Source organism: Streptomyces sp. NPDC001889, assembly GCF_053594535.1.
In genome coordinates this window covers 112,928-321,111 of record NZ_JBSFER010000004.1, presented here as the reverse complement: position 1 = coordinate 321,111, position 208,184 = coordinate 112,928, and the positions used below count along the sequence as shown (strand labels likewise).

Sequence of the window (208,184 nt, the reverse complement as noted above, 5' to 3'; positions counted from 1 at the left end):
CGTGACGACCGCCGTGACGAGCGTCCGTCGTTCCGCCGTGACGACCGCCCCAGCGGTGGCGGCCGTGACGACCGTCCGCCCTTCCGCCGGGACGACCGGGGCGGCCGGCCGAGTACCGGCGGGGGTGGCGGTGGCTACGGCCGCCGTGACGACCGTCCGAGCACCGGTGGGTTCCGTCGTGACGACCGTGATCGTGACCGTGCGCCTCGTCGTGATGACCGTCCCGCCGGTGGTGGGTTCCGTGGCAATGACCGTCGTGACGACAGGCCGTCCTTCCGTCGGGATGACCGTCCGAGCGGCGGGTTCGGCCGTGATGACCGTGGCGGTGACCGTCGTGACGACCGCCGTGACGAGCGTCCGTCGTTCCGCCGTGACGACCGCCCCAGCGGTGGCGGCCGTGACGACCGTCCGCCCTTCCGCCGGGACGACGACCGCGGTGGATACCGCGGCTCGCGCGACGACCGGGGCGGCCGGCCGGGTGGGTACGACCGTGACCGGGGTGGCCGTCCCGCAGGGGGCGGTGGCTACGGGCGGCGTGACGACCGAGCCGGCGGGTTCCGCCGTGACGACCGGGACCGGGACCGGGACCGTCCGGACCGGGAGCCGATCAAGCGGCTGCCGATCCCCGAGGACGTCACCGGCGACGAGATCGACAAGGATGTGCGGCAGGAGCTCCAGAGCCTGCCCAAGGGCCTGGCCGAGGAGGTCTCCAAGAACCTCGTCATGGTCGCCAAGCTGATCGACGAGGAGCCGGAGCAGGCCTACGGGTACTCCCGGATCGCGCTGCGGCTCGCCTCCAGGGTGGCCGCGGTCCGCGAGGCGGCGGGTTTCGCCGCGTATGCCACCCAGCGGTACACCGAGGCGCTCGCCGAGTTCCGGGCGGCGCGGCGGATGACCGGCAGCGTGGAGCTGTGGCCCGTCATGGCGGACTGCGAGCGCGGGCTCGGGCGGCCGGAGCGGGCGCTGGCCATGGCCGGCGAGGCCGAGGTGCAGAAGCTCGACAAGGCCGGCCAGGTGGAGATGCGGCTGGTGGCCGCCGGGGCCCGGCGGGACATGGGGCAGATCGACGCGGCCATCGTGACGTTGCAGAGCCCCGAGCTGGCCTCCCACTCGGTCCAGCCCTGGACCGCGCGGCTGCGGTACGCGTACGCCGACGCCCTGCTCGCGGCCGGTCGTGAGGACGACGCCCGTGAGTGGTTCGCCAAGGCGCTGGAGTCGGACAAGGACGGTGCCACGGACGCGTCCGACCGGCTCGCCGAGATGGACGGGGTCGAGTTCGTCGACGCCATCGGCCACGAGGGCGATGACGCGAGCGACGACGCTGCCCATGACGCTGACATCGACGACGCTGACATCGACGGCGACGACAGCGATGAAGCCGATGACGAGGCGGACGCCGACGCCGGCATCGACGGTGACAGCGGTGCCCGGGACGACAAGGGCGAGTAGCCGGTGGAACGGAAAAGGGGCGGCACCTTCGCGGTGCCGCCCCTTTTCCGTTCTCTCATGTCACCGTCAGGCTTCTGAGCACCAGGCCCGTCGCCGGCTTCGGCCCGAACGAGGTCGACTTGCGCGGCATCGTCACCCCTTCGCGCGCCAGGCCCCGGACGACCTCCTCCCGGACGGGATGCATCAGCACCGCCGTACCGCCGTGGCGTTCCGCCTGGGTCACGGCCGCCTCCGTGTCGTGGATGTACGCGATGTGGTCCGGGGTGTCCGGGATCTGCCACAGGTGGTCCAGGAGCGTGGCGTGCAGCACGGTGGCGTCCAGGGCCCGCCAGGCGTCGGGGCGGTCGGTCCGTACCGTGCCGGCGAGCAGGGCGGGGTCCGGCCGGTCCAGGAGGTGGAGGGCGCCATCGCCCGCCAGGAGGAAGGCGTTGCTCTCGGCGCACGCCTCCGCCAGGGTCTCCAGGGCTTCGGGGAGCGCGGTGTCGAGGCGCTGGACGCGGAAGGAGCCGTGCAGCGCGTCGAGTGCCTTGGCCACCGGGAGGCGGTGCAGCAGCCGGTGGATCGCGCGGACCCGCAGCGGGTAGCGGGCCGAGTCGGTGAGCAGGACCAGCCCATGGTTCCAGGGGCCGGCCCCGGGGTGTTCGGCGCGGAGGGCGAGATAGGCCGCCCAGCGGTGGTGGCCGTCGGCGATCAGGGCCTGCCGTCCGGCCAGGTCGCGGTCGATCGCGGCCAGGTCGGCGGGGTCGGTGAGGGCCCAGAGCCGGTGGCGGAAGCCGTCCTCCGTGGTGGTGGCGAGGAGCGGGGGGTTCCGTACGGTCCGTTCCACGATCGCGGTGGTGGTGCCGGCGCCGCCCGTGCCCTGGTAGGTGAGGAGCAGGGGCTCCAGGTTGGCGGCTGTGGTCCGCAGCAGGTCGGTGCGGTCGGCGACGATGTCTGCCATCACGTCCTCGTGCGGGAGGACGGTTCCGGCGCCGGGGCCGGAGAGGGCCAGCGCGCCGATGACGCCGCGCTGGAGGATGTCGTCCCGGTGCTGCTCGTACACATAGAGCGCGGGTTCGGGGTCGGGCGCGAGGATGCCCTCGGCGAGCCAGCGGGCGAGGGTGTCGGCTGCTTGGCGGTGGCGGGCCTCGGGGGTGGGGGCCTGCGGAAGGATCAGGCGGACGATGTTGTGGGGGTCCGCGGATTCGAGGTGGTGCAGTCCGTCGGGTCGGACGACGACGTCGTACGGCGGTGAGGTCACGGCGGCGAGGGAGCCGACCCGCTCGGGGACGTAGCGCAGTCCGCGGAAGGGGATCAGGCGCAGGCCGTCGTTGGCTGCGGGACCGTCGCTGTTCATCCGAGCATCGTAGGGGGTGGCGCATGAGCGATGATCGAGGGACGGACGCCGATGGAGGGCACGATCGTATGAGTGAGCGGAGCAGGACCCGGCCGGGTGCGAGTGCGGCGGCGCTGAGCGCGGCGTACGACACCGCGCTGCTGGACCTGGACGGCGTGGTGTACGCGGGCGGTGAGGCGATCGCGCACGCCGTGGACGCGCTGCTGGCCGCCCGGGACGGTGGGATGCGGCTGGCGTATGTGACGAACAACGCGCTGCGCCCGCCGGACGCGGTGGCGGCGCATCTGACGGAGCTGGGGGTGCCTTCGGCCGCCGATGACGTGATCAACTCGGCGCAGGCGGTGGCCCGGCTGATCTCGGAGCAGGTGCCGGCGGGGTCGCGGGTGCTGGTGATCGGTGGTGAGGGGCTGCGGGTCGCGCTGCGGGAGCGGGGGCTCGTGCCGGTGGAGTCGGCGGATGACGCTCCGGCGGCCGTGGTGCAGGGCTACGGCGGCCCCGGGCTGCCCTGGGGGCGGTTCGCGGAGGCGTGTTACGCGATCGCGCGCGGCGTGCCGTGGTTCGCGTCCAACACCGATCTGACGATTCCCAGTGCGCGGGGGATCGCGCCGGGCAATGGCGCGGCGGTGGAGGTGGTGCGGATCGCGACGGGCGCGGAGCCGCAGGTGGCGGGGAAGCCGCTGCCGCCGATGCACCGGGAGACGATCCTGCGGACGGGTGCGGTGCGCCCGTTGGTGGTGGGGGACCGGCTGGACACCGATATCGAGGGCGCGTTCAACGGGGGTGTGGATTCCCTGCTGGTGCTGACCGGGGTGACGGACGGGGCGCTGCTGCTGACCGCGCCGCCGGAGCACCGGCCGACGTATGTGGACGCCGATCTGCGGGGCATGCTGACCGGCCAGCCCGAAGTGTCGGCCGGGGACGGCGGGTTCCGCTGCGGCGGGTGGAGTGCGGCGGTGCGGGGCGGGGAGCTGGTCCTGGAGGGGGAGGGCGGTTCCCTGGACGGGCTGCGGGCGCTGTGCGCGGCTGCCTGGTCGGACGCCGGGGACGGGGTCTGCGCGGCGGACGCGGGGAAGGCGCTCTCCCGGCTGGGGATGTAGGACCGCGGGGGTGCGGGACCCGGGTGCCGGGGGTGCCGGGGGTGCGGGACCCGGGTGCCGGGGGTGCCGGGGGTGCGGGACCCGGGTGCCGGGGGTGCCGGAGTGCGGGACCCGGGTGCCGGGGGTGCCGGAGTGCGGTGAGGGGGCGGCCGGTGGTCCGTCCGCCCCCTCACCGGCCGGGTCCGTCAAGCCAGCTTCTTCGAGCGGGTGACGGCGGCGGCGAGGCGCTCCAGGACCGGGGCGAAGCCCGCGTAGCTGTAGCGCTCCTCCATGGCCCAGGGGATGGTCTGGCCGGCCTTCACGGCGGGGAGCCGCTCCCAGGTGGGCTTCTTCGCCAGCTCCTTGGCGGGCAGGGCCTGGGCACGGTTGTCGATCATGATCAGATCGGCGTGGTGCCGGTCGGCGTTCTCCCAGCTCAGGAACTCCCAGAAGCCCCACTCGTCGCTCTTCTCCGCCTCGACGAACTCGACTCCGAGGTCCTTGAAGTAGTGGAGATCGCAGTAGGCCTCGGGGACGGCGGCGTACATCTGCTCGGCGTCGCCGCTCATGGCGAGCACCTTGAGGCCGCGGTTGGCCTCGGCGGCCTTGCGCAGGGCCGCCTCGGCGCGCTCGAAGCGGGCCTTGGCCTCGGTGACCTTGGCGGCCTGGAGGTCGGCGCCGAGGGCCTCGGCGAGTTCGGCGTACCGCCCCAGTGGTTCGAGGAGGGACGTGTGGGCACCGGCGATGCCCAGCGTCGGGGCGAGGGCCTCGATCTTCTCGCTGCTCTCCTCGGGGACGAACCAGAGGGCGGGCGGCGGGAACATGTTGCTGATGAGGAGGTCCGGGCCGAGGGCCGCGTACTTCTCGACGCTGAACTCGCCCCACGCCTTGCCGAGGCTGGTGAGCCCGCTGACATCGAGGTCGCCCACCTGGGGGTTGGGCTTGCCGTTGACCGGGTCGGTGGGGCCGAAGACCCCGGCGCACTCGACGCCGTAGTCGTGGAGGGCGGCGGCGCTGGAGACGTAGGCGACCAGCTTTCCGGGAGTCCGCTCGCGCTTGATGGTCTTCCCCCGGTCGTCCTTGAAGGTCCAGGCGCCGCCGCCGCTCCGCGCGCCGGACTTCGGCTTGTCGTCCTTGGTGCCGTCGCTTCCGCAGGCGGCGAGCAGGGCGCCGATGCCGAGTGCGCCGGTGGCGGTGAGGAGCCTGCGCCGGGAGAGGGCGGGGTTGTTCATCAGGGGAACTTCCGTCATTCGGGGGAAAAGAGGAGGGTAGGCTAACCTAACCTCGTGTTGGTCGACAGTGCGCAGGACCGTGCGGGGCCCCGATCCGGGTCCGCGCGGGCTCCAGCCCCCACCCCAGTCCCCGCCTCCGCCGGGCGCCATGCCCTGCGCGCCGCCGGGCTGTTGCTCTCCGTCGCCGTGCTGGTCCTGGTCTGTCTGGCGAGTATTTCGTTCGGTGCCAAATCGATACCGCTCGCCGATGTGTGGCAGGGGCTCTTCGCCCACTCGGGCAGCGGCAACGATGTGATCGTCCGTGAGGTGCGGGTGCCGAGGACCGTGCTCGGGGTGCTCGCCGGCGCCGCGCTCGGGCTCGCCGGAGCGGTGATGCAGGCGCTGACCCGCAATCCGCTCGCGGAGCCGGGACTGCTCGGTGTGAACGCGGGCGCGTCCGCCGCCGTGGTCACCGCCATCAGCTTCTTCGGGGTGACCTCGCTCACCGGCTATGTCTGGTTCGCCTTCCTCGGCGCCGGCGCCGTCTCCGTCCTGGTCTATGTCCTCGGCGGCAGCCGGGCCGCGAACCCGGTGCGCCTGGCGCTCGCCGGGACCGCCGCCAGCGCCGCGCTCTACGGCTATGTCAACGCCGTGCAGCTGCTGGACTCGGCCGCGCTGGACAAGCTGCGGTTCTGGACGGTCGGCTCGCTCGCGGCGGCCGACCCGGCGACCATCGCCAAGGTCGCCCCGTTCATCGGCGCGGGGGTGGTGCTCGCGCTGCTGCTCGCCCGGCCGCTGAACGCGATGGAGATGGGCGACGACACCGCCCGCGCCCTGGGCGCGCGTCCGGGGCGGACCCGGGCGCTCTCCATGCTCTGTGTGACGCTGCTCTGCGGGGCGGCCACCGCGGCCTGCGGGCCGATCGTCTTCGTCGGGCTGATGATCCCGCACCTGGTGCGCGCCATCACCGGGCCCGACATGCGGTGGATACTGCCGTACGCCATGGTGCTGGCGCCGGTGCTGCTGCTCGGCGCCGATGTCATCGGGCGGTTGGTGACCCGCCCGGCCGAGCTCCAGGTCGGTATCGTCACCGCGCTGCTGGGCGGGCCCGTCTTCATCCAGCTCGTACGCCGCCGAAGGATGGCCCAGCTGTGAGGACCGCCGTGAGGACCGCTGTGAGCGAGAAGACCGCCACCGGGGCAGCGGAGCCCGATGCGCTCGCCGGCTCCACCCGGAAGGTCCGCGCGGTGCGGACGGCGGGCGGGCTGTCCGTGCGGGTGGACCCGCGGGCCGCCGTCGTCGTGGTGCTGCTGACCGCCCTGGCCCTCGCGGCCTCCGTGGTCCTGCTCGGCACCGGGGACTTCAGGATCGCGCCCGGCGATGTGGTCGCCACCCTGTTCGGGCACGGCACCACCGCCCATGAGTTCGTCATCCACGAACTGAGGCTGCCGCGCGTCCTGGTCGGGCTGCTCGCCGGCGCCTGCCTCGCGCTCAGCGGCGCCGTCTTCCAGTCGCTGTCGCGCAATCCGCTGGGCAGCCCCGATGTGATCGGCTTCGGGCAGGGCGCGGCGGTGGGCGCGCTCACCGTCATCGTGCTCTTCCAGGGGAGCGCGGTCGCGGTCGCGGGCGGGGCGCTCGCCGGCGGGCTGCTGACCGGTGTCGCCGTCTATCTGCTGGCGTGGAAGCGCGGGGTCCACGGCTACCGGCTGGTCCTGGTCGGCATCGGCACCGCCGCCGTCCTCACCGCCGTCAACCACTATCTGATCACCAAGGCCAATCTGGCGGACGCCACCCGGGCCGTGCTGTGGATGACCGGCTCCCTGGAGGGCCGCGACTGGACACAGGTCTGGCCGCTGCTCGCGGTCTTCCTCGCCGCCGTACCGGTCCTCGCGGTGTACGGGCGTCCGCTGCGGGTCCTGGAGATGGGCGACGACGCCGCGCACGCGCTCGGGGTGCCCGTGGAGCGGGCCCGGCTCGTGCTGATGGCGTCGGGGGTGCTGCTGATGGCCGCCGCGACCGCCGCCTCCGGGCCGATCGCCTTCGTCGCCCTCAGCGCGCCCCAGCTGGCCCGCCGGCTGACCCGGGCCCCCGGCCCCGGTCTGGCCGCGGCGGCGGCGATGGGCGCGGCGCTGCTGCTCATCGCGGACTGGGCGGCCGGTACTGTCTTCGGCGACCGGAGTCTGCCGGTCGGTGTGGTGACGGCGGTGCTCGGCGGCTGCTATCTGCTCTGGCTGCTGGTCGCCGAACGCCGGGCGGGGCGGATATGAGGAGACCGGCCGGCGCGGCCCCCGCGGAATTCCCGAACCAACCATCCAGGAGCACCACCACCATGCAGCGTCTCACCGCGGAATCGGTCACCCTCGGCTACGACCAGCGGGTCATCGCCGAGAATCTCTCGGTGGAGATACCCGACAACTCCTTCACGGTGATCGTCGGTCCCAACGCCTGCGGCAAGTCCACCCTGCTGCGCGCCCTCTCGCGGATGCTGAAGCCCAGTGAGGGCCGGGTGCTGCTGGACGGGCAGGCCATTCACTCGATGCCCGCGAAGAAGGTGGCCCGGACCCTGGGTCTGCTGCCGCAGTCCTCGATCGCCCCCGACGGGATCACCGTCGCGGACCTCGTGGCCCGGGGCCGCTATCCGCACCAGGGGCTGCTGCGGCAGTGGTCGCCCGAGGACGAGCGGATCGTCCAGGAGTCGATGGCCGCCACCGGCGTCGGCACCCTGGCCGAGCGCTATGTCGACGAGCTCTCCGGCGGACAGCGCCAGCGCGTCTGGATCGCGATGGCGCTGGCCCAGCAGACTCCGCTGCTGCTGCTGGACGAGCCCACGACCTTCCTCGACATCCAGCACCAGCTGGAGGTCCTCGACCTCTGCGCCGAGCTGCACGAGACACAGGGCCGGACCCTGGTGGCGGTGCTCCACGACCTCAACCAGGCCGCGCGGTACGCCACCCATCTCGTCGCCCTCCACGAGGGCCGGATCGTCGCCGAGGGCGCGCCGTCCGACGTGGTCACGGCGGAGCTGGTGGAGCGGGTCTTCGGGGTGCGGAGCCAGGTCATCGACGACCCGGAGTCCGGTACGCCGCTGGTGGTTCCGGTGGCGCGGAAGCGGGCCGCGACGGCCGGCAAGGCCCGCTGAGCCCGCAGGTCCGGGCGCCCGGCCCCCGCGGCACCCGGAGCGGCGGCCCCGGCGGTCCCGCCCTCGGCCGTGGCCCCGCCCCGGGCGGCCGGTCCGGCGCGGTGACCCCAGCCGCTAGAGCAGCGACCTCAGCCGCAGCAGATCGCGGAAACCGGCCTCCAGACGCACCCGGCCCGAGGCCCACGCCCGCGCGAAGTCCAGCTCGCCGTCGACCATCGCCACCAGGTCGTCCCCGGTCATCGCGAGCCGGATCTGCGCCTTGTCGCGCGGCGGGCCCTCCAGGGTGTCCATCACCGTGATACCGCCGCCCTGGAGCCGGCCGGTGAAGGTGATGTCCAGATCTCTGATGTGGCAGCTGAGGGAGCGGTCGAGCGCAACGGCGCTGCGTACATCGCCGTTCGCCCGCAGGAGATTGTCACTGAGTCTGCTGAGTGCGCTGCGGCACTCTTCCGTCGTCGCCATCGTGATCGACGGTACCGCAGGGCTTCGCGGTAGCGTCTGGGCATGAGCGACTCGATGCCGGGCCCCCGGGTCCCCGCACCTCAGAGCGGGCCCGGGGACCCCACCGCCGACGTCCGGGAGGACCTCCCCGGCCACCCCGGGCCCGCCGCCGACCCCGCGGCGCCCGCGCCCCTCGGCGTCCCCCTCGTCCCCACCGGCGACGCCGGGGTGGACACCCTGCTGACCCGCCTCGCCGACGCCGACCACCTCCCCGCGGACGGACACCCCGAGGTGTACGAGGATGTACACCGGGGGCTGCGTTCCGCGCTGACCTCCCTCGACGCACCTCCCGCGCCGCCGCCCGCCCCCCGGGCGCCGGCGCCCTCACCCTCGTACAACCACAGGAGCTGAACCGAACGTGGCAGGAGCCGCCCGCCGCCGTCTCGACGCCGAACTGGTGCGCCGCAGCCTGGCGCGCTCGCGCGAGCACGCCAGCCAGCTGATCGCCGCTGGGCGGGTCACCGTGGGCGGCGCCGCCGCCACCAAGGCCGCCACCCAGGTCGAGACCGCTGCCGCCATCGTCGTCACCGCCGACGACGGCGACCCCGACTACGTCTCGCGCGGCGGCCACAAGCTCGCCGGGGCGCTCGCCGCCTTCGGGCCCCTCGGGCTGACGGTCACCGGCCGGCGGGCCCTGGACGCCGGGGCGTCCACCGGCGGCTTCACCGATGTGCTGCTGCGCGCGGGCGCGGCCCATGTCGTCGCCGTGGACGTCGGCTACGGACAGCTCGCCTGGTCGCTCCAGAGCGACGACCGGGTGACCGTGAAGGACCGCACGAACGTCCGCGAGCTGACCGTGGAGACGATCGGCGGCGAGCCGGTCGACCTGGTCGTGGGGGACCTCTCCTTCATTCCGCTCGGGCTCGTGCTGCCGGCGCTGGCCGGCTGCGCGGGGCCCGGCGCCGATCTGGTGCTGATGGTCAAACCGCAGTTCGAGGTGGGCCGGGAGCGCCTCGGCAGCGGAGGTGTGGTGCGCAGCGCCGAGTTGCGCGCGGAGACGGTGCGGACCGTGGCCGGGCAGGCCGCGGAGCTGGGCCTCGGGGTGCTGGGAGTCACCGCCAGCCCGCTCCCCGGGCCGTCCGGGAACGTCGAGTACTTTCTGTGGCTCCGGGCCGGCGCGCCCGAGCTTGATCCGGCGGACGTCGACCGAGCAGTGGCGGAGGGACCTCGTTGACCAGACCAGACACGACATCGGCCCGCAGGGTGTTCCTGCTCGCGCACACCGGCCGCCCGGCCGCCATCCGCAGCGCCGAACTCGTCGTCCAGGGGCTGCTCCGCTGCGGCCTCGGGGTGCGGGTGCTGGAGGCGGAGGCCGCCGATCTGCCGCTGCCGCCGTCCGTGGAGACCGTTCCCGAGGCCACCCCGGAGGCGCTGGACGGCTGTGAACTGCTCATCGTGCTCGGCGGCGACGGGACGCTGCTGCGGGGCGCTGCCTTCGCCCGCGCGTCCGGGGTGCCGATGCTCGGCGTCAATCTGGGGCGCGTCGGCTTTCTCGCGGAGGCGGAGCGCGACGACCTCGACAAGGTCGTCGACCGGGTCGTCACCCGGGAGTACGAGGTCGAGGAGCGGATGACCATCGATGTCGTCGTGCTCAGCAACGGCGAGATCGTCCACCGCGACTGGGCGCTCAACGAGGCCGCCGTGCAGAAGGTGTCGCCCGAGCGGATGCTGGAGGCGGTCCTGGAGATCGACGGCCGCCCGGTCACCGCCTTCGGCTGCGACGGCATCGTCTGCGCCACGCCCACCGGCTCGACCGCGTACGCCTTCTCGGCCGGCGGTCCGGTGGTCTGGCCCGAGGTGGAGGCGCTGCTGATGGTTCCGATCAGCGCCCACGCCCTGTTCGCCAAGCCGCTGGTGACCGCTCCGACCTCGGTCCTCGCGGTGGAGGTCCAGCCGCACACCCCGCACGGCGTCCTCTGGTGCGACGGCCGCCGGTCGGTGGAACTGCCGCCCGGGGCGCGGGTGGAGGTCCGCCGGGGCGCTGTGCCGGTACGGCTGGCGCGGCTGCACCACGCCTCCTTCACGGACCGGCTGGTGGCGAAGTTCGCGCTGCCGGTCTCCGGGTGGCGGGGCGCGCCGCGCTGATCGGTCCCGGGGCGCCGGGCCCGCTCCGGCTCGTCCGCGGCGGGCCCGGCCCTGGCGCGGACGATCATCAGTTCGGGTGATCCGGCGCCGGGCCCGCGGTGGCCCGGGAGGGGAGCGGACGGGGTCGGCGTCGCACCGCACGGCCGAAACCTCGTATGGTCGTGTCCGTGTTGGAGGAGATGAGGATACGGTCGCTCGGGGTCATCGACGACGCTGTCGTCGAGCTGTCGCCCGGTTTCACCGCGGTGACCGGCGAGACGGGCGCCGGCAAGACCATGGTCGTCACCAGCCTGGGGCTGCTGCTCGGCGGGCGGGCCGATCCGGCGCTGGTGCGGATCGGTGCCAAGTCGGCGGTGGTGGAGGGCCGGATCGGGGTCGCCGCCGGCGGACCCGCCGCGCTGCGGGCCGAGGAGGCGGGCGCCGAACTCGACGACGGCACCCTCCTCGTCAGCAGGACCGTGTCGGCGGAGGGCCGCTCCCGGGCGCACCTCGGCGGGCGGTCCGTGCCGGTGGGGGTGCTCGCGGAACTCGCCGACGAACTCGTCGCCGTCCACGGCCAGACCGACCAGCAGGGGCTGCTGCGCCCGGCCCGGCAGCGCGAGGCGCTCGACCGGTACGCCGGCGGGGCGCTCACCGGCCCCCTCAAGGAGTACGCCGCCGCCTACCGAGGGCTGCGCGCCGTCTCCGCCGAACTCGCCGAGCTGACCACCCGGGCCAGGGAGCGCGCCCAGGAGGCGGATCTGCTGCGGTTCGGACTGGACGAGATCGCCGCGGTCGAACCCCGCGCCGGGGAGGATGTGGAGCTGGCCGCCGAGGCCGAGCGGCTCGGCCACGCCGAGGCCCTCGCCTCGGCGGCGGCCCTCGCCCACACGGCGCTGGTGGGCAATCCCGAGGACCCCGAGGGCATCGACGCGACGACCCTCGTCTCGGGCGCCGGGCGGGCCCTGGACTCCGTGCGCTCCCACGACGCCGCGCTCGCCGCGCTCGCCGACCGGGTGGGTGAGGTCTCCATCCTCCTCGCCGACGCCGCGGGGGACCTCGCCGGATACGCGGCGAACCTGGACGCCGACCCCCGCAGGCTCGCCGCCGTCGAGGAGCGCAGAGCGGCGCTGACCACGCTCACCCGCAAGTACGGGGAGAGCATTGACGCCGTCCTCGCCTGGTCGCAGGAGGGCGCCGCCCGCCTCACCGAGCTGGACGGCGACGACGACCGGATCGGGGAGCTGACGGCCGAGCGGGACGCCCTGCGCGGCGAACTCGCCACCCTGGCCGGGGCGCTGACCGGGGTACGGACGGAGGCCGCGGCCCGGTTCGCCGAGGCCGTCACCGGGGAGCTGGCGTCGCTCGCGATGCCGCACGCCCGGGTGTCGTTCGCGCTCCGGCGGAACGAGTGCGCGGACGAGGCCGCCGGAGTCGAGATCGACGGACGCACGGTCGCGTACGGTCCGCACGGCGTCGACGAGGTCGAGCTGCTCCTCGCCCCGCACCCGGGAGCGCCGCCCCGGCCGATCGCGAAGGGCGCGTCCGGCGGCGAGCTGTCGCGGGTGATGCTCGCGGTGGAGGTGGTGTTCGCCGGGACCGACCCCGTGCCGACCTATCTCTTCGACGAGGTCGACGCCGGGGTCGGCGGCAAGGCGGCGGTCGAGATCGGCCGGCGCCTCGCCAAGCTCGCCAGGACCGCGCAGGTGGTCGTGGTGACGCATCTGCCGCAGGTGGCGGCCTTCGCCGACCGCCAGCTGCTGGTGGAGAAGACCCACGACGGCTCGGTGACCCGCAGCGGTGTCACCGTGCTGGAGGGCGAGGCCCGGGTGCGCGAGCTGTCGCGGATGCTGGCCGGCCAGGAGGACTCCCGGGCCGCGCGCGCCCACGCGGAGGAGCTGCTCGCGGCGGCACGCGGCGAGGGGTGAGGCGCCGGGGCCGTCCCCGGAGTGTGGTGGCCCGAGGCCCCGAGGCCCCCGCCGGCCCGGTGTCGTACGGGACGCCGCTCCGCTGCGCCCGCCGGGGCCCCCGCGACACGGGCAGGGCCGGCGCGGTGATCGGGGCGGCGGTGTGCGGGACGGCGGTGTACGGGACGGGACCAGCCGGTCCGCCGGTTCACCCGGGTGAGTGATCCAGGGGCCGGTACGGCTCGCTCTGGGCACCCGGTCGGTGCCGGAACGTGCGTACGGACTGGCATTCTTGCCGGGTGACACAGCTGCGTACGGTCCAGGTGCTGGGCGGCGGGAGTGCGGGAAGCAGCGCCCATGTCCGGTCGCTGGCCGCGGGGCTGGTGGCGCGGGGCGTGCGGGTGACCGTGTGCGCCCCGCCCGAACAGGAACGCCTCTACGACTTCCCGGGCGCCGGGGCGCACTTCGCACCCGCCGGCGCGCTCCGCGCGGAGTGCGCCGGGGCCGATCTGGTGCACGCGCACGGGCTCCGGGCCGCGGTACGGGCCGCGCTCGCCCTCAGCGGGCTGCGGATACCGCTCGTGGTCACCTGGCACACCCGGGCGCCGGACGACGGGGCCCGGGGGCGGGTGGTGCGGTTGCTGGAGCGGCGGGCGGCGCGCGCGTCGGCGGTGCTGCTCGGGACCTGCTCCGAACTGGTCGACCGGGCCCGTGGGCTCGGCGCCCGTGACGCCCGGCTCGCCCCGCTGGCCCTGCCCGCCTCCCAGGGGCCCGTGGCGGCCGGGGCGGCGGAGGTCCGGGCCCGACTGGACGCGGGGGAGCGGCCGTTGGTGCTGGCGGTGGGGAGCCTGGAGCCGGGCCGGGGGTACGGGACGCTGCTCGACGCCGCCGAGTGGTGGCGGCTGCTCGACCCCGTGCCGCTGGTGGTGATCGCCGGGGAGGGGCGGGAGCGGGCGGCGCTGGAGCGGCGCATCGGCGCGGAGCGGCTGCCGGTGCGGCTGCTGGGCCGCCGGGACGACATCGCCGAACTGCTCGCGGCGGCCGAGGTCGCGGTCCTCCCCAGCCGCTGGGAGGCGCGTTCCCCGCTCGCCCAGGAGGCCCTGCGGATGGGCGTCCCCCTGGTCGCCACGGCGGTGGGCGGGGTGCCCGAGCTGGTGGGGGAGGCGGCGGAGCTGGTGCCGTACGGGGACGCCGGGGCGCTGGCGGGGGCGGTGGCGGGGTTGTTGGGGGACGGGGAGCGGCGGGAGGAGCTGAGGAGGGCGGGGAGGGTGCAGGCGGCGGGGTGGCAGACGGAGGACGAGACGGTGGTGCAGGTCTTGAGCGTCTACGACGAGTTGGTGTCGCGCTGACCCGTGCGCCCGGGCCCGGAGCCGCCTCCGGGCCCCGGGGAGGGGCGCCCCGCACGGCGTCGGGCCCGGGTCGGGGGCCGGCCCCCGAACCCCCGCTCCTCAATCGCCGGAGGGGCTGAATGCGGGGCTTCCCGTTCGTCGGAGGGCCGAGTGTGTGCGGCTCAGTGGCCGGGGGGGGCTTCCGGGTTTCGGTTTCTCGACTGCCGGAGGGGCTTGATGTGCGGCTTCCCGTTCGCCGGAGGGGCTTGATGTGCGGCCTTCCGTTCCTCGGTGGGGCTGATCCCGGTGTGGCTCAGTGGCCGGGGAGGTGGCGGCGGGCCTGGAGGGCGAGGGTGAGGGTGAGGACCGTCTGGGGGTCGTCGAGGTCGGCGGAGAGGAGGTCGGCGATGCGCGCCAGGCGGTTGTAGAGCGTCTGGCGGTTCAGATGCAGCTCGCGGGCGGTCTCCGCCTTGCGGCCCGCATGGGCGAGATACGCCTCCAGCGTCGGCAGCAGCACCGGCCGCGACACCGCGTCGTGCTCCCGCAGACCCCCCAGCGCCCGCCCCACGAACCCCGCCAGATCCGGCTCCCCCCGCAGCCGCCACAGCAGCAGCTCCGTGTCCAGCCGCCGCGCGTCGTACCAGGGCCGGTCGGGCAGCCCCTCCGCGGCGGTCGCGGTCTCGGCCGTGTGGCGCAGCCCCGCCGGCATCTGCTCCCAGCCGCCCGCCGTCCCCACCACCACGACCTGCGGCCGGCCCCCCACCCGTTCCACCCCGGCCCGCAGCGCTCCCGCCACCCGCTCGGCGACCGCGTCCCGAGTGTCGTCCGCGTCCGCGCGCGACCCCAGCCCCACCAGCAGCGGAACCCGCCCTTCCACCGGGCGTACCCCCAGCAGCACCGGCACCCCCACCGCCGACAGCTCCTCCTGCACGGCATGGGCCAGCGGTGCCCAGGCCCCGGGCGGCGGCGACAGCCGCATCACCACCGGCAGCAGTGGCCCGTCCCCCGGCCGGAACCCCAGCACCCGGGCCTGCGCGGGCGCGTCCTCCGCGGTGATCCGGCCCTCCGCGAGGTCGGTGAGGAAGTCGCCCCGGCCCCGCGCCGCCAGCTCCTCCTCCTGGCGTGCCTGCATCAGCACCACCGCCAGCAGCCCCGCCGCCCGCTCGGCCGCCATCCGGTGGACCTCCAGCAGCGGGGAGCCGACGGCCGGCAGCACCAGCCGGGCACGGACCGCCGCCGCTCCCTGTCCGCCGCCGGGCACATCCACCAGGAGCGTTCCGGCCGGCGGCGACTCCCGGGCGGCGGGCTGACCGCGCAGCCCCTCCCAGATCTGGAGCGGATCGACCCCGGCCGGCTCGGCAGCCGGCCCCGCCGCGTACAGCAGCCGCCCGTCGGGGGTCTCCAGCAGCACCGGGTTGGCGGTGAAGTCGGCGAGAATCCGCAGGACCCGCGGCACCCCGCCGCCGTCGAGCAGCGCCCGGGTGCAGTGCAGATGGACGTCCTCGGCGCGCCGCAGCAGCGCGTAGTGCCCATGGACGATCTCGGTGTGGATCTCCTCGGTGACCGCGACGAACGGCACCTCCCGGTGCAGCTGGACCAGCGGCAGCCCGGCGGCGCGGGCGGTCTCCACGAGCGCGGCGGGCAGCCGGCTGAACCGGGTGCCCAGCTCCACCACGAGCGCCGCGATCCCCCGGTCGGCGAGGCGGCGGACGAACGCCCGCTGCTCGGCGGGCCGGGTCCCGAGCCCGAGCCCGGTGGTCAGGAGCAGCTCCCCGCCCTTGAGGAGGGAGGCGATATGGGGCACCTCGCCCGCGTGCACCCAGCGCACGGTGCGCTGGAGCCGCTCCGCGCCCGCGACGACCTCGGGCAGCCCCGAGCGCAGGCCGGGCAGCTCCAGTGCCCTGCGTACGGTGATACCGCCCTGGGGTTCGCCTCGGGTCTCCACGGAACTGGTGCCTCGCACTTCACTCGGTCGACGGGCTGACCTGGGACGCTACCCGGCCGGCCCGCCCACCGGGGCCCTGGCCCTACCCTCCGTACGCCCCCGATGCGGTCAGCCGCAGCGCCGTGTCGATCAGCGGCACATGGCTGAAGGCCTGCGGGAAGTTCCCCACCTGCCGCTGGAGCCGCGGGTCCCACTCCTCCGCCAGCAGCCCCAGATCATTGCGGAGCGCCAGCAGCCGTTCGAAGAGCTTGCGGGCCTCGTCCACCCGCCCGATCATCGCGAGGTCGTCCGCCATCCAGAAGGAGCAGGCGAGGAAGGCACCCTCGTCGCCCTCCAGGCCGTCCACTCCGGCGTCGCCGCCGGAGGTGGGGTAGCGCAGGATGAAGCCGTCCTCGGTGGACAGCTCCCGCTGGATCGCCTCGATGGTGCCGATGACCCGCTTGTCGTCCGGTGGCAGGAAGCCCATCTGCGGGATGAGGAGCAGCGAGGCGTCCAGCTCCTTGGAGCCGTACGACTGGGTGAAGGTGTTCCGCTCGGGGTCGTACCCCTTCTCGCAGACATCGCGGTGGATCTCGTCGCGCAGATCGCGCCACCGGTCCAGCGGTCCGTCCGCGTCCCCGGACTCGATCAGTTTGATCGTCCGGTCGACGGCCACCCAGGCCATCACCTTGGAGTGGACGAAGTGGCGGCGCGGCCCGCGCACCTCCCAGATGCCCTCGTCGGGTTCGTTCCAGTGCTTCTCCAGGTACTGGATCAGCCGGAGCTGGAGCAGCGAGGCGTAGTCGTTGCGCGCGAGGCCCGTCATATGGGCCAGGTGCAGCGCCTCGGTGACCTCTCCGTAGACATCCAGCTGGAGCTGGTGGGCCGCGCCGTTGCCGACGCGCACCGGGCCGGAGTTCTCATAGCCCGGCAGCCAGTCCAGCTCCGCCTCGCCCAGCTCGCGCTCGCCCGCGATGCCGTACATGATCTGGAGGTTCTCCGGATCGCCGGCGACGGCGCGCAGCAGCCATTCGCGCCAGGCGAGGGCCTCCTCGCGGTAGCCGGTGCGCAGCAGGGAGGAGAGGGTGATCGCCGCGTCCCGGAGCCAGGTGTAGCGGTAGTCCCAGTTCCGTACGCCCCCGATCTCCTCCGGGAGGGAGGTGGTGGGGGCGGCGACGATTCCGCCGGTGGGTGCGTAGGTCAGGGCCTTGAGGGTGATCAGCGAGCGGATCACGGCCTCGCGGTAGGGCCCGTGGTACGTACAGTGCTCCACCCACTCGCGCCAGAACTCGTCCGTCGCGTCCAGCGACGCCTCGGGCTCGGGGAGCGCGGGCGGCTGGTGGTGGGAGGGCTGCCAGCTGATGGTGAAGGCGACCCGTTCACCGGGTGAGACGGTGAAGTCGGAGTAGGTGGTGAGGTCCTTGCCGTAGGTCTCGGCCTCGGTGTCCAGCCAGACCGAGTCGGGTCCGGCGACGGCCACCGTGCGGCTGTCGACCTTGTGGACCCAGGGGGTGATCCGTCCATAGCTGAAGCGCATCCGCAGCGCGGAGCGCATCGGCACCCGTCCGGATACCCCCTCCACGATTCTGATCAGCTGCGGAGCCCCGTCCCGCGGCGGCATGAAGTCGGTCACACGGACCGTGCCGCGCGGTGTGTCCCACTCCGACTCCAGGATCAGGGAGTCACCGCGATACCGCCGCCGGTCCGCCGCGGGCGGCTCGGCGTGTGCGGGATGGGCGGGACCCATTCTCCAGAATCCGTGCTCCTCGGTACCGAGCAGCCCGGCAAAGACGGCATGCGAGTCGAAGCGCGGCAGGCACAGCCAGTCGGCGGTGCCGTCGCGGCAGACCAGTGCGGCGGTCTGCATGTCTCCGATGAGTGCGTAATCCTCGATGCGCCCGGCCACGTGCATCTCCAGTCGAACGGCCATGTCCGCCCCTCGGGGCGCTTACTGGCGTCAAGGGTCGCGGACGAGCCTGGGGTCACGGGTTGAATCCGGGGATGTCGCTTTTGGCCTGTGTCACCCGTCGCCCACCACCACCCTGCTCAATTGAGCGCGCCCCTGCGCGTTTCTCTTCAAAGCGAGTGTCCGAGCAGGATACGACGCACCGGAGAGATCCGCGTGGCGGTCTCGACAACCCGAGTACTCCGAACGGGTGAGCCAAGGGTGAATGCCTGGTGAGAGAGGTACAGGAGTGGCTGCGCGTGGCCGGGAGCGGCCACCGTTTGTCGCTGATACCCTGGTACCCCGTGGACCGGTGGCAGGCCTGTGCTCAGCAGGAGCCCCGCAACCGCAGCGACGGCGCCCCCCTGAACAGCCGGGAGGCCGCCGGTACGCACCTCACCCTCGCGACCACGGGAGCCCCCTCTTGGCGATGCCGCCCAAATCCATGACGACCAAGCACATCTTCGTCACCGGGGGTGTCGCCTCCTCCCTCGGCAAGGGCCTGACGGCCTCCAGCCTGGGTGCGCTGCTGAAGGCACGGGGCCTCAAGGTCACGATGCAGAAGCTCGACCCCTATCTGAACGTCGACCCCGGCACGATGAACCCGTTCCAGCACGGTGAGGTGTTCGTCACCAACGACGGCGCCGAGACCGACCTGGACATCGGTCACTACGAGCGCTTCCTCGACGTCGACCTCGACGGTTCCGCCAATGTCACCACCGGGCAGATCTATTCCCAGGTGATTGCGAAGGAGCGGCGGGGCGAGTACCTGGGCGACACCGTCCAGGTCATCCCGCACATCACCAACGAGATCAAGCACCGCATCCGCCGGATGGCGACCGACGACGTGGATGTCGTGATCACCGAGGTCGGCGGCACGGTCGGCGACATCGAGTCGCTGCCGTTCCTGGAGACCGTCCGCCAGGTCCGCCACGAGGTCGGCCGGGACAATGTCTTCGTCGTCCACATCTCGCTGCTGCCCTACATCGGCCCCTCCGGCGAGCTGAAGACCAAGCCCACCCAGCACTCGGTGGCCGCCCTGCGGAACATCGGCATCCAGCCGGACGCCATCGTGCTGCGCGCCGACCGCGATGTGCCGATCGCCATCAAGCGCAAGATCTCCCTGATGTGCGACGTGGACGAGGCGGCGGTCATCGCCTGCCCCGACGCGCCCTCCATCTACGACATCCCCAAGGTCGTCCACACCGAGGGCCTGGACGCCTATGTCGTCCGCAAGCTGGATCTGCCCTTCCGCGATGTGGACTGGACGACCTGGGACGACCTGCTGGACCGGGTGCACAACCCCGACCACGAGGTCACGATCGCCCTGGTCGGCAAGTACATCGACCTGCCCGACGCCTATCTCTCGGTGACCGAGGCGCTGCGCGCCGGCGGTTTCGCGAACCGGGCCCGGGTCAAGGTCAAGTGGGTCACCTCCGACGACTGCAAGACCCCGGCGGGCGCCGCCCGGCAGCTGGCCGACGTCGACGCGGTCTGCATCCCCGGCGGCTTCGGCGACCGGGGTGTCAGCGGCAAGGTCGGCGCGATCCAGTACGCCCGGGAGAACCGCGTCCCGCTGCTCGGGCTCTGCCTGGGCCTCCAGTGCATCGTGATCGAGGCGGCCCGGAACCTGGCCGGCATCCCCGACGCGAACTCCACCGAGTTCGACGCCGCCACCGGCCACCCGGTGATCTCCACGATGGAGGAGCAGCTGGCGTACGTCGAGGGCGCGGGCGACCTCGGCGGCACCATGCGCCTCGGGCTCTACCCGGCGAAGCTCGCCGAGGGCTCGATCGTCCGCGAGGTCTACGCGGACCAGCCGTATGTGGAGGAGCGCCACCGCCACCGCTACGAGGTGAACAACGCGTACCGCGCCGAGCTGGAGAAGAAGGCGGGCATCGTCTTCTCCGGCACCAGCCCGGACAACAAGCTCGTCGAGTACGTCGAGTACCCGCGCGAGACGCACCCCTACCTGGTCGCCACCCAGGCGCACCCGGAGCTGACCTCCCGCCCGACCCGCCCGCACCCGCTCTTCGCGGGTCTGGTGAAGGCCGCGGTGGTGCGCAAGACAGGGGAGTGACTCCCAGGCGCTACCGTTGACCGGGGTACGTATCGATGTGTCGATACGTACCCCGGTCTATTTGCGGGAGGACGACAGACATGGCCATCAAGGACACCCCCGAGGAGTGGCGGGTCACCGCCACCTCGACCCCGTTCCGGGGCAACAAGACCAGTGTCCGCACGGACGATGTGGTCATGCCCGACGGCTCGGTCCACCGGCGCGACTACCAGGTCCACCCCGGCTCGGTGGCCGTGCTCGCCCTCGACGACGACGGGCGGGTGGTGGTGCTGCGCCAGTACCGGCACCCCGTGCGGCAGAAGCTCTGGGAGATTCCGGCGGGGCTGCTCGACATCCCGGGGGAGAACCCGTTGCACGCGGCGCAGCGCGAGCTGTACGAGGAGGCCCATGTGAAGGCCGAGACGTGGCGGGTGCTGACGGATGTGTACACCACGCCCGGGGGGTGCGACGAGGCGGTACGGATCTTTCTCGCGCGGGATCTCTCGGCGGCGGAGGGGGAGCGGTACGAGGTGTCGGAGGAGGAGGCCGACATGGAGCTGGGGAGGGTGGAGCTGGGGGAGCTGGTGACGGGGGTGCTGGCCGGGGAGCTGCACAACACGTGTCTGGTGACGGGGGTGCTGGCGGCTGCGGCGGCGCTGGCGGGGGAGGGGTTCGAGGCTCTCCGCCCGGCTGATTCCCCGTGGCCGGCGCGCCCCTTCGTCTCCTGACCCCCGGGGAGCCGCTTCCGGCGGGCCCGCCACTCGCGGACACCCTCCGGCGCCCCGGGTGCCCGCGCCTCAATCGCCGGCGGGGCTGGGTTTGCCCGGGTTTCCGGCGGGGCTGGGTGCTGCCAGGTGCCCGGGAATGTCCGATCAATAGGATCATCGGGCAATCCGATTGATCCGATCAGGCGATATGACGGACACGCTCCCCCCATTTCGTCGCAGAGAGTGAACTACTCTCGGAACGCCCGTGCGGACCCCCTGCGGGCTCAGCAGGTGCACGGACTGGACGGGAGCATGGCCCGTGGCGGATCAGGCGGTGGAGTCGGGCGGCCGGGCCGGAGCGCCCGGGGAGCAGTTCTTCGGCCGGCAGCGTGAGCTGAAATCCCTTCAGGGCGACATCGAACGCGCCGGCCTCGACACCATCGCCGGCCGCAAGGCCCCCCGCGCCCGGGTCCTCCTCATCGCCGGCCGCCCCGGCTCCGGGCGCAGCGCCCTCGCCCGGCAGCTGATCGACCGGGTCGCCGACGGCTACCCGGACGGCGTGCTGAGCGCCCGCCTCACCGAGCCCGACGGCCGGCGCGTCCCCACCGAGGAGACCGCCCGCGGCCTCCTCGGCGACCTCGGCATCCAGGGCCCCCCGGGCGCCGACGAGGACGAGCTGTCCCAGCTCGTCCGCGAGGCGCTCGCCGGCCGCCGCGCCGTCCTCCTCCTGGACGACGCGGCCGACGCCGAACAGGTCGACCCCCTGCTCCCCGACGACTGCGGCTGTCTGGTCGTCGCCGTCTCCTCCGGCCCGCTGACCGGAATCCCCGATGTCCGCCCCTGCACCCTCGGCGGCATGGACGCCAAGGCCGCCATCGAGCTGCTCGCCACCTTCACCGGATCGGTCCGGATCACCGTCGACCCCCAGGCCGCCGAATCCGTCGCCGAGGAGTGCGGCGGGCTGCCCGCCGCCCTGGTCCTGGTCGGCGGCTGGCTCGCCGCCCGGCCGAAACTCTCCGTCGCCGACGCCACCCGCCAACTGCGCGCCCTCCCCGACGACGGCGACCAGCCCCAGGCCGTCCGCCCCCTGGCCCGCGCCTTCCGGCTGGTGTACGAGTCCCTGCCGGCGTCCCCCGCCCGGCTGCTGCGGCTGCTCACCCTCGCCCCCGCCCAGCTCGCCGACGCGCACACGGCGTCCGCGCTGGCCGGCTGCGCGGTGCCGGACGCCCAGGACGCGCTGGACGGCTTCACGGCCATGGGGCTGCTGCACCGGGAGGGCGACCAGTACCGGGTCCCCGGTGCCCTGCTGCCGCTGGTGGGCGCGGTCCGCGAGAGCACCGACAAACCCGCCGACGTGCAGGTGGCGCGGGCCAGGATGCTGGAGCGCGCGGTCCGCAGGCTCCAGTCCTGCCGGGCCGTGACCGAGCCGGAGAGCGCCCCCGCCCGCAAGGCCCTCGCCGCCATGCCGCGCCCCCTGCGGTTCGAGAGCCCGGAGGCGGCCGGGCGGTGGCTGCGCGCCCGGCAGTCCTCGCTGCTGGCCGCCGCGCGGGTCGCGGTCGCCGACGGCGAGCTGGACACCCTGGCCCGGCGGCTGGTCGCCGCGCTGGTGCGGGCGCTGGCCGCGCACCGGGGCACCGACGCCGCCGCCCCCGAGCTGTACGGACTGCACCGGCTGGTCCTCGGGGTGGCCGAGCGCCGGGGGCTGCACCGCGAGGCCGCCGCCGCCCTGCTCAACCTCGCCGACCTGGACGCCAGAACCGGCCGTACCGCCGACGCGCTGACCCGCTACCGCGCCGCGCTGGACGCCGGACGCGCGGCGAACGACCCCTACGCGACCGGCCGTGCGATGGAATCCGTCGGCGGCGCCTACCAGGAGCTGGGCGACTGGCACCGGGCGTCCGACTGGTACGGCAGGGCGCTCGCGCAGCGCCAGGCCCGGGGCGAGCGCGCGGACGAGGCCCGGCTGTACGGGCGTCTGGGCACCGCCCACACCTACGCGGGCCGCTACGGCGAGGCGCTGCGCAACTGGCGGGCCGCGGTCGCGGGCTACCGCAGGGTGGGCGATCTCCCCTCCCAGGCGCGGGCGCTGAGCGAGGTCGCCCGGGTGCAGGAGTACGCCGGCCGGCCCCAGGAGTCGCTGCACACCTGCCACGAGGCGGTGGAGTGGGCCCGGCGCGCCGGGGACCGCCGCCTCCAGGCGGCGCTCCAGCTCCGGCTGGCCGACACCCTGGAGCGGCTCGGCGACCCGGCGGCGGCCGGGCTGCACCGCACCACCGCCGAACGGCTCCTGGAAGCGGAGGACGAAGAGTCGGAGATCGGCGGGCTCAGCCTACGAAATCCGTAGCGTCACGCTCGAAGATTAATGGTTTGTAAGGCTAGACAGCGGGAATTCCTTCATTAGACTGGCTCCACCGCGTCATTCCCCGTGGTGTCTTCCGGTGCGCCCGGAAAGTCCCCCATCTGCTGGATTCCCCCTGTATCCCCTGAGCCAAGGACCGTGATCGACGTGAAGGTCGGCATCCCCCGCGAGGTCAAGAACAACGAGTTCCGGGTGGCGATCACCCCCGCCGGAGTGCACGAGCTGGTGCGCCACGGCCACGAGGTCGTCATCGAGCAGAACGCCGGCCTGGGCTCCTCGATCACGGACGAGGAGTACCTCGCCGCCGGTGCGCGCATCCTCCCCACCGCCGACGAGGTCTGGGCCACCGCCGACCTGCTGCTGAAGGTCAAGGAGCCGATCGCCGAGGAGTACCACCGCCTCCGCAAGGACCAGACCCTCTTCACCTACCTCCACCTCGCCGCCTCCCGCGCCTGCACCGACGCGCTGCTGGAGTCCGGCACCACGGCCATCGCGTACGAGACGGTGGAGACGGCCGGCCGCGCCCTGCCGCTGCTGGCCCCCATGTCCGAGGTCGCGGGCCGGCTGGCCCCCCAGGTCGGCGCCTACCACCTGATGCGCTCGGCCGGCGGCCGGGGCGTCCTGCCCGGCGGAGTCCCCGGTACGCACCCGAGCCGCGCCGTCGTCATCGGCGGCGGTGTCTCCGGCTGGAACGCCGCGCAGATCGCCATCGGCATGGGCTTCCAGGTCACCCTGCTGGACCGGGACATCAACAAGCTCCGCGAGGCGGACAAGATCTTCGGCACCCGGGTGCGGACGATCGTCTCCAACGCCTACGAGCTGGAGAAGGCCGTTGTCGAGGCCGACCTCGTCATCGGCGCCGTGCTCATCCCCGGGGCCAAGGCCCCGAAGCTGGTCACCAACGAGCTGGTCGCCAGGATGAAGCCCGGAAGTGTCCTTGTCGACATCGCGATCGACCAGGGCGGCTGCTTCGAGGACTCCCACCCGACCACCCACGCCGAGCCGACCTTCATGGTCCACAACTCGGTCTTCTACTGCGTCGCCAACATGCCGGGCGCGGTCCCGCACACCTCGACCCACGCGCTCACCAACGCCACGCTGCCGTACATAGTCGAACTGGCCAACCGGGGCTGGGTGGAGGCGCTCCGCCGGGACCCGGCGCTGGCCCTGGGCCTCAACACCCACGACGGAGAGGTCGTCTACGGCCCGGTCGCCGAGGCCCACGGACTGCCCCGCACCGACCTGGCCGCGCTCCTCGGCTGACGGACCCGCCGAGGTCAACGCACCCGTCAACATCGTGCCCCCGGCCGGACCTTGCTGCGCGAGGTCCGGCCGCGGGTGTGTCCGGGTGGGGGCCGCGCGGTTCAACTCGCCTTGAACGCAACCCTTCAACCGATTCGCGCACCCCGGAAAGCGCTCGGCCCACCCCTCCACGAATGGCCGCACACCCTTGACAGAAGGGTGTTCCGTTGCCGACACATCGGGTCCGGTCCGGTGGATTGTGTTGCTGCGGAGCGGTGACACGCCATAGAGTCGCCAACCGTCGGCATGGTGCCACGCTGACCTATCGATAAAGTCCTGGTCACATCCAAGGAGGTAAGACGACTTGTGAATGAGTCGACATTTACTCCCGGAGGTGGTCACGCGGTAACGCCTGTACGGGGACAGAGCCCGTCGTCCGGGCTGGGTGCTGTCGGCTCCGTAGCTGTCCGGACCTTCGCGACACGCCAGGACACCACGCACATGACGACAGCCCACACGATGAAGATGACGGACGGCCAACACGTGAACGCCACGGCCGGCAACGAGAGTGGCCGAGAGTCCACCCACTTCGCCGCCTACGAGGAAGTCCCCGAGGGGCACTTCTACGACCCCGACGCCGAGTACGAGCCCGATCCGGAGTACGCGGCCACCCTGGCCCCCGACGCCGCGCGCCAGCGCCGCGAGCGGATCGGCCCCACCGGGCGGCCCCTGCCGTACTTCCCGATCCCGGGCCCGCTGACCGACCACGGCCCCGCGAAGATCATCGCGATGTGCAACCAGAAGGGCGGCGTGGGCAAGACCACGTCCACCATCAATCTGGGCGCCGCGCTCGCGGAGTACGGACGGCGCGTCCTGCTCGTCGACTTCGACCCGCAGGGTGCCCTGTCGGTCGGCCTCGGCGTCAATCCGATGGAGCTGGACCTCACGGTCTACAACCTGCTCATGGAGCGGGGCATGTCGGCGGACGAGGTGCTGCTGAAGACCGCGGTGCCCAACATGGACCTGCTGCCGAGCAATATCGACTTGTCGGCGGCCGAGGTCCAGTTGGTGAGCGAGGTCGCGCGCGAGTCGACACTCCAGCGCGCGCTCAAGCCGCTGCTGCCGGACTACGACTACATCGTGATCGACTGCCAGCCCTCGCTGGGTCTGCTCACGGTCAACGCGCTGACCGCGGCCCACAAGGTGATCGTGCCGCTGGAGTGCGAGTTCTTCGCGCTGCGCGGAGTCGCGCTGCTGACCGAGACCATCGAGAAGGTCCAGGAGCGGCTCAACCCCGACCTGGAGCTGGACGGCATCCTCGCCACGATGTACGACTCGCGCACCGTGCACAGCCGCGAGGTGCTCGCGCGCGTGGTGGAGGCCTTCGACGACCACGTCTACCACACGGTCATCGGCCGCACCGTGCGCTTCCCCGAGACCACGGTGGCCGGCGAGCCGATCACCACCTACGCCTCCAACTCGGTCGGCGCGGCAGCCTACCGCCAGCTCGCCAGGGAGGTGCTCGCCCGGTGTCACGCCGAGTGAGTCTCCCGGGGGCCGATGAGCTGTTCCGCACCACCGGGGGGATGGCGCTCCAGCCGTCGTCGCCGCGCCGGCAGGCGAACGGCGAGCCCGCCAGGGTGCCCGCACCCGCGGGCGAGGGCGACCGGCAGACCGGTCCCGAGCCCCAGGAGCACGCGGCGGCCGAAGCGGAGACCGGCGTGGAGGGCCGCAGCCGGGCCCAGGAGCCCGCGGCACAGCCCCCGCCCTCCGTTGCCAAGCCCCGGCGCTCCCAGGCCCCTCAGGAGCCCGCTGCGGCTCCCGGGCGGCGCGGCAGGGGCCGCGGCGCCAACCGCCGCCCCAGCGGCCGTGAGCGGCACGACGAGAAGATCACGGTCTATGTCTCCGCCGAGGAGCTGATGGACCTCGAACACGCGCGGCTGGTGCTGCGCGGCGAGCACGGGCTCGCGGTCGACCGCGGCCGGATCGTGCGCGAGGCGGTGGCCGTGGTGCTGGCGGATCTGGAACAGCGCGGCGACGCGAGCATTCTCGTACGGCGTCTGCGGGGCCGCTGAGGGTAGCCTGCGCGCTGCCCCTGCCCGACCTCTCCGGACCGTCCGCGCCGCCGGCCGTACCGTCCGCCCCTGTTTGGACCGCGATGCCCCCGACCGACCCGTCCCGCCCGCCGCGCCGCGCCCTGGGCCGGGGCCCGGGAGCCGCGCCGCCGCCCGCGCCGGGTGATCCGGGTGAGCCCGTCGAGCCGACGCGACCGGACGAGCCCGAAGAGCCGACGCGACCGGTGGAGCCGCCCGCGCCCGCCCTGCCGGCCGTGCCGGCCGTTCCCGCCCTGCCGCCCGCGCCGAGCGCGGTCGCGGAGCCGGACGAGCCGGGTGCGCCGGAGGAGCCGGAGCGGTACGTCACAGGGGACACGCCGGAGGCCCCCGCCGCGCACCCGCTCCCGGAGGACGCGCCCGCGTCCGAGGCGCCCGGCACCGGTGGAGCACCCCCCGACCGCGACCGCCGGTTCACCGTGCGGCTCGCGAACTTCGAGGGCCCCTTCGACCTGCTCCTCCAGCTCATCTCCAGGCACAAGCTCGATGTGACCGAGGTCGCCCTCTCCCGGGTCACCGACGAGTTCATGACCCACATCCGCGCCATGGGCGGCGACGGCGACCTCGACCAGACCACCGAGTTCCTGGTCGTCGCCGCCACCCTCCTGGACCTCAAGGCCGCCCGGCTGCTCCCCGTCGCCCGGATCGAGGACGAGGCCGATCTCGCGCTCCTGGAGGCCCGGGACCTGCTCTTCGCCCGGCTGCTCCAGTACCGCGCGTACAAGCGGATCGCCGAGATCCTCGGGGAGCGGCTGGTGACGGAGGGCCGCCGCCACCCCCGTACCGTCGGCCTGGAACCCCGCCACGCCGAGCTGCTCCCCGAGGTCGTGATCAGCATCGGGCCCGAGGGGTTCGCCCGGCTCGCGGCGAAGGCCCTGATGCCGAAGCCGCCGCCGGAGATCCGTGTCGACCACATCCACGCGCCGCTGGTCAGCGTCCGGGAGCAGGCGGGGATCGTGGTCGCCCTGCTGCGCGAGCGGGGGAGCGCCGTCTTCGCGGAGCTGGTGGCGGGCGCCGGGGACACCCTCACCGTCGTCGCCAGGTTCCTCGCCCTGCTGGAGCTGTACCGGGACCGGGCCGTCGCCCTCGACCAGCCCGACCCCCTCGGCGAGCTGCTGGTCACCTGGACCGGCGGCGGCCCCGGCGCCACCGTCACCGTCACCGATGAGTTCGACCGAGCACCCGACACCGCGAAGGACCCGGCGTGAGCGATCTGAAGCCCGCCCTCGAAGCCGTACTGATGGTCGTCGACGAACCGGCCGGCGAGGAGCACCTCGCCAAGATCCTGGAGCATCCGCGCCGGGCCGTCGCCGACGCCCTGCGCGAGCTGGCCGACGAGTACACCCTCCAGGGCCGGGGCTTCGAGCTGCGGTCCGTCGCGGGCGGCTGGCGCTTCTACTCCCGGTCCGAGCACTCCTGGGCCGTCGAGCGCTTCGTCCTCGACGGCCAGCAGGCCCGGCTCACCCAGGCCGCCCTGGAGACCCTCGCGGTGGTCGCGTACCGCCAGCCCGTCAGCCGCTCCCGTGTCTCCGCGGTGCGCGGAGTGAACTGCGACGGTGTGCTCCGCACCCTCCTCCAGCGCGGTCTGGTGGAGGAGGCGGGCGCGGAACCCGAAACAGGTGCGATCCTGTACAGGACGACGAACTACTTTCTGGAGCGGATGGGCCTGCGAGGCCTGGACGAGCTGCCGGAGCCGGCGCCCTTCCTCCCCGAGGCGGACGCGATCGAGGCCGAGACGCAGGAAGGCGTAACGTTGTTCGATCCGGACGCTCCGGAGGCTGATGCAGACCGACAGCCAGACCGACATCCAGACAATCCAACGACGGAACTTTGATGCGAAGCAGCGGCAGGAACAGCAGCGGGAACAGCGGCGGCGGCAAGAGCGGCGGGCGCGGAGACCACCGGGGTGCCGGTGGGGGCGCCTCCCGGCCGAGGGCTGGGGGTGGCCGCGACGACAGCAAGCAGAAGCGCGCCGACAAGCCCCGTCCCGAGGAGCGCCGCTACGACGTGGGCGGTTCCTCCGAGGGACCGCGCAAGGGGCGCGGCGCGGCGGCCCGCGGCGGCGCCAAGGGCGGTCCGAAGCAGTCCCCCCAGCGCGGTGGCGGCCGCAGCGGGTACGCGCCCGCGCGCTCCCGTGAGTACGACGCCCGCACCGAGGAGCGCAACCGCGAGCGCTACGCGGACAAGCCGCAGGTCAAGACCCCCAAGACCTTCGGTGACCAGGAGGGTGAGCGGCTCCAGAAGGTGCTCGCCAGGGCCGGTATGGGCTCCCGGCGCGCCTGCGAGGAGCTGATCGAGGCGGGCAGGGTCGAGCTGAACGGCTCCATCGTCGTCGAGCAGGGGGTGCGGGTCGACCCCGACAAGGACGAGATCAAGGTCGACGGCCTGACCGTCGCCACCCAGTCCCACCTCTTCTTCGCGCTGAACAAGCCGGCCGGTGTCGTCTCCACCATGGAGGACCCCGACGGCCGCCAGTGCCTCGGCGACTACGTCACCAACCGCGAGACCCGCCTCTTCCACGTGGGCCGGCTCGACACGGAGACCGAGGGCATCATCCTGCTCACCAACCACGGCGAGCTGGCCCACCGTCTCACCCACCCCAAGTACGGCGTGAAGAAGACCTATCTCGCCGCCATCCAGGGCCCCCTGCCGCGCGAGATCGGCAAGCGCCTCAAGGACGGCATCCAGCTGGAGGACGGCTACGCCCGCGCGGACCACTTCCGCGTCGTGGAGAACACCGGCAAGAACTACCTGGTCGAGGTCACCCTTCACGAGGGCCGCAAGCACATCGTCCGCCGGATGCTGGCCGAGGCCGGCTTCCCGGTCGACAAGCTGGTGCGCACCGCCTTCGGGCCGATCGCGCTCGGCGACCAGAAGTCCGGCTGGCTGCGCCGGCTGACCAACACCGAGGTCGGCATGCTGATGAAGGAAGTCGGGCTGTAGCAGCCCCCGGCGGACCCGAGCGGTCCGCCCCGCACCGCACGGCGGAAGCCCGCGACCGGACCCGGTCGCGGGCTTCCGCCGTCTTGTGCGAAGGCCCTCCAGCATTTATAGTCAAGTTGACCATTAAGGGGGGCGGGGATGAGTCTCGCGAACATGCTGGACCCACTGCGACAGCCGCTGTTCACCGTGCTCGGCACACCGGTGAGCTGGACCGAGGTGCTCGGATTCGGCAGCGGCGCGCTCTGTGTCTGGCTCGTCGCCCGTCAGCACACCGCCAACTGGCCCATCGGCATCGCCAACAACCTCTTCTTCATCCTTCTCTTCACCCAGGCCGGCCTGTACGCGGACGCGGGCCTTCAGGCCGTCTTCATCACCCTCGCCGCCTTCGGCTGGTGGACCTGGACCCACGGGGGTGGCCCAGGCTCCACGGTTCTCCCGGTGCGCCGCACCTCGCGCACCGAGTGGATCTGGCTGATCGCGGCGGGGGTGGCGGGGACGGCGCTCCTCACCCTCCTCCTCGACCGCGCGACCGACTCCACCGTCCCCTTCTGGGACGCGCTCACCACCGCCCTGTCGCTGATGGCGACCTACGGGCAGTGCCGCAAACGGCTGGAGTCCTGGTGGCTGTGGATCGCCGCCGACGTGGTCCACATCCCGCTCTACGCGCACAAGGACCTCTATCTGACCTCGCTGCTGTACGCCGGGTTCCTCGTGCTCTGCGTGGCCGGACTGCGCAACTGGTCCCGCGACCCCGGCGCCGGCGCGGCCGGCTCCGCCCGCCCGGCACCCGCGGAGGCGGCCGCGTGAGACGCCACCGGCACGGACTGGTCCTCGGGAAGTTCTATCCCCCGCACGCCGGCCACCACCATCTGGTCGCCACCGCGGCCGACCGCTGCGAGCGGCTCACCGTCCTGGTCTGCGCCGCCTCCGTGGAGTCCATCCCGCTCGCCGACCGGGTCGCGTGGATGCGCGAAGTGCACCCGGACGTCCGGGTGGTGGGCACCGTGGACGACATCCCCATGGACACCGGCGACCCGGCCGTCTGGGACGCGCACATGGCCGTCTTCCGGGCCGCTGTCCCCGAACCCGTCGACGCCGTCTTCACCTCCGAGCGGTACGGCGCTGAACTGGGCCGCCGCTTCGGCGCGGAATCCGTCTGCGTCGACCCCGGCCGCACCCTCTTCCCCGTCTCCGGCACCGCCGTCCGCGCGGACCCGCCCGGCTCCTGGGACTTTCTGCGCGCCCCCGTGCGCGCCGCGCTGGCCCGGCGGGTCGTCGTCCTCGGCGCCGAGTCCACCGGCACCACCACCATGGCGCTCGCGCTGGCCGGCCACTACCGCCGGCGCGGCGGGGTGTGGGCCAGGACCCGCTGCGCGGCGGAGTACGGACGGGAGTTCAGCGAACGGAAACTGGCCCGGCTGCGCGCCGAGCGCCCCGGCGCCCCGTGGAGCGAGGTCGCCTTCTCCTCGGACGAGTTCCCGCTGATCGCCCGCCGGCAGGCCGAGCGGGAGGAGGAGGCCGCGCGGACCGGCTCCCCGGTGCTCTTCTGCGACACCGACGCCTTCGCCACCACCATCTGGCACGAGCGCTATCTCGGCGGCCCCCACGAGGAGGTCGCCCGGATCGCCGCCCTCGGCCGGCAGCACCTGTGGCTGCTCACCGACGACGAGGGCGTCCCCTTCGAGGACGACGGACTGCGCGACGGGGAGCATCTGCGGCCCTGGATGACCCGCCGGTTCGCCGCCGAACTGGCCCGCACCGGGCGGCGCGCCGTCCGGCTGCGCGGCCCGCACGAACAGCGGCTCGCCACCGCCGTCGCCGCCGTGGACGCCCTGCTGGCCGAGGGCTGGCACCTCGCCGACCCCCTCCCCGACCGCACCGCCACCGAGCGCCACCGCTGACACCGGCCGGCGCACCGTTCCCCCGCTCACTCCGCCCGACCACCGGAGAGCCCTTGATGCACCACCCCGTCCAGGACAGCGGCAACGACCCGGACGCCGGCGAGCGTCCCGGCGGGCGCGCCGAGGAGCACGACGAGGCGTACGACCCCAGGGCCTTCCCGGCCTTCGCCGTCACCGTCGACCTCGCCGTCCTCACCGTCCGCGCCTCGCGGCTGCACGTCCTGCTCGTACGGCGCGGCGAAGCCCCCTACCGGGGCGCCTGGGCGCTCCCGGGCGGCTTCGTCCGGCCCGAGGAGTCCGCCGGGGCCGCCGCCCGCCGTGAACTGGCCGAGGAGACCGGGCTCTCCCGGGACACCGTCCGCGACCTCCACCTCGAACAGCTGCGGACCTACAGCGAACCCGGCCGCGACCCGAGGATGCGTGTCGTCTCCGTCGCCTACACCGCCCTCCTGCCCGACCTCCCCGAACCGCGCGGCGGCGGGGACGCCGCCCACGCCCAGTGGGTGGAGCGCGCCGCCGCGGGACCGCTCGCCTTCGACCACGACCGCATCCTCGCCGACGCCCACGACCGGGTCCGCTCCAAGCTGGAGTACACCGGTCTGGCCACCGGCTTCTGCCCGGCCGAGTTCACCCTCGGAGAGCTCCAGACGGTGTACGAGACCGTCTGGGGCGTCGAACTGGACCGGCCCAACTTCCGGCGGAAAGTCCTCGCCACACCCGGCTTCGTGGAAGCCGTCGAGGCCCCGCCGCGCCGCACCGGCGGCCGGGGGAAACCCGCCGCGCTCTACCGGGCGGGTGCCGCGGCCCTGCTGCACCCCCCTCTTCTGCGACCGGAAGGACGGCAGCCATGACCACGCTCAGGACCCCGAGGACCGTCACCAAGCAGGCCGCCACCGGCTCGCTGATCGGGCTGGCCCTCGGTGACGCCCTCGGATTCCCCACCGAGTTCAACGACGTGCCCCAGATCCTCGCCAAGTGCGGTCCGTGGCGGCGGATGGAGCTGCCCGCCCCCGCGTACGTCACCGACGACACCCAGATGACCATCGCGGTGGCGCGCGGCATCCGCACCGCCATGGACCGGGGCCTGCTGGTCGCGTCCCGGCTCACCCGGCCGCTGCGGGAGGAGTTCACCGTCTGGTACCACTCCCCGGAGAACAACCGCGCCCCCGGCCGCACCTGCATGACCGCCTGCCGGCTGCTGGACGACGAACGGCTGCCGTGGACCGAGGCCAGCCGGATCGGCTCCAAGGGCTGCGGCGCCAATATGCGGGTCGCCCCCGTCGGGCTCGTCCCCGGGCTCAGCGACGAGCAGCGGGCCGGAGCCGCCCAGCTCCAGGCGGCGCTGACCCACGGCCACCCCACCGCGCTGGCCGCCAGCGACCTCACCGCCCGCGCCGTCCATCTGCTGGCCCAGGGCACCGAGCCGCTGGGGCTGGTGGGACGGCTGCGCTCCTACGCGTACGAGAACCGCTCCCGCTACCACGAGCGCTGGCTCGGCGACCTGTGGACCCGCGCGCACGACCCCAGCCCCCAGGCGTTCATCTCCCGGGGCTGGGACGAGTGCCTGGCCGCCCTGGACCGGCTGACGACGGCCCTGCGCACCGCCGGCGCGGAGACCGATCCCTGCCTGACCACCGGCGACGGCTGGATCGCCGAGGAGGCCCTGGCCACCGCGCTCCAGTGCTTCCTGCTCTTCCCCGAGGAGCCGGTGACGGCGCTGCGCCGGGCCGCCTGCACCCGGGGCGACTCGGACTCCATCGCCGCGCTCGCCGGGGCCTTCGCCGGGGCCCACCTCGGCGCGGCGGCCTGGCCCAAGGAGTGGGCGGAGCGCATCGAGTACCGCAGCGATCTGATGTCCCTGGGCGCGCTCTGGGACTCCTGACCCGGCCCGCGACGCCCCCGGCCGCCGCCTCTCCCGGAGGCGGCCGGGGGACGCACCCCGCCGTCCGGCTGACTACCCTGAACGGAGCACCCGAGACACACCGGACAAGGAGCACACCGTGGCGGTACGAGCGGTCCGAGGAGCCGTCCAGCTCGACCGGGACGACGCCGGGCACATGGAGGAGCGGGTCGGCGCGCTGCTCACCGCCGTCCTGGAGCGGAACGCGCTGATCGCCGACGATCTGATCAGCGTCTGGTTCACCGCCACACCCGATCTGCACAGCGCCTTCCCGGCCGCCGCCGCCCGCGGCCTCGGCATCGTCGACGTGCCCCTGATCTGCGCCCAGGAGATGGAGGTCCGGGGCGCGATGCCCCGGGTCGTCCGGGTCCTCGCCCATGTCGAGTCCCCGCTCGACCGCGCCGAGATCACCCATGTGTACCTCGGCGCCGCCGCCGCTCTCCGCAAGGACATCGCCCAGTGAGAACCGCCCTCGTCATCGGAACCGGCCTGATCGGCACCTCGGCCGCCCTCGCCCTCGCGGGCCGGGGGGTCGCCGTCCACCTCCGCGACCACGACCCCGAGCGGGCCGCGACCGCCGCCGCGCTCGGGGCCGGCACCGACGAGGCGCCCGAGGGGCCGGTGGACCTGGCGATCATCGCCGTACCCCCCGCGTACACCGCCTCCGCGCTCGCCGGCGCCATGCGGGACGGCGCAGCCCGGGGCTACCTCGACGTCGCCAGCGTCAAGGGCGGGCCCCGGCGCGAGCTGGAGGCGCTCTCCCTGGACCTCTCCTCCTACATCGGTACGCACCCCATGTCCGGCAAGGAGCGCTCGGGACCGCTCGCGGCCACCGCCGACCTCTTCGAGGGACGGCCCTGGGTGCTCACCCCCACGTCCGCCACGGACACCGAGGTCCTCAATCTCGCCCTGGAACTGGTGGCGCTCTGCCGCGCCGTTCCCGTGGTGATGGACGCCGACGCCCACGACCGCGCTGTGGCGCTGGTCTCACACACCCCCCAGCTCGTCTCCTCCATGGTCGCGGCCCGGCTGGAGGAGGCCGACGAGACGGCGGTGCGCCTCTGCGGCCAGGGCATCCGCGATGTCACCCGGATCGCGGCGTCCGACCCGGCCATGTGGATCGACATCCTGGCCGCCAACCCCGGGCCCGTGGCCGACACGCTCGCCGGGATCGCCGCCGATCTGGAGGAGACCGTCCAGGCGCTGCGCGCGCTCCAGTCGTCGGACGAGGCCAAGCGGGAGAGCGGGGCGGAGAGCATCGCCGACGTCCTGCTGCGGGGCAACGCCGGACGGGCCAGGGTCCCCGGCAAGCACGGCACCGCGCCGGCCGCGTACGAGGTCGTCGGGGTGCTCATCAGCGACCGGCCCGGCGAGCTGGCGCGGATCTTCGCGGACGCGGACCGCGCGGGCGTCAACATCGAGGACGTCCGCATCGACCACGCCACCGGCCAGCAGGCCGGTCTGGTCCAGCTCATGGTCGAGCCCGCCGCCGCCGGGGCGCTGGCGGCGGCGCTGCGGGAGCGGGGCTGGTCGATCCGGCAGTAGCGCGGCGGGCGCGGCTGGTCACACACCGTGACGGCGGGCGGCGGCCCCGCGCCCCCGGACGGCGGGCCGCCGCACAGGTGTCCGTGACGGGTCCCGGCAATCGGTAACCTTGGTCGGGGCCCACCGCACTTCCGCCTGGCCCTCTCCTCACCTCAGGAAAGGTGTCCGCCACCGTGGATTCCGTGATCGTCGCCATCGACGGCCCCGCCGGCACGGGCAAGTCGAGCACGTCCAGGGCCGTGGCCGCCGCTCTGGGGCTGCGCTATCTGGACACGGGCGCGCAGTACCGGGCGATCACCTGGTGGATGGTGACCAACGGTGTCGACGTCGCCGACCCGGCCGAGATCGCGCTGGCCGCCGGCAAGCCGGCCATCGTCTCGGGCACCGACCCCGCCGACCCGACGATCACCGTCGACGGTGTGGACGCCGCGGGCCCGATCCGCACCCCGGAGGTCAGCTCCAAGGTCAGCGCCGTCAGCGCGGTCCCCGAGGTGCGCACCCGGATCACCGATCTCCAGCGCGCCATCGCGGCCTCCGCCGAGGGCGGCATCGTGGTGGAGGGCCGGGACATCGGCACCACCGTCCTCCCCGACGCCGACCTCAAGATCTTCCTGACCGCCTCCGCCGAGGCCCGCGCCGCCCGCCGCAGCGGGGAGCTGAAGGGCGCCGATGTCGCGGCGACCCGCGAGGCCCTGATCAAGCGGGACGCGGCCGACTCCAGCCGTAAGACCTCCCCCCTCGCCAAGGCCGCGGACGCCGTCGAGGTGGACACCACGGACCTCACCCTCCAGCAGGTCATCGAGTGCGTGGTGACCCTGGTGCGCGAGAAGCGGGACGCCGCCCGGACCCGGGCGGTCAAGTGACCGCTCCCTCCGCGCGGGGCGCGGCGGCCGGGCGCCGTATCGGCATCGGACTGATGTACGGGCTCTGGCGGCCCCGGGTCCTCGGCGCCTGGCGGGTCCCCTCCGCCGGGCCCGTGATCCTCGCCGTCAACCACTCCCACATGGTGGACGGGCCCATGCTGATGGGCACCGCCCCCAGGCCGGTGCACTTTCTGATCAAGAAAGAGGCGTTCATCGGCCCGCTCGACCCGTTTCTGCTGGGCATCGGCCAGCTGAAGGTCGACCGCTCCGGCACCGACCGCGCGGCCGTCACCGGCGCGCTCGGCGTGCTGGAGAACGGCGGAGTCCTCGGGATCTTCCCCGAGGGCACCCGGGGCGAGGGGGACTTCGCCTCGCTCCGTGCCGGTCTCGCGTACTTCGCGGTACGCTCCGGCGCCCCGATCGTCCCGGTGGCGGTGCTGGGAAGCGGTGAGCGCCCCGGACGGTTGTTCAAGGCGCTGCCCCCGCTGCGCGGCCGGGTGGACGTGGTCTTCGGCGAGGCCTTCGACGCGGGGGACGGCAGTGGCCGCCGTACACGTACGGCGCTGGACGACGCGACCGTGCGCATCCAGCAGCGGCTGACCGCCCATCTGGAAAACGCCAGGCGCCTGACCGGGCGCCCCGGGTAAGACTTGAGCAGTGGGTCACTCACACGTGACCCGGTTGACGATCGAGGAACGGACTTCATGAACGACCAGCACGACCACGGAGCGCTTGGCGATGCCGAGTACACGGAGTTCATGGAGCTCGCCGCGGAAGAGGGCTTCGACGCCGAGGAGGTCGAGGACGCGATCGGCGAGGCCGGTCACGGCCCGCTGCCCGTCCTCGCCGTCGTCGGCCGCCCCAATGTCGGCAAATCGACCCTGGTGAACCGCATCATCGGCCGCCGTGAGGCCGTGGTGGAGGACAAGCCGGGCGTCACCCGCGACCGGGTCACCTACGAGGCCGAGTGGGCGGGCCGCCGCTTCAAGGTCGTCGACACCGGCGGCTGGGAGCAGGACGTCCTCGGGATCGACGCCTCCGTCGCCGCCCAGGCGGAGTACGCGATCGAGGCCGCCGACGCGGTCGTCTTCGTCGTCGACTCCACCGTCGGCGCCACCGACACCGACGAGGCCGTCGTCCGGCTGCTGCGCCGGGCCGGGAAGCCCGTGGTGCTCTGCGCCAACAAGGTCGACGGCCCCAGCGGCGAGGCGGACGCCACCGCGCTGTGGTCCCTCGGCCTCGGCGAGCCGCACCCGGTCTCCTCCCTCCACGGCCGGGGCACGGGCGACATGCTTGACGCCGTCCTGGAGGCCCTGCCCGAGGCCCCCGCCCAGACCTTCGGCACCGCGGTCGGCGGACCGCGCCGCATCGCCCTGATCGGCCGCCCGAACGTCGGCAAGTCCTCGCTGCTGAACAAGGTGGCCAACGAGGAGCGCGTCGTCGTCAACGAGATGGCGGGCACCACGCGCGACCCGGTCGACGAGCTGATCGAGCTGGGCGGCGTCACCTGGAAGTTCGTCGACACCGCCGGCATCCGCCGCCGGGTCCACCTCCAGGAGGGCGCGGACTACTACGCCTCGCTGCGGACCGCCGCCGCCGTGGAGAAGGCCGAGGTCGCGGTCATCCTGATCGACGCCAGCGAGTCCATCAGCGTCCAGGACCAGCGGATCATCACCATGGCGGTGGAGGCGGGCCGGGCCATCGTCGTCGCCTTCAACAAGTGGGACACGCTCGATGAGGAGCGGCGCTACTACCTGGAGCGCGAGATCGAGACCGAGCTGGCCCAGATCGCCTGGGCCCCCCGGGTCAATGTCTCGGCGCTCACCGGCCGGCACATGGAGAAGCTGGTTCCGGCGATCACGACCGCGCTGGAGGGCTGGGAGACCCGGGTGCCCACCGGCCGGCTCAACTCCTTCCTCGGCGAGATCGTCGCCTCGAACCCGCACCCGGTCAGGGGCGGCAAGCAGCCCCGTATCCTCTTCGGCACCCAGGCGGGCACCAAGCCGCCGCGGTTCGTGCTCTTCTCCTCCGGCTTCCTGGAGCACGGCTACCGCCGCTTCGTGGAGCGCAGGCTGCGCGAGGAGTTCGGCTTCGAGGGCACCCCGATCCACATCTCGGTGCGTGTACGGGAGAAGCGCGGGCGCAACAAGTAGTCCGCGCGGAGCCACCGCACAGCAGGGCGCTGCCCCGGACCGGAACGCATCCGGTGCGGGGCAGCGCCCTGCTGTGTGCCGGGCCCGGGGGGCTCAGATGCCGCGGCGGGCCGGGGGCAGCGCTGCCGGGTGGTGGCCCACATAGGCCCGGGGGGCGGGGTAGGGCTGCCAGCCCATGCCCGGATAGGAGGTGTGGGCGGCGGTTCCGTACCCCCGGCTGCCGCCGAGCCCCAGACCGAAGTCCCGGAAGCCGAGGTCCTCCTCGCCGCTCCGGTCTCCGGGCAGGGCGCGGAACGCCCGGCGGTACTCGGCGCACAGCGTGTCGTAGATGGGGGTGGGGGAGACGGGGGAGATCTCGTGCGCGGGGCGCATCGAGGGGATCTGGGTCGGGTACTGCTGGCGGGTCGGGTCGTATGAGTGCACGTACCTGCAACGACCCATGCCCCCCGCCCGTCACTGTCCCGGTCCGCGCGGAAGTGTCCCGGGGTCACCCGCTCCCGGGACAGATGTTCCGGGAGCGGGGCGCCGTGCGCGGGGAGCGCGGGGCTGTCAGGAGGTGCCCGCGAGCGGCATCGCCGCCGCCACCAGCCTGCCTCCCGCCGCCGCCTTCTCCAGCGCGTCCCGCAGCAGGTCCTCGCGGGGCTGCTGGCCGATCGAGCCGACCGGGGCCGCGTACACCAGCACCGTGTGGGACTTGTTGGCCGCGGTCCGCCAGCCGTCGGTGACCTGGAGCGGGTGGTGGGCCTGCCACCAGGCGACCGGGCTGCCGCCGCCGGTGCCGGGCTGGAGCACCGCGTGCAGCCGGCCCATGGCGAGCAGCACGGACCAGCCGGGGAGCGGGGCGGGCGGCCGGTTCACATCGTGGACCGGGCCGAAGCCCTGCTCGATGAGGAGGGTGAGGAAGTCGTCCCCGCCCTCGCCGGTGGTGCCGGGGCGGGCGATGGGCGCGGTCGGCTCCACCACCAGTGCCGGGTGGAGGTCGCCGCCCAGCAGGATCAGCCCGCTGGTGACGCCCAGCACCGCCTGGCCGGGCGCCGGGTCGGGGCCGGAGCCGCCGCCACCGGGCACGCCGGGGGAGGTGAGGGCGGGGGCGGGGGCGGCGGGGCGGTCGCCGGTGATCGACCGCACGGCGCCCTGGAGCTCCGATTCGGCGACCTGGACCACCTGGGAGGGGATGCAGGTGGCGTGGGCGAAGGCGAGAACGGCGGTCTCCTCGCCGACGAACAGCACGGTGCTGGTGCGCTCCTGCTCGGTGTCGCCCGGGGTGCGGCAGGAGGTGCAGTCATAGCTCCCCGGGGCGTTCTCGCCGGCGAGCAGCCGGTCGGCTTCCTGGTCACCGATCTCGGCGCGTACGTCCTCGCTGACGTCGAGCATGCGCGGCACGGGTGGCTCCTCGGGCTTGGTCTTGTGGGTCGGGGGAATCCCGGCTCATAAAGGGTTCAACGGGTGGGTGTGTGCCGGGGTCACGCCCGGAGCGGAACGGAATCCCTCGCCCCGGGCCTCCCGAGCGAGCCCCCGCGCCTCAATCGCCGGCGGGGCTGAAAGATCCAGCCTGCCCGGGGGCGCCTCCCGGAGGCAGCTCTGGGGGAGATTGAGGACGGACCCTGTGCCACGGGCGACCCGAGCAAACCAAGCCTGTCCGGCGATTGAGGACGGACCCTGTGCGACAGGACCCCGCATCGTGCGGGCCACGGTCGGGGGCCAGCCCCCGAGCCCCCGCTCCTCAATCGCCGGAGGGGCTGGAGTGGTGCGCCTCGATCGTCGGCGGGGCTCCATGGGTGTTGCCCAAGGGCCGGAGGGGCAGGATTTCGTGCCCCGGCTCACCGGCGGGGCTGAGATGCTCGCCGGAGGGGCTGAGGGGTGCGGCTCAGTCGTCGGCGGGGCTGAACAACCCAGCCTGTCCGGGGGCGCCTCCCGGAGGCAGCTCCGGGGCGGGAGCGGGTTCGCAGGTGGGTCGGGGGACGCGGGTTCCCGGCCGAGAGGTATCCCACGGGGGGCTCCGGTGATTTCCGGCCACTCCCGCCCCATCAGTAAAGTCCCTCCCTGACCACACACACTCGCCCCGGGGGAACGGACACCACCGCGCATGCGCATCTCCTTTCTGCTCCACAACGCCTACGGAATCGGGGGCACCATCCGCACCACCTTCAACCTGGCCCAGGAACTCTCCCGCCGGCACGAGGTGGAGATCGTCTCCGTCTTCCGCCACCGCGAGACCCCGATCATGGGGGCCCCGGCGGGCGTCACCCTGAGGCATCTGGTGGATCTGCGGAAGAAGAGCCCCGGGTACGACGGGGACCACCCCGACTACACCCGGCCCGCGAAGGTCTTCCCGCGCGGTGACGGCCGCCACCGGCAGTACAGCCGGCTCACCGACGCCCGGATCGGCGCCCACCTCGGCTCCGTCGACGCCGATGTCGTCATCGGCACCCGCCCCGGGCTCAACGTCCATATCGCCCGCCAGACCCGGCCCGGCCCGCTGCGGGTCGGGCAGGAGCACCTCACGCTGGACAGCCACGGCTACCGGCTGCGCCGGGAGATCGGCTACCGCTACCCGCTGCTCGACGCCCTCACCACGGTCACCGAGGCGGACGCCGACGCCTACCGGAGGCTCGGCCTGCCCGGGCTGCGGATCGACGCCGTGCCCAACAGCGTCCCCGCCCCCTCCGTACCCCCCGCCGACGGCACCGCCCGTTTCGTGGTCGCCGCGGGCCGGCTCACCCGGGTGAAGCGGTACGACGTCCTGGTGGAGGCGTTCGCCGAGGTGGCCGCCCGCCGCCCCGACTGGCAGCTGCGCATCTACGGCAGCGCCGACCGGACCGGCGACGAGCGCTCCGCCCTGACGGCGCTGATCGAGCGGCACGGTCTGGAGAAGCACGTCGAGCTGATGGGCAACGCCGACCCGCTGGAGAAGGAGTGGGTGAAGGGTTCCATCGCCGCCGTCACCTCGGCCCGGGAGTCCTTCGGGATGACCATCGTCGAGGCGATGCGGTGCGGACTGCCCGTCGTCTCCACGGACTGCCCGCACGGACCGCGCGAGATCATCGAGGACGGGGTGGACGGCCGGCTGGTGCCGGTCGGCGACAGCGGCGCGGTCGCCCGCGCGCTCCTGGAGCTGATCGAGGACGACGAGCTGCGCCGGCGGACCGGCACGGCGGCCCGCGCCGCCGCCGAGCGCTTCGACCCGGCGACGGTCGCCGCCCGTCACGAGGCCCTCTTCGACGGGCTGGCCGCCGCCCGCGCCGGGAGCGCCGGTGCGCGCAGCACCCTGCGGGACACCCTCTTCCAGGTCCGCGGCACCCTCTTCGACGGGCTGTACGCGCTGCGCTATCTCGCCGCCCGGGTGATCCGCGGCCGGCGCTGAGCCCCTGGTTCCCCGGTCCCCGGCCCGGGGATCGAGGAACATCGCCGTCCGCGGGCGCTGGCAGACTTGCGCCCATGCTGGACACCTCCGCGCGGCTGCTGCGCCTGCTCTCGCTGCTCCAGGCCCACCGCGAGTGGTCGGGCCCCGACCTCGCCCGGCGGCTCGGGGTCACGGCCCGGACCGTGCGCCGTGATGTCGACCGGCTCCGTGAACTCGGCTACCCCGTGAACGCCACTCCCGGCACCGGCGGCGGCTACCGGCTCGGCGCGGGCGCCGAACTGCCCCCGCTGCTGCTGGACGACGAGGAGGCCGTCGCCGTCGCCGTGGGGCTGCGGACCGCGGCCGGTCACGGCATCGAGGGCATCGGCGAGACCTCCGTACGCGCTCTGGCCAAGCTGGAGCAGGTGCTGCCGGACCGGCTGCGGCGGCGGGTGAGCGCGCTCAACGCCTTCACCGTGCCGATGCTGAGGACACCGGGCGCCCGGGCCGACGCCTCCGTCCTCACCGAGCTGGCAGGCGCCTGCCGCGACAACGAGCGGCTCCGCTTCTCCTACCGCGACCACGAGGGCGGTGAATCCCGCCGCTCGGCGGAGCCGCTCCGGCTGGTCTGCACCGAGAACCGCTGGTACCTCGTCGCCTGGGACCTCGACCGGGCCGGCTGGCGCACCTTCCGGGTGGACCGGATCACCCCGGTGCCCCCGCACGGCCCGCGCTTCACCCCGCGCACCCCGCCCGCCGGCGATCTCGCCGAGTATGTCTCCCGGGGGGTCTCCACCCACGCCTACACGGCCCGCGCGGTGCTGCGGCTGGCGCTCCCGGCGCCGGAGGCGGCCCGGTTCGTCGGCCCGGCGGACGGGGTGCTCGAACCGGTCGACGAGCACAGCTGTCTGCTGCGCACGGGCGCGACCAGCATGGACGTCCTGGTCATCCATGTGCTGCTCATGGGCGTCGACTTCGAGGTCGTCGAGCCCCCCGAGCTGACCGAGCACCTCAGGGCCGCCCGGGACCGTCTCTCCCGGGCCCTGGACTGACGGGCCCCGGCGCCGGTGCTCCGGCCCCGCCCGCCCCCGCCCGCGCCAGGGCCGGGAACTCCGGATGGTGCAGATCGAACGCCGGGGACTCCGAGCGGATTCTCGGCAGGGTGCGGAAGTTGTGCCGGGGCGGCGGGCACGAGGTCGCCCATTCGAGCGAGCGTCCGAATCCCCAGGGATCGTCGAGCTCCACTTTCCTGCCGTACTTCGCGGTCTTCCAGACGTTGTAGAGGAACGGCAGGGTCGAGATCCCCAGCAGAAAGGAGCCGATGGTCGAGACGGTGTTGAGCGCGGTGAACCCGTCGGCCGCCAGATAGTCGGCGTACCGCCTCGGCATGCCCTCCGCCCCCAGCCAGTGCTGGACCAGGAATGTGGTGTGGAAGCCGATGAAGAGGGTCCAGAAGTGGATCTTGCCGAGCCGTTCGTCGAGCATTTTCCCGGTGAACTTGGGCCACCAGAAGGAGAAGCCCGCGAAGGTCGCGAAGACCACCGTGCCGAAGACCACGTAGTGGAAGTGGGCCACCACGAAGTACGAGTCGGTGACATGGAAGTCCAGCGGCGGCGAGGCCAGGATCACCCCGGTCAGCCCGCCGAGGAGGAACGACACCAGAAATCCCACGGACCAGAGCATCGGCGTCTCGAAGGAGAGCGATCCCCGGAGCATCGTGCCCGACCAGTTGAAGAACTTCACCCCCGTCGGCACCGCGATCAGAAACGACACGAAGGAGAAGAAGGGCAGCAGCACCGCCCCGGTGGCGAACATGTGGTGGGCCCACACCACCACGGAGAGTCCGGTGATGGCCATGGTCGCGCCCACGAGCGTCAGATAGCCGAAGACCGGCTTGCGGGAGAAGACCGGCAGGATCTCGGTCACGATCCCGAAGAACGGCAGCGCGATGACATAGACCTCCGGGTGACCGAAGAACCAGAACAGATGCTGCCAGAGCAGGGCCCCGCCGCTGGAGGCCTGGAAGACCACCGCCCCGAACCTCCGGTCCGCCTCCAGGACCAGCAGCGCCGCCGCCAGCACCGGGAAGGCGAAGAGCACCAGGATCGAGGTGAAGAGGACGTTCCAGGTGAAGATCGGCAGCCGGAACATCGTCATCCCCGGCGCGCGCATCCCCACGATGGTGGTGATGAAGTTGACCGCGCCGAGGATCGTGCCGAAGCCCGCCAGCGCCAGACCCATGATCCACAGATCCGCGCCGACCCCGGGGGAGCGCTCCGCCGAGTTGAGCGGCGCGTAGGCGAACCAGCCGAAGGACGCCGGGCCGCCCGGGGTGAGCAGCGAGCCGAGGACGATCAGTCCGCCGAGGAGATAGAGCCAGTACGAGAGCGCGTTCAGCCGGGGGAAGGCCACATCCGGAGAGCCGATCTGGAGCGGCATGACCGCATTGGCGAACCCGGCGAAGGCCGGGGTGGCGAAGAGCAGCAGCATGATCGTGCCATGCAGGGTGAACGCCTGGTTGAACTGTTCATTGCTGATGAGCTGAAGTCCGGGGCGGGCCAGTTCGGCGCGCATCAGCAGCGCCATGAGACCGGCGATCAGAAAGAATCCGAACGAGGTGATCAGATAGAGATGTCCGATCTTCTTGTGATCGGTGGTACTGAGCCACTCCACCAGTACGCGCGCCGCCCGCCGTTCCCGTACCGGCTCCCGCCGGACCGTCGCGGACTCGGTCTCCGTACCCATCCCTGCCCCCTCGCCGTGGACCGCCGCCTCGGTTGACCCCGCCCGTTCCCGAGGGGGCCGAGGGGATTCTGTAAGGAAGCCGTGAATTCTTCAGGGTTCGTCGAACGACTCACCGAACGGTGCGCCGAACAGCTCGCCGAACGGGGCGTCAATTCGCCCCCCGGCACTCGGGCCGGTCAAATCCCGGGGGAATTCTGCAACACCGCCGGCGGATGGGGAATTACCGTGCGGAGGGTGTCGGAAGGCTCGTTCGAGTGACGGACTGTGCGCCGGACGCGCGTGGACGACCTGTGACAGAAGCGTGACCGGTGGGAGACGGGAGAACCGTGGGAGGGCATCCGGCCCTCCGCTTCCGTCACCGTCCGCTGCCGCCTACGGTGGGGTGCATGGCATCCACACCCAGCTCAGGAGCCCATCCCGACGACGCCACCGCGGCCTATGTCGGTCTCTCCGCCGAGAGCGCCGAGCGGCGGGCCCGGGAGCACGGCTGGACCACCGTCCGGTCGCTGCCGCCGGGCGCGATCATCACCCTGGAGTATCTGGCGGGCCGGCTGAACTTCGAGGTGAAGGGCGACCGGGTGATCCGCTGCTGGTCCGGCTGAGCGCCCGGGCCGCTGCCCGCTTGCCGCTGCCCGCTTGCCCCCGGCCGCCCGGGCCCGGGCGCAGGGGTCCGGGCGCAGGGGTCCGGGTCCGCTGTCGGGACCACCACGCTGTCGGGACCACACCGCTGTCCGGTCCCGCTGTCCGGTCCCGGGTCCGGACAGCGGTGTGGCCCCGGCCCGGAGGCCGGGGCCACACCGGGGCCTCTGCGCGGAGCGGCGCCGGTCAGCCGCCGCCCGACGGCGCCCGGCCGCCCGACGGGGTGACCGGTGAGCGCTCGGACCGCGCGGAGCGCGGCGCCGGGGGGTTGAGCTGTGAGGGGTTGAGCTGCGCCGATGTCCGGCCGGACGGAACCCCCCGGCCGCCCATGGCGCTCACCGACTCCCGGGCGGGACCGTCGTGGGCCGCCCGCTGGGGCCCGACGGCCGGTGCGAGCCTCGGCCCGCCCGTCGCCACCGGCAGCGAGGCAGCCGGCCGCCGCCGTGCCCGCCACCGCTCGCGCCGCTCCAGAATCCAGGCCTCCGCTCGGCCGATCAGCGGCTCGCACCACGGCAGCCCCAGCAGGATCAGCAGCCCGGCCGCCCAGCCGAGCAGCACATCGCTCAGCCAGTGCGTGCCGATGTAGACGGTGGTCAGCCCCACCCCGAGCGAGACCGTCGCGGAGAGCGCCGACAGATAGCGCCGGGTCTTCGGCGTGGTCGCCAGATAGGCCAGGATTCCCCAGGTCACCACCGCGTTGGCGGTGTGCCCGGACGGAAATATATCGCCGCCGGAGAACAGCTCGGTCGAGCCGATCTCGGTGGCGTAGTGGGGGCCGAGCCGGCCGAGGCCGATCTTGACCGCACCCACGGTGGTGTTGAGCAGCAACAGCGACACGCCGAGTACGAGCAGGGGCCGCAGGGTGTGCTGACGCCAGGAGCGCCAGCCCAGCCAGGCGGCGACCATCACGGCCGTGGGACCGCGCTGGCCGAGCACCACGAAGTAGTCGAGAAAGGCGTGCAGCTCGGGCCACTGCTGATACGGCCGGAACAGCACGATCTTCCAGTCGATGAGCACCAGCCAGGTCGACGCCAGCACGGCGACGACGATGGCGAGATAGAACAGCGACGTCCCGCCGAAGAGGGCGAGGCGAGTCGGGCTCATCCGCGGGATCTCTATCTTCGGCGGTTCCGGCTCTCGGTCCAAGCGGGCGAAGATGTCGGTACGCACCCTATCGACGTTACAGCGAGTGAGTGTGGGCCCAGGTCGATCCAGCGTCTTTGTGATGACGATGTGATGTGGAGTATGTCTCAACCGGGAGGTTTATTCCGGCCCGGCTCGGAAATCCGGGAGGTCATCCGCCCTATTGCTCCGCCACTCGCGCCGAAGGCCCCTTTCCGTGACGAAAATTGACGTTCACCACTCTGCCGTATGAATTCTTTCTCATCTTTGACGGTTCGGCGGGAAGGACCACGGGGCGGTTCGGCGTGTACCCGGCGTGGCGTACGCCACACGCGTCCGGGCGCCGGAGTTCGCGTACGCTGACGGCTCACTCGCCCGTCGATGCCGGACCGCCCTGAGGGACCGTCCCCGTCCCCGGCTGGCCCGCCGAGCGCGAGGGGATCACTGGAGGTATGTGCATGTCAGGGACGACCACCGCCGCGGCACGCCTGCGTGCGGCGGCCGGCGGGGGAAACCGCTGGGTCGTCCTGCTCGTCCTCTGTATCAGTCTGCTGCTCGTGGCGGTGGACGCGACCGTGCTGCACATCGCGGTCCCCGCCGTCACGGAGGATCTGCGCCCCAGCGGTGTCGAGCTGCTCTGGATCGTGGACGCCTATCCGCTGATCTGCGCCGCGCTGCTGATTCTCTTCGGCACCCTCGGCGACCGCGTCGGCCGCCGCCGGGTGCTGCTGCTCGGGTACGGGATCTTCGGCGCGGCCTCCGCGCTGGCCGCCTTCGCCCCCACCCCCGAACTGCTGATCGCCGCCCGCGCCCTGCTCGGCATCGGCGGCGCGATGATCATGCCCGCCACGCTCTCCATACTCCGCACGGTCTTCCCCGACCGGCGGGAGCGGGCGATGGCGATCGGCATCTGGACGGCGGTCGCCGCCGTCGGCGCGGCCACCGGACCGGTGCTGGGCGGACTGCTCATCGAGTACTTCTGGTGGGGCTCGGTCTTTCTGATCAACATCCCGCTGATGGTGGTGATCCTACCGCTCGGCCGCTGGCTGCTGCCGGAGTCCCGGGGCGGTTTCGACGGGCCGTGGGACGTGCTCGGCGCGCTGATGGCCGCGGGCGGCATCCTCGGAGTCGTCCTCGGGGTGAAGCGGCTCGGGGTCGGCCACGGTCCGCTGGACCTCATGACCAGCGGCCCGCTGCTGCTCGGCGCCGTGCTGCTGACCCTCTTCGTCCGGCGGCAGCGGCGCAGGCCCCAGCCGCTGATCGACATCCGGATGTTCTCCGCGCCGGCCTTCTCCACCTCCGTCGGCTGCATCGTCCTCGCCATGCTCGCGCTGGTCGGCCTGGAGCTGATCGCCGTCCAGTACCTCCAGCTGATCCTCGGGCTGAGCCCGCTGGAGACCGGGCTCCGGCTGCTGCCGCTGACCTTCGCCGCGATGGCCGCGGGCGCCACCGGCTCGTACACCCTGCGCCGTGTCGGGCCGCGCCGGATGGTTGCCTGGGGCTTCGTGCTGACCGCGGGCGCCGTGCTGCTGCTGACGCCGATGGGGCAGCAGGACCGGCCGCTGCTCCTCGCCGCCGGATTCGTCCTGCTCGGCTTCGGACTCCAGACGACGCTCTTCGCGGCGTACGAGTCGATGCTCAGCGAGGCTCCGCCGGAGCACGCGGGCGGGGCGGCGGCGATCGGCGAGACCTCCTACCAACTGGGTGCGGGCATGGGGATCGCGCTGCTCGGCAGTGTCATGAACGCGGCCTACGCACCCGCCGTCCAGCGGCTCGGCGGGGTGCCCGACTCCGCCTCGTCCGCCGCCTCCCACTCCCTCGGCGAGGCGTATCAGGTGTCGGACCGCCTCGGCGGTCTGGCGGGCGAGGTGCTGCGGTCCACCGCGCGCGAGTCCTTTGTCACCGGGCTCCACGTCACCCTCATGGTCAGCGCGGGGCTGCTGCTGACCGGCGCGCTCGCCGCGCTGCGGCTGCCGGGTGTCATGGACTGCTCGCCCGACCGCGAGCCCGGCAAGGGCTCCGGGATGTGCCCGCCGCCCCGGCGGGGGGACGCGCCCCGGGCATCCGGGCCCGCCGGCGCCGCCGTCCCGGCGCGCCGGGAGAGCGCGGTCCCGGCGAGCCGGGCGAAGACCGTCCCGGCCGACACCCGCTGACCCCGGGGTCCGTGAGCGGCCCGCACCCGTCGGCCCCCGTGCCCTGGAGCGGCGCACACCCGCCGGCCCCCCGGGCGCGGCGCACCGGCACCGCCCTGGACGGGCGGGCTACCGGACAGTAACGTCTGGGCCCGGCGCTGCTCGTTTTCCGTACGCCCCGCGGAGGTCACGACATGTCAGAACACCCGGAGCCCGCTCGCTTCGACCCGGCCGACCCCCTCGGCATCGACGAACTGCTGACCCCCGAGGACCTCGCCGTCCGGGACACCGTGCGCGGCTGGGCGGCCGGCCGGGTCCTGCCGCACATCGCCGACTGGTACGAGCGGGGCGAACTCCCCGGGCTCCGGGAGCTCGCCCGTGAGCTGGGCGCCATGGGCGCCCTCGGCATGCAGCTGCGGGGGTACGGCTGCGCCGGCGCGAGCGCCGTCCAGTACGGGCTGGCCTGTCTGGAGCTGGAGGCCGCCGACTCCGGCATCCGCTCCCTCGTCTCCGTGCAGGGCTCGCTGGCCATGTACGCGATCCACCGCTTCGGCTCCGAGGAGCACAAGCGCCGGTGGCTGCCGCCCATGGCGGCGGGCGAGACCATCGGCTGCTTCGCCCTCACCGAGCCCGACCACGGCTCCGACCCCGCCGGAATGCGCACCTCCGCCCGGCGCGACGGCTCCGACTGGGTGCTGACGGGCCGCAAGACATGGATCACCAATGGCTCGGTGGCCGGTGTCGCCGTCGTCTGGGCCCGCACCGACGAGGGCATCCGCGGCTTTCTGGTGCCCACCGCGCTGCCCGGCTTCTCCGCCTCCGAGATCACACACAAGTGGTCCCTGCGCGCCAGCGTCACCAGTGAACTGGTCCTGGACGGGGTCCGGCTGCCCGCCGACGCCCTGCTCCCCGGGGCCATCGGGCTGCGCGGCCCGCTGAGCTGTCTCACCCACGCGCGGTACGGGATCGTCTGGGGCGCGATGGGGGCGGCGCGGGCCGCCTTCGAGGCCGCGCTGGAGTACGCCGGCACCCGGGAGCAGTTCGGCAGGCCCATCGCCGGCTTCCAGCTCACCCAGGCCAAACTGGCCGACATGGCCGTGGAGCTGCACAAGGGCCTGCTGCTCGCCCACCATCTGGGGGTGCGGATGGACGCGGGCCGGCTCCGCCCCGAGCAGGTGAGCTTCGGGAAGCTGAACAATGTGAGGGAGGCGCTGGCCATCTGCCGTACCGCGCGCACCGTTCTGGGCGCCAACGGGATCTCGCTGGAGTACCCCGTGATGCGCCACGCGACCAATCTGGAGTCGGTGCTGACCTATGAGGGCACCGTCGAGATGCACCAACTCGTGCTGGGCAAGGCGCTCACCGGTCTGGACGCGTTCCGGTGACGGTGCGGCTCCGGGGGCGGTGACCGGCGAGCACCCTGCTCAGCTCTGGTTGTAGAACCCGTCCTGGGGACCCTGGGGCTCACCGTTGACGACATGGGTGTGTGCGGGGCTGAGCAGGAAGACCCGGGTCGCCACCCGCTCGATGGAGCCGCGCAGACCGAAGGTGAGACCGGCGGCGAAGTCGACCACGCGCTTGGCGTCGCCGGACTCCAGCGCGGTGAGGTTGACGATGACCGGGACACCGTCCCGGAACAGCTCGCCGATGTGCCGGGCGTCCCGGAAGCAGGTGGGCGAGACCGTGGCGATCCGGCGGCTCTCGGCCCGCGCGGATTCGGAGGCGGCGACACGCACCCGGGGGTCGGTGACCCACGCGTCACCCGTCTCGGCAGCACCCTCGGCGTACTCGGCGTACTCGTCGGCGTAGTAGCGCTCGTCGTTGTCCTCGACGAGTCCCAGCCAGGCGCTCGCCTTGCGCACAGATCCCATGGACGCCTCCTTCCACTGTGGTCCGCTCACGAGCGGTCTTTCGTCTTTCCTGTCCCTATCGTCGTCCATCATGCGGATCGCGCGCCAAGTGGATAGCCGCTGAGGCGGGGTTTCGTGACGGGACTGGTGCAGATGATGTGGTGATTCGTCAGCTTTCTTCCCGGGTACCGGGGGTGATCAGCACAAAATATGAAAGTCGGGCCAGACGGGTGATGTCCGGGACGTACGGGTGAACGAACCGGTCGATACGATGCGTCCCGCACAGCTGAACGACTCACGGGGGAAGTGAACGTGTTCGGGATGGTCCGGCCCTGCGGCCACCGGCTCACCGATGGCCTGAAGACCGAGTGGATGGCGCATCTCTGCGGCCTCTGTCTCGCACTCCGCGGCGACCACGGGCAGTTCGCCCGGGTGGTCACCAACTACGACGGCCTGATCATCTCCGTACTGACGGAGGCTCAGACCGGACGCGTCCCCGCCGCCCGGCGCACCGCGGGTCCCTGCCCGCTGCGCGCCCTGCGCACCACGCCCGTCGCCCGCGGCGAGGGGACGCGGCTCGCCGCCGCCGTGTCGCTGGTGCTGGCGTCGGCGAAGGTGCGCGACCATGTCGCCGACCGGGACGGGCTGCTGGCCCGCCGGCCGGTGGCCGCCGCCGCGCGCAGGGTCGCCGCCGGGTGGGACCGGGCCGGGAGCCGGGCGGGCGCGAGGGTCGGCTTCGACACCGCCGTACTGCTCGACGCCGTCGACCGGCAGACCGGCGTCGAGGCGCTCGCCGGGCCCGGCACCTCCCTGCTGACGGTCACCGAGCCCACCGAGACGGCCACCGCCGCCGCCTTCGCCCACACCGCCGTGCTCGCCGGGCGGCCGGAGAACGCCGCGCCGCTCGCCGAGGCCGGCCGGCTCTTCGGCCGGCTCGCCCATCTGCTGGACGCCGTCGAGGACCGGGCCGCCGACGCCGCCGCGGGCGCCTGGAACCCGCTCACGGCCACCGGCACCCCGGTCGCCGAGGCGCGCGGGCTCGCCGACGACGCCGTGCGCGGGGTCCGCCTCGCCCTGCGGGACGCCCGGTTCGCCGACGGCCGGCTGGTGCATGTGCTGCTCGCCCATGAGCCGGCCGAGGCGGTGAACCGCGCCTTCGGGACGGTGGGCTGCGGCCACCGGGGCGAGGCGCGCGAGGATTCCGGCGGTCCGCACCGGCCGGGAGGACCGGGCGCGGGGAGCCCCCACGGCCCGGGCGCCGGCGGCACTCCGTACGGTGGCGCCGGCGGGCCGTACGGCGCGGGCGCGCCCGGTGGGCCCGGTGGTTCCGGCGGCTCCGGGGGCGGCCCGGGGGTGCCGCCCCCGCCGCACCAGCGCCCCGAGCCCCGGGGCTTCCTGGCCGGCTGCGCCGCCTTCACCGGGCTCTTCTGCACCTGCCGGATCTGCTGCGCCAAGGAGTACGAGGGCCCCTGGTCCCGCAAGAGGCGCGAGGGCTGCTGCCGCGCCTGCGACTGCGGGGACTGCTCCGGCTGCGACTGCTGCTGCCCCTGCGACTGAGCGCCCCTCCGGGCCTCCTCGGCGAGGGCCGGCTCAAGCGGTGCCGGGCACCGGTCCGTTCAGTTCCTTCTCGAACGACAGCAGCCCGACCGACTCCGGATCGGCGTCCGGGTCGAAGAGCGGGCGGTAGCCGGAGGCCAGATACAGACCCCTGGCCTCCGGCTGGCGCGGCCCGGTGGTCAGCACGATCCGGCCGTAGCCGCGCCGGGCGGCCTCCGCCTCCAGCACCCGCAGCACCTGACGGCCCAGACCCCGGCGCCGGTGCGCGGAGTCCGTCCAGATCCGCTTCAGCTCCGCCGTCCTGCGGTCGTACCGCCGGTACGCGCCCCCGGCCACCGCCCGCCCCCGCTCCAGCAGCAGCACGAACGCGCCATCGGGCGGGGCGAACTGGGCCGCGGGGCGGCGGGTGAGGTCGGAGCTCTCGCCGTAGCGCCGGCGGTACTCGTCGGAGAGGTCGGTGAGGAGCGGCCGGGCCAGCGGATCGGTGGCCTCCGTGTGCAGCACGGAGAGCCCGGGCGGCACCGGCGGGACATCCGGGGCCGGGGCCGGGACCTCACGGTTCGGGGGGAACACCATACGGACCCTTCGGACGGCGTTATCCGGGCGTGCGGGCGTGCGGGCGGAGCGAGGGGAGTGGTGCGAGTGGTGCGCATCGCGGAGTGCGGTGAGGGCAGGGCCCGTGGTGAGCACGGCGCCCGGAGCGCCAGGGTGCGCACCGGGCCGCGCGGACCTCACCGGAGCGGGGCCGCGCACGGGAATCCGGGGAGCACCGGCGCGACGGGGCCGGACTCGGGGGGATGTGCCGGAAATGCCGGAGAGACAGCGGGTCGGGTCAACAGGAGGCGGACCACACGCGACCGAGGTCGATGTGGGAGCGCCTGACCAGCGACTGCTGTGAAGACATGGCCCAAGTGGAGCAGGCATCCGTTTCCGCGTCAACCGCGCTGAGACATCACGCCCACAGTGTGGACAGCCTTGACAGCGGGCCGTGTTCACCGCCTAGCCTCAGAGGCCGGACCAAGCTGAGGGGCGCGGTCCGCATCGCACCGGCGGCGCCGGTCTGTTCCCGGTGAAGGCAATCCCGTGTTCGATTCCCGAATCCACGGAGCCTTCTCATGGCCGTCCCCACCGACGCCTTTTCCGACTGCCCCACCGCCGCCCCGGACGGCCCCGGCCCGCACGCGCCCCCGGGCCGCTCCGGCCGGCCGGCCCTCGCCGTCATAGGAGCCGGTCCGCGGGGGACCGGCTTCCTGGAGCGGCTCGCGGCCAACGCCCACGAGGTCTACGGCGACCGCCCCCTCGACATCCATCTGATAGACCCCCACCGGCCGGGACCCGGGCGGATCTGGCGCGCCGACCAGTCCCCGCTGCTGTGGATGAACTCCATGGCCGAGGACGTCACCATGTTCACCGACGACACCGTCGCCCTCGACGGGCCGGTGCGCCCCGGCCCCACGCTCGCCGAGTGGGCCACCCTGGACGGCCGCACCTTCGCCGACCGCACCCGCCAGGGCGCCTATCTGCGCTGGGTGTACGAACGGGCCAGGGCCGCCCTCCCGCCCTCGGTCACCGTGCGGGAGCACCGCACCACCGCCCTGCGGATCACCGGCCCGCGCGACGGCACCCAGCGGATCGAGCTGGCCGGGCACGCCGAACCCCTCACCGCCGACGCGGTGCTGCTGACCCTCGGCCATCTCGACGCCGCGCCCGACGACGAACAGCGCGCCCTCACCGCCTTCGCCCGCCGCCACGGCCTGGTCCATCTGCCCCCCGGCTTCACCGCCGACACCGACCTCGGCGCCGTCCCCGCCGGGGAGAACGTCATCGTCCGGGGGATGGGGCTGGCCTTCATCGATCTGATGGTGCTCCTCACCGAGGGCCGCGGCGGCCGGTACGAGAACGGCGCCTACCTCCCGTCCGGCCGGGAGCCGGTCCTGTACGTGGGGTCGCGGCGCGGGGTCCCGTACCACGCGAAGCTCGGCTACCCGCTGCGCGGCGGCGGGCCGCCGCTGCCCCGGTTCCTCGGCCCCGACCGGACCGATGAGCTGCTGCGGCGCGGCCCGCTCGACTTCCGCCGGGACATCTGGCCGCTCGTCGACAAGGAGCTGGGCTTCGCCCACTACCACCGGCTCTTCACCGCGCACCCCGAGCGCACCTCGGGCGGCTGGGCCGCCTTCGAGGAGAAGTACGCCGCCGCCGAGCCGCTCAGCCCCGAACTGCGCGCCCTGGCGGACGCCGCCGTGCCCGACCCCGCCGACCGGTTCGACGCGACGGCCCTGGACCGTCCGCTGCGCGGCCGGCGCTTCCCCTCGCCCGAAGCGCTCCAGCACGGCCTGCGGGCCCATGTGGAGGCCGACCTCGCGCGCAGCCACGACCCCGCGTACAGCCAGGATCTCGCGGTCTTCCTCGGGCTGCTCTCCGTCTACGGACAGCTGATCCGGCTCGGGGACATCGGCGGCTGGTGGCACGGCTGGTTCAGCTTCCTCGCCTCCGGGCCGCCCGCCCCCCGGCTGCGCCAGCTGCTCGCGCTCTCCCGGGCCGGGGTGGTCCGCTTCCTCGGCGCGGAGCTGACCGTCGAGGGGGACGAGGAACGGGGGGTCTTCCGCGCGGGCGGGGCGAGCGTGCCCGGCGCGTGGACCGAGGCGCGGGCGCTGGTCGAGGCCCGGCTGCCCGAGCCGACGGTGACACGGAGCGGGAGCGCCCTGCTGCGCGCGCTCCACCGGGACGGGGCCGCCGCGACCCCGGCCGGGCTGCTCGCCGTGGACCCCCGGGACGGCCGGGTACTGGACCGGTCGGGCGCGCCGCACCCCCGCAGATTCGCGCTCGGCCCGCACACCGACGCCCGCGCCCCCGGAGCCTTCACCCGGCCGCGCACCGGGGGAGCGGCCTTCCGGCAGAACGACGCCACCGCGCGCACTGCCCTCACGCTGCTGCGCGAGCTGTCCCGCCACCCCTCCTGACCGCCCCGCCCCACCCTCCTGCCCCGACGACCGCCCCGCCCCCCTGTCCCGCCACGCTCACGGAACCGCGTGTTCCGGACCCGACCATCCGGAGAGGCCCACCATGTCCGCCACTCGTCCGCTGCATCTGGCCGTCGCTCTCGACGGCCCGGCGCGGTACGGCACCGAGCACTTCGCCGAACTCGCCGGGCTCGCCGAACACGGCGCCCTCGACTTCCTCACCCTCGGCGACTCGTTCGCCCGCCCCGGGCTCGACGCTCTCGCGGTCCTGGCCGCGATCGCGCCCCGCACCCGCCGGATCGGCCTGGTGCCGACCGTCACCACCACCCACACCGAGCCGTTCCACGTCTCCACCTCCCTCGCCACCCTCGACTGGGTCAGCCGGGGCCGGGCCGGCTGGTCCATCGGGGTCTCGGCCACCGAGGCGGAGGCGAGACTCTTCGGCCGCCGGCCCGCCGCGCCCCCGGACGCCCTGTGGCGGGAGGCGGGCGAGGTCGCCGAGGCCGTCGCCCGGCTCTGGGACAGCTGGGAGGACGACGCGGAGATCCGCGACGAGGCCACCGGCCGCTTCATCGACCGGGAGAAGCTGCACCACATCGACTTCTCGGGCTCCTCCTTCTCGGTGCGCGGGCCCTCGATCGTGCCCCGGCCCCCGCAGGGCCGGCCCGTCACCGTCGTGGACCTCACCGGCACCGGCGAGCCGGGCCGCAGGGTCGCCGCGCGGTACGCCGATGTCGTCCTCGTCCGGGCCGGATCGCCCGAGGAGGCGGCGGCCCTGCGGGCCGGGCTCCACCGGGACGCCGCGGCCCTGGGCCGGGACCCGGACCACCTCAGGGTGCTGGTCTCGCTCGCCGTCGACCTCGGGGAGTGCGAGTCGGCCCCGCAGCCGGGGCTGGCCGGGCCGTCCCGCCCGGCCGCCACCGCCTCGTACTTCCGGGGCGGCCCGGTCGACCTCGCCGAGCTGATCACCCGGTGGCAGCGCGGCGGTGCCGCCGACGGCTTCCACCTCGCGCCCATCGCACCCCACCGCGACCTGGAGCGGATCGTCAACGGCACCGTCGCCCTGCTCCAGCACCGCGGAATCGCCCGCACCTTCCACCCCGGCGGCACCCTCCGCGAGCACCTGGGGCTCGCCAGGCCCGCCAACCGGTACGCCGCCACCTCCCGGGGAGCCTCATGAACACCGTCCGGCAACTCCATCTCGCCGCCCACTTCCCGGGCGTCAACTCCACCACCGTCTGGACCGATCCGCGCTCCGGCAGCCAGATCGACTTCTCCTCCTTCGAGCATCTGGCCCGCACCGCCGAGCGCGGTCTCTTCGACTTCTTCTTCCTCGCCGAGGGGCTGCGGCTGCGCGAGCACAAGGGACGCATCCACGACCTCGATGTCGTCGGCCGCCCCGAGTCGATCACCGTGCTCAGCGCCCTCGCGTCCGTCACCGGCCGGCTCGGGCTCGCCGCCACTGTCAACGCCACCTTCAACGAGCCCTACGAACTCGCCCGCAGACTCGCCACCCTGGACCACCTCAGCGCCGGCCGGGCCGGCTGGAACGTGGTCACCTCGTCCGACGCCTTCACCGGCGAGAACTTCCGGCGCGGCGGCTATCTGGACCGGGCCGACCGCTACACCCGTGCCGAGGAGTTCGTCCGCACCGCGCGGGAGCTGTGGGACTCCTGGACCCCGGACGGCGTCCCGCGCCCCTTCGCCCACCGGGGCCGGCACTTCGCCATCGAGGGGGAGTTCACCGTTCCGCGCCCCCCGCAGGGACACCCGGTGATCATCCAGGCCGGGGACTCGCCCGAGGGCCGGGACTTCGCCGCCGCCGCGGCCGATGTGGTCTTCGCCCGGCACCGCACCCTGGAGGAGGGCCGGGTCTTCTACGCCGATGTGAAGTCCCGGCTCGCCGCCCACGGCCGGAGCCCCGACGACCTCAAGATCATGCCCGGGGCGACCTTCGTCCTCGGCGACAGCGACGCCGAGGCCCGTGAACGGGCCGCCGAGATCCGGCGCTTACAGGTCTCCCCGCAGACCGCGATCCTCGCGCTGGAGCAGATCTGGGGCCGGGACCTCTCCGCGTACGATCCCGACGGGCCGCTCCCCGAGATCGATCCCGACCCCGGCACCACCCTGAGCCAGGGGAGGGTGAGCGCCGGTGATCCCCTGGCGGTCGCCGCCCGCTGGCGGGCCCTGTCGGAGGCGAAGGGGCTCTCCATCCGGCAGACCGTCATCGAGACCTCCATCGGGCAGTCGTTCATCGGCACCCCCGCGTCCGTCGCCGCCGAGATGGCCGGGTTCGTCGCCGACCGGGGGGCCGACGGATTCATCCTCGTACCGCATCTGACCCCCGGCGGCCTCGACGAGTTCGTCGACCGGGTGGTGCCGCTGCTCCAGGAGCGCGGTGTCTTCCGCACCCACTACACGGGGACGACGCTCCGGTCCCACCTGGGGCTCGCCGAACCCGTGTGGAATGGTTGACGGCATGACGACGGACGCACAGCGACCAGCAGCCGGAGACGACGAGCGCGGCGGACACGGGCCGAGGAGCTGGCGGAAGTGGCACGAGCGGCGGGTGGAGACCATCTCGGCGCCGTACGGCCCGCTCTCCCTGACCGGCACCCACTGGCTCGACGATTATCCGGACGGGCACATTCCGTCGGTGCCGGGCCGCTGGACCGCGGACGGCGACGAGGTCCGGCTCACCGCGGGCCCCGAGGACGGCCTCACCGTGGACGGCGCCCCCTTCAGCGGCACCGCGAGGCTCCCCGCCGACCACGGCCCCATCCCCGACGCGCCGGTGGCCCACGGGGAGCGCCGGCTGGTGGTGCTGCGCAGGGAGGGGCTCTGGGCGGTGCGCGACTTCGACCCGCACTCCCCGGCGCGGGCCGCCTTCCGGGGCATCGAGGCCACCCCCTACGACCCCCGCTGGGTGCTGCCGGGGCGCTTCACCGCGTATCCGGAACACCGCGGCGTCCGGGTGGAGAACGCGGACGGGCGCGAGCGCGGTCTGAGCCTCGCGGGTGAGGTCGCCTTCGAGCTGGAGGGCGCCGAGCGCACCCTGCGGGTGGCCGTCGAGGACGACGGCTCGCTCTGGGCGGTCTTCACCGACACCACCGGCGGCGACAGCAGCTACCGCTTCCGCTTCCTGCGCCCCGGGGCTCCGGCCGCCGACGGTTCGGTGACCGTGGACCTCAACCGGGCGCAGTTGCCGCCGTGCGCCTTCGTGGACCACTTCATCTGCCCGTTCCCGCCCCCCGGCAACACCCTCCCGGTCCCCGTCCCGGCGGGCGAACGCACGGTACGGACCACTTAGGCCGTCTCTTTCGGATCGTGCCGGGCTCGCGAGCCCCGGTGCCGCGCCCCGCCGCGTTGTCGCCGGTCGCCGGTGCTCCGCGTGGGCTCCCTCCTCCGCCTCGCGATCCACGGCACCGGACCCCGCTCACCGATCCGGCCCGATCCGAAAGAAACTCCCCAGCCGCCCCCGGACACGCCGCCGGCCCCGGGGTGCTCCCCCGGATGGGTCGCTCCGGTGTCTCCGGCGTTCTCCGGGGCCCGGGCAAACCCAGCCCCCCGGTGTCGGGGGGCTGGGGTCCCATCCGGGCCCTTTCGCCCGTGGACCCGCTCCGGTGGCTCCGGTGTTCTCCGGGGCTCGGGTGCCCCTGGCTCTTCCGGTGTTGGGGGGGGCGGGGGTCCGATTCCAGGCTCTTTCGCCCGCGGACCCGCTCCGGTCGCCTCGGTGTCTCCGGGGCCCGGGCAAACGCTTGCCCCGGTCGCCCCGGTCGCCCCGGTCGCCCCGGTCGCCCCGGTCGCCCCGGTGTCTCCGGGGCCCGGGCAAACCCAGCCCCTCCGGCGTTTGAGGAGCGGGGGTTCGGGGGCTGGCCCCCGACATGAGGCCGCACGCTGCGGCAGGGGTGCGCAAGGTGGCCCCTGCCCGCACCCGCACCCGGCCCCGGCCAGGCCCGCCCCGCACCCGCACCCGGCCCCGGCCCGCCCGCCCGCCCCGGGCGCCCCCCGGTGGTGCCGGCCCGCGTACGGAGCACCACCACCACACCGACCGCCTCCCCGCACCGCCCCCCCCCGTGGAGCAGCAGCCCCCCGGCGCGTGCCCCGCGCCCGCACGCGCTCTTGCGTGAGGCGCGGGAGCGGCCGAATACTCCCATAGGTGCTTGCCAGGGGGCCCGGCCCGACTCGGCGGCGACGTGGCGTCCGGCCCTGGTCACCCCCGTGGGTGAGGGCCCGCCGCACGGCCGAGATCCGGGACGGCGGCTCGGCGGGACGCGGGGACGGGGGCGCGGGGACATGAGACGCATCGGGATCACCGGCCACCGGTTCATCCCTCCGGAGGCCCACGGCCACATCCGTTCCGGGCTCCGCTCGGCGCTCGACCGCCAGGGCGCGGCGCTGGAGGCCATCTCCAGTCTCGCGGTCGGCGCGGACCAGATCTTCGCGGACATCGCGCTCTCCTGCGGCGCCGAACTGACCGTGGTCATCCCCAGCGGCGACTACGCGGACGGCTTCACCGAACCGGATGAACTCGCCCGCTTCCAGGAGCTGAGGGGCCGGGCGGCCCGGGAGATCCGGCTCGGCTTCGCGCACTCCACCGACGAGGCGTACTACGCGGCGGGCGCGTACATCGCCGACAACTGCGACCGGCTGCTGGCCGTCTGGGACGGCGCCCCGGCGCGCGGCCTGGGCGGAACGGCCGATATCGTCCGCTACGCCCAGGACCGGGGCACCCCGGTCACCGTCATCTGGCGCGAGGGCCTGGAGCGCCCCTGAGTGCGGCGCCCGGGCCCCGGGCCACCGGCGCCCGCGCGGCCGGAGGCATCCCGGGCCCCGGCGCCCGTACGGCCGGCGGCACCCGCTGCCACCCGGTGGCACCCGTCAACTGCGGTGCCGCGCCAGCCAGTCGGTGTGCTGCGGCGAGACGATGCGCTCGGTCTCGTACACCGCCGAAGGCCACTGCGCCTCCGTGACCGAGGTCTCCATCGCCGTGTGCATCGCCGCCAGATCCTCCTTCACCAGGGAGTGCGCGGCGATCAGCGGCTGATGCCGGCGGATCTCGCTCCACGCCACACAGCCGGCCGCCGCCGCCGCGAGCGGGGCCGCCGCGGTGGCCGAGCCGGTGAGCGCGAGGGCGTGCAGCAGCGAGAGGAAGAGCGCCGCCAGGGTGAGCAGCCCGATCGAGAGCGACCACAGCCGGGTCGCCCTGCGGGAGTTCGCCGCGCTGCGGTGGTACCAGTTGCGCTGTTCGATCAGCCGGTCCCGGATGAAGGTCTCCTTGCGGACGCCGAACGGCCCGGCGCGCAGCCGCCGCATCGCCGGCGTGATGAGTTCCCCGGCGGCGAGTTCGGGCTCCGAGTCCCGCGGATCGTCCCAGCCGACTTTTGTCAGCTCCCGTAAGCCTTCCTTTAGCCGGGAGATGAAGACTTCGTCCGATTCCGTGGACCTGTCGTCGAAGGGTGTTCCATGCACGGAATAGCGCCAGCACATCGACTTGATGAACTCGGCCGCGGAGCGATTCAGTTGCCATTGCGACTTTGCACTGCGCCTGGAGGTGCGGTAGCCCAGCAGGAGCACTCCGGCGTACGCCAACGCGGCGAGCGCGCCGCCCAGTTGGACATCCGCCCCCAGCGGCGGAAGCGGCAGCACCACGGCCGTGGCACCGGCCGTCAGCAGCAGGAGTTGGTAGCGCGTGGCGGCAATGGCCTCGCGCTGCCGGGCGATGGCTATCGCGTCGGTACGGTGGAAGAGAGCGGGGAGATCGCTGTTGCGGAACACGATGCTGCCCGTTGCGCCAGGAAACTTGGTCATGTGCCCCCCTGACTGCGTTATGCCTTCACTCTTTAGGCGGAATGGTCTGGTCCGCACCCGCCTGGGAGAATGTGACGAAACTCTTTTGTTCCATGTTCCCGTGCTGAGTTGCTGGCAGTGGGCATGAGAGTAAAGTCGTGCCGCCACCACCGCAATGGTGCGTGGTGCACCGTGCTAGGACACAAGATCAAGGACGGCCGTCATGACGTTTCAGACCACCGCAGTCTTCGCCGTCGCGAAGAAGAACCGAGTCCCGCTGGGGCAGATCGACGTCCGTGGTGGGGACGCGGCCAGAAAGCTCGCGCGCGTCCTGCCCGCCGGGGACGGGCGGACCGGACGTCCGGCGACCTTCAACTCCGCTCTCTAGCAAGGCCCGGAACCCCGGAACGGGCGCCGGACCGCCCCTAGACTGGCGGAATGAAAGGACCACTGGTCCCGTTCCGCGAGATCGTCCTCAAGGTTCACAGCAGATGTGATCTCAGCTGCGACCACTGCTATGTGTACGAACACGCCGATCACAGCTGGCGCGACCGCCCCCGGGCAATCTCCGACGAAGCGATTTCCCAGGCAGCTCTGCGACTGGCCGAGCACGCCAAGTCCCATGCCCTGCCCTCCGTGACAGTGATCCTGCACGGAGGGGAGCCCCTGCTGGCGGGGCCCGCGCGACTGCGCCGGGTCTGCGAGGAACTGACCGCCGCACTCGACGGCGTGGCCGGACTCGATCTGCGCGTCCACACCAACGGGCTCCAGCTCAGCCCCCGCTACCTCGATCTCTTCGACGCCTTCGGCGTCCGGGTCGGCATCTCCCTCGACGGGGACCGCGACGCCAACGACCGGCACCGCCGGTTCGCCGACGGCCGCAGCAGCCACCCCCTGGTCCTGCGCGCGGTCCGGCTGCTCCGCGAGGAGCGCTACCGCCATCTCTACCTCGGTCTGCTCTGCACGGTCGACGTGGCCAACGACCCGGTCGCGGTGTACGACGCGCTCGCCGAACTGGAGCCCCCGCGCGTCGACTTCCTGCTGCCGCACGCCACCTGGGACACCCCGCCGCCCCGCCCCGGAGGCTCGCCCACCGCCTACGCCGACTGGCTGCTGCGGGTCTTCGACCGCTGGGACGAGCGGGGCCGGACCATCCCGGTACGGCTCTTCGAGTCCGTGCTCTCCACCCTCGCGGGCGGCCCGAGCCTCACCGAGTCCCTGGGGCTCGCCCCCACCGACCTGGTCGTCGTGGAGACCGACGGAGCCCTGGAGCAGACCGACTCCCTCAAGACCGCCTACGACGGCGCCGCCGCCACCGGCTTCGACATCTTCACCCACTCCCTGGACCTGGTGGCCGCGCACCCGGGGGTCCGGGCCCGCCAGCTCGAACTGGCCGGGGTCGGCGAGACCTGCCGCACCTGTCCCGTGGTGCGCTCCTGCGGCGGCGGCCTCTACACCCACCGCTACAGCTCCCACCGGGGCTTCGACAACACCTCCGTCTACTGCGCCGATCTCGAGGCCCTGATCCGGGGCGTCGAGCGGCGCTCGGTCCGTCCGCTGACGCCCGCCGCGCTCACCGGGCCCGGGGCCCTCGCCGCCGAGCACCTCGATCTGACCGCGACCCTGCTGGCCTCGCTCCACCGGGAACTCGACGGCCGGGGCGGCGAGAGCTGGGAGCGGGCCTGGGAGACGGCGCTCGCGCTCGACACCGCCGGGCTGCTCGACCCCGTGCTGCGCCACCCCTACACCCACACCTGGCTGCGCCGCACCCTCACCGCGCTCGCCGCCGGCCGTCCGTCGGCCCGCGCCGACGCCCTGCGGCTCCCCGCCCATCTGGCCACCGCCCTCGTCGCCGCCCAGGACCCGGCCCCGGTCCGCGTTCCGTACGCCGGCGGGCTGCTGCATCTGCCCGCGCTCGGGACCCTGCGCGTGGGCCCGCCCGGCGCGCGGGGCGAGGCCGTCGTACGGGCCCGGGGGGCGGACGGCTTCTCGGTGGCGGTGGCCGGCCTGCCGGAGCGCCGGGTGCGCCCCGGGGAGGAGGCGGCCGGCTGGCTGCCCGTGCGGACCGTCGGCGGCCGGGACGGGGCGCCGCTGCTCCGGCTGGACGACCTGGACCCCTGGCGGGACTGCTTCGACGCCACCCCGCGCCCCCGGCTCTCCGCCGGCGAGGCCGCCGACTGGGACCGGCTGCTGGTCCGGGCGTGGACGGAGCTGCGGGCCAGGGCTCCGCGCCAGGCGGCGGAGGCGGCCCGGTCCCTGACCACCCTGACCCCGCTGGCCCCGGCGCCTCCCGCACCCCCGCCGGTGTCCCCCGCGGCCCCGGCGCCCCCGCGGCCCCCCTGGCCGGCGCCGGACTTTGGCCGGTCCTCCACGCGTGAGCCGGGCGTGCGCGGGCACGGATACGGAGCGCTGGGGATCGCCCTGACCGCCGCCTCCCCCGACCCGGCCGCCGCGCTGCTGCGCGGTTTCCGGCGGGCGAAGCTGAACGCCCTGCTGGAAGTCGCGGATCTCTATGCGCAGGATGGCTGGTGGCGTCATCCGGCGCCCTGGCAGGAGGGTGAGGTTCCGGTGTCCGAACTGCTGGCGGGAGTCTGCGAGCGGGTGGGCCTCGCGCCCCTCGACCCCGAGGGGGCGCATCAGGCCAGAGCGGGGCTGAAGACGCTGGAGGGCGCGCCGGAGCTGACCACCGGCGGGCGGCTGCTCGTGGCGGAGCTGCGGGACGAGCTCGACGGCCCCGGCGCGGAGCGCGCGCATGGCTGAGGCCGGCCGCCCGGCCCCGCGCCCCACCCGCCCCGGGAGCCCCGGGGACCACCAGCGGCTGGTGCGGTCACTGCGGACGCTGGGTGTGCGGGAGGGCGAGATCCTGCTGGTGCACGCCGCCCTGCGCACCACCGGACTCCGCTCGGACGACCTCAGGGACGCGCTGCTCGACGCCCTGGGACCCCGGGGCACCCTGGTGACCCCCGCGTTCACCGAGGCGAACTCCGACACCTCCGACGCCTACCGCGCGCTCACCGCGCGGATGACCGAAGGCGAAGCGGAAACCTTCCGGCGGAACATGCCGGCCTTCGACCCGGCCACCACCCCCAGCCAGGGCATGGGACGGCTCGCGGAGTCCATCCGTACCGCCGAGGGAGCCGTGCGCAGCGCCCACCCCCAGACCTCCTTCGCCGCCCTGGGAGCCCGCGCCGCGGAACTGCTCGCCGGTCACACCCTCTCCTCGCACCTCGGCGAGGAATCACCGCTCGGCGCGCTCTACCGGGAAGGTGCCCGGGTATTGATGATCAATGTGGATTTCGATGTCTGCACCGCCTTTCATCTCGCCGAGTACCGGACCAATGCACCCCTTCGGTCGTACCGTTGTGTAGTTCGGCTCCCCGACGGGGGTAAGAAATGGACGGAGTACGAGGACGTCCGGCTCGACGAGAGCGACTTCGGCGCGATCGGCGCCGCATTCACCTGGGGCATGGAACAGAAGGGGCAGTTGAGGGGAAGGCCCGCACGGCTGTTCTCGGTCGGGGCCGCGGTTGATCACGCCGTGGCCTGGATGAACGAAAAGCGGCGCGGCCGGACCGGACAGCAGCGGAACGGAGCGAATCCGGCTCCGGAATGATGAATTCGCCCGTGGACCGCGTCAACGGCGGATGGGGGAGCGGGTGCTCACACAGGACGGGGGTCGTGTGTCGGAAACAGCGCAACGCGCGCCGGACCACCGGCCGTACTTCTTCTTGAGTTACGCGCACACACCGAGGTTCGGGGTCGGAGGGCCCGACCCCGACATGTGGGTCGAAAGGCTGTTCAGAGATCTCTGCGGCCATGTGCTGGCCCTGACCGATCTGCCGGCCGGCTCCCCGGCCGGCTTCATGGACCGGGAGATCCGCACCGGCGAGGGCTGGTCGGAGCGGCTCGGAGAGACCCTCTCCACCTGCCGGGTCTTCGTCCCCCTCTTCTCCCCCCGGTACTTCGCCAGCGAGATGTGCGGCAAGGAGTGGTACGCCTTCGCCCAGCGCGCCATCTACCACCACGCCAAGAGCAACCGCTCGGTGGAGGCCATCGTCCCCGCGCTCTGGGTGCCCGTCCCGCCGAAGCAGCTCCCCGGACCCGCCGAGCGGCTCCAGTTCAACCACCGGGCCTTCGGCGACCTCTATGTCACCGAGGGGCTCTACGGCCTGATCAAACTGCGCCGGTTCGCCGAGGAGTACGAGGCCGCCGTCTACGAACTGGCCAAGCGCATCGTCAGCGTCGCCGACACCACCCGGGTCGCCTCCGGCAGCCCCGTCGACTACCGGCACGCGCCCAGCGCCTTCGGCAAGCCCAGCGGCGGACCCCGCCCCATGCATCTCACCGTCGCCGCACCCACCCGGCACGACCTCCCCGACGGCCGCGCCCCCGAGTACTACGGCAAGGACCCCCAGGACTGGAACCCCTACCACCCGGACTCGGCCCGCCCGCTCGCCCTGGTCGCCCAGGACCTGGTCCGCTCCCTCAACTACCAGGCCACCATCTCCTCCTTCGACCACGAGTCACCGCCCGACCCCCGGCAGCCGCCCACCCGGCCCGAGATACTCCTGATGGACCGCTGGGCGCTGGAGGACGACGAGCGCTGCGCCCGGCTCGCCGCCTTCGACGCCGAACCGCGCCCCTGGGTCAGCCTGGTCGTCGCCTGGAACCGCGACGACCCCCAGAGCCGGGCCTCCGAGTCCGATCTGGTGCGGAAACTGGAGCGGATCATGCCGCGCCAGATGAGCCAGGGCCGCCCCGCCTGCCGGCTCGCGGCCCGGGGCGTGTTCAGCATGGAGGCCTTCGGGCACATCCTGCCCGAGGTCGTGGAATCGGCCGCCCAGGAGTTCCTGCGGCACGCCGAGGTCTTCCCGCCCGCCCCGCCCGCCGCACCGCCGGCGCGCACCCGGTTCCGGCTGACCGGCCCCGCGGGCTACCCCGACACCATCCCCGGCGACACCCACTCACGTGGCACAGACCCCGATGCGGAGGACACGGATGACGGCCAGTCGTGACGGACGCATCGTCACCTTCTACTCATACAAGGGCGGCACCGGCCGCACCATGGCCCTGGCCAACACGGCCTGGATTCTCGCCTCCAACGGCAAGCGGGTCCTGGCCGTCGACTGGGACCTGGAGGCGCCCGGCCTGCACCGCTTCTTCCACCCCTTCCTCGACCCCTCCACCCTCGGTGCCACCACCGGCGTCATCGACCTCATCACCGAGTACGCCTGGGCCGCCATCACCCCCGACACCGGCCGCCGCGACGACTGGCACACCGACTACGCCCGCATCCAGCCGCACGCCGTCTCCCTCTCGCCGGAGAACCTCGGCTGGGAGTTCCCCGCGGGCGGCACCCTGGACTTCGTCTCCGCGGGGCGCCAGAACCGGGAGTACTCGGCCACCGTCTCCACCTTCGACTGGGACAACTTCTACGACCGCCTCGGCGGCGGCCTCTTCTTCGACGCCCTGCGCGAGGACATGAAGGCCACCTACGACTACGTCCTCATCGACAGCCGCACCGGCCTCAGCGACATCGCCGACATCTGCACCGTCCACCTCCCCGACGTCCTCGTCGACTGCTTCACCCTCAGCGACCAGTCCATCGACGGCGCCGCCTCCGTCGCCCGCCAGATCGACGAGCGCTACGGCGGCCGGGGCATCAGGATCTACCCGGTGCCGATGCGCATCGACGAGGGCGAGAAGGAGAAGGCCGACGCGGGCCGGGCGCTGGCCCGGGTGAAGTTCGACCGCTTCCCCACCGGCCTCACCGGCGAGGAGCTGACCTCCTACTGGGGCGCGGTGGAGATCCCGTACCGCCCCTACTACGCCTACGAGGAGACCCTCGCCACCTTCGGCGACGAGACCGGGCTGACCAACTCCCTGCTCTCCGCCTTCGAACGGCTCACCTCCGTCATCACCGAGCACCGCGTCACCTCCATGCCCGCGGTCGGCGACGAGATCCGGCTCCGCATCAAGGACGCGTTCACCCGGCGCAGGCCCGCGCTCCCCGCCGATCTGCTGCTCAGCTATGTCGCCGAGAACCGCATGTGGGCCGACTGGGTCGAAGCCGTGCTCACCCGGGCCGGATTCCGGGTCGTCCCCCGCGATGTCTCCGTCGAGCGCGACCCCGCCGAGGCCCCGCCCTCCGCCGGCACCACCTCCCGTACCGTCTTCCTGCTCTCCAGCGCCTACCTCAAGTCACCCCGCGCGATGAGCCTCTGGCAGCGCGCCTTCGCCGAGGACTCCGGGGGCACCCGCCGGCACGTGCTGCCGCTGCGCATCGGCGACGTCCGGCTCAACACCCCCTTCGCCGACCGCAACAGCGTCGACCTCTTCCGGCTGGACGAGGTCCAGGCCACCAGCGCCCTGCTGCGCGCCCTGGAACGCCCCGTGCAGCCGCCCGACGCCCAGTCGCCGGGACCGCGCTTCCCCGGCACCGTCCCCAAGATCTGGAACGCCCCGCCCCGCAACCCCGGCTTCACCGGGCGCTCCGTCGCCCTGGAGCAGATGCGCGACCGGCTCGGCGGCGGCATGGCGGTGGCCGCCGTACTGCCCCAGCCGCAGACCCTGTACGGACTCGGCGGCGTCGGCAAGACCCAGGTCGCCATCGAGTACGTGCACCGATTCATGGCCGACTACGACCTGGTGTGGTGGATCTCGGCGGAGCAGCCCGACGATGTCATCGAAGGACTCGCCGACCTCGCCACCCGGCTCGGCGCCCAGGGCGGCGAGGACATGGCCGCCGCCTCCCGGGAGGCCATCGACCTGCTGCGGCGCGGTGTGCCGCACGCCCGCTGGCTGCTGGTCTTCGACAACGCCGACGACCCCGAACAGCTGAAGCGGTTCTTCCCGCCCCAGGGCCCCGGGCACATCCTCGTCACCTCCAGGAACCAGACCTGGTCGCAGTACGGCGACGCGCTCGCCATCGATGTCTTCACCCGCGAGGAGTCCATCGAGCACCTCCAGCGCCGGGCCCGCGGACTGACCATCGACGACGCCGACCGGGTCGCCACCGCCGTCGGCGATCTCCCGCTCGCCGTCGAGCAGGCCGCGGCCTGGATCGCCGAGACCGCGACCCCGGTCTCCGACTATCTGGAGCTGCTCGGGGAACAGGCCACCAGCGTCCTCGCGCTCAACCAGCCCGCCGGCTACCCGGAGCCCGTCGCCGCGACCTGGAACGTCTCCATCGAGAAGCTCAAGGAGCGCTCACCCGCGGCGGTGCGGCTCCTCCAGCTCTGCGCCTTCTTCGCCCCCGAGCCGATCTCCGCCAACCTCCTCTACAGCAAGGAGATGATCGACGCCCTCAAGCCGTACGACGCCTCGCTCCAGGAGAAGCTGGTCCTCGGCCGGGTCATCCGGGAGATCGGCCGGTTCGCCCTGGCCAAGGTCGACCAGGTGAACAACAGCATCCAGGTGCACCGGCTGGTGCAGGCCGTCATCCGCGCCCAGCTCACCGAGCAGGAGCAGCGCGACGCGCGGCACGCCGTCCACCGGGTCCTCGCCGGAGCGCGGCCCGACGACGACGAACCCATCGACAACCCCAGCACCTGGGAGCGGTTCGGCACCATCTGGCCGCATCTGGCCACCTCGGAGGCGCGCACCTGCCGGGAACCGGAGACCCGGCGGCTCCTCATCGACCGGGTGCGCTATCTCTGGAAGCGCGGCGACTGGGTCACCGCCAAGGCCGTCGCCGACGAGGTCCGCGAGACCTGGCGGACCATGCTGGGCACCGACGACCTCCAGTACCTCTACCTCTGCTTCCACATCTCCAACCTCTACCGCTCGCAGGGCCGCTACCAGGAGGCCATGACCCTCGACCAGCAGACCCTGGAGCGCCAGCGGGTGGTGCTCGGCGCCACCCATCCGCACACCTACATGACCACCAGCGGACTCGCGATGGACCTGGGCACCCTCGGCCAGTACGGCAGGGCGATGGAGCTGGCGCGCGAGGCCCACGAGGGGTTCAGCCAGATCTTCCACGAGTCGCACCCCCGGACCCTGGCCGCCGCCAACAACCTGGCGCTCAATCTCCGGATGGTCGGCCAGTACTCCCGGGCCCGCGAGATCGACCAGGAGGTCTTCGACCGGCGCACCGAGGTGCACGGCCCCATCCATCCGTACACCCTCTCCTCCGCCACCTCCCTCGCCCGCGATCTGCGCGAGGTCGGCCGGTACGAGGACTCGGTCACCCTGCTGGTGCGCACCTACGAGCTGTACAAGGACCACATGGGACGGACCTTCCCGGGCACCCTGGCGGCGGCCAAGTCCCTGGCCGTCTCGCTGCGCAGGGCCGGCCGGCTGGAGGACGCCCGGCGGCTGACCACGGCCACCCGCAACCGCTACCGCGCCGGGTACAACAGCGCCACCCCCGACTCCCTCGCCTGCGATCTCAACCTCGCCGCGGACCTCTTCGCCGCCGGTGAGCCGGTCGCGGCCCGCGATCTGGCGCAGGAGGTGGTGGACCAGTACATGAAGGTGCCGGGGGAGCGGCATCCGTACACCCTCGCCGCCATCAACAACCTCGGGATCTACCAGTGGGGCTGCGGCGACCCGGAGTCCTCGGAGCACCTGCTGCTGAAGGTGAGCACCCGGATGCGGGAGGTCCTCGGCGACAGCCATCCCCACTACCTCTACAGCACCATCAACCTCGCCAACGCCCTCGCCGACCTGGGCGGCGCGGAGGAGGCGCTGGAGATCGAGGAGCGTTCGGTGGCCCGGCTGCGCGAGGTGCTCGGACCGCACCACCCCGAGGTGCTCGGTGTCGCCTCCAACCTCGCGGTGACGCTGGGGTCGCTGGGACGCAAGGCCGAGGCCGCGCAGCTGAGGGCGGAGACCGTGGAGGAGCTGGGCCGGCAGTTGAGCGAGGACCACGCCCTGACCAGGATCGCCCGCGACGAACGCCGGGTGCACCGGGATCTGGAGCCGCTCGCCGTCTGACCCGGGGCCCGGGCCCGGCCCTCCGCCGGACGGGACCGGGCCTCACTCCTCCAGCAGCCAGGTCAGCACCCGCGGCAGCGCGTGGAGGGCGTCGAAGTGCGCCGCCGCGGGTTCCAGCACGGCGGTCACCCCCGGGATGCGCTCCGCGAGCCAGCGCGAGTGACCCACCGGTGAGAAGACGTCCTTCTCACCGTGCCAGAGCAGCACCGGACCCTTGATGTCCGCCGGGTCGAACCCCCAGGGGGAGCAGAAGGCCAGCGCGTCGTCGATCCAGCCGTACGCCGATGTCCGCAGTGCCTCCTGGTAGTTGCGCAGCAGCATCCGCCGCACCCCCGCGTCCGCCACCACCATCCGGTCGGAGTCCGTCAGCTCCCTGCGCAGATCGTCGAGGAGTCTGATGGGGTCCTTCCGGATCTGGGCCGAGCGGAGGATGAACCGCTCCGTGAGCACCGCCGGATTGTCCGACGCGAAGGTGAACTCCAGCACATTGGAGGCCGCCATTCCCTCGAACCAGTCCAGACCATCCGCGTCCCGGGGGGCCAGTGTCACCAGGGCCGCGGTCCGGGTGACCCGCTCCGGCATCAGGGCCGCGCAGGCCAGCGCGTGCGGCGCGCCGCCCGAGCGGCCCACCACGGCGAACCGGTCCAGCCCCAGTTCGTCGGCGATGGCCCGGACATCCTCGGCGACATCGACCACACTCCGCCCCGCGAGCCGGTCCGAACCCCCGTACCCGGGGCGGTCGTAGGCGATCAACTGGGTGCGCCGCTGGTAGAGCACCATGCCGCGCGGGGCCGGCCCCAGTCTGCTGCCGGGTGTCCCGTGCAGCAGGAAGACCGGTCTTCCGCGCGGATCACCCAGCCGCTCCACCATCAGATGCCGCCCGTCCGCCGCGTGCACCCGATGCCGCACACCCGCCCCTTCCGCCGTATGCGTCCCACGCGAGCAGTCATGAGATTCCGCCATTTCCCACCCCCCATCACGTCTACCCAGCGGGGTCGTTGATCGGGCCTGGTTCCACCGTCTTTCGGGAAATCCCGCCGAAGCGCCCGTACGCACGCGGTGAAGGCGCCGTGAACGCCCGCGCGTTGTCGTGTGCCCGTTCTGGAACCGTCCTTGTGTGCCCGCTCGGCGCCTCTGCATAGTGGGCGGCCCAACCCTCCGTGTCCACCGGGCACCCCACCGCCCGGACACGCCCCCCACAGGAGGCGACGTTGAAGCACCGTCGTATATCCGGCAGAAAAGCCGCGCTGGCCGGAGCCTGCGCACTCGCCCTGGCCGCCACCGGCCTCACCCTCCAGAGCGCCGGCGCGGGTGAGCGGTCCCGCCCCGCCGCCGGGCCGCTCTCCGCCGCCGACGCCGGGGAACTGGCCGCCGAACTCACCGGGAAGCTGGGCGACGGCGCGGCCGGCGCCCACTACGACGCCGGGACCCGGACCCTCGTGGTCAATGTCGTGGACCGGGCCGCCGCGACGGCCGTGCGGGACGCCGGCGCCCGGGCCAGGACCGTCGCCAACAGCACGGCCGAGCTGGACGGCGCCCGCCGGACCCTCGCCGAGAAGGCCGCCATCCCCGGCACGGCCTGGGCGCAGGACCCGGTCAGCAACAAGATCGCTGTCACCGCCGACCGCACGGTCACCGGCGCGAAGTGGGACCGGCTCGCCGCCGTCGTCGAGAAGCTGGGCGGCACGGCGGAACTCCGGAAGTCGCCGGGCGAGTTCACTCCCCTCGCCTCCGGCGGCGACGCCATCCACTCCGGCGGCGGACGCTGCTCCCTGGGCTTCAACGTCGTCAAGAACGGCGCCCCGCACTTCATCACCGCCGGGCACTGCGGGCAGCCGGGCAGCCAGTGGTCCGCCACCGCGGGCGGCGCGCCGATCGGACGGATGACGGACTCCAGCTTCCCCGGCGACGACTACGCGCTGGTGAAGTACGGCGCCACCGGTCCGCAGCCCAGCGAGGTCAACCTCCACAACGGCTCCGCCCAGCCGATCGCCCGGGCCGGCGAGGCCACCGTGGGCATGCCGGTGAAGCGCAGCGGCTCCACGACCGGGCTGCACGAGGGCGCGGTCACCGGCCTCGGCGCCACCGTGAACTACGGCAACGGCGATGTGGTCAACGGGCTCATCCAGACCGATGTCTGCGCCGAGCCCGGAGACAGCGGCGGCTCCCTCTTCTCCGGCGACACCGCGATCGGTCTCACCTCCGGCGGCAGCGGCGACTGCGCGGCCGGCGGGACGACCTTCTTCCAGCCGGTTCCGGAGGTGCTCCGGGCCGTCGGGGCGAACATCGGCTGATCCGTCCCCGCTCCGCACCCCGCTCCGGCCCGCCGCACCAGCGGCGGGCCGGACCCGTCTACCGGGACTCCGGCGCCCGCGTGCCGGTGGCGGAGCGCCGCAGCAGCGCGCACCCCACCGTGATCAGCGATCCGGCGACCGCCCAGGCGGCCAGGATGAGCATCGGGCCGCCCGCGCCATGGCCCCGGAAGTACGCGATCGAGCGCGCCGCGAAGGTACCCGCCCCCGGGGGCAGCGCGGGCCCGATCGCCCGCCAGAACGGCGGCAGCAGCGGATACGGGTAGGCGCCCCCCGCACTCGGATTGCCGAGGACCACCACCAGCAGGATCGCCAGGCCGATCCCCACGATCCCGGCGAGCCCCTGAAGGGCGAGGGTGATCGCCCCGACCGTGAAGACCAGCAGCGCGCCGAGCCCCCACAGGGCCGGCACACTGCCGGGCAGGGCGTCCAGCACCGGGCCCGCGATCACCGCGCCGAGCAGCCCCGCCGCGATCGAGTACAGCAGCAGCGCGCCCAGCCGGATCACCGCCCGGTGGGCGTTGGCGGGCCGCGCGCCCGCGCTGATCGCGAGGATCGCGGCGCAGAGATAGCCGCCCACGCACCAGCCGACGACCAGATAGAAGGAGGAGAGCCCCCGGGTGTCGCCGGGGGAGTCCGGGACCGTGTCCACCACGTCCAGGCTCCGCCCCTCGGCCCGCTCCGCCTCTCCCACCGTCTCGATCAGGGCGTCGGCCAGCGACGCCCCCGCGGCGCTCGCCACCAGCAGCCGGTCGGTGCCGCCGCCGGTGATCACCAGCGCCCCGTCGACGTCCCGGTTCCGGATCTGCGCCCGCGCGCCCGCCTCGTCCCGTACCGCCCGGGGGTCGAGCGGATCACCGGGCAGCGCCCCCAGCCGCTCGACGGCCCGCTCGGCGAGCTGTGCGGTGGGCGCGGTGACGGCCAGCGGGACGCGGTGCGGCTCGGGCTTGTGGAAGGCGCCGATGTACGAGGTGATGAAGGCGATCTGAAGCGCCAGCACCCCGATCACCAGCACCGCGGCCCGCACGCTCACCGCGTCCTTGACCTCCGCGACAAAGCCCTGGGGGGCCGCGCGGCCGGGGGGCCGGGGGTCCGTTTCACTGCCGTCCGGTGTCCGGGTCATGACCCCACGCTCCGTGGCGCGGGGCCGTCACGCAGGTGCTGGGCGGCCGAATGGCCGAGCGGGACACCGCCCGGCGCCCGCCCGGACAACGGCCCGCGCGCCCGCCGGACAACGGCGGACGCGCGGGACGATCACCGGTTCGGTCCGGTCGTGCGGGGTGTCAGCGGCGGCTCCGGCCACCGGCGGTGGCGCGCCGGCGGGCGGTGCCGAACATGGCCGCCGCACCGAGGGCCAGCGCCGCGGCGCCGCCGATCGCGATGTACGGGGTGGTGCTGTCGCCGCCGGTCGCGGCGAGGTTGTCCTCCGCCGCCTCCTTCGCCACCGGGGCGGAGCCGCCCTGGGCCTCGGGGGCGTTGCCGTCGGACGCCGCCGACGTGGTGTCGGCGACGTGCTCGGCGTTGGCCTTCTGCTCGGCGGGGGTGTCGCCGCCGTGACCGCCGTGGTCCACGGTGGACTTCTCGGTGCCCTGCTTGATCTCGCCGTCGGAGGGCGCCTGGGCCACCGGGGCGCTGCCCGTGCCGCCGCCGCTCTCCTGGCCGATCACCACGTCGGAGCAGGTGTAGAAGGCCTCGGGGGAGTCCGAGCGCTGGAGGATCGAGTAGACCAGGTGGCGGCCGGTGCGCTCCGGGAGCTTGGCGTCGAAGACATAGGTGCCGTTGACCAGGTGGGGCTCGGTCTCGATCGAGGCGAAGGGCTGGGCCTCCAGGTCGGACCACTTCAGCGGCTGGGCGGGGTTGTAGCCGGCCTTGGTGATGTACAGCTCCAGCTTGCCCTTGTGGGGGGCGGTGGCCTTCCAGCGGAAGGTGTGGTTGCCGGCGGCCAGCTTGGTGGACGGCCAGTCGGTGCGGGGAGCGTCGAGGCCCTTGTACTTGGCGCGGCCCACGCTGCACAGCTTCCCGTCCGGGATGATCTGGCGGTGGCGGCCGGCGGCGTCACCGATGTTGACCTCGTTCCAGTCGTACAGCGGCTGGGTGCCGCCGGCCGCGACCAGGGCCTTGCACGCCGCAGAGTCGGGGCTCTCCGGGCCCTCGGCGAAACACGCCGAGACACGGCTGACCGGGTCCTGCATCGACCCGTGGGCGGCGGCGGGAGTGACGCTCAGCGTGGTCAGGGCGATCGGTGCGATACCGAGGGCGGCGATCGTGGCGACCTTGCGGCGAGCGGTCATGGTGGAGTTCTCCTCATGGAGGGTAGGGGGGTTCCGGGGCCGGCCCAACACAGACGGTGCGGCTCGTGACCGTCTGCGGTGCTGTCGTTCGAACCGGCCCCGGCGATCGACAAGCTAGCCGTCCCGACCCCGGAAATCGCCGCTGAGGAGGGGTCGGCGATGATCCTTATCCTTGTTTTAAGGACGCGCTAAGAGCGGGCTGAGGAAGAGCCGCGTTCCGGCCGCTATGCCCGGTCCGTGCGGAGAAGCACCGGCGGAGATCTCCGTGAAGACGTTCGCGAAAGCGAATGATGCATCGCTGCGGCCGTTGGCCGCCGCTCCCTCCGGCCCGCAGGAACGATCCGGCGCGGGTCAGTGCCGCGGTGGGCCCCTGCTCACCCGTTCGGGTGAACTCGCCGGTGGGTGCCCTTGACCTCGCGCCGGGCCCGGGGCGGACTGGTCCGGTGCCGTACCCGGTCCCGGCGCCCGGCCCCGGTGGGCGGGGTGGGGGCGGCGCCGGCCGGCGCCGGTTCCCGCCACGGTCGGCGCTCTTGTTCTGGACGGGACAAAAGTGGTCAACCGGAGGCCCGGGAACTGGTCAAGTGGGGCTTGACGGGGGCCCTGGAGCTGTAGCTTTGCTCTGTCGCCCGGTCGCTTTCCGGCCGACCGCCACACCCGGCCCCGGACCGGTACGACCGGTGGACCGAGCGAAGGAGGCATCCATGACCCTGACCCCCGAAGAGCGTCAGCAGTTCCTGGCCGAACCCCATATCGCGGCCCTGGCGGTGTGCGCGGGGGACGAGGGGCGGGCGCCCCTGACCGTGCCGGTCTGGTACCAGTACGCACCCGGCCGGGACATCTGGATCATGACCGGTCTCGGTTCCCGCAAGGAGCGGCTCATCGCCCGGGCCGGACGGTTCTCCCTGCTGGTGGACCGGGTGACGCCGAGCGTGCGGTACGTATCGGTCGAGGGGCCCGTCGTCGAGACGTCCCCGGCGACCCGGCAGCGGCTGGTGGAGATCACCGCGCGCTACCTTCCGGCGAAGCAGGTCGCGTCCTATGTCGAGTTCGCGGAGAAGGAGCTGGGCGAGCAGGTGGTCATCCATATGCGCCCCCAGCGGTGGAACAGCGCCGACCTGGGCCGGGTCTGACCGGGGCCGTCCGCCGCCCTCCCGCTCCCGTGTGCGGAAGCGAATCCCGGCACCCGGCACTCGGCGCCCCGGCCTCCCCCGCGCCGCGCCCGGCACCTCAGTACCGCGCCCGGCCTTCCCGGCGCGCCGCGCTCATCTGCCGACCAGCCGGTACCTCCGCTCCGGCCGGCCCGTGCCCCCGTACCGCAGGGTGACCTCCACCCGCCCCGTCTCCACGAAGTACTCCAGATACCGCCGCGCGCTCACCCGCGACAGCGACCCCGCCTCGGCGCACTGAGTGGCGGAAAGATCCCCCCGGTGCTCCCGCAGTATCCGCTCCACCAGCTCCGCCGTGTGCGGCGCCAGCCCCTTCGGCAGCCCGCGCGCCCCCGGCGGCCGGCCGCCGAATATCTGGTCCACGTCCTCCTGGCGCGCCTCACCCCCGAGCCGTTCGAAGCGTGACCGCAGCGCCGCCACATGCCTCAACTGCTCTTGCAGGGAAGCCTGGTTGAACGGCTTGATCAAGTAATGCAGCGCACCCGCCCGCAGCGCGGCCCGCACCAGGCCCGCGTCCCGGGCCGCCGTGATGAACAGTGCGTCCACCCTCGCCCGTGTCGCGTTCTGCTCCTCCGCCGCCCGCAGCTCACGCAGCACCGTCAGCCCATCCATATCGGGCAGATAGATGTCGAGCAAGACCAAATCGGGCCGTAGCCGCTCGGCCGCCCGCAGCGCCTCGGCGCCACTGTGCGCCACACCGACGACCCGGAACCCCTCCGTCGCGGACACATAGCGGCTGTGCAGCTTCGCGACCATGAAGTCGTCGTCCACCACCAGCACATTCATCACGCGCACACGCTAAGCGGTGACCACAATGACCACAACGTCCGTTGATTCCGGAAGAGAGACACTTTCTTAACGCACCGGCAACATGTGGGCCACTTCACACATTCCCCTACCGAAAGGCGGCTCACGTGCGATTGCGCACTCCCCTCGCCCTGCTCGGGGCGGCGCTGCTGGTGTTCGTGGGGCCGCCACTGCTCAGCGAGGGCAAAGGCTCCGACACCGGCACGCAGATTCCCGGGCTCCGGTTCATGGTTCCCAACACGCCGGGCGGCGGCTACGACATCACGGCGCGCACGGCGGCCAAGAACGCCGAGGACGCCAAGCTGACCCACGACATCGAGGTCTTCAACCTCCCCGGGGCCGGCGGCACCGTCGGTCTCACCCGGCTGATCAGCGAGCACGGCAACGGCAAGCTGGCGATGTCCATGGGCCTCGGCGTCGTCGGAGCGGTCCACACCAACAAGACGCCCAAGACCCTCGCCGACACCACCCCGATCGCCCGGCTCACCGAAGAGCAGGACATCGTCGTCGTCGGCAAGGACTCGCCGTTCAAGACCATCGAGGACCTTCTCACCGCCTGGAAGAAGGACCCCGGCAAGATCTCCGTCGGCGGCGGCTCGTCCCCGGGCGGCCCCGACCACCTGGCGCCCATGCTGATGGCCGAGGCGGCCGGTATCGCGCCCAAGACCGTCAACTACATCCCCTACGACGGCGGTGGCGAGCTGCTCGCCTCCATCCTCGGCAACAAGGTCGGCTTCGGCGTCTCCGGCGTCAGCGAGTACCTGGACCAGATCAAGTCGGGCGAGCTGCGGCTGCTGGCCGTCACCGGCCCCGAGCGGGTGCCCGGGCTCGACGCCCCCACCCTGCGCGAATCGGGTCTGGACACCGAGTTCACCAACTGGCGCGGGATCGTCGCCCCGCCCGGCATCTCGGGCGCCGAGCGCGACAAGCTCACCAACCTGATCGAGGAGCTGCACGCCTCCGACGAGTGGAAGGAGTCGCTGGAGAAGAACGGCTGGACCGACGCCTTCCTCACCGGCGACAAGTTCGGTGACTTCCTGGAGGAACAGGACAAGCGCGTGGACTCGGTGCTGAAGGAGCTCGGACTGTGAACTCACAGGAATCCCCCCAGGTCCCCTCGGCCCAGGCCTCCTCCCGGCCCGGCGGCTCCTGGCTGCGAGAGCACTCCGAGCTCGGCGTCAGCGTGCTGCTCTTCCTCATCGGCGTCCTCGTCCTCACCGACGCGTTCACCATGGACGTCGACATCGCCCAGCGCGGCCCCGTCGGCCCCAAGACCGTCCCGATCGTCGTCGGCGCCGGGCTGATCGTGATCGCCGTCCTGCTCGCCGTCGACGTCCTGCGCGGCGGTCGCGGCGAGGCCGAGGGCGGCGAGGACATCGACCTCAGCGAGCCCAGCGACTGGCGTACGGTCCTGCTGCTCGCGGGCGTCTTCCTCGGCTTCGCCGTGCTCATCACCCCGATCGGCTTCCCCGTCTCCGGCATGCTGCTCTTCTGGGGAGCCGCGTTCTCCCTCGGCAGCAGGCACTACCACCGGGACCCGCTGATCGCCGCCTTCCTCTCCCTCACGACGTACTACGTCTTCAACAATCTGCTCGGCGTTCCGCTCCCCGGTGGCCCGCTGATGGGGGTGCTCTAGCCGATGGACTCTCTCAATTCACTGATAGACGGGTTCGGTACCGCGCTGACCCCGATCAACCTCCTCTGGGCGGTGATCGGTGTCCTGCTGGGCACCGCGATCGGAGTGCTGCCCGGTATCGGACCCGCGATGGCGGTGGCCCTGCTGCTGCCCGTCACCTACGGCCTGGAGCCGACCGGCGCGTTCATCATGTTCGCCGGCATCTATTACGGAGCCATGTTCGGCGGCTCCACCACCTCGATCCTCCTCAACACCCCGGGGGAGAGCGCGGCCGTCGTCGCCGCCATCGAGGGCAATCCGATGGCCAAGGCGGGGCGCGGCGCCCAAGCGCTCGCCGCGGCCGCCGTCGGCCACTTCGCGGGCGGTCTGATCGGTACGATCCTGCTGGTCGCCCTCGCCCCGACGGTCGCCGAACTCGCCGTGGACATCGGCGCCCCGGACTACTTCGCGATCATGGTGCTCGCCTTCATCGCGGTCACCTCCGTGCTCGGCTCCTCCCGCATCCGCGGTCTCGCGTCCCTGCTGATCGGTCTCACCATCGGGCTCGTCGGGCTCGACCAGATGACCGGACAGCAGCGGCTCACCTTCGGCTCGCTCCAGCTCGCCGACGGTGTGGACGTCGTCATCGTCGCGGTCGGCCTCTTCGCCATCGGCGAGGCCCTCTGGGTCGCGGCCCATCTGCGCCGCGGCGGCGCCGAGCCCATCCCGGTCGGCCGCCCCTGGCTCGGCAAGGACGATGTGAAGCGCACCTGGAAGCCCTGGCTGCGCGGTCCCTTCATCGGCTTCCCGTTCGGCGCGATCCCCGCGGGCGGCGCCGAGATCCCGACCTTCCTCTCGTACGTCACCGAGAAGCGGCTCTCCAAGAACAAGAAGGAGTTCGGCAAGGGCGCGATCGAGGGCGTGGCGGGACCCGAGTCGGCGGCCTCCGCCTCCGCGGCGGGCACCCTGGTCTCGATGCTGACGCTGGGACTGCCCACCACGGCGGTCGCGGCCGTGATGCTCGCCGCCTTCCAGCAGTACGGCATCCAGCCCGGACCGCTGCTCTTCGAGCGCGAGCCGGACCTGGTGTGGGGCCTGATCGCCTCGCTCTTCGTCGGCATGGTGCTGCTGCTCGCCCTGAACCTGCCGCTCGCCCCGGTGTGGGCGAAGCTGCTGCGCATCCCGCGCCCCTACCTCTACGCGGGAATCCTGTTCTTCGCCGGGGTCGGCGCCTACGCGGTCGGCGGCGAGGCCCTCGACCTGGTGATCCTGCTGATCATCGGTCTGCTCGGATTCGGTATGCGGCGGTACGGACTGCCCGTGCTGCCGGCCGTCATCGGAGTGATCCTCGGCCCGGCCGCCGAGCAGCAGCTGCGCCGTGCGCTCCAGATCAGCGACGGCAGCATCACCGGACTGGTCAACACCCCGTTCTCGGTGACGATCTATGTGATCATCGCGATCCTGCTGGCCTGGCCCCTGATCAAGAAGGTCGTGCTGCGGCGCCGCGACGCCGCCGCGTGAGCGAGGACGCCCTCCCCGCCGCACCGGACACGGTGCGGCGGGGAGGGCGTCCGCCGTCGGGGCCCGGCGCGCCGGCCGTCACCCGTGGTCCGCGAGAACGCCTCCGCTACCGCGAGGCGTTCCCCCGTCCGGTCCCCAGCAGCTCCGGGAGGCCCCGCCCCAGGGCGAGGGCCTCCAGCCCGTCCAGGGCCCGCAGGGCCTCACCGGCGGCCTCGGGGTCCCGCTCGGGAAGACCGCTCGCGGTGAACTCGTCCTCGTCGAGGCGGAGCACCGACGCGCCGTCCGCCGACACCCACAGATCCAGCTCCAGGTCCTCCACGCTCAGCTCCCCGCCGGCGAGCCGGGCCGGCCGGGTGATGTCGCAGTACCAGCCCTTGAGCACCCCGTCGCCGGTGCGCACCTCCTTCACCGAGTACCACCGGTCGCGCCAGTAGTGCTCGGTGAACACATCGCCCGGCTCGAAGCGGACGAATCCGAAGTCCCGCACCCCGGCGCCCGCCCAGGGCGCGCGCACCACGGCGTGGGTGCCGTCGTCCAGGACCAGCTCCGCCGGATAGCGGATCTTCGTCCTGCCCGCCTTGATCAACCGCACTTCCACCGAAACCGTCATGGCCGGCACGGTACGCGGGCACCGGACCGGGCCGCCTCCGGGTTTCCCGGCGCCCGGCCCCCTCTGTGCTCCCCCCCGGTGCCCGCCCCGCGGGGGCGGCCTCCGTGTTCTCCCCGGCGCCCGGCGGCCCATGGGGGAGAATCGGCGGGTGACTCTCTCGATCGTCATCGACGCCGACGCCCCCTCCGCCCCCTTCGAGCAGCTCCGGGCCCAGATCTCCGGACAGGCCCGCTCGGGCGCGCTTCCGGTGGGCTACCGGCTGCCGACCGTGCGCGGACTCGCGGAGGAACTCGGCCTGGCCGCCAACACGGTCGCCAAGGCCTACCGGGCCCTGGAGGGGGACGGGGTGATCGAGACCCGGGGCCGCAACGGCACCTTCGTCGCGCCGGCGGCCGACGCCGCCTCCCGGGAACTCGCGGCGGCGGCACGGACCTTCGCCGAGCGCGCCCACCGTCTCGGCGCCACCCGGGAGGACGCGCTCACCGCCGCCCGGGACGCGGCCCGGGCGGCGTACGGCGACTGAGCCACCCGGGCGCCGGAGCGCGCCGGGCGCCTCAGAGGTACAGGCCCGCGTCCGAGCCCTGGTGCTGGTCGGGGATGGCGGCCGGACCGCTGCCCCGGCGCAGCGCGAACAGCTCCGCCAGCGTCGCACCGGCGCGGCCCACGCCCTCCTCCGTGCCCAGCCAGCCCACCGACTCCTCCCGGGTCAGCGGGCCGACCTCGATCCTGGCCAGACAGCGGCCCGGCCGGACCACCGCCGGGTGCAGCCGCTCCAGGTCCTCATTGGTCGTCACGCCGACCAGGACGTTGCGCCCCTGCCCCAGCAGCCCGTCCGTGAGGTTCAGCAGCCGCGACAGCGCCTGCCCGGCCGTGTGCTTGGCCTCGCCCCTGATCAGCTCGTCGCAGTCCTCCAGGAGCAGCAGCCGCCAGCGGCTCTTCCCCGTCCCCTCGTCCTCGCCGATCGCGATGTCCATCAGATAGCCGACGTCGTTGAAGAGCCGCTCCGGGTCGAGCACGCAGTCCACCTGGCACCAGTCCCGCCAGGAGCGCGCCAGGGTGCGCAGCGCGGAGGTCTTCCCGGTGCCCGGCGGGCCGTGGAGCAGCAGCAGCCGCCCCGAGATGTCGTCCGGACCGACCTTCATCAGCCGGTCCATCGCGTCGGCCACCGGGGCCGTGTAGTTGGGTCTGACCTCGTCCCAGGTCCCGGCGGCGATCTGGCGCGTGGTGCGGTGGGGGCCGCGGCGCGGGGAGACGTACCAGAACCCCATCGTCACATTCTCCGGCTGCGGCTCCGGCTCGTCGGCCGCCTCCGCGGTGGACTCCTTGACGATCCGCTCGGCCAGCTCGGCGCTGACCGCCGTCACCGTGACATCGGCGCCGCGGTTCCAGTGGGAGATGAGCACGGTCCAGCCCTCGCCCTCGGCGAGCACGGCGCTGCGGTCGTCGTCCCGCGCGGAGCGCAGCACCGAGGCGCCCGGGGGCAGCAGCTCGAACCCCGGCTTCACCCGCTCGATCTGATGGGCGTGCGCGTAGGGCTGTTCACCGGTCGCGAAGCGGCCGAGGAAGAGCGCGTCGATGACATCGGACGGTGAGTCGCTGTCGTCGACATTGAGCCGGATCGGCAGTGAGTCCTGTGGCTGGGCGGCTGCGGCAGTCATGCGCTCCATCTGAGGCTGTACGGCTGACATGGGCCCCATGATCCGGCACCGGCCCCCTCGGCGCGAGGAGTTTTGCCCGGTGGCGCGCCCCGGATCGGAGCGCGCCGCCGGGGGAGCCGGTCAGCGGACGCCGCCCCGGATGACCGTGACGGCCCGCCGGGACCGGCGCACCATCGCGTACCCCTTGGTGAGCACCCGGTCGCCGGCGAAGTTCCGGCCGATGGCGCGGCCCTCGACGAGCCGTGCGAACTCGGCCGGTCCCGTGGTGCGCCGCACGGTCACCCGCTGGATGGCGTACGGCCCCTGGCCCGGCCGGGCCAGGGCGTTGCCCACCGCGAACGACTGGGCGAAGCCGGCCTCCCGCACCGCCTCCCGGACCCGCCGGCTGGAGTAGCCGAAGGGGTAGGCGAAGGAGCGCGGGACGCTCCCCAGCTCGGCGTCGACGATGTCGCGGCAGCGGACCGTCTCGTACCGCAGCCGCTCGTCGTCGAGCTGATCCATCTGGGGGTGGCTGTGGGTGTGGCCGCCGATCTCCATGCCCCCGGCGGCCAGCTCCCGCACCTGGTCCCAGTCGAGCATGGTGTCGATCGCGCCCCCCTCGTCGTACGCACCGCGCAGCCAGCCGGTGGAGACGAACAGGGTGGCGGCGAAGCCGTGCCGGGCCAGCACCGGCAGGGCGTGCCGGTGCACCCCCTCGTAACCGTCGTCGAAGGTGATCAGCACCGGGCGGGCGGGCAGCGGGCGGCTGCCGCCGGAGCGCCAGATCCCGCCCAGCGCGGCGGTGGTGAGCGGGGTGAAGCCGCGCTCCGCCAGGAGTGCCATCTGTTCGGCGAAGGACTCGGGCGAGACGGAGAGACCGTGGGTCGCCCGGGCCGGCTGATGGGCGACGGCGTGGTACATCAGCACGGGTACGGGCCGGTTCACCCGCTCTCACCGCCCGCCGCCGCGACCTTGCCGCCCGGCGCCGGGGCCCCGCTGTCCTGGGCTGGAACCTCCTGGGCCGGAACCTCCGGGGCCGGGACTTCGCCGTCCGGGGCCGGAACCCCGCCGTCCGCCGCCCGGGAGGGCTCCGGCAGCGATGGGATCGGGCCCGATGAGAAGCTCACGCCGCCCCGGCGGGCGCGGGCGGTGCCGATCAGATACCCGCCGGCCGCCGTGGCGACCCCGGTGAGGATCGCCCCGGCCCGCCCCGCGCCGCCGCTCCGGCCGAGCGCCGCGTCCCGCAGTCCGCGCACCACGCCCGCGGGCAGCACCCGGGTGGTGTAGCGGCGCTCGGACTCCAGGCCCTTGCCCGCTCCCACGCTCCTGGCCACCAGCGCCTTGGAGAGCCCCTCGGCGTAGGTGCGGGTGCGGAAGTAGGCGAACCGTTCCCGCGCGGCGGGGACCTTGTGGTGGATCACCGCGCGGTCGTCGATCAGGAGGACCGCGCCGGGGAGCGCCCGGGCGAGCCGGATGCACAGCTCGGTCTCCTCGCAGCCCAGGGGCCGCTTGTCGCCGTCCCGCCCGATGCCGGTGGCGAATCCGCCGGAGGCGTCGAAGGCGGTCCGGCGGAAGGAGGCGTTGCCGCCCAGGACATTGCGGACCCGCACCCGGCCCCGGGGCAGTCCCCGGTAGGTGCAGCCGACGACCCAGTCGAACTCGTCGGGGAACCAGCCGGGCCTGCGCCCGGAGGCCCAGGCGGCCTCGGTGCGCCCGCCGACCGCCATCACCTCCGGGGTGTCGTACCCGGCCGCGAACCAGTGCAGCCAGTCGGGCTCGGCCACGGCGTCGTCGTCCAGGAAGGCCACGAACTCGCCCCTGGACGCCGCGATTCCGGTGTTGCGGCCCGAGGAGAGCCCCCGGGGGCCGGCGTTGGCCAGCACCCGTACGCTCCCGGCCTCCCGGTACTCCCGGGCGAGCCGGTCCAGCAGCGCCGGGTTGTGGTCGACCACCAGCAGGGTCTCCAGGGCCGGCAGCGACTGGCTCCGCACCGAGGCGACGGCTTCCAGGATGTCGCCCCAGCGGTCTTCGGTGTAGACGCAGATCACCACCGAGAAACGGCGGTCGTTCAAGATGTCTCTCCCCGGGGTACGCGGACGCCCGCCGAGGCCCCGCCGCGCTCCGCGCGCCGGACACCCTTCTCCTTGAGGATCACCTTGAGCACCCGGATGCCGTCCCGGACCGCGCTGAGGTTGCTCACACCGTGGATGCGGTTGTACTCGTGGCTGGGGACCTCCTGGACGCGCAGCCCGGCCTTGACGACCCGGATGTTCATCAGGGTCTCTATCTCGAAGCCCGTGCAGTCCAGGGTGATCTTGTCCAGGCAGTGCTTCCAGAAGGCGTTGTAGCCGTAGCAGAGGTCGGTGTAGCGGGCGCCGAACTTGGTGTTGACGATGGAGCAGAGCACCGAGTTGCCGAGCTTGCGGATGAAGGTCATATCGTCGGTGCCGCCGCCGTTGGCGAAGCGGGAGCCCTTGGCGAAGTCTGCGCCGGAGACGAGCGCGGAGACATAGGAGACGATCTCGTTGCCGTCGGCGGAGCCATCGGCGTCGACCATGACGATGATGTCACCGGTGCAGGCCGCGAAACCGCTGATGAGGGCGTCACCCTTGCCCCGGCCCACCTGTCTCACGACCTTGACGTCGGGCCACAGCTCCCGCGCCACCTCGACGGTGTTGTCCGTCGAGTTCCCGTCGACCAGGACCACTTCGTGAATCCAGTCGGGCAGGGTCTTGAAGACATGGGGAAGGTTGGCCGCCTCGTTCATGGCGGGGATCACCACGCTCACCGGCGGGGTGATCGCCAGATGAGAGGAGATGGGCCGGTAGGCCCCGGCCGTGCTGCCGGTGCCGTCGCGCGGGGTCGCCGACGGCATCGACGGATCTTGCCCCGGAGCGGCCGGGTGCAGGACTGAGCTCATGGGTTGTATTTCCCTCTCCACCGGTGGACCGCCCGCCCCCGGGCGATCCGGATGAGTGTCCGGTTTGAAAGGGGGGCCGACCTCTCACCTGCCCAGGGCGGAACAACCTCCGATCCCGATGGGTGAGTTGCGGAACTGGCCGCGCGGTGCCCCGGCTCGTGTTGAGCGCGGAGACCGAGCGCGGCACCCCCCTACCGCGCCCCGCTCCGGAGCCATCTCGACGCCCCAGCCCTCCCCTTGAGCCGTCTGGCTGGATGATCCGTTGCGGGTGGATGCACGACGGTATTGATGTCGGGGACTCTAGAGCAAGTCGTAGGGGCCATTCTTACTTTTTACATATTTGACACCTCATCGGTCGTCTGCTGTTCGAACGTTCGATTGTTCGAGCGCCATGCGCGGGCTCCCGCCCGGGCGAACAGCAGGGCCGTGAGGGCGGCGACGGAGACGATGCCCGCTCCCGTGGGGAAGGCGTCCCAGGAGGCGCGGAGCCACCCGGTCAGCAGGACGGTGACGAGCGCGCCCGACGCCGATACGGCGGCGCGGGCCGCCGGTTCGAGCCCCGGCAGCACGGCGTACAGACCGGCGGCGGGCCCGGTGAACAGGAAGAAGAGGACGGTCGGCGCGCGCAGCGCCGAGTCCGCGTCCAGGAGGGCCAGCACCGCGCCGGTGAGGGCGAAGGTGAACGCCGCGCCGGCGAGCACCGTCAGCAGATCGGACGCGGCCGTGCGTTCGACTCCGTTGTTCCGCATGGCCGATTCCGCTCCCCGGGGACATCTGATGCCGGGTCCTCATGCTGCGCAGCGTCCGGAGTTCCGTCAAGCGCCGCCCTACGTTCTTGGCATGAACACTTCCAGTGAAGTCTACTCACTGGTAAGAAAGTTGAGGCAGAGACTCTGCTAAAGGGAGGTTCCATGAAACTGTCCCGATTCGCGGCTTTCTCCTCCTCGCTGCTGCTCGCCGGAGCCCTCGCTCTCGTCGGAGCGGGCCAGGCGAAGGCCGGCGACCGTGCCCTTGCCCTGGACTATGTGGCCCTCGGCGACTCCTACTCCTCCGGGGTCGGCGCCGGCGGCTACGACAGCGCAAGCGGAGACTGCAAGCGCAGCAATCGCGCGTACCCCAGGCTCTGGGCCGCCGCGCACTCACCCTCCTCCTTCGCGTTCACCGCTTGCTCGGGTGCTCTTACGAGTGATGTCACCGCGAGCCAGCTCGCCCCCCTCACCGCCGCCACCGACCTCGTCTCCCTCTCCGTGGGCGGCAACGACGCCGGCTTCGCCGACGTCATGACCACCTGCGTCCTCCAGTCCGAGACGAACTGCGTCAACCGGGTGAACCGGGCCCGGTCGTACGTCGACACCACCCTCCCCGGCCGGCTCGACAGCGTGTACCGCGCGATCAGCGCCCGCGCCCCCTCCGCCGAGGTCGTCGTCCTCGGCTACCCCCGCTTCTACAAGCTCGCCGGCACCTGTGTCGCCGGTCTGACCGAGCGCGAGCGGTCCGCGATCAACTCGGCCGCCGACCACATCAACACCGCCATCGGCAAGCGCGCGGCCGACCACGGCTTCGCCTTCGCCGATGTGGTGCCCGCCTTCACCGGGCACGAGATCTGCTCCGGCGACGCCTGGCTGCACAGCGTGAACTGGCTCAACATCGGCGACTCCTACCACCCGACCGCCGCCGGTCAGTCGGGCGGCTATCTCCCCGCCTTCAACGCGCAGGTCTGAGCCCCGCCGCCCGGCCCCGGTGGCGCAGATCACATCCGGCCCCCGGGCCGGGCCGTGAGCCGCCGGGGCCGACGGAGGGTGAGCGGGGAGTGCGGACCCGTGAGCAAAGAGTTCGGTGCGGCGGGCGTGGCTCGCGGGGCAGTGGGAAGAATGGACGAGTGGAGACTTGGATCTGTCCAACTCGCCCTGGAAAGCACCGGATTCGTCGAGACGTCGTCAACTCGCGTACGGGTGCGGTGAATCCTGTGGGCGGGATACCTGGCTGTCCTGGTGGGGCGATAGGGTTAACCTGCCCGGGCCGGGTGCGTCGTACGGGTGGGGAGTGACATGGAACAGATAACAGTGCGCAGCAGGGCGCGGGTACCCGCGATCACCTGCGGGAACAGCGCCACAAGCAGGCGTCTCGACCGACATCTGTCGGTGCTCGGCGGTCCCGCCGTGCCCCAGCGCGAGACCGTCGAGGCGACCTCGCTGATGCGCGAGCTGACCTCGCGCGATGTGACACACGACCGGGACCGGGGCAAGGGCGGGGTCTCGCTCTTCGCGCCGCTGCGGAGGCTGCGCCGCACCCTCTTCGGCAGCCGCCACTGACCCACCGTCCCGGCCCCGCCCGACCGGCGCGCGCCCACCCGAGCGCGCGCCTCGGCTCCCGTGTCACCGTCTGTGCGGCCCCGCGCCCAGGCGACCACACCGTCCCGGCGCAGTGCGGCTGACTCCTCGTCCGTCCTCCCCAGGGAGCGCGGCACCGCGCCGGTGTGCTCGCCCGGCGCGGGCACCGTGTCCATGAGCGCCTCCGGCTCCACCCGCCAGGGTGATCGGGGGCAGCAGCGCCCGCGGCGGCCCCGCCGGAGTCTCCACCTCCCGCCACCGCCCCCGGCCGCCACACCGCGGATGTCCGGCCACATCCGCCACCCGGCCAGCGGCACCCGGGCACGGGCCCGGCTCGCGGGCCCGGCCCAGGGCACCCGCTCGGGGTCCCGATCGCTGGGGCGCGCACCCACCTCGTTCACGGGTTCGGGTCGCGGTGGTTCGCGCGCGACGCGGCTCGTCGTGTCCGCGCAGGGGTCCGGCCGGTGATGGCCGGTCCACGGGCCCGGCCCAGGGCCCCGCTCCGGGGTCCGGCCGCGCCTGCCCCCACCCACCCCCCGTTGCCGAGCCCGGCCCCCAGTCCACGGGCACAGCTCACAGCAGGGCGAACTGCCCGTCCGGGCCCTCCTCGTGGTGGTCCAGGACCGAGGCGGGTCGCCGGGCGGCGGCGGGTGGTGGCAGGACGCCCGGGAGCGAGGTGATCCGGTCGGCGATCTCCAGCGCGGCCCGCTCGGCCTCCAGCCCGGCCAGCAGGGCCAGTACGGTGATCAGCTCCAGCAGCTCCGATGTCCACTCCGGGAGCCACCCCGCCGGCCGGATCGCCTCCAGGCTCCCCTGCTCCCCGGCGGCCGTCCGCCCCGCGAACCACCGCTCCAGCACCCGGGCGTCCCCGGTGCGGAACTCCCAGGCGGACGCCGGTACGGGGGAGATCCGGCCGTCGCCCAGGCTCAGCACCTCCGTCGCCGGGTCGTATCCGATGGTCCCGGGCCGCTCCGGCAGCGCGGCCCGCACATAGGGCCGCCGCCCGCCCGGCAGCCTCGGCCGCTCCCGGCCCCCGGCACCGCGCAGCTGCGCCGAGAGCAGCCGGCCGCCCAGCTCCACCCCCGCGCGCCAGACCCCGGGGTCGGCGGGCAGCGGGACCGTGGCACCCGCCGGGGAGTGCCCGGCCGCCGCCGCGATCCACCGGAGGATCTCCTCCGGCTCCACCGTCCGCCCGTACCGCCCGCCCAGCGCCTCCCGCAGCCCCGGCGCGAGATTGGGCTCGCTCCCCCCGGGCCTGCGGAACAGCGGCCGGACCCTCCCGGGGCCCGTGTGGCCGTCCGGCAGGACCGCAGACACCAGCACGGCCGGTCCCGGGCGCTCCCCGTCCGGCGAGCACTCGGCCTCGAAGGCGAAGAGCTGCTCCTCGTCCGCCACCCGCCACAGCTCCGGCCGGGCCGCGTCGATCAGCCGGTGGTCCGGGACGATCCACCGCTGGTCGAAGGGGCCGTGCAGCAGCCGCACCGGAGCGGGGCAGCGGCCCGGCTCCCGGGCCAGGGGCCCCGTACCCGCGCGCTGTCCGGGCAGCTGCGCGACGGCGGTGCGCGGGGTGCGGGCCCGGGTGCAGCCGAAGAGCGCGTCCTGCGCCGCCCCCGAGGCGCCCGCCACCGCGTCCCAGCGCGCCACCAGCGACCGCGCGTCCGGACCCATCACCCAGGAACGTCCCAGCCGCAGGGGCCGCACACCCCACGGCATCAGCTCATCGAGCATCGGCATGGGGACATCCTCCCCGAACCCGCCCCCGCACGCCTCCGTCACCCCTGCGTCACCCTTGCGTCACCCCTGCGTCACCCCTGCCAGGGGCGGGGCCCGGCCCCGGCCGTGCCCCGCGCGTGCCCCCTCCGGCGGTCACCGCCGGCGGCTCACTCCGCGTCGACGGTCACCGAGAACGAGAAGCGGTCACCCCGGTAGCGGATGCGCGCCACGTCGACCACCCGCCCGTCGGTGTCGCAGGTCACCCCCGTGTAGTGCAGGATCGGGCTGAGCAGCGGCACCTCCAGCAGCTCCGCCGTGCGCGGGTCCGCGAGCCGGGCCTCCACGGTGTCCGTGATCCGGCCGATCCGCACCCCCACCGAGTCGCGCAGCACCTTGGTCATCGGCCACCGCTCCAGGTCCTTCACCTCCAGCCGGGCCGCGATGTCCGGACGGACGGTGTTCTCCGCCCAGTTGACCGGCTCGCCGCTCTCGCCGTCACAGCGCAGCCGGCGGTAGACCACCGTCTCCGCCAGATCCGGGAAGTACTCGGCCAGCTCGCCGGGGACCGGTTCGGGGCCGTGGTCGAGGATGGTCGTCAGCTCCCCCGACTGCTGCGCCACGATGGCGTCGATCGAGCCCAGCAGCCGGCGCGGCGCACCCCTGCGCACCCCCGGTTCGATAAAGGTCCCCCGCCGCCGGTGGCGGCTGATCAGGCCCTCGGCCTCCAGCTCCTTGAGGGCCTGGCGCATGGTCAGCACACTCACCCCGTAGTGCGCGGCGAGCTGCTCCTCGGTGGGCAGCCGCAGGGAGGACTCGGGGGTGCGGCCGAGTATCGAGGCGCGCAGCGACTGCGAGACCTGGTACCACAGCGGCAGCTTGCGGTTCAGGATCAGCGAGTCGGGGGCGAAGGAGGAGGTCACGGGGGCTCCGTCTCTCCGGGTCAGGGCTTATCAGGACGGGAAATGACGTTCAAGACCCTGCCACACCCCGTCGTACCCCTGTTGCAGATGGCCCGCGTTCGCCGCCTGCCCGGTCGCCGTCAGCGGCCACCGGGTCTCGAACATGAAGGCGAGCCCGTCGTCGATCCTCTGCGGCCTCAGCTCGGCGGCGCTCGCCCGGTCGAAGGTCTCCCGGTCGGGCCCGTGCGCCGACATCATGTTGTGGAGCGAGCCGCCGCCGGGGACGAAGCCCTCGGCCTTGGCGTCGTACGCGCCCTCGATCAGGCCCATGTACTCGCTCATCACATTGCGGTGGAAGTACGGCGGCCGGAAGGTGTCCTCGCCGACCAGCCAGCGGGGCGCGAAGACCACGAAGTCGACACCGGCGAGCCCCGGGGTGTCGGAGGGCGAGGTCAGCACCGTGAAGATCGAGGGGTCCGGGTGGTCGTAGGAGATGGACCCGATGACATTGAAGCGGCGCAGATCGTAGACATAGGGGACATGGCTGCCGTGCCAGGCGACCACATCGAGCGGCGAGTGGTCGTACTCGGCGGCCCAGAGGTTGCCGCAGAACCGGGTCACGACCTCCACCGGCCGTTCCACGTCCTCGTACGCCGCGACCGGCGCGAGGAAGTCGCGCGCGTTGGCGAGGCCGTTGGCGCCGATGGGTCCGAGGTCCGGCAGGTGGAAGGGCTGGCCGTAGTTCTCGCAGACGTATCCGCGCGCCCGCTCGTCGAGCAGCTCCACCCGGAAGCGGACCCCGCGCGGGATCAGCGCCACCTCGCCGGGGCGGGCGGCGAGCACCCCCAGTTCGGTGACGAGGAGGAGCCCGCCCAGCTCGGGGACGATCAGCAGCTCGCCGTCCGCGTCGCCGAAGACCCGGTCCACCATGGGCGCGTTGGCGTGGTAGAGGTGCACGGCCATCCCGGTGCGCTGGGCGGCGTCGCCGTTGCCGCCGAGCGTCCACAGACCGGCCAGCCAGTCGGTGCCGGGCGGCGGCTCCGGCAGCGGGTTCCACCGCAGCCGGTTGGGGTCGGGGGCGGTCTCGGTGAAGGGCGCGCCGCGCAGGGCGCCATTGCCGGTGCGGCGCAGCGGGGGGTGGGCGGCGGACGGCCGGATGCGGTAGAGCCAGGAGCGCCGGTTGCGGGCGCGCGGCTCGGTGAAGGCGGAGCCGCTCAACTGCTCCGCGTACAGACCGAGCGGCGCGCGCTGGGGCGCGTTCCGTCCCAGTGGGAGGGCTCCGGGGAGCGCCTCCGAGCTGTGCTCGTTGCCGAAGCCGGGGGAGTACCCCAGTGTCCCGGCGGTCTTCCGCGCCCGCTCCATGGCCTGCTCGATGCCGCTCATCGCCGCTCCCGGTACTGAAAGCCGAAAGGAATCCTATGGGTCACCGTAGGATTGACGGCGGGCCCCGTCAACGGCCGCCGCCCCGGCGCGGCGCGCGCGGGCGGGGGTGCGCCGGGCGGCGCCGGGGGTGCCCCAGGGGCCGGCCGGAGGGGCCGCCGGGGGGTGCGCGCCGGGTCCGCCGGAGTGGCCGCCCGGGGTGCGTCAAGGGCGGCTCCGGGGCCCCGCTCCTCGGCATCTCCGTGCTGACCTGGGGTTTTGCTCGTATTGCTCACAGGTCAACATCTTGTTAACAGCTTTTGACGGGCCCTAACGTCATCCGGACCGCCGCCTCCGGTGGGAGTTCAAGGATGAACGTTAGGTAACCCCATGCTGACAATCCTCGGCTTCGCCATGATCGCGACCTTCCTGGTCCTGATCATGATGAAGAAGATGACGCCCATCGCGGCGCTGGTCCTGATCCCCGCACTCTTCTGCGTACTCGTCGGCAAGGGCGCGCATCTCGGGGACTACGTCATCGAAGGCGTCGGCAACCTTGCCCCCACCGCCGCGATGCTGATGTTCGCCATCATCTATTTCGGTGTGATGATCGACGTCGGGCTCTTCGACCCGATCGTCCGGGGCATCCTGCGGTTCTGCAAGGCCGACCCGATGCGGGTCGTGGTCGGTACGGCGCTGCTCGCCGCGATCGTCTCGCTGGACGGCGACGGCTCCACCACCTTCATGATCACCGTCTCGGCGATGTATCCGCTCTACAAGCGCCTGGGGATGAGCCTGGTCGTGATGACCGGTATCGCCGCCACCGCGAACGGTGTGATGAACACCGTGCCGTGGGGCGGGCCCACCGCCCGCGCGGCGACCGCGCTGAAGCTGGACGCGGCCGACATCTTCGTGCCGATGATCCCGGCGCTCGCCGTGGGGCTCCTCTTCGTCTTCATCCTCGCCTATGTGCTGGGCATGCGGGAGCGCAAGCGCCTCGGCTACCTCTCCCTGGACGAGGCGCTGGTGCCGGAGTCCGAGACGGTGCTGGTGAAGACCGGCGGCGGCAAGGGCGGCAGGACCGGCAAGGCGTCCGAGGCCGCGAAGGGCTCGGGCTCCGGCGCCGGCTCCGCCCCGGGCGAGGACTCCGCCGCTCCGGCCCCCGGTGCCGCCGACGACGGCCTCCAGGGTCTCGACCCCAACCGCGAGACCCTGCGCCCCAAGCTCTACTGGTTCAACGCCGGCCTCACCATCACGCTGCTCACCGCGATGATCATGGAGCTGCTGCCCATCCCGGTGCTCTTCCTCCTCGGCGCGGCCCTCGCCCTCACCGTGAACTACCCGAAGATGGCCGACCAGAAGGCCCGTATCGGCGCCCACTCCGAGAATGTCGTCAACGTCGCCGGCATGGTCTTCGCCGCCGCCGTCTTCACCGGAGTCCTCACCGGCACCGGCATGGTCAAGAGCATGGCCGACTGGCTCGTCGGCGCCATCCCCGAGGGCATGGGCCCGCACATGGCCATCGTCACCGGGCTGCTCAGCCTCCCGCTCACCTACTTCATGTCCAACGACGGCTTCTACTTCGGTGTGCTGCCCGTCCTCGCCGAGGCCGGCGCCGCCCACGGGATCTCCCCGCTGGAGATCGCCCGCGCCTCCCTGGTCGGCCAGGCCCTGCACATGTCCAGCCCGCTGGTCCCCGCCGTCTACGTCCTCGTCGGCATGGCCAAGGTGGAGTTCGGCGACCACACCAGGTTCACCGTGAAGTGGGCCGCGCTCACCTCGCTCGTGGTGCTCGCCGCCGGAGTCCTCTTCGGCATCATCTGACCCCGCCCGCCCCGCTCGGGGCGGGAAAACGGCCCCCGGAAATGAGAAGCCCCTCATAATTCCGGGGGCCGTTGCCGTACATGGGCCGGTGGAACGGTAAAAGCCCTGGTTAAACATCCGTCGCGACGATTCCCCGGCCGGGGATAGTCGGCTATTTTCAAGCGTCTCAGCCGATCCCCATCTGCCCCGGCGGGACCCCCACATGACGCGCGCCATTTCACTGCACAATGTCAGCAAGCGATACGGGAGGGCGGCACCGCGAGCCGTCGGCCGATTCACGCTCTCCGTCGAACCGGGAGAATTCCTGGTCCTCCTCGGCCCGTCCGGCTGCGGAAAGTCCACCGTCCTGCGCATGATCGCGGGCCTGGAGGCGATCACCGACGGCGAGCTGCGGATCGACGGCGAGCGGGCCAACGAGATGCTCCCCCGCGACCGCGATATCGCCATGGTGTTCCAGAACTTCGCCCTCTATCCGAACATGACCAACCGAGACAACATCGGCTTTCCCCTGAGGGTGGAGAACCCCCGGGAGGACCGCGGTCCCCGGGTCGACGCCACCGCCCGGAAGCTCGGTATCGAGGATGTCCTCGACCGCTACCCGAGCCAGCTCTCCGGCGGCGAACGCCAGCGGGTCGCGATGGGCCGGGCCATCTCGCGCCGGCCCTCCGTCTTTCTGATGGACGAGCCGCTCTCCAACATCGACGCCAAGTTACGCAATCAGCTCCGCGCCGAAATCGCCCAGCTCACCCAGGAAATGGGTGTCACCACCATATATGTCACCCATGACCAGGCCGAGGCCATGTCGCTCGGCGACCGGGTCGCGGTGATGCGCGGCGGGGTGCTCCAGCAGACGGGCGCCCCGCGCGACATCTACGCCCTGCCGGAGAACATCTTCGTCGCCGCCTTCATCGGCACCCCCCGGATCAACCTCCTCCAGGCCGTGGTCCACGCGCCGGTCAACGGCCGGATGACCCTGGACCTCGGCCGCCAGTCGCTGACCCTGCCCGAGCCCCTCAGCGTCGACCACCAGCTGCTCCGCATCCAGCAGGGCCGGCCGATCGTCGTCGGGCTGCGCTCGGAGGCCACCAGGATCGGTCTGCCGAGCCAGGCCAGACCCGGTGAGGTGCCGCTCACCGGGATGGTCGAGCACACCGACTACCAGGGCCACGAGGCGCTGGTCCACCTCGGCATCGGCTCCCGGCCCGCCGTCGTCGCCGATCTGGAGTCGCCCCGCCCGGTGGGCTCCCCGCGCCGCCGCAGACCCCGCGGCGGCCCGGGGGTGCTGGGCCGGCTCAAGGAACTGGCCGCCGCCCAGATCCCCGGCCCCACCACGGTCACCGTCGGCGGACCGGAGCGGCGGCCCTACGACCCGTACGCCTCCTACGATCCCTCCCGGGCCCCCGGCGCGGGCTCGCTGGTCGTCCGCACCGGCCCGCACCTCTGGCTCCAGCGCGGTGCCCAGGTGCCGCTGCTGGTCGATCTGGCGCAGCTGTACGTCTTCGACCACCACGGCCGCAGAATCTGTCCGGCCCCCGCCGATCTGCTCGGTTCCGAAGTGTGAAGGAGGGGTGAATCCGGGCACCCGCGTTCCCGGGGGCCGACACTGTTGCGCGGGTGCGCACGACCGACGCAGTCCGAGGAGTCCCATGAAAGCCCACGACGCGCTGTACATCGGCGGACGGTGGCGGCCCGCCGCCACCGCGGACACCATCGCGGTGGTGAACCCCGCCGACGAGCGGGTCATCGCCCATGTCCCGGCCGGTACCGCCGAGGACATCGACACCGCCGTCCGCGCCGCCCGCCGGGCCCTGCCCGGCTGGGCCGCCACCCCGCCCGGCGCCCGCGCGGCCCGGATCGCCGCGCTCCGGGACGCCCTCGCGGCCCGGACCGAGGAGATCGCCGCCACCGTCACCGCCGAACTCGGCGCCCCGCCCGCCCTCGCCCGCCCGGTGCACGTCGGACTCCCGGTCGCGGTCGCCGGCTCCTACGCCGAACTGGCCGCGACCCACCTCTTCGAGGAGACCATCGGCAACTCCACCGTCCTGCTGGAACCGGTCGGAGTGGTCGGCGCGATCACCCCGTGGAACTATCCGCTGCACCAGATCGTCGCCAAGGCCGCCCCCGCGCTCGCCGCGGGCTGCACCGTCGTCGTGAAACCGGCCGAGGACACCCCGCTCACCGCCCAGCGGTTCGCCGAGGCCGTCCACGACGCGGGGATTCCCCCGGGCGTGGTCAATGTGGTGACCGGGCTCGGCGAGGTCGCCGGGGCCGCCCTCGCCGCGCACGAGGACGTCGATCTGATCTCCTTCACCGGCTCCACGGAGGTCGGGCGGCGGATCGGCGCGATCGCCGGCGGCGCCGTCAAGAGGGTCGCGCTGGAGCTGGGCGGCAAGTCCGCCAATGTCATCCTGCCGGGCGCGGATCTCACCCGGGCGGTCACCGCCGGTATCGCCCAGGTGATGCTGAACTCCGGCCAGACGTGCAGCGCCTGGAGCCGGATGCTGGTCCACCGCGACCAGTACGAGGAGGCGGTGGCCCTCGCGGCCGGCGCGGTCTCCGCGTACGTCCCCGGGGAGCGGATCGGGCCCCTGGTCAGCGACCGCCAGCGGCAGCGGGTGCGCGGCCACATCGAGAAGGGCGTCGCCGAGGGCGCCCGGCTGGTCGCGGGCGGCCCCACCCCGCCGCTCGCCGCCGGCTACTACGTCAGCCCCACCGTCTTCGCCGATGTGACCCCGGGGATGACGATCGCCCAGGAGGAGATCTTCGGCCCGGTGGTGGCGCTGCTGCGGTACGAGGACGAGGAGGACGCCCTCCGGATCGCCAACGGCACCGTCTACGGCCTGGGCGGCGCGGTCTGGGCCGCCGACGACGCGCGGGCCGTCGCCTTCGCCCGCCGGATGGACACCGGTCAGGTCGACATCAACGGCGGACGGTTCAACCCGCTCGCGCCGTTCGGCGGCTACAAGCAGTCGGGGGTCGGCCGGGAGCTGGGGGCGCACGGGCTGGCGGAGTACCTCCAGACCAAGTCGCTCCAGCTCTGACGCCGAAAGGCGCGGGGGCCGGTCCCGTCAGGGGCCGGTTCCCGGCGCGGGGTGGGCGGCGGCCGGCTCGGCCGCGGCCGCCGGGGTCCGGGCCCGCGAGCGCGAGACCGCCACCCCCGCGAGACAGAGCGCGCCGCCCGCCAGGGTCAGCGGCCCCGGCACCTCGTCCAGCACCAGCCACGACATCAGCACCACCAGCGCCGGGACCGCGTAGGTGGTCGCGCCCATCCGCCCGGCCGTCGTACGGGCCAGGGCGTACGCCCAGGTGGTCACCGCCAGCGCGGTCGGGAACACCCCCAGATAGACCATGTTCAGGGTGGCGGACAGCGGCGCCCGCCCGGCCTCGCCGATCAGCTGTCCGGTGAACGGCAGACAGACCGCCGTTCCGGCGAGCGCGCCGAAGGCGGTCACCTGGAGCGCGCTCGCGTGGGCCAGCGCGGGCTTCTGCGCCACCACCCCGCCCGCGTACCCCACCGCCGCCAGCAGACAGAGCACCACGCCGAGCGGGGACGCCCCGCCCGCCCCGGACATCGAGAGCCCCACGGTCACCGCGCCCGCGAACGACACCGCCATCCCGGCGAGCAGCCGCGGTGGCAGCGCCTCGCCGAGCAGCCGGGCCCCGAGCAGCGCGATCAGCACCGGGCCGATGTTCACGATCATCGCGGCGGTCCCCGCGTCCACCTCCTGCTCGCCCCAGTTGAGCACCACCATGTAGACGCCGAACCAGAGCACCCCCGAGACCGCGATCCCCGGCCACGCGGCGCGCGGCGGCAGCCCCTCCCGCCGGATCAGCAGCACACAGCCGAGCACCAGCGAAGCGGCGAGCAGCCGTCCGAGCGCGAGGGCGCCGGGCGAGTACGACTCGCCGGCGCTGCGGATCGAGACGAACGCGGAGGCCCAGAGGACCACGGTGACAGCGGCGGCGGCCACGGTGGGCCAGGGCGCCCGGGCGGGGGAGGGGATGGGTTCTGGCATGCCCCTGACGTTAGGCCGTCTCCCGTGGATCTTGCCGGGTGCCCCGGGCCCGTGCCGGGGCCGTGCGCGCCACGCCCCGCGCGCAGTCCTAAGCGCTTGCTCACCCCGAGGTATGGTGGTCCCTTCACTGACAAGAGAGGCACGCCATGACTGCGGCCGATGGAACCACCGGCGAGAGCGCGCCGTGGGGTGAGGTCGCCCCCGAGGCGGCGCGGAAGCTGCTGGTCGCCGCCGTCGAGGCCTTCGCCGAGCGGGGCTACCACGCGACCACGACCCGGGACATCGCCGGCCGCGCGGGCATGAGCCCCGCCGCGCTGTACATCCACTACAAGACCAAGGAGGAGCTGCTCCACCGCATCAGCGGAATCGGGCACGCCCGGGCCCTGGAGGTCCTCACGGCCGCCTCCGAGCGCGGCACCACCCCCGGTGAGCGGCTCGCCGAGGCCGTCAGCTCCTTCGTCCGCTGGCACGCCGGGCGCCACAACACCGCCCGTGTGGTGCAGTACGAACTCGACGCCCTCTCCGCCGAGCACCGCGCCGAGATCGTGGAGCTGCGCCGCCGCAGCAGCGCGGTGGTCCGCGAGATCCTGCTCGACGGTGTGGCGAGCGGTGAGTTCGACGTCCCCGATGTCCCCGGGACCACCCTCGCCGTGCTCTCGCTCTGCATCGACGTGGCGCGCTGGTTCAACGTCAACGGCCACCGCACGCCCGAGGAGGTCGGCGCGCTCTACGCGGACCTGGTGCTGCGCATGGTCAGCGGCCCTCCGCCGCGACCGGGCGCCCAGCGGTAGCCGCCGCTCAGAAGTAGTAGCGGGACACCGAGTCGGCGACGCACACCGGCTTCTCGCCGCCCTCGCGCTCGACCGTCACCAGCGCCGTCACCTGGACGCCGCCCCCCGCGTCCACCGCGCTCCGCAGCTCCGCCGTCGCCCGCAGCCGCGATCCCACCGGGACGGGCGCGGGGAACCGGACCTTGTCGGTCCCGTAGTTGAGCCCCATGCGCATCCCCTCGACCCGCAGCACCTGCGGCACCAGCGCGGGCAGCAGCGAGAGGGTGAGATAGCCGTGGGCGATGGTCGTCCCGAAGGGGCCGGCCGCCGCGCGCTCCGGGTCCACATGAATCCACTGGTGGTCGCCGGTCGCCTCGGCGAAGAGGTCGATCCGCCGCTGGTCGATCTCCAGCCAGTCGCTGTACCCCAGCCGCTCGCCGACCCCGGCGCGCAGCTCGTCGGCGGAGGTGAAGATCCTCGGCTCGGCCATCTCGGGACTCCCGCCTCTCGGTGATCCGGCTACCTGAGCGCTTGCTCAGCATGGTGGGACGCGAGTGTTCTGTCAACGGAGACCCACTAGGGTGGGAGGGGTGTCTCAGTTTCCCGAGAAGACTCAAGAGCTCACGGTCGGTCAGTTGTCGGCGCGCAGCGGCGCGGCCGTCTCCGCGCTTCACTTCTACGAGGCCAAAGGGCTGATCTCCAGCCGCAGGACCAGCGGCAACCAGCGCCGCTACACCAGGGACACGCTCCGCCGGGTGGCCTTCGTCCGCGCGGCCCAGCGGGTCGGCATCCCGCTCGCCACCATCCGGGAGGCGCTCGCGGAACTGCCCGAGGAGCGCACTCCCGACCGCGACGACTGGGCCCGGCTCTCCCACACCTGGCGCAAGGAACTGGACGAGCGGATCAAACAGCTCGGCCGGCTGCGGGACCATCTCACCGACTGCATCGGCTGCGGCTGTCTCTCGCTGGAGACCTGTGTGCTGTCCAACCCGGAGGACGAGTTCGGGCGGCGGATGGCCGGTTCACGGCTGATGCCGGTCCGGTACGAGGAGACCCGCTGAGGAGGCCGCCGGGGTGGGATCGTCCGGGGGCGCGGGCCCGCACCCCCGTGACGGGCCCACCCTCCGGCCCGTCGGGGCCGCCGGCACACCGGCGCCGGCGCATCGGCTCCGCACCCGGCTGCCGCCCCTCACTCTCCGGGCCGCGAATCCGGTGGAACCACGTATTTTCCATCTGGTAGGAGAACGGCGCCCGCCCTCGGGCGCACGGCGGCGGTCCGTGTCCGGCGGAGCCCGCCACCGCCCGCCCTCAGGCGACCGACGCGAGCTGCCGGCGTCCCGCCTCCTTGGCCGCCACCACGGCCCCGGACGTCAGAACGGGCCGCGGCACCACAATGCCGCAGCCCGTGCAGACCGTCCCGCTTCCCGGCTCGTTCGCCAGATCCTGCCGCCACACCATCCGGGTGGCGGCGCAGACCGGACAGGACTCTCCGGGTTCGTTCTCCAGCGCGGCGATCAGCCGCCGCAGCACCTCGTCCAGCGGGGCCGACGGATGACAGCGCGGGCTGTCGCAGCGCGCCACCCCGTACCCGCCCCAGGTCCGCCGGTGCCAGTCGTCGATGGACGCCGGGCGGCGCAGTCCGTCGTGCTTCTCGCGCTTGCGGCGGTCCGCGAAGCTCTCCTCGTACGCGAGCCACACGGCCCGCGCCTCTTCCAGTTCCTCCAGCGCGGCCACCAGCCGCGCCGGATCGGGCGCCCGGTCCTCGGGCTCGATGCCGTGCCGCACACACAGATGATCCCAGGTCGCCCGGTGCCCATAAGGGGCGAATCGTTCAAGGCACTTGCGCAGCGAGTAACGGCGCAGTGCCAGATCGCACCGCCCGTCGCGCACCTGTCTCGCAAGACTCCGGAAACCGGCCATTCGCAACTCCACCTCCGTCGCTCGTACATCGGCGTTGGTGTTGTGACGTACGAGTTCCCCATCCGGCTCCATCGAAAATCCGATGGACCCCATCAAGGAAATGTCGGCCTCCGCTTCCAGGGGAGGCGGCACTCCGCACCTCTCGGTGACGGCCACCCGACGCCGTCTCCCGCTCCTGCCCCGAAGAACGGCGGACATGACCCCCCGTACCGGAAATCGACCAAATCCGGTCGGCGGGGTTCCGGTCAGCCGCCCCTTCGGCCCGGCGCGGACCGGCCGCCCGCGCGCCCCGGCGCGGTCAGCCGCCCATCCGGCCCGCCAGCACGATCAGCCGTGCCAGCTCCCGGTGGCAGATGTCGCTGTGCGCACCGGCCGGCGCCCCGCCGCGCCGTACCACCGACGCCGTGTCCACGCTCACACACCCCGAGCGCGGAACCCCCCGGGCCAGCGCCTCCTCCAGCGTCAGACGCACCGAGGGCGGGCGGACCGCCTGGAGGCCGCTGTGCCCGACCGCCCACCAGCGCCGGTCGGGCCAGACGGGGTGGCGGTCGTCCCCGGCGAGCCGGGACGCCAGGGGGTAGTCCTCGCCGAGCGCGCTGTCGTACCGCGAGTGACAGGCCACCACCGGCCCGTCCACCCGCTGCTCCATGGCCCGCAGCGCACCGGAGTGCTGTGCCGCGTGCGGCAGGCTCGGCGCGAACGCGTAGTGCGAGAAGGCCCCCTGGAGCAGGGTCACCGACTTCACCGTCCGTACCCCGTCGGGCAGTCCGCGCAGGGCGAAGGCGACCAGCCGCGCGCCCTGGCTGTGGCCCACGAGGTGCACCCGTATCCCGGGGCGGCCGCGGGCGAGCTGCCCCAGCAGCGGCCCCAGCCCCAGCTCACCGACGGCGCCGGCCCGGCGCTTCATGGCGTAGTACGTGGTCTGCCGGAGCAGCTCCTTGGCGCCGCGCCACACCCGCTCGGCCCCGCCCGTCCCGGCCGCCGGCGCCCGTCCGGTCCGCTCCAGCGCGAGGGCGAACATCCGGCAGAGATCCAGGGTGTCCTCGTACAGCAGAGCCGGCGGGCCCTGCTCCTCCTGCGGGAGGTCGTCCGTGAAACAGCTCTCCAGACCGCCCGCCGGGGCCTCGGAGAGCAGCCGGGCCAGCCGGCCGAACTCCGTGAACGCGGCCCGGGACTCCGGCCGCTCCCGCAGCAGCGCGGCGAGGCGCGCGACCGTGGCCTCGTGCCCCGGGAAGAGCGCGGTGAGCGCGGACCGGGTGGCGCCGTCCAGCCCCCCGTCCGGGCCGGTGTCCCATCCCCGGTCCGCGCCCGCGCCCGGGTCCGCCGCCGGGTCCGTCGCCGTCCCCGGCACCGGCTCGTCGGCGAACCGCATCGACGGCCACACGATCCCCGCGTACCCCAGCCGCACCCCCGCCGCCAGCAGCCCGGGGAAGGGGGCGAAGAAGGCGGAGTGGAGCACGGCGGCCGTGGCGGGGGAGTTGTTCCGGCCATGCGCGAAGAGCACCAGATCGGTGGCTTCCAGCCGCATCAGCCGATCGCGGCCCGCTTCCCCGATGTCGCCGTCCCGGCTGAAGACAATGTCCTGATACGGCTGCACGCTCATGTCCGGCATGACGGCCCCTCCCCGTTACATCCGCTTCTGTCAGAAGCATGCGGCGGAGGGGGAGGGACCGCCATACCCGGGTCGCGTGCGGTTCACCACGCGCGTGCCCGAGGGCCTCCCGCCGGATTCCGGTACGGTCCCCGCGCGTCACAGCAGTTCGGCGGCGGTGACCCGGTGGAGATGGATGAGGACGTCATAGGCGGTGCGGAGCCGGATGCGGGAGGTGGGAGCGGGCCAGGCGTTGCCGATGTCGAACGTCGGCCGGGCCGCATTCAGCCACGCCCCGGCGGCGCCCGGCGCGGTGCGCAGATCCAGGAACCAGTCCCCGGGCGCCACCCGCCGCAGGGTGTCCTCGTTGCTGCCGGGCTCCGGCGGCCCCACCGAGAACTCCCGGAACGGCTCGCCCGGCGCCTCCAGGTCACGGGCGTTGAACGAGCCCTGGCCGAAGGTGAAGCCGGCGCTCACATAGGAGTCCCCGACCATCTCCCGGAGAAAGGCGCCCTGGAGCTTCGGATACCGCTCGGGCTCGGTCGTCTCGTACCCCACATGGCCGTTGTGGGCGGAGACCATCACCTTCTCCCCGGTCCACCGCTGCCACCACACCGTGTTCTCGGCCATGATCCGGTCGCGGTAGAGCATCATCCGCCCGACCCCGGCCGGGTCGAAGTAGTCGAAGGTGTACTGGGTCCCCACCTGGGCGATGGCGCGGGCGTGCTGGAGCATCCACCGGTGCCGCTCCCGGTCCGGCCCCGGCCGCTGCCGCTCCAGCAGCGCGAGGACCTGCTGGACCTCCGCCGCCATGGCCCGGCGCTCCGCGAGCGGCCGGGTGATGTTCCGCGTCATGGTCTCGTCCGCCGGAGCGGTCGGCCGCGAGGCCCGGTAGAGGCTCAGCACCTGCGGGAGCAGCTTCGGGTACCGCTCGGCGACATAGCCGGTGACCAGGTCGAACAGCTCGGGCCCGGCCCAGGCGGCATCGTTGCCCATGAACCGCGCCGGGCGCCGGGGACGGCGCAGGTTGTACCGGCGCATCCACTGGATCAGCTCCAGGTACTCACGGGTGTTCCAGAGCCGGTACGAGCCCTGGAACTCCTCCCGCATGATCTGCCGGACATCGCCCGTGCCGTGCAGGACGTACGCGTTCAGCCGCACCCCCGAACTCCACGGAGCCTCCAGGGGGAAGGTGGTGAAGCCCCGGTGCTCCACCAGATGGCGGAAGATCCTGGCCTTGGCGCGGAAGAACTCGCGCGAGCTGTGGGTGGCCTCGCCCACGCCGACGATCGTGGCGTCCCCGATCATCCGCTCCAGCGGGCGCAGTCCGGAGAGCGGCCGGGCCGCGCGGGCCAGGGCGGGAACCGGGTCACCGGCGGGGCGGACGGGCGGCCGGCCCGCCGGAGCGGCGGCGGCCGGGCCCGCCACCCCCGCTGTCAGGGAGCCGAGCGCGGTCGCCAGCAGCAGGGAGCGCCGGCGGGGGCGGGGGCGGGGGGACACCGGAGGATTCGTGGAGTGCATGGACCCAGGCTGTCGTTCCGGGGGAGAGCGGACCATCCGGCTGCCCGCCCTCCCCGTGGTGGAGCGGACCCCACCCCGTGCCCTCGGGCTGTCAGTACCGCAGATACCGCTTCCGCACGGCCCGGAAGGCGGCCAGCTCCGTCCGCCACGCGCCCGCCACCTCGTCCGTACCGGCCCCCGCGTCGATCATGGTGCGGACCTTCGCGGAGCCGGTGAGCTTGTCGATCCAGTGGTCCGGGCGCCAGGCGAAGCCGCTCCAGGACCGCCGGGCGGTCACCAGCAGCCCGATGCCGGTGCGCACCGGATCGAAGGAGTCCCGGTCGTGGACGTGGAGTTGCACCCCGCCGGCCGTCCTCCCCTGGAACTTGGAGAACGTGGGTGTGAAGTACGCCTCGCGGAACCGCACCCCGGGCAGCTCCAGCGCGTTCGCCGCCTCGGCCCAGCGCCGGTCCACCCCCTCCGCGCCCAGCAGTTCGAAGGGCCGGGTGGTGCCCCGCCCCTCGGAGAGGTTGGTGCCCTCGAAGAGACAGGTGCCCGCGTAGACGAGAGCGGTCTCGGGGGTGGGCATGTTGGGGCTCGGAGGCACCCACGGCAGCCCGGTGTCGTCGAAGAAGTCCGACCGCCGCCACCCCGACATCCGTACGGTCGTCAGCTCCACCGGCCGCTCCCCGAGGAACTCACCGTTGAAGAGCCGCGCCAGCTCCGCCACGGTCATGCCGTGGGCCTGGGCGATCGGCTCCCGGCCCACGAAGGTGGCGAAGGCCGGTTCGAGGACCGGTCCGAGGGCGGCCCGCCCGGTCACCGGATTCGGCCGGTCGAGCACGACGAATCGTTTCCCCGCGAGAACGGCGGCCTTCATGCAGTCGTACAGCGTCCAGATGTAGGTGTAGAACCGGGCCCCGGCGTCCTGGATGTCGAAGACGACCGTGTCCACCCCCGACGCGGTGAAGACATCGGCGAGCGGCCGGCCGCTCTTCAGATAGGTGTCGTACACCGGCAGCCCGGTCGCCGGGTCGTCGTACCGCCCCTCCGAGCCGCCCGCCTGGGCCGTCCCCCGGAAGCCGTGCTCGGGGCCGAAGACCGCGATCAGATCCACCCGTTCGTCGGCGTGCATCACATCGACCACATGGCGGGCGTCGGCGGTGATCCCGGTCGGATTGGTGACCACTCCGACCCGCTGCCCGGACAGCGCGGCGTAACCGCTGTCGGCGAGCCGTTCGAAGCCGGTGCGCACCCGCCGGCCGTGCCGCTCCCCGGCCGCCGCGCCCGGTGCCGCGCTCGCGGCCAGTGCCCCGGCCGCACCGGTGGCGGCCAGCAGTCCCCGTCTGGACAGGCTCATCGGGCTCCCTCCGTACCGCAACTGTCTGTCATGGCCACGCACGCTAGCGCGCCCGGAGCCCCCGGGGAACGATCCCGACGGCACGTCCGCCCTCTTCCGTACGACATACCGACTGGTTAGTGTGCCCCGGGGGGTCGGTCGCGGAGAGGCGGAGGACAATGGATTCGGTACGGGGCGCGGGTGTGGTGGTCACCGGGGCGGGCGGCGGCATCGGTGCCGCGCTGGCCCGCCGGTTCGCGGCGGCGGGGGCCAGAGTGGTGGTCAACGACCTGGACCCGGAGCGGGCGGCGGCGGTCGCCGCCGGGATCGGGGCGAGCGCCGTCCCCGGCGACGCCTCCGGGATCGTCCCGGCCGCCCGCGAGGCCCTCGGCGGCAGGGTGGACATCTACTGCGCCAACGCCGGACTCGCCTCGCCCGGCGACGCCTTCGCCGGTGAGGAGATCTGGTCGGCGGCCTGGGACGTGAACGTCATGGCCCATGTCCGCGCGGTCCGCGCCCTGCTGCCCGACTGGCTGGAGCGCGGCGGCGGCCGGTTCGTCTCCACCGTCTCCGCCGCCGGACTCCTCACCATGGTGGGCGCCGCCCCCTACAGCGTCACCAAGCACGGCGCGTACGCCTTCGCCGAGTGGCTCTCCCTCACCTACCGCCACCGCGGGCTGAAGGTGCACGCCATCTGTCCGCAGGGTGTGCGCACGGAGATGCTCACCGCGGCCGGATCGGCGGGCGAGCTGGTGCTCGCCCCCACCGCGATCGAGCCGGAGGCTGTCGCGGACGCCCTCTTCGACGGCATCGCCGCGGACCGCTTCCTCGTCCTGCCGCACCCCGAGGTCGCCGGGTTCTACCGCAACCGTGCCGCCGAGCCCGAGGAGTGGCTCACCAGGATGAACGGGCTTCAGCGGAAATGGGAGGACATCTGCGGCTGAGGGCCTCCGGCACCCCGGACGGAACCCGGTCCTGGCCGGATCGCCCGGCCCGCCGAATGGGAAGATCCTCGGGCGGGAGCGGTGTTCCCCGAAGAGATCGTGTATCGGTATCCCAGTGAGAGGTTGGTGGCGGCCCATGGCCAGGACGACGGACGGAGAGGACGGCCCCGTCCCGCAGCGGCTGCTGGCCGCCGCCACCCGGCTCTTCGCCGAGCACGGCTACGACCGCACCTCCGTCCAGGAGATCGTCGAGGCCGCCGGTGTCACCAAGGGCGCCCTCTACCACTACTTCGGCTCCAAGGAGGATCTCCTCCAGGAGGTCTACGCGCGGATGCTGAGGCTCCAGCAGGAGCGGCTCGACGCCTTCGCCGACGCCGACGAGCCGGTGGAGCGCCGGCTGCGGTCCGCCGCCGCGGACGTGGTGGTCACGACCATCGACAACCTCGACGACGCGGCGATCTTCTTCCGCTCGATGCACCACCTCAGCCCCGAGAAGCACAAGCGGGTACGGGCGGAGCGGCGGCGCTACCACGAGCGGTTCCGGGCGCTGGTGGAGGAGGGCCAGGAGGGCGGGGTGTTCTCCTCGGCGACCCCCGCCGACCTGGTGGTGGACTACCACTTCGGCTCGGTCCACCACCTCTCCACGTGGTACCGCCCGAACGGCCCGCTGAGCAAGCAGCAGGTGGCCGACCATCTGGCGGATCTGCTGCTGCGGGCCCTGCGCCCCTGACCGCGCCCGGTCCGGGGCCGCCCGCTCCGTCCGGCTACCGGTGGCGGGCCAGTTCCCGGCGGGCCAGTGAGCGCTGGTGCACCTCGTCCGGGCCGTCCGCCAGCCGCAGTGTCCTGGCCGCCGCCCACAGCTCCGCCAGCGGCGTGTCCTGGCTCACCCCGGCGGCCCCGTGCACCTGCACCGCCCGGTCCAGGATCTCCACCACCGCCCTCGGTGTCGCGATCTTGATCGCCTGGATCTCGGTGTGCGCGCCCCGGTTGCCGGCGGTGTCCATCAGCCAGGCCGTCTTGAGGACCAGCAGCCGCAACTGCTCCACCGTCACCCGCGCGTCGGCGATCCAGTTCCGCACCACCCCCTGATCGGCGAGGGGCTTCCCGAAGGCGGTACGGGACGACGCCCGGCGGCACATCAGCTCGATCGCCCGCTCGGCCATCCCGATCAGCCGCATGCAGTGGTGGATACGGCCGGGGCCCAGCCGCGCCTGCGCGATGGCGAACCCGCCGCCCTCCTCGCCGATCAGCTGGGAGACCGGCACCCGCACCCGGTCGAAGACGATCTCCGCATGGCCGCCGTGCGCGTGGTCCTCGTATCCGTACACCCGCATCGCCCGGCGCACCTCCACGCCGGGAGCGTCGCGCGGCACCAGCACCATCGACTGCCGGCGGCGCGGGTCGGCTCCGTCCGGGGCGGTCTCGCCCATCACGATCAGGACCCGGCAGCCGGGGTTCATCGCGCCGGAGACATACCACTTGCGGCCGGTGATGACATAGTCGTCGCCGTCCCGCTCGATCCGGGTCCGGATGTTGGTCGCGTCCGACGAGGCCACCTCCGGCTCCGTCATCGCGAACGCCGACCGGATCTCGCCCGCCAGCAGCGGCTGGAGCCACCGCTTCCGCTGCCGCTCGTCGCCGAACTGCGCCAGCACCTCCATGTTCCCGGTGTCGGGGGCCGCGCAGTTGGTGGCGGTGGGGGCGAGGTGTGGGCTGCGGCCGGTGATCTCGGCGAGCGGGGCGTACTGGAGATTGGTGAGCCCGGCCCCGTGCTCCCCGTCCGGGAGGAAGAGATTCCACAGCCCCCGCCGGCGCGCCTCCGCCTTCAGCTCGCCGACGACCGCCGGGGTCTCCCAGGGGGAGGCCAGCCGCTCCCGCTGCTCCGCGGCGGTCTCCTCGGCCGGGTGCACCCGCTCCGCCATGAAGGCGAGCAGCCGCTCCCGCAGTTCCTCGGTGCGCGCGTCGAATGCGAAGTCCATGGAGGTGATCAGCCTTCCTTGAGGGTGGTGAGGCCGTGCTCGATGAAGTGGGGGACCACCGCGCCGATGCGGTCGAAGCCGTCGCCGACGGTCTGCCCGAGGGTCCAGCGGTAGTGGATGCCCTCCAGGATCACGGCGAGCTTGAACCAGGCGAACGCCGTGTACCAGGGGACGGCCGAGACGTCGCGCCCGGAGAGCCGGGCGTACCGCTCGATCAGCTCGGCCGCCGGGGGGTGGCCGGGGGCGCCGGCGGTGGTGCCGACCGGGGAGCCGGGGAGGTCGAGCGGTGTGCTGTACATCGTCAGCAGCCCCAGATCGGTGAGCGGGTCGCCGAGGGTGGACATCTCCCAGTCCAGTACGGCGGTGATCCGGTCGTCGGTGCCGATCAGCGCGTTGTCGAGGCGGTAGTCGCCGTGCACGACGGCGGGCGCGGGGGAGGAGGGGAGCGCCCGGGCGAGCCCGGTGCGCAGCTCCTCGATCCCGGGGAGTCCGCGGTTGCGGGAGGCCTCCAGCTGCTTGCCCCAGCGGCGCAGTTGCCGGTCGAGGAAGCCCTCGGGGCGGCCGAAGCCGCCGAGCCCGACGGCCCCTGGGTCCACGGCGTGCAGCTCGACCAGGGTGTCGAGCAGCCCGAGCACGGCCGCCCGGGTGCGCTCGGGGCCGAGCGGGGCGAGCTGTTCCGCGGTGCGGTAGGGGGTGCCCTCCACGTACTCCATGACGTAGAAGGGCGCGCCGAGCACCGACGCGTCCTCGCAGAGCAGTACGGTCCCCGGCACCGGCACCGGGGTGGCGCGCAGGGCGCTGATGACGCGGTGCTCGCGCTTCATGTCGTGGGCGGTGGCGAGGACATGGCCGAGGGGCGGGCGGCGCACCACCCAGCGGGTGGTGCCGTCGGTGACGGAGTACGTGAGGTTGGACCGCCCGCCCTGGACGAGCCGGGCGCGCAGGGGCCCGCGCGCGAGGCCGGGGTGGTGGAGGTCGAGGTGGTGGCGCAGCCGCGTGGGGTTGAGGCCTGGGGTGGGGCTCTGGCTCATCGGGTACCTCCGGGAGGGGGGACGCAGCGGCCCGCTCATGATGACCGACTGGTCGGTATGCCGTCCACCCCACCGCTCCCCCTGCCCGAGGCGCCCTCCTCCGCGCCCGGCCCCCCGAGCCCTCCCGGCCCGCCTCCGCACTCGGGACAGCCCGACCCCTCCCAGCCCGCCCCCGCACATGACGGATGCCCGCACAACTCCAGCCCGTCTGGGGGCACCTCCCAGAGGCAGCTCTGGGGGAGTTCGAGGACGGACCCCCGGGCCACCGGGACCCGTACCGCGCGGGCCCGCTTCAGAGAACCACCACCACCGCGAACATCGCCAACCCCACCGTGCACCCCACAGCCCCCCAAGCCCCCCCGTACGACAGCGCCCCCGGCGCCACCCCCACCCCCACTCCCAACCCTCTGATCCTCCGGTGCGCCAGCCCCAGAAACCCCAGCCACACCAGCACACTCATCCCCACCGCCACCGTCCCCATCCCACCGGTCCCCCCGCTCACCGCCTGGCGCCCCGCCAGCACCGCCACCACCGTGAAGGCCAGCGTCGTGCGGCGCCAGGCCAGGCGGGTGCGTTCCGGCTGGAGCCCGGGGTCGCGGGCCGGCGGCCCGTCCCCGCTCACGGGCCGCCCTCCCACCCGAAGAGCACGACCACCACCATCGCCACCGCCACCGCGGCGATCACCAGGCTCAGCAGGGCCGGGAAGCGCGACGCCGGCAGGTCCTCGCCCCGCCGCATCGCCCGCTCGCACCGCACCCAGTGGTTGACCGCCCGCAGGGCGCAGAGCACCCCCGCGCCCAGCAGCCCCAGCGCCAGCCCCGCCCGTACCCCCCACCGCAGATCCGGCAGGAACTGGTCCACCGCGAACCCCCCGGCGATGAGCGCCAGCGCGGTGCGCAGCCAGGCCAGGAAGGTCCGTTCGTTGGCGAGCGAGAAGCGGTAGTCCGGGGTCTCGCCCTCCGCCCGCACCCGCCCGGGCGCGAACCACAGTCGCAGGCTGCGCAGGAAGTCGCTCACCCTTCGCACCCTACCCGTGCAGGTCATCGCATGATCAGCCCAGGTCTCGCCGCTCCCGCCGCTCCCCCCGCTCGCGGCGCTCCACCAGCAGCCGGTACGCCGCCATCCCGTCCGGCACCCACTCCCAGGCGCCGAGCCGCTCCGCCAGCTCCTCCTCCGTGAGGAAGGTGTGCCAGGCGACCTCCTCCGGCTGGGGATTCACCGGAAGCGCGCAGCGGACCTCGTACACCGCCGACCACCAGCTCCCGAAGCCCCCGCCCCCCTGCTCCCCGCCGTCCTCGTACAGAAAGGTGAACAGCGGCACGGGCCCCGGCAGCCCCCGCACCCCCAGCTCCTCCTCCGCCTCCCGCAGCGCCGCCGCGTCATAGCTCTCGCCCGCGCCCACCACCCCGCCCACGAACATGTCGTACCGCGAGGGGAAGGTGAGCTTCCCCGCCGTCCGGCGGTGCACGAAGATCCGGTCGTCCGCGTCCCTGGCCAGGATGAACACACAGCGGTGCCGCAGCCCGCGCGCGTAGACCTCGCCCCGGCGGGCCTGTCCCACCACCCGGTCGGACTCGTCGACGACATCGAGTATTTCGTCCGCGGCGCTCATGGAGTCATCCAACACCGTTGACGGGTTACCGGCCCGTACGGAAGATCGGACCGACCGGGGAGACCGCGGAGACGACCCCCGCCGGACAAGGATGGCAACCATGGCGTACGACGCTGATGTGATCGTGATCGGGGCGGGTCTCGCGGGGCTGGTCGCCACGGCGGAGCTGGTGGCCGCGGGGCGCCGGGTCGTTCTGCTCGACCAGGAGCCCGAGCAGTCCATCGGCGGTCAGGCCCACTGGTCCTTCGGCGGCCTCTTCCTGGTGGACTCGCCCGAGCAGCGCCGGCTGCGCGTCCGGGACAGCCGGGAACTGGCCCTCCAGGACTGGCTGGGCACCGCCGGCTTCGACCGCGAGGAGGACCACTGGCCGCGCCGCTGGGCCCAGGCGTACGTCGACTTCGCGGCCGGCGAGAAACGCTCCTGGCTGCACTCCCGGGGCGTGCGGTTCTTCCCCGTCGTCGGCTGGGCCGAACGCGGCGGCTACGGGGCGACCGGCCACGGCAACTCCGTACCCCGCTTCCACATCACCTGGGGCACGGGCCCCGGCCTCGTCGCCCCCTTCGAGCGCCGGGTCCGCGAGGGCGTCGCCCGGGGCCTGGTCCAGCTCCGGTTCCGCCACCGGGTCACCGCGCTCGGCACCCACGGGGGCGCCGTCGACACCGTCAGCGGCGAGGTGCTCGAACCGTCCGCCGCCGGGCGCGGCACCCCCAGCGGCCGGGAGGTGGCCGGCGCCTTCGAGCTGCGCGCCCAGGCCGTGATCATCACCTCCGGGGGCATCGGCGGCAACCACGACCTCGTGCGCGCCCAGTGGCCGCCGCGCCTGGGCACCCCGCCCGAGCGGATGCTCTCCGGAGTGCCCGCCCATGTGGACGGGCTGATGCTCGGCATCGCGGAGCGCGCGGGCGCCAGCCACATCAACCGCGACCGGATGTGGCACTACACCGAGGGCGTCGGGAACTGGAACCCCGTCTGGGACCGGCACGGCATCCGCATCCTCCCCGGCCCCTCCTCGCTCTGGCTCGACGCCCACGGCAAGCGGCTCCCCGTACCCCTCTTCCCCGGCTTCGACACCCTGGGCACCCTCGAACACATCCTGGGCACCGGGTACGACCACACCTGGTTCGTGCTGAACCAGCGGATCATCGGCAAGGAGTTCGCGCTCTCGGGCTCCGAGCAGAACCCCGATCTCACCGGCCGATCGGTCCGCGGGGTGCTCGGGCGGGCCCGCGCCGACGTGCCGGGCCCGGTGCGGGCGTTCATGGACCACGGCGCGGACTTCGTCGTCGAGCGCGACCTCACCGCCCTGGTGCGCGGGATGAACGCGCTCACCGACGAGCCGCTGATCGAGGAGGCCGAACTGCGCCGCGAGATCACCGCCCGGGACCGGGAGATCCGCAACCCCTTCACCAAGGACCTCCAGATCACCGCCATCCGGGGCGCGCGCGGCTATCTGGGCGACCGGCTCATCCGCACCGCCGCCCCGCACCGGCTCCTGGACCCGGCGGCCGGTCCGCTGATCGCCGTACGGCTGAGCATCCTCACCCGCAAATCGCTCGGCGGGCTGGAGACCGACCTCTCCTCGCGGGTGCTCGACATCGACGGCGAGCCGCTCCAGGGGCTGTACGCGGCGGGGGAGGCGGCCGGGTTCGGCGGCGGCGGGGTGCACGGCTACCGCTCCCTGGAGGGCACCTTCCTCGGCGGCTGTCTCTTCTCGGGCCGGGCGGCCGGCCGCGCGGCGGCGAAGGCCCTCTGAGCCGTACGCCCGCCCGAGCCGCCCACGCGCCGAGCCGCCCACGCGCTGAGCCGCCCACGCGCTGAGCCGCCCACGCGCTGAGCCGCCCACGCGCTGAGCCGCCCACGCGCTGAGCCGCCCGGCCGCCCGCGCCGTCCGCCGGTTCGCGCCGGAGCCGTCCGCGCCCGTCCGCCGCCCCGCGTCCGGACGCGCGAAGGGCCGGCCGGGGCTCATCCGAGCCCCGGCCGGCCCTTCGGCGGTCCTCCGCAGGACGCCGGGTTACAACACCAGCGAGAGCAGCAGCACGAAGACGATGCCGACCACCGAGATGATGGTCTCCATCACCGACCAGGTCTTGATCGTCTGGCCGACGGTCATCCCGAAGTACTCCTTCACCAGCCAGAAGCCCGCGTCGTTCACATGGCTGAAGAAGAGCGAACCGGCGCCGATCGCCAGCACCAGCAGCGCCGACTCCGTGGTGGACATGCCCTCGGCCAGCGGCGCGACCAGACCGGCCGCCGAGATCGTCGCCACCGTCGCCGAACCGGTCGCCAGCCGGATCGCCACCGCGATCAGCCAGGCCAGCAGCAGCGTCGGGATCGCCCAGTTCTCGGAGATGTCCAGGATCATCTGGCCCACGCCGACGTCGATCAGCGTCTGCTTGAAGCCACCGCCCGCGCCGACGATCATCAGCACACCGGCGATCGGGGCGAGCGACTTCTCCACCGTGGACGCCAGCCGGTCCTTGGTGAACCCGGCCGCGGCACCGAGCGTGAACATGCCCACGAGCACGGCGGCGAGCAGCGCGATCATCGGCGAACCGATGATGTCGGTGACCTTCTGCACCGGGTTCTCGGGGTCGTTGACGACGATCTCGACCAGCGCGTTCGAGAGCATCAGCACGACGGGCAGCAGCACCGTGAAGACGGTGGCGCCGAAGCCGGGGCGCTTCTCCAGGTCCTCCGAGGGACGGGCCGGGATCATCTTCTCCGGCGCCTGGATGTCCACCCACCGGGCCGCGTACTTGGCGAAGACCGGACCCGCGATGATCACGGTCGGGATGGAGACCAGCACACCGAGCGCCAGCGTCACCCCGAGGTTGGCGTTGAGCGCGTCGATCGCGACCAGCGGGCCGGGGTGCGGCGGAATCAGTCCGTGCATCACCGAGAGACCGGCGAGCGCGGGGATACCGATCCGCATCAGGGAGTAGTTGCCGCGCTTGGCGACCATCAGCACCACCGGGATCAGCAGCACGATGCCGACCTCGAAGAAGAGCGGCAGACCGATCACCGAGGCGATCAGCACCATCGCCCAGGGCATGGTGCGGCCGTTCGCCTTCGCGAGGATCGTGTCCACGATCTGGTCACCGCCGCCGGAGTCGGCGAGCAGCTTGCCCAGGATCGCGCCGAGCGCGATCAGCACGCCCACCCCGGCGACGGTGGAGCCGAGGCCCTTGGAGAAGGACTCGATGGCCTTGCCGAGCGGCGCCCCGGCGAACGCGCCGAGCGCCAGCGATCCGATGGTCAGGGCGAGAAAGGCGTGCAGCTTGAACTTGGTGATGAGCAGGACGATGACGGCGATGCCCGCGAGGACGGCTATGCCGAGCTGGGCGTTGCCGGCCGAGGTGATCGGCGCTACGGCGTCCGCTGCCAGCATCTCGACGCTGAGACTGGTCACGGTGGTTCCTTAGAGAACAGGGTGAAAGGGACAGTGAGCGGTACGGAGGGAGTGGCTCCGCCGGTGCGGCGCCGGCTAGCTCGCCACACCGCGCAGTGCGGCGAGGGCCCGTGCGGTGATCTCCTCCGGCAGGCCGGAGACATCGACCGAGACTCCGGCCTCGTCCTCCTGGAGCGGCTGGAGCGTGGCGATCTGCGAGTCGAGCAGCGCGGTCGGCATGAAGTGACCCGTGCGCCCCGACATCCGCCGCTCTATCAGCGCGCGGTCGCCGGTGAGGTGGAGGAAGACGGCGTCCGGGGCGGCGGCCCGCAGCCGGTCCCGGTAGGAGCGCTTGAGCGCGGAGCTGGACACCACCCCGCCGAGACCCTGCCGGCTGTGCGCCCACTGCCCGATCGCGTCGAGCCAGGGCCACCGGTCGGAGTCGTCCAGCGGGGTCCCCGCCGACATCTTGGCGATGTTCGCCGGGGGGTGGAAGTCGTCTCCCTCGGCGTAGGGAACGTCCAGGGCTTTGGCGAGCAGGGGGCCGATGGTGGTCTTGCCGGTCCCTGCCACGCCCATCACCACGATGACGTGAGGGGTGCTCATAGATGCCTCGCTGATTCCGTCACACCGGTGCCGACCACGGTGTCGGCATCGGTCCGTGACGCTTACTGAAGCTCATAGGTATGACTTATTCAAGAGTCTGAGACCTAAACGTCACACTTTTTGTTGATGAACTCCGCCCCGTACGCTGTGATCCATGACGACAGCGGGCCAGGGCCTCCACACACAGGTGCTCGACTCCCTCGGCCTCGCCATCACCGCCGGGGCGTATCCGCAGGGCAGTGTCGTGCGCACCGACGAGATCGCCCAGCGCTTCGATGTCTCGCGCACGGTCGTCCGTGAGGTGATCCGGGTCCTGGAGTCGATGCATCTGGTCGAGTCCCGGCGCAGGGTCGGGGTGACGGTCCGCGCCATCGAGGAGTGGAACGTCTACGACCCGCAGGTCATCCGCTGGCGGCTGGCCGGCACCGACCGGCCCCGGCAGCTGCGCTCGCTGACCGTGCTGCGGTCGGCCGTGGAGCCCGTCGCGGCCGGGCTCGCCGCCCTGCACGCCACCCCCGAGCAGTGCGCCGAGCTCACCGAGTGCGCCCTCGGGATGGTCGCCACCTCGCGCGGGAACCGGCTGGAGGAGTACCTCCGGCACGACATCGCCTTCCACCGGGTGGTGCTCAACGCCTCCGGCAATGAGATGTTCGCCCGGCTCGGCGATGTGGTCGCCGAGATCCTCACCGGCCGCACCCACCACCAGGTGATGTTCGACGACCCGGACCCGGCCGCCGTGACCCTGCACGTCCAGGTGGCCGAGGCGGTCCGCGAGGGCGACGCGGCGAGAGCCGAGACCATCACCAGAGAGATCGCGGTGGGGGCGCTCGCCGAGCTGGACGTGCTCGCTCCGGACCCGTCCACCGGCTGACCCGCCGCCTTTCCCCGGCGGCCGGCCCCGCCCCTCCCCGCGCCCCGGCCCCGCCCCTCCCCTCCCCTCCCCTCCCCGCGAGGCTCTCCCCGCGAGGCCCGGCGGGCCCCCTCCCCGCGCCCCGGCCCCGCCCCTCCCCGTCTCCCGGGCCGCCCTCGGCCGTCCCGCGCGGGGCCGCCCCCGCCCCCGTACCGACCGGTCCGTTCACCCAGCCGTGATTTACTGCCACGGTTTGCTGAGGTCCTTGCTTTACCCGCTTGAAACCTCAAAAGCACCTCAGATCTATGTCTGTGTGACCTTGAGCACTGCCAGAATCGCAGGGCTGCTGACGACCTACGCTCCCCTCACGAAGGCGAAAACTCCCCCCATGAGCGACCGCACCACCGTGGCCGGGACGGCCCCCACCGGGCCCCTCTCGCCGGACTCCCTCCATGTGGACGCCGGCGACGCCGGGTACAGCAAGGACCTCAAGTCCCGCCACATCAACATGATCGCGATAGGCGGGGCGATCGGCACCGGGCTCTTCCTCGGTGCGGGAGGCCGGCTCGCGGGCGCGGGACCCTCCCTGGCCATCGCCTACGCGGTCTGCGGCCTCTTCGCCTTCTTCGTCGTCCGTGCCCTCGGTGAGCTGGTCCTCTACCGCCCCTCCTCCGGCGCCTTCGTCTCCTACGCCCGTGAGTTCATGGGCGAGAAGGGCGCCTACACGGCGGGCTGGCTCTACTTCCTGAACTGGTCCACCACCTGTGTCGCCGACATCACCGCCGCCGCGACCTACGCCCACTTCTGGGCCATGTTCAGCGATATCCCGCAGTGGATTCTGGCCCTGATCGCCCTCGCCGTCGTGCTCACCGCGAACCTCATCTCGGTGAAGTACTTCGGCGAGATGGAGTTCTGGTTCGCGATCATCAAGGTCGCCGCCCTGGTCGGCTTCATGCTCATCGGCATCTTCCTGCTGGTCACCCAGAAGGAGATCGGCGGCCACACCCCCGGCTTCTCCACCATCTCCGCCAACGACGGCGTCTTCCCGCTGGGCATGCTCCCGATGCTGCTGGTGATCCAGGGCGTCGTCTTCGCGTACGCCTCGGTCGAGCTCTGCGGCGTCGCGGCGGGCGAGACCAAGAACCCCGAGAAGGTCATGCCCGGGGCGATCAACTCGATCATGTGGCGGGTGGGCATCTTCTACGTCGGCTCGGTGGCGCTGCTCGCGCTGCTGCTGCCGTACACCGCCTACTCCGGCGACGAGAGCCCCTTCGTCACCGTCATGGACAAGCTCGGCATCCCGGGCGCGGCCGGTGTGATGAACCTGGTGGTGCTCACGGCCGCGCTCTCCAGCCTGAACGCCGGCCTCTACTCCACCGCCCGCATCCTGCGCTCCATGGCGCTCGCCGGCTCCGCGCCCCGCTTCACCGGCCGGATGAACAAGGGCCAGGTGCCGTACGGCGGTGTGCTGCTGACCGCCGCCTTCGGCATGGCGGGCGTCGGACTGAACTACGTCATGCCCGGCGAGGCCTTCGAGATCGTGCTCAACCTCGCCTCCCTCGGCATCCTCGGCACCTGGGGCATGATCATGATCTGCTCCCTGCTCTTCTGGCGGCGCGCCCGCGAGGGCCGTCTCACCCGGCCCTCGTACCGGCTGCCCTGGGCCCCGTACACCCAGATCGTCACCCTGGTCTTCCTCGTCAGCGTCCTCTTCCTGATGTGGTGGGGCGGCGGCATCGGGCGTACGACGGTGACGCTGCTGCCGCTGATCGCGGCGGCCCTGGTCGGCGGCTGGTTCGTCGTACGGGGACGGGTGGAGGCGCTCGCCGCCGGGCGGCAGGGCCACGACGCCTGAGCCGGGCCTCTCCTCCCCGCCCGGGGCCCGGCTGCCCCGATCCGCCCGGAAGTGCCCCCGTACGGCCCCGTGTGTAACGTGCCTACCGGCCATCGCGGCGCGCCGCCCAGGCCCGTCACACTGGTGGCCGACCGATGTGCGAGGAAGGGCAGGTATTCGATGTCACAGCAGGTGCAAGGTGTGATCGCGCCCGGCAGGGACGAGCCGGTACGGGTGGAGACCATCGTCATCCCCGACCCCGGGCCCGGGGAGGCCGTGGTCAAGGTGCAGGCCTGCGGGGTCTGCCACACCGATCTGCACTACAAGCAGGGCGGGATCAACGACGACTTCCCGTTCCTGCTCGGCCATGAGGCGGCCGGTGTCGTCGAGTCGGTCGGCCCGGACGTCACCGATGTGGCCCCCGGCGACTTCGTCGTCCTCAACTGGCGCGCCGTCTGCGGGCGGTGCCGGGCCTGCGAGCGCGGACGCCCCTGGTACTGCTTCGACACCCACAACGCGAAGCAGCGGATGACCCTCACCGACGGCACCGAGCTGTCCCCCGCGCTCGGCATCGGCGCTTTCGCCGAGAAGACCCTCGTCGCGGCCGGCCAGTGCACCAAGGTCGACCCCGAGGTCTCTCCCGCCGTCGCGGGCCTGCTGGGCTGCGGAGTGATGGCGGGCATCGGCGCCGCGATCAACACCGGTGAGGTCGGCCGGGGCGACACCGTCGCCGTCATCGGCTGCGGCGGCGTCGGCGACGCGGCGATCGTCGGGGCCCGGCTGGCGGGCGCCGCCCGGATCATCGCGGTCGATATCGACGACCGCAAGCTGGAGACGGCGAAGAGGATGGGCGCCACCCACACCGTCAACTCCCGCTCCGCCGACCCCGTGGAAGCCGTCCGCGAACTCACCGGCAGGTTCGGCGCCGATGTCGTCATCGAGGCGGTCGGCCGCCCCGAGACCTACCGGCAGGCGTTCTACGCCCGTGACCTCGCGGGCACTGTCGTCCTGGTCGGCGTCCCCACCCCCGAGATGAAGCTCGAACTGCCCCTCCTGGACGTCTTCGGCCGCGGCGGCTCGCTGAAGTCCTCCTGGTACGGCGACTGTCTGCCCTCCCGCGACTTCCCCATGCTGATCGATCTGCACCAGCAGGGCCGGATCGACCTGGGCGCCTTCGTCACCGAGACCATCGGCCTCGGCGACGTCGAGAAGGCGTTCGCCCGGATGCACGAGGGCGACGTACTCCGCTCGGTGGTGCAGCTCTGATGGCCGCACGCATCGACCGCCTCGTCACGGCGGGCACCTTCTCCCTCGACGGCGGCACCTGGGACGTCGAGAACAACGTCTGGATCGTCGGCGACGACACCGAGGCGATCGTCATCGACGCCGCACACGACGCGCCCGCCATCGAGGCGGCGCTCGACGGCCGCAGGCTGCTGGCGATCGTCTGCACCCACGCGCACAACGACCACATCGACGCGGCCCCCGCGCTCGCCGACGCCACCGGCGCGCCGATCCTGCTGCACCCCGACGATCTGCCGCTGTGGAAGCAGACCCACCCCGACCGCGCCCCCGACGGCGAACTGGCCGACGGCCAGACGCTCACCGCCGGCGGCGTCGAACTGACCGTGCTGCACACCCCCGGCCACGCGCCCGGAGCGGTCTGCCTGCACGCCCCCGCGCTCACCACGGTCTTCACCGGGGACACCCTCTTCCAGGGCGGCCCCGGCGCCACCGGACGCTCCTTCTCCCACTTCCCGACGATCATCGACTCGATCCGTGAGCGGCTGCTGACCCTGCCGCCGGAGACGGTGGTGCGCACCGGGCACGGCGACGGCAGCACCATCGGCGACGAGGCCCCCCACCTGGGGGAGTGGATCAAGCGCGGCCACTGAGCCGGCGGCTCACTCCCAGCGGGCGAGCCGCAGCCGGCTCTCGAACCGGCGCGGCTCGCCCGTCACCGGATCGGTGAACTCCAGCGTCCGCGCCAGCAACTGGAGCGGACGGGACCAGTCCACAGGCCCGGTCACCGGCTCCCGGACGACCGGGTACAGCGGATCGTCCAGCAGCGGCAGCCCCAGACCGTTCATATGGACCCGCAGCTGATGGGTGCGCCCGGTGGCGGGCAGCAGCCGGTACCGCCCGAGCCCGCCCCGGTGCTCCAGCAGCTCGACGCGGGTCTCGCTGTTCGGCTCCCCGGCGACCTCCCGCGCCGCCTGCACCCCGCGCTCCTTCACGATCCTGCTGCGCACGGTCACCGGGAGGGCCACCCCGGGGTCGTACGCCGCGACCGCCTCGTACTCCTTGCGCACCCGCCGCTCGCCGAACATCGTCTGGTACGCCCCCCGGTCCTGTGGCCGCACCACACAGAGCAGCAACCCCGCCGTCAGCCGGTCCAGCCGGTGCGCGGGCTGCAACCGGGGCATCCCCAGCTCCCGGCGCAACCGCGCCACCGCCGTCTCGGTGATGTGACTGCCGCGCGGGGTGGTGGCGAGGAAGTGCGGCTTGTCCACCACCACCAGCCGCTCGTCCCGGTGGACGACCCCGATCGCGAACGGCACCCGCTCCTCGTCGGCGAAGTCCCGGTGGAACCAGAGATACCGCCCCGGCGTGTACGGATCGTCCACCCCGACGACCCCCTCCGCCCCCACCACCCGCCCCTCCCGCACCAGCCCCCCGCCGCGCTCCTCCCCGTACCGCCCCACGAAGTACTCGTACACCGTCCCCCACACCCCCGCCGCCCCGTCCGGCAGCCGAAGCCGCACGGGGTCGATGCCGTGCCGCTGGGGGAGGGGTGAATCGGGGGCCTCGCGTCTGCGTCTCACCGGCACGACTGTAGGCCCGCACCCCGGCCCGGCCGCGCCACGGGGCCGGGGCGGCGCTGGTCACACCGGTGCCCGGAAATGCAGAAAACCCCAGATCAACTGGGGTTCTCGCTGGTGTCCGAGGGGGGACTTGAACCCCCACGCCCGATAAAGGGCACTAGCACCTCAAGCTAGCGCGTCTGCCATTCCGCCACCCGGACAAGGTGTCTGCCGCTCGGCTTGCGCCCTTGCGACGTGGAAAACCATAGCAAACATTCAGGGGTGCCCGATCACGCCCGGAGGGCACGGGGGCGTGATCGGGCCGCTGCCCTTGGGGGACGGGGGCGGGCGCGGGAGGATGGGTGGGAACCACCAGGAGCGACAGCGGGAGGAATCAGCGTGAGCGAGTCGAATACGGCCCGTACCGTCTCGGGCGAGGACGAGGTCGTCGACCTCTGCCGTGAGCTGATCCGGATCGACACCAGCAATTACGGGGACCACTCGGGGCCGGGGGAGCGCGTCGCCGCGGAGTACGTGGCGGAGAAGCTCGCCGAGGTCGGGCTCGAACCGAGGATCATCGAGTCGCACCAGGGGCGCGCCTCCACCGTCGCGCGGATCGAGGGGGAGGACCCCAGCCGGCCGGCGCTGCTGATCCACGGCCACACCGATGTCGTACCGGCCAACGCCGAGGACTGGACCCACCACCCCTTCTCCGGCGAGATCGCCGACGGCTGCGTCTGGGGCCGGGGCGCGGTCGACATGAAGGACATGGACGCGATGACGCTCGCCGTCGTACGGGAGCGGCTGCGCACCGGCCGCAAGCCCCCGCGCGACGTGGTGCTGGCGTTCCTCGCCGACGAGGAGGCCGGCGGGACCTACGGCGCGCGGTATCTGGTCGACAAGCACCCGGATCTCTTCGAGGGCGTCAGCGAGGCCATCGGCGAGGTCGGCGGATTCTCCTTCACCGTCAACGAGAATCTGCGGCTCTATCTGGTGGAGACCGCGCAGAAGGGCATGCACTGGATGCGGCTGACCGTGGACGGCACCGCCGGGCACGGGTCGATGACCAACAACGACAACGCGATCACCGAGCTGTGCGAGGCCGTCGGCCGGCTCGGCCGCCATCAGTGGCCGGTGCGGATGACCAAGACCGTACGGTCCTTCCTGGACGAGCTGTCCGACGCGCTCGGCACCCCGCTCGACCCGGAGGACATGGACGCCACCCTCGCCAAGCTCGGCGGGATCGCCAAGATGATCGGCGCGACCCTGCGCAACTCCGCCGCGCCCACCATGCTCGGCGCCGGATACAAGGTCAATGTCATCCCCGGACAGGCCACCGCCCATGTCGACGGCCGTTTCCTGCCGGGGTACGAGGAGGAGTTCCTCGGCGATCTCGACCGGCTGCTCGGCCCCCGGGTCAGGCGCGAGGACGTGCACGGCGACAAGGCGCTGGAGACCAGCTTCGACGGCGACCTCGTGGACGCGATGCAGGCCGCGCTGCGGGCCGAGGACCCCATCGCCCGCGCGGTCCCCTACATGCTCTCCGGGGGCACCGACGCCAAGTCCTTCGACGACCTGGGCATCCGCTGCTTCGGCTTCGCGCCGCTGAAGCTGCCGCCGGAGCTGGACTTCGCAGGGATGTTCCACGGGGTGGACGAGCGGGTTCCGGTGGACGGTCTGAAGTTCGGAGTGCGTGTGCTTGACCGGTTCCTCGACCAGTGCTGAACCGGATCGGGTGAGGACCCGGGGGTCCCGCCGAAAGGACACTCCAATAATCGTGAGTACGTACGCCACTGACTGAAAAGAGTGAAAGGTACATCGGGCTCGTAGCCCTGCTCCCCGCTCCTCGTTACAGGTGGTGCGGTCCGCGGCTGGGACCGCTTTGTCAACGAGGAGGAACAATGATCAAGAAGGTCGTCGCCGCTGCGGCAGCCACGGGTGGCCTGGTACTCGCGGGTGCGGGTGTCGCCATGGCCGACGCCGGTGCCCAGGGCGCCGCAGTCGGCTCCCCCGGTGTGATCTCCGGCAACGCCGTTCAGGTGCCCGTTCACGTCCCGGTGAACGTGTGCGGCAACACGATCGACATCGTCGGTCTGCTGAACCCTGCCTTCGGCAACACCTGCGTCAACTCTTGACGGGGTGACTCGGCCCATCGGGGTTGAGGTGTGAACCCGGCGGTCCCGGAGCGCGTCTCACGCGCTCCGGGACCGCCCCGCATTTCCGCTCCCGGGCACGGGCCCGGAAGCTTCTGAAGAAGGCAGGAAAGCTACCTATGCGACTGGTCACTCGCAAGACCATGATCACCATGGCGGCGGCGGGCGGCGCGCTCGCGCTGGGCGGCGGCTACGCCCACGCCGGCGCCGACGCCAACGGAGGAGCCTCGAACTCGCCGGGCGTCGCGTCCGGGAACTCGGTTCAGGTTCCCGTCCACGTGCCCGTCAACGCGTGCGGCAACACCGTGAACATCGTCGGTCTGCTCAACCCCGCGTTCGGCAACGAATGCGCCAACGTCTCCGGCAGCACCGCGCCCGCCGCACCGACCGCCCCGGGCGGCTCCCACGCGGGCGGCCAGCCGGGCGGGGCCCCCTCCGGGGCGCAGTCCGGCGGCGGCGCCCAGGCGAACGGGGGCGCCGCCAACTCACCCGGTGTCGGCTCCGGCAACAACGTCCAGGCCCCGGTCGACGTCCCCGTGAACGCCTGCGGCAACACGATCGACGTGGTGGGTCTGCTCAACCCGGCGTTCGGCAACGACTGCGCCAACGACTCGGCTCCCGTCCCGGTCAAGCCGCCCGTGAAGCCCACGGAGCCGCCGCAGCCGCCCACCCCGGGCAAGCCGGCTCCCCCCGAGCCGAGCGAGCCCCCCACCGTCCGGCCGCCCGGCGGCACCGACAACCACGTCCGCACCCCGGAGACCCCCGCCCACAAGGCGAACAGCTCCATCAGCAAGGCCGCGGAGCAGCCCGAGGCCCTGGACGAGCTGGCGCGGACCGGCGTCGACTCGCTCGGTCTCACCATCCCGATCGGAGCGGGCATGATGCTGGCGGGAGTGGTGCTGTACCGGCGCGCCCGCGCCCGCGCCTGAACCAGGGGCCACCCTCACCCCGGAGTGGGTCCCGCGCCGGGCGGGACCCACTCCTCGGCGGTTCACCAGGTGGCACGCACCTGGCGGATGATCCGGCGGCGCAGCCGTACCCTTCGGCTGCCGTTCCGGTGCAGCGTCAGTCGGTCCAACTCCCAGTGTCCGTACTCGGCGTGGTCGGTCAGCAGACGCGTCGCCTCCGCGCGGGAGACCCCGCGAGGCACATACACATCGACAAATTCGTATTCCGGCATCGCATCTATTGTGCGGGCACCGGCCCGGTACGGATAGCGTCTGCACTATGTCTGATGCTGCGCCGCCCACCGCTGACGAGGTACGTGCCGCCGCCGAGGCGGTCAAAGCCGCACTGGACCGCCACCTCGCGGCGGTCGAGAACCGCACGGGAGAGGACGACCCGGCCGTCTACGACGCGTTCAACGCCCTGGCCGTCGCGGCGGAGGCCTACGACGAACGCCTCTACGACCGCTATGACGAAGTCACCCCCTTCGAGATCCCCGGAGCCGATGAATCGCTCCCGGCGTACGGGGGCCCGGAGGAACCCAACGCCCTCAGCGTGCTGATCCGCCGCGACTACGCGGTGGTGGAGCCGGGGCGGCTGCTCTCCCAGGCCCGGCGCATCGCCGACCTCGATCCCGACGAGGACGCGCCGGAGCGCTCCCGGACCGCCGCCACCCGGGTGCACGCGGCGCTCGGTCTGGTCTTCGGCGAGTACGAACCGGACGAGATCGCCTCCCGGCACAAGGAATTCGGACTGGAGGAGGGCGACTCCACCCTCTGGGTCTCGGCCCTGGACGATCTCGCCGACCCGGGGGAGTGGCTCAGCGCGCCCTTCGAGACGGCCGACCCGCAGCGGGTGGTCATCCGCTTCGACGTCAGCTCCGTCTTCGACGAGGACGAGCTGGACGAGCTGGTGGAGGACGTGGAGGAGCTGGACGACGTCGACGAGCCGGAGCGCTGAGCACGGCACACCGACGGCCCGCCGCCCGGACCGGAAAGGTCCGGGCGGCGGGCCGTCCGCCGTCCCGTCCCTCACCCGGCGGGGGTGAGCAGCCCTTCGAGGAGGGGGCGCAGCCGGGTCGTCCGCTCCTGGGCGGGAATCTCCGCGACCGCGCGCGGCAGCGCCTGGTCCACCCCGTGCACCACGGACAGATGACGCTCGCCCCGGCCGAACGCCGTGTACACCCAGGGGCGGCTCAGGCCCCGCGCGGCATCCCCCGGAAGCACCACGACCGCCGCCGGCCAGCGCATCCCCGCCGCCTGGTGCGCGGTCAGCGCCCAGCCGTGCCGCAGCGCGGGCTCGACCCGCTCCCTGGGCACGGTCACCTCGGTCCCCTCGCAGTCCAGCCGCAGCCCCGCGGCGTCCGCCGAGACCACGGTGCCCGGCACGGTCCGGCCGGGCGCCGGGGTGTACGCCACCCGGTCGCCCGGGTCGAAGCCGCCGAACCGGCCGGGGCCGGGGTTCAGCCGCTGCTTCAGCGCCGCGTTGAGCGCGCGGGTGCCCGCGGAACCGCCATGGCCCACGGTGATCACCTGGGTCTGTTCGGTGGGCACCCCGATCGCCCGGGGCACCGAGTCGGCGACGAGCTGCACCGTGCGGTGCACGGCCTCGCCCGCGTCCCGTACCGGCACGATGACGACTTCCTTGCCGGGGGCCGCCACCCGGTTCAGCTCACCGATGCCGATGCCCGACACCAGCTCGCCGATCGGGCCGGGGTCCGGGGTCCGGGAGACCACCCCCGGGCAGACCCGGGCCGCCAGCAGATCCGCGAAGACCCGCCCGGCACCCGCCGAGCCCAGCTGGCCCGGGTCGCCGCTGAGCACCAGCCGCGAACCGTCCGGCAGCGACTCCACCAGCATCGCCGCGCTCTCCACATCGAGCAGCGGCCCGTCCAGCACCACCAGCAGATCGAGCGCGAGCGCGCCGTCCCCGTCCCGGCCGGGGCCCTCGGCGCCCGAGAGCAGCCCGGCCACCGTGACCGCCGACGGCCCGGCCGCCCGGCGGCTCCGGGAGCTGTGGACCGCGACGACGGTACGGAGCCCGAGCGCCGCGCCCGCCTCGGCGAGCGCGACCGGCTCGGCCCGGGCCGCCTCGCCGCCGGTGTGGGTCACCAGTCCGCTCGCGGCGACCGCCCGGACCAGTTCGGTGGGGTCCGCGGATGCCCACCGGTCGTCCGCGCCCGAACGGGCGAGCCGGGCCAGACCGTCCGCGAGGCTCTCCTCGGCCATCGCGTAGCGGTCGAGCCCCAGCAGCACCGGACCGCCCCCGGCGGCCGGCGCCTCGTCGGCCGGCTCCCCGGTGCCGGTCTCCCCGCCGGCTGCCTCCCCGGTCTCCTCCGTCTGTTCGGTCTCGTCCGTCTGTCCGGTCTCGCCGGTCTCGACGGGGCCGTCCTGGAACAGCAGGACGGCCCCGTCGGCCACCGCCTGCTCCAGCGCTCCGTCCGGGTCGGGCACCGAGCGCTCGGCCAGTGCGCCGCGCACCGACGACGACTCCAGCGCGGTGTGACCCCGCAGCGCCGCCTGCTCCAGGTGCCAGGCGACCAGCGCCGACGTCCGACGCTCGTCACCCGGGCCGCACTCGCCGCCGAGCAGCGCGCGGGCGAAGCCGTCGGCCTGTTCGGGCCGCACCCCGGGGACGGAGAGCAGCAGCCAGGGGTCCGCCCGCAGGGCCTGGGCGGCCTGCTCGCCGAGCGTCTCGGCCGCCGGGGCCGCCAGCGCCTCGGGCGCGCCGCCCTCGGCGAGCACCGCCCGTACCCCCGTGACGGTCTCCGGCGCGGTCGCCGGGCCGGAGACCGACTCCGGCGCGGCGGCGGGCGGGCGCACCGGCCGCGCCCTCTGCTCCGGGGGCGCGGCGGGCGCGGGGGTGCCCTGGAAGACGGTGGGCGGCTTCTCGCCGCTCTCGACCGCGCGCACCGCCGCGAGCAGCTCGGCCGCCGTGCCGCTGAGCTTGGCCCCGCTCGCCACCGGCCCGGACTTCTCGGCCTTCCGGCGCTCGATCCGTGCCCGTGTCTCGCGCTGCGCGGCGATCTCCGCCTCGGTCTCGCTCAGCGCGGCGGCGGCCACGCTCTCCTCCGCCGCGCTGTCCGAACCGCCGGAGCCGTCCCCGTCGGCTGCGTCGGCCCCGTGGGCCTCGCCGGTCGGGTTCTCCGCGCCGCTTCCGTGGGCCTCGCCGGTCCGGTCCTCTGTGCCCTCCGCGCCGGCCGGCGCGGACGCGCCGCTCCCGTCGGCCCCGTGCGCGCCCGCCTCCGGCGCGGTGCCAGCGGCCGGGCCGGCCTCGCCCTCCCCGGGGGCCGGGGCGGCATCCGCGCCGCTCCCCGCCGCTCCGGGCGCGGCCGTCCCCGCGCCCGGGTCCGGTGCCGGCGGGGCCGCCGCCCCCTTTGTCCCCTCGGGCTCGCGGTCATCGGCGGCGGTGGCGGCCGGGGGTTCGGGGTTCGGCCCCCGGGAAGACGCGGTCACAGCGTGCTCCAGTCCTGATCGGGATAGCGGTGCACGGGCGCCGACACATCGTCCAGCGCCCGGCAGATCTCGTCCGGAAGCGTAAGCGCCTCCACTGACAGTGCCGCCATCAGCTGCTGCGCGTTGCGCGCGCCGATGACGGGGGCGACCACCCCGGGGCGGTCCCGCACCCAGGCCAGGGCCACCTGGAGCGGCGTCGTCGCCAGCCCGTCGGCCGCCGTCAGCACCGCGTCCACGATGCCGTCGGCCGTCTCGTCGAGATACGGCTCCACGAAGGGGCCCAGCAGCTCGGACGCGCCCCGGGAGCCCGACGGTGTGCCGTGCCGGTACTTGCCGGTGAGCACGCCCCGGCCCAGCGGCGACGACGGCAGCAGGCCGATCCCCAGATCGAGGGCGGCGGGCAGCACCTCCCGCTCCACCCCGCGCTGGAGGAGCGAGTACTCCATCTGTGTGCTGGCCAGACGGGTGCGCACCCCGGGCGCCGCCAGCTGCCAGGTCGCCGCCTTGGCCAGCTGCCAGCCGCAGAAGTTGGACACCCCCGCGTAGCGGGCCCGGCCGCTGCTCACCGCGATGTCGAGCGCCTGGAGGGTCTCGTCCAGCGGGGTCCGCGGATCGTAGGCGTGGACCTGCCAGAGGTCCACGTAGTCCGTGCCCAGCCGGGCCAGCGAGCCGTCCAGCGAGGCCAGCAGATGCCCGCGCGAGCCGTCGAACCGGCGGTCAGGGTCGGGCACACTGCCCGCCTTCGTCGCTATCACCAGATCCCGCCGCGGCACCAGCCGCTCCACCAACTGCCCCAGCAGATACTCCGCGTCCCCGCCCCCGTAGACATCGGCGGTGTCGACCAGGGTCCCTCCGGCCTCCCAGAACGCCTTGAGCTGATCCGCCGCGTCGTGCTCATCGGTGTCCCGGCCCCAGGTCAGGGTGCCGAGACCGATCCGGGACACGCGCAGGCCGGTGCGGCCGAGATGCCTCTGCTCCATGACCGCTGAGGTTACTGGCCAGGGGCCCGCGCCGAGAGGGCCTGTGGACAACCTCCGGCGGGGGCGGGGGCCCTGACGGATCGCGGTCACCCGCGCTAGAGTCCCCGGAACACGGACGTTACTGATCAGTAAGAGGGAGCGGTTATGCGGCTCGGCATCAACCTCGGCTACTGGGGCGCGGGGATGGACAGCGACAATCTCGCGGTCGCCCAGGAGGCCGACAGGCTCGGCTACGACGTCTGCTGGGCGGCGGAGGCGTACGGCTCCGACGCCCCCACCGTCCTGGCCTGGGTCGCCGCCCGGACGGAGCGGATCGACGTCGGCTCCGCGATCATGCAGATCCCGGCCCGCCAGCCCGCCATGACCGCGATGACCGCCGCCACCCTCGACTCCCTCTCCGGCGGACGCTTCCGGCTCGGCCTCGGCGTCTCGGGACCCCAGGTCTCCGAGGGCTGGTACGGGGTGAAGTTCGACAAGCCGCTCGCCCGCACCCGTGAGTACGTCGAGATCATCCGCCGTGCCATGACCCGGGAGCGCCTCTCCCACCAGGGCGAGCACTGGACCCTCCCGCTGCCGGACGGCCCCGGGAAGCCCCTGAAGCTCACCGTCCACCCCCAGCGCGAGCACATCCCCCTCTACATCGCCGCGATCGGCCCCAAGAACCTGGAGCAGACCGGTGAGATCGCCGACGGCGCGCTGCTGATCTTCCCCTCCGCCGAGCATCTGGAGTCCACCGCGATCCAGTATCTGCGCGCGGGCCGGGAGAAGGCCGGGAAGACCATGGAGGGCTTCGACGTCTGTCCCACCCTGCCGCTGGCCGTGGGCGAGGACACCGACGCGCTCGCGGATCTGTTCCGCCCGTACACCGCCCTCTACGTCGGCGGCATGGGCAGCCGCAAGCAGAACTTCTACAACCAGCTCGCGCGGCGCATGGGGTACGAGAAGGAGGCCGCCGAGATCCAGGACAAGTACCTCGCCGGTGACAAGAAGGGCGCGGCGGCGGCCGTCCCCGGGCGGCTGATCGACTCCACCACCCTCCTCGGCTCCGTCGAGCGGATCGCCGACCGGATGCGGGAGTACGCGGCGGCCGGGGTCACCACCCTCACCCTCGCCCCGGCCGGCTTCACCCTGGAGGAGCGCCTCACCGCACTGCGCGCGGGCACCGAGGCCCTGGAGCGCGCCGGGCTCGCCTGACCGCCCCCCGCCCCGGTCCGGCCCGTGCCCACCCGCCGGCCCGGACCGGGGCCGTACCACCGCGAATGTCGCCCGTTCGGGGCGTTTGCGGGCCCCAGCTGTTGCCCCCACCCGTCCACCGCGTGTGACGCTGTCACCGGGGTGCCCTCAGGAGGTGGCAGTGATGCTCTCGGCCCGGAGCCTGTTCCAGGAAATCATCGACCACGACGACGCCTACCGGCTCTTCTGCTCCATCGCGGCCAGCGGCGAGTCCCAGGGCGGCTGGGAGAACGGCCGGATCGCCGCCCTGGTGCCCGAGGGCATGCGCGCTCTCGCGCCGAGGATCAGCCGGCACGGGGCCGACGAGGACAAGCACGGCCGGATCTTCAACGCGCTGCTGCGCAAGCGCGGTCTCGAACCGGTCCCGGTCCCGCCCGAGGCGGACTACACCATGCTCCTGGAGCGCCAGGGCATCGGCCTCACCCACGAGAAGCTGCGCCGCGACGAACCCCTCACCGAGGAGGACATCGTCGTCTACCTCGCGCACAGCCGGGTCACCGAACAGCGCGCCGCCGACCAGATGGACATGCTGGTCCGGCACTTCGGCGACCACCCCGAGGTCGGCAAGGCCATCCGGATGATCGCCCATGACGAGGAGAACCACCTCGCCTACTGCCACGAGGAGCTGCTGAGCCTCGCCGCCGCCGGGCACGGCCGCACCATCCACCGCGTCCTGCGCCGGAGCGCCCTCGCCGAGATCCGGGTCTACCGCGAGGTGAGCCTCGCCGTCATGGACCACATGGGCCGGCTGCTGCACTGGCCCGCCGCCAAGTCCGCGCTCCTCGCCACCGGCATCCGGGGGCTCTACGGATACGAGCGGCTGGGCGGCTGGCACCGGATGATCTCGCTCGCCATGCCCGAGCGGCGCGGCGCCCTCGACGGCCCGCCGATCCCCGCGCACGCCTTCTGAGATCCCCGGCCGGCCGGGGATCTCAGAGCCAGCCCCGCCGCTTGAACAGCCGGAACAGGCCATAGACCGCGCCCACCATCACCACCAGAACGGCGGGATACCCCCCGACCCACCGCAGCTCCGGCATGTGCTCGAAGTTCATGCCGTAGATCCCCGCCACCATCGTCGGGACCGCCGCCATCGCCGCCCACGCCGAGATCTTGCGCATGTCGTCGTTCTGCCGCACCCCCTGCTGGGCCAGATGTGCCGCCAGGATGTCCGACAGCAGCCGGTCCAACGCGTCCACCTGCTCGTTCGCCCGGGTCAGATGGTCGCTGACATCGCGGAAGAACGGCTGTGACCGCTCACTGACGAACGGCACCCCGGCGCTCGCCAGCCGGGTCATCGGCCCCGCCAGCGGACCGGTCGCCCGCCGGAACTCCAGCAGCTGCCGCTTGAAGACATAGATCCGTGCCGCCGTCGGGGTGCGCGCCGGGCCAGGACTCGCCGACCCGCCGGGGGCGAAGACATCCGCCTCCATCTCCTCCAGGTCCACCTGGAGCTCCTCCGCCACCTCGATGTAGTGGTCGACCACCGCGTCACTGATCGCGTACAGCACCGCCGTCGGCCCGTGCGCCAGCACCTCGGGCTCGGCCTCCAGCCGGGTGCGCACGGCGGCCAGCGGCGCGCCCTCGCCGTGCCGGACGGTCACCACGAACGAGTCGCCGATGAAGAGCATCAGCTCTCCCGTGGAGACCGTGTCGCTCCGGGGCTCGTACACCACCGGTTTGAGGACCACGAACAGCGAGTCGTCGTACACCTCCAGCTTGGGGCGCTGATGGGCCCGCAGCGCGTCCTCCACCGCCAGCGGATGGAGCCCGAACTCCGACTTGACCAGCTCGAACTCCTCCTCTGTCGGCTCGTGCATCCCGATCCAGAGGAAGGCGTCACCGCGCTCCCTGGCCAGGGCGAGCGCGTCGGACAGGTCGCCTGGACCCTCGGTGCGGTGTCCGTCCCGGTAGATGGCGCAGTCCACGATCACAGCGCGCATTCTCCCGCCCGCGCCACCCCGGCGCACCCCAGGGCGTGCGGCGCCCTAGGCTTGCGGACATGGCCACGCTGATCCTGGTACGTCACGGACGCTCGACCGCCAACACCGCCGGACTGCTCGCCGGCTGGACCCCGGGTGTGCACCTCGACGAGCGGGGCGCCCAGCAGGCCGCCTCGCTCCCCGGGCGCCTCGCGGGGGTGCCCCTCGCCGCCGTGGTCAGCAGCCCGCTGGAGCGGTGCGTACAGACGGTTCAGCCGCTGCTGGACGCCCGGCCGGGCCTCTCGCTCCGCACCGACGAGCGGATCGGCGAGTGCGACTACGGCGACTGGTCGGGCCGCAAGCTGGCGGAGCTGGCCGGCGAGCCGCTGATGGAGGTCGTCCAGCAGCACCCCTCGGCGGCGGCGTTCCCCGGCGGCGAGTCGATGCGGGCCATGCAGGCCCGCGCCGTGGACGCCGTGCGCGACTGGAACGCCCGGATCGACGCCGAGCACGGCGAGGACGCCGTCTACGCCATGTGTTCCCACGGGGACATCATCAAGTCGCTCATCGCCGACGCGCTCGGTATGCATCTCGATCTCTTCCAGCGAATCCATGTGGAACCGTGTTCCGTGACAGCGGTGCGTTACACCCGTACCCGGCCATTTCTTCTGCGTCTGGGCGACACCGGGGACCTCGCGTCGCTGGCCCCGCGCGGCGGTGGCGACCAGGGCGGCGAGGGGAACGCGGTCGTGGGCGGCGGCGCGGGCGCACCGTGATCGCCCGGCGCAGTAGGGTGGACGCGCCGAAACCCCGCAGGCCCGCCCAGGCCGTTTCCGGGTCTGTCGTTCCCGAGTCTGTCGTTCCCGAGTCTTGAGGGAGAGAGCGTGTCCCGTCAGGTGTTCCTCTACGACCCACCGGACCGGTTCGTGGCCGGTACGGTCGGGCTGCCTGGACGCCGTACGTTCTTCCTCCAGGCGTCGGCCGCAGGGCGTGTCACCAGCGTGGCGCTGGAGAAGACGCAGGTGGCAGCGCTCGCCGAGCGGATCGACGAGCTGCTCGACGAGGTCGTGCGCCGCACCGGCGGCAACGCCCCGGTGCCCGCCATGGCGCCCGCCGATGTCGCGGACACCGCCCCGCTCGACGCGCCGGTCGAGGAGGAGTTCCGGGTCGGCACCATGGCGCTGGCCTGGGACGGCGAGGAACAGCGCATGATCGTCGAGGCACAGGCGCTGGTCGAGCTGGAGGCGGACTCCGAGGAGGACCTCGCCGACGCCGAGGAGCGGCTCCTCCAGGACGAGGAGAACGGCCCGCCGATGCTGCGGGTCCGGCTGACCGGCGCCCAGGCGAGGGCCTTCGCCAAGCGCGCGCTGGACGTGGTGAACGCCGGCCGGCCGCCCTGCCCGCTGTGCAGCCTGCCGCTCGATCCGGAAGGACATGTATGCCCGCGCCAGAACGGATACCGACGGGGGGCGTGACCTCGCTGGACCTGCTCGCGCGGGGCGAGCTGACCGTGCGCGGCCGGGTCCGTGAGGCCTCCAACGCGGTGCTGTTCTGCTCCGTCTCGTACGAGGGGGAGGAGGCGTCCTGTGTCTACAAGCCGGTCGCCGGCGAGCGCCCCCTGTGGGACTTCCCCGACGGGACGCTCGCCCAGCGCGAGGTGGCGGCCTACGAGATCTCCGAGGCGCTCGGCTGGCATCTGGTGCCGCCCACGGTGCTGCGCGAGGGCCCCTACGGCGAGGGCATGGTCCAGCTCTGGATCGAGGCCGACCCCGCCGCCTCCCTGCTGGCGCTGGTGGAGGACGAGGAGCCGGGGGACGGCTGGAAAGCGGTCGGTCTCGCGGAGGTGGGGGAGGGGCGCACGGCGCTGCTGGTCCACGCCGACGACACCCGGCTGCGGAGGCTGGCGGTCCTCGACGCGGTGATCAACAACGGGGACCGCAAGGGCGGGCATCTGCTGCCCGCGCCGGACGGGGTGCTCTACGCCATCGACCACGGTGTCACCTTCCACGCGGACGACAAGCTGAGGACCCTGCTGTGGGGTTGGGCGGGGGAGCCTCTTCCGGAGGAGGCCCTGGCGGCCCTCGGGACGCTCTCCGGCGCCCTGGCGGACGGTGGCCCGCTCGTCACCCGGCTGGCCCAGTTGCTGACCCCCGCCGAAGTGGGGGCGGTACGGGCACGGGTGGCGGCCCTGCGGAGTGCCGGGGTCCACCCGGCGCCGTCCGGTGAGTGGCCGGCGATCCCCTGGCCTCCCGTCTGAGTCCGGGGCCGCCCGGGTGCGCCCGGGTCGTCCCGCCGGCCCCGGGTCGCCCGGCTGTCGCCGGTCGCTGTCGCCGGTCGCTGTCGCCGGTCGCTGTCCCCGGCCGCTGTCGCCGCGCGAGAGCACGGCGCGTGACGGAAGCGCGGGAAGTGCCGGGAGCGCGAGAAGCACGGAATCCGGCATTCCGAGCCCAGTCGCTGCTTCCCGCACATATACGTGTCACTCCGCAAGACCGCGTAACCGGCCAACCGGCGTGATCCGGTTCGTAAACGGATCAGTCATCCGGTTAGTCTCAAGGCATGCATGCCTGGCCCGCTTCTGAGGTCCCCGCCCTGCCCGGCAAGGGCCGCGACCTCCGGATCCACGACACCGCGACCGGTGGGTCCCTGACCCTCGACCCCGGTCCCGTCGCCCGTATCTATGTCTGCGGCATCACGCCGTACGACGCGACCCACATCGGTCACGCGGCGACCTACAACGCGTTCGACCTCGTTCAGCGCGTGTGGCTCGACACCAAGCGGCAGGTTCACTACGTCCAGAACGTCACCGACGTCGATGATCCGCTGCTGGAGCGCGCCATCCGCGACGGAGAGGACTGGACCTCGCTCGCCGAGCGCGAGACCGCCCTCTTCCGCGAGGACATGACCGCGCTGCGGATGCTGCCGCCGCGGCACTACATCGGCGCCGTCGAGGCGATACCCGGCATCGTCCCGCTCGTCGAGCGGCTCCGCGACGCCGGGGCCGCGTACGAACTCGACGGCGATGTCTACTTCTCGGTCGAGGCGGACCCGCGCTTCGGCGAGGTCTCCCATCTGGACGCCGAGGCCATGCGGCTGCTCTCCGCCGAGCGCGGCGGCGACCCCGAGCGGCCCGGCAAGAAGAACCCGCTCGACCCGATGCTGTGGATGGCCGCCCGCGACGGCGAGCCGGACTGGGACGGCGGCAGCCTCGGCCGCGGCCGGCCCGGCTGGCACATCGAGTGTGTGGCCATCGCCCTCGATCACCTCGGGATGGGTTTCGACATCCAGGGCGGCGGCTCGGACCTGATCTTCCCGCACCACGAGATGGGCGCGTCCCACGCCCAGGCGCTCACCGGTGAGCACCCCTTCGCCCGGGCGTACGTCCACGCCGGGATGGTCGCGCTCGACGGCGAGAAGATGTCCAAGTCGAAGGGCAATCTGGTCTTCGTCTCCACCCTGCGCCGCGAGGGCGTCGACCCGGCCGCCATCCGGCTCGCGCTGCTCTCCCGCCACTACCGGGCCGACTGGGAGTGGACCGACCAGGTGCTCCAGGAGGCCGTGGAGCGGCTCGAACGCTGGCGCGCGGCCGTCTCCCGGCCGGACGGTCCGTCCGCGGACACCCTGGTGGAGGAGGTCCGCTCGGCCCTCGCCGACGACCTCGACGCCCCGGCCGCACTCGCCGCCGTCGACCGCTGGGCCGAGCGGCAGAGCACCGGGGGCGGTACGGACGAGGGCGCGCCCGGTCTGGTCTCCCGCACCGTCGACGCGCTGCTGGGCGTGGCCCTCTGACGAGCTGACCGATGCCGGGCGGGGCGCCCCCGCCCGGCATGAGACGGACGGACGGCGGGGCGGTGTCCACCAGGACACCGCCCCGCCTTCACGCCTGCCACCGGGTCACTTCCCCGGAGAGCCCTGCCCTTCGCCTTCGCCGTCACTCCCGCTGCCGCTGTCGCCGGTGCCGCTGCCGCTGTCGCAGCCGTCGCCGTTGCTGTCCTCCGGCTGAGCCGCCGCCCCGGGGCCAGCCTTCGGGCCCCGACCGCGCCCCCGGCCCTTGACCGGGCCCGGCTCGGGAGCCGCCTCGGCCCCGGCCTCCCCACCGGACTCCGGCTCCCGCGTCTCCGGCTCCCGCGTCTCCGGCTCCCGCGTCTCCGGCTCCCGCGTCTCCGGCTCCCGCGTCTCCTGCTCCCGTGCCTCCGGCTCCGGGCGCTGATCCGGACGCGGCGGTTTCGGCGGCCGGTTCAGCCCGCCCCCGGGGTCGCGCAGATACGCTCCCCCCTCACCGCCGTCGGTCGCGACCCCCGGGCCGGGGCCCGGACCCGGACCGCCGTCCCGGCGCCGCAGATAGCGCTCGAACTCCCGGGCGATGGCCTCGCCCGACGCCTCCGGCAGCTCCGCGGTGTCCCGTGCCTCCTCCAGCGTCTGGACGTACTCCGCCACCTCGCTGTCCTCGGCGGCCAGTTGATCGACCCCGAGCTGCCACGCACGGGCGTCCTCCGCCAGCTCTCCCAGCGGAATCCGCAGCCCGATCAGATCCTCCAGCCGGTTCAGCAGCGCCAGCGTCGCCTTGGGGTTGGGCGGCTGCGACACATAGTGCGGCACCGCCGCCCACAGACTCACCGCGGGCACCCCGGCGTGGGTGCACGCCTCCTGGAGAATCCCGACGATCCCGGTGGGACCCTCGTACCGGGTCTCCTCCAGGTCCATGGTTCTCGCCAGATCCGGGTCCGATGTGATGCCGCTCACCGGCACCGGCCGGGTGTGCGGGGTGTCCCCGAGCAGCGCGCCCAGGATCACCACCATCTCCACCCCCAGCTCATGGGCGAATCCGAGGATCTCATTGCAGAACGACCGCCAGCGCATGGACGGTTCTATGCCGCGCACCAACACCAGGTCACGTGGCTTCTCGCCGCCGACCCGGACCACGGAGAGCCGGGTCGTCGGCCAGATGATCTTCCGTACTCCGCCGTCCAGCCACACCGTGGGCCGATTGACCTGGAAGTCGTAGTAGTCCTCGGCGTCCAGCGCCGCGAACACCTCGCCCTTCCATTCCCGGTCCAGGTGTGCGACCGCGGTGGAGGCGGCGTCGCCGGCGTCGTTCCAGCCCTCGAACGCGGCCACCATGACCGGGTCGATCAGCTCGGGTACCCCCTCGAGCTCGATCACCCAGTGCCTCCTTCCGACGTTGCCTTTCGTACGCCCCAACCTTACGGCTTACGAGGTGTCCCACCGCAGCCCTCGTGCACGGGCGGGTGAACTTCGGCGAGACGCCCCCGGTCCGTATCGCTACCCCACTCGCGGGAGGATTCATCCGAGCTGTGCCCCACAACCTTCGCCACGACTCTGGACGCTGGTGCTCGGGCGGCGATATACATCGGATGACCGAGAGATCCGATGTCCTCTCTCCCGGGAGTGCGCCCATGGGACAGACCGTCACGGGGTTAGCGGTCCACGACATCCGCTTCCCCACATCGGAGCGGCTCGACGGCTCCGACGCCATGAACCCGGACCCCGACTACTCCGCCGCCTATGTGGTGCTGACGACCGACACCGGCACCGAGGGACACGGCCTCTGCTTCACCATCGGCCGGGGCAACGAGATCGCCACCGCCGCCGTCGCGGCGCTGCGTCCCCATGTCGTCGGGCGCCCCGCGCCCACCACCCCGGACCGGCTCGCCGCCCTCCACACCGCGTTGACACGGGACTCACAACTGCGCTGGCTCGGACCGGAGAAGGGGGTGACGCACATGGCGGCCGGGGCCGTCGTCAACGCGGCCTGGGACCTCGCGGCCCGCCACGCGGGGCTGCCCGTGTGGGAGTTCCTGGCCGCCATGACCCCCGAGGAGATCGTCTCCCAGGTCGACTTCCGCTATCTCACCGATGTGCTCAGCCGCGAGCGGGCGCTCGCTCTGCTGCGCGCCGCCGAACCCGGCCGCGCCGAGCGCGCCGCACGGCTCCGCGCGCGCGGCTACCCCGCGTACACCACCTCCCCCGGCTGGCTCGGCTACAGCGACGAGAAGCTGGTGGGGCTCGCCAGGGAAGCCGTCGCCGACGGCTTCGGCCAGATCAAACTGAAGGTCGGCGGGGACATCGACGACGACATCAGACGGCTGCGGCTGGCCCGCGCGGCCGTCGGGCCCGATATCCGTATCGCCGTCGACGCCAACCAGCGCTGGGACGTCGACGAGGCCGTGCGCTGGATGACCGCGCTCGCACCCGACCGGCCGTACTGGATCGAGGAGCCCACCAGCCCGGACGACATCCTCGGCCACGCCGCCGTCCGCGCGGGCCAGCCCGTGATGGTCGCCACCGGTGAGCACGCGGCCAACCGGGTCGTGGTCAAGCAGCTGCTCCAGGCCGGTGCGGTGGACTTCCTCCAGATCGACGCCGCCCGGGTCTGCGGGGTCAACGAGAATCTGGCGATCCTGCTGCTCGCCGCGGAGTACGGGGTCCCGGTCTGTCCGCACGCGGGCGGGGTGGGGCTGTGCGAGCTGGTGCAGCACCTCGCGATGTTCGACTACGTCGCCGTCTCCGGCAGCTGGGAGGACCGGGTCATCGAGTACGTCGACCATCTCCACGAGCACTTCACCGATCCGGTGGTCGTCTCGGACGGGCGCTACCGGGCCCCCACCGCCCCCGGGTTCTCCGCCCGGATGCGCCCCGGGTCGATCGCCGCCCACCGCTACCCGGACGGGCCCGTCTGGCGGGCCCGCCGCGCCGCCGGGGAGCCCGCCCCATGAGCGGCCCCGCGCCGGACGGCGGCCGGGAGACCGGTGGCGAAGCCGTGTTCGACGGGATGAACGCGCTGGTCACCGGCGGTGCCTCCGGAATCGGCGCGGCCGTGGCCCGGCTGCTGCTGAGGCACGGCGCCCGGGTCGCGGTGCTCGACCGGGAGTGCGGGGGAGCGCCCCCGGGGGCGCTCGCCCTCACCGCCGATGTCACCGACGACGCAGCCGTGCGCTCGGCGGTCGACCGGGCCGCCGCCGCGTTCGGCGCCCTGCACACCGTGGTCTCCAACGCGGGCGTCGGCGCGGTGGGCACCGTCGCCGACAACCCCGACGACGAGTGGCGGCACGTCCTCGACGTCAACCTCCTCGGGATGGTCCGGGTCGCCCGGCACGCGCTGCCGCATCTGCGCGCCTCGGCGGCCGAGCGGCCCGGCGCCGTCTCCCTCACCCACACCTGCTCCATCGCCGCGACCGCCGGCCTGCCGCAGCGCGCGCTCTACAGCGCCAGCAAGGGCGCGGTGCTCTCGCTCACCCTGGCCATGGCCGCCGACCACGTCCGCGAGGGCATCCGGGTGAACTGTGTGAACCCGGGGACCGCCGACACCCCGTGGATCGGCCGGCTGCTCGACCGGGCGGCGGACCCGGCGGCCGAGCGCGCGGCCCTGGAGGCCCGCCAGCCCACCGGCCGGCTCGTGGCCGCCGACGAGGTCGCCGCCGCGATCTGCTATCTCGCCTCACCCGCGGCGGCGGCCGTCACCGGGACGGCGCTCGCGGTCGACGGCGGTATGCAGGGACTGCGGCTGCGCCCCGGCGGCTGAGCCGCGAGTCGACCGGCGCGGGCGGACCACCCCCGGGCGGCGGTCGTCACAGGACCGTGCGCAGCCACTGCTCCACGCTCGCCACATGCACGGTCGCCCACGAGCGGGCCGCCTCCGCGTCCCCGTCCCGCAGCGCGCCCAGGATGGCCCGGTGCTCCGCCAGCGTCCGGCTGACCGCGTCCCGCTGGGTCAGCCCGCGCCACACCCGGGCCCGGGTCGTCGGCCCGGAGAGCGAGTCCAGCAGGGAGCAGAGCACCGCGTTCCCCGCGCCCCGCACGATCCGCCGGTGGAACTCCAGGTCCGCGGCCACCAGCTCCGCCACGGACGGCCGCGGCCCCAGCGCGTCCAGCCCCGCCTCCAGCGCGTCCAGTTCGTCCGCGCCGATCCGCACCGCCGCCATCGCGGTCGCGGCCGGCTCCAGAATCCGGCGCACGGCGAGAAACTCCAGCACCGTGTCGTCGCGGTGGAAATCCACCACGAAGCTCAGCGCCTCCAGCAGCAGCTGGGGATCGAGACTCGTCACATAGGTGCCGTCACCCTGGCGGACGTCGAGAATCCGGATCAGCGAGAGCGCCCGGACCGCCTCCCGCAGCGAATTGCGGGACAGCCCCAGCGCGGCGGCGAGTTCGCTCTCCCGGGGCAGCCGCTCCCCGGGGCGCAGGGCACCCGAGACGATCATTTCCTTGATCTTCTCGATGGCTTCGTCGGTGACCGCCATACCGCCCCCTGCCCCCAGGAATCATCCGATGTCTGAGGGTACAACCGAGGGGCGGCCCCCGGACCGGGAACCGCCCCACGCACGGACCTCCGGGGCCCGTGATACGCCGTGCTACTTCCTGTCGCCCAGCAGATCCGTGACCCTGGCCCGGATCTCGTCCGTCGCGAGGCCCCGGATCGTCAGCGTCGTCCGGCGGCGCAGAACGTCGTCGGCCGTCTCGGCCCACTCGTGGTCCCGCGCGTACACGACCTGCGCCCAGATCTCCGGGGCGTCCGGGTGGACGCGCTCGGCCAGCGCCGGGTCGTCGTTGGCGAGGCGCGCGATGTCGAAGGCGAGCGAGCCGTAGTGGGTGGCGAGGTGGCGCGCGGTGTCCGCCGCCATCCTCGGCCCCGGCGTGCCGCCGTCGACGAGCAGCCGGTGGGCCACCGCGTCCGGGTTGGCTATCCCCGGCAGCGGCAGCTTCCTCGGCAGCGAGGACATGGGCTCCATGTCCTCGCCCAGCGGGTGCCCGGGCAGGGCGGCCAGCTTGTTCATCACCGTACGGCCGATGTGGCGGAAGGTCGTCCACTTGCCGCCGGCCACCGACAGCATCCCGCCGCGGCCCTCGGAGACCACCGTCTCCCGCTTCGCCTTCGAGGTGTCGCCGGGACCGCCCGGCAGCACCCGCAGACCCGCGAAGGAGTAGGTGATCAGGTCCCGCGAGAGCTGCTGGTCCCGGATCGAGAACGCGGCCTCGTCCAGGATCTGCGCGGTGTCCTGCTCGGTCACCGCGACCTCGCCCGGGTCTCCCTCGAACTCCTCGTCCGTGGTGCCGAGCAGCAGCATGTCCTCCCAGGGGAGGGCGAAGGTGATGCGGTACTTGTCGATCGGGGTGGCCAGCGCGGCCTTCCACGGCGAGGTGCGCTTGAGCACCAGGTGCGCGCCCTTGGAGAGACGGATCGAAGGAGCCGCGTTCGGGTCCTCCATCCGGCGCAGGTGGTCCACCCACGGGCCGGTGGCGTTGAGCACCAGCCGGGCACTCATCCCGAACTCCGCACCGTCCGCGCGGTCCTTCAGCTCGGCGCCCGTCACCCGGCCCTTGGTGAACCGCAGCCCGGTCACCTCGGCGTGGTTGAGCACGGTCGCGCCCGCCTCGACGGCCGCGCGGACCGTCATCAGCGCCATCCGGGCGTCGTTCATCTGGTCGTCCCCGTACACGGCGACGGCCTTCAGGTTCTCGGTGCGCAGCTCCGGCACATCGCGCTGCGCCCTGGCCGCGCTGATGACATGGCCGACGCCGTCGCCGAAGGCGGAGAGCGCCGAGTACGCGAACACACCCGCGCCGAGCTTCGCGGCACCGTGCGGTCCGCCCTTGTACACCGGCAGATAGAAGGTGAGCGGGTTGGAGAGGTGGGGGGCCACCTCCCGGGAGACCGCGCGGCGCTCGAAGTGGTTCTCCGCCACCAGCTTCACCGCACCGGTCTGGAGGTAGCGCAGACCGCCGTGGAGCAGCTTGGAGGAGGCGGAGGAGGTGGCGCCGGCGAAGTCACCGGCGTCCACCAGGGCCACCCGCAGCCCGGACTGCGCCGCATGCCAGGCGGTGGAGATGCCCAGGATGCCGCCGCCGATGACCAGGAGGTCGTACGTCGCCTTGGAGAGCTGCTCCCGTGTCTCGGCACGGCTCGGGAGGGAGCCGGATGCCGGGTGCGTCCCGAGGGCCGGGACGCTCTGCGGGGTGGTCATGTCGGTTACTCCTCTTCCTCAAGCCAGCCCATGGTCCGCTCGACGGCCTTGAGCCAGTTCTTGTACTCGCGCTCACGCTGGTCGGCGTCCATGCGCGGGGTCCATTCCGCCGCCCGGCGCCAGTTGGCGCGCAGCGCGTCGGTGTCCGGCCAGAAGCCGACGGCCAGGCCGGCGGCGTAGGCGGCTCCGAGGCAGGTCGTCTCGGCGACCATCGGGCGCACGACCGGTGCGTCCAGGAAGTCCGAGAGCGTCTGCATCAGCAGATTGTTGGAGGTCATGCCGCCGTCGACCTTCAGCGATGTCAGCTCGACGCCGGAGTCCTTCGTCATGGCGTCGGTGATCTCGCGGGTCTGCCAGGCGGTGGCCTCCAGAACGGCGCGGGCGATGTGCGCCTTGGTGACATAGCGGGTGAGACCGGCGATCACCCCGCGGGCGTCGGAGCGCCAGTAGGGGGCGAAGAGGCCGGAGAACGCGGGGACGAAGTACGCGCCGCCGTTGTCCTCGACGGAACTCGCCAGGGTCTCGATCTCGGCCGCGGAGTTGATCAGGCCCATCTGGTCGCGCATCCACTGCACCAGCGAACCGGTGACCGCGATCGAGCCCTCCAGGGCGTAGACCGCCTTCTGGTCGCCGATGCGGTAGCCGACGGTCGTCAGCAGCCCGTTGTAGGAGTTGACGGGCGTCTCGGCGGTGTTCATCAGCATGAAGGTGCCGGTGCCGTACGTCGACTTGGCCTCGCCCTCCGCGAAACAGGTCTGGCCGAAGAGGGCCGCCTGCTGGTCGCCGAGGGCGGAGGCGACGGGGATGCCGTCGAGGATGCCGCCCTTGGCGTGGCCGTACACCTCGGAGGAGGAGCGGATCTCGGGCAGCACCGCCGCCGGGACCTCCATGGAGGTGAGGATCTTCTCGTCCCACTTCAGGCTGTAGAGGTTCATCAGCATGGTGCGGGAGGCGTTGGTGACGTCGGTGACGTGCACTCCGCCGTCGGTTCCGCCGGTCAGGTTCCAGATGACCCAGGAGTCCATGGTGCCGAAGAGGATCTCGCCGCGCTCGGCGCGCTCGCGCAGACCGTCCACGTTGTCGAGCAGCCAGCGGACCTTGGGGCCCGCGAAGTAGCTCGCCAGCGGCAGCCCGGTCTCGCGGCGGAAGCGGTCCTGGCCGACGTTGCGGCCCAGCTCCTTGCAGAGCGCGTCGGTGCGGGTGTCCTGCCAGACGATGGCGTTGTGGACGGGCTCACCGGTCTTCTTGTCCCAGAGCAGCGTGGTCTCGCGCTGGTTGGTGATGCCGATCGCCTTGACGTCGGCGGCCGTGATGCCCGCCTTGTCGAGCGCCCCCGCCACGACTTCCTGGACGTTGGTCCAGATCTCGGTGGCGTTGTGCTCGACCCAGCCGGGCCTGGGGAAGATCTGCTCGTGCTCCTTCTGGTCGACCGAGACGATCCGGCCGTCCTTGTCGAAGACGATGCAGCGGCTGGAGGTGGTGCCCTGGTCGATGGCGGCGATGAACGGACCGTGCCCGTGGGAGGACGTCGCCGGGGTGTGTGTGTCGCTCACGGTGTGCTCCTGCTCTGGTCTGTGGGGATACGGCTGTACCTGTGCGGCATACGGTGCGCCGTCAGGCGAACGCGAGGTGATAGATACCCGCGGCGAGCGCTCCGCCGGCCATCGGGCCGACGATCGGAATCCAGGCGTAGCCCCAGTCGGAGCCGCCCTTGTTGGGCAGCGGCAGCAGGGCGTGGACGATACGGGGGCCCAGGTCACGGGCCGGGTTGATGGCGTAGCCGGTCGGGCCGCCCAGCGAGAGGCCGATACCGACCACGACGAAGGAGGTGATCAGACCGCCGAGGATGCTCAGGCCCTTGCCCTCGTCGTTGAGGCCCTGGGTGAGCACGGCGAGCACGAGCACGACGGTGCCCAGGATCTCCGTGGCGAGGTTCTGCCAGACGACGCGGACCTCGGGTCCGGTGGAGAAGATGCCGAGGACCGGGCCGGCCTTGTTGCCGCCGTGCGGGCCCTCGATCGCCTTGTCGGCCGGATCGCCGACGATCTCCGCGTCGGTGAGGTGCGCCTGGAACTGGCCGTAGTAGGCGACCCAGACCAGCGCGGCGCCGATCATCGCGCCGAGGAGCTGACCGGCGAGATAGACGCCGAAGTTGTCCCAGACCCCGTCCTTGAGCGCGATGCCGAGGGTCACCGCCGGGTTGAGGTGGGCACCGGAGAGCGGGCCGCTGATGTAGACGGCCGTCATCACCGCGAAGCCCCACGCGATGGTGATGGCCAGCCATCCGGCGCCGCGCGCCTTGGATTTCTTGAGGGTGACGGCGGCGACCACGCCGCCGCCGAGCAGGATCAGAACGGCTGTTCCGATGATCTCGCCGATAAAGATGTCGGAGCTGGACACCGCGACTCCTTTGTCCTTCGTCCAGGGGAAGGCGGACCCCGGGTCACTCCGGAGGTCCGCGCCCTCAGGTGAGGGCGTTGCCGGCCCTTGGCGCTTGTCACACTCTAACGGGTATCGCCGGTAGGTGTTCGACAATGCCGACCGATGAACGGCAGTTTTATCCCTGGCCAACATGGCGTCAAGGGTCGTTCGACCCCAGAGCCCGATCGTTACGATGATGCGCCAGCGCGCGGGGAACCGCCCGGCGCGGGGACGGCGCGGGGGACGGCGCGGCCCGGCGCGGCCCGGCGCGGGGGTACGGCGCGGGGGTACGGGGCGGTGGTGCCGGCCGGTCCGGGCGGGGTGGCGCGGGGGTGCGGCCCCCGGCCCGGTGCCGGGGTGAGGGCCGGTCCGGCGCGGGAGCGCGGACGGTCCGGCGCGGAGGTGGCACGCGGCGAGCGCGGCCCGGCGGCCCGGCGCGGCCCACCGCGCGCGCGGCAGGGCCCCGGGCATCCCCGTGGGCGGCCCGGCGCACCCCCACGGGCCTCCGGGGGCCCGTCCCCGGCCCCACCGGCGCCCGGCGGCGCTCAGAACCGGCCGGCGCCCAGATCCCGCGAGACCGAGCGGGCGCACTCGCGCACCGCCGCCACCAGCTCCGAGCGCAGCTCCTCGCCGTCGCACACCCGCTCCACCGGGCCCGTGATGGCCACCGCCCCCACCGGCATGCGCCGGCGGTCGTGGACCGGGGCCGCGACCGCGGCCACGCCCTCCCAGGTCTCCTCGACATCGGCGGCCCAGCCGCGCGCCCGGGTGAGGGCCAGCCCCGCCTCGAACTCCTCCAGACCGGTCACGGTCCGCGGGGTGAACGCCTCCCGCTCCACTTCGAGGGCCTCGGTGTGCGCCACCGGGTCGTACGCGGCGAGCACCTTGCCCAGCGCCGTGGAGTGCAGCGGCTGCATGGCCCCCACCTCCAGCACCTGGCGGCTGTCGTCGGGCCGGAAGACATGGTGGACGATGAGTACGCCGTGCTGGTGAGCCACGCCCAGATGGACGCTCTCCCCGCTGGAGCGGGCCAGGTCGTCCGTCCAGACCAGCGCGCGGGCGCGCAGCTCGTGCACATCCAGATAGCCGGTGCCGAGCCGCAGCAGCTCCGCCCCCAGCTGGTACCGCCCCGACGCGGGGTCCTGCTCGACGAAGCCCTCGGCCTGGAGGGTCCGCAGGATGCCGTGGGCGGTCCCCTTGGCGAGCTCCAGCGAGGAGGCGATGTCCGACAGGCCCAGCCGGCGCTCCCCGCCCGCGAGCAGCCGCAGCATCGCCGCCGCGCGCTCCAGTGACTGGATGCTCTTCGCCATCGGATCGGCCCTCTCCCACTGCTGTTCGACAATGCTGAACACTAGCGGTCGATGCCGACCTCGGTCAGTGTGGAGCGAGTATCTCGTGGCGGACGGCTCCGCTGAAAGCCCCCGGCCATGGGAGTCCGCCCCGTGGGACACCACCGCCCCCATGCGCCCGCTCCGGCTACTCTTGGGTCCGTGCGCCCTCTCACCGGAGGCCGCAAAGCCGACAGCCGTCGCATCCCAGGGAGCTCATTCCATGGCCTCGTCGCCGACCTCTTCCGCCCCTTCCGCCGACAGCCGGACCCGGATCGAAGCCCTCCGCGAGGCCCTTGCCACGCGAGTCGTCGTCGCCGACGGCGCGATGGGCACCATGCTCCAGGCGCAGGACCCGACGATGGAGGACTTCGAGAACCTCGAAGGCTGCAACGAGATCCTCAATGTCACCCGCCCCGACATCGTGCGCTCGGTCCACGCGGCCTACTTCGAGGTCGGCGTCGACTGCGTGGAGACCAACACCTTCGGCACGAACTACGCGGCCCTGGCGGAGTACGACATCCCCGAGCGCGTCCACGAACTGGCCGAGGCGGGCGCCCGGATCGCCCGGGAGGTCGCCGACGAGTTCACCGCCGCCACCGGACAGCAGCGCTGGGTGCTGGGCTCCATGGGCCCCGGCACCAAACTCCCCACACTGGGCCACGCCCCCTACCTCACCCTCCGCGACGCCTACCAGCAGAACGCCGAGGGCATGATCGCGGGCGGCGCGGACGCCCTCCTGGTGGAGACCACCCAGGACCTGCTCCAGACCAAGGCCGCCATACTCGGCGCCCGCCGGGCCCTGGAGACCTCCGGACTGAACCTGCCGCTGATCTGCTCGGTGACCGTCGAGACCACCGGCACCATGCTCCTCGGCTCCGAGATCGGCGCGGCCCTGACCGCCCTGGAGCCCCTCGGCATCGACATGATCGGCCTGAACTGCGCCACCGGCCCCGCCGAGATGAGCGAGCACCTGCGCTATCTGGCCCGCCACTCCCGCATCCCGCTCTCCTGCATGCCCAACGCCGGACTGCCCGTCCTCGGCAAGGACGGCGCGCACTACCCGCTCTCCGCGCCGGAGCTGGCCGACGCCCAGGAGAACTTCGTCCACGAGTACGGCCTCTCCCTGGTCGGCGGCTGCTGCGGTACGACACCGGAGCACCTGCGCCAGGTCGTCGAGCGGGTCCGCAGCCTCACCCCGGCCGCCCGTGACCCGCGCCCCGAGCCCGGTGCCGCCTCTCTCTACCAGACGGTGCCCTTCCGCCAGGACACCTCCTACATGGCGATCGGCGAGCGCACCAACGCCAACGGCTCCAAGAAGTTCCGCGAGGCCATGCTGGAGGCCCGCTGGGACGACTGTGTGGAGATCGCCCGCGACCAGATCCGCGAGGGCGCGCACATGCTCGACCTCTGCGTCGACTACGTGGGCCGGGACGGCGTCGCCGACATGCGGGAGCTGGCGGGCCGGTTCGCCACCGCCTCCACCCTCCCGCTCGTCCTGGACTCCACCGAGGTCGATGTGATCCGGGCCGGCCTGGAGAAGCTCGGCGGCCGGGCCGTCATCAACTCCGTCAACTACGAGGACGGCGACGGTCCCGACTCCCGCTTCGCCCAGGTCACCCGGCTGGCCCAGGAGCACGGCGCGGCCCTGATCGCCCTCACCATCGACGAGGAGGGCCAGGCCCGGACCGTCGAGCACAAGGTCGCCATCGCCGAGCGGCTCATCGCCGACCTCACCGGGAACTGGGGAATCCTGGAGTCGGACATCCTCATCGACACCCTCACCTTCACCATCTGCACCGGGCAGGAGGAGTCCCGCAAGGACGGCATCGCCACCATCGGGGCCATCCGCGAGCTGAAGCGCCGCCACCCCGATGTGCAGACCACCCTCGGCCTCTCCAACATCTCCTTCGGCCTCAACCCGGCCGCCCGCATCCTGCTCAACTCCGTCTTCCTCGACGAGTGCGTCAAGGCCGGCCTGGACTCCGCCATCGTCCACGCCTCCAAGATCCTTCCCATCGCCCGCTTCGACGAGGAGCAGATCAAGGTCGCGCTCGACCTGATCCACGACCGCAGGGCCGAGGGGTACGACCCGCTCCAGCGGCTGATGGCGCTCTTCGAGGGCGTCAACACCAAGTCCATGAAGGCGGGCAAGGCCGAGGAACTGCTCGCCCTCCCGCTGGACGAGCGGCTCCAGCGGCGCATCATCGACGGCGAGAAGAACGGTCTCCAGGCCGACCTCGACGAGGCCCTCCAGGACCGGCCCGCCCTCGCCATCGTCAACGACACCCTCCTGGAGGGCATGAAGGTCGTCGGCGAGCTGTTCGGGTCCGGCCAGATGCAGCTGCCGTTCGTGCTCCAGTCCGCCGAGGTGATGAAGCTCGCGGTCGCCCATCTGGAGCCGCACATGGAGAAGTCCGACGCGGAGGGCAAGGGCACCATCGTGCTCGCCACCGTCCGCGGCGATGTGCACGACATCGGCAAGAACCTGGTCGACATCATCCTCTCCAACAACGGCTACAACGTGGTCAACCTGGGGATCAAGCAGCCGGTCTCGGCGATCCTGGAGGCCGCCGAGGAGCACCGCGCCGATGTGATCGGCATGTCCGGCCTGCTGGTGAAATCCACGGTGATCATGAAGGAGAACCTCCAGGAGCTCAACCAGCGCAAGATGGCCGCCGACTACCCCGTCATCCTCGGCGGCGCCGCCCTCACCCGCGCCTATGTCGAACAGGATCTGCACGAGATCTACGAGGGCGAGGTGCGCTACGCCCGGGACGCCTTCGAGGGCCTGCGGCTGATGGACGCGCTCATCGCGGTCAAGCGCGGTGTCCCCGGGGCGGTGCTGCCCGAGCTGAAGCAGCGCCGGGTCAGGCCCGCCGCGACCGCGGTCGTCGAGGAGCGCCCCGAGGAGGGCGCCGCCCGCTCCGACGTCGCCATCGACAACCCGGTGCCCACACCTCCCTTCTGGGGCACCCGGGTCATCAAGGGCATCCAGCTCAAGGAGTACGCCTCCTGGCTGGACGAGGGCGCCCTCTTCAAGGGGCAGTGGGGCCTCAAGCAGACCCGGGCCGGCGACGGACCCTCGTACGAGGAGCTGGTGGAGAGCGAGGGACGGCCCCGGCTGCGCGGCTGGCTGGAGCAGCTCCACACCCGCAACCTCCTGGAGGCCGCCGTCGTCTACGGCTACTTCCCCTGTGTCTCCAAGGGCGACGATCTGATCCTGCTGAACGAGGACGGCTCCGAGCGCACCCGTTTCTCCTTCCCCCGCCAGCGCCGGGGCCGCCGGCTCTGCCTCGCCGACTTCTTCCGCCCGGAGGAGTCCGGCGAGACCGATGTCGTCGGCCTCCAGGTCGTCACCGTCGGCTCCAGGATCGGCGAGGCGACGGCCGAGCTCTTCGCCTCCGACTCCTACCGCGACTACCTCGAACTGCACGGGCTCTCCGTCCAGCTCGCCGAGGCGCTCGCCGAGTACTGGCACGCCCGGGTCCGCGCCGAACTCGGCTACGGGGGCGAGGACCCCGACGCCGTGGAGGACATGTTCGCGCTGAAGTACCGGGGCGCGCGGTTCTCCCTCGGCTACGGCGCCTGCCCGGACCTGGAGGACCGGGCGAAGATCGCCGACCTGCTCCGGCCGGAGCGGATCGGCGTGGAGCTGTCGGAGGAGTTCCAGCTCCACCCCGAGCAGTCCACCGACGCCATCGTCATCCACCACCCCGAGGCCAAGTACTTCAACGCGCGCTAGGGAGTTTCTTTCGGGTCGGTCGGGTCGGGCCGGACCGGCGAGGCGCGGTGCCGGGGCTCGCGAGCCCCGGCAAGATCCGCAAGAGACGACCTGGCCGCGGACCGCGGCGGTACGGGAGGGGGCGGCGGGGCCGCCGGGCCGCCGAACGCCCCCTTCCGATTTCCCCGGGCGCTCGCGCCGCCGCAGTCGTACACTTGTCGGTCCCAAGCAGGCCGGTCGCCTGTCCCCGCGGGAGAGCCGCGGGGAGAGTCGGCCGGCCTTCTCGTCCCTTCCGGAGGTGTGCCGATGACCAGTACGGTCCCCGCGTCCCTGACCCGTACGGCCGAAGGCCGCCCCGAGCCCGGCCAGGCGGGTGCCGCGGGCCTGGAAGCGGTCTTCCTGGACATGGACGGCACCCTGGTGGACACCGAGGGCTTCTGGTGGGACGCCGAGGTCGAGGTCTTCGCCGGCCTCGGCCACACCCTGGACGAGGCCTGGCGCGATGTGGTCGTCGGCGGCCCGATGACCCGCAGCGCGGGCTTCCTCATCGAGGCCACCGGCGCCGACATCGCGCTGCCGGAGCTGACCGTGCTGCTCAACGACCGGTTCGAGGCCCGGATCGACCGCGGCGTGCCGCTGATGCCGGGCGCCGAGCGGCTCCTCGCCGAACTCGCCGCCCACCGGGTGCCCACCGCCCTGGTCTCCGCCTCCCACCGCCGCATCATCGACCGGGTCCTGGCCTCCCTCGGCCCCGCCAACTTCACCCTCTCGGTCGCCGGTGACGAGGTGGAGCGCACCAAGCCGCACCCCGACCCCTATCTGCTGGCCGCGCGGGGGGTCGGCGCCGACCCCTCGGGGTGCGCCGTCATCGAGGACACCGCAACCGGAGTCGCCTCCGCGGAGGCGGCCGGCTGCCGGGTGGTCGCCGTGCCCTCGGTCGCCCCGATCGCGCCCGCCGCCGGCCGGGTCGTCGTCGGCTCCCTGGAGGAAGTGGATCTCCGGTTTCTCCGCACACTGATCACTCCCATGAACTGAAACCCGCACCGTGCGTGATTCCCGGAAATAGGGAACCCGGGAACCCGTGAAGCCGGGAACGCGAGAAGGCCGGGAGACGACCGGGAACCCGGGGAAGGCGGGAAAGCAGGGAAGTCCCGGGAGGCAAGTGGCGAAACGCGCCGGATATTCACCACCTGGCCTGATCCGCGTTTATGCAGGACCCCTCCGATAAGTCACCCGGCGTGACATTCATCACCGAAACCGCCCTGAACCCCACGGTCCAGGGCGGTCGTGGATGTGCCTGCGGCACCCGCATTCGGTGCTTTGTGTCCACATTCATGGAGCCGTGTACGAAACATTCCATGGCATGGCCATCCACACACCGACACAAGTGATCACTGAGCGAATACAGAGCCGCTCAGGCCCGGTGAAGCCGGCCTCTTCGCGCCGACTAATCTCTTCGCGAGTCCTCGCCGCACCACCGACGCGCCCGCGGTCGCAGAACCGCCGCGAAACACAGGACCGGTCGGTCTTCATTCCACGGACCGATCGCACCGCCCCACAGGGCGGCGCGGCGAAGCCTCCCGTAACAGGCTGTATCCCAGTGCCGGATGAGGAGAACGTCCAGGATGAACCGCAAGACTCTGGTGCTGCCGGCCGTGGTCGGTCTGCTCGCGCCCGTACTCGTCGCCTGCGGCAGTACGGACGGCGGGGCCGGTGGCGGCGACGCCATTGTCGTGGGCACCACGGATAAACTCGTCGCGGACAAGGACGCGCCCGCGCCCCTGGACCCGGCCTTCGCCTATGACACCGGCTCCTGGAACGTACTGCGCCAGACCGTCCAGACGCTGATGCACGCCCCGCGCGGCGGCGGCGAGCCCGTTCCGGACGCCGCCGAGAGCTGCGCCTTCACCGACAACGCCTCCCAGAGCTACCGCTGCGAGCTCCGCGCCGATCTGAAGTTCTCCGACGGCACCGAGCTGACCGCCGAGGACGTCAAGTTCTCCATCGAGCGGCTGCTCGCCATCAACAGCGACAACGGTGCCGCGGCCCTGCTGGCGAACATCGACACCATCGAGGTCAAGGGCGACCACGAGATCGTCTTCCATCTCTCCACACCGGACGCGACCTTCCCGTACAAGCTCTCGACGCCGGCCGCCGCGATCCTCAACGAGAAGACGTACGACGCGAAGAAGCTCCGCGACGGCTTCGAGGTGGACGGCTCCGGGCCGTACACGATGAAGGCGTCCGCCAAGGACGGCGCGATCACCAAGGTCGTGTTCAACAAGAACGGCTCCTACAAGGGCGACCTCGAACTCCGGAACAGCAAGGTCGAACTGCGGATCTTCAAGGACTCCGCGGCCATGACCAAGGCCCTGGAGAAGGGCGACATCGATATCGCCACCCGCGAGATCGCCTCGGACCACATCGCCAAAATGCTGGACAACCCCGACAAGGACATCCAGCTCACCGAGCTGCCCGGCCTCTCGATCCAGTACCTCGCCTTCAACACCGAGCACCCGTCAGTGAAGGACAAGGCCGTGCGCCAGGCCATGGCCGCGCTCATCGACCGCGGCCAGATCGCCGGCGATGTGCACAGCTCCACCGCCGAACCGCTGTACTCCCTCATCCCGTCGAGCGTCAGCGGCCACAAGAACAGCTTCTACAACAAGTACGGCGACCCCAGCCTGAAGCGGGCCAAGGGCTACCTCCGGGACGCCAACATCACCACCCCGGTGAAGCTCACCCTCCACTACGCCTCCGACCGGTACGCGGTCGAGGAGTTCGAGGTCATCCGCGACCAGCTCAACGCGTCGGGGCTCTTCTCCGTCACCGTCAAGGGCGCCGAGTGGTCCGCCTTCCGCGCCGCCGGGCAGCGCGGCGACTACCCCGTCTACGGCCTCGGCTGGGTCCCCGACTTCCCGGACCCGGACAACTACATCGCCCCGTTCCTGGAGAAGGACAACTTCCTCGGATCGCCCTATGTGAGCACCGAGGCCAACAAGCTCATCCCGCAGTCCCGCCGCCAGGCCGACCGCGCGGCCACCGGTGAGATCTTCGCCAGGCTCCAGGAGATCATCGCCGAGGACGTGCCGGTGCTGCCGCTGTGGCAGGGCAAGCAGTACGTCGCCGCCCGCAAGGGCATCACCGGAGTGGAGCGGCTCCTCAACGGCAGCTCCGACCTCCAGCTCTGGGAACTGGGCACCACCGGCAAGTGAGCCGCCGTCCCCGGACGGAAACAGTGGAAGCGGCGGCGGGCCCGGCCCGCCGCCGCTTCACTGTCCCGCCCGGGGGCCGTCCGCTACTGGGCGCCGGGGCGCACCAGACCGCTCTCGTACGCGTAGACAGCCGCCTGCACCCGGTCGCGCAGACCCAGCTTGGTCAGCACATGACCGACATGCGTCTTCACCGTCGTCTCGCTCACGAAGAGATCCGCGGCGATCTCCGCGTTCGACAGACCGCGGGCCACGAGCTTGAGGACCTCCACCTCGCGGTCGGTCAGCGTGTGCAGCGTGTCCGGAACCGGCTCCTCGCCGGACGGCAGATGGCCCGCGTACTTGTCGAGCAGCCGGCGTGTGATGCTCGGCGCGAGCATCGCCTCCCCGGCCGCGACCACCCGGATCGCCTGGACCAGCTCGTCCGCGGGCGCGTCCTTCAGCAGAAAGCCGCTCGCCCCCGCCCGCAGGGCCTCCACCACGTACTCGTCGAGATCGAAGGTCGTCAGCACCAGGACCTTCGCCGGACCGTCCCGTCCGGGACCGGTGATCTGGCGGGTCGCTTCAACCCCGTCCATCCGGGGCATCCGGATGTCCATGAGCACCACATCGGGCTGGAGCGCCCGTACCTGGTCGAGCGCCTGGAGACCGTCCCCGGCCTCACCGACGACCGCGATTTCCTGCTCCGCCTCCAGAATCATCCGGAAACCGGTGCGCAGCAGGGGCTGGTCGTCGACCAGCAGAACGCGGATGGCCACGGGGAACTCCTCACACTTGGTCGGGCACCATTCTGCCCTGACCCTCCGGAGCGGGGCCGACCGCCTCCGCGGCGGCTCCCGCGGGCTCCGGCCGGGGGACCGCGGGCACCGGCTCCGGACCGGCCGGCGCGGGCACCGACCCGGCCGGGGGAACACTCAGCGGATACACCGGGGGAGTGCCGCCGAACTCGGGACACACCGCCTGGTGGTCGCACCAGCCGCACAGCTTCGTGGGCCGGGGGCGCCACTCGCCCGACTCCGTCGCCGCCCGGATCGCCTCCCAGAGCGCGAGCAGCTTCCGCTCCACCCGCTCCAGATCCGCCGGGACCGGGTCGTACGTCAGCACATCGCCGCTGCCCAGATAGACCAGCTGGAGCCGGCGCGGCACCACGGCCTTCAGCCGCCAGATCACCAGGGCGTAGAACTTCATCTGGAACAGCGCGCCCTCGCTGTACTCCGGACGCGGGGCCTTGCCGGTCTTGTAGTCGACGATCCGCACCTCGCCCGTCGGCGCCACATCGACCCGGTCGATCACTCCGCGCAGCCGCAGCCCCGAATCCAGCTCGGCCTCGACGAACATCTCCCGCTCCGCCGGCTCCAGGCGCGTCGGGTCCTCCAGCGAGAACCAGCGCTCCACCAGCCCCTCGGCCTCGCCCAGCCAGCGCGCCAGCCGCTCGCCGCCCTCCTCGCCCGCGAACAGCCCGGCCAGCTCCGGCCGGTCCGCGAGCAGCCGGTCCCACTCTCCCGGGACCAGCGATTTGGCGCGCGGCGCCGTGCGCTCGGCCGCCGGGGTGTCGAAGAGCCGCTCCAGCACCGCGTGCACCAGGGTGCCCCGGGTGGCCGCCTCGCTCGGCTTCTCCGGCAGCCGGTCGATCACCCGGAACCGGTACAGCAGCGGGCACTGCATGAAATCGCTCGCCCGCGAGGGCGACAGCGACATGGGGGGCCGACCGGGCACCGACGCCTGACTTGTCCTCATGACCCAGACCCTACGGCCCGCCACTGACAGCGAGCGCAATACCATCGACGTCAGAGGCCGGTACACCGCATGATCGAAGCAGCGGAGCCACTCCGGCACCGAGACGAAGGGAACCCGTGAACGAGGACGACACGCGAGGCGAGCGCAAGCGGGCGCACACCGACGCCCAGGGGAAGGACCCCCGGGGCAGCGACCGCAAGGGCAAGCCGAAGCGCTCCGACGGCCCGGGCGGCGGAATCCTCATGGGCCGCCCCTTCGGCGTGCCCGTCTATGTCGCCCCCAGCTGGTTCCTCGTCGCCGCCCTGATCACCTGGGTCTTCGGCGGCCAGCTCGACCGGGTCCTGCCCGAGCTGGGCGGCGCCCGCTATCTCGTCTCCCTCTTCTTCGCCGTCGCCTTCTACGCCTCGGTGCTCGTCCACGAGCTGGCCCACACCGTCGCCGCGCTCCGCTTCAAGCTTCCCGTGCGGCGCATCCAGCTCCAGTTCTTCGGCGGCGTCTCCGAGATCGAGAAGGAGACCGAGACCCCGGGCCGGGAGTTCGTCCTGGCCTTCGTCGGCCCGCTGCTCTCCCTGGTCCTCGCCGGGGTCTTCTACCTCGGCATGCAGACCGTGGAGGCCGGCACCGTCCCCGGTGTCCTCCTCGCCGGCCTGATGATCTCCAACCTCATCGTCGCCGCCTTCAACCTCCTCCCCGGCCTGCCGCTCGACGGCGGGCGCATGCTCCGTGCCGTCGTCTGGAAGATCACCGGCAAACCCATGAGCGGCACCATCGCCGCCGCCTGGGTCGGCCGCGCCCTGGCCGTCGCCGTCCTCATCGGCCTGCCGCTGCTCACCCACACCGGCGCCCTCGGCAGCCCCGCCCAGGACATCGGCGGCATGGAGACCGTCACCGACGCGCTGCTCGCCGCGATCCTGGCCGCCATCATCTGGACCGGCGCGGGCAACAGCCTGCGGGTGGCCCGGCTGCGCGAGCACCTCCCCGAGCTGGAGGCCCGCACCCTCACCCGGCGCGCCGTCCCCGTCGAATCCGCCACACCGCTCTCCGAGGCTCTCCGCCGCGCCAACGAGGCGGGGGCCCGTGCCCTGGTGGTCGTCGACGGGCAGGGCGAGCCGACCGGCCTGGTCCGCGAGACCTCCATCGTGGGCGTGCCCGAGCACCGCCGTCCCTGGGTCGCTGTCAGCGGACTGGCCCAGGACCTCACCGACAGCATGCGGCTCCCCGCCGATCTGGCCGGGGAGGCCCTCCTGGACCGGCTGCGGGCCACCCCGGCCACCGAGTACCTCGTGGTCGAGGAGACCGGCGAGATCTACGGCGTACTCTCCACCGCCGATGTCGAGCGGGCCTTCGTCGCGGCGATGGCCCGGCCCCACTCCCCGGGCGGCTGAGAGCCCCGGGCCCGCCCCCTCCGCCCTCCGGGCCCGCGCACCCGGCCCCGCCCTCCCGGCCGCCCCGTCCCGGCCGCCCCGGCACGGGAGCCGCGCGCCGGGGCGGCCGGGCCGGACAGCGGGCCTCCGCGCCGCCGCGGCAGCCCGCGCGGCGTCCGCTCCGGGGCCGGTCGCCGGGCCCCGCGGGTCCCGCCCCCGCTCGCCCAGGTGCTCAGCCCCTCCCCGGGCCCGGTACGCTGGTCACATGTCCGAACCGACCGGTGCCGCCCGCCGTCGCGGGCCCTTCAAGGTCGGGGACCAGGTCCAGCTCACCGATCCCAAGGGACGCCACTACACGTTCACGCTCGAAGCCGGGAAGAATTTCCACACCCACAAAGGGTCCTTCCCGCACGACGAGCTGATCGGTGCTCCCGAGGGCAGTGTTGTCCGAACCACGGGAAACGTCGCCTACCTCGCGCTGCGCCCCCTGCTCCCCGACTATGTCCTGTCCATGCCCCGCGGCGCCGCCGTGGTCTACCCCAAGGACGCGGGGCAGATCCTGGCCTTCGCCGACATCTTCGCCGGCGCCCGCGTCGTCGAGGCGGGTGTGGGTTCGGGCTCTCTCAGCGCCTTTCTGCTGCGCGCCATCGGCGACCACGGAATGCTGCACTCCTACGAGCGGCGCGCGGACTTCGCCGAGATCGCCCAGCAGAACGTGGAGCGCTACTTCGGCGGTCCGCACCCCGCCTGGCAGCTCACCGTCGGCGATCTCCAGGACAACCTCAGCGACGCCGATGTCGACCGGGTGGTCCTCGACATGCTCGCCCCGTGGGAGTGCCTGGACGCCGTCTCCAAGGCGCTGGTGCCCGGCGGCATCCTCTGCTGCTACGTCGCGACCACCACCCAGCTCGCGCGCACCGTCGAGTCCATCCGCGAGATCGGCTGCTTCGCCGAGCCGCAGCCCTGGGAGTCGATGGTCCGCAACTGGCACGTCGAGGGCCTGGCCGTCCGCCCCGATCACCGCATGATCGGGCACACCGGCTTCCTGGTCACCGCCCGGCGGCTCGCCGACGGTGTCGAGCCCCCGATGCGCCGCCGCCGCCCCGCCAAGGGCGCCTACGGGGACGATTACGAGGGCCCCAACAAGGGCTGATCCCCTCCCTTCCCGGGAGACCTTCCGGTCCTTCGACCGAACAACGTGACACCGCCGCCGCGGAGTTCCCGCCGTACCGCACTTCGCGAACGGGAACTCCGCGGCGGCGTCGTGCTGTTCGCCCCCGGGACAGTTACCGAACCCTGACAACCCTGCCGTGTCCGGGCCCTGTGACCTGTGGCACGATGCAAACCTCCCTCCCGACGCCGCTCAGCCGGCTCCGCCTTCACAGGAGACTTCACGCGTGCAGACCTCCGCGCTCCCGGACCTCGCGCACACCAGGACCCGCCCGGTGCACTGGCTCGCCACCGCCGCCGCGATGGCCGCCGTCGTCGCGTTCGCGGGCCTCGTCCAGCCCGGCGCCGCCACCGCCTCCCACGCCGGGGAGGGGCCCACCACCCGCTCCGGCCCCGGGCCGGCGGACACCGCCGCACCCGCCCCCGACCCCGACCGGGTCACCCTCGGGCCGGAGTGCGGCCGGGCCGCCGCCGTGGTGGTGAAAGAGGCCACCGGGGATCTCGACGGCGACGGCCGGCCCGAGACCGTCGTCGCGGCACGCTGTGACGCGGGCGGCGGCAATCCGCCCAGCGGGATCTATGTGCTCGCCGCCGACCGGAAGGGCGCTCCGCGCGTGGTCGCCACCCTGCTCGACCCCGCCGAGCGGCAGAGCGTGGGGGAGCTGGCGGTACGGGACGGCGCGGTCGCGGCGACCCTGTTCGGCTACTCCTCGCCGGATGTGCCGAGCTGCTGTCCCGATGTGCGGGACAAGGCCGAATGGCGGTGGAAGGGCGGCAAGTTCCTCCGTACCGCGCAGAGCGAGCCACGGGCCCTGTGACCGCCGGGCGGAGCGGAGCCCCCGCCGGGCGGTGCGGCGGCACGGCCTTCTGACGGGAGGCCCCGGGCCCTTTCGGGGCCGGGGCGCGGCACGGCCGGGAGGGTTCGCGGGGGACGGTGGCCGGCGGACACGGCTGCCGGCGGGGCCGGCGGACAGCGGAACCGGAGGCGCGGCACCCGGTGCCCTCGCGCCCCGCGTCCCGTGGCCGGACGGCTACTCGGCGTCCGGTCCGTAGACCTCCACCCTGTCCGAAACCCGACGTACGTGGATGCAGTCACCGGGGCACTCCTTGGCGGAGTCCACCACGTCCCGCAGCAGCGGCAGCGGAACCGGAGTGGAAGCCCCCGGATTCTGCAGCAGCTCGTCGTCGGAGCTCTTGACATAGGCCAGACCGTCGATGTCCAGCTCGAACACTTCCGGGGCGTACTGAGCACAGATCCCGTCCCCGGTGCAGAGGTCCTGGTCGATCCAGACCTCCAGGGCCTCTGCGGCGCCATCGGACGGGGCCTCGTGCTGCACGGTCATGTCTCCTGCCGTTTCCTGCGTCGGGTCGAGCGTTCAGCCAAGGGATGTGAGGCAAGTCGCGCCAGCCCTGACGGGTGTTGAACACTTCGACCATACAACCGCCCGCTTTCCGATGTTGATGGGTGGGTATTCCCCTGGCACGAGGGAGAGCGCAAGGGTGAAGATCGGACACGCCCCTACCGTCTTTGTGATCTAGGGGTTTCAATCACCACCCACCCAGGTAGGGTCAGGAAGCGTCCAGCTCCCCTTGGAGGAGGTGAGGACCGTGGCAGCCCACGACGACGACATCAACCGCGGCATCCGGCCGGGGCGGGGGTCTGAAGACCCAGCCGGCCAGGTCGCCTATCTTGAGCAGGAAATCGCCGTCCTGCGCCGCAAGCTCGCCGACTCTCCGCGTCACACGAGGATTCTCGAAGAGCGGATCGTCGAACTGCAGACCAATCTGGCCGGCGTGTCCGCACAGAACGAGCGGCTCGCCAACACACTCCGTGAGGCCCGCGACCAGATCGTGGCCCTCAAGGAGGAGGTCGACCGGCTCGCACAGCCACCGGCCGGCTTCGGAGTTTTTCTTCAGGCGAACGAGGACGGCACGTGTGACATCTTCACCGGGGGCCGCAAGCTCCGGGTGAACGTCAGCCCCGGGGTCGAGCTCGACGAGCTCCGGCGCGGCCAGGAAGTCATGCTCAATGAGGCGCTCAACGTGGTCGAGGCCATGGCGTACGAGCGCGCCGGCGACATCGTCACCCTCAAGGAGATCCTGGAGGACGGCGAGCGCGCCCTGGTCATCGGCCACACCGACGAGGAGCGGGTGGTGCGGCTCGCGGAGCCGCTGCTGGACATCACCATCCGCCCCGGCGACGCCCTGCTGCTCGAACCCCGCTCCGGCTATGTCTACGAAGTGGTCCCCAAGAGCGAGGTCGAGGAGCTCGTCCTCGAAGAGGTCCCCGACGTCGACTACAACAAGATCGGCGGCCTGGGCAATCAGATCGAGCTGATCCGCGACGCGGTCGAGCTCCCCTATCTGTACCCGGACCTCTTCAAGGAGCACGAACTGCGACCGCCGAAGGGCATCCTGCTCTACGGCCCGCCCGGCTGCGGCAAGACGCTCATCGCCAAGGCCGTCGCCAACTCCCTTGCGAAGAAGGTCGCCGAAGTCACCGGCCAGCCGGCCGGAAAGAGCTACTTCCTCAACATCAAGGGACCCGAGCTCCTCAACAAGTACGTCGGCGAGACCGAGCGCCACATCCGGCTCGTCTTCCAGCGGGCCCGTGAGAAGGCCAGCGAGGGCACCCCCGTCATCGTCTTCTTCGACGAGATGGAGTCCCTCTTCCGCACCCGCGGGTCCGGTGTCAGCTCCGATGTGGAGAACACCATCGTCCCCCAGCTCCTCGCCGAGATCGACGGCGTCGAGGGCCTGGAGAACGTGATCGTGATCGGCGCGTCCAACCGCGAGGACATGATCGACCCCGCGATCCTGCGCCCCGGCCGCCTCGATGTGAAGATCAAGATCGAGCGCCCGGACGCGGAGGCGGCGAAGGACATCTTCGCGAAGTACCTGACCGCCTCGCTCCCGCTGCACTCCGACGACCTCTCCGAGCACAACGGCTCCAAGGAAGCCGCCGCTCACGCGATGATCCAGTCGGTCGTGGAGCAGATGTACGCGGAGTCCGAGGAGAACCGCTTCCTGGAGGTCACCTACGCCAACGGTGACAAGGAAGTCCTCTACTTCAAGGACTTCAACTCCGGAGCGATGATCCAGAACATCGTGGACCGGGCCAAGAAGATGGCGATCAAGGCCTTCCTCGACCACAACCAGAAGGGTCTGCGCGTCTCCCATCTCCTCCAGGCGTGCGTGGACGAGTTCAAGGAGAACGAGGACCTGCCCAACACCACCAACCCGGACGACTGGGCCCGCATCTCCGGCAAGAAGGGCGAGCGGATCGTCTTCATCCGCACCCTCGTCACCGGAAAGCAGGGCGCCGACACCGGTCGCTCCATCGACACGGTGGCGAACACCGGACAGTACCTGTAGAGGGCACCGGCTGCGGGTGCCCGGCCGGGCACCCGCAGCCGGCTGCTTTCCCCGCCGCGCGCCCGTGCCGGACCCACCCGACCGCATGAGCCACACCGCAGCAAAGAGTCAATCGATCTCCCCAGCGGCGCGGAGGCGTTCTAGGCTCTTCGGTACCGCCGGGTCGCGCAGCGCGGGACGGGCACCGCATGCGCACCGGAGCACCCCGCGGTACTTGAGCGCCGCCCCCGGACGGGAGCGTCGCAGGGCAAGGAGGGCCGCATGACCGTACGGCGAGTAATGGGAATCGAGACGGAGTACGGCATCTCCGTCCCGGGTCATCCCAACGCCAATGCCATGCTCACCTCATCCCAGATCGTCAACGCCTACGCGGCGGCGATGCACCGGGCGCGCCGCGCCCGCTGGGACTTCGAGGAGGAGAATCCGCTGCGGGACGCCCGCGGCTTCGACCTCGCCCGCGAGGCCGCCGACTCCAGCCAGCTCACGGACGAGGACATCGGCCTGGCCAATGTGATCCTCACCAATGGGGCCCGGCTCTACGTCGACCACGCGCACCCCGAGTACAGCTCTCCCGAGATCACCAACCCCCGTGACGCCGTCCTGTGGGACAAGGCCGGCGAACGGATCATGGCCGAGGCCGCCGAGCGGGCGGCCCAGCTCCCCGGCGCCCAGCCGATCCATCTCTACAAGAACAACACCGACAACAAGGGCGCGTCCTACGGGACCCATGAGAACTATCTGATGAAGCGGGAGACCCCGTTCTCGGACATCGTGCGCCATCTGACGCCGTTCTTCGTCTCCCGGCAGGTGGTCACCGGAGCCGGGCGGGTCGGCATCGGGCAGGACGGCCATGAGCACGGCTTCCAGATCAGCCAGCGGGCGGACTACTTCGAGGTCGAGGTGGGCCTGGAGACCACCCTCAAGCGCCCCATCATCAACACCCGCGACGAGCCCCACTCCGACGCCGAGAAGTACCGCCGGCTCCATGTGATCATCGGCGACGCCAATCTCTCGGAGATCTCCACCTATCTCAAGCTGGGCACCACCGCCCTGGTGCTCTCCATGATCGAGGACGGCTTCATCGCCGTCGATCTCGCCGTCGACCAGCCCGTGCGCACGCTCCACCAGGTCTCCCACGACCCCGGTCTGCGCCGGCTGGTCACGCTGCGCAGCGGCCGGACACTCACCGCGGTGCAGCTGCAGATGGAGTACTACGAGCTGGCCAGGAAGTATGTCGAGGAGCGCTTCGGGGCGGACGCCGACGAGCAGACCCGGGATGTGCTGAGCCGCTGGGAGGACACGCTCAACCGGCTGGAGAACGATCCGATGAGCCTGGCGGGCGAGCTGGACTGGATCGCGAAGAAAGAGCTGATGGAGGGGTACCGCCGCCGGGACGACCTGGACTGGGACGCCGCCCGGCTGCATCTGGTGGACCTCCAGTACGCGGACGTACGGCCCGAGAAGGGCCTCTACAACCGGCTGGCGGCCCGCGGCCGGATGAAACGGCTGCTCGACGAGGAGGAGGTCGTCCGGGCGCGCACCAAGCCGCCCGAGGACACCCGGGCCTACTTCCGGGGCCGCTGTCTGGAGCAGTACGCGGACGATGTGGCGGCGGCCTCCTGGGACTCGGTGATCTTCGATCTGCCGGGCCGTGACTCGCTCCAGCGGGTCCCGACCCTGGAGCCGCTGCGCGGCACCCGTAACCACGTCAAGGAGCTGCTGGACCGCTGCAGGACGGCGGAGGACCTGGTCCGGGTGCTGTCCGGGGGCTGAAAGGTCCCGGTCACGGGGCTAAAAGGTCCTGGTTCGGGAATCATCACCGGGAATCGTGGGGATGGTCTCCGGACGTTGGGAAAAGTGCGGGGCCGATGTCGGACCGGGCTTGTAGGGTCTGATCTTGACAGGAACGAACTCACGTCAGGGCAAACCGAGCGGGGTGAGGGACATGGCGACCAAGGACACCGGCGGCGGGCAGCAGAAGGCCACGCGTTCCACGGAGGAGGTCGAGGAGCAGGCGCAGGACGCGCAGGTCTCCGAGGATCTCAAGGAGCGCCAGGAGAAGCTCTCGGACGATGTCGACTCCGTCCTGGACGAGATCGACGACGTCCTGGAGGAGAACGCGGAGGACTTTGTGCGCTCCTTCGTTCAGAAGGGTGGACAGTAGTCCACGTGGGTGAACGCCGCGGCAGTCCCGCGGCTCTCGCCGCACCTATGGATCACTGCCGCGAGACGGGTAAGGTCCGTGGCGTACTGTGCTTCAACTGCGATGAGGCCATCGGCGCGTTGGGAGACGATCCCGGCGCCGTCCGGCGGGCTGCCGCCAACGTGGAAGGAAACTCGTGGAAGCCAACACTCGTGGCACCGGGCGTCTGCCAGCCGCCTTCCTGACGCCCGGCTCGTCCTCCTTCATGGACTTCCTGGGGAACCACTCCCCGGAGCTGCTGCCGGGGAAGCGCTCCCTCCCGCCCGTGCAGGGCGCCTTCGAGGCGCCGCACGGCACGACCATCGTCGCCACGACCTTCCCCGGCGGTGTGGTGCTCGCGGGCGACCGCCGCGCGACCATGGGGAACATGATCGCCCAGCGCGATATCGAGAAGGTCTTCCCGGCCGATGAGTACTCGGCCGTGGGCATCGCGGGCACCGCGGGGCTCGCGGTGGAGATGGTCAAGCTCTTCCAGCTGGAGCTGGAGCACTTCGAGAAGGTCGAAGGCGCGCAGCTCTCGCTGGAGGGCAAGGCGAACCGGCTCTCGACCATGATCCGGGGCAACCTGGGCATGGCCATGCAGGGTCTCGCGGTCGTTCCGCTCTTCGCGGGGTACGACGTGGACCGGGGCCGGGGCCGGATCTTCTCGTACGACGTGACCGGGGGCCGCTCCGAGGAGCTGGGCTTCGCGTCCACCGGCTCGGGGTCGATCTTCGCGCGGGGCTCGATGAAGAAGCTCTACCGCGACGATCTGACGGAGGAGCAGGCCACCACACTGGTGGTGCAGGCGCTGTACGACGCGGCGGACGACGACTCGGCGACCGGCGGCCCCGATGTGGCCCGGCGGATCTACCCGATCGTCACGGTGATCACCGAGGAGGGATTCCGCCGGCTCACCGACGACGAGTCCTCGGAGATCGCCCGGTCGATTCTGGAGCGCCGGCTGGAGCAGCCGGACGGACCGCGCGCCGCACTGCTCTGAATGCATCCCCAGTCATCGCGGGGCCCCATGCCACTGACAGAAAGGGACGGATAACCGGTGACGACGCCGTTCTATGTCTCGCCCGCACAGGCCATGCAGGACCGGGCGGAATACGCCCGGAAGGGCATCGCCCGTGGCCGCAGCCTGGTTGTGCTGCAATACGCCGACGGCATTGTCTTCGTCGGTGAGAACCCGTCCCGCGCGCTGCACAAGTTCAGCGAGATCTATGACCGGATCGGCTTCGCCGCCGCCGGTAAATACAACGAGTACGAGAATCTCCGTATCGGCGGAGTCCGCTACGCCGATCTGCGCGGATACACCTATGACCGCGACGATGTGACCGCCCGTGGTCTGGCGAATGTCTACGCCCAGACCCTGGGCACCATTTTCTCCAGTTCGGCCGAGAAGCCGTACGAGGTGGAGCTGGTGGTCGCGGAGGTCGGACCGACCCCCGACGGCGATCAGATCTACCGGCTGCCGCATGACGGATCGATCGTGGACGAGCACGGATCGGTCGCGGTCGGTGGCAACGCCGAGCAGATCAGCGCGTTTCTCGATCAGCGCCACCGGGACGGTATGTCGCTGGCGGAGGCGCTGAAGCTGGCCGTCCAGGCGCTGTCCAACCAGACCAATGGCACGGACCGGGAGATTCCGGCCGAGCGGCTGGAGGTGGCGGTGCTGGACCGGACCCGGCCGCAGAAGCGCAAGTTCCGCCGCATCGTGGGGCGGCAGCTGGCGAGGCTGCTGGAGGCGGACGGGGCGGCGTCGGCGCCGACGGACGCTCCGTCGGACACGGACGAGTAGTTCGCGGTGGAGACGGGGCCCCGGGCCGCCTGATGAGGGTGGTCCGGGGCGCCGTGCGTTTCCGGCGGGGCCTGGGACCGGAGGGCCGGGCCGGCCCGGGGCGCCCGCACCGCCGCGGGGTGGGTCTCTCCGGTCGGCGGCCGGCCCCCGTACCCCCGCTCCGCCACCCCCGGACGCCCCGGGGGCTTGATTCCGCTGCCCTTGGTTCCGTGGCCGGTCCCTGGTCAGGGGAGGGACCAGTGGTGGTGGCCCGAGGGGGTTCGGGTGAGCCAGGTGCCGTCGAGCAGCGGGGTGACCCAGCCGACGGGGGCCGGATAGCGGATGCGGCCCAGCGGCTGGAGCGTCCGGGCGTCGCAGAGCCAGTGGCGGGTGACCGCGGGGCGGCCCGGAGGGTGGATTCGGCCGGTGACCAGAAGGTGGTCGCCGTCCAGGAGGAACGCCCCGTCGAACTCGTCGTCCGCGCGGTCCCCGGTGATCCGGCTCAGGTCGTAGAGCGCCAGCGGCTCATCGGTGGCCACATCGTGGGACGCGAGTTCATTGCGGTCGTCGTTGGCGGCGATCCCCTCGGCACGGCGGAGGGTGAGCGGTCGCGGCGGATCGCCCACCGGGCCCGGGAGGAAGTCGATGATCTCCCGCATGGTGGTGCCGCCCCTGATGTGGAGCCCGTCGCGGCGCGGCTCGATCCACCAGCTGGACCAGCTGTACCAGGTGGTCCAGCTGGAGAGGGCGAGCAGTTCCCCGTCCGGATGCCAGCGCTGGGTGGCGACGGACGAGGTCCTGCCGATGGGCCGGCGGGCCCGGATGCGCCCGGTGTCGGTGTCGAGCAGCAGCAGGGTGTCGTGGGTGTAGCGCTCCCGGCCCCCGTCCTCCATGCCCCCGGCGAGGGCCGGCACCAGGGCGCTCACCACGGCACCGCCGGGGTGCGGGGCGGGCGGCCCCGGCGGGCGCGGGTCGTGGTGGGGGCCGTGCCAGGGAGCGTGTGGCAGCTCCCAGCGGGTGGCTCCCGCCGCCGTCACCCGGCGGATTCCGGCCGCCTCGCAGATGATCGCGCCGTCGTCGAGCGCGGCGGCGGTGGAGCGGGCCGGCAGGGCCAGGGTGTGTACGGGGGTGAGGGCGCCGGACAGAAAGGTCTTGGCGTCGTGGATCTCCAGCAGCCGGTCGTCCGTGACGGCCAGCCGCCCCTCGGCGAGCGGGGTCACCGAACCGGATGCGCGGACCGTCCCGACCAGAGCAGCGTCGATCGGGGTCTCCGCCGTACTCGTCATGATCGGGATCGTTCCACGGCGGGCCCCGCGGCCTCAAGGGCTGTTTCCGGAGCACCGGCCGGGGCGCGCCGTCACCCGGCGGGCGCCGGCCCGGAGGATTCCCGTACGACCAGTTCGACGGGGAGCTCGACCGGGACCGGAGCCTTCCCCTCCAGGGTCGCGAGGAGGGCGCGCATGCCCTGCTCGCCGACCTCCTCCGCCGGGAGGCGCACCGTGGTCAGCTCGGGCTCGACGGCGGTGGCGAGGGCGAAGTCGTCGAAGCCGGTGACCGAGAGGTCCTCGGGGACCCGCAGCCCCAGCCGCCGCGCGGCCTTGCAGGCGCCCGCGGCCAGCAGGTCCCCGTCGCAGACGAGAGCGGTGGGCCGGGGCCCGGGGCCGGTCAGGAGCCGGTGGGCGGCCTCGCGCGCCGCGTTCACGTCGAACGGGACCCGGGCGGCGTCGGGGGCCGTGCCGAGGGCCTCGGCGAGGGAGCGGGCGCGCACCTCGAAGGTCCAGGAGTCGACGGCGGAGGCGAGATGGGCGTACCGCCGGTGCCCGAGGCCGAGGAGGTGGTCCGCGATCTGCCGGATTCCGTCGCCGATGGCGAGATTGACATGGGCGGCGGCCTCCCGGTCGGCGGGGTCGCTGTCCAGCATCACCAGGGGGAGGTCCGTTCCGCGCAGGGGGCCGAGCGCGGCGGCGGCCATGGAGGAGGCGATGACGCCGTCGAGCGCGGCCCGCGCCGAGGCGAAGGGGTCCCTGGCGGGCCCGGTGCCGTCGGGCGAGGGGTAGACGACCACGCCGAAGCCGTGCCGTTCGGCGACGGCGGCGGCCCCGGTGTAGACCCGGGCGAAGAACTCGTTGGTGAGCGCGGGAACGACCAGCAGGGCGGTTCTGGTGTGGCCGAGCCGGAGGCTGCGCGCGGCGAGATTGGGCCGGTACCCCAGGCCCCGGGCGGCGTCGCGCACCGCCCCCGCGGTCCGCTCGGAGACCCTGCCGCGCCATTTGTCCCCGAGGACGAGGGAGACCGTCGCCTGCGAGACCCCGGCGGCCCGCGCGACATCGCGGCTGGTGGGACGGTGTGCCGGGGCGCCGCCGGCGGAGGTCTGGGCGCCGGGCGGCGGCCAGGGGCCCGATCCGTCGCCGCCGTGCGCGAGCTCCCGTTGCCGCTCTGCCATGGTGCCGTCCTCCGCCGTCGCGCCGCCCGCGTTCCGCGCGGCTGTCCGCACGTCCGCGGCGTGGCGGCGCTGTGGACCCGCGGACTGCCGCCATGGTACGTATGACTCCGGCACGTTATACGTAACACCCCGGTCGGCCGGGGGAGAGGGGCGGGACATGGCCACCGAGGCCACGGGATACGCGGACATCCTCAAGGCACCGCACGCCGCACGGCTGCTGGCCGGAACCCTCGTGGGCCGGCTGCCCCACGCCACCGGGCCGGTCGCCATCGTGCTCTTCACCCGGGCGGAGGGCGGCGGCTACAGCCTCGCGGGCGGCCTCGCCGCCGTGCACGGGATAGCCACCGCCGTGGGGCAGCCGCTGCTGGGGCGCGCCGTCGACCTCCGGGGCCAGTTGCGGGTGCTGCTCCCGGCCGCCGTGGTGTCCGCGCTCGGGATGGTGCTGTTCGCCGTCGCCGGGACCGGCTCGCTGCCCCTCGCGTACGCGGCCGTCGCCGTGGCCGGGCTCTTCACCCCGCCGCTCGAAGGGGGGCTGCGGGCGCTGTGGCCGAGCGTGCTGGGGCGGGAGGACCGGGTGCACCGGGCGTACGCCCTGGACGCGGTCGCCCAGGAGATCATGTACACGGTCGGCCCGCTGCTGATCACCCTCTTCGTCGCGTTCTGGTCCGCGGGTGCCGCGCTGGTGGTGATCAATGTCATCGGGCTGCTCGGAGCGCTCGCCGTGGTCCTCTCCGCACCCTCCCGCGCCTGGCGCTCCGCTCCCCGCGAGGCGCACTGGCTGGGGGCGCTGCGCTCGCCGGGGCTGCTGGCGCTGCTCGGCTCCTTCTTCTTCGTCGGCCTCGCCCTCGGCTCGATCACCGTCGCCGGGATCGCCTACGCCGACGACCACGGCCGGGGCGCGGTCTACGGCTGGCTGCTGGCCGCGCTGAGCTTCGGCGCCCTGGTCGGCGGGGTGTTCTACGGCTCCCGGGGCTGGAGCGGCCCGCCCGAGCGGCGGCTGCGGATCATCGTCGCGCTGCTGGCGCTCGGCTATCTGCCGCTGGCGCTGACGCCCGGGGTGGTCGCGATGACCGCGCTCTCCGTGCTCGCCGGGCTCTTCCTCGCGCCCGCGCTCGCCTGTGCCTTCGTCGCCGTGGACCGGCACGCGCCGCGCGGCACGGTCACCGAGGCGTTCTCGTGGCTGGTGACCACCTTCGGCGTGGGAGCGGCGGCCGGCACCGCGGCGGCGGGCCCCGCCGTCGAGTCGGGCTCCACCGCGTGGGGATTCGTGGTCACCGGCGCGGGCGGAATCGCGGCGCTCGCCGTTCTGCTGGCCACGCGGCGGGCCCTCGCCGAGCCGGAGCCGGGGGCGGGGATCGCGCTCCCGGCCGGTGACCCCCCGGCCCGGTCAGCCGAAAATGATCGCAATGGTGCCGCCGAACCCGGTTTCAGCTCAGGCGTTGAGGCGTAATGTTCAGACATGGACCGCCGCATTTTCGGGCTGGAGAACGAGTACGGCGTCACGTGCACGTTCAGGGGACAGCGCCGACTGTCACCTGACGAAGTGGCGCGCTACCTCTTCCGCCGAGTTGTCTCCTGGGGCCGCAGCAGCAATGTCTTCCTGCGGAACGGCGCCCGCCTCTACCTCGACGTGGGCTCGCATCCGGAGTACGCCACACCGGAATGCGACAACGTGACCGAGCTGGTCACCCATGACAAGGCCGGTGAGCGGATTCTCGAAGGTCTGCTCGTCGACGCCGAACGCCGCCTGCACGAGGAGGGAATCGCGGGCGACGTCTATCTCTTCAAGAACAACACCGACTCGGCGGGAAACTCCTACGGCTGCCACGAGAACTATCTCGTCGCCCGCCACGGGGAATTCTCCCGGCTCGCGGACATCCTCATCCCCTTCCTGGTCACCCGGCAGCTGCTCTGCGGCGCGGGCAAGGTGCTCCAGACCCCGCGCGGCGCGGTCTACTGCGTCAGCCAGCGCGCCGAGCACATCTGGGAGGGCGTCAGCTCGGCGACCACCCGCTCGCGCCCCATCATCAACACCCGGGACGAGCCGCACGCGGACGCCGAGCGCTACCGCAGGCTCCATGTCATCGTCGGCGACTCCAACATGTCCGAGACGACCATGCTCCTCAAGGTCGGCGCGACCGATCTGGTGCTGCGCATGATCGAGGCGGGCACGGTGATGCGCGATCTGACCCTGGAGAACCCGATCCGGGCGATCCGCGAGGTCAGCCATGACATCACCGGCCAGCGCAAGGTGCGGCTGGCCAGCGGCCGTGAGGCCTCCGCCCTGGAGGTCCAGCGGGAGTACTACGAGAAGGCGGTGGACTTCGTCGACCGCCGGGGCATCCGCACCGGCACCGTCGAGCAGGTGCTCGAACTCTGGGGCCGCACGCTGGACGCGATCGAGGCGGAGGACCTGGACCGCATCGGCACCGAGATCGACTGGGTCATGAAGTACCAGCTCATCGAGAGGTACCGGGCCAAGCACAACATGACCATGTCCCACCCCCGGGTCGCGCAGATAGACCTCGCGTACCACGACATCCACCGCCGCCGCGGCCTCTACTACCTGCTGGAGCGCAAGGGCCAGGCCGCCCGGATCTGCAACGACCTGAAGATCTTCGAGGGCAAGTCGGTGCCCCCGCAGACCACCAGGGCACGGCTGCGCGGCGACTTCATCCGGCGGGCCCAGGAGCAGCGGCGGGACTTCACCGTCGACTGGGTCCACCTCAAGCTCAACGACCAGGCGCAGCGCACGGTGCTCTGCAAGGACCCGTTCCGCTCGGTGGACGACCGGGTGGAGAAGCTCATCGCCGGCATGTAGCCGCCGGGCGGGCGGGGCACACGGCCGACGGCCGTACGCCAGTGCCCATCGGTACCCGTCGGTATCCGCCGGTCGGCCGGAACGTCACCGGGGCCCCGTACGTTGCTCGTACGGGGCCCTCGGCACGTCCTAGAGTGTCGAGGAATCCAATCCGACGTCTGAGATCTGAGGAACACGTGCGCCGATTCGCCGGCCTTCTTGTCATCCCCGCGCTGCTGCTCTCGACAGCCGCATGCGGAAGCAGCGAGGACAAGGACAAGGGCTCCGACTCCATCGCGTCCCAGGGCGGGCTGCCCGCCATCACCGACGGCGCCAAGTTCGGCGAGAAGCCGACGCTGGCGAAGGGGGAGGGCACTCCGCCGAAGAAGCTGAAGGTGGAGGTCCTCAGCGAGGGCAAGGGCGCCGTCCTCAAGAAGGGCGACCAGACCCAGGTGAACTACCTGGGCCAGGTGTGGGACGAGACCAAGCCCTTCGACAACAGCTTCGACCGAGGCGCCCCCTTCGCCGTCACCGTCGGCGGCCAGGGTGTGATCCCGGGCTGGCAGGAGGCGCTGAAGGGCCAGAAGATCGGCAGCCGTCTGGAGGTGTCGATCCCGCCGGAGCTGGCCTACGGCGCCCAGGGACAGAACGGCATCAAGCCCAACGCCACCCTGGTCTTCGTCATGGACATCGTGAAGAACGTCCCGGCCTCCGCCAAGGGCACCGAGGTCCCGCAGAAGGACGCCGCCCTGCCGAAGGTGGGCGTGAACACCGACGGCAAGGCCCCCTCGGTGAAGATCCCCAAGGCGGACCCGCCGTCGAAGCTGGTCTCCAACTACGTCCTGGAGGGTACCGGCCCCGCGCTGACCGACAAGGACACCGTGGTCGCGAAGTACGACGCCTTCATCTGGAAGGACGGCAAGCAGTTCGGCAGCACCTACCCGACGGACACGACCGCGACCTGGGCGCTGTCCCAGATCCCGCTGGAGGGCCTGAAGGAAGGGCTGGCCGGGAAGAAGGTCGGCAGCCGGGTGCTGCTGGTGATCCCGCCGGACAAGGGCTTCGGCACCAAGGAGGAGAACGGCGTGCCCAAGAACTCCACCCTGGTCTTCACCGTCGATCTGCTGACGAAGTAGGGGCCGCGCGCGGCCGTGCCCCGGGCCGATGAGCCCGGCACGGCCGCGCCCCCCGTGCCGGGACCGTCTTCGCCGGGTGAGGATGAAAGACTGTCCCGGTTGCCCGTACATCATTTCTTGAGGAGCAGTTCAGTGAGCATCGACAAGCCCGAGATCGACTTCCCCGAGGGCAATCCGCCGGCGGACCTGGAGATCAAGGACCTCTGGGAGGGCGACGGCCAGGAGGCCAAGGCGGGCGACTTCGTCACCGTCCACTACGTGGGCGTGTCCTTCTCCACCGGTGAGGAGTTCGACGCCTCCTGGAACCGCGGCCAGACGTTCAAGTTCCAGCTCGGCGCCGGACAGGTCATCGCCGGCTGGGACCAGGGTGTCCAGGGCATGAAGACCGGCGGCCGCCGCCGGCTGACCATCCCCGCGCACCTCGCGTACGGCGACCGCGGCGCGGGCGGCCGGATCAAGCCGGGCGAGACGCTGATCTTCGTGGTCGACCTGATCGCGGTCTGATCCGGCGCCGTCCGCGGCCGGTGCGAGGCCCGTGCTCCCCCGGGGAGCACGGGCCTCGGCTTTGTCCCGACACCCCGGGGCGGTACGGTCGTCAGGGCGGACGCGACTCGGGCAGAAGAGCGCGCAGAGCAGAAGAGGTGCGGGGCGTCGATGGCCATTGCCAAGGCCGAGCGGCTGATGAATCTGGCGCTGTGCCTGCTCGGTACGAGGCGCCCGCTCAGCAAGCGTGAGCTGCGGGCCTCCATCGAGGCCTATCTGGAGGCCGGCGCGGACGACGCCTTCAACCGGATGTTCGAGCGCGACAAGGACGATCTCCGCGAGCTGGGCCTGGTCATCGCGACGGTGGAGAACCTCGACGGCGAGGTCGGCTATCTCGCCCGCCGCGACAGCAACCGGCTGCCGCCGATCACCCTGGACGGCGAGGAGGCGGCGGCGCTGGGCCTCGCGGCCCGGGTCTGGCAGCAGGCCAGGCTCGCCGGCGCCGCCAGCGGCGCCCTCCAGAAACTGCGCGCGGCCGGGATGCCGGAGGCGGACGACGCCTTCGACGCCCAGCCCAGCGCGCTGGAGCCGCGCATTCCGGTGCATGAGGCCGCCTTCGAGCCGCTGATGCTCGCCTGCCGTGACCGCAGGCCCGTGATCTTCGACTACCGCAAGGCCACCGCCGCCACCCCGGCGCAGCGCCAGGTCGAGCCCTGGACCCTGGAGTGCTGGCGCGGCCACTGGTATCTCGCGGGCTGGGACCGCGACCGGGGCGCCGAACGGGTCTTCCGGCTCTCCCGGATCACCGGCCGGGTCCGCTCCCGCGCCGGCGCCTTCACCGCGCCCGTGCCCGATGTGGTGACCGTGCGGGAGACCGTGGAGAGCTGGGCGGGGGAGACCGCCACCCGCACCGCGCGGATCAGGCTCCGCTCCGGCTGCGGCTACCCACTGCGCGCCAGGGCCCGGTCGGTGCGGGAACTCGGCGGGGGCTGGGACGAGTTGGAGATTCCGTACGGACACGGTCTGGACGCCTGGCTGGTGGAGTTCGGCCCCGACGCCGTGGTGGTGGGACCCGCGGATCTGCGGGCCGATGTGATGGACCGGCTGCGCGCCGTGGCCCAGGGCTGAGGGGAGTCGTCGATCATGGCCGCCAACGCCATTGACCAGACCCGGCGGATGCTGTCGCTGGTGACCTATCTGCGGGAGCGCCCCGGCGCCCGCGTCGGGGATGTCGCCCGCGCCTTCGGCATCACCGAGGACGAGCTGATCTCCGACCTCGACGTCCTGCCCATGTGCGGGACCAGCTTCCGCGGCGGCGATCTGCTCGACATCGACACCGACGGCGACCGCATCTGGTGGCACAACCCCGACGATGTCGCCGAGCCGCTGCGGCTCGCCGCCGACGAGGCGACCGCGCTGCTGGTCGCGGCGCGCGCCGTGGCCACCCTGCCGGGGCTGCGCGAGGGCGACCGGGAGGCGCTGCTGCGCGCCACCGCCAAGCTGGAGACGGCGGCGGGCGAGGCCGCCGGCGCGTCCTCCCGGCTCTCGGTGACCTTCGAGTCCGAGGGCGGTGTCTTCGCCGAGGTGGACCGGGCGATCTCGGAGCGGCGCCGGCTGTGGCTGCGCTACTACTCGCCCGCCCGGGACGAGCTGACCGAGCGCGAGGTCGACCCGATCCGGCTCTTCGCCGTGGGCCACACCTATATGGAGGCCTGGTGCCGGCTCTCGGAGGCCCGCCGGACCTTCCGGCTGGACCGGGTCGCCGAGATCCGGCTGCTGGACGCCCCCTCGGCGCCGCCCGAGATCGAGCTGCGGGATCTCTCCGAGGGGCTGGTGCAGCCCTCCGCCGACGATCCCGAGGTGGTGATCGAGGTGGAGCCCGCCGGCCGCTGGGTCGCCGAGTACTACCCGCACGACAGTGCCGAGGAACTCCCCGGCGGCGGTCTGCGCGTCACCCTGCGGACGCCGTCCCCCGCCTCGCTGCGCCGTCTCGCGCTGCGGCTGGGCCAGGACGGGCGGATCGTGGCACCGCGGGACCTGGCGGAGAGCGCCCGCACGGCGGCGCGCGAGGCCCTCGCGGCCTACGAGAGCGGAACCGGGGACGCCCTCGCCGCCCCGGTGTACGAGAGCGCCGGCCCCGCCACCACCGGAGCGGGCGGCTGATGGCCGCCGGTGCCCGGCCGGCGGCCGGGAGCGCGGGGCCCGCGACGGTCGAGGAACGTACCGCCCCCGCCGGGCGGGGAGAGGGAGGTTCACCACCCATGTCGCTGATGTCGGAGATCGCGGCCTCGATGGGCCCGGTGCACTTCCGGGCCGCCTGCCCCGACTGCCGCGCCAGTTTCGAGCTGTCCGCCGAGTCGCTGCGGCTGGCGATCGGCGCCAGCCACCGTACGACCTTCTACTCCTTCACCTGCCCCGAGTGCGGCGCGTCCGTGCGCAAGCCCGCCGGGGAGCGGATCGTCGAACTGCTCACCGGCGGCGGCGTGCGCACCCTCCGTCTCACCCCCGGCTCCGGAACGGTCTAGGTTCTTCCCTCATGCTCTGGCCCATGATCGCCATCGCCCTCGGCTTCCTCGGGACGGCCGTGCTCGCCGTCCTCGGCATCCGGGTCTTCATCGAGGCCCAGCGCCTGGGCCGGGAGGTCGCCCGCACCGCGGAGCGGATCAGCCGCGCCTCCGAGGACCTGGAGCGGGCGGCGGCGAGGCTGGCCCGGACCGGGGAGACCCTCCGCCCCTGACCGCCGGGTCCGGGAACCGGCGGTGTGGATGGCTGGTACAGATGGTGGCCGGCGGACCCTGATACACGGCTCCGGCGACCGGTACCCTGAAGGGCGGCGGTCCATGTGATGAGGCACCGGACGCCGGCGGGAGTCTGCGGGGGGATTGCCCTGTGTTCACCCGTGAGAGTTACGATCGCACGTGGCTGTGGCCTGGATCTCCCGGTCACGGCCTCAGCTCAGACCATGCCGCCTCGGTGAGAAGGTAGACCAGAATTATGCCGAACCTCGGTCCGTTGGAGATTGTTCTCATCCTCCTCGTCGTCATCCTCCTCTTCGGCGCCAAGAAGCTTCCGGACATGGCCCGTTCCCTCGGGAAGTCGGCGCGCATCCTGAAGAGCGAGGCCCGGCAGATGAAGTCCGAGGGGCAGCCGGCCGCCGCGCCCGCCGAGCCGAAGGACCAGGACCCGGTCCAGCCCGCTCCCCGGACCATCCAGGCGTCGCCCGGCGATGTGCAGAGCGCCCGCCCCGTCGCCGAGCCCACCGACTCCGCCCAGCGCTGACCACCCAGGCCGTCTCCCGTCAGGGCGGTCGGTCCGCACGCACGAGATGAGGACGTGGGTTGCTCAAGCCTGCCCGCTCGAAGAACACGGCGAAGGACCCCGAGGGGCGGATGCCGCTCGCCGAGCATCTGCGTGAGCTGCGCAACCGGCTCGCCAAGGGGCTGCTGGCGATCGTTGTCATGAGCATCATCGCGGCCTTCTACAACAAGCAGCTGATGGACTTCCTCGCCGCGCCCGTACCGGCGTGCGAGCCGGGTGAGTCCAACTCCGGCGGCCAGTGCGCCAACATCGTCTTCAACAAGCTGCTGTCGCCCTTCACCACCACGGTCAAGGTGACCCTGCTGGCCGGTGTCGTACTCTCCTGCCCGATCTGGCTCTACCAGCTCTGGGCGTTCGTCGCGCCCGGCCTGCACAGGAGCGAGAAGAAGTACACGTACTACTTCGTCGCCGCGGCCGTCCCGCTCTTCCTCTCCGGCGCCTATCTCGCCTACCTGGTCATGCCGATCAGCTTCGAGATGCTGCTGAAGATCACCCCCGACGCCGCGGGCAACCTCCTCGAACTCGACGACGTCCTCGACTTCTCCGTCCGGATGGTGCTGGTCTTCGGACTCGCCTTCGAACTGCCGCTGATCCTGATCATGCTGAATCTGGTCGGCATGGTCACCGGCCGCCGCATGGCCGGCTGGTGGCGCGGTGTGGTGATGGGGGTCTTCGTCTTCGGCGCGGTCGCCACCCCCACCACGGACCCGATCGGCATGATGGCCCTCTCCGGCCCGATCGTCGTGCTCTACTACGCGGCCGTGGGCTTCTCCCTCCTCAACGACAAGCGCCGTGCCCGCAACGATCCCGACGCCGCGCTCGACGACGACGAGGCCGCCCCGCTCGACCTCGACCCGGACGGTGTCGCGGCGGTCGAGCCCGTGACCGCCTCCCGCGCACTGCCCGAGCAGGCGAGCGGCGAATCGGACGGCGCCCGCTCGCACCGGGTCAACGGCTACGACGACATCACCTGAGACCGGACGACGGCACCGGCCGGGGGTGTGAGCCCCCGGCCCGCCTCCGGGGGTGCAGTAACGTCACGCGGGTGACCAGCGAGATCACCCTCTTCGTGAATCCCACCGCCGGACGCGGCCGGGGCGCGCGGGCCGCGCAGCCCGCCGCCCGGACACTGCGGAACGCCGGATTCTCCGTCCGTACCGTCCTCGGCGAGGACTCTCCCGACGCGCTGCGCCGGGCCCGCGAGGCCGTCGGCGCCGGCACCGGCGCGCTGATAGCCGTCGGCGGCGACGGTCTGATGTCGCTGGCGCTCCAGGCCGTCGCCGGGACCCCCACCCCGCTCGGTGTGATCGCCGTCGGCACCGGCAACGACTTCGCCCGCTCGCTCGGGCTGCCGCTCCGCGACCCCGCCCGCGCCGCCGGACTGATCGCGGCGGCGCTCCGCGGCGGGACGGTCCGGCGGATCGACCTGGGGCGGGTGGGGGAGACCTGGTTCGGCACCATCCTCGCCTCCGGCTTCGACTCCCGGGTGAACGACCGGGGCAACCGGATGCGGCTGCCCGTCGGCCGGTTCCGCTACGACCTGGCGATGCTCGCCGAACTGGCGGCGCTGCGCCCCATCCCGTACCGGATCACCCTCGACGGCGGCCGGACCAGGGAGATCGAGGCCACCCTCGTCGCCGTGGGCAACGGCGGCTCCTACGGGGGCGGGATGCGGATGTGCGCGGGGGCGGAACTGGACGACGGCCTTCTCGATGTCACCGTGGTCGCGGAGTGCGACCGGAAGACCCTGCTCCGGGTGTTCCCGAGGGTGTACCGGGGGACCCATCTGAGCCACCCGAGGGTCAGTGTGCACCGGGCCCGCTCCGTCGAGCTGGCGGCGCCCGGGATCAGCGGGTACGCCGACGGGGAGCGGCTGGGGCCGCTGCCGCTGACGGCCGAGTGCGTACCCGGCGCGGTGGGGGTGCTGACGGCTCCGGGGGCGGCACGGGGCTGACGACCGCCGGGGTGGGGCGCGGGGCGCGGGGCTCCGTGGCGCGGGTGCGGGTGCGGGTGCGGGCGCGGGACCGGCCGGCCCGTGGTCCGGGCCGGACCTTCGCCGGGTCGCGTGTCGGCTGCCGGCGGTGCCTTGGGTCGGTGCCGGTCCGTGATCCCGGTCGGACCTTCGCCGGGTCGCGTGTCGGCTGCCGGCCTGGGCTCCGGCCGGTGCCCGTCCGGCTGTCGGTCGTGCCTTCGGCCGGTTCCGGTCCGTGGGCATGGCCGGGCCTCCGTCCGGTCGAGTGTCGGTTTCCGGTGGGGCCTTCGCCGGGTCGCGCATCGGCTCCTGGTGGTGCCTTGGGTCGGTGCCGGTCCGGCTGCCGGTGGGGCCTCCGGCCGGTCCCGGTCGGGGGCCGGTGGGGCCTCCGGCCGGTTCCCGGGGCCGTTGCCGGGGAGGTCACGGGCGGGTGCCGGGGCGGGCCGGGGCATTAAGCCCGCGCTGACTGTCGTACCTCTTGGGTAGGCTCGTGAGCAAGATGACCGAGGATCTCTCCCCCGCCGAGCGCTATGCCGCCGCCCGCATCCGCGCCGCCGAGGAGGCCACCGCGCTGGCCCCCTTCCGCGAGATGTACGAATTCGACCTGGACCCCTTCCAGATCGAAGCCTGTCAGGCCCTGGAAGCGGGCAGGGGTGTGCTCGTCGCCGCGCCCACCGGCTCAGGGAAGACCATCGTCGGCGAATTCGCCGTCCACCTCGCCCTCCAGCAGGGCCGCAAGTGCTTCTACACCACCCCCATCAAGGCCCTCTCCAACCAGAAGTACACCGATCTCGCCAAGCGCTACGGCGCGGACAAGGTCGGCCTGCTCACCGGCGACAACAGTGTCAACGCCGATGCGCCGGTGGTCGTGATGACCACCGAGGTCCTGCGGAACATGCTCTACGCGGGCTCGAACTCCCTGCTCGGCCTCGGCCATGTGGTCATGGACGAGGTGCACTACCTCTCCGACCGCTTCCGGGGCGCCGTCTGGGAGGAAGTGATCATTCACCTCCCCGAGTCGGTGACCCTGGTGTCACTGTCGGCGACCGTCTCCAACGCCGAGGAGTTCGGCGACTGGCTGGACACCGTCCGCGGCGACACCGCGGTGATCGTCTCCGAGCACCGGCCCGTGCCGCTCTGGCAGCACGTGATGGCGGGCCGCCGGATGTACGACCTCTTCGAGGAGGAGAGCGACCACGGCGGGCGCGGCACCGGCCGGCGCGAGGTCAACCCCGATCTCGTCCGGCTGGCCCGGATGGAGAACCAGCGCGGCTACAACCCGCGCGACCGCCGCCGCGGCAAGATGGTCCGCGAGGCCGACCGGGAGCGGGAGCGCCGCCAGCGCAGCCGGATCTGGACCCCGGGCCGCCCCGAGGTCATCGACCGGCTGGACGCGGAGGGGCTGCTGCCCGCGATCACCTTCATCTTCAGCCGCGCGGGCTGCGAGGCCGCCGTGCAGCAGTGCCTCCACGCCGGGCTGCGGCTCAACAACGACGCCGCGCGGGCCCGGGTCCGCGAGATCGTCGAGGAGCGGACCGCCGCCATCCCCACCGAGGACCTCCATGTCCTCGGCTACTACGAATGGCTGGAGGGCCTGGAGCGGGGCATCGCCGCGCACCACGCCGGCATGCTGCCGACCTTCAAGGAGGTCGTCGAGGAGCTGTTCGTCCGGGGTCTGGTCAAGGCCGTGTTCGCCACCGAGACCCTCGCCCTCGGCATCAACATGCCCGCGCGCTCGGTGGTCCTGGAGAAGCTCGTCAAGTGGAACGGCGAGCAGCACGCGGACATCACCCCCGGCGAGTACACCCAGCTCACCGGCCGGGCCGGCCGGCGCGGGATCGATGTCGAGGGCCATGCGGTGGTGCTGTGGCAGCGGGCGATGGACCCGGCCGCCCTCGCGGGCCTCGCCGGCACCCGGACGTATCCGCTCCGCTCCAGCTTCCGGCCGTCGTACAACATGGCGGTCAATCTGGTGCAGCAGTTCGGGCGGCACCGCTCGCGCGAGCTGCTGGAGACCTCGTTCGCGCAGTTCCAGGCGGACCGCTCGGTCGTCGGCATCTCCCGCCAGGTGCAGAAGAACGAGACGGGCCTGGAGGGCTACCGCGAGGGCATGACCTGCCACCTCGGCGACTTCGAGGAGTACGCGCGGCTGCGCCGCGACCTCAAGGACCGGGAGACGGAGCTGGCCAAGCAGGGCGCGGCGCAGCGCAGGGCCGCCGCGGCCGGCTCGCTGGAGAAGCTGAAGCCGGGGGATGTCATCCATGTCCCCACCGGAAAGTTCGCCGGGCTGGCGCTCGTCCTCGACCCGGGGATTCCGGCCGGCCGCTCCCCTGGCCACGGCCACCGGGGCTTCGAGATGAACGACGGGCCCCGCCCTCTGGTGCTCACCGCCGAACGGCAGGTCAAGCGGCTGGCGTCGATCGACTTCCCGGTGCCGGTGGAGGCGCTGGAGCGGATGCGGATTCCCAAGTCGTTCAACGCGCGCTCACCGCAGTCACGGCGGGATCTGGCCTCCGCGCTGCGGACCAAGGCCGGTCACATCGTCCCCGACCGGCACCACAGGTCGAGGTCCGCGGCGGCCGACGACCGCGAGATCGCCCGGCTCCGGGCCGCGCTGCGGGCCCACCCCTGCCACGGCTGCGACGAGCGGGAGGACCACGCCCGCTGGGCCGAGCGGTACCACCGCCTCCAGCGCGACACCCAGCAGCTGGAGCGCCGGATCGAGGGGCGCACCAACACCATCGCCCGCACCTTCGACCGGATCGTGGCCCTGCTGACGGAGCTGGACTACCTCCGGGGCAATGAGGTCACGGAGCACGGCAAGCGGCTGGCCCGGCTGTACGGGGAGCTGGATCTGCTCGCGAGCGAGTGTCTGCGCGAGCGGGTCTGGGACGGGCTGAGCCCGGCGGAGCTGGCGGCCTGTGTCTCGGCGCTGGTCTACGAGGCCCGTCAGTCGGACGACGCGGTGGCCCCGAAGGTCCCGGGCGGCAAGGCCAAGGAGGCGCTCGCCGAGATGGTCCGCATCTGGGGCCGGCTCGACGCCCTGGAGGAGGACTTCAAGATCAACCAGGCGGAGGGTGTGGGCCAGCGCGAACCGGACCTCGGTTTCGCCTGGGCGGCGTACCAGTGGGCGTCCGACAAGAGCCTGGACGAGGTGCTGCGCGAGGCGGAGATGCCCGCGGGGGACTTCGTGCGCTGGACCAAGCAGGTCATCGACGTCCTGGGCCAGATCGCCGCCGCCGCCCCGGCCGACGGCGGCACGGTCGCGAGGAATGCCCGGAAGGCCGTGGAGTCGCTGCTGCGGGGTGTGGTGGCCTACAGCTCGGTGGGGTGAGAAGGCGGCCCTTCCGGCGGGAGCGGCGCCGGGAGGCGCCGGGAGGCCCCGGGAGGCCCCGGGCGCCCGGGGTCTCCGCCCGGTGCTCGCCTTCCGGTTCCGCGAACGGGGAGCGGACGCATCGCGCGGGCGCCGCGAGGCGGGGGACGAGGCGGCGCGGCGGTGCCCCGGGCCGGGGGTGCCTCACCGTGACCGGCCGGGGTGCTCACCCTCACCGGCCGGGGTGCCGCTCAGCGCGGCCCCGGCCCGGCCCGGCCCGGCGCGCGCGGCCCGACTCCTTCCCGGGGAGTGACTCCGCGCGGGCCGGCCCCGCCCTCCCCCGACGGGGCGGGGCCGGCCCGGCCGGTCAGGGCACCAGCTCCCGGTCCTCCCGGTCCCCGGCGCCCTCGCTGTTCCCCGGGGCCTCCGGGCCGCCTGGCTTCCCGCTGTCCCCGGTGCGCAGCCGGAGGGAGAGGGCCGTGCCCAGGGCCCCGGACACCAGGACGGCGGCCAGGGCGGTGAGGGTCGCGGCGTCCGGGTGGATCAGCGGCTGGCCGCGCAGCGCCTGCCAGGTGGTGAGGGCGATCAGCGCCGCGTAGACCCCGGAGGCCGTCAGGACCAGCCGCAGCCGGACCCGCTCGTCACGGAGCCGGGGCAGCCGGGAGGCGAGCAGCAGTAGTCCGAGCAGCAGCAGGGGCAGCAGCTGAAGGGCGTGCATCCCCACGAAGTGCGGGATGCGCAGATCCCCGCCGGTGGTGGACCAGCCGGTCAGCGGCATGCCGGGGCCGCCGTCGGCCACGCCCACGGCATGGCCTCCGACGATGTCCGGGGTCTCACCGCGGTCCTCGGCCGCCGACTGCTCCTCGGTGGGGAAGGTCATCAGAAAGCCGAGCGCCGCGCCCGCCAGCGTGATCGCCGCGCCGAGCCGCAGGGCCCAGGCGGAAGCGGCGTCGGAGAGCCGGGAGCGGAAGAGCAGGATGGCGATGAGCAGACTCGCGCCCCAGAGCACCACGATGGTGTTGCCCATGATGCTCCAGAGCGTCTCGTCGAGTTCGGTCCCCTGGTTGTAGTGGCTCTGTCTGCCCCGGATGACCTGGGCGACGATGATCGCCATCTCGACGACCGTGGTCACCGCGACAGAGGTCCCGGCCCACCAGCCGGTGCGGCGGGCGCGGGTGCTCAGGGAGAGCATCCAGGCCAGTGAGAGTCCGTATATGCCAAAGGATATGGCGAATTTAAAGGCTTTCAGCCAGATGGGTGAACCGACGAGTGTGCGGTCGTCGGTGGCGAGGCCGACGGCGGAGACGACCGCCGTGAGAGCCATCAGCGCGGAGACGGCCAGGAGCGGCCGGTGCCAGGTGCGCCAGGAAGACATGGGTGTACCCCCCGTGGGTGATGGATAGTGGAGCTGTCCACTATCCGTTGTGCCCACTATCTATGATGGGGAGCGACAGGGGCAAGACGGAAAGGGCGAACGGGCCGTGCGCATTGGCGAGTTGAGCCGCAGGACCGGGGTTCCGGTGCCGACGATCAAGTACTACGTCCGGGAAGGGCTGCTCCCCGCAGGGCAGTTGACCAGCCCCAATCAGGCGTCCTACGGCGAGACCCACGAGCACAGGCTCCGGCTGATCCGGGCGCTGCTCGATGTCGGCGGGCTGAAGGTGTCCGCGATCGCGGAGGTGCTCGCGGCAGTGGACGATCCCGGCAGATCGGTCCATAAAATACTGGGCGTCGCCACTGATCTGCTGGTGGCCCGTTACCCGGAGAGCGGGGACGGGACATCGCTCGCGGCCTCCCGTGCCCAGGTGTCCGAGCTGATCGCACGGCGCGGCTGGCGGGTGGGGGAGGACTGTCCCGCGCGGGAGGCACTCGCCACGGCGCTGACGGCGCTGGAGCGCGTCGGGCACCAGGAGTTCGCCGGGGTGATGGACTCCTACGCCGACGCGGCGGAGATCGCCGCGCGCGCCGACCTCGGTTATGTGGGGGGCAGCGCGGGGGTCGACGCGGTGGTGGAGCGCGCGATCGTCGGCACGGTCCTGGGGGACGCGATGCTCGACGCCCTGCGCCATCTCGCCCAGGTGAGCATCTCGGCGGGGATGTACGAGGCCCGCCGCGCCGCCACGGAGGGAGCCGCGTCCGGGCCGGGGTGAGCGCCGCGCGGGGCCCGGGCCCGGGCTGCTCGGTCTCGCCGGCGAGCCGGGGCCTTCCGGCGGGCGGGCGGAGACGGGGGCGACCCCCGGCGCGGGTGCGGCCGGGGGTCGTCGAGGAGGGGGCGGTGGGTCAGGCGGCGGCTTCCTGTTCGCGCTCGACCTGGGCGTTCCACTCGCGCTTCACCTCGCGCCACGCCTCATCGGTCTTGCCGAGCCGCCAGTACCCCGAGATCGACAGGTGCTCGCGCGGCACCTGGCGCTCCAGGCGCAGATGGCGGCGGAGCTCCTTCACGAACCCCGCCTCGCCGTGCACAAAGGCGCACAACCGGCCCTCGGGGAACTCCAGCCCGGTCACCGCCGCCAGCAGCGCCTCGCCCACCGGGCGGCCCGCGCGGTGCAGCCAGCTGACGCCGACCCCGTCCGGCGTGACGATCTTCTGCTCGTCGGCGGGTCCGTCGATCTCGACGAAGGCGTGCACCAGCGCGCCCGCCGGCATGTTCTCCAGCGCGGCGGCGATCGCGGGAAGCGCGCTCTCGTCGCCCACCAGCAGATGCCAGTCGGCGGCGGGGTCGGGTGCGTAACCCCCGGCGGGGCCGAGAATCCACAGGGTGTCACCGGTCTGCGCGCGCCCGGCCCAGGGGCCCGCGAGCCCCTCGTCGCCGTGGACCACGAAGTCGATCGTCAACTCGTTCCGGGCGGCGTCCCAGGCGCGCACGGTGTACGTGCGGTTGGCGGGCCACTGCTCGCGCGGGAACTCCGCCCGGATGCGGTCCACGTCGAACGGCTCGGGGTAGCTCACGCCCTCCGGCGCGAACAGGAGCTTCACATAGCTGTCGGTGGAGCCGTCGACAGCGAACCCCGCCAGCCCTTCACCGCCGAGGACGACCCGCACCATGTGCGGCGCGATCCGCTCGGTGTGGATCACCTGTGCCTCGTAGGCGGACGATGTCTTGCGGACGGGTTGCTCTGCCACGGCGGTCTCCCTCGAACTCCTAGGCTGCTTAGGCTTACCTAAGTTAGCACTACGGAAGTCGAATCTCAGCCCGGGGCGACCGGCGCGCTCACCGCCGAAGGGTCGTCAGGAGCCGCTGGAGCGCACCACCCAGCCCCCAGCGCGCCGCCAGTTCCTCCAGCGCCGCCGGGTCGCGCGGCTCCGTGGGCAGCGCGGGGTCGAAGGCGGGAAGTGCCACGCCGGACGCCACACGCACCACCGTCGGCGCCACCGCCACATACGCCCTGGCCTCGTCGAGCCGCCGGCGCTGGGAGGGGGTGAGCCTCGCCTCCGGGTCGTCCACGGCCGCCATGATCCCCGCGAGATCACCGAAGGCGTCCAGCAGCTTGGCCGCCGTCTTCTCGCCGATGCCGGGCACCCCCGGCAGCCCGTCGCTCGGGTCGCCCCGCAGCAGGGCCAGATCCACATAGCCGGGGCCGTCCACTCCGTACCTCTCACGCAGCCATGCCTCGTCGGTGAGCTGGAGCGATCCCACTCCCTTGAGCGGGTAGAGCACCCGGCGCCCGCGCGCGTCGTCGACGAGCTGGAAGAGGTCGCGGTCACCGGTGACGATGTCCACCGGGCCGGGGGCGCGTGCCGTGAGGGTGCCGATCACATCGTCCGCCTCGTAGCCGTCGGCGCCGACCCGGGCGATACCGAGGGCGTCCAGCACCGCGGCGATCACCGGGACCTGGGGGGCGAGGGTGTCCGGGGTCTCCTCCTCGTCGGGCCCCGCCGCCGTCTCCACGGCGACCCGGTGCGCCTTGTACGAGGGGATCAGGTCGACCCGCCACTGGGGGCGCCAGTCGTTGTCCCAGCAGGCCACGAGGTCGTCCGGGTGGTGGTCCTGGACCAGCCGCGTGATGAATTCGAGCAGCCCGCGCACCGCGTTGACCGGGGTGCCGTCGGGGGCGCGGACGGAGTCGGGGACCCCGAAGTAGGCCCGGAAGTACAGGGAGGCGGTGTCGAGGAGCATCAGGCGTCGCGTCACACCCCGATCATGCCGCACCCCACCGACAGCGCCCCTCTGACAGCGCCCCTCTGACGGCGCCCCCGAGGCGGCACCCTGCCGCGAGCGCCCCCGCCGCCCCCGGCACTCCCGCCGGTCACCCGGAGTGACCTGGCTCACTGTTGTGTTTGCCTTGTGAAGATCAGGGCAGGCGCGCATCCGGAGCGGACCCCGTTGCATTTTCAACAGCTTTCGGGGTGTGCGGGCGGAACCCGCACTGCTCTTCGGTCCGCCGGCAGGGGGTGGCGGACCGCTTTCGTTTCAACGCGCGAGGTGTATGTGTCCAGGCTCCAGGCCGAACATCTGTACAAAGTGTTCGGAAGACGACCCGAGGAAGCGATCCAACGGCTGGAAGGGGGAGCCGACCGCGACGAACTGCGCGCCGACGGCACGACCGCCGCCGTGATCGATGCCTCGTTCACCGTCGAGCCAGGACAGATCTTCGTCGTCATGGGCCTCTCCGGGTCCGGTAAGTCCACCCTGCTGCGGATGCTCAACGGACTCCTCGGCCCGACCGCGGGCCGGGTCCTCTTCGACGGCCAGGACCTGACCGCCCTGAGCCCCGCCGAACTGCGCGCCGTCCGCTCCCGCAAGATCAGCATGGTCTTCCAGCACTTCGCGCTCTTCCCGCACCGCAGCGTCCTGGAGAACGCCGGATACGGCCTCGAGGTCCAGGGCGTTCCCCGCTCCGAGCGCGACCGCCGGGCCACCGAGGCGCTCGCCCTCGCCGGGCTCGCCGGCTGGGAGGACTCCTGGCCCGACGAGCTGTCCGGCGGTATGCAGCAGCGCGTCGGCCTCGCCCGCGCGCTCGCCACCGACGCCGATCTGCTGCTGATGGACGAGTCCTTCAGCGCGCTGGACCCGCTGATCCGCCGCGATATGCAGGACCAGCTGCTCCAGCTCCAGAAGACGCTGAAGAAGACCATCGTCTTCATCACCCACGACCTCAACGAGGCCATGCGGCTCGGCGACCGCATCGCGGTGATGCGCGACGGGCGCATCGTCCAGCAGGGCTGCGCCGAGGACATCCTCGTCACCCCCGCGTGCGACTACGTCGCCTCCTTCACCCAGGACGTGGACCGCTCCCGGGTGCTCACCGCGGGCGCGATCATGGCCGACGCCGACACCGCCTTCGGTGCCGCCCGGCAGCCGGCGACCCCGGCCGAGGTGATCGCCGCCGCCCCGGCGGCCGTACCGGCCGACACGCCGATCATCGAGCTGTTCACCCCCTGCTCCACCAGCGAGTCCCCGGTCGCCGTCACCGACTCCGGCGGCGCGCTCGTCGGGGTCGTACCCCGGTCGAGGCTGCTCGCCGTCCTCGGCGAGCCGATGACCCCGTCCCCGCCCGCCGGCACCGCCACCACCGCGCGCGCGGCCGGCGCCAGGGCGGTGGCCCGTGCCTAGAATCCACATCGGCGACTGGGTCGACCGGGGAGTGGACTGGCTCCGGCTCCATCTGGAGTGGCTGTTCGACGCGATCAGCTCCCTCGTCACCGGCATGTACGACGGCATCGACGCGGCCCTCTCCGCGCCCGAGCCGCTGCTCTTCGCGGGCATCCTCGCCGTCGCCGCCTGGTGGCTGCGCGGGCTGCTCGCCGGTGTCCTCGCCTTCGCGGGCTTCGCGCTGATCGACTCCATCGAGCTGTGGGACGACGCCATGTCGACCCTCTCGCTGGTCCTGGTGGCCACCGTGGTCACCCTGGCGATCGCCGTCCCGCTCGGCATCTGGGCCTCGCGCTCCAGGACCGTCAGCGCCGTCGTCCGCCCGGTGCTGGACTTCATGCAGACCATGCCCGCCATGGTCTATCTGATCCCCGGCATCATCTTCTTCGGCGTCGGCGTGGTCCCCGGGATCATCGCCACCATCGTCTTCGCCCTGCCGCCCGGCGTCCGCATGACCGAACTGGGCATCCGCCAGGTCGACAAGGAGCTGGTCGAGGCCGCCGAGGCCTTCGGCACCACCCCGCGCGACACCCTGCTGCGGGTCCAGCTGCCGCTGGCCCTGCCGACCATCATGGCCGGGGTCAACCAGGTCATCATGCTCGGCCTCTCCATGGTCGTGATCGCCGGCATGGTCGGCGGCGGCGGGCTCGGCGGCGCGGTCTACCGCGCCATCGGCAATGTCGACATCGGCCTCGGCTTCGAGGCCGGCATCTCCATCGTCATCCTCGCCATGTACCTCGACCGGATCACCGGCGAGCTGGGCCGCCAGGTCTCGCCGCTGGGCCGCCGCGCCATCGCCAAGGCCAAGGCGCTGGCCGGCCGCCCCAGGATCAGGGACCACCGCCCCCGGCCCGCCGTCGCCGCCGTCGGTGTGGTCGTCCTCGCGCTCGTCGCGGGCGGCCTCGGCGTCTTCGGCGCCGGGAAGCCGGCCGCGCCCTCCGGCGCCGCCGACATCGGCAAGGGGCGCGAGGTCACCATCGGCTACATCCCCTGGGACGAGGGCATCGCCTCCACCTTCCTCTGGAAGGAGGTCCTGGAGCGCCGGGGCTTCGAGGTCGAGACCAAGCAGCTGGAGGCCGGAGCGCTCTACACCGGGCTCGCCGGCGGCCAGATCGACTTCCAGACCGACGGCTGGCTGCCCGTCACCCACGCCCAGTACTGGAAGAAGTACGGCGACCGCCTGGAGGACCTCGGCTCCTGGTTCGGCCCCACCTCGCTGGAGCTGTCCGTGCCCTCCTATGTGCGGGGCGTCGACTCCCTGGAGGACCTCAAGGGCAAGTCCGGCACCTTCAAGGGCCGCATCATCGGCATCGAGCCCAGCGCCGGGATGATGGGCCTGCTCAATGACAAGGTCCTCGACGCGTACGGCCTCAGGGGCGAGTACGAGGTCGTCGACGGCTCCACCCCCGGCATGCTCGCCGAGCTGAAGCGGGCGTACCAGAAGAAGGAGCCCATCGTCACCACGCTCTGGTCCCCGCACTGGGCCTACAGCACCTATGACCTGAAGAAGCTGGACGACCCCCAGGGGGCCTGGGGCGAGGGCGACGGTGTCCACACCATCGCCCGCAAGGGCTTCGCCGCCGATCACCCCGAGATCGGAGGCTGGCTCAAGGATTTCAAAATGACCGAAAAGCAGCTCACCAGCCTTGAGGCGGAGATCCAGAAGACCGGCACGGGCAAGGAGCAGGACGCCGTGCGCACCTGGCTGAAGGCGAATCCCGGGGTCGCGGACCGGATGGCACCGCGGTAGGGGGACGCCCGCGCTCCCGCTCACCTGAACGGGGTGGTTCTCGCCGGAGGCGAGGGCCGCCCCGTCCCGCGTTTCCCCGTCCGGGCCGCATACGGCGAACCCTGTGCGCGCGGCCGGAGCCGGAAGCTGCGTATGGTGAGACAGGACCAGGAAGGGGAGCCCGGCGCATGGACGTGAAGGACGGCAAGGACCCGAAGGAGGCCGAGCGCCTTCGGGTGGGCGCCGCCGTGCGCAGACGCCGCCGGGCGCTCGATCTCACCCTCGCCGCGGTCTCCGAGCGCAGTGGGCTCTCCGTGCCCTTTCTGAGCCAGGTGGAGAACGAGCGGGCCCGTCCCAGCGCCCGCTCGCTCCAGCGGGTCGCCGACGCCCTGGAGACCACCGTCGGCAAGCTGATCGAGGCGTCCGACGCTGCGCGCACCATCGCCGTCGTCCGCGCCCCCGACGACGAGGGCCTCACCGCCCCCGGCGCGCCCGCCGCCCGCAGGCTCGTCGGCGGACGCCACCAGCTGGAGGCCCTGGAGTTCACCGGCGAGTACGACACCGGAGGCGAGTTCCAGCACCGCAACGACGAGGTGATGTACGTCGCCGACGGCGCGGTGGAGGTCGAGGCCGAGGGCCGCGCCCACCGCCTCGGCCGCGGTGACACGCTGTTCCTCTCGGGTGGCGTACGGCACCGGTGGCGCGCCACCGTCCCCGAGACCCGGATCGTCGTCGTCATGGTCGCCGAGCACATCGAGACACCCCCGGACGCGTAGCCGGTATGCGGGTCGTCTCCCTGGTGCCCTCCCTCACCGAGGCCGTCGCCGTCAGCGCCCCCGGGCTGCTGGTCGGCGCGACCGACTGGTGCGACAGGCCCGCCGGGCTCGACGTGGTGCGCGTCGGAGGCACCAAGAACCCCGATGTCCCCGGGATTCTCGCGCTGAACCCCGATCTCGTGATCGCCAACGAGGAGGAGAACCGGGCCCCCGACCTCGACGCGCTGCGCGCCGCCGGCGTCCGGGTGCTGGTCACCGAGGTGCGCGCGCTGCCCCAGGCGTTCCGCGAACTCGAACGGGTCCTCGTGGACGGCTGCGGGCTCGCCCGGCCGCGCTGGCTGGCCGAGGCCGAGAGCGCCTGGGCCGAGCTGCGGCCCCCGGAGCGGTCGCTGCCCGCCGTCGTGCCCGTCTGGCGGCGGCCCTGGATGGTCCTCGGCCGGGACACCTTCGCGGGCGATCTGCTGCGCCGGCTCGGAGTGCGCCAGGTGTACGCCGGTCACCACGACCGCTACCCACGCGTCCCCCTGGACGAGCTGCGCGCGAGCGGCGCCGCCCTGGTGGTCCTCCCCGACGAGCCCTACCGCTTCACCGCCGACGACGGCCCCGAGGCCTTCCCCGGGCTGCCCTGCGCCCTGGTCAGCGGCCGTCACCTCACCTGGTACGGGCCCAGCCTCGCCGAGGCGCCCGCCGTCATCGGCGCGGCGCTGCGAGCAGCTCTCCGCTGACCACCCCGCGCGCGGTGCGCACCGCCGCCACCGCCCACGCCGCCACCAGCAGCCCGTACAGCACGGCCGCCACCGCCGTCAGGGCCGTCAGGCCGGTACGGTGCGCCAGCCCGGCCGCGCCCGTGACACAGGTGCCGACCGGGAAGGTGAACGCCCACCAGCTCAGCGAGAACGGCATCCCGCGCCGGAGCGCGCGGACCGTCATCGCGCCCGCGATGGCCAGCCACAGCAGCGCGAACCCCAGCACCGGGACGCCGTGGACCACCGCGAGCGGCGCCAGCGCGGCGGCGTACGGGGTGTCGGCCGCCGCCATGTTGCCCGCGGCGGTGACCGACTGGCCCAGCGGGCCGAGCACCAGGAACAGCGCGGGGGTGAGCGCGAGCGGCAGCGGGCCGTGGTGGATCAGCCGGGAGAGGATCAGCGGCAGGAGCAGCAGCGTCGCCAGGGCGCTCATCCCGAAGAGCGCGCCGGCGCCGAGCAGCACCGTCGCCCGCCAGGCCCCCTCGGGCAGATACGGGACGAGCAGCGGGGCCGACGAGGCGGCGACCATCGGGGCGACCACCGGCAGCAGCCACACCGGGGATGCCGTGCCGGGGGCGACCCGGTGGCGCACGACCATCAGATACGGGATTCCCGCCGCCACCACCAGGGCGCTGAGGGTGCCGGTGGTGATGAGCACGGACGCGAGCACCACGGCCGCGCTCTCCCCGATCACCTCCCCGCCCACCGCCAGGGCGGCGGTGCCCACCGCGAGCTGGGCCATCGGCAGACAGCCGTGGAAGGGTGCCACCGCCGGGTCGAGGAGATGGGCCCGGGCCTGATCGCGGTGGTACAGCCAGTGCCCGGCGCGCGCGGCGAGCAGCGCCGCGAGGAGCAGCGCCGACGCCGCCCAGACGGCCGCGAGCGCCGGGCGGGCGCCGGGGACGGGGAGCGCGGCGCCCGCGGTGGCGACCACGGCGGTGCCCATCACCGCCGCGTACCAGTTCGGGGCGAGACCGCGCAGGGCGGGGAGGCGCCCGGGCGGCGGTGTCCCGAGGGGTGTCCCGAGGCGCGGGGTGGGGCGCCGGCCGGGGTGTACGACGGTGGTCATGCCACCACTGTCCGGTCCGCCGGCCCCCCTCACCAGGAGTCTTCGGACTATGGGGTCATAAGCTGGGTTGATGAGTGACAGCGAGGCGAAGGTGCCGCTGGCGCACCGGGTGCCCGACCTGGGCGCGCTGGAGCTGCTGCTCGCCGTCGCCCGGCACGGCAGCCTGGGCCGGGCCGCCCGGGAGCTGGGGATCAGCCAGCCGGCGGCCAGCGCCCGCATCCGGTCCATGGAGCGCGGGCTCGGGCTCGCCCTGGTGGACCGCTCACCGCGCGGCTCCCGGCTCACCGGGGCGGGGGCGCTGGTCACGGACTGGGCGCGACGGGTGGTGGAGGCGGCGGAGGCCTTCGACGCCGGGGCGCAGGCGCTGCGGGGGCAGCGGGACTCGCGGCTGCGGGTGGCCGCGTCCATGACGATCGCGGAGTATCTGCTGCCCGGGTGGCTGATCGCGCTGCGGACGGACCGGCCGGGGACGGCGGTGTCGCTGTACGCGGGGAACTCGGCGGCGGTCGCGGAGCGGCTGCTCTCCGGGGAGGCCGACCTCGGGTTCGTGGAGGGGCTGGCGGTGCCGGAGGGGCTGGACGGGGCGGTGATCGGCCATGACCGGCTGGTGGTGGTCGTGGCTCCCGGCCATCCGTGGGCCGGAGGGCGGGGGGCGCTCACCCCGGGGGAGCTGGCGGGGACGCCGCTGATTCTGCGGGAGCGCGGGTCGGGGACCCGGCAGGTGCTGGACTCCGCGCTGTCGGGGCACGGGGGGCTGGCGGAGCCGCTGCTGGAGCTGGCGTCGACCACGGCGGTGAAGGGGGCGGTGATGAGCGGGGCGGGGCCGGCGGTGCTCAGTGAGCTGGCGGTGCGGGAGGAGGTGGGGGCACGGCGGCTCATGGAGGTGCGCCTCCAGGGGGTGCCGCTGCGCCGGGCCCTCCGCGCGGTCTGGCGCCGCGCGCACCTGCCCGCGGGCCCGGCGCGCGAGCTGCTCACCCTGACGACCGCCTCCCCACCCCGCCCCACCCCATAGCCCCACGGGCCCGTGCCCGGGTTTCCCCTTTGGGGTGGGCCGTTTCAGCCTGTCCGGCGTTTGAGGACGGGCCTTGTGCGGGAGGTGTGCGGGCCGAGGGTGGGTCCTCGGGCTTCTGTGCCCGGGTTTCCCCTGTGGGGTGGGCCGTTTCAGCCTGTCCGGCGTTTGAGGACGGACCTTGTGCGAGAGGAGCCCGGGCCGGGCGTGGGCCCCGCGCCCCCGGCCCCGCGGCCCCCGCCGGCAGCCCCCACCAGCGCCGCCATCAACCGTTCCTCACCCCCCATCTCCGGATGCCACTGCACCCCCACCGCCCAGCACCCCTCCATCTCGACCGCCTCCACCACCCCGTCCTCCGCCCAGGCCCCCACCACCAGCCCCGGCGCGAGCCGGTCCACCGCCTGGTGGTGGTAGGACGGCACCTCCACCGCCTCCGGCGCGATGGCGGCGTACCGCGTCCCCGGCACCGGCTTCACCGTGTGCGAGGTGAAGACGCCCTCGCCGCCGGTGTGCCCCTCCAGGTGCTGCACCAGCGTCCCGCCCAGCGCCACGTTCAGCAGCTGCATGCCCCGGCAGATCCCCAGCAGCGGTGTCCCCGCCGCCAGCGCCGCGTGGATCAGGGCGAGTTCCCAGGCGTCCCGCTCGGCGGCCGGCGGCCCCGTGCGGGGGTCCCGTTCGGCCCCGTACCGCACCGGCTCCACATCCGCCCCGCCCGCCACGACCAGCCCGTCCAGCCGCGCCACCACCTCCGGCGCGGAGTCCGGGCCGGCGTCGGGCGGGAGCATGGCCGCCAGCCCGCCCGCCCGCTGCACCAGCGCCGGGTACTGCGCGGGCAGCAGCGCCGCGGGCATGCTCCACACCCCCCAGGCGGCCTGGTTGAGATAGGTCGTGATTCCGATGAGCGGCTTGGTCACCAGGGCTCCACTGGACGTGAGGTGGTCAGTCGCGCTTCAGCTCCGCCTCGGCCGCCGCGAGCGCCGCGAACTCCTCCTCCGGCGCCCTGGCGACGAGATGACGCCGACTGTAGATCGCGAAGTAGGCCAGCGCGACCGCGTACACACCCAGCGCGATGAAGGCCGCGTCCCGGTCGACCAGGAACGTCGCCACCAGGGCGCAGAGCGCGAGGACGAAGGCCACCGACGAGGTCAGCGTGCCGCCGGGAGTGCGGTACGGGCGGTGCAGCCCGGGCTCCCGGCGGCGCAGGACGATGTGCGAGAGGGCCATCAGCGCGTAGCTGATGGTCGCGCCGAAGACCGCGATGTTCAGCATGCGGGCCCCGTCGCCACTGGACGCGGCGAGCGCGAACCCGATCGCTCCCGGTATCAGCAGCCCGAGATAGGGCGATTTGCGGCGGCTGGTGAGGGAGAGCACCCGGGGCAGATATCCGGCCCGGGAGAGCGCGAACAACTGCCGGGAGCCCGCGTAGATGAGGGAGAAGAAGGACGCGACGAGGCCCGCCAGCCCGGCGTAGTTGACGAATCGGCTCAGCCCGGTGGGGGCACCGTCCCCCTGGAGCGCCACCACCAGCGGATTCCCGGCCTCCTGGATCGCCGATGAGCCCCGCGCGCCGGTGGCGGCGAGGAAGGTGAGGGCGGCGAGGACGACCAGGACCCCCAGGGAGACCGCGAGCGCCCGGGGCATCGAGCGCACCGGGTCCCTGGCCTCCTCGGCGGCGAGCGGAACCCCCTCCACCCCGAGGAAGAACCACATCCCGAAGGGGAAGGCCGCCCAGATCCCCAGGAGTCCGTACGGCAGCCAGGAGTTGGCGCCGAAGGCGTCCTCGTCGGCCGGGATGTCATTGAGGTGCGCGGCGCTGAACTCGGTGAAGGCGCCGACCGCGAAGATCAGCAGCGCCGCCACCGCGATGGCGGTGACGACCAGGCTGAAGCGCAGGGCCTCGCCGACGCCCCAGAGATGGATGCCGATGAAGACCGCGAAGCAGGCGAGATAGACCGGCCAGCCGGATTCGAGGCCGAAGAGACCCAGCGACTCGACGTAGTCGCCGATGAAGATGGAGATCGCGGCGGGGGCGAGGATGTACTCGATCAGGATCGCGGTCCCGGTCAGAAACCCGCCCCAGGTGCCGAGCGCCCGCCGGGCGAAGCCGTAGCCGCCGCCGGCGGTGGGCAGGATCGCCGACAGTTCGGCGAGCGCGAAGACCAGACAGGCGTACATCACTCCCATGAGCAGGGTCGCGATGGCCAGCCCGCCGAAGCCGCCCTTGGAGAGACCGATGTTCCAGCCGGAGAAGTCGCCGGAGACGACATAGGCGACGCCGAGCCCGGTGAGCAGCAGCCACCCCGCGCTGCCCGTGCGCAGGGCGCGCCGCCGGAGATAGGGGTCGTGGGGGTGGCTGTCCACGGGTGGGGAGACAGGGGAGGGGGAGCGGTCGGTGGTGCCTTCGGCCATGAGAAGCTCCTGGCTTGCAAAGGTTTGTGCGAACACCTTTGCGGCCGGGTGCGGAATGCGCAAGCCTCCTGCGCGGAGCGGTGCCCGGGCAGCCCTCAGAGGGTGCGCGCGGGCAGAAACCCCCGCAGCAGCGCCGCCGTCCCCTCGCAGTGCTCCCGCATCACCTCGCGCGCGCCGTCCGCGTCCCCGTCGAGCACCGCCTCGACGAGCGCGGTGTGCTGGTGCTGGGAGTGTTCGAGGTTGCGCACCAGCAGCGGTATGCAGTCCAGCAGGTCGTTGAGGGTCGCGCGGACGGCGGCGTACTGACCGGCGAGCGTGGGGGAGCCGGCCAGCTCCGCCAGGGTCAGATGGAACAGGGTGTCCCCGCGGCGGTACTCCGCCAGCGGCGCGTCACGGGTCGCGGCCAGCGCGGTACGGAGCCGCCGGGCGCGCTCCCCGGTGAGCCGGTGACCCGCGCACAGCCCCGCGGCCCCGGTCTCCAGCACCTCGCGGAAGCGCAGGGTGTCCTCCACATCGACCCCGGCGACCCGCCGCCGCAGCTCCTCCTCGCCGGCCGAGCCGTCCCGGCCGAGCACGAAGGTGCCGCCGTACCGGCCCCGCCGGCTCTCCACCAGACCCTGGTCGGCGAGGACCTTGAGCACCTCGCGCAGGGTGACCCGGCTGATCCCCAGACGCCGGGCCAGCTCCCGTTCGGCCGGCAGCCGCTCCCCGCCGGACACCAGCCCGAGCCGCAGCAGCTGGAGGAGCTGCTCCAGCGCCTCCTCGAAACCGTTCCCCGCCCGCACCGGGCGCAGCGGGGGCACCGGCCGGCCGGTCTCGTCTTCTCTCCTGGCCACGTCGACGGTGTCCTCTTCCCAAGCAATGGTCTTGAGCAATACCTTATGGCTTCCGGCTGATCCAAGGAGGCGTACGTCCCGTGGCAGACCGCACACCCCCGCTCGGCACCGAGGAGCTGCGAGCCCTCGTCGCGAGCGGAGAGATCGACACCGTGGTGCTCGCCTTCCCCGATATGCAGGGACGCCTCCAGGGCAAACGGTTCGCCGCGCCCTTCTTCCTGGACGAGGTCCTGGAGCACGGCGCCGAGGGCTGCAACTACCTCCTCGCCGTCGACACCGAGATGAACACCGTCGACGGCTACGCCATGTCCTCCTGGGACCGCGGCTACGGCGACTTCTCCCTGCGCCCCGACCTCGCCACCCTGCGCCGTGTCCCCTGGCACGAGGGCACCGCGCTGCTCGTCGCCGACCTCGCCTGGAGCGACGGCTCCCCCGTGACGGCGGCCCCGCGCCAGATCCTCCGCCGCCAGCTGGAGCGGCTGGGGGAACTGGGCTACACCGCCCGGGTCGGCACCGAGCTGGAGTTCATCGTCTTCAGGGACACCTACGAGGACGCCTGGGACCGCGGCTACCGGGACCTGACACCGGCGAACCAGTACAACACCGACTACTCCGTCCTCGGCACCGGACGGATCGAGCCGCTGCTGCGCCGCATCCGCCGGGAGATGGCCGCCGCCGGGCTGACCGTGGAGTCCGCCAAGGGCGAGTGCAACCCCGGCCAGCACGAGATCGCCTTCCGCTACGACGAGGCCCTCGTCACCTGCGACCAGCACGCCGTCTACAAGACCGGCGCGAAGGAGATCGCCGCACAGGAGGGCGTATCGCTCACCTTCATGGCCAAGTACAACGAACGCGAGGGCAATTCCTGCCATATCCATCTCTCGCTCGCCGGGCCGGACGGCGGCAACGCGATGGCCGGCGAGGGACCCGGCGGCATGTCCGGCCTCATGCGGCACTTCCTCGCCGGACAGCTCGCCGCGCTGCGGGAGTTCTCCCTGCTGTACGCGCCCAACATCAACTCGTACAAGCGGTTCCAGCCCGGCTCCTTCGCGCCCACCGCCGTCGCCTGGGGCCACGACAACCGCAGCTGCGCCTTGCGGGTGGTCGGACACGGGCGCTCGATGCGCTTCGAGAACCGGCTGCCCGGCGGGGACGTCAACCCCTATCTCGCGGTCGCCGGGCTGGTCGCGGCGGGGCTGCACGGAGTGGAACAGCGGCTGGAGCTGCCCCGTGAGTCCCCCGGCAACGCCTACACGGCGGGACACGCCCGGGTCCCGGCGACCCTGCGGGAAGCCGCCGAACTCTGGGAGAACAGCGCCCTGGCCGCTGCGGCCTTCGGCGAGGACGTCGTCGCGCACTACGCCAACATGGCGCGCGTGGAGCTGGCCGCGTACGACGCCGCGGTGACCGACTGGGAGCTGCGCCGCTCCTTCGAACGACTCTGACCACCCCGTTCCCACTCCCTTCCCCCCCACCCGCCGCCCCTGTCCCTGTCACCGCGAGGAGCGCCGTGCCGCACGCCCACCACGAAGTCCTCAACCCCGCCACCGGCGAACTCGTCCGGGCCGTACCCGCGACCACCGTCCCCGAGGTCGCCGCCGCGGTGACCCGGGCCGCCCGCGCCCAGCGGTCGTGGGCCGGGGCCGCCCCCGCCGACCGGGCCCGGCTGCTGCGCCGGTTCGCCGCCGTCGTGGACGGCCACACCGAGGAACTCGCCCGGCTGGAGGTGCTCCAGGCCGGCCACACCATCGGCAACGCCCGCTGGGAGGCCGGCAACGTCCGCGATCTGCTCGACTACGCCGCCGGGGGAGTGGAGCGCCTCAACGGCCGGCAGATCCCCGTCGCGGGCGGCCTCGACATCACCCTCCTCGAACCGCTCGGCGTCGTCGGGGTGATCGCCCCCTGGAACTTTCCCCTGCCGATCGCCGCCTGGGGCACCGCCCCCGCCCTCGCCGCCGGGAACGCCGTCCTCCTCAAACCCGCCGAGACCACCCCGCTGACCGCGCTGCGCCTCGCGGAACTCGCCCTGGAGGCGGGCCTGCCCGAGGACCTCTTCCAGGTGCTGCCGGGCGCCGGGGACACCGCCGGACAGGCCCTGGTGGACCACCCCGGAGTGGCCAAGATCGTCTTCACCGGCTCCACCGCCGTCGGCAAGGGCATCATGGCCCGGTGCGCCGCCCAGGTGAAGCGGGTCACCCTCGAACTCGGCGGCAAGAGCCCCAACATCGTCTTCGCCGACGCCGATCTGGAGGCCGCCGTCGCCGCCACCCCCATGTCCTTCCTCGACAACAGCGGCCAGGACTGCTGCGCCCGCACCCGCATCCTGGTCCAGCGCTCCGTCCACGACCGCTTCCTGGAACTCCTCGCCCCGGCCATCGCCGCCGTCGTGGTCGGCGACCCCGCCGACGAGCGGACCCAGATGGGCCCGCTGATCTCCCGGCGCCAGCGGGACCGCGTACGGTCGTACGTCCCCGACGGCCATCCCGGCATCCGGGGCACCGCGCCCGACGGGCCCGGCTTCTGGTTCCCGCCCACCGTCCTCACCGGCCTCGCGCCCGACGCCCCGGCCGCCCGCGAGGAGGTGTTCGGGCCGGTCGCCGCCGTCTTCCCCTTCGACGACGAGGCCGACGCCATCCGGCTCGCCAACGACACCGACTACGGACTCTCCGGCTCCCTCTGGACCCGCGACATCGGCCGCGCCATCCGGGTCTCCCGCGCCGTCCGGGCCGGCAACCTCTCCGTCAACTCCCACAGCAGCGTCCGCTACACCACCCCCTTCGGCGGCTACCGGCACTCCGGCCTCGGCCGGGAACTCGGCCCCGACGCCCTCACCGCTTTCACCGAGACCAAGAACGTCTTCCTCAGCACGGAGGCCTGAGCACCATGACCGAGACTTCCCTCTGCCGCCGCCTGGTGGGCCGTACCGCGGTCGTCACCGGAGCGGGGAGCGGCATCGGACTCGCCACCGCCCGCCGGCTCGCCTCCGAAGGCGCGCACGTCGTCTGCGGGGACATCGACGCGAGCGCGGGCACCGCCGCCGCCGAGGCCGTCGGCGGGCTCTTCGTCCAGGTCGACGTCACCGACGCCGAGCAGGTCGAGGCCCTCTTCGGCGCCGCCCACGACACCTACGGCTCCGTCGATGTCGCCTTCAACAACGCCGGTATCTCACCCCCCGACGACGACTCCATCCTCACCACGGGACTGGAGGCCTGGCGGCGCGTCCAGGACGTCAACCTCACCTCCGTCTACCTCTGCTGCAAGGCCGCCCTCCCCTATATGCGGCGCCAGGGCCGGGGCTCCATCATCAACACCGCGTCCTTCGTCGCGATCATGGGCGCCGCCACCTCCCAGATCTCGTACACCGCCTCCAAGGGCGGGGTCCTCGCCATGTCCCGGGAGCTGGGCGTGCAGTTCGCCCGCGAGGGCATCCGGGTCAACGCGCTCTGCCCGGGGCCCGTCAACACCCCGCTGCTCCGGGAGCTGTTCGCCTCCGACCCCGAGCGCGCCGCCCGCCGGCTGGTGCACATCCCGGTCGGACGGTTCGCCGAGGCGGACGAGATCGCGGCGGCCGTGGCCTTCCTCGCGAGCGACGACGCCTCCTTCGTCAACGCCACCGACTTCCTGGTGGACGGAGGTCTGTCGGGGGCGTACGTCACGCCCCTCTAGCGGCGGAAGGCCCCGGAGGGCCGTTGCGGGGCCCCGGAGGCCCCGGAGATCTCAGGGGCCTCCGGGCTCTCGGGGGCCTCAGGAGTCTTCAGAGGAAGGTGCGACCCTCGCCCCGGTACGTCGGCACCTCGGCGGTCACCCGGTCGCCCTCTATCAGGTGGAGCGCGGCGAAACGCTCGCACAGCTCCCCGGCCTTGGCGTGCCGGAACCAGACCTTGTCACCGATCAGCAGATCGTCGGCGGCGGCCCCGAGCAGCGGGGTCTGCACCTCACCCGCGCCCTCCTGGCGGACGTAGCGCAGTCCCCCGGGGAGATACGGGACGGGCGAGCGGTCCCGCCCCGCGGCCCCGGACGCCGGATAGCCGCCGCCGAGCACCGTCACCACACCCACCCCGGGACGCCGCACCACGGGAAGGGCGAAGAGCGCCGCGGGGCGTCCCGAGAAGGAGGTGTAGTGGTCGAACAGCCGGGGCAGCAGCAGCCCGGAGCCCGCCGCTATCTCCGTCACCGCGCTCTCGGCCGCCGTCTGCTGGACACTGCCCGTGCCCCCGCCGTTGACGAACTCCAGCTCCGGGACGACGGCCCGCACCGCCCGCACGGTCTCGGCCCGCAGCCCGGCCAGCTGCCGCCGGGCGACGTGCTGCATCAGCCGTATCGCCCGGGACGTCACCGGGGAGCCGGGGTACGAGTCACCGACGCCCGCGACATGCCCCTCGTACGCCATCAGCCCCACCAGCCGGAAACCGGGCCGCCGGGCGACCGTCCGGGCCAGCTCCGCCACCTGGCCCGGCTCGGCCAGCGGGGAGCGGCGCGCCCCTATCCGTACCCGGCCGCCCAGCAGCCGCAGCGCGGTGTCGAGTTCCAGACAGACCCGGATCTCCTCCGTGCCGCCCGCGCGGGCCCGGTCGATCAGATCGAGCTGCGCCGGGTCGTCCACCAGCACCGTCACGGCGGCGGCGAGTCTCCCGTCACCCGCCAGCTCGGCGAACGAGGCCCGGTCGGCGGACGGATACGCCAGCAGGACGTCATCGAACCCGGCCCGGGCCAGCCACACCGACTCGGCCAGCGTGAACGACATCACCCCGCGGAACCCGTCCCCGGCGAGCACCCGCTCCAGCAGCGCACGGCAGCGGACGGACTTGCTCGCCACCCGGATCGGCTTGCCGCCCGCCCGGCGCGCCAGATCGGCGGCGTTGGCGTCGAAGGCGTCGATGTCGACCACCGCGAGCGGGGCGTCGAGACGGGCGGTGGCGCGGTCGTAACGGGCCCGGTCCACAGCACTGGGGATCATGGGGCGAGCCTGCCAGAAGGGACTACCGAGGGGTAGGGGGACGTTCTGGGCAGATCCCCACGGCGCCGGGGTCAGAATCCCTCGGGAGGGGCACCAACCCGTAGAGTGACGCGGGACGCGGTACCGGACCGGGCGCCCCGGAAGGGCGGAACAGCCGGTGCACGGGGACGAGATCACGGGGGGCGGAATGAGTACGGAGGCGGAACGCCCTCCCCTCCCAGGCTCCCCCGCCCCCGACGAGACCCCGCCTCCGCCCTCCCCCTCCGCGCGCGTTCCGGACGCGCTGCTCCCTCCCGAGCCCGCCCCGCCCGGCCCTCGCTCGGGACTCACCGATCTGCTGCCGCCCGGCGACGACGGGAAGGCCCGGGCACCGCGCCGTGAGCGTGAGCCGGCCGCGGCCGACGAGGACACCCGCTCGCTGCGGCGGGGGCCGGCCGCCTCCGGCGAGGCCCCCCGCGCCCCGCGCCGCCGGCCCGTCGCGTCCGACGAGAACACGCGTGCGCTGCGGCGGCAGCCCCCGGCGCCCGGCTCCCGCCCGGCACCACGGCAACCCGCGCCGGACCCCCGTACCGAACCGCCCGCCCCCCGGCCTCCCGCCCCCCGGCCTCCCGCTCCCCGGTCGCCCGCCCCCCGGTCGGCTCCCCCCGGACCGCCGCCGCCCCCGGCCCCTCCCGGGACCCGGCGCGTGCCGCTGCCCGACGAGGACACCCGTTCCCTGCGCCGGGCGCCCGGCCCGGGCGACCGGGCGCGGACCTCCGCGCCCCGGCCCGCTCCCTCCCCCGGGCCCGCGCGCCGCCCCGGGGCGGCCCCGCCCCGCCCCCCGTCGCCCCCCGAGGGCCGCACCGCGCCACCCCGGCCCCGGACCTCGCCCGAGCGGCCCGGACCGATGCCGCCCCACGCGGTCACCGGCCCGTCCCACGCGGTCACCGGCCCGTCCCGTGCCGCCGGACCGCCCGGGGAGCCACCGCGCCCGCCCGGCCCTCCCCGGGTCTCCCCGGAGCGCTACCGTCCGGCGCCCCCCGCCGAGCCCCCGGCCTTCGTCCAGGCGTACGGCGCCCTGCCCATGGCCGAACACCCGGCCGGGACGACCGCGCGGCTCCGGCCCGTCCGCGCCCGACGGCCCATACGCACCGCCGCCGCGCTCGCCTGTGTGGTGCTCGGGCTCGGCCTCATCGGCGGCGCCGCCACCGGGAGCTGGCTCACCGGGGACTCCAGCGCCGACACCACCGCCCAGACCGCCTACACCGAGGGCCGCACCCTCTGGTACAGCCTGCCGGTGGACACCCTCTTCCCCCGCACCGTCCACGGCAGGGGCGCGGGGCCCGGCGGCGCCGACCGGGTCTGGACCCGGGTCGCCGTGGCACCCGACGGAAGCTGCGCCGAGAGCCTCGACCCCCTGCTCGTCCGCGCACTCCAGCCCGTCGGCTGCACCCGGGTCCTGCGCGCCACCTACACCGACGCCACCTCCAGCCATGTCACCACCGTCGGGATGGTCTTCACCAAGGGCGGCGCCGCGTCCATGCACGCCCTGGAGTCCCGCTTCACCACCGAGCGCCTCGCCGAGCGCGCCGATCTGATGCCCCGCGCCTTCCCCGCCCCCGGCACCGTCGCCGCCCGGTTCGGCGAGCGGCAGCGCGCCAGCTGGAGCATCGACGTCCTCACCGACGCGCCCGTCGTCGTCTACGCGGTCTCCGGCTTCGCCGACGGCCGCGCCGTCACCGACCCCAGGCCCGCCGGCGAGGCCCGCGCCAAGGGCGCCACATCGGCTCCGGCGCAGGCCGGGCTCGGCCATGAGGCCAAGGGCCTGTCGGACGGCATCGAGAGCGCCCTGCGCGCCGGCCTCGGCACGGCCGCGGAGCCCCGGTCATGACCCCGGGAACGGACGGAGCGCGCCGCCGGCACCGGTTCGCCGCCACCCTGCTGGCCGCCGCGCTCGCCCTGGTGGCCGCGGCCCCCGCGCACGCCGACGGCATACGGCCCCAGCAGTGGGGCCTCGACGCGCTCAACACGGACGAGGCGTGGCGTACGAGCAAGGGCGCGGGGATCACCGTCGCCGTGCTCGACACCGGGGTCGACGACCAGCACCCCGACCTGCTGGGCAATGTCCTGCCCGGCAAGGACCTGATCGGCTTCGGCGCGACCCGGGGGGACCGGGCCTGGGCCCGCCACGGCACCGCGATGGCCGGGATCATCGCGGCGCACGGCCACGGCCCGGCCGGCGGGGACGGGGTCATGGGGATAGCGCCCGAGGCGAAGATCCTGCCCGTGCGGGTGATCCTCGAAAGCGGCGACAAGGCCCGGGACAAGGCCCGCAACTCCCGGGGCACCGCCCTGGCGAAGGGCATCCGCTGGGCCGCCGACCACGGTGCGGACGTCATCAACCTCTCCCTCGGCGACGACAGCGAGTCGGCGCACGCGGAGGCGGGGGAGGACGCGGCCGTGCGGTACGCCCTCTCGAAGGGGGCCGTGGTGGTGGCGTCGGCGGGGAACGGCGGGGAGAAGGGGGACCGGGTGTCCTATCCGGCGGCCTACCCCGGCGTGATAGCGGTGACGGCGGTGGACCGCTACGGGACCCACGCGTCCTTCTCGACCCAGCGCTGGTACGCCACGGTCAACGCGCCCGGGGTGGATGTGGTCATCCCCGACCCCGACCGGAAGTACTACCAGGGGTGGGGGACGAGCGCCGCCGCCGCGTTCGTCTCCGGGGCGGTCGCGCTGGTGCGCTCGGCGCATCCGGAGCTGACCCCGGCGCAGATCAAGAAGCTTCTCGCGGAGACGGCCCGGGACAGCCCCGAGAACGGCCGGGACGACGCCAAGGGGTACGGGATGGTGGACCCCGCCGCGGCGATCCGGGAGGCGGGGAAGGTGCGGGCGGGAGATCCGAAGGCGGCGACGGCGGGGTACGGGAGGGAGTTCTTCGGGCCGGGGCCGCAGCCGGTGGAGGTGGGGGCTGAGCCGGCGGAGTGGCTGGCGCCGGTGGCGGGGGGTGCGGGGGCGCTGATCCTCGCGACCGGCATCGCCCTCTGGCGCACCCCCCGCCCCCCACCCCGCCGCTGACCCCCCGACCAACCCGGCCCACCCGGGGGCACCTCTCGGAGGCGCCCCGAGCAACCCCAGCCCGTCCGGCGTTTGAGGACGGACCCCGCACCACGGGCAACCCGAGCAAATTCAGCCCGTCTGGGGGCACCTCCCAGAGGCAGCTCTGGGGGAGTTTGAGGACGGACCCTGTGCGACAGGTGCCCGCGCCTGTGCATCTTCAGCCCGTCCGGCGCTTGAGGACGGACCCCGCACCACGGGCAACCCGAGCAAATTCAGCCTGTCCGGCGTTTGAGGACGGACTCTGTGCCACAGGACCCCGCATCCCGCGGGCCACGGTCGGGGGCCAGCCCCCGAACCCCCGCTCCTCAAACGCCGGAGGGGCTGGATTTCGTGCCTCGGCACGCCCGGAGCGCCGAGGCTCGCGGCAAGAGACCGAGCCCCCCCGGGGGCAGCCGGGACCCGCGGAGGAATTAGGGTCGAGGGGTGGCGCTCAAGAACATCCCGGACCCCGGTTTCCCCGACGACGACGGCACCGCCGACCCCCGGCTCACCGCAGCCCTCACCACCTGGGCCGCGGACCGCACCGCCGAGACCCCGGTGCTGGAGGCGCTCCGGGACGCCCGCCTGCTCGTCCCCGTGGTCGCCGTCCTCGGCGAGACCGAGATCGGGCCGAACGGACTCCCGCAGGAGAAGACCAGCGACATGGCCGTCCCCACCCTCACCGCCGGCCCCCGCCGAGCCCTCCCCGCCTTCACCTCCATCGCCTCCCTGGCCCGCTGGAACCCGGAGGCCCGCCCCGTCGCCGTCCCCCTCCACCAGGCCCTCCAGGCAGCCGCCCACGAGCGGGCGGACACGCTCGTACTGGATCTCGCGGGCCCCGTCACCTACCAGCTCACCGGCCCCGCGCTGCGGGCCCTCGCCGAGGGCCGCACCAGCACGGACCCGCTCGACGACCCCGCCGTCACGGACGCCGTGCGCGAGATCCTGGCCGCCGAGCCCGCCGTGGTCCGCGCCCATCTGGGCCCGGGCGGCGCGGACGCGGACGGGACCCTCGCCCTGGTGCTCGCCCCGGACGCCGTCCCGGCCCGGGACGCCCACCGGGTCGCCGAGGCGCTCGCGGGCCATGACGCGCTGAGGGCCCGCCTGGTGCGGGGCCTCGACCTGGCACTGCTGCCGGCCGGTGCCGCCGCTCCGGGCGAGCCCTTCTTCGTGCGGTAGCGCGGTCCGCGCGGCGGCGGATCAGCCGTAGACGGGCCCGGTGTACTTCTCGCCGGGCCCCTGCCCCGGCTGGTCCGGCACCAGCGACGCCTCGCGGAAGGCGAGCTGGAGCGACTTCAGGCCGTCCCGCAGCGGTGCCGCGTGGAAGGAGCTGATCTCGGTGGTGCTCGCGTCGAGCAGCCCCGCCAGCGCGTGGACCAGTTTGCGGGCCTCGTCCAGGTCCTTGTGCTCCTCGCCCTCCTCGGTCAGCCCGAGCTTGACGGCGGCAGCGCTCATCAGGTTCACCGCGACCGTGACGATCACTTCGACGGCGGGGACCTCGGCGATGTCGCGGGTCATGGCGTCGAAGTCGGGAGAATCCGGAGATCCGGTGAAATCGGTGTCAGGGGTCGCGTCACTCATGACGCACACGATATGCCCCGCCCCGCGCGACACGGCCGGGGCCACCGGTTAGCCCCATCCCGGCGGAGCTGCTAACCTTGTGTGACGACCGGCTGGACGCATCTGTGTCCGGCCCACAAGTGGAGGCTCCGATCTCCCACCCGACCGACCTCCGGGACGGCGGGTCACCGGTCAGGTGGCGCCCATCGTTCCGTACGGACGATGGAAGTCGCCCGATGTGCGCCTCGCGGCTGGCCGCGGCGGTGCTCCGGTTTTGAGGAGCTGCCGCCTGTGTCCCGTCCGGGGCATTTTTCATGTTCCGGCGCGGTTGGTCTTACCAAACAGACGTTGCGCGGCTGCCTGCCAGTCGGTCGCGTAGTGCTACCGAGGAGGATCCATCAGCGCCGAGCCCCGCATCAACGACCGGATTCGCGTTCCGGAAGTGCGGCTTGTCGGTCCCAGCGGCGAGCAGGTCGGAATCGTCCCGCTCGCCAAGGCCCTTGAGCTCGCACAGGAGTACGACCTTGACCTGGTCGAGGTCGCGGCGAACGCCCGGCCGCCCGTGTGCAAGCTCATGGACTACGGGAAGTTCAAGTACGAGTCGGCCATGAAGGCCCGTGAGGCGCGCAAGAACCAGGCGCACACGGTCATCAAGGAGATGAAGCTCCGGCCGAAGATCGACCCGCACGACTACGACACCAAAAAGGGTCACGTCGTCCGGTTCCTCAAGCAGGGTGACAAGGTCAAGATCACGATCATGTTCCGTGGTCGTGAGCAGTCCCGCCCCGAGCTTGGCTACCGCCTGCTCCAGCGTCTCGCGTCCGATGTCGAGGACCTCGGGTTCATCGAGTCGAACCCGAAGCAGGACGGCCGGAACATGATCATGGTTCTTGGCCCGCACAAGAAGAAGACCGAGGCCATGGCCGAGGCGCGTGAGGCCCAGGCCGCACGGAAGGCTGACCGCGAGGTCGCGAAGGCCCAGGCCGACGCGCCCGCCGAGGCGCCCTCCGAGGGGTGACCCGAGGGGCTGCCGTGAGGCGCCCCCGGTCCCGCCCGGATTCAGAAACCAAGATCTGACGCTCCCGCACGCATGCCGGTACCCCGTGTGCCGGTGGGAGCGCCACTGACGAGGAGATAACGGCGCTATGCCGAAGAACAAGACGCACAGCGGTTCCAAGAAGCGCTTCAAGATCACCGGCACCGGCAAGGTGCTCCGTGAGCGCGCCGGCAAGCGCCACCTGCTCGAGCACAAGCCGTCCACGCTGACGCGACGCCTCTCGGGCAACGCGGAGATGGCTCCGGGCGACGCCAAGAAGATCAAGAAGCTTCTCGGCAAGTGACGTTCCTCTGTTCCCGCCTCCGGTGACGGAGCCGGGGACGGATCGACGTCGAGACCGGGACCTCATCGAATTCGGGCCGTGTGGGTACCACCACGGCCCCGCTACAAGGAGTTAACAAGTGGCACGCGTCAAGCGGGCAGTCAACGCCCACAAGAAGCGCCGGGCAATCCTCGAGGCCGCCAGCGGCTACCGCGGTCAGCGCTCGCGCCTGTACCGCAAGGCCAAGGAGCAGGTCACCCACTCCCTGGTCTACAACTACAACGACCGGAAGAAGCGCAAGGGCGACTTCCGCCAGCTGTGGATTCAGCGGATCAACGCCGCCGCCCGCCAGAACGGCATGACGTACAACCGCCTCATCCAGGGTCTGAAGGCCGCCAACATCGAGGTGGACCGCAAGATGCTGGCCGAGCTGGCCGTCAACGACACCAACGCGTTCGCCGCGCTGGTCGAGGTCGCGCAGAAGGCTCTGCCGGCCGACGTGAACGCGCCGAAGGCCGCGGCCTGAGCCGTGCGCTGAGGCAGCCGCCGAGGCATGTGCTTTCCGGACCCGCAGGCCACTGGCCTGCGGGTCCGAGTGCTTCCGCCGCCCGGGCGGCCCTCTCCTGATCCGGTCCGGCCCGCCGCCCGGGCGGCCCCCTCGTGACCGTGTCCGGCCCCGGCGCCGGCCACCACTTGGAACCGTGTCCCCGGCCGCACGCCGGAACGAAGAACCCCGTGCAGACGAAAGTGAGCCCATGGCCGCCCCCGAGTTGATCTCCCCGCGTTCCTCCCGCGTCGCCGCCGCCCGCCGGCTCGCGAGGCGGAACTTCCGCGGCAAGGAGCGGCTGTTTCTCGCCGAGGGCCCCCAGGCCGTACGGGAGGCCGCCGGACACCGCACGGACGGCGAGGCGACCCTCGTCGAGCTGTTCACCACCCTGGACGCCGCCGAGCGGTACGCGGACATCATCGGAGCCGCCCGGGACGCGGGCGCCCAGGTCCATCTCGCGGACGAGACGGTGATCGCCGACATCTCCACCACCGTCACCCCGCAGGGCCTCGTCGGCGTCTGCCGCTTCCTGGACACCCCCTTCGACGCCGTGGTCGCGGCCCGGCCGAGGCTCGTCGCCGTGCTCGCCCATGTGCGCGACCCCGGGAACGCCGGCACCGTGCTGCGGTGCGCGGACGCCGCCGGAGCCGACGCCGTCGTCCTCACCGACGCCTCTGTCGACCTCTACAACCCGAAGGCCGTCCGTGCCTCCGTCGGCTCCCACTTCCACCTCCCGGTCGCCGTCGGCGTCCCCGTCGAGGAGGCCGTACGGGCCCTCAAGGGCGCCGGAGTGCGGGTGCTCGCCGCCGACGGCGCGGGCGAGGACGACCTCGACGCCGAACTCGACGCGGGCACCATGGGCGGCCCCACCGCCTGGATCTTCGGCAATGAGGCCTGGGGGCTGCCCGAGGAGACCCGGGCCCTCGCCGACGCCGTGGTGCGCGTGCCGATCCACGGAAGGGCCGAGAGCCTGAACCTGGCGACCGCCGCGGCCGTTTGCCTCTACGCGTCGGCGCGCGCCCAGCGCGCCGGGGGCGCGCGCTGAAGGCCGGGGCATCGGCCACGGCACGCCGGGCTCACTCGGGGGGAGCACTCGCCCGGGGGCTCCGCAGGGTCACATCCAGCTAGTAGGGTGACGGGCTCGGGGGCCCACTGGAGTGCCGGCCGAGAGGTGGGGATACGGGGATGTCAGTCGGGACGAGCAGGCCCATGGAGACACACGGGGCCTTGCTGTGCCCTGTCGGCGACCCCGGAATGTTCGGGCTCGACCCCGACGACCTGCCCGACGGCCTCGTCGTCGCCGACGAGGCCGGCCGGGTGATCTGCTTCAACGCGGCAGCCGCCCGGATCACCGCCGTCGACCGGGACCGGGCCCTGGGACAGACCCTGGAGCGCGCACTGCCGCTGGAGGACCTCAAGGGCCGCCGCTGGTGGGCCCTGACCGACCCCTACGGCGGCCTCTCCACCCGTGTCGGCCAGCCCGAGCGGAATCTGCTGCTCCCCGGCGGACGCGAGGTCCTGGTCTCCGCGCGGTACGTCCGCGAGCGCCCCACCGGGCCGATACGGCGGCTGGTCATCAGCATCCGCGGCACCGAGGCCCGCCGCCGCAACGAGCGCAGCCACGCCGAGCTGATCGCCACCGTCGCCCATGAGCTGCGCTCCCCGCTGACCTCGGTCAAGGGCTTCACCGCGACCCTGCTGGCCAAGTGGGAGCGGTTCACCGACGACCAGAAGCGGCTGATGCTGGAGACCGTCGACGCCGACGCCAACCGGGTCACCCGGCTGATCGCCGAGCTGCTCGACATCTCCCGGATCGACTCCGGCCGGCTGGAGGTGCGCCGGCAGCCCGTGGACATCGCCGCGGCCGTCGGACGGCATGTCCAGGCGCACACCGCGAGCGGCCAGAGCCCGGACCGCTTCTTCGTCCGCATCCGGCGCGAGCTGCCCGTTCTGTGGGCCGATCCCGACAAGATCGATCAGGTGCTCGGCAATCTCCTGGAAAACGCGGTGCGCCACGGCGCCGGAACCGTCACCATCGAGGTGGCGCCGGCAGCGGCGAAGGACGACGAGAGAGGCACGGCCGTCACCGTGAGCGACGAGGGTCCCGGCATTCCCGAGGAGTCGATGGGCCGCGTCTTCACCCGCTTCTGGCGGGGCAGCAAGCGCGGCGGCACCGGCCTCGGCCTCTATATCGTCAAGGGCATCGTCGAGGCCCACGGCGGCACCATCACCGTCGGCCGCGGGCCCGGGGGCGGCGCCGAGTTCCGGTTTATCCTGCCCGTGGGCACTCCGGCGCATCTGGCCTGAGCCCCCACGGGCCTCCCGCACCCGCCGCACCGGGCCGCGCGGCGGGACCGGGGCCACCGTCCCCCGGACCGGTACCCCCGGCGTGCCCTTTAGACTGAATCTTTGGCACCTTCGCGCCCTCGCCCCGCCGCGCGGGGGTGGCTCGGTCCGGGGGTGTTCCCCGGTACACGCAGCACTCAGCGCAGCACCAGCCAATCGGAAGCACGGGAAGAGATGTCGGCACCGAACAAGTCGTACGACCCTGTCGAGGTCGAGGCACTGAAACCGGAAGAGATCGAGCGCATGCGGGACGAGGCGCTCGCGGCCTTCGCCGCCGCCGGTGACCTCGAAGCGCTCGCCCACGAGAAGGTCGCGCACACCGGCGGTGCCTCGCCGCTCGCGCTCGCCAACCGTGAGATCGGGGCGCTCCCGCCGCAGGCCAAGGCCGAGGCCGGCAAGCGCGTCGGCCAGGCCCGGGGCGCGGTCAGCAAGGGCCTCGCCGCCCGCCAGGCCGAGCTGGAGGCCGAGCGCGACGCCCGGGTGCTGGTCGAGGAGGCGGTGGATGTCACCCTTCCGTACGACCGGGTCCCGGCCGGCGCCCGCCACCCGCTCACCACGCTCTCGGAGCGCATCGAGGACGTCTTCGTCGCCATGGGCTACGAGGTCGCCGAGGGCCCCGAGGCCGAGGCCGAGTGGTTCAACTTCGACGCGCTGAACATCGGCCCCGACCACCCCGCGCGCGGCGAGGCGGACACCTTCTTCGTGGCCGCCCCCGACGGGTCCGCCGACTCCGGTGTGGTGCTGCGCACCCACACCTCGCCGGTGCAGATCCGCTCCCTGCTCGACCGCGAGCCCCCGGTCTATGTGATCTGCCCCGGCCGGGTCTACCGCACCGACGAGCTGGACGCGACCCACACCCCCGTCTTCCACCAGGTCGAGCTGCTCGCCGTCGACGAGGGCCTGACCATGGCCGACCTCAAGGGCACCCTGGACCACATGGTGCAGGCGCTCTTCGGCGAGGGCATGAAGACCCGGCTGCGGCCGAACTTCTTCCCCTTCACCGAGCCGTCCGCCGAGATGGACATGGTCTGCTACGTCTGCCGCGGCGCGTCCGTCGGCAACCCGGACCGCCCCTGCCGCACCTGCTCCAGCGAGGGCTGGATCGAGCTGGGCGGCTGCGGGATGGTCAACCCCAAGGTCCTCACCGCCTGCGGTGTGGACGCGAGCAAGTACAGCGGATTCGCCTTCGGGTTCGGCATCGAACGGATGCTGATGTTCCGCCACAACGTCGAGGACATGCGAGACATGGTCGAGGGTGACATCCGTTTCACCCGGCCGTTCGGGATGGAGATCTGATGCGGGTCCCGCTTTCATGGCTGCGGGAGTACGTCGACCTGCCGGCGACGGAGACCGGCCGTGACGTACAGACCAGGCTCATCGCCGCCGGCCTGGAGGTCGAGGCCGTCGAGACCCTCGGCGCCGGGCTCACGGGCCCCCTCGTGGTCGGCCAGGTCCGCTCCATCGAGGAGCTGACCGAGTTCAAGAAGCCCATCCGCCACTGTCTGGTGGACGTGGGCGCGGCCAACGGCACCGGTGAACCGCAGGAGATCATCTGCGGCGCCCGGAACTTCCGGGCCGGTGACAAGGTCGTCGTGGCCCTGCCCGGCGCCGTGCTCCCCGGCGACTTCGAGATCGCCGAGCGCAAGACGTACGGCCGGATGTCCCGGGGCATGATCTGCTCCACCGACGAGCTGGGCATGGGCGACGACGGCACCCACGGCATCATCGTGCTGCCGCCGGAGCACGAGGTCGGCACCGACGCCACCGCGCTCCTCGAGCTGTACGACGAGGTCCTCGACATCGCCGTCACCCCCGACCGCGGCTACTGCCTCTCGCTGCGCGGTGTCGCCCGCGAGACCGCCACCGCGTACGGGCTGCCGCTGCGCGACCCCGCGCTGCTGGACGTGCCGGGACCCAACGCGCACGGCTACGGAGTCCGGGTCGCCGACCCCGTCGGCTGCGACCGCTTCACCGCGCGCACCGTCGTCGGGCTCGACCCCGAGGCCCGCTCCCCGATCTGGCTGACCCGCCGCCTCCAGAAGGCGGGCATGCGCCCGATCTCGCTCGCCGTCGACATCACCAACTACGTGATGCTGGAGCTGGGGCAGCCGCTGCACGCCTACGACCGCACCCTCGTCGACGGACCGATCGGGGTCCGCCGCGCCGAGCCCGGTGAGAAGCTCGTCACCCTCGACGGCGTCAAGCGCACCCTGGACGCCGAGGACCTCGTCATCACCGACAACCGGGGGCCCATCGGCCTCGCCGGGGTGATGGGCGGCGCCAACACCGAGATCGCCGACGCCGAGCCCGACCCGGAGACCGGTGCGGTCCGGGGCACCACCGAGGTGGTCATCGAGGCCGCGCACTTCGACCCGGTCGCCATCGCCCGCACCGCGCGCCGCCACAAGCTGTCCTCCGAGGCGTCCCGGCGCTTCGAGCGCGGTGTGGACCCGCAGGCCGGGGCCGCCGCGGCGCAGCGCACCGTCGATCTGCTGGTGCTGCTCGCCGGCGGCACCGCCGAGGCCGGTGTCACCCAGGTCATCTCGCCCTCCGCGCCGCACACGATCGCGATCCCCGCCGGCCACCCCGACCGGGTCGCCGGTGTGGAGTACGGCCGGGAGACCGTCGTACGCCGCCTCCAGGAGGTCGGCTGCGACGTCTACGGCCAGGACGAGCTGGTCGTCACCGTCCCCTCGTGGCGCCCCGACCTCACCGCGCCCAACGACCTCGCCGAGGAGGTCATCCGGCTGGAGGGGTACGAGAACCTGCCCTCCACGCTGCCCCGGCCCCCGGCCGGGCGCGGGCTCAGCGAGCGGCAGCGGCTGCACCGCCGGGCCGGCCGCGCGCTGGCCGGCGCCGGCTATGTGGAGACGCCGAACTACCCCTTCATCGGCGAGCAGGTCCTCGACCAGCTCGGCCTCCCCGCGGACGACCCCGCCCGCAGGCTGGTCAGGCTGGTCAACCCGCTCTCCGACGAGGAGCCGGCGCTGCGCACCACGCTGCTGCCCGGTCTCCTGGGCGCGCTGCGCCGCAACGCCGGGCGCGGCAGCCACGACCTCGCCCTCTTCGAGACCGGGCTGGTCTTCCACCCGGCCGCCGAGGCACGGCGCGCTCCGTCCCTCCCCGCCGACCGCAGGCCCACCGACGAGGAGATCGCCGCGCTCGACACCGCGCTGCCGGCGCAGCCCCGGCACGCGGCGGTCGTCCTCACCGGCTCCCGGGAGCGCTCCGGCTGGTGGGGCGCCGGACGCCCGGCCGACTGGGCGGACGCCATCGAGGCGGCCCGGGTGGTCGCCGCCGAGGCCGGCGCGGAGCTGACCGTCGAGCAGGGGCGGTACGGCCCGTGGCACCCCGGCCGCTGCGCCGCGCTCCATGTCACGGTCGACGGGGTGAAGACGCCGGCCGGACACGCCGGTGAGCTGCACCCGCGCGTCATCAAGGCGCTGGGTCTGCCCGCGCGCACCTGCGCCATGGAGCTGAACCTGGACCTGGTGGAGCGGGCCGGCGACACCGCGCTCACCGCACCGAGGATCTCCGGTTTCCCGGTGGCGACCCAGGATGTGGCGCTCGTCGTCGACACGGAGATCCCGGCCGCCGCCGTGGAGAGCGCGCTCACCGCCGGCGCCGGCGAACTGCTGGAGTCCATCCGGCTGTTCGACATCTTCACCGGTGACCAGATCGGGACCGGCCGGAAGTCGCTCGCCTACGCGCTGCGCTTCCGCGCCGCCGACCGGACGCTGACGGTGGAGGAGGCGACGGCGGCGCGCGACGCGGCCGTGGCCCTCGCCGCCGAGCGGACCGGAGCGGTGCTCCGCGGAGCCTGACCCACCGCACCGCACAGGGGCGCGTCCG

General features: G+C 72.8%; 182 protein-coding genes, 1 tRNA gene and 1 pseudogene. 120 read left to right on the top strand and 64 right to left on the bottom strand.

Annotated elements, in window-relative coordinates:
- A pseudogene (locus ACWCRA_RS06670) lies at positions 1–579 on the top strand (hypothetical protein); the annotation flags it as partial.
- Positions 580–660: 81 nt separating this feature from the next.
- The gene (locus ACWCRA_RS06665) at positions 661–1,449 is read left to right on the top strand and encodes a tetratricopeptide repeat protein (RefSeq protein WP_451066968.1); all 789 of its coding nucleotides are present in this window, start codon (positions 661–663) and stop codon (positions 1,447–1,449) included.
- Positions 1,450–1,504: 55 nt separating this feature from the next.
- Here the strand turns inward: ACWCRA_RS06665 and ACWCRA_RS06660 are convergent, their stop codons facing one another.
- Complete coding sequence (locus ACWCRA_RS06660) at positions 1,505–2,785, bottom strand: DUF1015 family protein (RefSeq protein WP_451066961.1); 1,281 nt, start codon at positions 2,783–2,785, stop codon at positions 1,505–1,507.
- Between the two features lie 68 nt (positions 2,786–2,853).
- Between ACWCRA_RS06660 and ACWCRA_RS06655 the strand changes: the two genes are divergently transcribed.
- On the top strand, positions 2,854–3,882 hold the full coding sequence (locus tag ACWCRA_RS06655; protein ID WP_451066960.1) for an HAD hydrolase-like protein: 1,029 nt from the start codon (positions 2,854–2,856) through the stop codon (positions 3,880–3,882).
- A gap of 185 nt (positions 3,883–4,067) precedes the next feature.
- Here the strand turns inward: ACWCRA_RS06655 and ACWCRA_RS06650 are convergent, their stop codons facing one another.
- Entirely contained in the window at positions 4,068–5,111 is a 1,044-nt protein-coding gene (locus ACWCRA_RS06650) for an ABC transporter substrate-binding protein (protein WP_451066959.1), read from the bottom strand.
- 36 nt (positions 5,112–5,147) lie between these two features.
- Between ACWCRA_RS06650 and ACWCRA_RS06645 the strand changes: the two genes are divergently transcribed.
- From ACWCRA_RS06645 to ACWCRA_RS06635, 3 genes are all read left to right on the top strand, one after another.
- The gene (locus tag ACWCRA_RS06645; protein ID WP_451066958.1) at positions 5,148–6,227 is read left to right on the top strand and encodes a FecCD family ABC transporter permease; all 1,080 of its coding nucleotides are present in this window, start codon (positions 5,148–5,150) and stop codon (positions 6,225–6,227) included.
- A 20-nt stretch (positions 6,228–6,247) separates the two neighbouring features.
- Positions 6,248–7,339, top strand: coding sequence for a FecCD family ABC transporter permease (locus tag ACWCRA_RS06640; protein ID WP_451066957.1), 1,092 nt, complete (start codon positions 6,248–6,250; stop codon positions 7,337–7,339).
- A 62-nt stretch (positions 7,340–7,401) separates the two neighbouring features.
- The gene (locus tag ACWCRA_RS06635; RefSeq protein ID WP_351558116.1) at positions 7,402–8,211 is read left to right on the top strand and encodes an ABC transporter ATP-binding protein; all 810 of its coding nucleotides are present in this window, start codon (positions 7,402–7,404) and stop codon (positions 8,209–8,211) included.
- A gap of 114 nt (positions 8,212–8,325) precedes the next feature.
- Here the strand turns inward: ACWCRA_RS06635 and ACWCRA_RS06630 are convergent, their stop codons facing one another.
- Complete coding sequence (locus ACWCRA_RS06630) at positions 8,326–8,673, bottom strand: SCP2 sterol-binding domain-containing protein (protein WP_351558114.1); 348 nt, start codon at positions 8,671–8,673, stop codon at positions 8,326–8,328.
- Positions 8,674–8,715: 42 nt separating this feature from the next.
- Between ACWCRA_RS06630 and ACWCRA_RS06625 the strand changes: the two genes are divergently transcribed.
- The 5 genes from ACWCRA_RS06625 to ACWCRA_RS06605 all read left to right on the top strand — a co-directional run bounded on the left by ACWCRA_RS06625 (position 8,716) and on the right by ACWCRA_RS06605 (position 14,032).
- Positions 8,716–9,063, top strand: coding sequence for a hypothetical protein (locus tag ACWCRA_RS06625; RefSeq protein ID WP_351558112.1), 348 nt, complete (start codon positions 8,716–8,718; stop codon positions 9,061–9,063).
- Between the two features lie 7 nt (positions 9,064–9,070).
- Positions 9,071–9,886, top strand: a complete 816-nt coding sequence (locus ACWCRA_RS06620; RefSeq protein ID WP_451066956.1) for a TlyA family RNA methyltransferase — start codon at positions 9,071–9,073, stop codon at positions 9,884–9,886.
- On the top strand, positions 9,883–10,797 hold the full coding sequence (locus tag ACWCRA_RS06615; RefSeq protein ID WP_351558108.1) for an NAD kinase: 915 nt from the start codon (positions 9,883–9,885) through the stop codon (positions 10,795–10,797). The genes ACWCRA_RS06620 and ACWCRA_RS06615 overlap by 4 nt, the downstream gene beginning before the upstream one ends.
- Positions 10,798–10,958: 161 nt before the next feature.
- A complete protein-coding gene (gene recN / locus ACWCRA_RS06610; protein WP_351558106.1) occupies positions 10,959–12,704 on the top strand; it encodes a DNA repair protein RecN in 1,746 nt (581 codons plus the stop codon).
- Positions 12,705–12,982: 278 nt separating this feature from the next.
- The gene (locus ACWCRA_RS06605; protein ID WP_451066955.1) at positions 12,983–14,032 is read left to right on the top strand and encodes a glycosyltransferase family 4 protein; all 1,050 of its coding nucleotides are present in this window, start codon (positions 12,983–12,985) and stop codon (positions 14,030–14,032) included.
- A gap of 292 nt (positions 14,033–14,324) precedes the next feature.
- Here ACWCRA_RS06605 and ACWCRA_RS06600 read toward each other — a convergent pair whose 3' ends face one another.
- Entirely contained in the window at positions 14,325–15,956 is a 1,632-nt protein-coding gene (locus tag ACWCRA_RS06600) for a PucR family transcriptional regulator (RefSeq protein ID WP_451066954.1), read from the bottom strand.
- Positions 15,957–16,038: 82 nt separating this feature from the next.
- Positions 16,039–17,841: a glycoside hydrolase family 15 protein gene (locus tag ACWCRA_RS06595; protein WP_351558129.1), complete on the bottom strand. Its 1,803-nt coding sequence runs from the start codon at positions 17,839–17,841 to the stop codon at positions 16,039–16,041.
- A gap of 469 nt (positions 17,842–18,310) precedes the next feature.
- Between ACWCRA_RS06595 and ACWCRA_RS06590 the strand changes: the two genes are divergently transcribed.
- From ACWCRA_RS06590 to der, 18 genes are all read left to right on the top strand, one after another.
- Positions 18,311–19,960, top strand: a complete 1,650-nt coding sequence (locus ACWCRA_RS06590; protein WP_451066953.1) for a CTP synthase — start codon at positions 18,311–18,313, stop codon at positions 19,958–19,960.
- A gap of 80 nt (positions 19,961–20,040) precedes the next feature.
- The gene (locus ACWCRA_RS06585) at positions 20,041–20,667 is read left to right on the top strand and encodes an NUDIX hydrolase (RefSeq protein ID WP_351558099.1); all 627 of its coding nucleotides are present in this window, start codon (positions 20,041–20,043) and stop codon (positions 20,665–20,667) included.
- Between the two features lie 298 nt (positions 20,668–20,965).
- Entirely contained in the window at positions 20,966–22,990 is a 2,025-nt protein-coding gene (locus ACWCRA_RS06580; protein WP_351558097.1) for a tetratricopeptide repeat protein, read from the top strand.
- 162 nt (positions 22,991–23,152) lie between these two features.
- Positions 23,153–24,268, top strand: a complete 1,116-nt coding sequence (gene ald / locus ACWCRA_RS06575) for an alanine dehydrogenase (RefSeq protein WP_351558127.1) — start codon at positions 23,153–23,155, stop codon at positions 24,266–24,268.
- Positions 24,269–24,766: 498 nt separating this feature from the next.
- The gene (locus ACWCRA_RS06570) at positions 24,767–25,792 is read left to right on the top strand and encodes a ParA family protein (RefSeq protein ID WP_392021576.1); all 1,026 of its coding nucleotides are present in this window, start codon (positions 24,767–24,769) and stop codon (positions 25,790–25,792) included.
- Complete coding sequence (locus ACWCRA_RS06565; protein ID WP_351558125.1) at positions 25,789–26,322, top strand: hypothetical protein; 534 nt, start codon at positions 25,789–25,791, stop codon at positions 26,320–26,322. The genes ACWCRA_RS06570 and ACWCRA_RS06565 overlap by 4 nt, the downstream gene beginning before the upstream one ends.
- Before the next feature lie 83 nt (positions 26,323–26,405).
- The gene (locus tag ACWCRA_RS06560; RefSeq protein ID WP_451066952.1) at positions 26,406–27,566 is read left to right on the top strand and encodes a segregation and condensation protein A; all 1,161 of its coding nucleotides are present in this window, start codon (positions 26,406–26,408) and stop codon (positions 27,564–27,566) included.
- Positions 27,563–28,192 (top strand): SMC-Scp complex subunit ScpB, encoded by a 630-nt coding sequence (gene scpB, locus ACWCRA_RS06555; protein ID WP_451066951.1) that lies wholly within the window; start codon positions 27,563–27,565, stop codon positions 28,190–28,192. The genes ACWCRA_RS06560 and scpB overlap by 4 nt, the downstream gene beginning before the upstream one ends.
- Positions 28,192–29,301, top strand: a complete 1,110-nt coding sequence (locus ACWCRA_RS06550; RefSeq protein WP_451066950.1) for a pseudouridine synthase — start codon at positions 28,192–28,194, stop codon at positions 29,299–29,301. Before scpB ends, ACWCRA_RS06550 begins: the two co-directional genes overlap by 1 nt.
- A 138-nt stretch (positions 29,302–29,439) precedes the next feature.
- On the top strand, positions 29,440–30,108 hold the full coding sequence (gene pnuC / locus ACWCRA_RS06545; protein ID WP_451066949.1) for a nicotinamide riboside transporter PnuC: 669 nt from the start codon (positions 29,440–29,442) through the stop codon (positions 30,106–30,108).
- On the top strand, positions 30,105–31,202 hold the full coding sequence (locus ACWCRA_RS06540; protein ID WP_451066948.1) for an AAA family ATPase: 1,098 nt from the start codon (positions 30,105–30,107) through the stop codon (positions 31,200–31,202). Before pnuC ends, ACWCRA_RS06540 begins: the two co-directional genes overlap by 4 nt.
- 56 nt (positions 31,203–31,258) lie before the next feature.
- Positions 31,259–32,053: an NUDIX hydrolase gene (locus ACWCRA_RS06535; RefSeq protein WP_351551973.1), complete on the top strand. Its 795-nt coding sequence runs from the start codon at positions 31,259–31,261 to the stop codon at positions 32,051–32,053.
- Positions 32,050–33,084, top strand: a complete 1,035-nt coding sequence (locus ACWCRA_RS06530) for an ADP-ribosylglycohydrolase family protein (RefSeq protein ID WP_351551971.1) — start codon at positions 32,050–32,052, stop codon at positions 33,082–33,084. The genes ACWCRA_RS06535 and ACWCRA_RS06530 overlap by 4 nt, the downstream gene beginning before the upstream one ends.
- A gap of 118 nt (positions 33,085–33,202) precedes the next feature.
- Positions 33,203–33,565: a chorismate mutase gene (aroH, locus tag ACWCRA_RS06525; protein WP_351551969.1), complete on the top strand. Its 363-nt coding sequence runs from the start codon at positions 33,203–33,205 to the stop codon at positions 33,563–33,565.
- On the top strand, positions 33,562–34,647 hold the full coding sequence (locus ACWCRA_RS06520) for a prephenate dehydrogenase (protein WP_351551966.1): 1,086 nt from the start codon (positions 33,562–33,564) through the stop codon (positions 34,645–34,647). The genes aroH and ACWCRA_RS06520 overlap by 4 nt, the downstream gene beginning before the upstream one ends.
- A 161-nt stretch (positions 34,648–34,808) precedes the next feature.
- Entirely contained in the window at positions 34,809–35,510 is a 702-nt protein-coding gene (cmk, locus tag ACWCRA_RS06515) for a (d)CMP kinase (RefSeq protein ID WP_351551963.1), read from the top strand.
- 53 nt (positions 35,511–35,563) lie between these two features.
- Positions 35,564–36,157, top strand: a complete 594-nt coding sequence (locus tag ACWCRA_RS06510; RefSeq protein WP_451066967.1) for a lysophospholipid acyltransferase family protein — start codon at positions 35,564–35,566, stop codon at positions 36,155–36,157.
- A 57-nt stretch (positions 36,158–36,214) separates the two neighbouring features.
- On the top strand, positions 36,215–37,663 hold the full coding sequence (gene der / locus ACWCRA_RS06505) for a ribosome biogenesis GTPase Der (protein WP_351551957.1): 1,449 nt from the start codon (positions 36,215–36,217) through the stop codon (positions 37,661–37,663).
- 93 nt (positions 37,664–37,756) lie between these two features.
- Here the strand turns inward: der and ACWCRA_RS06500 are convergent, their stop codons facing one another.
- Positions 37,757–38,086 (bottom strand): hypothetical protein, encoded by a 330-nt coding sequence (locus tag ACWCRA_RS06500; protein ID WP_351551954.1) that lies wholly within the window; start codon positions 38,084–38,086, stop codon positions 37,757–37,759.
- Between the two features lie 126 nt (positions 38,087–38,212).
- Entirely contained in the window at positions 38,213–39,037 is an 825-nt protein-coding gene (locus ACWCRA_RS06495; protein ID WP_351551995.1) for a hypothetical protein, read from the bottom strand.
- A 712-nt stretch (positions 39,038–39,749) separates the two neighbouring features.
- Between ACWCRA_RS06495 and ACWCRA_RS06490 the strand changes: the two genes are divergently transcribed.
- Positions 39,750–41,027, top strand: a complete 1,278-nt coding sequence (locus tag ACWCRA_RS06490; RefSeq protein ID WP_351551951.1) for a glycosyltransferase family 4 protein — start codon at positions 39,750–39,752, stop codon at positions 41,025–41,027.
- A 74-nt stretch (positions 41,028–41,101) separates the two neighbouring features.
- On the top strand, positions 41,102–42,058 hold the full coding sequence (locus ACWCRA_RS06485) for a helix-turn-helix transcriptional regulator (protein WP_451066947.1): 957 nt from the start codon (positions 41,102–41,104) through the stop codon (positions 42,056–42,058).
- Here the strand turns inward: ACWCRA_RS06485 and ctaD are convergent.
- Positions 42,018–43,751 carry an aa3-type cytochrome oxidase subunit I gene (gene ctaD / locus ACWCRA_RS06480; RefSeq protein WP_451066946.1) on the bottom strand — a complete coding sequence of 578 codons (1,734 nt, stop codon included), beginning with the start codon at positions 43,749–43,751 and terminating at the stop codon, positions 42,018–42,020. The two genes, ACWCRA_RS06485 and ctaD, sit on opposite strands and share 41 nt — an antisense overlap.
- A gap of 386 nt (positions 43,752–44,137) precedes the next feature.
- Between ctaD and ACWCRA_RS06475 the strand changes: the two genes are divergently transcribed.
- On the top strand, positions 44,138–44,353 hold the full coding sequence (locus ACWCRA_RS06475; protein WP_351551942.1) for an I78 family peptidase inhibitor: 216 nt from the start codon (positions 44,138–44,140) through the stop codon (positions 44,351–44,353).
- Positions 44,354–44,576: 223 nt separating this feature from the next.
- Here the strand turns inward: ACWCRA_RS06475 and ACWCRA_RS06470 are convergent, their stop codons facing one another.
- Complete coding sequence (locus ACWCRA_RS06470; RefSeq protein WP_351551939.1) at positions 44,577–45,560, bottom strand: phosphatase PAP2 family protein; 984 nt, start codon at positions 45,558–45,560, stop codon at positions 44,577–44,579.
- 410 nt (positions 45,561–45,970) lie between these two features.
- On the opposite strand from ACWCRA_RS06470, the gene ACWCRA_RS06465 reads away from it, so the two are divergent.
- Together ACWCRA_RS06465 and ACWCRA_RS06460 are read left to right on the top strand one after the other, a co-directional pair.
- Positions 45,971–47,665 carry an MFS transporter gene (locus ACWCRA_RS06465; protein ID WP_351551937.1) on the top strand — a complete coding sequence of 565 codons (1,695 nt, stop codon included), beginning with the start codon at positions 45,971–45,973 and terminating at the stop codon, positions 47,663–47,665.
- A gap of 173 nt (positions 47,666–47,838) precedes the next feature.
- A complete protein-coding gene (locus tag ACWCRA_RS06460) occupies positions 47,839–49,029 on the top strand; it encodes an acyl-CoA dehydrogenase family protein (RefSeq protein ID WP_351551934.1) in 1,191 nt (396 codons plus the stop codon).
- Between the two features lie 39 nt (positions 49,030–49,068).
- Here ACWCRA_RS06460 and ACWCRA_RS06455 read toward each other — a convergent pair whose 3' ends face one another.
- Positions 49,069–49,515, bottom strand: a complete 447-nt coding sequence (locus tag ACWCRA_RS06455; protein WP_351551931.1) for a cell division protein SepF — start codon at positions 49,513–49,515, stop codon at positions 49,069–49,071.
- A 291-nt stretch (positions 49,516–49,806) separates the two neighbouring features.
- Between ACWCRA_RS06455 and ACWCRA_RS06450 the strand changes: the two genes are divergently transcribed.
- Entirely contained in the window at positions 49,807–51,051 is a 1,245-nt protein-coding gene (locus ACWCRA_RS06450) for a DUF5685 family protein (protein WP_451066945.1), read from the top strand.
- A gap of 33 nt (positions 51,052–51,084) precedes the next feature.
- On the opposite strand, the gene ACWCRA_RS06445 is transcribed toward ACWCRA_RS06450, so the two are convergent.
- On the bottom strand, positions 51,085–51,627 hold the full coding sequence (locus ACWCRA_RS06445) for a GNAT family N-acetyltransferase (protein ID WP_351551925.1): 543 nt from the start codon (positions 51,625–51,627) through the stop codon (positions 51,085–51,087).
- 539 nt (positions 51,628–52,166) lie between these two features.
- Between ACWCRA_RS06445 and ACWCRA_RS06440 the strand changes: the two genes are divergently transcribed.
- The 5 genes from ACWCRA_RS06440 to ACWCRA_RS06420 all read left to right on the top strand — a co-directional run bounded on the left by ACWCRA_RS06440 (position 52,167) and on the right by ACWCRA_RS06420 (position 58,787).
- Entirely contained in the window at positions 52,167–54,011 is a 1,845-nt protein-coding gene (locus ACWCRA_RS06440) for an FAD/NAD(P)-binding protein (protein WP_351551922.1), read from the top strand.
- A gap of 103 nt (positions 54,012–54,114) precedes the next feature.
- Complete coding sequence (locus ACWCRA_RS06435; RefSeq protein ID WP_351551919.1) at positions 54,115–55,191, top strand: LLM class flavin-dependent oxidoreductase; 1,077 nt, start codon at positions 54,115–54,117, stop codon at positions 55,189–55,191.
- Entirely contained in the window at positions 55,188–56,486 is a 1,299-nt protein-coding gene (locus ACWCRA_RS06430) for an NtaA/DmoA family FMN-dependent monooxygenase (RefSeq protein ID WP_351551916.1), read from the top strand. The genes ACWCRA_RS06435 and ACWCRA_RS06430 overlap by 4 nt, the downstream gene beginning before the upstream one ends.
- Before the next feature lie 4 nt (positions 56,487–56,490).
- Entirely contained in the window at positions 56,491–57,321 is an 831-nt protein-coding gene (locus ACWCRA_RS06425; protein ID WP_351551914.1) for a DUF1684 domain-containing protein, read from the top strand.
- A 986-nt stretch (positions 57,322–58,307) separates the two neighbouring features.
- On the top strand, positions 58,308–58,787 hold the full coding sequence (locus ACWCRA_RS06420; protein ID WP_351551912.1) for a hypothetical protein: 480 nt from the start codon (positions 58,308–58,310) through the stop codon (positions 58,785–58,787).
- Positions 58,788–58,892: 105 nt separating this feature from the next.
- Here the strand turns inward: ACWCRA_RS06420 and ACWCRA_RS06415 are convergent, their stop codons facing one another.
- Positions 58,893–59,822 carry a DUF4231 domain-containing protein gene (locus tag ACWCRA_RS06415; protein WP_451066944.1) on the bottom strand — a complete coding sequence of 310 codons (930 nt, stop codon included), beginning with the start codon at positions 59,820–59,822 and terminating at the stop codon, positions 58,893–58,895.
- A 202-nt stretch (positions 59,823–60,024) separates the two neighbouring features.
- Here ACWCRA_RS06415 and fxsA point away from each other — a divergent pair, with 202 nt between their 5' ends.
- From fxsA to fxsT, 5 genes are read left to right on the top strand one after another with little or no spacing between them, the layout of a single operon-like run.
- Entirely contained in the window at positions 60,025–60,189 is a 165-nt protein-coding gene (gene fxsA / locus ACWCRA_RS06410; protein ID WP_351551907.1) for an FxSxx-COOH cyclophane-containing RiPP peptide, read from the top strand.
- Between the two features lie 50 nt (positions 60,190–60,239).
- Positions 60,240–62,561 (top strand): radical SAM/SPASM protein FxsBH, inactivated beta-hydroxylase extension form, encoded by a 2,322-nt coding sequence (fxsBH, locus tag ACWCRA_RS06405; protein ID WP_451066943.1) that lies wholly within the window; start codon positions 60,240–60,242, stop codon positions 62,559–62,561.
- Entirely contained in the window at positions 62,554–63,414 is an 861-nt protein-coding gene (locus ACWCRA_RS06400) for an aminoglycoside N(3)-acetyltransferase (protein WP_451066942.1), read from the top strand. The genes fxsBH and ACWCRA_RS06400 overlap by 8 nt, the downstream gene beginning before the upstream one ends.
- A gap of 31 nt (positions 63,415–63,445) precedes the next feature.
- Positions 63,446–64,816 carry a TIR-like protein FxsC gene (locus ACWCRA_RS06395; protein WP_451066941.1) on the top strand — a complete coding sequence of 457 codons (1,371 nt, stop codon included), beginning with the start codon at positions 63,446–63,448 and terminating at the stop codon, positions 64,814–64,816.
- Entirely contained in the window at positions 64,800–68,741 is a 3,942-nt protein-coding gene (gene fxsT / locus ACWCRA_RS06390) for an FxSxx-COOH system tetratricopeptide repeat protein (RefSeq protein WP_351551896.1), read from the top strand. Before ACWCRA_RS06395 ends, fxsT begins: the two co-directional genes overlap by 17 nt.
- 42 nt (positions 68,742–68,783) lie before the next feature.
- Here fxsT and ACWCRA_RS06385 read toward each other — a convergent pair whose 3' ends face one another.
- Positions 68,784–69,650 (bottom strand): alpha/beta fold hydrolase, encoded by an 867-nt coding sequence (locus tag ACWCRA_RS06385; RefSeq protein WP_351551893.1) that lies wholly within the window; start codon positions 69,648–69,650, stop codon positions 68,784–68,786.
- Positions 69,651–69,952: 302 nt separating this feature from the next.
- On the opposite strand from ACWCRA_RS06385, the gene ACWCRA_RS06380 reads away from it, so the two are divergent.
- The gene (locus tag ACWCRA_RS06380) at positions 69,953–71,035 is read left to right on the top strand and encodes a S1 family peptidase (RefSeq protein ID WP_451066940.1); all 1,083 of its coding nucleotides are present in this window, start codon (positions 69,953–69,955) and stop codon (positions 71,033–71,035) included.
- Positions 71,036–71,093: 58 nt separating this feature from the next.
- Here ACWCRA_RS06380 and ACWCRA_RS06375 read toward each other — a convergent pair whose 3' ends face one another.
- Positions 71,094–72,176, bottom strand: a complete 1,083-nt coding sequence (locus tag ACWCRA_RS06375) for a DUF3533 domain-containing protein (RefSeq protein ID WP_451066939.1) — start codon at positions 72,174–72,176, stop codon at positions 71,094–71,096.
- Positions 72,177–72,336: 160 nt separating this feature from the next.
- A complete protein-coding gene (locus ACWCRA_RS06370; protein WP_351551885.1) occupies positions 72,337–73,344 on the bottom strand; it encodes a lytic polysaccharide monooxygenase auxiliary activity family 9 protein in 1,008 nt (335 codons plus the stop codon).
- Between the two features lie 701 nt (positions 73,345–74,045).
- On the opposite strand from ACWCRA_RS06370, the gene ACWCRA_RS06365 reads away from it, so the two are divergent.
- Positions 74,046–74,474 (top strand): pyridoxamine 5'-phosphate oxidase family protein, encoded by a 429-nt coding sequence (locus tag ACWCRA_RS06365; protein ID WP_351551882.1) that lies wholly within the window; start codon positions 74,046–74,048, stop codon positions 74,472–74,474.
- A 132-nt stretch (positions 74,475–74,606) separates the two neighbouring features.
- Here ACWCRA_RS06365 and ACWCRA_RS06360 read toward each other — a convergent pair whose 3' ends face one another.
- A complete protein-coding gene (locus tag ACWCRA_RS06360) occupies positions 74,607–75,296 on the bottom strand; it encodes a response regulator (RefSeq protein WP_351551992.1) in 690 nt (229 codons plus the stop codon).
- A gap of 128 nt (positions 75,297–75,424) precedes the next feature.
- Between ACWCRA_RS06360 and ACWCRA_RS06355 the strand changes: the two genes are divergently transcribed.
- The 3 genes from ACWCRA_RS06355 to ACWCRA_RS06345 are packed head-to-tail and all read left to right on the top strand — an operon-like array spanning position 75,425 to position 78,453.
- On the top strand, positions 75,425–76,408 hold the full coding sequence (locus ACWCRA_RS06355; RefSeq protein WP_351551879.1) for a Bug family tripartite tricarboxylate transporter substrate binding protein: 984 nt from the start codon (positions 75,425–75,427) through the stop codon (positions 76,406–76,408).
- On the top strand, positions 76,405–76,953 hold the full coding sequence (locus ACWCRA_RS06350) for a tripartite tricarboxylate transporter TctB family protein (protein WP_351551876.1): 549 nt from the start codon (positions 76,405–76,407) through the stop codon (positions 76,951–76,953). Before ACWCRA_RS06355 ends, ACWCRA_RS06350 begins: the two co-directional genes overlap by 4 nt.
- 3 nt (positions 76,954–76,956) lie before the next feature.
- Complete coding sequence (locus ACWCRA_RS06345) at positions 76,957–78,453, top strand: tripartite tricarboxylate transporter permease (protein WP_351551873.1); 1,497 nt, start codon at positions 76,957–76,959, stop codon at positions 78,451–78,453.
- Positions 78,454–78,559: 106 nt separating this feature from the next.
- On the opposite strand, the gene ACWCRA_RS06340 is transcribed toward ACWCRA_RS06345, so the two are convergent.
- Positions 78,560–79,063 (bottom strand): DUF402 domain-containing protein, encoded by a 504-nt coding sequence (locus ACWCRA_RS06340; RefSeq protein WP_351551870.1) that lies wholly within the window; start codon positions 79,061–79,063, stop codon positions 78,560–78,562.
- A 148-nt stretch (positions 79,064–79,211) separates the two neighbouring features.
- On the opposite strand from ACWCRA_RS06340, the gene ACWCRA_RS06335 reads away from it, so the two are divergent.
- A complete protein-coding gene (locus ACWCRA_RS06335) occupies positions 79,212–79,586 on the top strand; it encodes a GntR family transcriptional regulator (protein WP_351551867.1) in 375 nt (124 codons plus the stop codon).
- A 31-nt stretch (positions 79,587–79,617) separates the two neighbouring features.
- Here the strand turns inward: ACWCRA_RS06335 and ACWCRA_RS06330 are convergent, their stop codons facing one another.
- From ACWCRA_RS06330 to ACWCRA_RS06310, 5 genes are all read right to left on the bottom strand, one after another.
- On the bottom strand, positions 79,618–80,730 hold the full coding sequence (locus ACWCRA_RS06330) for a DUF5925 domain-containing protein (protein WP_451066966.1): 1,113 nt from the start codon (positions 80,728–80,730) through the stop codon (positions 79,618–79,620).
- A 111-nt stretch (positions 80,731–80,841) separates the two neighbouring features.
- Complete coding sequence (locus ACWCRA_RS06325) at positions 80,842–81,621, bottom strand: polysaccharide deacetylase family protein (RefSeq protein WP_351551989.1); 780 nt, start codon at positions 81,619–81,621, stop codon at positions 80,842–80,844.
- Between the two features lie 20 nt (positions 81,622–81,641).
- Complete coding sequence (locus tag ACWCRA_RS06320) at positions 81,642–82,772, bottom strand: glycosyltransferase family 2 protein (RefSeq protein ID WP_451066938.1); 1,131 nt, start codon at positions 82,770–82,772, stop codon at positions 81,642–81,644.
- The gene (locus tag ACWCRA_RS06315) at positions 82,769–83,620 is read right to left on the bottom strand and encodes a glycosyltransferase family 2 protein (protein ID WP_351551859.1); all 852 of its coding nucleotides are present in this window, start codon (positions 83,618–83,620) and stop codon (positions 82,769–82,771) included. The genes ACWCRA_RS06320 and ACWCRA_RS06315 overlap by 4 nt, the downstream gene beginning before the upstream one ends.
- 332 nt (positions 83,621–83,952) lie before the next feature.
- Positions 83,953–84,369: a hypothetical protein gene (locus ACWCRA_RS06310; protein WP_351551856.1), complete on the bottom strand. Its 417-nt coding sequence runs from the start codon at positions 84,367–84,369 to the stop codon at positions 83,953–83,955.
- A 162-nt stretch (positions 84,370–84,531) separates the two neighbouring features.
- Here ACWCRA_RS06310 and ACWCRA_RS06305 point away from each other — a divergent pair, with 162 nt between their 5' ends.
- Together ACWCRA_RS06305 and ACWCRA_RS06300 are read left to right on the top strand one after the other, a co-directional pair.
- Positions 84,532–85,341, top strand: a complete 810-nt coding sequence (locus tag ACWCRA_RS06305) for an SGNH/GDSL hydrolase family protein (RefSeq protein WP_451066937.1) — start codon at positions 84,532–84,534, stop codon at positions 85,339–85,341.
- Between the two features lie 327 nt (positions 85,342–85,668).
- Positions 85,669–85,932 carry a hypothetical protein gene (locus tag ACWCRA_RS06300; RefSeq protein WP_351551850.1) on the top strand — a complete coding sequence of 88 codons (264 nt, stop codon included), beginning with the start codon at positions 85,669–85,671 and terminating at the stop codon, positions 85,930–85,932.
- Positions 85,933–86,523: 591 nt separating this feature from the next.
- Here the strand turns inward: ACWCRA_RS06300 and ACWCRA_RS06295 are convergent.
- From ACWCRA_RS06295 to hmgA, 3 genes are all read right to left on the bottom strand, one after another.
- Complete coding sequence (locus tag ACWCRA_RS06295) at positions 86,524–87,684, bottom strand: type ISP restriction/modification enzyme (protein ID WP_351551847.1); 1,161 nt, start codon at positions 87,682–87,684, stop codon at positions 86,524–86,526.
- A gap of 146 nt (positions 87,685–87,830) precedes the next feature.
- Entirely contained in the window at positions 87,831–88,583 is a 753-nt protein-coding gene (locus ACWCRA_RS06290; protein ID WP_351551844.1) for a GntR family transcriptional regulator, read from the bottom strand.
- A 30-nt stretch (positions 88,584–88,613) separates the two neighbouring features.
- A complete protein-coding gene (hmgA, locus tag ACWCRA_RS06285; protein ID WP_351551842.1) occupies positions 88,614–89,945 on the bottom strand; it encodes a homogentisate 1,2-dioxygenase in 1,332 nt (443 codons plus the stop codon).
- A gap of 366 nt (positions 89,946–90,311) precedes the next feature.
- Here hmgA and ACWCRA_RS06280 point away from each other — a divergent pair, with 366 nt between their 5' ends.
- The 3 genes from ACWCRA_RS06280 (at position 90,312) to ACWCRA_RS06270 (ending at position 94,786) form a co-directional block, all read left to right on the top strand.
- Positions 90,312–91,745 carry a CitMHS family transporter gene (locus ACWCRA_RS06280; RefSeq protein WP_351551839.1) on the top strand — a complete coding sequence of 478 codons (1,434 nt, stop codon included), beginning with the start codon at positions 90,312–90,314 and terminating at the stop codon, positions 91,743–91,745.
- A gap of 202 nt (positions 91,746–91,947) precedes the next feature.
- Complete coding sequence (locus ACWCRA_RS06275) at positions 91,948–93,306, top strand: ABC transporter ATP-binding protein (RefSeq protein WP_451066936.1); 1,359 nt, start codon at positions 91,948–91,950, stop codon at positions 93,304–93,306.
- A gap of 85 nt (positions 93,307–93,391) precedes the next feature.
- Positions 93,392–94,786, top strand: coding sequence for an aldehyde dehydrogenase family protein (locus ACWCRA_RS06270; RefSeq protein ID WP_351551833.1), 1,395 nt, complete (start codon positions 93,392–93,394; stop codon positions 94,784–94,786).
- Between the two features lie 27 nt (positions 94,787–94,813).
- Here ACWCRA_RS06270 and ACWCRA_RS06265 read toward each other — a convergent pair whose 3' ends face one another.
- Positions 94,814–95,761 (bottom strand): DMT family transporter, encoded by a 948-nt coding sequence (locus tag ACWCRA_RS06265; protein ID WP_351551831.1) that lies wholly within the window; start codon positions 95,759–95,761, stop codon positions 94,814–94,816.
- Between the two features lie 146 nt (positions 95,762–95,907).
- On the opposite strand from ACWCRA_RS06265, the gene ACWCRA_RS06260 reads away from it, so the two are divergent.
- On the top strand, positions 95,908–96,552 hold the full coding sequence (locus ACWCRA_RS06260) for a TetR/AcrR family transcriptional regulator (RefSeq protein WP_351551828.1): 645 nt from the start codon (positions 95,908–95,910) through the stop codon (positions 96,550–96,552).
- Positions 96,553–96,559: 7 nt separating this feature from the next.
- On the opposite strand, the gene ACWCRA_RS06255 is transcribed toward ACWCRA_RS06260, so the two are convergent.
- Positions 96,560–97,021, bottom strand: a complete 462-nt coding sequence (locus tag ACWCRA_RS06255; protein ID WP_351551825.1) for a MaoC family dehydratase — start codon at positions 97,019–97,021, stop codon at positions 96,560–96,562.
- A gap of 100 nt (positions 97,022–97,121) precedes the next feature.
- On the opposite strand from ACWCRA_RS06255, the gene soxR reads away from it, so the two are divergent.
- Complete coding sequence (gene soxR / locus ACWCRA_RS06250) at positions 97,122–97,592, top strand: redox-sensitive transcriptional activator SoxR (protein WP_351551823.1); 471 nt, start codon at positions 97,122–97,124, stop codon at positions 97,590–97,592.
- Positions 97,593–97,839: 247 nt separating this feature from the next.
- Here the strand turns inward: soxR and ACWCRA_RS06245 are convergent, their stop codons facing one another.
- From ACWCRA_RS06245 to ACWCRA_RS06230, 4 genes are all read right to left on the bottom strand, one after another.
- The gene (locus tag ACWCRA_RS06245) at positions 97,840–98,451 is read right to left on the bottom strand and encodes a hypothetical protein (protein WP_351551986.1); all 612 of its coding nucleotides are present in this window, start codon (positions 98,449–98,451) and stop codon (positions 97,840–97,842) included.
- Positions 98,452–98,749: 298 nt separating this feature from the next.
- Positions 98,750–100,063 (bottom strand): serine-threonine protein kinase, encoded by a 1,314-nt coding sequence (locus ACWCRA_RS06240; protein WP_451066935.1) that lies wholly within the window; start codon positions 100,061–100,063, stop codon positions 98,750–98,752.
- A gap of 138 nt (positions 100,064–100,201) precedes the next feature.
- Complete coding sequence (locus ACWCRA_RS06235; RefSeq protein ID WP_451066934.1) at positions 100,202–101,563, bottom strand: erythromycin esterase family protein; 1,362 nt, start codon at positions 101,561–101,563, stop codon at positions 100,202–100,204.
- 91 nt (positions 101,564–101,654) lie between these two features.
- A complete protein-coding gene (locus ACWCRA_RS06230; RefSeq protein WP_451066933.1) occupies positions 101,655–102,902 on the bottom strand; it encodes an exo-beta-N-acetylmuramidase NamZ family protein in 1,248 nt (415 codons plus the stop codon).
- A gap of 158 nt (positions 102,903–103,060) precedes the next feature.
- On the opposite strand from ACWCRA_RS06230, the gene ACWCRA_RS06225 reads away from it, so the two are divergent.
- Together ACWCRA_RS06225 and ACWCRA_RS06220 are read left to right on the top strand one after the other, a co-directional pair.
- On the top strand, positions 103,061–103,825 hold the full coding sequence (locus ACWCRA_RS06225) for an SDR family oxidoreductase (RefSeq protein ID WP_351551817.1): 765 nt from the start codon (positions 103,061–103,063) through the stop codon (positions 103,823–103,825).
- A gap of 136 nt (positions 103,826–103,961) precedes the next feature.
- Positions 103,962–104,555, top strand: a complete 594-nt coding sequence (locus tag ACWCRA_RS06220) for a TetR/AcrR family transcriptional regulator (RefSeq protein ID WP_351551814.1) — start codon at positions 103,962–103,964, stop codon at positions 104,553–104,555.
- A 34-nt stretch (positions 104,556–104,589) separates the two neighbouring features.
- Here the strand turns inward: ACWCRA_RS06220 and ACWCRA_RS06215 are convergent, their stop codons facing one another.
- The 5 genes from ACWCRA_RS06215 to ACWCRA_RS06195 form a co-directional block, all read right to left on the bottom strand.
- Entirely contained in the window at positions 104,590–105,804 is a 1,215-nt protein-coding gene (locus ACWCRA_RS06215; RefSeq protein WP_351551811.1) for an acyl-CoA dehydrogenase family protein, read from the bottom strand.
- 8 nt (positions 105,805–105,812) lie between these two features.
- Positions 105,813–106,835 carry a phosphotransferase family protein gene (locus ACWCRA_RS06210; protein WP_451066932.1) on the bottom strand — a complete coding sequence of 341 codons (1,023 nt, stop codon included), beginning with the start codon at positions 106,833–106,835 and terminating at the stop codon, positions 105,813–105,815.
- 292 nt (positions 106,836–107,127) lie between these two features.
- Positions 107,128–107,457, bottom strand: a complete 330-nt coding sequence (locus ACWCRA_RS06205; RefSeq protein ID WP_351551805.1) for a DUF202 domain-containing protein — start codon at positions 107,455–107,457, stop codon at positions 107,128–107,130.
- A complete protein-coding gene (locus tag ACWCRA_RS06200; protein ID WP_451066931.1) occupies positions 107,454–107,879 on the bottom strand; it encodes a YidH family protein in 426 nt (141 codons plus the stop codon). The genes ACWCRA_RS06205 and ACWCRA_RS06200 overlap by 4 nt, the downstream gene beginning before the upstream one ends.
- Positions 107,880–107,886: 7 nt before the next feature.
- Entirely contained in the window at positions 107,887–108,447 is a 561-nt protein-coding gene (locus tag ACWCRA_RS06195) for an NUDIX domain-containing protein (protein ID WP_351551800.1), read from the bottom strand.
- A 100-nt stretch (positions 108,448–108,547) separates the two neighbouring features.
- Here ACWCRA_RS06195 and ACWCRA_RS06190 point away from each other — a divergent pair, with 100 nt between their 5' ends.
- Positions 108,548–110,200: an FAD-binding dehydrogenase gene (locus tag ACWCRA_RS06190; protein WP_451066930.1), complete on the top strand. Its 1,653-nt coding sequence runs from the start codon at positions 108,548–108,550 to the stop codon at positions 110,198–110,200.
- Between the two features lie 258 nt (positions 110,201–110,458).
- On the opposite strand, the gene ACWCRA_RS06185 is transcribed toward ACWCRA_RS06190, so the two are convergent.
- Entirely contained in the window at positions 110,459–111,856 is a 1,398-nt protein-coding gene (locus ACWCRA_RS06185; RefSeq protein WP_351551794.1) for a GntT/GntP/DsdX family permease, read from the bottom strand.
- Positions 111,857–111,931: 75 nt separating this feature from the next.
- The gene (locus ACWCRA_RS06180) at positions 111,932–112,441 is read right to left on the bottom strand and encodes a gluconokinase (RefSeq protein WP_351551791.1); all 510 of its coding nucleotides are present in this window, start codon (positions 112,439–112,441) and stop codon (positions 111,932–111,934) included.
- A gap of 154 nt (positions 112,442–112,595) precedes the next feature.
- Here ACWCRA_RS06180 and ACWCRA_RS06175 point away from each other — a divergent pair, with 154 nt between their 5' ends.
- The 4 genes from ACWCRA_RS06175 (at position 112,596) to ACWCRA_RS06160 (ending at position 117,020) form a co-directional block, all read left to right on the top strand.
- Positions 112,596–113,312, top strand: coding sequence for a FadR/GntR family transcriptional regulator (locus ACWCRA_RS06175; RefSeq protein ID WP_351551789.1), 717 nt, complete (start codon positions 112,596–112,598; stop codon positions 113,310–113,312).
- A 367-nt stretch (positions 113,313–113,679) separates the two neighbouring features.
- Positions 113,680–115,146: an amino acid permease gene (locus ACWCRA_RS06170; RefSeq protein ID WP_451066929.1), complete on the top strand. Its 1,467-nt coding sequence runs from the start codon at positions 113,680–113,682 to the stop codon at positions 115,144–115,146.
- Positions 115,147–115,305: 159 nt separating this feature from the next.
- Positions 115,306–116,391, top strand: coding sequence for an S-(hydroxymethyl)mycothiol dehydrogenase (locus ACWCRA_RS06165; protein WP_451066928.1), 1,086 nt, complete (start codon positions 115,306–115,308; stop codon positions 116,389–116,391).
- Positions 116,391–117,020 carry an MBL fold metallo-hydrolase gene (locus tag ACWCRA_RS06160; protein WP_351559593.1) on the top strand — a complete coding sequence of 210 codons (630 nt, stop codon included), beginning with the start codon at positions 116,391–116,393 and terminating at the stop codon, positions 117,018–117,020. Before ACWCRA_RS06165 ends, ACWCRA_RS06160 begins: the two co-directional genes overlap by 1 nt.
- Positions 117,021–117,029: 9 nt before the next feature.
- Here the strand turns inward: ACWCRA_RS06160 and ACWCRA_RS06155 are convergent, their stop codons facing one another.
- Both ACWCRA_RS06155 and ACWCRA_RS06150 read right to left on the bottom strand, forming a co-directional pair.
- Positions 117,030–117,950, bottom strand: a complete 921-nt coding sequence (locus ACWCRA_RS06155) for a pseudouridine synthase (RefSeq protein WP_351559591.1) — start codon at positions 117,948–117,950, stop codon at positions 117,030–117,032.
- A gap of 112 nt (positions 117,951–118,062) precedes the next feature.
- Positions 118,063–118,150, bottom strand: a tRNA-Leu gene (locus ACWCRA_RS06150).
- 178 nt (positions 118,151–118,328) lie between these two features.
- Between ACWCRA_RS06150 and ACWCRA_RS06145 the strand changes: the two genes are divergently transcribed.
- The 3 genes from ACWCRA_RS06145 to ACWCRA_RS06135 all read left to right on the top strand — a co-directional run bounded on the left by ACWCRA_RS06145 (position 118,329) and on the right by ACWCRA_RS06135 (position 121,011).
- Positions 118,329–119,654 (top strand): M20/M25/M40 family metallo-hydrolase, encoded by a 1,326-nt coding sequence (locus ACWCRA_RS06145; protein WP_351559587.1) that lies wholly within the window; start codon positions 118,329–118,331, stop codon positions 119,652–119,654.
- Between the two features lie 176 nt (positions 119,655–119,830).
- Entirely contained in the window at positions 119,831–120,064 is a 234-nt protein-coding gene (locus ACWCRA_RS06140; protein WP_351559585.1) for a chaplin, read from the top strand.
- A 137-nt stretch (positions 120,065–120,201) separates the two neighbouring features.
- Positions 120,202–121,011, top strand: coding sequence for a chaplin (locus ACWCRA_RS06135; RefSeq protein WP_351559583.1), 810 nt, complete (start codon positions 120,202–120,204; stop codon positions 121,009–121,011).
- A 62-nt stretch (positions 121,012–121,073) separates the two neighbouring features.
- Here ACWCRA_RS06135 and ACWCRA_RS06130 read toward each other — a convergent pair whose 3' ends face one another.
- On the bottom strand, positions 121,074–121,262 hold the full coding sequence (locus tag ACWCRA_RS06130; RefSeq protein ID WP_351558819.1) for a DUF5703 family protein: 189 nt from the start codon (positions 121,260–121,262) through the stop codon (positions 121,074–121,076).
- A gap of 47 nt (positions 121,263–121,309) precedes the next feature.
- On the opposite strand from ACWCRA_RS06130, the gene ACWCRA_RS06125 reads away from it, so the two are divergent.
- Positions 121,310–121,987 (top strand): hypothetical protein, encoded by a 678-nt coding sequence (locus ACWCRA_RS06125; RefSeq protein WP_351558817.1) that lies wholly within the window; start codon positions 121,310–121,312, stop codon positions 121,985–121,987.
- A gap of 71 nt (positions 121,988–122,058) precedes the next feature.
- On the opposite strand, the gene ACWCRA_RS06120 is transcribed toward ACWCRA_RS06125, so the two are convergent.
- Positions 122,059–124,482, bottom strand: coding sequence for a helix-hairpin-helix domain-containing protein (locus tag ACWCRA_RS06120; protein WP_451066927.1), 2,424 nt, complete (start codon positions 124,480–124,482; stop codon positions 122,059–122,061).
- On the bottom strand, positions 124,479–125,462 hold the full coding sequence (locus tag ACWCRA_RS06115) for an aldo/keto reductase (protein WP_351558814.1): 984 nt from the start codon (positions 125,460–125,462) through the stop codon (positions 124,479–124,481). The genes ACWCRA_RS06120 and ACWCRA_RS06115 overlap by 4 nt, the downstream gene beginning before the upstream one ends.
- 144 nt (positions 125,463–125,606) lie before the next feature.
- Between ACWCRA_RS06115 and ACWCRA_RS06110 the strand changes: the two genes are divergently transcribed.
- Positions 125,607–126,656 (top strand): LLM class F420-dependent oxidoreductase, encoded by a 1,050-nt coding sequence (locus tag ACWCRA_RS06110; protein ID WP_451066926.1) that lies wholly within the window; start codon positions 125,607–125,609, stop codon positions 126,654–126,656.
- Positions 126,657–126,819: 163 nt separating this feature from the next.
- Positions 126,820–127,605 carry a ferritin-like domain-containing protein gene (locus ACWCRA_RS06105; RefSeq protein ID WP_351558810.1) on the top strand — a complete coding sequence of 262 codons (786 nt, stop codon included), beginning with the start codon at positions 126,820–126,822 and terminating at the stop codon, positions 127,603–127,605.
- Positions 127,606–127,627: 22 nt separating this feature from the next.
- On the opposite strand, the gene ACWCRA_RS06100 is transcribed toward ACWCRA_RS06105, so the two are convergent.
- On the bottom strand, positions 127,628–128,635 hold the full coding sequence (locus ACWCRA_RS06100; protein ID WP_351558808.1) for a magnesium and cobalt transport protein CorA: 1,008 nt from the start codon (positions 128,633–128,635) through the stop codon (positions 127,628–127,630).
- Positions 128,636–128,694: 59 nt separating this feature from the next.
- Here ACWCRA_RS06100 and ACWCRA_RS06095 point away from each other — a divergent pair, with 59 nt between their 5' ends.
- The 4 genes from ACWCRA_RS06095 to mshC all read left to right on the top strand — a co-directional run bounded on the left by ACWCRA_RS06095 (position 128,695) and on the right by mshC (position 132,400).
- Positions 128,695–129,390: a histidine phosphatase family protein gene (locus ACWCRA_RS06095; protein WP_451066925.1), complete on the top strand. Its 696-nt coding sequence runs from the start codon at positions 128,695–128,697 to the stop codon at positions 129,388–129,390.
- A gap of 108 nt (positions 129,391–129,498) precedes the next feature.
- Positions 129,499–130,089 carry a DUF3090 domain-containing protein gene (locus ACWCRA_RS06090; RefSeq protein WP_351558804.1) on the top strand — a complete coding sequence of 197 codons (591 nt, stop codon included), beginning with the start codon at positions 129,499–129,501 and terminating at the stop codon, positions 130,087–130,089.
- Positions 130,053–130,871 carry an SCO1664 family protein gene (locus ACWCRA_RS06085; RefSeq protein WP_351558803.1) on the top strand — a complete coding sequence of 273 codons (819 nt, stop codon included), beginning with the start codon at positions 130,053–130,055 and terminating at the stop codon, positions 130,869–130,871. The genes ACWCRA_RS06090 and ACWCRA_RS06085 overlap by 37 nt, the downstream gene beginning before the upstream one ends.
- Before the next feature lie 299 nt (positions 130,872–131,170).
- Complete coding sequence (mshC, locus tag ACWCRA_RS06080; protein WP_351558801.1) at positions 131,171–132,400, top strand: cysteine--1-D-myo-inosityl 2-amino-2-deoxy-alpha-D-glucopyranoside ligase; 1,230 nt, start codon at positions 131,171–131,173, stop codon at positions 132,398–132,400.
- 105 nt (positions 132,401–132,505) lie between these two features.
- Here mshC and ACWCRA_RS06075 read toward each other — a convergent pair whose 3' ends face one another.
- Complete coding sequence (locus ACWCRA_RS06075; protein ID WP_451066924.1) at positions 132,506–133,774, bottom strand: PAC2 family protein; 1,269 nt, start codon at positions 133,772–133,774, stop codon at positions 132,506–132,508.
- A gap of 254 nt (positions 133,775–134,028) precedes the next feature.
- On the opposite strand from ACWCRA_RS06075, the gene ACWCRA_RS06070 reads away from it, so the two are divergent.
- Both ACWCRA_RS06070 and ACWCRA_RS06065 read left to right on the top strand, forming a co-directional pair.
- Entirely contained in the window at positions 134,029–135,348 is a 1,320-nt protein-coding gene (locus tag ACWCRA_RS06070; protein ID WP_351558797.1) for an enolase C-terminal domain-like protein, read from the top strand.
- On the top strand, positions 135,345–136,154 hold the full coding sequence (locus tag ACWCRA_RS06065) for an SDR family NAD(P)-dependent oxidoreductase (RefSeq protein WP_451066923.1): 810 nt from the start codon (positions 135,345–135,347) through the stop codon (positions 136,152–136,154). Before ACWCRA_RS06070 ends, ACWCRA_RS06065 begins: the two co-directional genes overlap by 4 nt.
- A gap of 46 nt (positions 136,155–136,200) precedes the next feature.
- On the opposite strand, the gene ACWCRA_RS06060 is transcribed toward ACWCRA_RS06065, so the two are convergent.
- The 5 genes from ACWCRA_RS06060 to ACWCRA_RS06040 form a co-directional block, all read right to left on the bottom strand.
- Complete coding sequence (locus ACWCRA_RS06060) at positions 136,201–136,872, bottom strand: FadR/GntR family transcriptional regulator (RefSeq protein ID WP_351558793.1); 672 nt, start codon at positions 136,870–136,872, stop codon at positions 136,201–136,203.
- 111 nt (positions 136,873–136,983) lie between these two features.
- Positions 136,984–138,594, bottom strand: a complete 1,611-nt coding sequence (locus ACWCRA_RS06055) for a glycerol-3-phosphate dehydrogenase/oxidase (protein ID WP_351558791.1) — start codon at positions 138,592–138,594, stop codon at positions 136,984–136,986.
- A 5-nt stretch (positions 138,595–138,599) separates the two neighbouring features.
- Positions 138,600–140,147 carry a glycerol kinase GlpK gene (glpK, locus tag ACWCRA_RS06050; protein WP_351558789.1) on the bottom strand — a complete coding sequence of 516 codons (1,548 nt, stop codon included), beginning with the start codon at positions 140,145–140,147 and terminating at the stop codon, positions 138,600–138,602.
- 61 nt (positions 140,148–140,208) lie between these two features.
- On the bottom strand, positions 140,209–140,994 hold the full coding sequence (locus ACWCRA_RS06045) for an MIP/aquaporin family protein (protein WP_351558788.1): 786 nt from the start codon (positions 140,992–140,994) through the stop codon (positions 140,209–140,211).
- Between the two features lie 566 nt (positions 140,995–141,560).
- Positions 141,561–142,325 (bottom strand): IclR family transcriptional regulator, encoded by a 765-nt coding sequence (locus ACWCRA_RS06040; RefSeq protein ID WP_351559661.1) that lies wholly within the window; start codon positions 142,323–142,325, stop codon positions 141,561–141,563.
- Between the two features lie 241 nt (positions 142,326–142,566).
- Here ACWCRA_RS06040 and metH point away from each other — a divergent pair, with 241 nt between their 5' ends.
- The 3 genes from metH (at position 142,567) to ACWCRA_RS06025 (ending at position 149,282) form a co-directional block, all read left to right on the top strand.
- The gene (metH, locus tag ACWCRA_RS06035; protein ID WP_351559655.1) at positions 142,567–146,088 is read left to right on the top strand and encodes a methionine synthase; all 3,522 of its coding nucleotides are present in this window, start codon (positions 142,567–142,569) and stop codon (positions 146,086–146,088) included.
- A 285-nt stretch (positions 146,089–146,373) separates the two neighbouring features.
- The gene (locus ACWCRA_RS06030; RefSeq protein ID WP_351559657.1) at positions 146,374–147,102 is read left to right on the top strand and encodes an HAD family hydrolase; all 729 of its coding nucleotides are present in this window, start codon (positions 146,374–146,376) and stop codon (positions 147,100–147,102) included.
- A 590-nt stretch (positions 147,103–147,692) separates the two neighbouring features.
- Entirely contained in the window at positions 147,693–149,282 is a 1,590-nt protein-coding gene (locus tag ACWCRA_RS06025; RefSeq protein ID WP_351559659.1) for an ABC transporter substrate-binding protein, read from the top strand.
- 83 nt (positions 149,283–149,365) lie between these two features.
- Here the strand turns inward: ACWCRA_RS06025 and ACWCRA_RS06020 are convergent, their stop codons facing one another.
- A complete protein-coding gene (locus tag ACWCRA_RS06020) occupies positions 149,366–150,037 on the bottom strand; it encodes a response regulator transcription factor (RefSeq protein ID WP_351555001.1) in 672 nt (223 codons plus the stop codon).
- Positions 150,038–150,047: 10 nt separating this feature from the next.
- Positions 150,048–151,016: a RecB family exonuclease gene (locus tag ACWCRA_RS06015; RefSeq protein ID WP_351555004.1), complete on the bottom strand. Its 969-nt coding sequence runs from the start codon at positions 151,014–151,016 to the stop codon at positions 150,048–150,050.
- A gap of 116 nt (positions 151,017–151,132) precedes the next feature.
- On the opposite strand from ACWCRA_RS06015, the gene ACWCRA_RS06010 reads away from it, so the two are divergent.
- The 3 genes from ACWCRA_RS06010 to ACWCRA_RS06000 all read left to right on the top strand — a co-directional run bounded on the left by ACWCRA_RS06010 (position 151,133) and on the right by ACWCRA_RS06000 (position 154,368).
- A complete protein-coding gene (locus tag ACWCRA_RS06010; RefSeq protein WP_351555007.1) occupies positions 151,133–152,401 on the top strand; it encodes a site-2 protease family protein in 1,269 nt (422 codons plus the stop codon).
- Positions 152,402–152,645: 244 nt separating this feature from the next.
- On the top strand, positions 152,646–153,533 hold the full coding sequence (locus tag ACWCRA_RS06005) for a tRNA (adenine-N1)-methyltransferase (protein WP_351555010.1): 888 nt from the start codon (positions 152,646–152,648) through the stop codon (positions 153,531–153,533).
- 244 nt (positions 153,534–153,777) lie between these two features.
- Positions 153,778–154,368 carry a hypothetical protein gene (locus ACWCRA_RS06000; protein ID WP_351555013.1) on the top strand — a complete coding sequence of 197 codons (591 nt, stop codon included), beginning with the start codon at positions 153,778–153,780 and terminating at the stop codon, positions 154,366–154,368.
- 213 nt (positions 154,369–154,581) lie between these two features.
- Here the strand turns inward: ACWCRA_RS06000 and ACWCRA_RS05995 are convergent, their stop codons facing one another.
- Positions 154,582–154,893: a ferredoxin gene (locus ACWCRA_RS05995; RefSeq protein ID WP_351555016.1), complete on the bottom strand. Its 312-nt coding sequence runs from the start codon at positions 154,891–154,893 to the stop codon at positions 154,582–154,584.
- Positions 154,894–155,158: 265 nt separating this feature from the next.
- Here ACWCRA_RS05995 and arc point away from each other — a divergent pair, with 265 nt between their 5' ends.
- From arc to prcA, 6 genes are all read left to right on the top strand, one after another.
- The gene (gene arc / locus ACWCRA_RS05990) at positions 155,159–156,925 is read left to right on the top strand and encodes a proteasome ATPase (protein ID WP_351555019.1); all 1,767 of its coding nucleotides are present in this window, start codon (positions 155,159–155,161) and stop codon (positions 156,923–156,925) included.
- A gap of 261 nt (positions 156,926–157,186) precedes the next feature.
- Complete coding sequence (gene dop / locus ACWCRA_RS05985) at positions 157,187–158,698, top strand: depupylase/deamidase Dop (RefSeq protein WP_351555022.1); 1,512 nt, start codon at positions 157,187–157,189, stop codon at positions 158,696–158,698.
- Positions 158,699–158,870: 172 nt separating this feature from the next.
- A complete protein-coding gene (locus tag ACWCRA_RS05980) occupies positions 158,871–159,089 on the top strand; it encodes a ubiquitin-like protein Pup (RefSeq protein ID WP_086569168.1) in 219 nt (72 codons plus the stop codon).
- A gap of 5 nt (positions 159,090–159,094) precedes the next feature.
- Complete coding sequence (locus ACWCRA_RS05975) at positions 159,095–159,313, top strand: endonuclease domain-containing protein (RefSeq protein WP_451066922.1); 219 nt, start codon at positions 159,095–159,097, stop codon at positions 159,311–159,313.
- Entirely contained in the window at positions 159,265–160,110 is an 846-nt protein-coding gene (gene prcB, locus ACWCRA_RS05970) for a proteasome subunit beta (RefSeq protein WP_351555026.1), read from the top strand. The genes ACWCRA_RS05975 and prcB overlap by 49 nt, the downstream gene beginning before the upstream one ends.
- A 57-nt stretch (positions 160,111–160,167) precedes the next feature.
- Entirely contained in the window at positions 160,168–160,914 is a 747-nt protein-coding gene (prcA, locus tag ACWCRA_RS05965) for a proteasome subunit alpha (RefSeq protein ID WP_351555029.1), read from the top strand.
- Positions 160,915–161,138: 224 nt separating this feature from the next.
- Here prcA and ACWCRA_RS05960 read toward each other — a convergent pair whose 3' ends face one another.
- Complete coding sequence (locus ACWCRA_RS05960; protein WP_351555032.1) at positions 161,139–162,179, bottom strand: hypothetical protein; 1,041 nt, start codon at positions 162,177–162,179, stop codon at positions 161,139–161,141.
- Between the two features lie 71 nt (positions 162,180–162,250).
- Complete coding sequence (locus tag ACWCRA_RS05955) at positions 162,251–163,336, bottom strand: LacI family DNA-binding transcriptional regulator (protein ID WP_451066921.1); 1,086 nt, start codon at positions 163,334–163,336, stop codon at positions 162,251–162,253.
- Positions 163,337–163,493: 157 nt separating this feature from the next.
- Between ACWCRA_RS05955 and ACWCRA_RS05950 the strand changes: the two genes are divergently transcribed.
- The 12 genes from ACWCRA_RS05950 (at position 163,494) to ACWCRA_RS05895 (ending at position 176,379) form a co-directional block, all read left to right on the top strand.
- Positions 163,494–164,786, top strand: coding sequence for an MFS transporter (locus tag ACWCRA_RS05950; RefSeq protein WP_351555038.1), 1,293 nt, complete (start codon positions 163,494–163,496; stop codon positions 164,784–164,786).
- Between the two features lie 9 nt (positions 164,787–164,795).
- Positions 164,796–166,157, top strand: coding sequence for a Pup--protein ligase (gene pafA / locus ACWCRA_RS05945; protein ID WP_351555041.1), 1,362 nt, complete (start codon positions 164,796–164,798; stop codon positions 166,155–166,157).
- 176 nt (positions 166,158–166,333) lie between these two features.
- Complete coding sequence (locus tag ACWCRA_RS05940) at positions 166,334–167,272, top strand: FKBP-type peptidyl-prolyl cis-trans isomerase (protein ID WP_451066920.1); 939 nt, start codon at positions 166,334–166,336, stop codon at positions 167,270–167,272.
- Positions 167,273–167,404: 132 nt separating this feature from the next.
- Positions 167,405–167,776 (top strand): FKBP-type peptidyl-prolyl cis-trans isomerase, encoded by a 372-nt coding sequence (locus tag ACWCRA_RS05935; protein WP_351555046.1) that lies wholly within the window; start codon positions 167,405–167,407, stop codon positions 167,774–167,776.
- Between the two features lie 150 nt (positions 167,777–167,926).
- Positions 167,927–168,883, top strand: a complete 957-nt coding sequence (locus ACWCRA_RS05930) for a helix-turn-helix transcriptional regulator (protein WP_451066919.1) — start codon at positions 167,927–167,929, stop codon at positions 168,881–168,883.
- Between the two features lie 15 nt (positions 168,884–168,898).
- On the top strand, positions 168,899–169,918 hold the full coding sequence (locus ACWCRA_RS05925) for a helix-turn-helix transcriptional regulator (RefSeq protein ID WP_351555050.1): 1,020 nt from the start codon (positions 168,899–168,901) through the stop codon (positions 169,916–169,918).
- 98 nt (positions 169,919–170,016) lie between these two features.
- Positions 170,017–170,280 (top strand): CpXC domain-containing protein, encoded by a 264-nt coding sequence (locus ACWCRA_RS05920; RefSeq protein ID WP_351555053.1) that lies wholly within the window; start codon positions 170,017–170,019, stop codon positions 170,278–170,280.
- A gap of 11 nt (positions 170,281–170,291) precedes the next feature.
- Complete coding sequence (locus ACWCRA_RS05915; RefSeq protein WP_351555056.1) at positions 170,292–170,492, top strand: hypothetical protein; 201 nt, start codon at positions 170,292–170,294, stop codon at positions 170,490–170,492.
- A 257-nt stretch (positions 170,493–170,749) separates the two neighbouring features.
- Positions 170,750–171,034 (top strand): Sec-independent protein translocase subunit TatA, encoded by a 285-nt coding sequence (gene tatA / locus ACWCRA_RS05910; protein ID WP_351555059.1) that lies wholly within the window; start codon positions 170,750–170,752, stop codon positions 171,032–171,034.
- Between the two features lie 110 nt (positions 171,035–171,144).
- Positions 171,145–172,047 (top strand): twin-arginine translocase subunit TatC, encoded by a 903-nt coding sequence (gene tatC, locus ACWCRA_RS05905; protein ID WP_351555133.1) that lies wholly within the window; start codon positions 171,145–171,147, stop codon positions 172,045–172,047.
- A gap of 71 nt (positions 172,048–172,118) precedes the next feature.
- A complete protein-coding gene (locus tag ACWCRA_RS05900) occupies positions 172,119–173,027 on the top strand; it encodes a diacylglycerol kinase (protein ID WP_451066918.1) in 909 nt (302 codons plus the stop codon).
- 517 nt (positions 173,028–173,544) lie between these two features.
- A complete protein-coding gene (locus tag ACWCRA_RS05895; RefSeq protein ID WP_351555136.1) occupies positions 173,545–176,379 on the top strand; it encodes a DEAD/DEAH box helicase in 2,835 nt (944 codons plus the stop codon).
- 346 nt (positions 176,380–176,725) lie between these two features.
- On the opposite strand, the gene ACWCRA_RS05890 is transcribed toward ACWCRA_RS05895, so the two are convergent.
- Positions 176,726–177,733, bottom strand: a complete 1,008-nt coding sequence (locus ACWCRA_RS05890; protein WP_451066917.1) for a hypothetical protein — start codon at positions 177,731–177,733, stop codon at positions 176,726–176,728.
- A 145-nt stretch (positions 177,734–177,878) separates the two neighbouring features.
- On the opposite strand from ACWCRA_RS05890, the gene ACWCRA_RS05885 reads away from it, so the two are divergent.
- Positions 177,879–178,508, top strand: a complete 630-nt coding sequence (locus tag ACWCRA_RS05885; protein WP_451066916.1) for a MerR family transcriptional regulator — start codon at positions 177,879–177,881, stop codon at positions 178,506–178,508.
- A gap of 130 nt (positions 178,509–178,638) precedes the next feature.
- Here ACWCRA_RS05885 and ACWCRA_RS05880 read toward each other — a convergent pair whose 3' ends face one another.
- Complete coding sequence (locus ACWCRA_RS05880) at positions 178,639–179,481, bottom strand: siderophore-interacting protein (RefSeq protein ID WP_451066915.1); 843 nt, start codon at positions 179,479–179,481, stop codon at positions 178,639–178,641.
- Between the two features lie 88 nt (positions 179,482–179,569).
- Entirely contained in the window at positions 179,570–180,475 is a 906-nt protein-coding gene (locus tag ACWCRA_RS05875; RefSeq protein WP_451066965.1) for a 5'-3' exonuclease, read from the bottom strand.
- Between the two features lie 312 nt (positions 180,476–180,787).
- Between ACWCRA_RS05875 and ACWCRA_RS05870 the strand changes: the two genes are divergently transcribed.
- The 4 genes from ACWCRA_RS05870 to ACWCRA_RS05855 all read left to right on the top strand — a co-directional run bounded on the left by ACWCRA_RS05870 (position 180,788) and on the right by ACWCRA_RS05855 (position 185,181).
- Positions 180,788–181,912, top strand: a complete 1,125-nt coding sequence (locus ACWCRA_RS05870; protein ID WP_451066914.1) for a quaternary amine ABC transporter ATP-binding protein — start codon at positions 180,788–180,790, stop codon at positions 181,910–181,912.
- Positions 181,905–183,701, top strand: a complete 1,797-nt coding sequence (locus ACWCRA_RS05865; RefSeq protein WP_451066913.1) for an ABC transporter permease/substrate binding protein — start codon at positions 181,905–181,907, stop codon at positions 183,699–183,701. The genes ACWCRA_RS05870 and ACWCRA_RS05865 overlap by 8 nt, the downstream gene beginning before the upstream one ends.
- 167 nt (positions 183,702–183,868) lie before the next feature.
- Positions 183,869–184,456, top strand: coding sequence for a helix-turn-helix domain-containing protein (locus ACWCRA_RS05860; RefSeq protein ID WP_351555077.1), 588 nt, complete (start codon positions 183,869–183,871; stop codon positions 184,454–184,456).
- Between the two features lie 5 nt (positions 184,457–184,461).
- A complete protein-coding gene (locus ACWCRA_RS05855) occupies positions 184,462–185,181 on the top strand; it encodes a helical backbone metal receptor (RefSeq protein WP_451066912.1) in 720 nt (239 codons plus the stop codon).
- Here ACWCRA_RS05855 and ACWCRA_RS05850 read toward each other — a convergent pair.
- A complete protein-coding gene (locus tag ACWCRA_RS05850) occupies positions 185,147–186,271 on the bottom strand; it encodes an SLAC1 family transporter (RefSeq protein WP_451066911.1) in 1,125 nt (374 codons plus the stop codon). The genes ACWCRA_RS05855 and ACWCRA_RS05850 overlap by 35 nt on opposite strands.
- A 70-nt stretch (positions 186,272–186,341) precedes the next feature.
- Here ACWCRA_RS05850 and ACWCRA_RS05845 point away from each other — a divergent pair, with 70 nt between their 5' ends.
- Positions 186,342–187,283, top strand: coding sequence for a LysR family transcriptional regulator (locus ACWCRA_RS05845; protein ID WP_351555086.1), 942 nt, complete (start codon positions 186,342–186,344; stop codon positions 187,281–187,283).
- Positions 187,284–187,432: 149 nt separating this feature from the next.
- On the opposite strand, the gene ACWCRA_RS05840 is transcribed toward ACWCRA_RS05845, so the two are convergent.
- The 3 genes from ACWCRA_RS05840 to ACWCRA_RS05830 form a co-directional block, all read right to left on the bottom strand.
- Positions 187,433–188,197, bottom strand: coding sequence for a gamma-glutamyl-gamma-aminobutyrate hydrolase family protein (locus ACWCRA_RS05840; protein ID WP_451066964.1), 765 nt, complete (start codon positions 188,195–188,197; stop codon positions 187,433–187,435).
- Positions 188,198–188,219: 22 nt separating this feature from the next.
- Positions 188,220–189,689 (bottom strand): ethanolamine permease, encoded by a 1,470-nt coding sequence (gene eat, locus ACWCRA_RS05835; RefSeq protein WP_451066910.1) that lies wholly within the window; start codon positions 189,687–189,689, stop codon positions 188,220–188,222.
- Between the two features lie 95 nt (positions 189,690–189,784).
- Positions 189,785–190,525, bottom strand: coding sequence for a FadR/GntR family transcriptional regulator (locus ACWCRA_RS05830; RefSeq protein ID WP_351555091.1), 741 nt, complete (start codon positions 190,523–190,525; stop codon positions 189,785–189,787).
- Between the two features lie 80 nt (positions 190,526–190,605).
- Here ACWCRA_RS05830 and ACWCRA_RS05825 point away from each other — a divergent pair, with 80 nt between their 5' ends.
- From ACWCRA_RS05825 to ACWCRA_RS05815, 3 genes are all read left to right on the top strand, one after another.
- Positions 190,606–191,970, top strand: coding sequence for a glutamine synthetase family protein (locus tag ACWCRA_RS05825; RefSeq protein ID WP_351555094.1), 1,365 nt, complete (start codon positions 190,606–190,608; stop codon positions 191,968–191,970).
- Positions 191,971–192,035: 65 nt separating this feature from the next.
- A complete protein-coding gene (locus tag ACWCRA_RS05820) occupies positions 192,036–193,403 on the top strand; it encodes an aldehyde dehydrogenase family protein (RefSeq protein WP_451066909.1) in 1,368 nt (455 codons plus the stop codon).
- 5 nt (positions 193,404–193,408) lie between these two features.
- Positions 193,409–194,191, top strand: a complete 783-nt coding sequence (locus tag ACWCRA_RS05815) for a 3-oxoacyl-ACP reductase (RefSeq protein ID WP_351555100.1) — start codon at positions 193,409–193,411, stop codon at positions 194,189–194,191.
- 88 nt (positions 194,192–194,279) lie between these two features.
- Here ACWCRA_RS05815 and ACWCRA_RS05810 read toward each other — a convergent pair whose 3' ends face one another.
- Entirely contained in the window at positions 194,280–195,482 is a 1,203-nt protein-coding gene (locus ACWCRA_RS05810) for an amino acid deaminase/aldolase (RefSeq protein ID WP_351555103.1), read from the bottom strand.
- 685 nt (positions 195,483–196,167) lie between these two features.
- Between ACWCRA_RS05810 and ACWCRA_RS05805 the strand changes: the two genes are divergently transcribed.
- The 3 genes from ACWCRA_RS05805 (at position 196,168) to ACWCRA_RS05795 (ending at position 199,739) form a co-directional block, all read left to right on the top strand.
- A complete protein-coding gene (locus tag ACWCRA_RS05805; RefSeq protein WP_451066908.1) occupies positions 196,168–197,352 on the top strand; it encodes a hypothetical protein in 1,185 nt (394 codons plus the stop codon).
- Entirely contained in the window at positions 197,349–198,539 is a 1,191-nt protein-coding gene (mycP, locus tag ACWCRA_RS05800) for a type VII secretion-associated serine protease mycosin (RefSeq protein WP_351555106.1), read from the top strand. Before ACWCRA_RS05805 ends, mycP begins: the two co-directional genes overlap by 4 nt.
- A 465-nt stretch (positions 198,540–199,004) precedes the next feature.
- The gene (locus ACWCRA_RS05795; RefSeq protein WP_351555109.1) at positions 199,005–199,739 is read left to right on the top strand and encodes an SseB family protein; all 735 of its coding nucleotides are present in this window, start codon (positions 199,005–199,007) and stop codon (positions 199,737–199,739) included.
- 21 nt (positions 199,740–199,760) lie between these two features.
- Here the strand turns inward: ACWCRA_RS05795 and ACWCRA_RS05790 are convergent, their stop codons facing one another.
- Positions 199,761–200,141, bottom strand: a complete 381-nt coding sequence (locus ACWCRA_RS05790; RefSeq protein WP_351555112.1) for a DUF1844 domain-containing protein — start codon at positions 200,139–200,141, stop codon at positions 199,761–199,763.
- Between the two features lie 376 nt (positions 200,142–200,517).
- Here ACWCRA_RS05790 and infC point away from each other — a divergent pair, with 376 nt between their 5' ends.
- The 7 genes from infC to pheT all read left to right on the top strand — a co-directional run bounded on the left by infC (position 200,518) and on the right by pheT (position 208,156).
- Complete coding sequence (infC, locus tag ACWCRA_RS05785) at positions 200,518–201,138, top strand: translation initiation factor IF-3 (RefSeq protein ID WP_351555148.1); 621 nt, start codon at positions 200,518–200,520, stop codon at positions 201,136–201,138.
- A gap of 127 nt (positions 201,139–201,265) precedes the next feature.
- Positions 201,266–201,460 carry a 50S ribosomal protein L35 gene (gene rpmI / locus ACWCRA_RS05780; RefSeq protein WP_250920741.1) on the top strand — a complete coding sequence of 65 codons (195 nt, stop codon included), beginning with the start codon at positions 201,266–201,268 and terminating at the stop codon, positions 201,458–201,460.
- A 118-nt stretch (positions 201,461–201,578) separates the two neighbouring features.
- Positions 201,579–201,965, top strand: a complete 387-nt coding sequence (gene rplT, locus ACWCRA_RS05775) for a 50S ribosomal protein L20 (protein WP_351555115.1) — start codon at positions 201,579–201,581, stop codon at positions 201,963–201,965.
- A gap of 229 nt (positions 201,966–202,194) precedes the next feature.
- On the top strand, positions 202,195–203,031 hold the full coding sequence (locus tag ACWCRA_RS05770; protein ID WP_351555118.1) for a TrmH family RNA methyltransferase: 837 nt from the start codon (positions 202,195–202,197) through the stop codon (positions 203,029–203,031).
- A gap of 140 nt (positions 203,032–203,171) precedes the next feature.
- Entirely contained in the window at positions 203,172–204,293 is a 1,122-nt protein-coding gene (locus ACWCRA_RS05765; RefSeq protein ID WP_351555121.1) for a sensor histidine kinase, read from the top strand.
- Positions 204,294–204,506: 213 nt separating this feature from the next.
- A complete protein-coding gene (pheS, locus tag ACWCRA_RS05760; protein WP_351555124.1) occupies positions 204,507–205,628 on the top strand; it encodes a phenylalanine--tRNA ligase subunit alpha in 1,122 nt (373 codons plus the stop codon).
- Entirely contained in the window at positions 205,628–208,156 is a 2,529-nt protein-coding gene (pheT, locus tag ACWCRA_RS05755) for a phenylalanine--tRNA ligase subunit beta (protein WP_351555127.1), read from the top strand. The genes pheS and pheT overlap by 1 nt, the downstream gene beginning before the upstream one ends.
- Positions 208,157–208,184 lie beyond the last annotated feature (28 nt).

Coding starts and splice junctions, on each gene's coding strand:
- ACWCRA_RS06660 (WP_451066961.1), bottom strand. CDS start 2,785: ATGAACAGCGACGGTCCCGCAGCCAACGACGGCCTGCGCCTGATCCCC.
- ACWCRA_RS06655 (WP_451066960.1), top strand. CDS start 2,854: ATGAGTGAGCGGAGCAGGACCCGGCCGGGTGCGAGTGCGGCGGCGCTG.
- ACWCRA_RS06650 (WP_451066959.1), bottom strand. CDS start 5,111: ATGACGGAAGTTCCCCTGATGAACAACCCCGCCCTCTCCCGGCGCAGG.
- ACWCRA_RS06635 (WP_351558116.1), top strand. CDS start 7,402: ATGCAGCGTCTCACCGCGGAATCGGTCACCCTCGGCTACGACCAGCGG.
- ACWCRA_RS06630 (WP_351558114.1), bottom strand. CDS start 8,673: ATGGCGACGACGGAAGAGTGCCGCAGCGCACTCAGCAGACTCAGTGAC.
- ACWCRA_RS06625 (WP_351558112.1), top strand. CDS start 8,716: ATGAGCGACTCGATGCCGGGCCCCCGGGTCCCCGCACCTCAGAGCGGG.
- ACWCRA_RS06590 (WP_451066953.1), top strand. CDS start 18,311: ATGCCGCCCAAATCCATGACGACCAAGCACATCTTCGTCACCGGGGGT.
- ACWCRA_RS06585 (WP_351558099.1), top strand. CDS start 20,041: ATGGCCATCAAGGACACCCCCGAGGAGTGGCGGGTCACCGCCACCTCG.
- ACWCRA_RS06570 (WP_392021576.1), top strand. CDS start 24,767: ATGAAGATGACGGACGGCCAACACGTGAACGCCACGGCCGGCAACGAG.
- ACWCRA_RS06560 (WP_451066952.1), top strand. CDS start 26,406: ATGCCCCCGACCGACCCGTCCCGCCCGCCGCGCCGCGCCCTGGGCCGG.
- ACWCRA_RS06550 (WP_451066950.1), top strand. CDS start 28,192: ATGCGAAGCAGCGGCAGGAACAGCAGCGGGAACAGCGGCGGCGGCAAG.
- pnuC (WP_451066949.1), top strand. CDS start 29,440: ATGAGTCTCGCGAACATGCTGGACCCACTGCGACAGCCGCTGTTCACC.
- ACWCRA_RS06535 (WP_351551973.1), top strand. CDS start 31,259: ATGCACCACCCCGTCCAGGACAGCGGCAACGACCCGGACGCCGGCGAG.
- ACWCRA_RS06530 (WP_351551971.1), top strand. CDS start 32,050: ATGACCACGCTCAGGACCCCGAGGACCGTCACCAAGCAGGCCGCCACC.
- ACWCRA_RS06510 (WP_451066967.1), top strand. CDS start 35,564: ATGTACGGGCTCTGGCGGCCCCGGGTCCTCGGCGCCTGGCGGGTCCCC.
- der (WP_351551957.1), top strand. CDS start 36,215: ATGAACGACCAGCACGACCACGGAGCGCTTGGCGATGCCGAGTACACG.
- ACWCRA_RS06495 (WP_351551995.1), bottom strand. CDS start 39,037: ATGCTCGACGTCAGCGAGGACGTACGCGCCGAGATCGGTGACCAGGAA.
- ACWCRA_RS06490 (WP_351551951.1), top strand. CDS start 39,750: ATGCGCATCTCCTTTCTGCTCCACAACGCCTACGGAATCGGGGGCACC.
- ACWCRA_RS06485 (WP_451066947.1), top strand. CDS start 41,102: ATGCTGGACACCTCCGCGCGGCTGCTGCGCCTGCTCTCGCTGCTCCAG.
- ctaD (WP_451066946.1), bottom strand. CDS start 43,751: ATGGGTACGGAGACCGAGTCCGCGACGGTCCGGCGGGAGCCGGTACGG.
- ACWCRA_RS06475 (WP_351551942.1), top strand. CDS start 44,138: ATGGCATCCACACCCAGCTCAGGAGCCCATCCCGACGACGCCACCGCG.
- ACWCRA_RS06465 (WP_351551937.1), top strand. CDS start 45,971: ATGTCAGGGACGACCACCGCCGCGGCACGCCTGCGTGCGGCGGCCGGC.
- ACWCRA_RS06460 (WP_351551934.1), top strand. CDS start 47,839: ATGTCAGAACACCCGGAGCCCGCTCGCTTCGACCCGGCCGACCCCCTC.
- ACWCRA_RS06455 (WP_351551931.1), bottom strand. CDS start 49,515: ATGGGATCTGTGCGCAAGGCGAGCGCCTGGCTGGGACTCGTCGAGGAC.
- ACWCRA_RS06445 (WP_351551925.1), bottom strand. CDS start 51,627: ATGGTGTTCCCCCCGAACCGTGAGGTCCCGGCCCCGGCCCCGGATGTC.
- ACWCRA_RS06440 (WP_351551922.1), top strand. CDS start 52,167: ATGGCCGTCCCCACCGACGCCTTTTCCGACTGCCCCACCGCCGCCCCG.
- ACWCRA_RS06435 (WP_351551919.1), top strand. CDS start 54,115: ATGTCCGCCACTCGTCCGCTGCATCTGGCCGTCGCTCTCGACGGCCCG.
- ACWCRA_RS06430 (WP_351551916.1), top strand. CDS start 55,188: ATGAACACCGTCCGGCAACTCCATCTCGCCGCCCACTTCCCGGGCGTC.
- ACWCRA_RS06425 (WP_351551914.1), top strand. CDS start 56,491: ATGACGACGGACGCACAGCGACCAGCAGCCGGAGACGACGAGCGCGGC.
- ACWCRA_RS06420 (WP_351551912.1), top strand. CDS start 58,308: ATGAGACGCATCGGGATCACCGGCCACCGGTTCATCCCTCCGGAGGCC.
- ACWCRA_RS06415 (WP_451066944.1), bottom strand. CDS start 59,822: ATGACCAAGTTTCCTGGCGCAACGGGCAGCATCGTGTTCCGCAACAGC.
- fxsA (WP_351551907.1), top strand. CDS start 60,025: ATGACGTTTCAGACCACCGCAGTCTTCGCCGTCGCGAAGAAGAACCGA.
- fxsBH (WP_451066943.1), top strand. CDS start 60,240: ATGAAAGGACCACTGGTCCCGTTCCGCGAGATCGTCCTCAAGGTTCAC.
- ACWCRA_RS06400 (WP_451066942.1), top strand. CDS start 62,554: ATGGCTGAGGCCGGCCGCCCGGCCCCGCGCCCCACCCGCCCCGGGAGC.
- ACWCRA_RS06395 (WP_451066941.1), top strand. CDS start 63,446: ATGGGGGAGCGGGTGCTCACACAGGACGGGGGTCGTGTGTCGGAAACA.
- fxsT (WP_351551896.1), top strand. CDS start 64,800: ATGACGGCCAGTCGTGACGGACGCATCGTCACCTTCTACTCATACAAG.
- ACWCRA_RS06375 (WP_451066939.1), bottom strand. CDS start 72,176: ATGACCCGGACACCGGACGGCAGTGAAACGGACCCCCGGCCCCCCGGC.
- ACWCRA_RS06370 (WP_351551885.1), bottom strand. CDS start 73,344: ATGACCGCTCGCCGCAAGGTCGCCACGATCGCCGCCCTCGGTATCGCA.
- ACWCRA_RS06365 (WP_351551882.1), top strand. CDS start 74,046: ATGACCCTGACCCCCGAAGAGCGTCAGCAGTTCCTGGCCGAACCCCAT.
- ACWCRA_RS06360 (WP_351551992.1), bottom strand. CDS start 75,296: ATGAATGTGCTGGTGGTGGACGACGACTTCATGGTCGCGAAGCTGCAC.
- ACWCRA_RS06345 (WP_351551873.1), top strand. CDS start 76,957: ATGGACTCTCTCAATTCACTGATAGACGGGTTCGGTACCGCGCTGACC.
- ACWCRA_RS06340 (WP_351551870.1), bottom strand. CDS start 79,063: ATGACGGTTTCGGTGGAAGTGCGGTTGATCAAGGCGGGCAGGACGAAG.
- ACWCRA_RS06330 (WP_451066966.1), bottom strand. CDS start 80,730: ATGGAGCGCATGACTGCCGCAGCCGCCCAGCCACAGGACTCACTGCCG.
- ACWCRA_RS06325 (WP_351551989.1), bottom strand. CDS start 81,621: ATGTACCACGCCGTCGCCCATCAGCCGGCCCGGGCGACCCACGGTCTC.
- ACWCRA_RS06315 (WP_351551859.1), bottom strand. CDS start 83,620: ATGAGCTCAGTCCTGCACCCGGCCGCTCCGGGGCAAGATCCGTCGATG.
- ACWCRA_RS06310 (WP_351551856.1), bottom strand. CDS start 84,369: ATGCGGAACAACGGAGTCGAACGCACGGCCGCGTCCGATCTGCTGACG.
- ACWCRA_RS06305 (WP_451066937.1), top strand. CDS start 84,532: ATGAAACTGTCCCGATTCGCGGCTTTCTCCTCCTCGCTGCTGCTCGCC.
- ACWCRA_RS06300 (WP_351551850.1), top strand. CDS start 85,669: ATGGAACAGATAACAGTGCGCAGCAGGGCGCGGGTACCCGCGATCACC.
- ACWCRA_RS06295 (WP_351551847.1), bottom strand. CDS start 87,684: ATGCCGATGCTCGATGAGCTGATGCCGTGGGGTGTGCGGCCCCTGCGG.
- hmgA (WP_351551842.1), bottom strand. CDS start 89,945: ATGAGCGGCATCGAGCAGGCCATGGAGCGGGCGCGGAAGACCGCCGGG.
- ACWCRA_RS06280 (WP_351551839.1), top strand. CDS start 90,312: ATGCTGACAATCCTCGGCTTCGCCATGATCGCGACCTTCCTGGTCCTG.
- ACWCRA_RS06275 (WP_451066936.1), top strand. CDS start 91,948: ATGACGCGCGCCATTTCACTGCACAATGTCAGCAAGCGATACGGGAGG.
- ACWCRA_RS06270 (WP_351551833.1), top strand. CDS start 93,392: ATGAAAGCCCACGACGCGCTGTACATCGGCGGACGGTGGCGGCCCGCC.
- ACWCRA_RS06265 (WP_351551831.1), bottom strand. CDS start 95,761: ATGCCAGAACCCATCCCCTCCCCCGCCCGGGCGCCCTGGCCCACCGTG.
- ACWCRA_RS06260 (WP_351551828.1), top strand. CDS start 95,908: ATGACTGCGGCCGATGGAACCACCGGCGAGAGCGCGCCGTGGGGTGAG.
- ACWCRA_RS06255 (WP_351551825.1), bottom strand. CDS start 97,021: ATGGCCGAGCCGAGGATCTTCACCTCCGCCGACGAGCTGCGCGCCGGG.
- ACWCRA_RS06245 (WP_351551986.1), bottom strand. CDS start 98,451: ATGGCCGGTTTCCGGAGTCTTGCGAGACAGGTGCGCGACGGGCGGTGC.
- ACWCRA_RS06240 (WP_451066935.1), bottom strand. CDS start 100,063: ATGCCGGACATGAGCGTGCAGCCGTATCAGGACATTGTCTTCAGCCGG.
- ACWCRA_RS06235 (WP_451066934.1), bottom strand. CDS start 101,563: ATGCACTCCACGAATCCTCCGGTGTCCCCCCGCCCCCGCCCCCGCCGG.
- ACWCRA_RS06230 (WP_451066933.1), bottom strand. CDS start 102,902: ATGAGCCTGTCCAGACGGGGACTGCTGGCCGCCACCGGTGCGGCCGGG.
- ACWCRA_RS06225 (WP_351551817.1), top strand. CDS start 103,061: ATGGATTCGGTACGGGGCGCGGGTGTGGTGGTCACCGGGGCGGGCGGC.
- ACWCRA_RS06220 (WP_351551814.1), top strand. CDS start 103,962: ATGGCCAGGACGACGGACGGAGAGGACGGCCCCGTCCCGCAGCGGCTG.
- ACWCRA_RS06215 (WP_351551811.1), bottom strand. CDS start 105,804: ATGGACTTCGCATTCGACGCGCGCACCGAGGAACTGCGGGAGCGGCTG.
- ACWCRA_RS06210 (WP_451066932.1), bottom strand. CDS start 106,835: ATGAGCCAGAGCCCCACCCCAGGCCTCAACCCCACGCGGCTGCGCCAC.
- ACWCRA_RS06200 (WP_451066931.1), bottom strand. CDS start 107,879: ATGACCTGCACGGGTAGGGTGCGAAGGGTGAGCGACTTCCTGCGCAGC.
- ACWCRA_RS06195 (WP_351551800.1), bottom strand. CDS start 108,447: ATGAGCGCCGCGGACGAAATACTCGATGTCGTCGACGAGTCCGACCGG.
- ACWCRA_RS06190 (WP_451066930.1), top strand. CDS start 108,548: ATGGCGTACGACGCTGATGTGATCGTGATCGGGGCGGGTCTCGCGGGG.
- ACWCRA_RS06180 (WP_351551791.1), bottom strand. CDS start 112,441: ATGAGCACCCCTCACGTCATCGTGGTGATGGGCGTGGCAGGGACCGGC.
- ACWCRA_RS06175 (WP_351551789.1), top strand. CDS start 112,596: ATGACGACAGCGGGCCAGGGCCTCCACACACAGGTGCTCGACTCCCTC.
- ACWCRA_RS06170 (WP_451066929.1), top strand. CDS start 113,680: ATGAGCGACCGCACCACCGTGGCCGGGACGGCCCCCACCGGGCCCCTC.
- ACWCRA_RS06165 (WP_451066928.1), top strand. CDS start 115,306: ATGTCACAGCAGGTGCAAGGTGTGATCGCGCCCGGCAGGGACGAGCCG.
- ACWCRA_RS06160 (WP_351559593.1), top strand. CDS start 116,391: ATGGCCGCACGCATCGACCGCCTCGTCACGGCGGGCACCTTCTCCCTC.
- ACWCRA_RS06140 (WP_351559585.1), top strand. CDS start 119,831: ATGATCAAGAAGGTCGTCGCCGCTGCGGCAGCCACGGGTGGCCTGGTA.
- ACWCRA_RS06135 (WP_351559583.1), top strand. CDS start 120,202: ATGCGACTGGTCACTCGCAAGACCATGATCACCATGGCGGCGGCGGGC.
- ACWCRA_RS06130 (WP_351558819.1), bottom strand. CDS start 121,262: ATGCCGGAATACGAATTTGTCGATGTGTATGTGCCTCGCGGGGTCTCC.
- ACWCRA_RS06125 (WP_351558817.1), top strand. CDS start 121,310: ATGTCTGATGCTGCGCCGCCCACCGCTGACGAGGTACGTGCCGCCGCC.
- ACWCRA_RS06115 (WP_351558814.1), bottom strand. CDS start 125,462: ATGGAGCAGAGGCATCTCGGCCGCACCGGCCTGCGCGTGTCCCGGATC.
- ACWCRA_RS06110 (WP_451066926.1), top strand. CDS start 125,607: ATGCGGCTCGGCATCAACCTCGGCTACTGGGGCGCGGGGATGGACAGC.
- ACWCRA_RS06105 (WP_351558810.1), top strand. CDS start 126,820: ATGCTCTCGGCCCGGAGCCTGTTCCAGGAAATCATCGACCACGACGAC.
- ACWCRA_RS06100 (WP_351558808.1), bottom strand. CDS start 128,635: ATGCGCGCTGTGATCGTGGACTGCGCCATCTACCGGGACGGACACCGC.
- ACWCRA_RS06095 (WP_451066925.1), top strand. CDS start 128,695: ATGGCCACGCTGATCCTGGTACGTCACGGACGCTCGACCGCCAACACC.
- ACWCRA_RS06085 (WP_351558803.1), top strand. CDS start 130,053: ATGCCCGCGCCAGAACGGATACCGACGGGGGGCGTGACCTCGCTGGAC.
- mshC (WP_351558801.1), top strand. CDS start 131,171: ATGCATGCCTGGCCCGCTTCTGAGGTCCCCGCCCTGCCCGGCAAGGGC.
- ACWCRA_RS06070 (WP_351558797.1), top strand. CDS start 134,029: ATGGGACAGACCGTCACGGGGTTAGCGGTCCACGACATCCGCTTCCCC.
- ACWCRA_RS06065 (WP_451066923.1), top strand. CDS start 135,345: ATGAGCGGCCCCGCGCCGGACGGCGGCCGGGAGACCGGTGGCGAAGCC.
- ACWCRA_RS06060 (WP_351558793.1), bottom strand. CDS start 136,872: ATGGCGGTCACCGACGAAGCCATCGAGAAGATCAAGGAAATGATCGTC.
- ACWCRA_RS06055 (WP_351558791.1), bottom strand. CDS start 138,594: ATGACCACCCCGCAGAGCGTCCCGGCCCTCGGGACGCACCCGGCATCC.
- ACWCRA_RS06040 (WP_351559661.1), bottom strand. CDS start 142,325: ATGGCGAAGAGCATCCAGTCACTGGAGCGCGCGGCGGCGATGCTGCGG.
- metH (WP_351559655.1), top strand. CDS start 142,567: ATGGCCTCGTCGCCGACCTCTTCCGCCCCTTCCGCCGACAGCCGGACC.
- ACWCRA_RS06030 (WP_351559657.1), top strand. CDS start 146,374: ATGACCAGTACGGTCCCCGCGTCCCTGACCCGTACGGCCGAAGGCCGC.
- ACWCRA_RS06025 (WP_351559659.1), top strand. CDS start 147,693: ATGAACCGCAAGACTCTGGTGCTGCCGGCCGTGGTCGGTCTGCTCGCG.
- ACWCRA_RS06015 (WP_351555004.1), bottom strand. CDS start 151,016: ATGAGGACAAGTCAGGCGTCGGTGCCCGGTCGGCCCCCCATGTCGCTG.
- ACWCRA_RS06005 (WP_351555010.1), top strand. CDS start 152,646: ATGTCCGAACCGACCGGTGCCGCCCGCCGTCGCGGGCCCTTCAAGGTC.
- ACWCRA_RS05995 (WP_351555016.1), bottom strand. CDS start 154,893: ATGACCGTGCAGCACGAGGCCCCGTCCGATGGCGCCGCAGAGGCCCTG.
- dop (WP_351555022.1), top strand. CDS start 157,187: ATGACCGTACGGCGAGTAATGGGAATCGAGACGGAGTACGGCATCTCC.
- ACWCRA_RS05980 (WP_086569168.1), top strand. CDS start 158,871: ATGGCGACCAAGGACACCGGCGGCGGGCAGCAGAAGGCCACGCGTTCC.
- ACWCRA_RS05960 (WP_351555032.1), bottom strand. CDS start 162,179: ATGACGAGTACGGCGGAGACCCCGATCGACGCTGCTCTGGTCGGGACG.
- ACWCRA_RS05955 (WP_451066921.1), bottom strand. CDS start 163,336: ATGGCAGAGCGGCAACGGGAGCTCGCGCACGGCGGCGACGGATCGGGC.
- ACWCRA_RS05950 (WP_351555038.1), top strand. CDS start 163,494: ATGGCCACCGAGGCCACGGGATACGCGGACATCCTCAAGGCACCGCAC.
- pafA (WP_351555041.1), top strand. CDS start 164,796: ATGGACCGCCGCATTTTCGGGCTGGAGAACGAGTACGGCGTCACGTGC.
- ACWCRA_RS05930 (WP_451066919.1), top strand. CDS start 167,927: ATGGCCATTGCCAAGGCCGAGCGGCTGATGAATCTGGCGCTGTGCCTG.
- ACWCRA_RS05925 (WP_351555050.1), top strand. CDS start 168,899: ATGGCCGCCAACGCCATTGACCAGACCCGGCGGATGCTGTCGCTGGTG.
- ACWCRA_RS05920 (WP_351555053.1), top strand. CDS start 170,017: ATGTCGCTGATGTCGGAGATCGCGGCCTCGATGGGCCCGGTGCACTTC.
- ACWCRA_RS05915 (WP_351555056.1), top strand. CDS start 170,292: ATGCTCTGGCCCATGATCGCCATCGCCCTCGGCTTCCTCGGGACGGCC.
- tatA (WP_351555059.1), top strand. CDS start 170,750: ATGCCGAACCTCGGTCCGTTGGAGATTGTTCTCATCCTCCTCGTCGTC.
- tatC (WP_351555133.1), top strand. CDS start 171,145: ATGCCGCTCGCCGAGCATCTGCGTGAGCTGCGCAACCGGCTCGCCAAG.
- ACWCRA_RS05895 (WP_351555136.1), top strand. CDS start 173,545: ATGACCGAGGATCTCTCCCCCGCCGAGCGCTATGCCGCCGCCCGCATC.
- ACWCRA_RS05890 (WP_451066917.1), bottom strand. CDS start 177,733: ATGTCTTCCTGGCGCACCTGGCACCGGCCGCTCCTGGCCGTCTCCGCG.
- ACWCRA_RS05875 (WP_451066965.1), bottom strand. CDS start 180,475: ATGCTCCTCGACACCGCCTCCCTGTACTTCCGGGCCTACTTCGGGGTC.
- ACWCRA_RS05860 (WP_351555077.1), top strand. CDS start 183,869: ATGGACGTGAAGGACGGCAAGGACCCGAAGGAGGCCGAGCGCCTTCGG.
- ACWCRA_RS05855 (WP_451066912.1), top strand. CDS start 184,462: ATGCGGGTCGTCTCCCTGGTGCCCTCCCTCACCGAGGCCGTCGCCGTC.
- ACWCRA_RS05850 (WP_451066911.1), bottom strand. CDS start 186,271: ATGACCACCGTCGTACACCCCGGCCGGCGCCCCACCCCGCGCCTCGGG.
- ACWCRA_RS05845 (WP_351555086.1), top strand. CDS start 186,342: ATGAGTGACAGCGAGGCGAAGGTGCCGCTGGCGCACCGGGTGCCCGAC.
- eat (WP_451066910.1), bottom strand. CDS start 189,689: ATGGCCGAAGGCACCACCGACCGCTCCCCCTCCCCTGTCTCCCCACCC.
- ACWCRA_RS05815 (WP_351555100.1), top strand. CDS start 193,409: ATGACCGAGACTTCCCTCTGCCGCCGCCTGGTGGGCCGTACCGCGGTC.
- ACWCRA_RS05810 (WP_351555103.1), bottom strand. CDS start 195,482: ATGATCCCCAGTGCTGTGGACCGGGCCCGTTACGACCGCGCCACCGCC.
- mycP (WP_351555106.1), top strand. CDS start 197,349: ATGACCCCGGGAACGGACGGAGCGCGCCGCCGGCACCGGTTCGCCGCC.
- ACWCRA_RS05790 (WP_351555112.1), bottom strand. CDS start 200,141: ATGAGTGACGCGACCCCTGACACCGATTTCACCGGATCTCCGGATTCT.
- rpmI (WP_250920741.1), top strand. CDS start 201,266: ATGCCGAAGAACAAGACGCACAGCGGTTCCAAGAAGCGCTTCAAGATC.
- ACWCRA_RS05770 (WP_351555118.1), top strand. CDS start 202,195: ATGGCCGCCCCCGAGTTGATCTCCCCGCGTTCCTCCCGCGTCGCCGCC.
- ACWCRA_RS05765 (WP_351555121.1), top strand. CDS start 203,172: ATGTCAGTCGGGACGAGCAGGCCCATGGAGACACACGGGGCCTTGCTG.
- pheS (WP_351555124.1), top strand. CDS start 204,507: ATGTCGGCACCGAACAAGTCGTACGACCCTGTCGAGGTCGAGGCACTG.
- pheT (WP_351555127.1), top strand. CDS start 205,628: ATGCGGGTCCCGCTTTCATGGCTGCGGGAGTACGTCGACCTGCCGGCG.